The organism is Sphingobium fuliginis, assembly GCF_015074805.1.
Lineage (GTDB): Bacteria > Pseudomonadota > Alphaproteobacteria > Sphingomonadales > Sphingomonadaceae > Sphingobium > Sphingobium fuliginis.
In genome coordinates, this window is sequence record NZ_CP060035.1 from 2885323 (window position 1) to 3110871 (window position 225549).

Genomic DNA, 225549 nt, shown 5'->3' on the forward strand with positions numbered 1-225549 from the left:
CCGCAACACCCCGGATAGCCCGTTCCCGCGCCGGAAGACGGCGCGGCTCTTGCAGCCGCAAGCCTTCCATGTGGTAGAGCGCGATGCCCTGTTCGGCGATCGTGACGAAATAGGGATTGCCCTCGATAAGAGCGCCGTTCATCCGCTCAAGGTTTTCCACGGACAGCCGCACCGGATGGGCGATCTCGCCATGCTCCCATGCACGGCGGAGCCGGTCGCGCACCAGCCGCCAGTCGCGTTCGCTGCGGGCAAGGCGGGAATAGTTGACGATGGCCAGCAGGCGGAACGCTTCTCCCGGTGCAACCTCCGCCCAATCCTTCTCGGCATGTGGACCATGCAGGATCAGGGTGAGGATGCGGCCTGCCCGGAAATGTTCGGAGCATCGGCCCTTGGTCGTCTCCTCGAACGTTTCGAACAGGATCGTGGTGACGTGAAGAAGCTCATCCCGGATTGAGGTGGGCAGATGATCGGCGTCGGTGCGCAACATCATGACCGCGCCTCCTGTGCGCGAAGCCGACAACCCTTCGGGCGCGGATGGCCGGTCACGTCATGCACGCGATCCACCAAGGCGCGCACAAGGGGCTTGATCGTAGCAGGGATGAACCCGCCCGTCTGGGGCCGGTCTTCCTCCCAATCGTCATAATGATAGCCCCACTTCCAGTAGGGCGAGAGAACCACGGCCAGCCGCGCCATGTCCGGGCAGTCATGGCCGAAGCCGCACGCATTGGCGTAGGCCAGCGCCTTGGCGATATCCTGCTTGATGTGCTGGGCGTTCCATTCATCGGCAAAGCCTACGTCCAGCAAATAGGCGCATAGCGCCTGCTGGCAGACGAAGCCTGCGTAATGCAGGGCTGGGTTGGAAAATCGGCTTTCGTGGAAAGGAACGACTTCTGCCAGCGACCAGCGCCGTTCCGCATTGTGATAGCGGAAGCGGCTGATGCTTCGCCCTTCTTTCGTGCGCGCAATCGTCGCGGGTTCGTCCTCATAGCGTTGGTGAAGCGGCGCCAGCGCCTTCGCCCAGGGCGAAGTGATGGCCGATGCCGTGAAAGGCGCGATCGTCATTCCGCGCAGCAGGGCGCGGCGGGATTGAGATACAGTCATGGGCACCTCCGTTCCGCATCCATCGCGGCGAGGCGGGCATGACGGGCGGATACGGAACGGTCCCGGCACTCCCGCATGATTCGCGATGCCGGGTTGCCCAACAGCCTTCGGCAAGGAAGGCCGTTGCGGTGATATACGCCATCGTTTAATCAATAAACGATGGCGTATATGTAAATAAACGGTGGCGTCAATGGGTTTGGCTTGGAGATTGTTATCGTGCCCGATAGCGACAGGGCGATGGGACGCCCGCCACTTGGAATGAAGCCGACGACGATCAGGCTATCTACTGACACGCTTCGCCGTATTGAGTCGCTTGTCGGCAACCGCAGGATTGCCCTGTTCATCCGGGAGGCGGTCGAGAATGAATTGCAGCGCCGCGAGGATTCCCAGCCGACCAAGGATTGACCTCGCCGCTGACGAAAACCTCGTGCGATGACGCTGCCGGACACTTTCACATTCCAACGGTGATTTTCGGACAGTCCAGTCCTGCGGCGAGACGCCGCCATCGACACAGGCAGGAATAGGCCGATACCGCAGCGAACGTCTTGACAATATATGGCCCGCGATCAAGCATTATGGTCTTGCTTCATGACGCCCGGCGATGGTCCTGAAAAAGGAGTATCCCGATGAACGACTCGGCTTGACGCCCACATATGGTCGTCCGAAACGGACGGTCATGAGCGCGCGCGTGCGGATTTCTGGCACAAGCTGGGAAAAAATCTTCGCTGCTCGTCATGCGTGAAGACCCTACGCCATTATCCGCCCTCTACCGCCGCTGACCGCCCATTGCCGCCAGCGTCTACCCGGCATCTCAAAACGTGACTGCCCCCGCGCCCGGAACGCTCTTGTCCGGGACGGAGAGGCATCCAATGCTCGTGACCGGGGGCGCCTGCATCGACATGATATGAAGAGACTGCCCCCATGAACAGCAATGATCGCATCATCCGCCTGAACACCGTGTTGGCCCGCACCGGGCTTTCGCGTTCGACCCTCTATCGCAAGATCGCGGACGGGACATTTCCCGCTCAGATCAGGATCAGCGTCCATGGCGCGGGCTGGCGGCAATCCGCCGTCGATCGCTGGATCGCCGATCCTGTCGGCTATCGCGAGGAACAGGCGGGGAGTCCTATCCAATGACGACGCCCCTACCATCCGAGCCGATCTGCGTCCGCGTCAACGACGCGGCGCGCATGATCGGCGTCGGCCGCACCAAGCTCTATGAACTGATCGCGGCTGGCGAGGTCGAAACGGTGAAGCTCGGCAAGGCTACCCGTATCACCACCGCCAGCCTTCACGATCTGGTCAGGCGGCAACGCGGAGCGCTGTAGGCTCGGAGGACGTTGAGGCGGCGTCCTTGCCCTTGCCGTTTTGCGTCTCCGTCCGGTCGAGAAATTCGGCCCAACGCGCCATGAGGCTGCGCCGCTTGTCGAAAAAGTCGGTGCGGCGATAGGCCGCTTCCACCTTGTTGGGCAGCTTGTGCGCCAGTGCCTTGTCGGCAACCTCCTTGGGGAAGCGCGTCCGTTCCGATGACCAGTCGGTAAAGGCGGAGCGGAAGCCGTGGACGGTCACGCCCTTGATGCCGTCATCGCGCAGCAACTTGGTCATGGTCATGTCGCTGATGGCCTTTTCGCCGTCATTGGAGAACACAAGGCCGGTGTCACTGGTGCGTTCGATCCACCGCTTGCGCAGCAGCGCCACGGCGGGCGCGGACAGCGGCACGACATGGGTTTCGCCAGCCTTCATGCGCTCGCCCGGAATGGTCCAGATGGCCTTGTCCAAATCAATCTCGGTCCAGACGGCAAAGCGCGTCTCGTTCGACCTCACCGCGTTGTAGATCGTGAAGCGCAGGGCGTCGCGCCCGGTCGTGGGCGAAGCTGCTGCCAGCTTCTGCATGAGCGCCGGAACATCGGCATAGGGCATGGCTTCCAAATGCTCGCTCTTACCGGTTTGGCGCGGAAGCCCCTTGCGGACGGAGCGCAACGATACCTCGTCGGGCAGCCATCCCTTGATGTGGGCGAAGTCCAGCACGGCCCCCACGCGCTGCAATATGCGACGCGCCGTTTCAGGGATTTCAAGCCAGATAGGCGACAGCACCTCGACTACAACAGCGCTATCTACTTGATCCACCCGCCGGGGGCCAATCAGCGGGAAGACATGATTCTCAAAACTGGAAATCCAGTTGGCATAACGCCGGTTTTTCCATCCTTCCTTCAACGTCTCGTAGCAGTCACGCGCGGCCGTCTCGAAGCTCGGTATTACCTTACGCGCCCTACGCCGCTCTGCCACCGGATCGGCTCCTTCCCGGACCTGACGGCGTAGCGCCGCCGCAGCATCGCGAGCTTCGGCAAGTGATACGTCCAGTGCCGATCCTAGTCCGTAGTCGCGCCGCCTGCCGTCCTTCTGCATCCGCAGCAGCCATGTCCGCGCGCCGCTCGGCTTCACCAGAAGACACAAGCCCCGGCCATCGACATGGCGACCGGGCTTTGCGTTCTTCACCTTCAATGCAGTAAGTGCCATCGGTTCGAGTCCTTGCCCAAGATGATCCCACAATTGTTCCCACATTTCAGTGGGATTTCAGGCAAACCGGTGCGACCGACCGCGAACACTCTACAAGGCAAATCTCTGATCTTACAGTGTAGTTAGGGACGTCCCGGAATTGCCTGAGACAAAAGTTCTACACCTCTTCTGGGCACCATTTGTTCTTCCGGGGGCGTCCGGGAACGTCCCGGAAATGGCTAAAATCCGCCAAATTTTGTGCTATAAGCGTCCGACGACATCCGGGCGAATACGGCACCAATCGGGCACAATGGGGGTATATTCGAGGGTATCGTTCTCCGTCCTTTGCAAGGACGACACACCCCGATGAGCACCTTGTTCGCGACCGACGCAGCCAACACCAAACCGCAGGCCAAGGACTTAAAGCTGTCGGACGGCGGCGGTCTCTATCTTCTCGTGCGGACCAACGGCGCGGAGCTTTGGCGCCTCAATTATCGCTATCTCGCAAAGGGTCGGACGCTCGCTTTCGGGGCATGGCCGAGATCGCACCGAGCAAGATCCCCTGGCTGCTCGACAAGGCCTATCCCAAGATCGGCAACAGACCGGTCGCCAAAATCACGGCGCAGGAGGTCGTGGCCGTCCTGCGCTCCATCGATGCAACGAGCCGCTACGAAAGCGCGTCCTATGCGGACCCTTCTTGGGCGCATCTTCCGCTACGCCGTCGCGACCATGGTTCCTGAATATCAAAAGTGCCTATGCTTCACGCTGGAGACGGTGCAGATGAGCCTCCTTCTCTCCGGTCATGACCGCGGTTTCCACTGGTCCGGTGCTGTAGGCGTAACATCGTCCGAGCATCTCCGGATTGTCGCGGGCAGGGCGACCCGCAGCTTGTGAGGGGCGGTAGCGCCGACCGATGGCTATGAGCCAGGTACGCGCCAGGATGGTGGCGGCTTCAAGTTGATCCTGCTCGAAAACCAGACTGGCCCATGCGGCAAAGCCGGTTCCCAATGGCCTTCCCCGAAGCTCCAGCGGCTCTAGGATCGCGCCCTGCCGGACGAGCCAGCGACAGACCAGCCGACCATTTCGCCAGATCGTCATGGGGACAGGCAATTCGAGTTCGTCAGGGACCTCCGCTTCATAGAGTATCTCCGTCGATGGTCTTGGAGCATGGCCAATGGCCATGACCGCCAAGTCCAGAAGGTGGGTGCAATGATGGCGTGCAATCCCCCCGGCGTAAAAGTCGCGGATTGGCGTGCTGATCGGCAGGCCCACCAAGGACTGAAGCTGGTGGACTGCGGCAGGGCATGCCGTGGTGGGAATGCGGACGCTTTCGCCGGTAATGGCGGTCACGATCGAGCAGTCGTGCACGATGGAACAGCGCATCTCGTGAAAATTGTCGAGGAGATGCGCGTCGACCCGATGGGATTGCGCGCGCAGGGATACGCGGCGAATGGTGGCGCCGGTCCCGTAATCGGGATTGAGTGGAAAGTTGAGTTGCTTAGGTCTCATGACAAGGGCGCGAACCTGCCGACATGGTTGCGACGTTCATGCGGCTTGCAGCGCGCTTTGTCCATCGCCCTGCGGTTACATGAAACGCGGCGGTCGCTTCGCCAGGAAGGCGGCGACTCCTTCCCGCCCCTCCGCCGCACCGGCCGATTCGGCAATCGAGGCGGCTTCGCGCTCCAGCTGGGCGGAAAGGTCGGCGGTTGCCGATTCCATCAACAAGGCGCGACATCTGGCGAGTGCGCGGATCGGTCCCTTCGCGAGCGCCGACGCGACGGTCGACGCCTCGGCGCGGAGCGCATCGTCGGTGACCACGCGCGTCACAAGGCCGAACTGCGCCGCTTCCTCCGCCCCGATCCGTCGATTGGTGAACAGCATCTCCTGCGCCCGGCGCATCCCGATCAGGCGCGGCAACCACCATGATGCGCCGCCATCCGGCGTCAGCCCGACGGCGCTGTAGGCCGAGGTGAAATGCGCGGAGGCGGCTGCGAGCGCAATATCTCCCAATATCGCAAGGCTGAGCCCCGCGCCGGCCGCGGGGCCGTTGATTGCGGTGACCAGAGGCTTTTCCATCGTGGCAAGCCGATGAATGCCGGCATGGAAACTGTGCGCGAGGGCACCGACCGCCGCTTCGGCATCTTCCCCGGCCGCGGAGAAGGCATCGATGTCGCCGCCGACGCAGAAGAATTTGCCGCTTCCGGTCAGGACGACGCAGCGTATTTGCTGGTCCGCCGCGCAGTGCTCCGCCAGTTCATGCAGGCGGAGTGCGAATTCAGGATCGACGGCGTTGCGCTTTTCGGGGCGCGCCAGCGTCAGCCAGGCGACGCCGTCCTTGATGTCGAGCGTGATGGCCGGGCTGTTCATCGGGCGCCGGCCCTTTTCGCCTGCCGCCACGCCAGACGCATGAGTTCCGGCAGCACCGCGACGCGCTCGCGCGCCTGCGCGGAGGACGCATTGCCGCGGATGACCCGGCCCTTGATGCCATGGAAGATGGCGGCGAGGCGAAAGAAGTTGAAGGCGATATAGAAGTCGTAGCCCGGCATGTCCGCCAACCCCCGGCGCCGGCAATAGGCAGCGAGATAGGCCTCTTCATCGGCTATGCCGAGTGCGGCCGGGTCGCTCCCGCCCAGGCCGGCGACGATATGCGGCGGCATCCGATACATCATCGCGTGATAGGCGAAGTCGGCGCCCGGATGGCCGAGCGTCGAAAGCTCCCAGTCGAGCACGGCCAGCACGCGCGGCTGCGTCGGGTGGAAGATCAGATTGTCGATGCGGAAATCGCCATGGACGATGCTCGTTTCCTCGCCCGGCGGGATGTGGGCGGGGAGCCATTCCACCAGCCTGTCCATATAGGGATCGCGGCCCGCCTCCGCGTCCTCAAGATATTGGCGGGACCAGCGGGCGATCTGCCGTTCGAAATAGTTTCCGGGTCGGCCATAGTCCGCAAGGCCGGCGGCCACATGATCGATGCTGTGGAGGTCGGCGATCGTGGCGTTCATCGCATCGAAGAGCGCGGCTCTTTCTGCGGCGGACACATCGGGGATCGCGGCATCCCAGAAGATGCGGCCCTCCACCATGTCCATGACGTAAAAGATCGTGCCGATGACCGCGGGGTCGGTGCACAGGCCATGGACGGCGGCGACCGGGAATCCTGCCCCGGAGAGGCCGGCGAGCACTCTCGCCTCCCGGTCCAGCGCATGGGCCCCTTTGAGCAGGGGGCCGGGCGGTTGCTTGCGCAGGACGTAGCTCTTGCCCGGCGTGATCAGCTTGTAGGTCGGATTGGACTGCCCGCCCTTGAACTGCTCGACCCTGAGCGGCCCGCCATAATCGGCGACATGGGCGCGCATCCAGGCGTCCAACGCTCCCAGATCCAGTTCATAGCCGGGGCGGACGGCGGCGGTGCCGCTATTGTCTTCGACCAGGGCATTCATCGTGCGTCGCCTTCCCTTGAAATGGGCGGGGGCAGCCATTGGCCGTTCAGCATGTCTGGCTTCGGTCCGTAGGCGCGGATCACCACGAAAAATGGGCCAGCCGGTGCGGGAAGCCAGTTTCCATCGGAGGATGCGGCGTGTTGGATGCGGATTTCGATCGACCCATCCTTCTGCACCTTCAGGCCCTTTGTCCGGTCGCTCACCAGATAGCGGCGCAGCGGATTGGGATGAAGGGCGAAGGTCTTCGCGTCGTAGAGGGTGACGGACCAGAAGCTGTTGACGGGCGGAGGCCTTTGCAGCCGCAGCATGTAGCGCGACGACGCGCCGTCCAGCGCCGATCCATCGCCGTCCGCGAACGTGGTGTAGGACGCATTTTCCTCCCGCACATTCGCGCCGAGGCCGGCCATGTTGATGACGGACCGGCGCAGATAATTGAAACCGTAAACGCCCTTGTTGACCTTCATCCAGCCCGTGCCGGTGGGTTCGCCCAACTGCGACTTGGCGCGTGTGAGCATGTCCAGCGCCTCCGCGTAACCGCTTTCGATTGCGGCTCGCATGGCTGGGGTCAGCCTGTCAGGGTTGAATGGGCGGTCGCCCTCTATGCCTAGCGGCCGGAATCGCGACACAAGCGCCTCCTCGCCCGGCTGCCAGCCATTGGCCCGAAGCAGATAGTCGAGCGCCCGGAAATAGCCGATAGCGCCAGAGGTGGGTGGTGGTGGCGATGTGTCGCCATCAGAGTCCGCCGTCCCTTCGCCTTCCGGAGCGATGATCCGGACCGCATCCTGAAAGGCACGGGCGGTCCGGACTTCGGCGTCGGACTGGGCGAAGGCGCGCATCAGGATCCATAGCTGGGTCGTGGCGGCTGGATAGACCGTGACCCCGGCGGGCGGGATGCCGCGCCAGCCGCGCGGCACCAGCAGGAAGCGGCCGCCTTTGACGCCTATCGTGCGATTGCTGAGATTGCTGGGATTGCCGAAAATGTCGAAGATGTTGAGCGTGAAATATTTGAGCTGCGTGGCCGGGATGTCGATTTCGACCGGCCCCTTGTTCAGGTCGATCCAGGCCGTGGAGTAAAGCGTGTCCGTATTGGGCACCTTGAAGGTGGCATAGTCCGGCCCCGCCAGGTTCCTCTCATGCGCGAAGCGGTTGAATCCGGTGTAATTGCTCGAACTTCGATCGAACACCTGCCGATAGAGTTGCTCATAATGCAGATAGGCAGCCATGCCATAGACGGTCGCGTCGAATGCGACGGTCCGGAGCAGGGTGGCGCGGTCCTTCTCGTCCCTGGGCAGCAGGTCGTCGCCATATCCGACTTGCGAAGTGGGCGCTTCCGGCGCGGCGAAGTTTGCTGGCTCGGCATGCCCAGCGGTCGACATAAGGATCGGCAGGAGGACCAGCATCGGCCGCATGGCCGGCATCCATCGTCCGGCGCTCATCCCTGCGCCGCCTTCCAGTCGCGCTTGATCTTCTTGGCCAGGCTCCACTTATGGACCTCGGTCGGGCCGTCGTAGATGCGGAAGGCGCGGATTTCCCGGAACGCCTGCTCGACGATGGTGTCGCCGGACACGCCCGTCCCGCCCATCACCTGAACGCAGCGGTCGGCGACGCGGAACAGCGCGTCCGACACCGCGACCTTCGCCATGGAGCTTTCCGCCGTGCCGAGCGAACCCGTGTCGAGAACGCCCGCGCACCAGTCGATCATGCGTTCGGCCTGCTTCAGGTCGATCAGATTGTCCGCCAGCATGAAGCCCACGCCCTCATGGTCGACCAGCGGCTTGCCGAAGGCGTGGCGGCGGCAGGCATAGTCGGTGGCGATTTCCTGCGCGCGCGTCGCGAGGCCGAGCCAGCGCATGCAGTGGGACAGGCGGGCAGGGCTGAGGCGTATCTGCGCATAGGCGAAGCCTTCTCCGCTCGCGCCCAGCATCTGGTCCGCCGGAACGCGCAGATCGACGATGTCGACTTCCGCGTGGCCGCCGGGCATCGAGCTGTCGATCGTGTCGATCACGCGCACCGTCCGGATCGCCGGGGCGGGCAGGTCGACAAGGAACATGCAGGCGCCCTCGTCCGACCGGGCCATCACGATGCCGACGCGCGCCCCTTCCGCCCCGGTGATGAACTTCTTGCGGCCGTTGATGACCCAATGATTGCCGTCGAGCCGGCAGGTCGTCTGCATCATCGACGGATCGGACCCCGCGCCGCCGGTTTCGGCAGGCTCGGTCATGAAGAAGGCGGAGCGCGCCTCGCCCCTCACCAGGGGGGCGAGAAATCGCGTCTTCTGTTCGGCGCTGCCGACCTTTCCGAGCAGATACATATTGCCTTCGTCAGGCGCGGCGGTGTTGCAGGCGAGGGGGCCGAGCGGCGACAGGCCCGACCTGATGAGGACGATGGCCGTTTCCCGCTGCGTCAGATGCGATCCGTCAGGCAGGACATGCGGGGTCAGCACGCCTGCATCGCGTGCTTTTGCGCGCAGCTCCGCAACGAGCGCGTCTTCCGGGCCATGGAAGCCGAGGCGACTGTCCTTTTCATAGGGAATGACCACGGTCCGGACGAAGGCTTCCACCTTCGAGGCGATGCTGTTCGCTCGCTCGGTCATTGCGCGGTGCTCCCCCCATCGATCACAAGTTCGGCGCCCGTCATGTAGCGGGACTCGTCGCTTGCCAGGAACAGGATTCCATCTGCTATCTCCTCCGCTTCCCCGATCCGGCCGAGCGGGACATCCGCCAGCAGGCTCCTGGCTGTTTCCGCATCGGCATAGGCAGGCGCGGTCAGCGGCGTCGCGATGTGACCGGGGTGAATGGAGTTCGCCCGCACGCCATTGCCGGCGGCAGCGCATTCGAGGGCGGTCGCCTTGGTGAACATCCGGACACCCCCCTTCGCCGCGCTGTAGGAGCCGGTGCCCGCCCCGGCCACGATGCCCCGAATGGAGGACATGTTGACGATCGCGCCCCGGCCCGAGGCGGCGAGCAGCGGCATCATATATTTGGTGCCCAGGAAAACACTGTCGAGATTGACGGCAATGATCGAGCGCCATTGCGCCAATGTCGTGTCCGCGATCGACGCGAACTTGCCGAACCCGGCATTGTTCACGAGGATGTCGAGCGTGCCGAACCGTGTTCGTATCCGATCCGCCAGCGCAACCCATGCCTGTTCATCGGTGACGTCCATGACGGCGACCTCATGGCCGTCGCCCGGCAGGGACTTGGCCGCATCCGACAGGGCATCTCCATTGCGGTCCGCCAGGATGAGTGTCGCGCTCTCCGTCGCGAAGCGCCGTGCGGTGGCGAGCCCGATGCCCGAAGCGGCGCCGGTGATGAGCGCGATCCGCGCCTGAAGCCTGCTCACGATCTTTCCTCTTCTGCGTCAGCCTTGCCCTTGCTGAGCGAAATCAGGCTGTCGAATAGCGGATTTTCCCGCGCAAGGATCGATTGCGTCCGCTGCGCGATCACCGGATCGTAACGGGTCGTGGTAAAGACGTAGAACTGGTCATTCCGGATGCCGTCGAACGCCTGCGCGGCGACTTCCTCAGGCGATGGGGCATTCTGGAACAGATTATCCGAAATCGACTGGAACTCGGCGGCTTCCGCCGGCTGCCCGTCACTGGATCGCAGATGGGCAGGGCGGGATCGTTCGGCTTCGTATATGCGGGTTGCGACCAGGCCGGGACACAGCATCGTGACGCCGATCGGGGCGTTCCGCTCACGCAGGCCGGCATAGAGCGCTTCGGTGATGCGGACGACGGCATGTTTGGACGCGCCATAGACGGCGGAGCCTTCGCCGCTCACGAAGCCGGCCACGGACGCGGTGTTGAGAATATGTCCCGGCCGTCCCTCGGCCAGCATCCGGGGCACGAAGCTGCGGATGCCGTTGACCACGCCCTCCATGTTGACCCCGAAGGCCCAGCGCCAGTCCTCCAGCCCATATTCCCAGACGAGCCGGTGGCGGCCGCCGGGGACGACGCCGGCATTGTTGCACAGCAGGGATACCTCGCCGAAGCGCGACCATGCCAGGTCGGCCAGAGCCTGTACCGCCTCCGGATCGGCCACGTCGGTTCTGTGGAGCGCGATGGCCGCGCTGTCGATGGTGCCGGCCACTGCTTCAAGGTCGGCAAGATTGATGTCGGCGAGGACCAGCTTCATCCCCTCCCGCGCGGCAAGATGCGCGAGCGCCGCGCCGATGCCGCTGCCGGCCCCCGTAATGACTGCCGTCCTGCCCTTGAAGTCCCTCATCCGGGCATGCTCCTCTCGCATCGGCCGAACCGGGATCGGCCCTGTATAAGCGTGCGATGTAGTCGACCGTCCGGTCGGACGTCAACTCCTTATCAGAAGTTGACCGCGATCGCGAAGCGGCATAGCCATGTTCAACCGACCGGACGGTCCATGCATTATCGGAGAGACGATGACTGATCTTCTGCCCCCGCTCGCCAGCCTTGGCCGCCTGCGTCGCGACGCCCCGAAGACCGTCGCGGGATTTCGCCGCTGGCGCGCGATCATCGATACCGATGGCGCTGTCCCCGCCCGGATGAAGCGATTGTTCGTCGCCTGCGCCGCCACGATGAAGGGCTATCGGGAACTTGCGACGCGGGAACTGGCCGAAGCCCGGGCGGCCGGTCTTACAGAGGCGGAGGCCGGCGCGGCGATCGCAATCCTGGCAAGCGTGCGCGGCGAGGGGGCGTCGCTGCGCTTCCATGATCTTTTCCGGGAAATCTACCCCGAAGCCGTCGATCCCGATTGGCCCGACGACGACATGGTGGTGGAAGATGGCGCGGCGCAGGCCAATTTCCTTCAATATTTCGGCACCATGCCCCCTTCGCTGGGCAAGCTGTTCGAGGTCAAGCCCCTTGGCGCCGAGGCCTATTATCTCATGCGCGAGGGGACTTTGTCGGGGACGGCGCTGGGGCCTGTCCATGCGGAACTGCTGCTCGTCACCGTCCTCGTCGCCGATTATAGTTCATGGGCGTCCGTTCACATGAAGGGCGCGCGCACCGCCGGCGCCAGCGAGGAAGCAGTGGCCGAAGCGGTGATCTGCGCCGTGCCGACCGCCGGCCTGTCCGCCTGGGTCATCGGCGCGACCGCGATGGATGCGTGAGGGTCGTCCGTCCTTAAAGACCGCTGACGAGGTGCCCGCCATCCACCGCGATGACCGCCCCCGTCATGTAGCGCGACTGATCGGAACATAGCAGCAGGAGCGGCCCGTTCAGATCCTGCATCTGGCCCAGTCGCTTCTGCGGGATGCGCGAGATGAGCCGCTGACCTGCGTCGGATGCGAAGAAGTCGCGGTTGAGGTCCGTTTCGATATAGCCGGGCGCCAGAGCGTTGACCCGGATGTCGAACGCCGCCCATTCCAGCGCAAGCGCCTTCGTCAACTGGATGAGGCCGGCCTTGCTGGCGGCATAGGCGGCCAGCCCCTTGGACACGCGTTCCCCCAGGATCGAGGCGACGTTGACGATCGTCCCGCCTTCGCCCCGCATCATGCGCGCCGCCTGCTGGGCCACGAGGAAGGCGCCGGTCAGATTGGGCTGGAGCACCTGCGACCATTCGGTCGCGCTGAGATCGAGCGCCGCACGCATGTGGGCTACGCCTGCATTGTTGACGAGGATGGAGAGAGGCGCCGCAAGGTCGCGCTCGATTTGCCGGAAGGCCGCCGCGACCGCGTCCGGATCGGTCACATCCATGGCGACGGGAATGCATGTGCCGCCTTGTCGCCCAATCTCATCGGAGAGCGCCGAGAGCGCGTCGACTCGGCGCGCCGCTATCACGACCGTCGCCCCTTCCCGCGCCAGCAGACGAGCGAAATGCCGGCCCAAACCCGAACTCGCTCCGGTGACCAGCGCTGTCTTGCCCTCAACTTGCATTGTCCGCTCCCTCGCGCTTGCATTCTCTTCATCCAGCCGCCATCCCTAGGAGGAACCGACCAGACGGTCGACTTACCTTTGTGAGAGGTAGGACGCAGAACAGGGAACAGAGCCGGCGATGGCGCGAGAAGCAACAAAGAAACGGCAGACGACCGAGGCGCATGACGAGAAGCGCAACGAGATATTGAGGCATTGCGCGACGCTGTTCGACCGGGTGGGATATCACAAGGCGTCGATGCAGATGCTGGCGGATGAGGTGGGCCTCGGCAAGCCGACGCTCTACCATTATTTTCCCAGCAAGAACGCCATCCTCTTCGCGATGCACGACGCCCATATGAGCGCGCTTCTGGCGGGTCTCGACGAGGAAGGGGGGTCGGACGATCCGCTGGGCCGCCTGCGCGCGGCATGCATCGACATACTGCGGCAGATCGCGGAGCATCCGGGTTATGTCCGGGCGTTCATGGACCATTATGAAGATCTGGAAGGCAAGATGCGCGACCATATCCGGGCGCAGCGCAACGCCTATCTGCAGCGGGTGCGCGGCATCATCGAACAGGGGATAGCGAACGGCCATTTCCGCCCGTGCGACCCGGGACTCACCACCTTGGGCTTCCTCGGCATGTGCAACTGGGCCTATAAATGGTATCCTCCCCTGGCCAAGCGCAGACCGCCCGAGGATGTCGCCGACGCGATCTGCCAGCCCTTTTTCGAGGGGCTGAGCCTGAAGGGCCGCTGATCATGTTCGCTGCCGGCCACTCCTGCACGATGCCGTCCGCCGCCCTGATCGACGCGGTCCGCTTTTCGGAGCCGGGGGGCATAGGACCGGCGGCGGAGCGGCTGCGCGATGCGGTAATGGACCTTTGCGGGCTGCGCACGGCGGTCACGCATAATGTGGCCTCCCGCGAACCGATGCGCGACGGGAATGGCGCCGTGCTGGCAAGCGAGGTTTTCGGATTTCGCGGCGAGGAGTCGCGCTGGTGGGAGGTGCCTCAGCTTGCCCTTTCCTCGCCCATCGTTCACGCCTGCCGGGTGGAGGCGGAGCCGTTCTGGTGCAACGCGCATGGCTTTTTCACCCGCCTGCCCAACCCGCTGCTCGACGTGATCGACCTGCATGATTTCCGCATCCGGGCCATGACGGCGGCCGCGATCGTGGTTCCGATCCACCTGCCGTTCGGGCAGATCGGCGCAGCCAGTTTCCTCTCGCCCGAGCCGGAGGCCAACGACCTGTCCGATGCCTATGCCTGCGCCGCGGACGCCCTGGCCGTGCTCGCGCGGGCCTTTGTCCAAAGCTATGTCAAGGTGACGGCGCGGGCGCGGCCCGGGTTGGGGAGCATATCCTTGACCAAGCGCGAGGTGGAATGCCTGCGCTGGGCGGCTGCCGGAAAGACGAACGAGGAAATCGGCATCATCCTGGGCCTGCAACGCACCACGGTGCGATTCCACATCCGATCGGCATCCGTGAAGCTGGACGCGGTCAACCGCGACCAGACGATGTTCAAGGCGGCGCAGCTCGGCTTTCTGGGCATGATAAACTAACCCCTGTCGCATTGGTCAGAAGCCGACCGAACGGTCGGGCGCTATGTCTCCGGAAGGAGACAAGAGATGCCTGACACCCTGCCTGTTCCGATAGCCGACGGCCTCATCTGCCCCGATGCAGAGGGCATTGTGCTGTTTGCCTCCAGAGAGCGGGCAACCAATCGCCTGTGCTTTCCGGCGCGACCGGAAGACGACCCGCGCTACGAGCGCGTCCTGCTGCCGCGCACAGGCCGGCTCTGGTCGTGGACTATCCAGCGCTTCCGCCCCAAGTCGCCGCCCTATGCCGGCCCGGAAGCGTTCGAGCCCTATGCCGTGGGCTATGTCGATCTGGATGGAGCGCTGATCGTCGAGGGGCGTCTGGTCGATGTGGCGTTCGATGATCTGGCAATTGGCATGGCGATGCGCGTCGTGCCGCTGCCTTTCGAGATGACGGACGGAACGCTGCGCACCAGCTTCGGCTTCGCGCCGGACAAGGGGGTTGGGGCATGAGCGAAGACGTCTTCATCATCGGCGCGGGCATTCATCCTTTCGGCCGCACGCCCGGCCTTTCGGGCCTGCAGCAGGGCGTCTTCGCCGTCCGCCAGGCGCTCGAACGGGCGGGGCTGGCATGGCGCGATGTCCAGTTCGCCTTCGGCGGATCGGACGCCGCCGGCAATGCGGACACGATGGTGTCGGAACTGGGGCTTACCGGCATTCCCTTCATCAACGTCGCCAACGGCTGCGCGACCGGCGGGTCGGCCATGTTCGGCGCCTACAGCACGATCAAGTCCGGCGAGTTCGATCTTGGCCTCGCGGTAGGTTTCGACAAGCACCCGCGCGGCTCCTTCTCGCCCCTGCCGGCGGACTGGGGATTGCCGGACTGGTATGGCGAGACGGGGCTGATGCTGACCACCCAATTCTTCGCCATGAAGATTCAGCGCTATATGAGCCTCCATGGCATCACCCCGCACATGCTGGGTGCGGTCGCCGAGAAGGCGTTCGCCAACGGCGTTCTCGCCGATCATGCCTGGCGGCGCGAAGCCGTGGACATCGACACCATCCTCCATTCGCAGATGGTCAGCGACCCGCTCACCAAATTCATGTTCTGCTCGCCGGGCGAAGGCGCGGTGGCGCTGCTGCTGGCGAGCGGCAGGAAAGCGCGCGAACTTGGCCTGCCAGCCGTGCGATTGCGTGCCGCGGCGGTCCGCACCCGGCCCCCCGGATCGTTCGAGGTCTTCTCTCCAGCGCTCGATCTGGAGCGTGGCGGTTCACCGACCAGCGTCGCGTCCCAAGCGGCTTATGAGATGGCAGGCGTTGGTCCGGAGGACATCGACATAGCACAGCTTCAGGACACGGAGGCGGGGGCCGAGATCATGCACATGGCGGAGAATGGCTTTTGCGCCGATGGCGAGCAGACCGCATGGATCGCTGAGGGCCGCACGCGGATCGACGGCAGCCTGCCGGTCAACACCGATGGCGGGTGCCTGGCCTGCGGGGAGCCGATCGGCGCGTCGGGGCTTCGTCAGGTCTATGAGAATTATGTGCAGTTGATCGGGCAGGCGGGCGCACGACAGGCGCCGGGCAGGCTGCGCCTCGGTTACAGCCATGTCTATGGCGCACCGGGCGTCTCCGCCGTCGCCATCGTGGAGCGCTGACGCCATGGACCTGGCGCTTAGCCAAGAGCAGCATGCGTTCCGCGAGGAGGTGCGTGCTTTCCTCGCCGCGTCGCTTTCGCCCGAATTGCGGCGCGGTGCCGCGCTGACATCCGGCGTCTTCGCTGAACCCGACATCGCACGCGAATGGCAGGCGATATTGGAAGCGAAGGGATGGCTCGTCTATCACTGGCCGGACCATGCGGGCGGGCCCGGATGGACGCCGGTCCAGCGCTGGATTTTCGAGAAGGAATGTGCGGAGGCAGGCGCTCCTGTCCTTCCTGGCATGGGCCTGAAGCTGGTGGGGCCGGTGCTGTACACCTATGGCACCCCGGCGCAGAAGGATCATTATCTCCCGCGCCTGCGCACGGGCGAGCATATATGGGCGCAGGGGTTTTCGGAACCCGGCTCCGGCTCCGACCTTGCAAGCCTGCGCACCCGCGCCGTGCGCGACGGTGATCATTATGTCGTGTCGGGCCACAAGATCTGGACCACGCAGGCGCAATATGCGAACCGGCTGTTCGCCCTGGTCCGGACCGACCCGCATGTGAAGCCGCAGCAGGGCATCAGCTTCCTGCTGATCGACATGGCGCTGCCCGGCGTGACGGTGAAGCCGATCCTCAGCGCATCGGGCGATCACGAACTGAACGAGGTCTTCCTCGATGAAGTACGGGTGCCGGTCTCGGAGCGCGTCGGCGACGAAGGGCAAGGCTGGTCGATCGCCAAGTTCCTGCTGGAGAATGAGCGGGGCGGGTCCAGCTTCGCCCCGGCGCTTCTGGCTGATCTTGCCCGGTTGCGGACATCGGCGGGCCCGCTGACCGGCGAATTGGCGGATCGCGCCATCCGGCTCCAACTGGAGGCGGAAGCGCTGGAGATGACAGAGCTTCGGACGCTGATCGAGATCGAGCATGGCGCCGCGCCCGACCCGCGCAGCCTAACCACCAAGCTGCTGGCGTCCGAAATCCGGCAGGGCGTTGAGGCGCTGGCGGTGGACGTCTTCGGCCTCGCCGGTCTTCAACTGCCGGTCGAGCGTCCCTTCTACGGCGACGACATGCCCGCTCCGGTCGGTTCGGCGCAAGCGCAGGTCGCGGCTGCCCGCTACCTCAACGCCCGCGCCTGGTCGATCTTCGGCGGCACCAGCGAAATCCAGCTCACCCTGATCGCGAAGGCCGCCCTCGGCCTCTAGACACAAGAAGGATGCATCATGCCTGAAGCCTATATCGTTTCCGCACGCCGCACCGCCGGTGGCCGCCGCAATGGCCGGCTTGCCGGGTGGCACCCCGCCGATCTTGGCGCCCTCGTGCTGGACGCGCTGGTCGCCGATGCGGGCGTTGATCCGGCCGCGATCGATGATGTGATCATCGGTTGCGTCAGCCAGGTGGGCGAGCAGACCTTCGCCTTCGGCCGCAACATCGTGCTCGCGTCCAGCCTGCCCGACAGCGTGCCGGCGGTGACGATCGACCGGCAATGCGGCTCGTCCCAGCAGGCGGTGCATTTCGCCGCGCAGGCGGTCATGTCCGGCCTTCAGGACATCGTGATCGCCGGTGGCGTCGAGAGCATGACGCGTGTGCCGATGGGCTCCCCCATTACGCTGGCCAAGGCGGGCGGCATCGGCGCCAACCCCTTCTCCGAGGCGATCCAGAAGCGCTATGGCGTGGAGATGTTCAGCCAGTTTCAAGGCGCGCAGATGATCGCCGACAAATATGGCTTCACCCGCGACGATCATGACCGGTTCGCGCTCGCCAGCCACCGGAAGGCGGCGGCGGCCATGGATGCGGGCGCCTTTGACAGGGAGATCGTGCCGGTGCCCATCGTCACGGCGGAAGGGGAGCAGGCGATCCACGACCGCGACGAAGGCGTCCGGGCCGATGCGTCGATGGAGTCGATCGGTTCGGTCAAGCTGCTGGGCGAGGGCGGCACGCTTTCGGCGGCGACCGCGAGCCAGATCTGCGACGGCGCGAGCGGCGTGCTCGTCGCGTCCGAAGCGGCCGTCAAGGCGCATGGCCTGACGCCCATCGCCCGCATCGTCAACCTGGCGGTCACAGCGGGCGATCCGGTCATCATGCTGGAGGAGCCGATCCCGGCGACGCGGCGGGTTCTCGACCGCGCCGGCATGACGATGAAGGACATCGATCTGTTCGAAGTGAACGAAGCCTTCGCGTCGATCCCCCTGGCATGGATGAAGGCGCTGGACGCGGACCCGGAGAGGCTGAACGTCAATGGAGGCGCGATTGCGCTCGGTCATCCGCTCGGCGCGACGGGCACGAAGCTGATGGCGACGCTCATCCATGCGCTCAAGGCGCGGGGCCAGCGCTACGGCCTTCAGACCATGTGCGAGGGCGGGGGCATCGCCAACGCCTCGATCATCGAGGTGCTCTGAGCCATGAACCTCGCGCTCAGCGATGAGCAGGTGATGGTCCGCGACATGGTCCGCCGCTTTCTGGCTGACCGCTATGACGCGGCGACCATGGCGAAAGGGCCGATGTCTCCCGACGACTGGCGCGCATTGGGGGAACTCGGTCTTTTCGCCCTGCTGACGCCGGAGCAGGCAGGCGGCCTGGGCGGCGGCGCGGTGGAGGTGATGATCGTCTCCGAAGAGATGGGGCGCGCCCTTGCGATCACGCCGCTGACCGAAGCCGTTCTGCTCTGCGGCCGGGCGATCGCTGGTGATCCTGTGGCCGAGCGCTGGGGCGACAGGCTGATGCAAGGGGAGGCTCTGCTCGCATTTGCGCCGGGAGGTGCGATGATGGACGGCAGGCTCTGCGGATCGGCGGGCATCGTCCGGGACGGCATGGATGCCGACGCCTTTGTCGTGGAGACGGAAGCGGGCGCGCTTCTGCTGGTCGATGGGCAGGACAGCGGCGTCCGCAGGATGCCGGTTCGTCTGGTCGACGGCGGCATGGCAGCCCATGTGCGATTCGATGCGGTGCAGGCCGTGCCGCTCACGATTCCGGGGAGCGCGTGGGCAGAGGCTCAAGCCCTGGCCGGCCTGTCGATCGTCGCCGAACTGGTCGGCGCGATGGCGACCTTGCTTGACCTGACCGTCGATTATGTCGGGCAGCGCCACCAGTTCGGCAAGCCGATCGCGAGCTTTCAGGTCGTGCAGCATCGCTGCGCCCGGATGTACACCTGGCTGGAGCAATCCCGATCTTTGCTTTTGAAATCGGCCCTGGCCGAGGAGGAAGAACGGGTCCGGGCCGTGACGGCAGCAAGGGCCTATATTGGCGACGCTGCCCTGAAACTCGCGGAGGAGGCGGTGCAGTTGCATGGCGGCATGGGTGTGACCGATGAACTTGCGGTCGGGCGTGGGCTGCGGCGCGTGCTGCTGCTGTCGCGTCTCCATGGCGGTGGAACCGCCGCCCGTGCCGCCCTGGCGGCCTGAAGGGATCGGCCATGGCGAAGAAGGGCAGGGTTGAGGGGAAGGTCGTCCTCGTGACCGGCGCGGCGCAGGGGCTGGGCAAGGCCGACGCCGAAGCGCTGGCGCGCGAGGGCGCGCGGGTGGTCGTCGCCGATGTTGACGAGGAGGAGGCGCAACGGGTCGTCGAGACGCTTCCGGCAGCGATGGCGCTCCGCCTGGACGTGACCAGCGAAGCGCAATGGCAGGCCGCGTTGACGAAGATCATGCGGGCGCATGGCCGGCTCGATGCGCTGGTCAACAATGCGGGCATTGCCGCCTTCGAAACGGTCGAGCAGTCGTCGCTGGAGGCATTCCGCCGCGTGATGGCCGTTTCGGCGGAAGGGACGTTTCTGGGATGCAGGACCTGCCTGCCGGCGCTGGCGGCCAGCGGGGCGGGATCGATCGTCAACATCGCGTCCGTGGCCGCGATCCGGGGCAATCCGGCGGTGTTCGCCTATAGCGCGGCCAAGGGCGCCGTACTCTCCATGACGCGCAGCCTGATCGTGCATTGCCAGCAGCAGGACTATCCGGTTCGCGCCAATGTGGTTCTCCCCGGCTCGCACGATACGCAGATGGTTCGCGAGGCCTATCGCTTCGCCGCGCCCGGATTGCGCGAAGCCGCCCAAAGGCATGAGGGGCAGCCGGAGCATGTCGCCGACCTGGTCCTGTTCCTGGTGTCGGACGAGTCCGCTCGGCTGAACGGCGCGGAAATCGTGATCGACAATGGCCGGACGGTGGCGTGAGACTCACTGCCGTTTGAGATCGTCCGCGTAGAAGCGGGATGCCCAGGCGATGCTGCCGGCGCCCGCGAGCGAGAACAGCACCACAGCCGAAAGCGCGTAACGCAGCGATGTGTCGTGCATCCCATCCGCCGCCGCCAGATAATCGCTGAGGAACCCCGTCACCGCCGGCCCCAGACCGAGTCCGAACAGATTGAAGACCAGCAGGGTCACGGCCGACGTAAGTGCCCGGATGCGCGGCGGAACGACGGACTGTGGGACGCCTATGATCGGGCCATAATAGAAGAACATCAGCATGGTCGCGATAAAGCCGAACGCCAGCGACGCGGTCAGCGAAGGAATCAGGAACTGGACCAGCGCGGCGGGCACCATCAGGAGCATCGCGGCGGCGCTCACCCAGACGCGGCCCGCCGGATCGCGCGATCCCGCCGCGTCCGACAGGCGGCCGCCCAGATAGATGCCGATGCCGCCGCCCAGCCCGTTCATCAGCGCCAGCCAGGAGGCGACGTCGGCAAGCGGCATGTGGTGGACGCGCATGTAGAAGGGCGCGGACCAGCTCATCATCGCATATTGGGCGAAGGCGTGAAGGGTCGTTCCGATCAGCATGTAACGATAGGTCCGCAACCGCCACAGGAAGCGCATGGCTTCACCGAGGGGCGGCGCTTTTTCCGTTCGGATCGAAGGGCCTGACCCCGTCCGCGCAGGCTCCCGCACGAGCAGCAGGACGATCGGCGCCAGCGCCAGCCCCGCGACGCCGATCACCCCGAAGGCAAGACGCCATCCCAGCGCCGAGGCGATCCAGCCGCCCGACGCATAGCCGAGCATGATCCCGGCCGGGAGCGCCAGTCCCCACAGGGCAAGCGCCGTCACCCGTTTTTCGGGCGGGTAGTAATCGGCGATGATGGAATGGGAAGCCGGCACGGAACCCGCTTCTCCCAGCGCGACGCCGATGCGGAATGCGACCAGAGAGCCAAAACCGGTCGCCAGGCCCGACAGCGCCGTCATGCCGCTCCAGGTGGCGAGCGAGGCGGCGATGATGTTGCGGCGATTGAAGCGATCCGCCAGACGCGCGATCGGAAGGGACAGCGTCGCGTAGAACAGCGCGAAGGCAAGGCCGGTCAGCAGTCCGAGCTGGCCGTCGCTTAGCCCCAGTTCGCGCTTGATCGGTTCCTGAAGCACCGACAGGACCGTGCGATCGATATAGTTGAACATCGAAACCAGGCCCAGCATGACCAGCATCGTACGGCGCAACCCGGCGGCGGAGGTCGTCGGCGGGGCGGTGAGTCCGATGGGAGGGCTGTTCATGCGTTTACCTCTTGAATGGCTCCGGGATTGAAGGGAGGCCCACTTTGGGCGAGCCTCTCCAGACTATCGAACTTCCCTTGCGGGCAGTCCGTTCGGCAATCCATCAGAACTTGAAACGGACCCCCGCCGTGAGCGTGCGCGCGGCGACGTTGTAGAGCGTGAACAGGGTCGGATAGAGAAGGCCCGGCGCGGCGGCTGCGGCGACCAGCGGCGGCTTGCGGTCGAACAGGTTAGTGGCCGTCACGAACAGTTCCGGCTCCCCGCGCACGTCGAACTTATAGGATGCCGTGGCGTCGGTGTAGAAGACCGGCTTGATCGCCGGGACCGCATAAAAGGACGTCGGATCGTTCTTGAGGTTGCCGATGGTCACCTTGCCGATCATCGATTCCTGCACGAACAGGGTGAGGCCCCCATTGGTGTAATTGGCGCTGAGCGTGCCCCTGAACTTGGGATAGGCATAGCCGGTCTGGCTGTTGACGCCATGGCCGGCATAATCGATCACCGGCGCGATGGAATTGGTCTGCGTCTTGTACCGGTCCAGATAGTTGGCGAAGGCGCGCAGCGTGAGTTCGCCATCGCCCAGCTTGGTCCGGTACGACATGGTGATGTCGAGGCCGCTGGTGCGCAGGAAGCTGATATTCTGCGTGATGAGGCTCACCGAGATCGGATAGTTGGCGGCCGACCGGTCGCTGAACGGCAGCGGCCTTTCGATAAGGGCGCAGGTCGGCGACGTGCCATTCGACGTTTCACACTCGTTGACCACATCGTTCAGCCCTTGCGTGGCGATGGCGCCCTTGATCTTGAGGTCGTAATAATCGACCGAAACGTCGAAGCCGGGCAGGAAACTGGGGCTGAGGACCACGCCTGCCGCGAACGTATCGCCGGTTTCGGGATCGAGGTCGGGGTTGCCGCCGCTGAATTGACGGATCGAACCCGGCTGGCCGGTGTGAGGGTCGTTGAAGTTCACCGGCGCGGTCTGAACGCCCGCGAACAGTTCGAACAGCGAGGGCGCGCGAATATCGCGCGAGCGCGTGACGCGGAACATCACGTCCTGGATCGGCTTGTAGACCGCGCCGACCTTCCAGGTCTTGACGCTTCCGCTGGTGCTGTAGTCGGTCAGGCGGAAAGCGCCGTTGAGGCTCAGCTCCTCAGCGAAGGGTTGGCCCTTGAATACCGGAACCTGCGCTTCGGCAAACACTTCCTTCACGTTCAGCTTGCCGAAGGCCGAGCCGACATTGGTGTTGTTGAAGCGGGTCATGCGATTGGCCGGAATGCCCCGCAGCCCGGTGAAGTCCACCGGCACGGCGGGATCGGAATTGGACGTCAGGTCCAGCTTCTGCTTGCGATATTGCCCGCCGATGGCGACCGTGACCGGGCCTGCCGGAAGCTCGAAAAGATCCCCGCGCGCCGACAGGACGAAGTCGTCGGTCGTGTTCATGGCGCGGTAACGGGATACGCCAAGGACGGTTTGCAGATCGGCGGTCGTGGGCGTTCCCGCGCCGAAGACATTGAGCGGCGTGCACCCCGGATAGAGGCCGGGATTGGTCAGCGTGACGCGGCAGACGATCGAATTGTTCGGACCGCGAACCGCGTCCAGCGCCGCTGCCAGCTTGGGGATCTCGACCTGCGTCTGGGCGAATTTGGTGACGGACTTGCCATGGGTGTAGTCGGCGGTGACGTTCCATCCGCCAAGGTTCCATTCAAGGCCGCCGTTGATGAGATAGGCATTGGTCGCCTCCCGCGTCGGGATCGGCCCCTGCTCACCGATGAAGCGGAAGACGGTGAAGCTGTCATTCGGCCCCATTTGCGCCTGGACCGCCGGGTTCAGGAAGGCGTTGCCGCTGAAGAAGCGGAAGCCGAGTACGGACTGGGCCTGCGTATCGTAGCTGGTGACGCTGCGCGAGTAGCTGCCCTGGACATGCGCCGTCAGCCCGTCCGTCAGGTCGTAGGCCAGGCGGCCAAAGCCCTGTGTCGTCGTCAGCGGCGCGATCAACTGGTTGAAGCCGGGAATATAAAGGCCGTCGCCGCCCACATTGGTGCCCGGCGTACCAGTGGCGGTGCCGCGCTGGATGGGCCGCACCGCGCCGCCCGGCAGGAAGATGTTATTGGTGAGCGAGGGCACGGTGCTCGTCAGGATGATGCCGTTATTATAGTCGTTCGTCGTGAAACGCAGGTTCGGCAGGAAGATGAACGGGTTTGCCTCGCGGCCCGGTGCGGCGGTCGACCCGGGGACCGAACCCACGGCCGCATAGGCGTCGTCACCATAGATGCGCGCGCTGCGCTTGATGCCATCGCTGTGAAAACGCTCGACCGAGGCGAGGATATGGCCGCGATCGCCCGCAAAGCTGAGGCCCCCCGCAATGCCGATGCGATAGTTGCCGAGGTCGCCGCGGGTCGATACGCCGCGCTGCGCGACGCCCTTCACGCCTTCGAACTTCTTGTCGAGGACGAAGTTGACCGCGCCGCTGACGGCGTCGGAGCCGTAGACCGCCGATGCGCCGCCGGTCACGACGTCGACGCGCTGGATCAGCAGTTGCGGAATCGTGTTGACGTCCACCGCGCCTCGGAAGGTCGTGGGCGGCACGCGGATGCCGTCGAGCAGGATCAGCGCGCGCGTCGGGCCGACGCCGCGCAGGTTGAGCAGATTGCCATGCTCGCCGCTATTGCCCTGCAACTGGCTGTTCGACTGCGGGCTGACGGAGTTGGCGAATTGCGGCAGCTTGTTGATCGCATCGGCGAGGTTGGTGGGGGTCGCCTTCTCCAGCTCCGTGGTGGGCGCGACGGTGACGGGCGTCGGCTGGTTGTAGCCGTCGCGCACGACGCGCGTTCCGGTAACGATGATGTCTCGCGTGGAAGGCGCGGCGGCATCCTCCGCCGACTGCGGTTCGGTCGTCGCCGTCGCCGCCGTTTGCGCATGGGCCTGCACGATGATCCCGGCAAACGCGCATCCCGAAAGAAGCGCCAATCGGCCAATCTTGAACCTTGTCATCATCTCTCTCCCTCTGATTAGGGCCATTTTGTCTTTCGCCCTGAAATCTCGTTTCATCCTGTCAGAAGATCAGACTGCGCCGGCCTCCCGCGCCGCCAGCCAGGCGGCCTTGGCGAGTGGTTCGATCCGTGTGACGATGTCGGCGGCATTGCTTGCGGTCTGCACGCCGTCGCGCGCCCGGCCGGCGATGCCCTGCAGAATGGCGGCCACCCGGAACAGGTTGAAGGCGCGGTAGAAGGGATGCGTCGGATCGCCGCGAAGGCCGGTCCGCTCGCAATAGCGGCGGGCATAATCTTCGGCCGTGGGAATGCCGAGCGCGGCAAGATCGGCGCCGCGCAGGGTTCCGCGCACGTCCACGCCCTCCGGCCTGAACCACTCCATCATATGGTAGGTGAGGTCGCCGAGCGGATCGCCCAGGGTCGACAACTCCCAGTCTATGACGGCGGATACGCGCGGCTCGGTCGGATGGACCAGCAGGTTGTGGAAGGAATAGTCGCCATGGATGATCGTGGTGCGCTCTTCCGTGGGCGGGATCGCGCCGGGCAGCCAGTCTATCAGCCGGTCCATCTCCGGGATGTCACCGGTTCGCGACGCATCATATTGCCGCGACCAGCGGGAAATCTGCCGCGCGAAATAATTGCCCGGCTTGCCATAGTCGGAGAGCCCGAGCGCCGCGAAGTCGACCAGATGCAGGCGGGCAAGCGTTTCATTGGCGGAGTCATAGATCGCGGCGCGCTCCGCACGGTCTAGGCCCGGCATAAGCGGGTCCCAGAAGCTGCGTCCCGGAACGTAGCGCATCACATAGAAGATGCTGCCGATGACATCCTCGTCCTCGCAAAGCAGCAGCGGTTCGGCGACGGGCAGGCCGGCTTCGTGCAGGGCCATGGTGATGCGATATTCGCGATCCACCGCATGGGCGGATTTCAGCAAAACGCCCGCCGGCTTGCGCCGCAGGACATAGCTTTGGTCCTGCGTCGACAGAAGGAAGGTCGGGTTGGACTGTCCGCCCTCGAACCGCTGGACGCGCATGGGTCCGGAAAAATCCGCGATCCGGCCCGCCAGATAAGCGGCAAGTCGGGCTTCGTCGAACGCACTGTTGACGGCGACATCGACCGTCGAGCCGATCGTCGCGGCAGGCTGCGCGGCGCTCACGACGCTGCGCCTTCCGCATATTTGGCGAGTTCCATCCGGGCGAGCTGGCGTTCATGAACCTCGTCGGGCCCATCGGTCAGCCGCACGATGCGGGTGTTCGCCCAAAGCTCCGCCAGGCCGAAATCGTCGCTGACGCCGCCGCCGCCATGCGCCTGTATCGCGTCGTCGACGATCTGCTGCGCCATTTTCGGCGCGGCGATCTTGATCATCGCGATTTCGGCGCGCGCGGCCTTGTTGCCGACCGTGTCCATCATATGTGCCGCCTTCAGGCACAGCAGGCGCGCCATCTCGATCTCGCAACGGGCGCGGGCGATCCGTTCCTCCCAGACCGAATGTTCGGCGATGACCTTGCCGAAGGCCCGTCGCGAAAGGAGGCGCCGGCACATCTTCTCCAGCGCGACTTCCATCGTCGCGATGTTGCGCATCGTGTGGTGGATGCGCCCGGGACCAAGGCGGCCCTGCGCGATCTCGAAGCCGCACCCTTCGCCCAGCAGCATGTTCTCCGCCGGCACGCGCACATTCTCCAGCGCCACCTCGAAATGGCCGTGCGGCGCATGATCGTAACCGAAGACGGGGAGGTGCCGCACAAGCGTCACGCCCGGCGTGTCGCGCGGCACCAGGATCATCGATTGCTGCCGGTAGGGCGCGGCGTCCGGATCGGTCTTGCCCATGACGATGAAGAAGTCGCAGCGCGGATGGCCCGCTCCCGACGACCACCATTTCCGGCCGTTGATGACATAGTCGCTTCCGTCGCGGCGAATGTCGGTCTGGATGTTCCGCGCGTCGGAGGAAGCGACGGCCGGTTCGGTCATCAGGAAGGCGGACCGGGTCTTGCCGTCGCGCAGCGGCACCATGAAGCGCTGCTTCTGCTCGGTCGTGCCATAGCGATGCAGCACCTCGAAATTGCCGGTGTCCGGCGCCATGCAGTTGAACACCTCGCTGGCGAAGGAAATCCGGCCCATCAGTTCGGCGATCGGCGCATATTCGACATTGGTGAGGCCCACGCTGGTGAAAAATTCATCGTCATGCTCAGATGGCGGCATGAAGATGTTCCACAGCCCCGCCTCCCGCGCCTTGTCCTTGAGTTCGTCGAACACGGGCGGGATTTCGGTCCAGCGATCGATCGCGGCGGATTGCCTGTGATAGACGGGAACGGCAGGAACGATGTGCTCCTCCATGAACGCCCTTACGCGCTCCATCCATTCCCTGGATTTGGCCGACTGTTCGAAATCCACGCATCCGCTCCAATTACGCCGCCGGATTCGAGCCGGCCTGCTCCCGTTCTAATACTCACCCGACCGATCGGTCGAGCGATAAGTAGTCGACCGACTGGTCGGCTGTCAAACTGGTCAGGGAAGAAATTTTTGGTTGACGCCCGACCAGTCGGTCGATCATCTGGACCGCAGGAGAGCAAGCGATGACGAATAGCCCAATCATGGATGTCGCCCTGTTGCAGGGCTATGCGCCGTACACGCTTGCAGGATATGATATTTTCCGATCCGTGATCGAGTCGGACGGCGCGGTGCCGGCTCGCCTGAAAGCGCTGTTCGCGGCGGTGGCTGCCGTCGATCGCCGCCATCTGACCCTTGCGCGCCGGGAACTGGAACGCGGCGTGAAGCTTGGCCTGACCTCGAAAGAGGCGACCGCAGGCCTTATCGTGCTGTCCAGCCTTCGCGGCGAGGCGGCGGCGCTCGATTTCGCGCAGATTATCGAGGGCAGTTTTGGCGACGCCCAGGCGCCGGAGCCGCAACCCCTGCCCATGGCGGCGGAGGGAGAGGCGGAAGCCAATTTTCGGGCCTATTGGGCGGGAAGCATCCCGGCACCGCTCGGCGCGCTGATGCGCCTCGTGCCCCAGGCCGCTGACGCCTATTATCTCATGCGGCGAGGCAGCATCGACGCCAACCCGCTCTCGCCCAAATATGGCGAACTGCTTCTGCTCGCCATATTGGCGGCGGGATACAGCCCCATGGCGGCGACCCATGTGCGCGGCGCGCGCAATGCCGGCGCGAGCGACGAGGAAATTGCCGAAGCGGTGCTCTGCGCCGTTCCATCGGCGGGGATCGCCGCCTGGATGGCGGTGGGCGGCATGCTCGCCCCGCCTGAAGAAGGCGGCATCGCCCGCTGAAACGACCGATCTTTTCACATCTTTGCCAAGGAGAGAGTTACATGGAACCGGAAAAGGACGTCATCCAATATGAAGTGGCCGACAACGGCATCTGCACGATCTGGCTCAACCGTCCCCATGTGAAAAATTGCGTGAGCCCCCAGCTCCTGCGCGATCTTGAGGCGGCGGTGGACAAGGCGGCCGAGGACGATTCGGTGCTGGCCGTCGTGTTCCGCGGTCGCGGCCACACCTTCTGCGCCGGTGCGGATCTCGGACAACTGGTGGGTCCGGTGCTGCACGAGACCAGCACCTCGCTTCAGCTCGCGATCGACTCCGCGCGCACCTATGACAAGATCTACAACATGAAAAAGCCGACCATCGCCTGCGTCGAGGGCTATGCCGTCGCCGGCGGGTTCGAACTCTTCATCTCCTGCGATTTCGGCATTGCCGCCGACGACGCCAAGATCGGCGACTTCCACATCCGCCGCGCCTTGTTCGGCGGCGCTGGCCCGATCTATCGCCTGCCGCGCTATATCGGCATGCGCAAGTCGAAGGAGCTGATGCTGACCGGTAAGCTCTTGTCCGGCAAGGAATGCGTCGAATGGGGCCTCTGCAACGCCTCGGCGCCCAGCGACCAGCTCGAACAGCTGATCCAGGATTTCTGCGCGCCGCTAATCGACAAGAGCCCCTTCTGCATGTGGATGACCAAGATGGCGGTCAATCGCGGCATGGACGCCGACACCAACTCGCTCATCACGCTGGAGACGATGACCTGCAATGTGGTGCATCACTCCGCCGATGCGAAGGAAGGCGTCGCGGCCTTCCTCGAAAAGCGCCAGCCGGTCTGGACGGGCAAGTAAGCCATGGCGGTCAGCATGGTCGTCCTGGCCAGCCGGCCGCAGGACTGGACGCATGAGCAGTTCACCAGCTGGTGGCGCGGCCCGCATGCCGACGCCGCCAGGATACTGCCCGGGCTGATAGCCTATCGGCACGGTGCGGTGACGAAGGATTATGACAATCCGCAAGCACCGGGCTGGGACGGCCACGCCGTGCTGACCTTCGCCGATCAGGCGGCGCTCGACGCCGCCTTCGCCTCGCCCGAATGGAAGGCGGCGACCGCCCAGACAAAGGGCATGGGCGGTCGCCGCATCATCCTCATCACCGATGAGGTCGATCTGCTTGCCGGAGACGATCATGGCTGACTGGAACCCCGGTTTCACCGCCGCGCAATTCCGTCTGGATGGCAGGCGCGCGCTCATAACCGGCGGGCGCGGCGCGCTGGCCGAAGCCATGGCCGCGACGCTGGCGGACCTCGGTTGCGCCGTCGCCCTTGCGTCCCGCACGGAGGCCGACTGCGCCGATCTGGCCGCCGGCATAGCCGAGCGGTTCCGGGTTCCGGCTGTCGGCCTTTCCTGCAACATCGCCGACGAGGCGTCGGTGGAGACGGCGGTTGCGGGAACGGTCGACCGGCTGGGCGGGCTCGACATCCTCGTCAACAATGCAGGCGCCTCCTGGTGGGGCCTGCCGCAGGACATCCCGCTCAAGGGCTGGCAGAAGGTGATGGACGTCAATGTGACCGGCACCTTCCTCGCCTGCCGCCACGCCGCGCGCCACATGATCGCGGCGGGCGGCGGCGCCATCGTCAATATCGCGTCGGTGGGCGCATTCCTGTCCTATCAGCCGGACGCCGGGCAGGTCGTTCCCTATACCACCAGCAAGGCGGCAATCGTTCACCTGACCAGCGATCTCGCCGCCCAATGGGCCGGGCACAATATCCGCGTCAACGCCATCGCGCCCGGATCGATCGAGACGGGGATGACCGAAACGCTCGATCCCGCCATTCAGGAAAAGACGCGGGCGGGCATATTGATGCGCCGCTTCGGCCGCCCGGACGAAGTGGCAGGCACGCTGGCCCTGCTGGCGTCGGACGCAGGCAGTTTCATCACCGGTCAGACCTTCCTGGTCGATGGAGGGCAATCCCTTGCCTGAAGAGCAAAGCCATCCGGCGTTCGAATGGGACGCCGAGCGGCTCTGGCCGCAATTCGTCCGCCTTGCCGACGCTGAACCGGATGCGCTTGCCCTGGCGGATTGCGATGATCGCCTGTGGAGCCGGGAAGAGCTGCGAGGGCAGGCGGTGGAGATCGCGGCTCTGCTGAAGGCGGTAGGGGTCGAGCCGGGCGACCGCGTCCTCGTCACCGCGCATAAAGGCCCCGCGACGATCGCGACGGCGCTTGCCATATCATCGCTGCAGGCGACCTTCTGCCCCGTATCGCCAAAGCTTGGAGCGGGCGACCTTGCCTCGCTCGAATCCTTGCTCGGCCATGCCGCCAAGGTGAGCGGCGCCGGCAGCGCCCTGCCCGAGGTGGCCGCAGCCGCCGGCGAACGGTCGGTCGATCCGCGCGATCGCGATACCGCGCTCATCGGCTTCACCTCCGGCAGCACCGGCGTGCCCAAGGGGGTGATGCACGGCCCGGAAGCCCTGAACTACGCGACCCGCGCCTGCGCGGCCATTGCGGGTCTGCAACCGGATGACGCGATCCTGGGCATCGTCCCGCTCGACAGTGCGCCCGGCTTCACCTTCACGGCGCATTTCGCGCTGTCATTGGGGCATCCGCTGGTGCTGGTCGACCCTTGGGTGCCGGCCGAAGCGCTGCGGCGGGCCGAACGCTATGGATGCGGCTGGGCGATTGCGGTGCCGACGCATCTTTTCACGATGGTGGAGGCGGCCCGGCTCGGCGAATGGAGCGGCCGCCTGCCGCTTCGCGCCATGGCGGTGGGCGGCAGCGCGATGACGCCGGAACTGATCGAGGATGCCGACCGGCTGCTCGGTCTCAAGGCGCTGCGCATGTTCGGCATGTCCGAATGCATGGGCCATGCCTCCACCCATCCGTCCCATTCGCTGGAGCGTCGTCAGCTGTTCGACGGCATCCCCTTTCCCGGCACGCAGGAGGAGGCGTTCGACGCCGATCTGCGTCCCCTGCCGCGCGGCAGCCGGGGGCAGGCAGGCGTGCGCGGCCCGTCGCTGTTCCTGGGCTATGCGCAGGGCATGGGGGAGGGGCAGGAGCGCATGACGCCCGACGGCTTCTACCTGACCGGCGACGAGATCGTCCGCGATCAGGACGGTTTCGTGCGCGTGGTCGGCCGCATCAAGGACCAGATCATTCGGGGCGGCTTCAACATCGACCCGGCCGAGGTGGAGGCAGCCCTGCTGCGCCATCCCGCCGTTGCGGAGGTGGCGGTCGTCGCGGTGCCCGAACGCAAGCTGGGCGAACAGGCCTGCGCCGTCTGCCGGCTGCGCACGGATGACGACGGGCGCATCGACCTGTCCGCCCTGCTCGACCACCTCTCCCAGCAGGGCCTGTCCCGCAAGAAATGGCCAGAGCATCTGGTGCTGGTCGAGGCGATGGCCGTCACCGCCACCGGCAAGCTCGACAAGAAGGCGATGGCCGCCATCGCCGTGGAGGAGGTCGCCCGCAGGCGCGCGGCGCCGCCCACCAGACAGGACGCATGACATGAAGCAGACCGCAACCAGCGTCGTCACCGACGGCGTCGCCCTGATCACGCTCGACAATCCGCCGGTCAACGCGCTCTCGGCGTCCCTCCGTCAGGGATTGCAGGCCAAACTGGAGCAGGCGTTCAGCGATGGGGCGGTTGGCGCCATCCTGTTGCTCTGCGCCGGACGGACCTTCATCGCCGGCGCGGACATCACCGAATTCGGCCAGCCCTGGCAGTCGCCATCCTTGCCCGACCTTTGCGCCATGCTGGACGACGCGCCCAAGCCCGTCATCGCCGCTATTCATGGCACGGCGCTTGGGGGCGGGTTCGAACTGGCGCTCTCCTGCCACTATCGGGTGGCGGCGCGGAGCGCGAAGGTCGGCCTGCCGGAGGTGCATCTGGGCCTGCTTCCCGGCGCGGGCGGCACCCAGCGCCTGCCCCGGATCGTCGGTGCGGAGGCGGCGCTCGAAATCATCACGTCCGGGCGGCAGATCAAGGCTGCCGAAGCCCTTTCGCTCGGGCTGGTCGACGCCGTGGTCGATGATGCGGCCTTGCAGGACGAGGCGCTGGCCTTCGCGCGCCGCATCGTGGCCGATGGCGGTGCGAAGCCGCGAATATGCGATCGGGCCGACGCGCTCCAGCGCGACCGGGATCGCCCGGAGCTGTTCACCGCCTTTGCCGCCGCAAACGCACGCCGGTTCAAGGGGTTCGTCGCGCCCGCCGCCATCATCGAGGCTGTCGAGGCAGCAGTGACCCTTCCATTCGATGAGGGGCTGGCAAAGGAAACCGCCCTGTTCGAGCGACTGGTCGCCAGCCCGGAGTCCGCCGCCCAGCGCCATGTCTTCTTCGCGGAGCGGGAGGCGGCCCGCGTTCCCGACATCGGCCCCGACATATCCGCGATCGACATCCGATCGGTGGGCGTCATCGGCGCGGGCACGATGGGCGGCGGCATCACGATGAACTTCCTGAATGCCGGCATCCCCGTTACGCTGGTGGAGACGAGCCAGGAGGCGTTGGATCGCGGCATCGCCACCATCCGCCGCAACTATGAGGCTACGTGCGCCAAGGGAAGGATGACGGCGGCGCAGGTGGAGCAGCGCATGGGCCTGATTTCGCCCAGCCTCGACCTCGCCGCGCTCGCCGACGCCGATCTCATCATCGAAGCCGTCTATGAGAGCATGGACGTCAAGACGGACATTTTCGCCCGGCTTGACCGGATCGCCAGACAGGGGGCGATCCTGGCGTCCAATACCTCTTTCCTCGACCTTGATCGCATCGCGGCGGCGACCAGCCGGCCCGAATGGGTCATCGGCCTCCACTTCTTCTCGCCGGCCAACGTCATGCGCCTGCTGGAGGTGGTGCGAGGGGCGGAGACGGCGAAACCGGTGGTCGCCACGGCGATGCGGCTGGCCAAGCGGATCGGCAAGGTGGCGGTGCTGAGCGGCGTGTGCGACGGCTTCATCGCCAACCGGCTGCTGGCTCCGCGTGGCGCGCAGGCCGAAGCGATGATGCTGGAAGGCACGCCGATCGCGGAGATCGACCGCGTGCTTGTCGACTACGGCTTTGCCATGGGCCATTTCCAGATGATGGATCTGGTCGGCCTGGACGACATCGGCCGGAACGCGACGGAACGCACCGTGATGGGCGATCTGGTCGCCGCCGGACGGCTGGGCCAGAAGCGCGGCGCGGGTTATTATGACTATGATGAGAAGCGGCGCTCGCGTCCGTCGGACGTGACTGGCAGCTTGATAAGCGAGGTGGCCGCGGCGCGAGGCGTCGCCCATGCGCCAACATCGGGCGACGAGGCGCTGCTTGCGCGGCTGCTCTATCCGGTCGTCAACGAAGGGGCGAAGATCTTGGAGGAAGGCATCGCGCTGCGCGCCTCCGACATCGATATAGCCGCCGTGCTGGGCTATAACTGGCCAGTCTATCGCGGCGGACCGCTATTCTGGGCCGATCAGGTCGGGTTGGACGGGATCGTGGCGGACATGCGCCGGCTGGCGGCGGTGCATGGCGAAACCTTCCGCCCCGCGCCGCTGCTCGTGCGGCTGGCAGAGACGGGGCGGCGGTTCGGCGACGGGGCGTGACCCTCAACCGCTCCTGGGTGCTTGCGCACAGGCCCGAAGGCGCGGTGCGCGCCAGCGACTTCGCCTATCGGGAGGAGCCGTTCGATACGCCCGCGCTGCAGGAGGGCGACATTCTCGTCCGCACGCGGATCATCTCCTGCGCGCCGACGATCCGCAACTGGCTGAACCCGCCCGAACGCAGCTATCGCGGCGCGATCGGCATCGGCGACCCGGTTCGGGGCATGGCGGCGGTCGAAATATTGGCGTCTCGTCATGCACGGTTTGAACCCGGGCAATGGGCTACGGCTGTGGCGCCCTGGCAGGACTATGCTGTTCTGCAGCCGGATAAGGCGGCCGTGCCCGTCACCACCCTAGAGACCGGCATCGATCCGGTCGACGCCATGACGCTGTACTCGCCCAACAGCCTGACCGCCTATTTCGGCCTCTTCGCGGTGGGGGAGCCGAAACCCGGCATGACCGTGCTCGTGTCCGGTGCGGCGGGATCGGTCGGTGCGATGGTGTGCCAGATGGCCCGCATCGCGGGCTGCCGGGTCATCGCGGTGGCGGGCGGTCCCGACAAATGTCGTTGGCTGAAGGAAGAAGGCGGTGCGGATGTGGCGATCGACTATCGCTCGGCCGACCTTCCTGCGGCTTTGAAGGAGGCCAGTCCCGACGGCATCAACATCTTTTTCGACAATGTGGGCGGGGACATATTGCAGGCGGCCGTCGACCGGATGGCGCCCCATGGCCGCATCGTGCTTTGCGGACAGTTGGCCGCCTATGATTCGAATAGCCCCGCCGCCGGCCCCCGGGATATGATGAAGCTGGTCTATGGACGGATTCGGATGCAGGGCTTTGTCGTCGGGGACTATGCCGACGATTATGCGTCCGCGATCGCATCGATACGACAGTGGGAAGCTGAAGGGCGGCTGCGCAATCGCTATGATGTGCGGGACGGGTTCGAGCGCATACCCGACGCCTTTGTCGACATTTTCAACGGGCGCAACGCCGGAACGCTGATCGTCCGGATCTAGATCTTCGCGCTTCGCGAGAGACATGGCCACATTCGAAAATCCGGGGTGGGCGGAACCCACCCCGCGCATCTCACAGTCCGTCAAGGCCCTTGCTGACTAGGATATTCACCGCGACCCGGCGGTTCTGCGCCTTGCCTTCGATGGTGTCGTTGCTCGCCACAGGGTCCGCTTCCGACATGCCGGTGGGCGTCAGCATGCGATAGGGCTTCCACCCGCACGCCTGCTGAAGATAATTGACGACGCGGCCGGCCCGCTTCTCGCTAAGCTCCTGGTTGAAATCCTCGTCTCCCGTGGAATCGGTGTAACCGACCACGAGCAGCAGGGCGTTGCTCATTCCCTCGGCAGTCGCCGCCGTGGCGCAGAGATCGTTCTTCGCCTGAGACGACAACACCGCCTTGCCGGTATCGAAATTCACGTTGGTCGTGCTTTTCACATTATATTGGTCGATCTCACCCATGCGGCCGCGCAGCGCCTCGGTCGCGGCAGTCTGTTCGTCGAAGCGCTGGGCCGTGCCATTGTGGATCATGGACGCGGTCTTCAGATCCTTGTTCTGGAGATTGATATGGCTGGCCACGAGCCCGCCGCCCGACTGCAACGTCTTGACGGTGACCGGCAGACCGTTCAGCAGCGAGGTTGCGGCAAGCTTGCTGCGGTTAAGGCCGAAAAAGCCCTTGCTGGCGGTAATCCGGGTGGCATCGTCGATGGCGATGACGGATTTGGTGCCGTCTGCCGCCGTGACCTGCATCTTGTCGCCGCTGCGCGCGGAAATGATGCCCTTTATCTCCGGGCCTTCCGACTTTTCGGCGGGCAGATAAGCGGTCGCAGAGACATCGGCCGACGGTGGGTCCTGCGTCTGCGCAGCCAGGCTGGGCGATGCCCCGGACAGCAGGGCAAGCAACAAGAGACATTTGGGGCTTCTGGAAATCACACTCATCACGCTACTCCTCCAAGCTTCGATAGTCGGGCCTGCAATGCCGCAGCTTTTCGTCCGACTGCCGTCTGCGTGATGGCGTATTCGGCTGTCAGAACCCCCTCCATTGTCCTTCCTAAGATGTGCGGCATGACGCCGCGCAGCTTCTGCCTGTTGAGAATGACCTTTCTGGTACATGAACAGGCTGGATCAGTCAGCTAGTTGAAGAGGCAATTGGAGCGCATCCTGCGACGAACCGAAATCAATGGATGCCGCGCGGGAGAGCATTGCTGAAGTAGATCTGGGGAATAGAGTGCTGAGTTCAGTTCTTCATCAATAGACGTTCGGCCAAACCGAAATCTGGACTGAGTTCAAAGGCTAAATCTTGCAGTCAGGATTTTATCTTTTGGAAACACCGATTTGCACTCCGCTGGGACGAATGTCGCCGGGAATGACCAGGCTGCCCGGTGACGCACCTTGTCTTGATACCGTCAATGTGAGGAAAAGGTGGCGGAGACGGAGGGATTCGAACCCTCGGTAGCCCCTTAAGGCTACGACGGTTTAGCAAACCGCTGGTTTCAGCCACTCACCCACGTCTCCGCACGAATTTGCCCACCGGATGAGGTGAGCAGTGGCTAGATGTCGGCCTATAGCGGCGGGTTTCATGCATGGCAACGGTCCGCAGCGGAGAAAAATCACCCGAATTCCGAAAAGCGGATTCGGACTGGCGCGGAATCGACTCGGGTCGCCGTTCGTTCATTGTCGTTTCAGCTTGTTCCCCGATAATCTGAAATATGGTTGAAAAGCGGGTTCTTTGGGGAGTAGCGGGCATGGTCGGGATTTTGCGGCGGTTTTCGGGCCGCGCTGCACGGGCGGGCGCTTTGGCGGCCGCGCTGGGCGGCATCACGCTGGCGCCGGTCGCACAGGCGCAGGTGCGCACCGTCGACCCCAATAGCGCCATCGATTCCGATCTGGCCCCCGTGCCGCAGCAGGGCGGCAGCACGCCCACCGATCCCGGTGTGGACCCCAATGCGCAGCCGGGGAGCAGCGCGCCCGCCGACAGCGGCGCACCCTATAATCCGCCGCCGGTCAATTCGGGCGCGACCGCAACTGGCGCGCCGGTGACGGCCAATTCTCCGCCGGCGGCGATCTCCCCCAGCGATTCCTACCAGGAAGACGATCTGATCGGCGCGGCCGAAGGGGTGTTCGGCAAGGGGGCGGAAGGGCTGGCCGGGATCATCGAGAAGATCCTGAAGGACCAGGGCCGCCCCAATGCCTATATCGCCGGGCGCGAAGCGTCGGGCGCGTTCGTCGTCGGCCTGCGCTATGGGTCCGGCACCCTCAATCACAAGGTAGAGGGCAAGCGGGAGGTATATTGGACCGGCCCGTCCATCGGCTTCGACGTGGGCGGCAACGCGGCGAACACCTTCGTGCTCGTCTATAATCTCTATGACACGCAGGACCTTTACCATCGCTTCCCGGCGGCGGAGGGCACCGCCTATCTGGTGGGCGGCTTCACCGCCAGTTACCTGCGTTGGGGGAGCGTGGTGCTGATCCCGATCCGGTTGGGCGTGGGCTATCGCCTGGGGGTCAATGCCGGTTACATGAAGTTCACCGAGAAGCGGAACTGGCTGCCCTTCTGACGGCCCTGGTGACAAGTGCTGGTTTTACGAAGCCAGCCGCGACCTTCTCCCCTTTCTCCTCCATCACCGTCTTGGGGGGCGGTCCCATTCTCCATCTTCCAATAAGGAGAATTTGGGGATTCGCTCCTGCCGCCCTCTAAAGGGAGAGGTTGAGCTGCTCGCCGGCCTCTTCCGGCTCCTCATGATCCAGATTGTGCACGCCCAGCCCGAGCAGCCTGGCCCCCATGCGCAGCGGCAACTGGGCCCGCAGCAGCGCCCGGCCCGTCTGCGCCAACAGGTCGGGGGAGCGCACCGGTCCGCCGAAGCTTTTCGACCGGGTGATGATCCTGAAGTCCGCGAACTTGACCTTGAGCACCACCGTCCGGCCATAGGCGCCGCTCTTTTCGATGCGGCCCCAGAGATTTTCCGCGATCCGGTCCAGTTCCGTGATCAGCGCTTCCTCCGTCACCAGATCGTCGAAGAAAGTATCCTCGACGCTTACGGATTTGCGTTCCTGCCGCTCATGCACCGGGCGGTCGTCCTCGCCCCGCGATGCGCGATAGTAGAATAGCGCCGCGCTGCCGAAATGATGCTGGAGAAAGGCAAGGTCGCGGGCACGCAGATCGGCGCCCGTCTCAATGCCCAAGGCCTGCATCCGCTTCGCCGTGACAGGCCCCACGCCATGGATGCGCCGCACCGGCATCTTCGCGATGAAGGCCGCGCCGTCTTCCGGCCGTACGACGCAGATGCCGTCGGGCTTGTTCTGGTCCGACGCCAACTTGGCGATCAGCTTGTTGTACGACACCCCAGCCGACGCGGTGAGCCCGGTTTCCTCCCGGATCAGGCGGCGGATTTCCTCCGCTATGCGCGTGGCGGAGGCGATGCCCGGCTTGTTCGACGTGACGTCGAGATAGGCTTCGTCCAGCGACAGCGGCTGGATGATGTCGGTGAAGCGCGAGAATATCTCCCGCACCTGCGCCGACACGCTGCGATAGACCTCGAAACGGGGACGGACGAACAGCAGGTCGGGGCAGAGCCGCCGCGCCCGCGCGCCCGGCATGGCGGAGCGGACGCCATATTTCCGCGCTTCATAGCTGGCCGTGGCGACCACCCCGCGCGGACCTCCGCCGCCAACGGCCAGCGCCTTGCCCCGCAACGAGGGATCGTCACGCTGTTCGACCGACGCGTAAAAGGCATCCATGTCGATATGGATGATCTTGCGCGGCGGGGTCTCCATGGCCCGCGCTTATGCCACAGGGCGGAACGGAAGGAAAAGGGGAGGGCGCGCTTCAGCGCCGCAACAGGCGCAGATTGTCGAGCAGCCATTCCAGATGCGCGCGGCTGATCCGGCTCCACACATTATAGGTGCAGCGCTGGCCGCCGACGCGCAAATAAGCGAGGGAATGCAGGCCTTTGCCGCCCGGATTGGCGGCAGGATAGCGCTGCGCGCCCTCCTGCCCATAGCCGGCAAAGGATGGGGCGGGCAGGCGCGCCAGTTCGCGCATATAGGGCCATTGTTCGGTCAGCCTGCGCCGCTGTATCCGCGCATCGGCCCGGTCGTCCGGCAGCAGGCCGGTTCCGGCAAAGCCATAGGCGCTGCGCAGCCCGGGAAGGTCGAAGGCAACGCCCCAGCCGCCGCCGAAGCTGGCGGCGCGCGGCGTCCCCTCCGGATCGCCGGGCGCGGCGAGCGCGAGCGGCGCGCAGGACTGGCGGTTCTCCGCCTTGGCCCATTCGGCGCGGGCTCGCCTCTCCCCGATCAGCGTCGTGGTTTCGGCCGAAAAAGCCGGCATGGCGCCGGACAGCAGGGCGGCCGCCAGCGCTGCCAGCGCCAGCCTCATTTCCTGTCCTTGAGCGACAGCAGCGCGGCGAAGGGGCTGGCCTGCTCCTCGCTGAGCACGCCCGCTTCACGCAGGACTCCGTCGGCTTCCGGAGAGCGCGGATAGGGCGTCATCGCGAGCGCCACCGTCTCGGCCACCGCCTCGCCCATGTCGATGGTGAGGCCGTCGAAACCGATGGTGTCGCAATCCTCGGCGTCCAGCTCCAGTTCGTCGCCTTCGGGCGTCTCTTCCCCCTCCCTGACGAAGCGGAGCAGGAAATCGGTGTCCACCTTTTCGGGCACCGCGACCCCTGTCGCGACACAGGGCTGGGCTAGGTCGGCGCGCACCCGCCCCCTGGCATAGATCGCGCCATTGTCCTCGTTCAGCGCATAATCCGCCTCCAGCCCATCGAGCGAGAGCAGGTTGAAGCGCTTCGCCAGTGCCTCCCGTTCCGCGGCGTCGGCGGTGATGGTCACTGGCTGGGCATGACGGGCAAGCTGGTCGATGCGGACGGGACGGGAAAATTCGGGGGCAGCGCTCATCCAAGGTCTCCCGCCATCAGCGCGTCGCGGCTGAGGCAGCCCAGCCTCACCCAGCGCGCGCGCAGATGCGATTCGACATGCGCCAGCGCGTCTGCCGACGGCGCATCGCCGCGATAGAGGTTGCGCGCAATCGCTTCGCTCAGGTCGGCCTCGCCCGACAGCGCCGCGCGATAGGCCGTCAGACGCCCGCCCAGCGCGCTTACCATGCGGCCGATATGCTTGCCGACGACGACGTCGCCAATCCCCTCCTGCCGCAGCTGGCCATCCATGTCGTCCACGAACAGTTCGGTCAGCCAGACGCTCTCCTGCGCAGCGCCCAGCGCCTCCAGCCGCATCAGCGCCTGGGCGAGGATGGCGACGATCATGTCGAAGCGGCCGTCCATCGTGTCGGGAACCTGCCCCTCGACATACCAATGGGGCTGGCGTCCCTCCGCGACGATGGCGTTGTAGAGGGTGCGCATCGCGTCCTTGGGATCGCTCGGCGCGAACAGACGCTGGAAGATGCTGGGCATGAGTTTGACTGTTTCCTGGCTGGACCGATCGGCGGCCCCTTGCCGAGGCTCGCGCATTTCCATATTGATCGCCCGGCCGCCCGATGCAATGGCGGCTTTGTTTTTCGGCAAGGTCCGGGGCAAGCCCCCGCAGGAGAAGTTCATGCGCCAGTTCAGCCGCCAATCCCGCAGCGGGCGGATTTTGCTTGGCGCAGGCCTTTGCGCGCTGCTGCTGGGCGCGTCGGGCTGTTCGCGCATCCGCACCCATCAGGGCTATCAGGTCGACAAGCTGCTGGTGGATTCGGTCCAGCCCGGCATCGACAACCGCGCATCGGTGGAAGGGACGCTGGGCCGGCCGAGCTTCGTCGCGCAGTTCGGCGACCAGGACTGGTATTATGTGTCGCGCGACATGCGCTCGCTCGCCTTTTCCAATCCCAAGCCGGTGTCGCAGACCGTGCTGCATGTGCGTTTCGACGCGGCGGGCAATGTCGTGGCGGTGGATCGCATGGGACTGGAGCAGGTCGCGAAAATCTCGCCTTCCGGCGACAAGACGCCGACATTGGGCCGCCATCGCAGCCTGTTCGACGAGATTTTCGGCAATATCGGCGCGGTGGGCGCCGGCGGCATGGGCGGTGCAGGCGGCGGCAGCAACACCGGCGGCGGTCCGAACGGAAGCTAGAGCATCGTGTGCAAAAGTGGGAACCGGTTTTGCGCTTAAAAGGATGCGACAACAAAAGCTTAGAGCGCGCGGCCTGCATACGATTTAGCGCAGCGCGCTCTGGAAGCGACCGGTTCCGGCCGGGCTTGGCTGAGCCCGAACGGTCCTCTTGGGTCGGCAACTGGCCGTCGCGGGCGGCATTCTCCAACCCTACACCTTCCTGAGCAGACCATCGGCCAAGCGCATCGGCCGGTAGCCCAATGCCCGCAACCGATCGATGTCAAGGGCGGGAAACCCCCAATCCTGCTCTCTTCCCTCAACCTCATGAACGACCGGCGCACCGGTTTGTCCGGACAGCAGTTGCGCCAGTTCCGCCATGGTCGTCCGGACCCCGCTGCCGACATTGAAAGGCCCTGCCTCCTCATTGCCGAGCAGCAGCAACATGGCCCGCACCACATCGTCGACATGGACAAGGTCGGCTCCGAACCCGCCGCCGCCATGCACGCGGATCGGCCCACCGCTGACGGCTGCCCCGGCCATCGCGGCCAGCGCGCCGCTTCGCTGGCCCGGCCCATAGACCGATGCCAGCCGCAGCGTCTGGAGCAGCACATCCTCCCCCCGGCAGCGTTCCGCCGCATAGATTTCCTGCCCGACCTTCGAACCGAGATAATAGCCCCTGCTGCCGGGAAAGAGGGGCGCATGTTCGTCCGGAGGCTGGGGAGCCGGCGCATAGGCATTGGCGCTGCTCGCCTGCATGATCCGCCGCACACCTGCCCGGATCGCCCCGTCGGCCAGTTTCAGCGTGCCGAGCGCGTTGATCCGCCAGCAACGCTCCGCTTCCGCCGGGTCGCCATGATCGGACGGGATATGTGCGGCAAGATGGACCAGCGCCGTGCAGCCGGAGAAATCCACCCCCTCGACCGCCATCAGGTCGAGAAACGCCCATTCGTCCGCCGGATCGGCTTCCGGCGGCGGACGGCGGCCGAGATGACGGACGCGCCAGCCGGCGCGGCGCGCGGCGGGCAGGAAAGCACGGCCGACAAAGCCCGAGCCGCCGGTCAGCGCCAGCAGGGGGGCACGGTCGCTCATCGCACCCTGTCGATGCGCTCCTGCGGCACGAACATCTCGTCCCAATAGCGCAGGATCACCCCCGGCCGCACCGGCGGCTGCACGATGGGGGTGGCGTGGAGCAGTTTCCGCACGCACATCTCCACCTCGTTGAAGCCCGCCATGGCGCGCAGCGGAGTCGTGCCGGAAAATCGGGCGTTGATCTCGAACACGCGGGGCGTGCCGTCGGCATCGGTGCGGAACTGGAAATTGGCGGGGCCATGGGGTTGCAGCGCCCGCCCCAGCGTCCGCACCTGCGCGTTCAGTTCCGGATAATCGGCAATATAGGCGCGATAGGTGTTTCCGTCGCGCAGGTCGCGACGCATCACGATGGATGCCTGCACCTCGCCGTCGAAGACGAGCGTGCTGGCGGTATATTCGCAATCGGCGCTGCCCACGCATTGCTGCACGACGAGTCCGCCGCGTCCCTCCAGCGCCGACGCCAGTGCGGTGCGGTCATGCACAACCGACACGCCGACCGAGCGCGCACCGATCCGGGGCTTCACCACCAGCGGAAAGCCGGCCTTGTCGATCAGCGCCTCCACCGCTTCCTCATCCTCCGCCGCGGCGGACGCGGGGTGGGGCAGGCCGACGCTTTCGAAGAAGCGCGCCGTTTCCAGCTTGTCGTCCGCTATGGCGACGACGCGGGGATCGCTGACCAGCACATGCGTGCCGAACAGCGCCTCCAGCCGGCGCCGCTCCGCCGCGAACCAGGACAGTTCCACATCGGTGCCGACCAGCACCACGTCCGGCCGCTCCCGGTCCAGCAACTGGTGGATGCGGTCGCCAAAGGCCGGATCGTCGGCAAAGGGCAGGCGATAGGCGGCGTCGGCCCAGTAGAGGCCAGCGGAAAGCGGATTGGGATCGGCCGCGATCACATGGCAGCCCAGCGCCGATTGCCGCAGCGACTTGATGATGCCCTGTCCCAGCACCGCGCCGGCTCCGGTGACGAGGACCTTCATGCGAAGAACCGGCAGAGCCGCTCCTGCGTGGCGGGGGACAGGGTGGTGGCGCGGATGGCGTGCACCTGGTCCTCCGGATCGAAATCGATGTCGCGGCTTTCGACGGTCACAAAATCTCCCCTGACTTCGATCATCGCCCATTTGGGCGTCCGGTCCCCATCGTCGCGCGGTTGGCCCAGCGAGGCGAGGGTGAAGATGGTGGCGGCGGCGCAATCATAGCGGCGATGCCGGTGAACATGGCCGAACAGGCCATAAAGGAACCCTCGCGCCGCGAGCGCGGCGGCGGCTTCCTCCGCCTCCTGCGTCGAGCGGATATAGCGCCAGTCCCCATAGTCGAAGGGATTGGCATGGGCGGCGAACAGCGGCCCCAGCGACCAGCTTTCCCTCCAGTCGAAGGCCGCCATGCCGCCCGGCGGGATATGGGCGGCGGTCCAGTCGACGCTTTCGCGCAGCCAGTCGGGCAGGGCAGCGCGATAGCTCTCCGCAGCGGGCGATCCCCTGTACAGCATGTCGTGATTGCCGCTGATCAGGATCGCCCCGTCCCGCGCCGCCGCGCCCTGCACCAGTTCCAGCGTCTCCAGCGGCTGCACGCCATAGGTCAGCAGGTCGCCCAGGATCAGCATCCGGTCGAACCCCTCCCGCCGCGCGGCGGTAAGGGCCAGTTGCAGCGGGTCGCTGGCCGCATGGATGTCGGTCAGCGCGGCTATTCGCATGGCGACACCGGCCGGGCCAAAGGGGGCGGGGCGAAGCGGAGGCGGCGGGCTTCGATCAGTTCCCGGTACAGGTCGAGATGCGCCCCTGCGCAGTTTTCGATGGAGAAGCGCCGGGCGACCCGCAGAGCGCCCTGCGACAGCGCGGCGTAGCGGGCGTCGTCGCCCAGCACATCCGCCATGGCCAGCGCCAGCGCGGCGGGATCGGAGGGCGGGACGAGCTGACCGTTGACGCCGGGCGAGACCATTTCCCGGTTGCCCGCCACCGCGGTCGCGACGATGGGCAGGCCACTCATCGCCGCCTCTATCATCGCGATGGGAAAGCCTTCCCACAGCGAGCAGTTCACGAACAGGTCCGCCTGCCGCATCAGCGCGTCGACGTCGCTTCGGGCGCCGAGCAGTTCCACCGGTTCTCCAGCCACCTGCACCGCAAGCCGGCCGAACTCCGGCCCCGCCCCGGCGATGCGGATGCGGGCGGAACGGCCCCGTGCCGCCAGCGCATCCACCAGCGGCCGGGCGGCGCGGAGCAGGGTGGGATAATCCTTCTGCGCCGACACCGTGCCTACGGCGAGGATCATCGGATCGCGACCGGCGGCGGCGCGTGGCTGCCCGGTCCGGAAGCGGGCGCCGGCGGCGTTCAGGATCATGCGGATCGGCTTGCGGGCATGGCCGCGCAGCAGCGCCTCGCACTGGTCGCTGATCGCGACATAGCCGTCGACGATGCAGTTGAAGAGGGCGAAGGCCGACGGAGGAAAGGAGAGGCGGCTGTTATGATGGGTCAGCACCACCGGCACGCCGGGCATGGCCAGGGCGAGGGGGAGGAGCGCGCGGGCGCTATGGGCGTGGATCACATCGGGCCGGATCGTCCGCAAGGCGCGGCGCAGCGCCAGCGCCCCGCCGGGCAGATTGTTGCGATTGGCGAGTCCCAGGGAAAGGGCGGTGGCGCCGCCAGCCCGCACCCGCGCCATCATCGCCGCCTCGGTATCCGGCGCATTGCCGACCTGCGCGGCGTCGCTCAGCGAAAGGACCGCTGGCTGATGCCCGGCCCCCGCAAAGGCCTCCGCCAGATTGCAGACCAGCATCTCTGCCCCGCCGGACGTAAAGCTGGTGATGATCGAACAGATGCGCATATCAGCGCGCCAGGTCCACGCCGGTGGCCGCCAGCAGCGCCAGGGCGCGGGGCGACAGGTCGGCGCGGCAGCGTTCCAGCACCAGATCCGCCTGGTCGGGCCTCAGCCACTCGCCGAAGGCGCCCGCCTTGCCGCTGCGCATGCGCAGGCTCTGGTCGTCCTTGCGGTCATAATCATGGCCCGGAATGCCGCTTTCCCGCTCCTTGTCGCGCATCCGGTCGAACTGCGCGGCGGCCACGGCGCGGGCGAGCATGTCGGGCTGCGGCTCGACACCCAGAAAGGCGAGGATGGCTGCGGCGGTCGGCATCGGTTCGGCCAGCATATGCTCATAGCTGATCAGGTGATGCGGTCGCCCCGCCAGCGCCGCCGCCCAGCCGTTCAGATAGCCGGTGAGCGCCGCCATCCCATATTTGGGCTCATCGAGGAAAGCCGCCATGTCGCCGGAAAAGCTATGCTTGTGCCGGGTCGCGTGGAAATAGGCGGACACGATCACGTCGCGCGGATCGCGGACCAGGAACAGGACCGGTCGGTCGAGGAACAGCCGCTCGCGATAGGGCAGGTGGCTGACCAGGATCAGCGGCAGCTCGGCCTCTCCCGCCCGCCCGATGAAGGCGTCGATGCCGCGCACCGGATCGCGGTCGAAATTGGGCAGGATGCGGAAGGTGCTGGTCAGATCGGGCTCGAAGCCCAGCTTCGCGCTTTCCGCGAAATAGCAGGAGAGCAGGTAGCGCAGCCATGTCCGCCCGCTCTTGGGGTAGGACACGAGAAAGGCGTCGGCCCGCGCCGCCGCCAGCCGCAATGGCGGTTCGTCCCGCAGCCGCCGACGCATCGCCCGCGCAAAGCCCTTCAGCGACATCATGTTCATGATCCTGCCCTCACGCGATGATGGTCGAGAATGCTGGTGATGACCGACTGCCAGCGGGCAAGCACCCGATCATGGCCGAAATCGGCCATCCGCTCCCGCGCCGCCTGTCCCAGCGCCGCGCGCCGCGCCGGGTCGGCGCACAATGCCACGATGGCGTCGCCCAGCGCCGCGCCGTCGCCATTGGGCACCAGCAGGCCGCTTCGGCCATGCCCGATCATTTCGGCCGGACCCCATTGGCAATCGAAGGAGACGACCGGCAGGCCCGCGCCCATGGCCTCGCCCACGACAATGCCCCAGCCTTCGAAGCGGGAGGAGAGGACGAACAGGTCGGTCTGGGGAATCCAGTCGCCCGGCCTTTCCGTCACGCCGGGCAGGCTGACCCGACCGGCCAGGCCCAGCCGGTCGCGCTGCCGCTCCAGCGCCGCGCGCTCCGGCCCCTCGCCCCAGATCACCAGCTTCCAGTCGGGAATGCGTTGCGCCACATGGGCAAAGGCGTCCAGCAGCAGGTCGAAGCCCTTTTGCGGCACCAGCCGCCCCACGGCTCCGATAGTGCGGCCGTCCGACCGGCGATCCGGCGCGGCGCCGGCAGGCGGCACCGGATTGGGGATCACCCATCCCTTCACGTCCATGGCGCCCCTGAACCAGTCCATCGCCCCTTGCGTCATGGTGATGAGGCCCACGGCATGGGGATAGGTCATCTGCCGCAGCCGGCTCCAGACCGGCCCTACGGTCTGGAGCGCGGGATTGTTGCGTTCCGACACGATCACGGGGATATGCAGCGACCGCGCGGCCAGGACGGAAAGGATGTTGGTGCGCGTCAGGAAGCTCACGACCAGTTCCGGCCGCACCGCCTTCAACGCCCGCCTCAGCAGCCTCTGCCGCCGCAGCATCGCCAATGCACCGGTCGCGGCGGCGCGCCGGCGGGACTTCATGCCCAGCCTGACGATCCGCACCTCCGGATGATAGGCGTAATAGGAGGGGGCGGACGGCTCCTCGAACACGATCAGGGTGATGCTCCAGCCCTGCGCCGCGAAATGGTTGCACAGCAGGCTGACGATATGTTCCGACCCGCCGGCGCCCAGCCCCGGAAGGACGAAGGCGAGCATGGGTGGCCTGGATGCTCTTACCAGCATGGCGGCGGGGTCCTGTATAATCACGCTGTTATGCGGGGCCAGTGTCTTTGGCGGGCGATCCCGAGTCCATTGCGCGAAGGGGTTAGGGGGTGGCGCTTTGGATCAGTCCTGTCCCACCCCGGCACGGCTGTGCGTCAATAATGGATGCGCAGTTCAAGCCCGGCGCGGGTGCGGTCGAATTCGTCCAGCGCGACGCTGCTGTCGCGTTTGGAAAAGCGCGCTGTCGCCGCGAGGGCGACCCGGCGGTTGACGGCATATTCCAGTTCGCCGGTGACGCCATAGAGATTGTCGGTGTCGTCGACGCCGAAATATTTGCTGCGGCGGTAGAGAATCCCCAGCCGCCCCCTCAGATTGTGGCGGATTTCCTGGTTTATGCCGAGCCGGAAGCGCATGTCCTCACGCGATTGCACCCCGGTCCTGTAGGTGGCGACATTGCCGACGAAGCCGTCCAGCGTGATGGTGGTGCGCGGGCGAGGGGCATAGGTCAGCCCGATCTGCACCGACATGCGGGTTTGCGATTCGATCCGCCTGTCCTTCGCGTCGAGGCGATAGACGCCCACCGCGGCATCGCCGCGCAGCGTGCCGCCCGGATCGATGGCGATGCCGACCCGGCCGCCATAGGTCGACGCATCGCGGTTGAACTGGCCTGGCACGGGGGCCAGCCGGAAATCGCGATGCGCCGCGACGCCCTCCACGAAGAGGCTCGTCAGCGGCGACACGCGCAGCATCACCCGCGCAAGGCCGCCGACGGCATCCAGGTCGCGCTCCTCGTCTATGGCGCGGGTGTAGCGCATCCGCGCGCCGGTCGCCTTGAACAGAAATCCGATACGCGAACCCTGATGCAGATAGGACAGGTCGCCCTCCACCAGATTGAGTTCGCGCGGGCCGATGCCGGGCAGGGTGTTGCCCTCCGGCTCGCCTCGATCCTCTATGATATGCTGCCAACCGGCGGCGACGTTCAGCCGGTCGGCGGCCGACGGGTTCCAGTTCAGCCCGGCCGACAGGCGCCCGCCCACCGCATCTTCCTTGTCATACTGGAAATATTTGCGGAAATCCCCCTCGGCCCGCGCGGTCAGCTCCAGTGCGCCGCCCTTGCGCAGCAGGTCGACATAGGGGCGGACCTGAAGGCGGAAATCGTCCTTCTCGCCAAAGGCCTGGGCATAGATATTGCTGTCATATTCCAGCCGGGCGCTGCCGCCGATCCTGACGGTCGCGCTGCCCAGCGCCAGCGGCGTCGGTTCGAACAGCGCGGCGGGTTCGCCCTGCAACGGGTCGGAAGCGTCCATGTCCTGCGCCTGGGCGTCAGGCAGGGCAGCCATCAGCAAGAGGGCGGCCGCGCCCCCCGAGGCCGGACCAAATGCCGGGCGGCGCATCAAAACCACTTCTCATAGATGCGCAGCGTGTCGCCCGGCTGGATCATGTCCCGCTCGCCCGCGCGACCGACCACCTGCCGCCCGTCGACCATGCGGGTGATGGCGACGCTGCCCTGTTCGGCGCGAAAGGTGTATCCGCCCGCAACCGATACCGCCGCCAGCACCGACATGCCCGCGCGATATTGATATTCGCCGGGACTCTTCACCTCGCCCAGCACATAGAAGGGGCGCAGCTTCACCGGCTGCACGCTGACGGTGGGCGCATTGAGCAACTGGCGCTGGGTCAATTGCTGGGCAATGCTGGCCTGCAATTCCGGCACCGTCTTGCCGCCCGCGTCGACATCGCCCAGCACCGGCAGGGAAATCTGTCCCCGATCGTTGATCGTGTAGCTGCTGTCGCCGGAGTCGGTCCCGCTGAGGCCCGGAATCGCCACCCGCACCTCGTCCCCCGCGCCCAGGCGATAGGCCACGGTCGGCGCGGGCGGAAGGCTGGCCAGGCCCGACAGCCCGCTCGAACAAGCCGTCGTCAGGGCGAAAAGGCCAAGGAAAAGGCCATGATGAAGCCGGTTGCGCATCTGTGTCCCCTCTGGATGGATAGGGCGGAAGTTTAAGCCCTTTGGCTGATTCAGGGGCGGGCAATAACGGCTGGCGGACGGGCAAAAAGGGGCGAGAGCCGGAGCGCTTTGGGGGTGATACGAAGGAGGCGTGCCTGCCATATCGTGCTCCTGAAGGCAGGAGCGGGTACCGTCAGGCAGCCAGTTTCCTATCCTGCCTCCAATGGCTGAGGTCCCGTCCGATCAGCTCCTCCAGATCGGCGATGTCCCGCGCATAATAATCGACCATCCGCTGGCGGAGCGTCGCCGGCAGGGGCGGATAGGCGATCTGCCGCGCGAACATGCCGCGCACCTTTTCGAACATCGCATTGCCGCGCAGGGGCCGCACCGCTTCCTTCAATGGCGCCAATGCGGTGCGCACGGGCAGGGGCAGGAATCTTTCGCTGCTGTCGTTGCGCGGGTCGGCACCCACCTGCGTCGAATAATGGCAGGGGGCGCCGATATGGTCGCTGACGATGGCGACGCTCGCTTCGGGCGCGGCCTTCACGTCCTCGAACAGCAGCACCTTGATCTGCTCGGCATCGAAATGCGTGAGCCAGCGGCGCAGATGCCTGGCGTAAAGCCCGTCCTCCAGAAAGCGCGGCTGGTCGCTTGGCCGCCCGTCCAGATAACATTCCGGCCCCTTCGTCACCGTGCCGCGCCGGAAAAGCATCTTGTAATCCGAATAGGCGCGGTCGACCGGATTGCGGAGCTGCACCACCAGCCGCGCCCTGGGCAGGACGGCGGCAAGACGGGCGGGCGCGTCCGGATGGGCGAGATAATCGGCGGACTTTTCCCCCAGCATCTGGTCGGGCCGAGCGCCATCGAAGAAACGGCGGTAATGGTCCAGGCCGCGCGCATGGTCCTGACTGAAGAAATGCGGCTCCGGCGCGGGCAGGTAGATGGCCGGGTTGTCCTGAAGCTGGTTGTGGATCCAGGTCGTCGCGCCCTTGACGGCGCCGATGATGACGAAATGCGGCAGGCGGTCGTTGGTCATCCTCTTTCCCCTCTTCGTCCGGATGGCAGTTCCGCCATGGCGATCTCCAGGCAGTTGGCGAGGCGATGCATGTCGCCTTCGTCCAGCAGATGGTCGACCGGAAAGGCGATGCTGCGGCGGCCAAGATCCTGCGCCACCGGCAGGGCGCCGTCGCGGCGCACCTGCCGGTCCGCAAAGGCGGCTTCGCCCGTCATGTCGGCGCAGGAACCGCTGCCCACGGGCATGCCCATCTGCACCATACGGCCTATGATCGGCGTGGTTCCCGTCTCCCCCAGCCGGTCGGCGGCGATGGTCACATAGAGCCGGTAGAAGGCGTGACCGACCTCGGCCGGAATTGCGGGTACCTCCACCGCCCGATTGGCGCGCAGCAGCCGCATCAGGGTCGCGGCGTTGCGACGGCGGGCGGCCAGCCAACCGGGCAGTTTGGCAAGCTGCGCCCGCCCGATGGCGGCCTGCATCTCCGTCATCCGCCAGTTGCTGCCGAAGCTGTCGTGCAGGTAGCGAAAGCCGTTCGTCGTTGCCGGCGCGAAGAATTTGTCCGGATTCTTGCCATGGTCCTTATAGGCCCAGGCCCGTTTCCAGTGCCTTTCCTGCCGCAGCAGGAGCATGCCGCCTTCCCCGCCGGTGGACATGATCTTGTCGGTGCAGAAGGAAAAAGCGGCGGCATCCCCAAAGCTGCCCACGGCCCGGTCGTGAAGGGTCGCGCCATGCGCCTGCGCGCAATCCTCGACCAGCCACAGGCCGCGTTCATCGGCCAGCGCGCGCAGCGCCGTCATGTCGCAGGGCCAGCCCGCCAGATGCACGCATATTATCGCCCGGCTGCGCGGCGACAGCATGCGGCGGGCGGATTCCGGGTCGATATTGTTGCTGACCGGATCGATGTCGGCAAAGACCGGCGTTGCGCCGACCGCGACGATGCAGGCCGCGCTGGCGAAGAAGCTGCGCGAGGGCAGGATCACCTCGTCTCCAGCGCCGACGCCCAAGGCCCGCAGCGCCAGTTCCAGCGCGACCGTGCCGTTGCTGACCGCGATGCCGTGGGGCATGCCGCAAAATGCCGCGAACTCGGCCTCGAAGGCGCGGTTTTGCTCGCCATGGACCATGGCATTGACTCGCCCGGTCTCCAGAACCCGCGTCACCGCCGCGATCTCGTCGGGCTCATGTTGCGGCCAACGCAGCGCGGCATGATCGAGCGGACTGAGGCGGAGCGGAAGCTGGGGCGGAATCTGGGCTTGGGCAGGCGCGGCTTGCATCATTGTTCCCCCAAAAAGTCAGGCGACATCGCGCGGCAGCGGCGAGGACAGGACGGCTGGAATGTCCGCGGGGCGCGGCGGCATCATCAGCAGCGTGTCGGAACTTTCCGCCGCCAGCCGCCGCAATATCTCCGCCCAGCGCGAACTGGCGGAGGCCGCGACCATCTCATGCGTCAGCCGCACCAGCTCATCCGCGTCGCCCGCCGCGATCAACCGGGCAAGCTGGGCGAAGCCCTCCACCAGCATCTCCAGCGGGATGGGGGAGGGCATGGCCTCGAAAATGCCGGGAATGGCGCTTTCGATCTTGTCCTCGCTGCTGTCGAACAGCTCCTCGAACAGCTTTTCGCCGGGACGAAGCCCGATGAACTTGATCGGCACGTCGATTTCCGGCCGCAGCCCGGCCATGCGGATGACGCGGCGGGCGATCTCCACGATCTTCACCGGCTCGCCCATGTCGAGGACGAAGATGGTGCCGCGTTCCGAATCCGTCTCCAACGCGCGGGCGCTGCTTTGCAGGATCAGCAGCACCGCCTCCTGCACCGTCATGAAGAAGCGTTCGATGTCGGGATGGGTGACGGTCAGGGGCTTGCCGCTGGCAAGCTGCTGCTGGAACAACGGGATCAGCGAACCGCTGGACCCCAGCACATTGCCGAAACGCACCGTCAGGAAACGCGGACTGTCCGGATCGCAACTGCCGATCAGGTCGAGCGCCTGGCAGTATAGCTCGCCCAGCCGCTTGGTCGCGCCCATCAGGCCCACCGGGTTCACAGCCTTGTCGGTCGACACCTGGATCATGGCGCGAGCCTCGAACTCGCAGACCGCGTCCGCGACGTTGCGGGTGCCCAGCACATTGGTGTGCACCCCGGCGCAGGGATTAGCCTCCACCATCGGCACATGCTTCAGCGCGGCGGCGTGGAAGACGATCTCCGGCCGCCGCCGCTCGAACACCTGCCAGAGCGCGGGACGCTGGCGGATCGAGCAGAGTTCGGCGTGGAAGCGGACATGGGGGAATTTCTCCCGCGCCTCCATCTCTATGGCGTAGAGATTATATTCGCTGTGATCGAGCAGCACGATCTCCGCCGGGGCGTAATAGGCAAGCTGGCGCACCAGTTCGCCGCCGATGGTGCCGCCCGCGCCCGTCACCATGATCCGCGCGCCGGTGACCACCCGTTCCAGATAGCTGTGCTGCACCGTGATTTCGGGCCGGCCCAGCAATTCCGCGAGCGGCATCTTCTCTATCGCCATTCGGTCGCCGCTCAGCGGCTGGGCGCTGGTCCAGGGATTGCGGAAGCGGGAGACCACCAGATTTTCCTGCTCCGCCAGCGCCGCGATGCGCAATATCTGCTGCCGGTCGAGCCGCTCGCTGCTTTCCTGCACCACCAGGCTGACCGGCCGCCGGCCTGCGCGGTCGAGGTCCGCGACGATCCGGGGGAGCATCTCGGGCGAGCCCAATATCGGCAGTCCGCCGACATGCAGCCGCCGCTCATGCCCGTCGAAGGAGATGACGCCGACGATCTCCAGGCCTGAATGGGCGTCGGTGGGGACAAGGTCCGCCATGACCCGCGCCCAATCCAGTTCGCCGAGCAGGAGGATGCGCCGGCGCGCCTGCACTGTCCGGCGGAGCCGCGCGGAGCGGACATGCTTGAAGAACTGCCGCCGCAGCACGCGCACGGCCAGCAGCGCCGCGACGGTCAGCGGCACGTCGACGGTCAGGAAGACGGTCATGGGCCCGCGCATCATCTTCTGCGGCACCAGCAATCCCGCGGTGATCATCCATATGAGCCAACTGCTGGCGAGCAGGCTGGCCGCCAGCGACAGCGCGTCGCCGATGGACAGGAAGCGCCAGCTTTGCCGATAGGTGCCGACGACGAACAGGACGCTGAGGTTCACGCCGACGAACAGGGCCATGAACCAGGGTTCCAGGAGCGTCCGGGGCATGGGCAGGTCGGACAGGATCAGCCGGGAAAGCACGAAGCTGCCCAGCATGATCAGCGCGTCCAGCGCCAGGATGACGGCCAGCCTGATCGCCCAGAAGCGCGTGGCGCCCCGCGCGGCGAAGGCGCGCGCGGCTGCGTCCAGTCGCAGGAGCATGGCGGCGGGCGGCGTTTGCGCAACGCTGTCCTGCCCGTCTGGCCTGGCTGATGCGATGTTCGGCATTCCGATGTCTCCGAGTCCATGGTCCGCCGGTTGCGGGGGCGGAGGGCTGCCTGGAGGCGCCACCCTGCATGCCGTCCGCAACCGACGGTGGCGCCAAGGCTATCGGAACGGGTGCATCGCGGTAATCGGTCGAGCGGACACTATCCTTTATCCCATGCGCAACCCGACCGGCGCGCCCTTCCGCCCATTGGGGCTATGCCACAGGCTCGATGGCGCCGGACGGCAGGGGCTGGCGGGCGCGGAGGGGAGGCGGATTGCCTCAAAGGGGTAATCTACCGATGCACCGCCGGGCTGCGGGGCGGGCTGTGATAGCTGTCTTCAAGAACTGGATCTGTCCGCCCGCCTGAAGCGGCGGTGGGGTCGTGCGCAGCAACATATGGAAAACCGGAGGGCATAAGCGCCGTGAAAGTCGTGATCCTCTCCAGCCTGTCCTGGTCGCTGATCAATTTCCGCGGGGCGCTGATCGCCCGGATGGTCGGGGAGGGGCATGAGGTCGTCGCCTGCGCCCCGGACGAGGAGCCGGAGGTGCTGGAAAGGCTGGCGCAGATGGGCGTGCGCTTCCGCCGGACGCCGATGGCGCGGGCGGGCACCAACCCGCTGCACGATGCGCGCACCTTGCTGCATTACCGGCGGCTGATGCGGGCCGAGCGGCCCGATGTGGTGGTCGCCTATACGCAGAAGCCGATCATCTATGGCGGTCTGGCGGCACGGTTGTGGAGCCGGGCGCGCTATTTCGCGATCATGAGCGGCCTTGGCTATGTGTTCAGCGAGGAGGCGGATGAGCGCCGCTGGCTGCGCGCCGTCGTGTCCCGGCTCTACCGGATCGGCGTCGCCCGGGCGCGCTGCATCTTCGTCTTCAACGGCGACGATCATCGGCTGATGCGCGAAAGCGGGATCGTTTCGCCGTCGCAGCGGGTGATGCAGGTTCCCGGTTCGGGCATCGACGTGCGCCATTTTGCCGAGCAGGCGCTGCCGGAAGGGCCCTTCACCTTCCTGATGATGGGTCGCCTGATGCGCGACAAGGGCGTGGGCGAATATGTCGATGCCGCACGGATCGTCCGGGCCCGGCGCCCCGACGTGCGTTTCCTGCTGCTGACCCGGCCGGAGACGGAAAATCCGACCGGCTACACCGCCGCCGATCTCGACCAATGGCGCGCGGCGGGGCTGATCGAATTCCTGCCGGAGACGCGTGACGTGCGGCCCTTCATCGCGTCCGCCCATGCGTTCGTGCTGCCGTCCTTCTACCGGGAGGGCCTGCCGCGCACGATATTGGAGGCGCTGGCGACCGGGCGGCCCGTCATCACCACAGATATGCCCGGCTGCCGCGAGCCGATCCGGCATGGCGTCAACGGCCTGCTCGTGCCGCCCCGCGACGGGGCCGCGCTGGCCGCCGCCATGGAAACGATGATCGCCCATCCACGGCGTGTGGCGGCCATGGCCGAAGCCGCCCGGCGGACGGCGGTCGACATCTATGATGTGGACAAGGTGAACGCCATGCTGCTGGACATCATGCAGTTGCGCGGTGCGGCCAGTGCGATGCCCATGCCAGCGCCTCCGCCCGCGCTGCTGGTGCCGGAGCGCGCATGACCGCCTGTCTGCGCCCGGCGGGATTGCTGGCGATCGGCCTTTTCGCGCTGCTTGCCCCCCTTCTGCTGCTGCTGTCCCTGCTGGTGCTGCTCTGCCTGGGGCGGCCGGTGCTGTTCCGTCAGGTCCGAAGCGGCCTGGGCGGCCGGCCCTTCGCCATGATCAAGTTCCGCAGCATGCGCGACCTGCGCGACAGCGACGGGGCCTTGCTGCCCGACGCCCGGCGGGTCACGGCCGTTGGGCAGTTCCTGCGCCGCTTCCGGCTGGACGAGCTGCCCGAACTGATCAACATCGCGCGGGGGGACATGGATTTCATAGGCCCCCGGCCGCTGCTGCCCCACAGCATCGCCGCCATGGGCCGCGACGGCGTGGAGCGCGGCAGGGTGCGGCCCGGCCTGACGGGTCTGGCGCAGGTCAGCGGCAACACGTTGCTGACCATCGAGGAAAAGCTGCGCTTCGACCTGCGCTATGTGCGCCACCGCAGCGCCCGCCTCGACGCGCAGATCATCGCGCGCACGCTGCTGGTGGTGGTCGGGGGTGAAAAAAGGATCGACTGGCATGCCGACGAAGCGCGCCCTCCTCATCGGGGCAGTTGAAACCACCCGGATCGCCTTCGAAGCGATCGCCCGCCACCCGGCATGGGACATGGCCGCCATCGTCACGCTCGATCCCGCTCTGGCCGGGCGCCATTCGGATCATGTCGACCTGCGGCCGGCGGCGCGGGAACGGGGCTGCCCGGTCATCCATGTCGACAATATCAACCGGGAGGAATCGCTGTCCGCCATCCGGGACGCGGGCGCGGACATCGCCTTCGTCATGGGCTGGTCGCAGATTTGCGGGGCCGCCTTTCGCGCGCTCTTTCACGACCGGGTGATCGGCTATCATCCTGCCGCCCTGCCCCGGTTGCGCGGCCGCGCGGCCATTCCCTGGACGATATTGCAGCAGGAACCGATCACGGCGGGAACGCTGTTCTGGATCGATGCGGGGACGGACACGGGCGACATAGTCGACCAGCAATATTTCCATGTCGCGCCGGACGAAACGGCGGCGACCCTCTACGCCAAGCATATGCGGGCGCTGGCCGTCATGCTCGACCGTGCGCTGGAACGGATCGCGGCTGGGGAGATGCCACGCATGGTCCAGGACGAAAGCTGCGCCACCTGGGCCGCGCGCCGGACTCCGGCGGACGGGCTGATCGACTGGCGGCGGTCCGCCGGCGACATATTGCGCCTGATCCGCGCAACGGGCCGCCCCTATCCCGGCGCCTTCACCCGGCTGGGCGGCGCGGACCTCCGGATCTGGGCGGCGGCGCCGTCGGACATGGGCGGGCGTCACGCGGCCCTGCCCGGACAGGTCGTGGCGCGGACGGCGGACGGCTTCACCGTGCTCTGCGGTCAGGCCACCGCCCTTATCGTCACGCAATGGAGCGGCCCGGACAAGCCGCCCAAGCTTCACGCCATTTTGGGGGATTAGCCGATGTCGCTGCCGTTCAACGCCCGCCGGATCGCGGTCGTCGCGCCCCATCCCGACGATGAGATATTGGGATGCGGCGGCACCATGGCGCGGGCGGCATCCGCTGGGGCGGAGGTGCATGTCGTCGTCGTCACCCGCGGCCAGCCGCCGCTGTTCGACGAAGAGCTGGTGCGGCAGATACGCTCCGAAACCCTGCGCGCCCACGGGATGACCGGCGTGGCAGACACCCGGTTCCTGGATTTCCCGGCGGCCGGGCTGGATCAGATCAGGCGAAGCGAACTCAATGCGGCGCTGTCGGAGGCGCTGTCGCGGATCGAGCCCGACCTGCTGCTGATCCCCTTCATCGGGGACATCCACCTCGATCATCAGATCGTCTTCAACGCAGCGCTGGTCCATGCCCGGCCGCGTGGGCCCGGCGGGCCGAGCTGCGTTATGGCCTATGAGACGCTATCGGAAACCAACTGGCTCGCCCCCGGCGTCACGCCCGCCTTCATTCCGAACATTTTCGTGGACATCAGCGAGACGATCGAACGAAAGATCGCCGCCTTCCAGACGTTCCGAACGCAGGTGAAAGCCAGCCCCGACGAGCGGTCCATAGAGGCCATTCGAGCCCTCGCGACGCTACGTGGCGCAACCGTCTATCGTTCCGCCGCTGAAGCTTTTGTTCTGGTTCGACAAATTAATTAACATGTGTTACTTCGCGGGCGAATCGCTTCATTTGCGAAACGATGTGGCAACGGGCCCGTAGACCGTTTGCGATACCACCAAAGTGGTAAGTTTGACTGCCGCTGGCGCAGCATATTGCACAAGTGGTAAGAAAAATTCAGCAACTTAACAATGCGTTAACGCCTTGTCGCGCGCACCCGAAATTTCCATTGTACATTCGGGGACTCTCACGGCACAAATATGTTACTGATAAGTTGTTGAAACGAAAAGAAAGGGTCGCACTACAGGCATTTGATTACTGGTCTTCTACATTCCGTTTGGGGCCTGCTTACGGACGTAGAAGAGATCATGAGGGGACCACCCAATGTCTTACCCAGTTAATGTGCGTCTGTTGTGCGGTAATGCGATCGTTCGGGAGGGGCTTAGCCGCATCCTGATGGAACGGGATTTCCGTGTAACCCAATATCCCAACGTGGCTACGGTGCTTCAGCAAGTCGAGGTGCCGGAAGAAGATACCGAGCCATCCCTGTTGCTGATCGACGACGGAACCGACGCGATGGATGTCGAGACGCTGTCGGTTCTGCAGAAACGTTTTCCCTGTTCCTACCTTGTCCTTCTATCCGACCGATTCGATTTCCAGATCATGCTGAAGGCGTTCCGGCTGGGGGCTCTGGCCTATATCGTCAAGGAAATCTCCTGCGACCGGCTGGTGGCGACGCTGCGGCTGGTGGCCATGGGTGAGCGCGTCCTTCCACCGCAACTGGCGGACGAACTGCAATCCCGGCCCAGCCTGACCGATGCTCTGGAAGTCGAACGCCCGGTGGATGCGGCCTGCCTGTCCGACCGGGAACTGGAAATCCTGCGCTGGCTCATCATGGGATGCCCGAACAAGGTCATCTCCAAGCGGATGGACATCAGCGAGGCGACGGTGAAGGTCCATGTGAAGGCCGTGCTGCGCAAGCTGCGCGTCAAGAACCGGACCCAGGCGGCGATCTGGGCGGCCAATCACGGCATGCGCGGGCGCGTGACGGAAGTCGAACCCGAACTGCCCGTCGCCATTCCCCATCCGGCGCAACTGCCAGTGCTGGAGATGGCGGGCGTCGCAAGCCGCGCCTGATCCGCGCATTCCTGAGGCATCGCGCGCCGGCGCGATGATGCAACGAAGAATCTGGAGCGTGCGACGGGCGTCCGATGCGACGCCGCGCGTTCCAGGGGGATCGTCATGGCCTATGATGTGAAGGGCGTGCTGACCGCACGCGCCTTGCCGATGCTGCGCGGCCGGTTTTCGGGCTTCCTGGTCAAGGGAACCCGGGGCCGGCTGGTCGCGGTGGGGCATTTGCTGTCGGGCAATTTCCTGAACGCGCTGATCATGCTGGTCAGCGTGGCGATGGCGGCCCGGTCGCTGGGACCGGCCACCTACGGCGTCATGGTGCTGGTGCTGTCCTATAATCGCGTGGTCGAACGGATATTGCGCTTCGAATCCTGGCAGCCGCTGATCCGCTTTGCCGTGGAGGAAGAATCCAGGGGCTCGCCGCGCCGGAAGCAGCGGCTTTACTGCTATGGCCTGATGCTGGACATGGGCGCAGCGGCGGTGGCGGCCTTCAGCGCGATTGGCCTGGCGTGGCTGTTCGGGCCGCTGTTGGGCCTTAAGCCCCTGCATGTGGAACTGGTGGCGATCTATTCGGTCGCGACTCTGTTCAACATCGCAGGCGTGCCGACCGCGGCGCTGCGCCTGTCCGGCCAGTTCAAGATGCTCGCCTATGCGCAGGTCGCGGGCAATGTGCTGCGCATCCTGCTCGCCTTCCTCTGCATGGTGACGCATGCCGGCGTGATCGGCTTCATGGTCGCGTGGACGGTGTCGCAGGCCCTGGGTTCGGTGCTGGTCTTCTGGGTCGGCTTCCGCGCCCTGAGACAGATGGGAATACCCAATCCGCTGCACGCCCGGCTGAAGGGGCTGGTGAAGGATTTTCCCGGCTTCTTCGGCTTCGCCTGTTCGACCAACCTGTCGCTCACCCTGCGCGTCATCACCACGGAAGCGGACTCGCTGTTCGTGGGCGCGGTGGCGGGCAGTTCGGCCGCGGCGGTCTATTATCTCGCCAAGCGCATCGCCAAGGTCGCGACCCAGGTCGGCGCCCAGGTGCAGGCGGTCGTCTATCCCGATGTCGCGCGGATGTGGGCGAACGGCAATATCCGCAATTTCCGGGCGGCCACGCTGCAGGTGCAGATGGCGTTGGCGGCGGTCGGCTTCGTCATGTTGGCTGGGGCCTGGCTGCTGGGACCGTTGCTCATCCGGGTTGGGCCGGGCGTGGCCTATTCGGAAACCTATATCCTGCTGCTGACGCAGTTGGTTGCGGTGATGCTGATGCTGCATGCCGCGCCTTCCCGGTCAGCGATGCTGGCGATGAACCGAAGCTGGACGGTCCTTGCGATCTCGGGCTTCGGAACGGCGCTGTTCGTGGCGGTCGCGGCCTATGCCGTACCCCGCTATGGACCGATCGGCGGGAATATCGCCCATGTCGTGCTGGGCGTGGTGACGGCCGTGTTGCTGGACGTGAGCTGGCTGCGGCGGGCGAAGCCCCGGCCGGTCGCGGCGAGCATGGGATGAGCCGGGCGGGAGGTGGCTATTTCAAGACCTTCCTTCTCCCTTGAAGGAGAAGAATGGGAAGCCTTGGCGACGAAGGAGCCTGGGTTGATTTGGAGGGAGGAAGCGGGTCTGCGGCCCGCGCGATCCGTTGGATCGCACCCCACTCACCCAGCTACGACTAAGGCAGCAAGCTGCCAAGTCTGCGCAGCCCTCTCCCTCAAGGGAGAGGGATAAAGCGGGTGTCCGCTTCCCACCCGTTCCGCTAATCTTCGCCCCCGCCCTTCAACAGATGCGCGACGATCTGGGTGCGGTTGGATGCGCCGTTCACCGCCATGATCGCCCGCACATGGACCTTCACCGTGCTTTCGCTGATGTTCAGCCGCTGGGCGATGTCCTTGTTGGATGCGCCCTGCGCGAGCAGGCGCAGCACGTCGCGCTGCCGCTTCGTCAGCAGCTTGAACCTGTCCACCGCCTGGGCGATCCGCTCGGTCAGGCCGTCGACCGTGTCAGGCTGGCGCCTGTGCAAGGTGGCGGCAAGCGCGGCCGGATAGACCGCCAGCCCCTCCTTCAGCAGGAAAAGCACGCGCTGCATGCTGACGATGCCAGTGCTGGAGCGCAGCAAGGCCTGCGCCCCCGCCGCGATAGCCGCCTGCATCAGCGCTTCATTGCCATGGTCCGCGATCACCAGGATCGCGGCGGCGGGCCATAGCTGCTTCGCCTGTGCGATCTGCAGCGGCAGGGCGGCGCCTTCCAGTTCGGATTCCCCGGTCTGGAACAGGATGATGTCGGGCGGCTCGCCGGCTTCCGGCTGGTCCAGGCTGGATTGCTGCAATATCCGAACGCCCGCCGTCTCCAGCGCCACGGCAATGCAGGCCCGGCGAAGCGGGCTTCCGTCGAGGATCAGCAGATTGAGACGAAGGGCATCCTCTTCCACTATTACGCTTTCGAAACGAACAGAAGGCGAAGGCGCCTCCTGCAAAGGCGGCAGGCGGCTCATGCCGCCTTGCGCGTGAAGACGTGCCGGACGCGGTCCGTCCAGCTCTGGCGGATGGGGAAGCTGTCGGAATAATAGGCGGCCGATCCCATGTAGAACTGGACCGCGTCGCCATAGCCGCGACGGGCATGGTCCTCATAATCGACCTGGTTGAACACGGCCCCGACCACCTGGTTGTTCACCATCTGGAGCGAGGCGCGCAACTGTTCGACCGTCGTATGCCCCCAGCGCACGACCATCAGCGTCGAATCCGCCAGCGAGGAGAGAGTCCGCGCATCGCGCACCGCCAGGATGGCCGGCGCGTTGATGACCACCAGGTCGAAGCGCTCGCGCAGATCGTCGAGCAGGCGGCCGACCTGCCAGCCCTGCACCACGGCGGCCGGATTGCGGATCTGTTCGCGGGTGCTGAGCACCACCGGCATCAGCGCGACGGGCGCCGCGCCTTCGGCGGCGTCATGGTCCACATGGCGTTCGGCCTGCGGGATCAGCCGGCGGCTTTCCTCTGCATGGGTCAGCACCTCGATCAGGTCCGGCGTGTCGGAACCGTCCTGGATCGAACGCAGGATGCTGGGGCCGGGGCGGCGCAGGTCGAGGTCGACCACGATGGCGCGGCGGCCCATGGACGCGGCGGCCGCCGCCAGCGTCAGCGCGACGCTGGACTTGCCGTCGCCCGGCAGCGGCGATGTCACCAGCACCCGCTGGCTGGTTCCCTGATGGGGCAGTTCCCCGATCTCGCTGGCCAGGTTGCGGGCCACCTCCGTGAACAGGGACTGCGGCTGGGTGGTCACCGGATTGTCCTCGATCGTGGTGCCGATCGATTCCTCCAGCTTCGGCAGCATCGCCAGCGTGCGAAGGCCGAAGAGGCGGCGAAGCTGGTCCCCGCTGCGCAGCCGGTTGTCGAACATCTCGATCCCCAGCACGATCAGGAAGGCGAGGACGGACGAGCCGACGAACGCGGCCAGCGCCATCTTCTTGGGTGCGGGCGCGACAGGCTGGAGCGGCACCGCCGCCGCCGAGACCATGGTCGAGTTGACGCCGGTGGTCTGCAATTCCGACTGCACCGTCTGGGCGCGCTGCGCCGTGGTGAGATAGGCCTGCCGCGCGACCTCCGCCCGGCGGTCGAGGATGGAGAGATCGACCAGATTGGCGTTGTTGCGGAAGGCGGCGCCGGTCATGGCGTTGAGCTTCGCCTGCAACTGGCCGGCCCGGGCAGAGGCAGCGTTCGCCTCCGCCAGCGCCATCGCCCGTTCGCGCCCGGCATCGGTGTCGTTCCGGGTCTGCTGGGTCGCGACGACGGAGGCGCGCTCCTGCACCAGCGCCCTGCTCACCTGTGCGATCTGGGCCGACAGCGCCTGCATCTGCGGATGGTTGGCGCCCATCTGGACGGAGATTTCGGAGCGCTGGCGGATCAGGTCGTCATATTGCTTCTGCAGATTGTCGAGCGCGGGGGAGGTCGCGCCCGCCACCGTCCGCATGCTGGCGGCGCGGCTGACGCCGGCGGCCTGCGCCTGCATCGCGCTGCTCATCGCGGCGGTGGACGCCGCCTCCACGGCGATGCGGTTCATCTGCTGATAGTCCTCCGCGCTGCCAGCGCCCATCGGCATCAGGTGCTGGCGGCGGAAATCGGCAACGGCGCGCTCGGCCAGCTCTACCTCATGGGCGAGGCGCCTGGTTTCCTTGTCGAGCGCGGTGCTGAGACCGTTGCGCCATGTCTGGCGGCGCTGGGAGCGCATCTTCTGCAGGCTGTCGACGAAGCGGTTGGCGATGCGCGCGGCCAGTTCCGCCTTGCGCGACTGGACCGTGATGTCGATGAAGTCGGAATCGGTCGAACTGACTACGCGGGTGGTCTTGGTAAGCTGCACGGCCGCCTGCTGCACCGTCATCTGCACGCCATGGGTGAAGGCCTGGTTGCGATTGAGGTTGAGGTCGCGCACCACCTGCTCCGCCAGCGCCTGCGACCGGTACATGCGCGCCTCATTGGCGACGCGCTGCTGGTTGCGGGTCGCGTCGGCCTGGTTGGAACCGGTGGAATCGTTGAGCTCCACCTGCACGGTCGCCGTCGCTTCATAGCGATTGGGCAGTTGCAACTGGACGATCAGCACCACCACGACGCAGGCGATGACGATGCTGGCCACCAGCTTCATGTGGCGGTGGAGCAGGAACCAGATCTGCCGCGCGGACATCTGCTGCAACTCGAAGGACAGGTCGCGCGGCTTTTCCGCGCCGCCGCCCGGCGCGGCGCCATCGATCAGAGTGAGCTGTGCAGACGCCATGATAGTCTCCCGGTCGCATCGGCGCGCGGACGCGCCCGCCGTCAGGGCCGTCCCCAATGCAGCGATAGTGCGGGTTGCGGCGGAAGAGCGCAAAAGCGCATCGGGGACCGGCGATGCGCATAGGTGCTAAACCCTTCGGATCAAGGCGGGGGCTCATGCCCTGTCCTGACCGAAAACCCATCGATGGCGTCTCGAACCCGCCAGCAATGGGTCCAGAGCCTACACATTTCTGATGCGTGTCTGACTATTCCGGATCGCCCCATTCCGCGCCATTGTGCGAAAGTTGATCGAGGATAAGAACGCTCCGCACGAGGGGACCGGCCATGATCGCGGAGCTGGCATATCAGGAACTGGAACCGGGATCGCTCGCCCGGCTGTTCGGGGCTGGCCATGCCGCGGTGCTGGTGCGTTGCCCGGAAATCGTGGCCGAGCTGTGGCGCGGCCTGCTGGAGGACAGGGCGGAGCAGATGCCCTGGGAGGCGCCGCTGGTCGACATCGCCCGCAACTATCACGGCAGCGGCGACATCACCGCCAGCCTGGGCGACCTCTTCTACTTCCAGCCCGGACGCCATGGCTATATCGCCCGGAAAATGGCCCTGTCACGCGAGGCGGGGGAGGATCATGCCACCGTGCGCCCCGCCTATTTCGTGCAGGGTGGGCAGCATTATGCCCCCGGTCAGGCGCTGCTGGACCGGTGCTGGGCCATCGGCTGGCGGTTGATGACGGCGCTCGCGCCGGAGGGGACGCCGCCTGGGGATTTCCATGTCGTGGTGCAAAGGCTGAAATATCAGGAAAGCGCGGGCGATTTCGAGCGGCTGGGCGCGCTGGCGCGCAATTCCCTGGGGCGCTGGGGCCGTGCGGGCTGCGCGCTGGATGAAAGGCGGTGGCAGGCGGCTGGGGTGCTCAGCCCGCGCGGCCTGTCCGACCTCTATGGCCTGTTGGCCGATGTGCCGGTCCTTGGGCGGTTGTTGCAGGGCATCAACCGCCTGTTGCTGCGCCGCGACCGTAGCAGGGACATCGCGCCGGGCCAGAAGCTGATCGAGGGCGCGCATTTCGACTATCGCTATTTTTCCGCCCTGTGCGGCGAACGGACGCAGATGCTGACGCAGGTCTTTGCCGGCGGGCGATGGATAGACCTGCCGATCGACCGCGCGACGCTGGCCGTCTTCCCCGGCAGCATGGCGACGCAGGCCTATGGCATGCAGCACGTGCTGCACCGCGTGCTGCATGTGGAAAACCCCGGCCAGGCCGGCGGCGATCCGCGGACGGACAATGTGACGCTGCTGATCGGGTCGGCTTAAGCGGGGGCAGGACAGAAGGAGACAGGGATTTTCACCTTTGGGTGAGGGCCTTCGCGGGAGCATGTCGCGTTTCAAAGGGCAAAACCGATTGAATCCCGTCCTTGCCTATAATTCCGGCAGGGGCTGCGGCCCGACAGGCCGCGCATAGATCAGCCGCGCCGCTTCCGGCCTTGCCTTGCGGGGGACATAGATCGTCGCCAGCGCCACCATCACCGGCATCACCCACATGCGCGAATACATGTGCGGGTAGGACAGGGTGTAGATCAGGAACACCAGCACCACCGCCACCGCCATTGCGCCCTTGTCGCGGCTGGTGCGCAGTCCGTTCGCCGCCAGCAGGGCGATCAGGCCCAGCAGGAGGATCAGCCCGCAAAAGGCGATCGCCCCGCCCTCGTTCCAGATCAGCAGGAACAGGTTATGCACCGGATTGTCATAGGCGCTGAGTTCGCGATAGCGGTCCACGCCCATGCCGATGACGGTATAGTCCTCGGCAAAGCCCCAGGCTTCCTCCATGAGCTGCGACCTGTTGAGGAATGTCCCCGCCTGGTTGATGTCGCCGCTTTCCACGGCATTGCCGACGCGCTCCTGGAAAGCCTTGGGCAGCGGGGCGCCGCTGGCGAAGAACAGCCCGGCCGCCACCGCCACCGCCAGCCCCAGGCGGAAGATGTAGCGAACGCCCATCAGCAGCAATGTGGTGAAGATCGCCAGCAGCGAGGCAGAAAATCCGGTGAAGGACGCGCTCAGCATCAGGCCCCAGAGCAGCAGGATCAGGCAGGCGACTCCGGCAAGGCCGCCGATCAGCCGATGGCGCATCGAATAGAGCAGCATCGGCAGCGAGAAGGCGACCACCGCGCCGTTGGGATTGGGCTGGCCCGCCATGGACCCCAGGCGCCCATTGCCGGTGATGAAGCCGTCGCCCAGCCAGTGCAGCGTGTCGTGATAGGTCAGGAAGGCGCTGGCGGCGATGCCGACCGCTTCGGAACAGGCGATGCCCAGCATGAAGATCAGCGGCGCCTTGCGGATCGTGCCTTCCTCCTGCTGCATCAGCAGGATCGGGATGCAGAGGAAGGCGACGGTATATTGCAGGGCGATGTTCACCCAGCGCAGCGGATCGCCGTTGATGATCGATCCGATGAACAGCCCGCCCAGCATCATCACCAGCCCCGCGAGCCAGAAGGGCGTGAGCGAGCGGAAGGGCGTGACGCTCAGCCGCCCGCGCAACGCGGAGATGGAGAAGCTGATGAGGAAGAAGAGGTCGGAAAAGGTGAGATTGATCTGGCCGACGCGCAGCAGGCCCCAACCGCTGAGGAAGATCGCCGTCATCAGGCACCAGCGCGCGATTCTGTCCCAGATTTCCTCATGCGCCGCGAAAATATCCGTCGCGGCGGCCGATGCGGGACCATGGGAGGCGGGGCTGGCGAGAGTCGTCACGGTGGCATAGGCTGGGCCTGGCGACCGCTCCGCGCAAACGCCCTTCGGGGCAGGGCATCGGGCGATTCCAGCCAGCCCGCCTTATCCGAATTTGCCGGAGGATCAGCCTTGTGATCCGTTGAAATGGCCTTGGGACTGACGGGATAACGGCAGCCCGAGCGCCGCCGGACCGGCAGGCGTCTCGTGCGACGAGGATAAGCCTGGTGACGGATGCGATCCTGCCCCTGCGCGACAGCGAACCGCCGGCGACGGTGGAGCGGACCGTCGATCCTTCGACTCGTGCCGCGCGGCAGGGACCGGTCAAGCTGATCTATGTGGCCGGCTACGGGCGGAGCGGGACGACCCTGCTCGACATCGCGCTGGGCGAGCATCCGGCGATCATGGGCGCGGGTGAGGTGACGACGCTGGCACGGCATGTCTGGGACCGGGGTGAATATTGCGCATGCGGAGCGCGGGTGCGGGACTGTCCGCAATGGCGCGCCATCGTCACGGGCTGGACGCAGGGCGAGCCGGATGGCTTTCTGGCCCGTTACCGCCGCACGCAGGAGCGGACGGAGGCGCTGCTGGCCCCGGCACGGCTGCTGCGGCTGCCGGGATGGCGGGACCATGTTCGCCGGACCGTGAAATTGCTGCGCGGCATGGCGCTGGTGTCGGGGCGGCCGGTACTGGTCGATTCCTCGAAGCTGCCCGGCCGGGCCTTTGCGCTGGCGGCCATGCCGGGCATCGACCTGCATGTCGTGCATGTGGTGCGCGACGGGCGCGGCGTCGCCTGGTCGCTGATGAAGGGGCATGGCCGCAGCGTTGAGAAGGGGGTGCAGCGTGAATTGCGGCCCAAGCCCCTGCTTTACACCGCCCTGCGCTGGTCGATGGTGAACATCGCCGCGGAGATGCTGTGCCGCCGGGTCGGGCCGGGGCGCTGCATCCGGGTGCGATATGAGGATTTTGTCGACGATCCACGCGGCATTATCGGGCGGATCGTCGCGCTGGTGGGGGAAATGCCACATCTGCCCGCCACCGGCCTCGCCCCCTTCGCGCCGCAGCACCAGGTCGCGGGAAGCCGCCACCGCATGCAGAAATCGCTCAGCATCAAGGGCGACGACAAGTGGAAGCGCGAAATGCCGGGGTGGAAGCAGCGGCTTTTCACTCTGTTGTGCGCGCCCTTGCTGCGACGTTACGGCTATGCGCTGCGCAGCGGGGACGAATCATGAGGCGGCGGCTGGTCGGCATGCTGCTGCCCATTGTGATGGCGGGCTGTTCGGGCGCGGGCAGCGAATCGCGGGCGCAGCCGGTGAGGGGCGAACCCGCCTTTCCCGGCGCGGTCGGCTATGGAGCGGCGGCCAGGGGCGGGCGTGGCGGGCAGGTCATCGCCGTCGATACGCTGGCCGACGGCGGTCCGGGCTCCCTGCGCGCCTGCATCGAAGCCACGGGCCCGCGCGTCTGCATATTCCGGGTGAGCGGCACGATCCGCTTCACCACGCGCCCGCCGGTGATAACCAACCCCTATCTCTCCATAGCGGGGCAAACGGCGCCGGGCGGCGGCATCGTCATCGCCCATGCGGGCGGCGCGGAAGGGCGCACGCCGATCCTGATCAAGAACACGCACGACATCGTCATCCGCCATATCCGCGTCCGCAACGACCGCACCGGCGCCCATCGCGGGTCGGAAGACAGTTTCACCATAGAGAACAGCCATCAGGTCATCATCGACCATGTGAGCGCAAGCTGGGCGCGGGACGAGCTGATCAACGGCTATGGCGACAATGACTGGATCACGATCAGCAACTCGATCTTCGCGGAGGGGATACCGCGGCACGACAAATGCGCGCTGCTGGCGAGCGATCCCAGGGGGCCGCAGCATTTAAGCTTCATCGGCAATATCTGCGCCCATAATGGCGACCGCAATCCGGACCTCAATTTCCCCCCCGGCTCCTGCGCGGAGGTGATCAACAACATCCTCTATAACGGCCAGTCGGAATTTGCGGAGATATGGGAAAGCTTCGGCGGCGTGCCCGTCTCGCTGATCGGCAACAGCTTCGTCGCGGGGCGGAACACCCGGCCCGACACGATCGGCGTGGCGCGCAACGTCATGGGGTCGAAGGGGACGGCGAAGGTCTATCTGGCCGACAACCGTTTCGACGGGGATTTCGTCCATCTCTCTCCCCTGCTGAAGGCGGCGGAGGTGGACCGGCCGCCCTGCCCGCCGACCATCGCCGCCGAACCGGCCGACGCGGCCTACAAGGCGGTGCTGAGCGACGCCGGCGCCTTCCCCCGCGACCCGTTCGACCGGCGGATCGTCAAGCAGGTGCGCGAGCGCAAGGGGCATATCGTGAAGCAGCCCGGCCTGATCGACGATCCGGAACCGGGGACGCCCTATGCCGACGCGGACGGAGACGGCATGGACGACCGGTGGGAGGCGGAGCATGGCGCCGATCCGCGCAAGGCCGATCCATGGGCCGACGCCGACGGAGACGGGCTGGCCAATCTCGACCAGTTTCTGGACCAGCGGGCGCGCGACCTGATGGACGGGGTGACGCCATGAATGCGCCCTTGCCCCGCCTGACGCCTGCGGATGCCGCGCCGGACGAGCGCCTGCGCATCTGCTTCCCCTTTTCCGGGGACAGCATCGGCGGCAGCCATATTTCGGTGCGGGGGCTGATCGGGCATCTCGACCCGGCGCTCTACCGTCCGCTGGTGGTGACGGAGGTGCCCGGCGGCATGATCGCCAATTTCTTCGCCGGGCATGAGCAGATGGACGACCCCGCCGCCCACGGGCTCTTCGTGCCGGGCGAGGCCTTCACCCTGCGGAAATTCGGACGGACGCTGGGCGGCGTTCTGCCGCGTGCCCGGTTCCTGCGGCGCAACCGGGTCGACATCGTCCATGTCAATGACGGGCGGAGCAGCGCCAACTGGGCGTTGCCGGCGCGGCTGGCCGGGGCGAAGCTGATCTGGCACCATCGCGGCGATCCCGGCGCGCTGGGCCTGCGCCTGCTCGCACCCGCGCTGGCGCATCGGGTGCTGGCGGTTTCGTCCTTCGCTTTGCCGCCCGCCGGCATCTGGTCGGCGCGAAACCGGGCCTCGGTGATCCACAGTCCCTTCGACACGACGCTGGAGGTGGACCGGACCAGAGCGCGGGAGGCGCTGATCCGCGAGTTGGGCGTATCGCCCGATACGTTGCTGCTGGGCTATTTCGGCGCTTTCGTGCCGAGGAAGCGGCCCCTGCTGTTCGTCGACATGATCGCCCGGCTGACGGACGCGAGGGGAGGGCCGGTCATGGGCCTGATGTTCGGGGAGGCGCGCGTGCCCGCCATGGACATCGCCCTGCGCAGGCGGATCGCGGAAAAGGGCGTGGAGGATCGGGTGAGGGTGATGGGCTATCGCACGCCCGGACCCTTCTGGATCGCCGCCTGCGACAGGCTGGTCGTGCCCGCCGTGGGCGAGCCGTTCGGGCGGACATTGGTGGAGGCGATGCTGGTCGGCACGCCCATCGTCGCCGCCCGGTCCGGCGGCAATGTCGAGGCGCTGGAGGGCGGCGTCGGCCTGCTGGTCGAGCCGGACGACGCCGGGGCGCTGGCCCGGGCCTGCGCCGATCCGGGCGACGTCCGCGCCATGGCCCTGCGCGCCCGTGCCGATGCCCGCGCCCGCTTCAGCGAAGCCGCGCATTGCGCCAAGGTCTGCGCCATCTACGAAGCGTTGCGGCCATGATGGGCGTGGTGAAGCGGCATTTCCTCTGGGCGGCGCTGTTCAGTGCGCTCGCCAATCTGCTGTTCCTCGCGCCGACGCTCTACATGCTGCAAATCTATGACCGGGTCGTGCCGACGCGGGGCGGGACCACGCTCGCCTTCCTGACGGTGGCGCTGCTGCTGGCCTATGCCACCCTCTCCCTGCTGGAATATATCCGCTCGCGCATATTGGTGCGGGCGAGCATCGGGCTGGACCGGCGGCTGGCGCGGACGCTGATCGCCGCCACGCTGCGCCAGCAGGCGGGGGAGGGGATCGGGCGCAGGAGCCGCCAGCCGATCCGCGAATGCGATCAACTCCGCCAGACGCTGACCGGTCCGGCCATGTTCGCGCTGTTCGACGCGCCGTGGACGCCGATCTACATCCTCGTCTGCGCGCTGATCCACCCGCTGATCGGGCTGATGGCGCTGGCAGGCAGCCTGACGCTGGTGGCCATCGCCTGGGCCAGCGACCGGGCGACGCGCCGGCCCCTTTTGCAGGCCAATGCCGCCGCGAACCTGTCCTACAGCAGCCAGGAACAGACGATGCAGGGGGCCGAAGCGGTGCGGGCGCTGGGCATGCAGGGCGCGATGGTCCGACGGCACCTTGCCGAAAGGGAGGACATGCTCGGCTGGCAGGCGGAGGCCAGCTTCGCCGCTGGCAGCCGCATGGCGGTGAGCCGCTTCCTGCGCAACATGCTGCAATCCGGCGCGCTGGGACTGGGGGCGTTGCTGGCGATAGACGGGCAGATTTCCGGCGGCGCGATCTTCGCCTCCTCCTTCCTGCTGGGGCGGGCGGTGGCGCCGGTCGACCAGCTTGTGGGAAGCTGGCGCAGCTTCGTCGCGGCGAGGGCCTCCCATGGGGAGGTCATGGCCTGGCTCGACGGCGCGGCGGACGACATGCCCCAGACCAGCCTGCCTCGCCCGAAAGGCCGGGTGGATGTGGAGCGCGTGACCATCGAGGATCCGCATTCCCAACGGCTGATCCTCAACAACCTCTCCTTCACAGTCGGACCGGGGGAGATGGTCGCGGTGATCGGCGCGAGCGGCGCGGGCAAGTCCACGCTGGCGCGGCTGGTGGCGGGCGCCATCGCCTGCGACCGGGGCGAAATCCGCATCGACGGGGCGGAACGGTCGCAATGGGACGGCGATGCGCTGGCGGTGCATGTCGGCTATATGCCGCAGCAACTTTCCCTTTTCGCCGGGTCGATCCGCGACAATATCGCCCGCTTTGCCGATCCGGACGCCGACGCGCGGATAGACGCCGACGTCATTGCGGCGGCACAGGCGTGCGGCGTGCATGAGATGATCCTGCGACTGCCGCAGGGCTATGACACCATGCTGGGCTGGGGCGGCATGGGGCTGTCCATGGGCCAGACGCAGCGGATCGCGCTGGCCCGCGCCCTGTTCCGCGACCCGGCGGTGCTGATCCTGGACGAACCCAATGCGCATCTCGATTCCGATGGGGAGGCGCAACTGATCGCGGCATTGGCCAGGGCCAAGGCGCGCGGCGCGGCGATCATGGTGACGGCGCACCGGACCGGCCTGCTGGGACCGGCGGACCGCATACTCGTGCTGGACAATGGCCGCATGCGGATGAGCGGGCCACGCGATCAGGTGCTGGGCGCGCTGACCCGTCCCCGTCCCGCGCCTGTGGCGGGAGCGGCCTGATGCTGATGCGGACCACACGGCCTTTGCTGTTGCCGCCGCCCGGCCCGCCGCCGCCGGTGGCGGTCGACCCCAGGCCGGAGGTGCGCGGCGGCCTGCTGGTGGCGGCGGCGTTTTTCCTGCTGTTCCTCGGCTGGGCGGCCTTTGCCCGACTGGACGCGGCGGCGCTGGCGCCGGGCCGGACGACCGTGGCCGGCCAAAGGCAGAGCGTGCAGCATCGCGACGGCGGCATCGTTGCGGCGATCCTGGTGAAGGAGGGGCAGCGCGTCCGGCAGGGCGAAGTTCTGATCCGGCTGGCCGCGCCTGCCGTGGCCGCGCAGGAACGGGTGCTGGCGTCTCAGGCGATCTGGCTGATCGCCCAGCGCGCCCGTTTGCGCGCCGAACAGGCTGGGGCGGGGATGGAGGCGCCGGTGGAGTTCCGCACGCTGACCGGGGACGACCGCGCCGATGCGCAGGCGGCGATGCGCGCGCAGCAGGCGCAGATGGCGGCGCGGTCGGCGCTGCTCGGCACGCAACAGGGCGTGGCGATGCATGAGGGGAGCCAGGCCGGGTCTCAGGCCATGGGCTATCGCGAGCAGGTCGCCTCCGTGATCGAGCAGGAGCGGCTCATCACCGACGAACTGGAGAGCCTGCGCACCGTGGCGGAGAAGGGCTTCGTCAGCAAGACGCGCATCCGCGCGCTGGAGCGGGCCAGGGCGGACCTGATCGGCCAGCGCGGTCGCCTGAGCGCGGCGCGCGACAGTGCGGCCAATATGGTGGGCGAAGCGCGGCTGAAGGCGCTGGAGGCGAAGCAGAATCTTCAGGAAAAGGTGACCTCCGACCTGCGCGATACCGAAGCGCTGCTGGGCGACGTGCTGCCCAAATGGAGCGCGGCGCGGGACGAACTTGCCCGGACGCAGGTGCGCGCGCCGGTTAGCGGGACGGTGGTGGGCCTCAGCGTGCATACGGTGGGCGGGGTGATCGCGGCGGGACAGACGCTGATGGACATCGTGCCGCGCGATTCCGCCGTCGTGATCGAGGCGCGCTTTTCCCCCGCCGATGTGGACGATCTGGCGGTGGGGCAGAAGGCGGAGATACGCTTCGCCGGCTTTCCGGGGCGCAGCCTGCCGATCATAGAGGGCAAGGTGACGCGCATATCGGCGGACAGCTTCGTCGAGGAGAAGACGGGCATCGCCTATTTCGCGGGAGAAGTGACCATCGCCCCCGATCAGATCGCGCTGATCCGGCAATATCGGGAAGGCGATTTCGCGATGAAGCCGGGCATGCCGGTGGAGGTGGTCGTGCCGCTGCGGCGGCGGACGGCGCTGCAATATATGATCGATCCCCTTGCCGATACGATGTGGCGCTCCTTCCGCGAGCAGTAGACGTTGTTCCTACACCCATAGGCGCACTCCCGAAGGTGTAGGCGCTATCCCTAAGACCCCACCGCTTCCGCCCGATTTGCCGCTAAGGATTTCGGACCTTTCACAAGGACGCTGGACAGGGGGCGAGCATGGCGAATTTCTTCAACGTGGTGGGAAGCCAGACCATCACGGCAGGGAGTGAGAAGGACCAGTTCTTCGCCTTCACCCGGCTCGCCAATCTCGATACGGTGCGCCCCGATGCGGTGCTGGCGCAACTCGTCTGGAACTCCGCGATTCTCACCGGCAGCGCCGCCGCCTATCAACTGACGGCGAGCAACATCCAGATTTCCATGGACCTGCTGATGGGGGGCACCGGCACGGACGTCATCTACGGGTCCAACCTGTCCGACGCGATCTTCTACAATAATGGCGTGATCGCAGGCGGCTTCGGCAGCTTCGACAATATCGAGCAGTTCTGGCTGGGCGACGGCGACGACATCATCGACCTGACGGCGCATGGGGCGGGCGGGATCGACTATGCCAAGGACGTGCTGGTCCAGGCGGGCCTCGGCAATGATGTCATCATCGGCGGCGCGGGAAAGGATAATCTTCAGGGCGACGGCGGCAACGACATCATCTTCGGCTGGCGTGGCAGCGACACCATTTCCGGCGGAGCGGGCGACGACCTGCTCTATGGCGACGATCTGGGCTTCAACAACATTTCGGGCGACGACACCATCGACGGCGGCACGGGCAACGACATCCTCTATGGCGGGCGCGGCAGCGACAGGATGACCGGCGGCGACGATGACGACATCCTCTATGGCCAGGCCGGCGGCGACAATATGTCGGGCGGGTCGGGCAATGACATTCTCCATGGCGACGATGCCGACACCAACAGCAACGATACGCTGAACGGCGATGCCGGGAACGACCAGCTCTATGGCGGCGCGGGCAGCGACGAGCTGTATGGCGGCAGCGGCGAAGACATGTTGGATGGCGGCAGCGGCAACGATTATATGCATGGCGGCGCAGGCAACGACACGATCCTCGCCGGTGCGGGCAATGACGTGATCGACGGCAGCGCGGACGTCGACACGCTCGTCTTTTCGGGCAACCGGATGGATTATGTCTTCACGCTCCAGACCGACGGCAGCTATGTCGCGGTCGACCAGCGTGCAGGCTCTCCGGAGGGCAGCAAGACAGTCCGCAACGTGGAATTTTTCCAGTTCGCGGACATGACGACGCCTTCCACCGCGCTGAACGCCCCGCCGGTCATCACCTCGAACGGCGGCGGCTCCAGCGCGGCGCTGGCGGTCGATGAGAACGGCACCGCCGTGACCACCGTCACCGCGACGGACCCCGACATGGTACAGACGGTCTCCTTCTCCATCGTGGGAGGCGCGGACGCGGCGCTGTTCGCGATCGACGCGATGACGGGCGAATTGCGTTTCCTCACAGCGCCCAATTTCGAAAGCCCGGCCGATGCCGACCGCGATAATGTCTATCAACTGATCGTTGCCGCCAATGACGGCAATGGCGGCGTTGACACGCAGACGCTCTCCGTGACCGTGAACGATGTGCCGGACGGTTTTGCGCCGGTCATCACCTCCAATGGCGGCGGCGCAAGCGCGGCGATCACCGTCGACGAGAATGCGACCGCGGTGACCGGCCTGACCGCCACCGATGCCGACAGCCCGTCGATCAGCTTCGCCATCATCGGCGGAGCGGACGCCGCGCTCTTCGAAATCGATGCGGCAACCGGCGTTCTCCGCTTCAAGACCGCGCCCGATTATGAAGCCGCCGCCGACGCCGATCACGACAATATCTACAATGTCGTGGTGCAGGCCAGCGACGGCACCAACAGCGACAGCCAGGCGCTGGCAGTCGCGGTCGCCAATCTCAACGACAATGCGCCGGTGCTGACCTCTTATGGCGGGGCGGCTTCGGTCGCCTTCTCCGTCGCGGAAAACAGCCTGCTTGCCGCCACCGTGCAGGCCAGCGACGCGGATGGCGCTGCGCTCAGCTACAGCATCAGCGGCGGCGCTGACGCGGCGTTGTTCACCATCGACCCGCAGACGGGCGCGCTGAGTTTCAGGACGGCTCCGGACTATGAAGCGCCGGACGACAGCAATGGCGACCGCCTCTACCATGTGATCGTCAGCGCGAGCGACGGCAGCAACAGCGTCTCGCAGACCCTGGCCATCGGCATTACCAATCTGAACGACAATGCGCCGGTCATAACCTCCAATGGCGGCGGCGCCTCGGCGTCGATCAGCATGGCGGAAAATGCCAGCGCCGTGACCGTGGTGGCGGCCACCGATGCGGACGGCCCCGTCCCCGGTTTCGCCATTTCAGGGGGAGCGGACGCCGCGCTTTTCACCATCGATCCGGTGACCGGCGCGCTGTCCTTCATCAACCCGCCCGATTATGAGAACCGGCTCGATGCCGATGGCGACGGCGTCTATCAGGTGACGGTGCGCGCAACCGACGGCAGCAACGTCGATGATCAGCTTTTGTCCATCACGATCACCGATGTCGCGGAAAACGGGAGGACGATCACCGGATCATCGGGCAACAACACGATCGGCCCGACGACCACCGTGCTCGCCTATCAGACGACTGCCCTCAACGACACCATCTACGCCCTTGCCGGCAATGACGTCATCGATGGCGGGGCGGGCGCCGACTATATGGATGGCGGCGCAGGCAACGACATCTTCTATGTCGACACCTGGTCGGACGACGGCTTTGCCGGCAATGACGATCAGGTGATCGAACTGGCGGGGGGCGGCAGCGATCTTGTCTATGCCTCCGTCAGCTATCGCCTTGCCGCCAATGTCGAAAAGCTGACGCTGACCGGCGCGGTGGCGATCAACGGCATGGGCAATGATCTGGCCAACACGATCACCGGCAATGACGCGGCGAACATTCTGTCGGGCGGAACGGGCGCGGACATTCTCTATGGCATGGGCGGCGGCGACACGCTGGACGGCGGTGACGATAACGACACCCTCTTCGGCGGCGACGGCAGCGACATGCTGATCGGCGGGCTGGGCGACGACTATCTGGACGGCGGCACGGGCGCCGACAACATGGCCGGTGGGCTGGGCAATGACAGCTATATCGTCGACAGCTGGTCCGACGACGGCAACAGCGCCAATGACGACCTGATCGTCGAACTGGCGGGCGAGGGGACCGATCAGGTGAGCGCCTCGGTCAGCTACAAAATGGCGGCCGAGATCGAGAAGCTGGTTCTGACCGGCACGGACCCGATCGACGGCATCGGCAACGACATCGCCAACAGCATGACGGGCAATGGCGGCAATAACGGCCTCTGGGGCGGCCTGGGCAACGACACCCTGCTGGGCAATGGCGGCGACGACCGGCTCTATGGCGAGGACGGGCAGGACAGCCTGGACGGCGGCGCGGGCAACGACCTGCTGGACGGCGGGGCGGCGGGCGATACGCTGAAGGGCGGCGCGGGCAGCGACACGCTGATCGGCGGCGCGGGCAAGGACACGCTGACCGGCGGGACGGAGGCGGATGTCTTCCTGTTCAACCGCGGCGACACGACGCTCAACACGGCGAGCTATGACCGGATCACCGACTTCAAGGCGAGCGAGGGCGACCGCATCGACCTGGACTTCCTGAACGGCTCCCTGCCCGCCGTCGACTATGCCGAACGGACCATTGCCACCAACAGCTTCTCCGACGCGCTGGCTGCTGCCAATATGACCGCCGGGGTCAATCATGTGGCTTTCGTCGCCGGGTCGACGGACGGCTGGATATTCTACGACGCCAATGGCGACGGCGCATTCGAACAGAGCATCCAGCTTGTCGGGGTCAACAGCCTGGCGGGGGTGGATTCGAGCAGTTTCTTCTAGAGCGCGCTGCGTTAAATCGGACGCAGCCCGCGCGCTTTTTTCTTCCCGTTCGCCCTGAGCCTGTCCTGAGCGCCTGCCTTGCAGGCAGTCGAAGGAACCTGCCGATCCTAATCGAACAAGCCATCCTGGACATTGGAGGGCGGATTGATTCCCAGATGCTTCCAGCCCGGCCCGTTGAGGCAGCGTCCTCGCGCAGTGCGGGCGATCAGGCCGAGTTGGATCAGATAAGGCTCGATCACTTCCTCGATCGTATCGCGCGCTTCGGAGAGGCCTGCCGCGAGCGTTTCCACTCCCACCGGCCCGCCGCGATAGATGTCAGCGATCATGGTCAGGTAACGGCGGTCCATCAGGTCGAGGCCGAGATGGTCGACATCCAGCCGGGTCAGCGCGGCATCGGCCACCTTCGCATCCACGGCCGGGGCGCCCGCCACATTGGCGAAGTCGCGCACCCGCCGCAGCAGCCGTCCGGCGATGCGCGGCGTGCCCCGGGAACGCCTGGCGATCTCCACCGCGCCGTCGGAAGTGATGGCAAGGTCCAGCAGCCGGGCCGCGCGGCGCACCACCAGTTCCAGCTCGTCGACGGTATAGAATTGCAGCCGCACCGGAATGCCGAATCGGTCGCGCAGGGGCGTCGTCAGCAAGCCCTGCCGCGTGGTCGCGCCGACCAGGGTGAAGGGCGGCAGGTCGATCCGCACAGACCGGGCGGAGGGGCCTTCCCCGATCATCAGGTCGAGCGCCCGGTCCTCCATGGCAGGGTAGAGCACTTCCTCGACCGCGGGGTTGAGCCGGTGGATCTCGTCCACGAAGAGGACGTCGCCCTCATCCAGATTGGTGAGCAGCGCGGCCAGATCGCCCGACTTGGCGATCACAGGGCCGGATGTCGCGCGGAACCCCACGCCCATTTCGCGGGCGACGATCTGCGCCAGCGTCGTCTTGCCAAGGCCGGGCGGGCCGAAGAACAGCACATGATCCAGCGCCTCGCCGCGGCCCCGGGCGGCCTCGATGAAGATACGCAGATTTTCCCGCGCGCCCTGCTGGCCGATGAATTCGGCAAGCGATTTGGGCCGCAGCGCGGCGTCGGCATCCTCGACCCGCCGGGTGGAGGAGATCAGGCGATCCTCGCTCATGCGCGACACTCACCCCAACCGTCATGCTGAACTCGTTTGGTTTGCGCCGACCTTCGGTTCAGCATCCATCGTGCCGCTGGTTCGGATGGAGAGGCGATAAACCAAGGCCCGGAGCCAGGTCGATCCACCGCGGATTTTCGGACTCGATCAGATTGATCTTCCACTGCCGATGCCAGCGCTTGAGCTGCTTTTCCCGGTTGATAGCTTGTTCCATCGTTTCGCACATTTCGAAACGGACGAGACTGTGGACGGCATATCTCCCAGTGAAACCCGGGATGCCGTTCGTGCGGTGTTGATGCAGCCGCCCAGGCAGATTCGACGTCACCCCGATATACAGCGTGCCATAGGGATGACTGGCCAGGATATAGACGCATGGTTCTTTCATTCCCTCCCTTCGACGCGAGGGGCGAAATGGATGCTGAAGCGAGTTCAGTATGACGGGTGTGGAGGGGGAGGCGCATCATTTCGCCGCTTTCCTGAGCGCCAGGCGGACCAGCGCGTCCAGCGACGCGCCCTCGCCCAGTTCCTCTTCCGCCGCCGCGACGGCGGTGCTGGCTTCGGCGGGCTTGAAGCCCAGATTCTGCAGCGCGGAGATCGCATCGGCGCTGTGTCCGCCGGTCGGCAGCGGGGCGAACCCGCCGCCGATCCCGCCGGCCGGCGTGGGCACGGCGCCGATCTTGTCCTTCAGCTCATTGGCGATGCGCTGGGCCAGCTTGGGGCCGACGCCGTTGGCGCGGGCGATCATCGCCTTGTCGCCGGTCGCGACGGCGCGGTGCAGTTCCGCCGGTTCCAGCGCTGAAAGTATGGCCAGCGCCACGCGGGAACCCACGCCCTGCACACCGGTCAGCAGGCGGAACCAGTCGCGCTCCTCCGCCCGGGCGAAGCCGACCAGGCGGATCGCATCGTCCGACACCAGCAGTTCGGTATGGACCGTCACCGCTTCCCCCACCGGCCCCAGCGCCGACAGGGTGCGGGAGGAGGCGCCGACCAGATAGCCGACGCCGCCCACATCGATGATGGCATGGTCCAGGCCCGTGCTGTCCAGCCGCCCTTTCAGTTTCGCGATCATGCGCCCCGCCCTTTGGTCATGGTCTGTTCTTTAGGGGCGTCTCCGGCAGGGCGCCAGCTAAAAACCGACGGAGCAAAGGCACCATTTGCCGGCCCGCGCGTAGAGCAGCCGGCGAGGGGCGAAGGAAGGAGCCGTTTTTCATGTCGATTCAGGCGCCATTGCTAGGCCCCAAGGATTTCGAATTTCCCGCGATCATGCTGTCGGGCTATGTCGACCATGGCATGTATCTGCATTTCCGCAATTGCCTTTCGTCCGCGCCGCAGCAGGGGCTGGTGGTGGTGGAGATCGCCACCCTGGGCGGCGACCCGGAAATCGCCCGGATGATGGGGGAGGATATACGCTTCCATTCCGATCTCTATCCTGACCGGCGGCTGGTTTTCCTGGGCAAGACGGCGGTCTATTCGGCGGGCGTGACCTTCATGAGCTTCTTCGCGGCGGAAAACCGCTATCTGGCGCGGGGCACGCGGCTGATGATCCATGAGCGGATCATTACCCGGGACATCCATCTGGAAGGGCCGCTGTCGACCTGCATCGCCTCGCTCAAGGCGACGCTGCATGAGATAGAGGCGTCGATCGCGATCCAGAATGAGGGCTTTGCGAACCTGATCCTGGGATCGCAGGTTTCCATGGAGGAACTGCTGAACCGCGCGCCGGAAAACTGGTATCTGGAGGCGAACGAAGCGCAGGCGCTAGGGCTGATCGCGGCGGTGATATAAAGCGTCTTGTGCAGGGCACGGATTATGCCTTTGATGCGCCCATGAACCGATCCCGGATATTTCCCTGGCGTTATGGCATGTTCCTGGCCCTGCTGGCTAGCATGGCGCCGTTCGGCCTGGTGCTGCGCTGGCATGAGGCGGTGATGGCAGGGTTCGACCTGGCGGCGCTGGCGTTCATCCTGTCGGTCTGGCCGCTGCTGGATTCCGATGCGGACGCGATGCGGCGCAAGGCGGCGGAAAACGATGCGAACCGGCAGTTGATGCTGCTGCTGACCGGGATCGTGTCGGTGGTGATCCTGGTCGCCGTCGGCGTGGCAGTCAGCCAGCATGGCGGGCCGAGCAAGGCGGCGGTCGCGCTGCTGCTGGCCACATTGGCGCTGGCCTGGCTGTTTTCCAATCTTGTCTATGCGATGCACTATGCGCATATCTTCTATCTGGCCGATGGCAAGGGCGGCGACAGCGGCGGGCTTGATTTTCCCGACATGCAGGAGCCGGGCTATTGGGATTTCCTCTATTTCGCCTTCACCTTGGGGATGACGTTCCAGACATCCGACGTGTCGGTGACCAGCCGGGGCATGCGGCAGGCGGCGCTGTTCCATTGCCTCGCGGCGTTCCTGTTCAACCTGGGCATATTGGCGTTCACCATCAATGTGCTGGGCGGCATCTGAACCGACGGGTTTGAAGCAGGCGTTCAGGATGTGGCCAGATGCGGACATTCCCCCCTTCCGACCTTCGGGGGTTGTTTACCAATTTCCGCTAGGTCCGCGGCATGAGCGACAAAGCCGATCCCTGTCCGAAGTCCGCCGTCAGCCACGGTGTTGGCGTGGCCGGGCTGGTCGGGCTGGGGCTTTGGACGCTGGTCGCGCGCCATTATGGGATGAATGGGCCGAATGCGGGTTTTGCCGCGGTCGTCGCCTGCGGCCTGCCGATGGTGTCGTGGTCGCTGCTGGTCGACAAGGTGCATCGCCGCGCATCGACGGGGATCGACTGGACCGCGCCTGCGCGGCCGTGGCGGGCGGTGCTGGATGTCAGCATCGTCAAGATCGCCGGCCTGTGGGCGACATGGCTTGCCATAGCGGTCTTCTATTGCATCGCCCGCTGGTACTGGAGCGGGGATTATCGCCTTTCCATGAATGTGCTGATGGGCGCGGCGCCCTGGCTGCTGGCGGCATCGGTGCCCTATGTGATCTGGCTGGACCGGCGACTGGTTGAGCCCAGGGACGCAGGCTATGCCTTCGGTCAATGGGTGATCGGCGGGGCCGCCGGCGCTGCGGACAAAGCCGAGGTCGCCCATCATGCCCGGGCCTGGGCGGTGAAGGGCTTCTTCCTTGCCTTCATGCTGTCGATCGTGCCCGGCAATTTCGCCAGCGTGGTCGAATGGCGGATCGAGGATGCGGTCAGCCATCCGGTGGCTCTGGCAAGCTTCCTGATCGCGGTCATGTTCATGATCGACGTCTGCATGGCGACCGTCGGCTATATGCTGACCTGCAAGCCGCTGGATTCGCATATCCGCACCGCCAATCCGCTGCTGGCAGGGTGGGTGGCGGCGCTGATCTGCTATCCGCCCTTCGTGCTGATGGGCAATGGCGGCCCGCTCGATTATCATGCGGGCGGGGCGGAATGGGATGTCTGGACGCGGGGGCATGGCGTCCTGCAATGGCTGCTGGGCGGATGGCTGGTATTGCTGACGGCCATCTACGCCTGGGCGACGGTCGCCTTCGGGCTGCGCTTTTCCAACCTGACGCATCGGGGCATTCTGACGCATGGCCCCTATCGCTGGACGCGGCATCCGGCCTATCTGTCGAAGAATCTGTTCTGGTGGTTTTCAGCCCTGCCTTTTTTGAGCCTGTCGGGGAGTTTGACCGATGTGGTGCGGAACTGCGCGCTGCTGGGCGTGACCAACGCGGTCTATTATTGGCGCGCGAAGACCGAGGAAGCGCATTTGAGCGCCGATCCGGAATATCGGGCCTATAGCGAGTGGATGGCGCGCAATGGTGCAGTGCCGCGCTTTTTTGGATGGGTAGCGGGGCGGAAGCCTTTGAGCGCGGTTCAGCCTGCCGAATAGCTGTTCGTTTCCTGCATTCGAAGGCCCGTCATGCTGAACGAATTCAGCATGACGAATGGGGGATGCCGTCGCCCTCGAGCATCCCGTCGATCCCGCCTAGAAGCTTTCTTCAGCGTAGATTTGGCTGAGGTCGCCCTTCCATTCCTCATGATAGCGGGCGAGGAGGCGTTCGGCATGGGTCCGGCCCGACGCCACGATCTCGTCCAGCGGGGCGAGGAAGCCGCTTTCATTGTCGCCCGACGCATTGAGCCGGGCGCGGGCGGAAAGGCCGCTGCGGGCGATGTCGAGGACTTCGCCCGCTATGTCGCGCAGCTTGCGATTGCCGCCGATGGGGGCATCCAGCGCCAGTTTCGGCACGGAATCGCGCAGAACCTGCCGTTCCTCCATGCTCCAGTCCTTGACCAGATCCCAGGCGGCGTCCAGCGCGCCTTCGTCATAGAGCAGGCCGACCCACAGCGCCGGAAGCGCGCAGATGCGGTTCCACGGCCCGCCGTCCGCGCCGCGCATTTCGAGGAAGCTCTTCATCCGCACCTCCGGGAAGGCGGTGGAAAGATGATCCTCCCAATCCTTCTCGGTCGGCTTCTCGCCGGGCAGGGCGGGCAGTTCGCCGTTCAGGAAGTCGCGGAAGCTCTGGCCCGCCGCGTCGATATAGCGGCCGTCGCGATAGACGAAATACATCGGCACATCGAGCGCATAGTCGGCATAGCGTTCATAGCCGAAGCCGTCCTCGAACACGAAGGGCAGCATGCCGGTGCGGCCGGGGTCGGTGTCCGACCAGATATGGCTGCGATAGGAGAGGAAGCCGTTGGGCTTGCCTTCGGTGAAGGGCGAATTGGCGAACAAGGCGGTCGCCAGAGGTTGCAGGGCCAGCGAGACGCGGAACTTCTTCACCATGTCCGCCTCGCTGCCATAGTCGAGGTTGGTTTGGATGGTGCAGGTGCGCAGCATCATGTCCAGGCCCATCGTGCCGACGCGCGGCATGTGGCGCAGCATGATGTCGTAGCGGCCCTTGGGCATGATGGGCAGTTCTTCGCGCGTCTTGTCCGGCCACATGCCCAGGCCCAGGAAACCCAGGCCCAGCATGTCGCCGACATATTTGACCTGTTCCAGGTGCCGGCTGGTCTCCGCGCAGGTCTGGTGCAGATTTTCCAGCGGCGCGCCCGACAGTTCGAGCTGCCCCGCCGGTTCCAGGCTGATGGTGCCGTCGGTGCCGGAGAGGGCGATGATATTCTCCCCCTCGAACACCGGGTTCCAGCCATAGCGGGTAAGGCCGATCAGCAGCGTGTGGATGCCGCCGCGCTCATCATAGCTGGGCGCATGGAAATCCGCCTTGGCATAGACGAATTTCTCATGCTCCGTGCCGATGCGCCAGCGATCCTTGGGCTTGGCGCCCTTGGCGAAGGCCGCGATCAACTGGTCGCGGCTCTCGATGATGGGATCGGTCCCCCCTGAGTCGGTTCTGGTGCTCATGCCCCGCCTTAATCTTTCCCCCGGTTGCGTCAAAGCCGCAACGTTCGGCGCTCAAATAAGCTGCGTTGATGACGGCTTCAATCCGGTTGCGGAAGAAAACGATGTTGGGATACCCTTATCGCCAGTCCCCGTTGATCGTCATCCATGCAGTCGTCGCGGCGATGGCGGCGGTTTCGGCGCGCAGGATGCGGGGGCCGAGCGAGACGGCCACGGATTGGCGGTGCGCGCGGATCGCTTCGCGTTCGGCGGGGTCGAAGCCGCCCTCGGGGCCGATCAGGAAGGCCGCGGGGCCGGGATGGGCCTTGAGCGTATCGGCCAGCGGTTCGCCGCCGGTCTCGTCCGCGAAGAAAAGCCAGCGATCGTCGCGCCAATCCCGAAGCAGCGCGTCGAGCTTCACCATCTCCCCAAGGTCGGGAAGCGCGGTGCGGCCGCATTGTTCGGCCGCCTCCACCAGATGGGCGTGCAGGCGATCCAGATTGAGCCGGTCCACCACGGCGCGGCGGGTAAGCACGGGCTGCAGCCGCGCCACCCCCAGTTCGCAGGCCTTTTCCGCGATCAGGTCGATGCGGCCCTTCCTGATCGGCGCGCAGCAGAGCCAGAAATCGGGGACGTCCTCCGGCGGCCTGGTCTGGCTGACGACCTCCAGCACCAGGTCGCGCCGGCGGATGTCGCGGGCCCGGGCCGCCCATTCGCCCGAGCGGCCGTCGAACAGCAGGACGATGTCGTCCGGCTTCACCCGCATGACGCTGATGAGGTAATGGGCCGGGTTGCCGTCGACGGGCACGGAAACGCCCGCGCCAAGCAGGGTTTCGACATGGAGGCGCGGGGCGCTTTGCGGCGGCCAGGCGGGGGTTGCGGTCATTCGGTTCGAACTCCGTTCGGGCTGAGCTTGTCGAAGCCCTTTTCTTCTCTAAAGAGCAAGTGAGCCCTTCGACATTTGAACGAGGCAAGGGACTCGGTCAAACAGGGCGAACGGAGTGAGTGTGGCAAGTAGCATCGTTCCCGACAGCGAAGCGCGCGGATTGGTGGCGCGATTGCCGGACATTCCCCGCGCGCTTGCCTTGCTGGCGCGGTTCGACAGGCCGATCGGCTGGTGGCTGCTGTTCTGGCCGGGGGCCTGGGCGGTGGCGCTGGCGGGGCGCGCGTGGGCGCACTGGCCGCTGATCCTCTGGCTGTTGCTGGGCAGCATCGCCATGCGGGGCGCGGGATGCGTGTTCAACGACATCGTCGACCGCGACCTCGACCGGCAGGTGGCGCGCACCGCGTCGCGCCCGCTGGCGAGTGGAGCGGTGTCGCTGAGGACGGCGTGGATATGGCTGCTGTCCCTCTGCCTGGCCGGTCTGGCGGTGCTGCTCCAACTGCATCCATATGCGCAGATCGTCGCCTTGGGCTCGCTGGCGCTGGTGGCGGCCTATCCCTTCATGAAGCGGATCACCGGCTGGCCGCAAATCTGGCTGGGGCTGGTCTTTTCCTGGGCCGCGCTGGTCGGGTGGAGCGAGGTGGCGGGAACCCTCGCCCTGCCGGGATTGTTGCTCTATGGCGGCTGCATCGTCTGGGTGGTGGGCTATGACACCATCTATGCCTTGCAGGATCGGGAGGATGACGCGCTGATCGGCATCGGGTCGAGCGCCCTGTCCATGGGCAGGCATGTGCGGGCGGGCGTGGCGCTATGCTATGCGCTCGCGCTGGCGCTGTGGGGCGGCGCGATCTGGCAGGTCCGGCCGCAGGGTCTGGCGTTGGCGGCGTTGCTGCCGATGGCGGCGCATCTGGGATGGCAGGTCGCGACGTTGAAGGAGGACGGCATCGATCCCTTGGCCAAATTCCGCTCCAATCGCTTTGCGGGGCTGTTGATGTTCCTGGGCTGTCTGGTGGTGGGAAGCGCATGAACGGTCCGCGCGAGGGAGAGGATTGCTGGCGGATCGCGCGGGCGCTGAAGGCCAGCGTGATCATCGATGCGGATGCCTATTTCCGCCATGCCCGCGCCGCGATGATGAAGGCGAAGCAGCGGATCACGCTGATCGGCTGGGACTTCGATGCCGCGATCACGCTGATCCGGGAGGATGAGGCGAGCGACGGCGCGCCCACGGTGATCGGGGATTTCATAAGCTGGCTGGTGGAGCGGACCCCGGAACTGGAGATATTCCTGCTGCGCTGGGATGTCGGGGCGATGAAGTCCATGGTGCGTCCGTCCAACCTGTTCACCACGGTCCGCTGGATGGCCAATTCGCGCATCACCGTAAAGCTGGACAGCCATCATCCGACCGCCGCCTCCCACCATCAGAAGATCGTGGTGATCGACGATTGCTTCGCCTTTTGCGGCGGGATCGACATGACGGCCGACCGCTGGGACACGCGGCATCACCGTGATGAGGAGCCATGGCGGCGGCACCCGGACGGCTCGCCCTATGGCCCCTGGCATGACGCGACGACCGCCTTGCAGGGACCGGTGGCCGCGGCGCTGGGCCAGCATGCGCGGGCGCGGTGGACGGGCGCGGGCGGCGGGGAACTGGCGCCGGTCGAGGGCGAGCAGGATTGCTGGCCCGATGCGTTGCCGGTCCAGTTCGAGGATGTCGACATCGCCATATCCCGCTCCGCGCCGGAGATGGAGGATCAGGAGCCGCTGATCGAGATCGAGCGGCTCTATGTGAACCAGATCGCGTCGGCGCGGCGGTATATCTACGCGGAGAGCCAATATTTCGCCTCCCGCCGCATTGCCGAGGCGATTGCGGCGCGGCTGGCGGAAGAGAACGGGCCGGAAATCGTCATCGTCAACCCGGAACAGGCCGATGGCTGGCTGGAGCAGCAGGCGATGGACACGGCCCGCGCCCGGCTGTTCGAGGCGCTGAAGGCTCGGGACGTCCATGGCCGGTTCCGGCTCTATCATCCCTTCACCGCGCGGGGGGAGCCGATCTATGTCCATGCCAAGATACTGATCGTCGACGACCGGGTGCTGCGCGTCGGGTCGTCCAACATGAACAACCGGTCGATGCGGCTGGACACCGAATGCGACGTGACGATCGATTCCGCGCTGCCCGCCAATGCGGGGCGCGAGGATGCGATCCGGGGGATTCGCGACGATCTGGTCGCGGAGCATCTCGACCTGCCGGTCGAGCGCGTGGCGGCGGTTATTGCCGAGCGTGGGCTGATCGCGGCCATCGAACAGTTGCGCGACAGGCCGGGACGGACCTTGCGGCCCTATGTGACGCCTGACCTGAACGACGTGCAGGCCTGGCTGGCGGATCATGAGGTGCTCGATCCGGAAGGACCGGGCGAGATGCTGGAGCCGATCACGGAGCGCGGACTTTTCCGCCGGATGCGGGGATGGATGGAGGGGGGGTAGCTCTCTTTTCCGTCATTCCCGATTCCGCGGGAATGACGGTTACGAAAATAGGATCAGCTATTCCGCCGCCAGAAGTGCCTCCGCGCCGCCCAGATTGACCGAAACCAGCCGACTGACGCCCCGTTCCACCATCGTTACGCCGAACAGCCGGTGCATGCGCGCCATCGTCACCGCATTATGGCTGACGATCAGGTATCGCGTGTCGGTCTGCCCCACCATGGCGTCGAGCAGGTCGCAGAAACGCTCGACATTGGCGTCGTCCAGCGGCGCGTCGACTTCATCCAGGACGCAGATCGGCGCGGGGTTCGTCAGGAACAGCCCGAAGATCAGGGCGACGGCGGTCAGCGCCTGCTCGCCGCCGGAAAGGAGCGTCAAGGCGGCGAGCTTCTTGCCCGGCGGCTGGGCCATGATCTCCAGCCCCGCTTCCAGCGGATCGTCGCTGTCGATCAGTTCCAGATGCGCCTGGCCGCCGTTGAACAGGGTGGTGAACAGGCGGCGGAAATGGCCGTCCACCGCCTCGAACGCGGCGAGCAGGCGCTGCCGCCCCTCCCTGTTCAAACTGCCGATGGAGCCGCGCAGGCGGTTGATCGCCTGGGTCAGTTCCTCGCTTTCGGCGCGGCTGTTGGCCTGTGTGGCCTCCAGCTCCTCCAGTTCCTGCGCGGCGACGAGGTTGACCGGGCCGATGCGTTCGCGCTCGGTGACGAGCCGGTCATGCTCGGCCTGCTCGCTCTGGGCGATGCGGATGTCGGCGCTGGCGAAACCCAGTTTCTCCGGCAGGACCGGCGGCGGGCACTCGAAGCGTTCACCGGAGAGGCGGTTGGTTTCGACCCGCTTCTCATCCGCCGCCTCGGCACGCGCGGCGGCGGTGGCGCGGGCCTCGCGGGCGTTGGCGAGCGCTTCGCCCGCCTGCGCCGCGCGCTGTTCGGCGGCGCGGAGCGCGGCTTCGGCTTCGCTTTCCTCGCGGCGGGCGGCGTCCGCGGCCTGCGTCAATGTGTCGCCCTGCTCGCTCAACATGGCGATGGCGGCGGCCAGACCGTCCGGCTGGTCCGCGATCTCGGCCCGTTCCTTCGCTATGCCCTCGCCACGCTCGACCATGGCGGCGATGCGCTTGGCCGCTTCGCCGGCACGGGCGCGCCACCCCCTGGCCTCCGCATCGGCGGCGGCCATGCGTTCGCGGTCGCTGGCGAGCGCGCGATCGGCCAGCGCCTGATCGGCCTGCAGCTGGCTGACGGCGAGCCTTGCCTTCTCGCTCGCCTGTTGCAGCGTGGCGACCTGGGCGCGGGTCTCCTCCCCATCGGGCATGGCGGCGCGGCTGGCCTGCGCCTTGTCATGCTCCGCCTGCGCCGCGGCGACGTCGCTGCGGGCTTCGCTCAACCGCTCCTCTATCGCCTCGCGGCGCCCGATCAGCCGTTCGAGCGCGGTGGCGGCTTCATCGGCGGCCCGCAGGGCGGTGCGCAGACGCTGGTCCGCATCCGCAAGCTGGGTGCGGCCGGCGGCCAGCGTCTGGGCCGCCTCCCGCTCACGCATCGAGGCGGCGTCCTGCGCGGCGCGGGCCGTCTCGACCTCGGCTTCGGCGGCAGGCCGGGCGGCGGCAATGGCTTCGAGGCGGTTGAGCCGGATCAGCCGTTCGGCGGCGGCGGCGCCACCCTCGATGGCGACATAGCCGTCCCAGCGGCGAAGCTGTCCGTCCCTGGTGACGAGACGCTGGCCGACCGCAAGGACCTGGCCTTCGTCGCCGTCCACGACCGCGACCTGCGCCAGACGGCGGGCGAGTTCGGGCGGGGCGGTGACATGGGCGGAGAGGGCGGCGCAGCCTTCGGGCAAGGGCGGGTCGCCGGCGAGCGCGGCGGCGCCGGCCCAGCGCCGCTTGCCTTCGGCCGCGATGGGCGCTTCCAGATCGTCCCCCAGCGCCGCCGCGAGCGCGCGTTCATAGCCGGGCGCCGCCTTCAGCCGGTCGAGCGCGCGGCTGCGGTTGCCTGTGCCGCTGTCGACGGCGCGCTGGAGCGCAGCGGCTTCGCTGTCGAGCGCGGCAAGGGTGGCGCGGGCGGAGGACAGGGCGGCTTCGGCGGCGGCACGGGCCTCGGCCGCTTCGGCACGGCTGGTCTCGGCGGAGCGGATCGCGGCTTCGGCGGCGTCGCGGTCCGTGCCGGCCTGCTGCTGGGCCGCGATCGCTCCGGCCCTTTTCCCTTCCAGCGGCGATGGGTCGGGCAGCGCGGCGGCTTCGGCTTCCAGCCGCTGCGCCTCGCGGGAGGCGCGGTCGAGGCGGGTGCGCGCAGCGGCCAGCGCAGCCTCTGCCACGCGCAGTTCCGCCTGCTCGCCCGCCTGCTTCGCCATCGCCTTGGCAAGATCGAGTTCGGCGTCGCGGGCGGTATCCTCCGCGCGGGCGATGCGCCCGGCGAAATCGGGACGCATCGCTTCGGTGTCGGCGATGCGCGCCTTGAGCGCGGCGATCTCGCCAGCGAGGCGGGCAATGGCCTCCGCCGCGTCGTTGGCGAGCGTGCCTTCCCGCTCCCTGTCCTCTTCCAGCCGCGCGGCCTGCTGGGCAAGGTCGTGGAGGCGGCGGACCACGCCGTCGCGCTCGGTGCGCAGCGCGGCGAGCTTATGGCCTGCTTCGCTCGCGGCGTCGCGGGCGGCCTGGGCGGCGGCGCGTCTCTGCGCAAGCGTTTCGACGGCGGCATTGGCATGGACGGCTGCGGCCTGCTGCGCCTCCTGCGCGGCGGCGACGGCGCTTTCGGCCTGCTTGGCTTCGGCACGGGCGGCGTCCGCGCTGGCGGCGGCCTCGCGCCAGCGGGCGAAGATCACCCGCGCCTCGGCAATGCGGATCTGCTCCGACAGGCGGATATAGCGCTCCGCCGCCTTGGCCTGACGCCGCAGGCTGTTGGCGCGGGCGTCCATGTCGGACAGGATTTCGTCCAGCCGCATCAGATTCGCTTCGGCGGCGCGCAGCTTCTGTTCGGCATCCTTGCGCCGGACGTGCAGGCCGGAAATGCCCGCCGCTTCCTCCAGCATGGCGCGGCGTTCCTGAGGGCGGGCGGCAATCACGGCGGCGATGCGCCCCTGGCTGACCAGAGCGGGGCTATGCGGGCCGGTGGCGGCGTCCGCGAAGATCAGCGACACGTCCTTCGCCCGGACGTCGCGGCCATTGGCGCGATAGGCGCTGCCCGCCCCGCGCTCGATCCGGCGGGTGACTTCCAGTTCCCCGTCCGCACCGACTTCCACCGCGTTGAACAGCTCGCCCTGTTCCTGGATGGTGAGCAGCGAGACTTCCGCGAAATCGCGCTGCGGGCGGGTGGAGGTGCCCGCGAAGATCACATCCTCCATGCCGCCGCCGCGCATCGACTTGGCGCTGGATTCGCCCATGACCCAGCGGATCGCCTCCAGCAGGTTCGACTTGCCGCAGCCATTGGGCCCGACAATGCCGGTCAGGCCGGGTTCGATGCGCAGCTCCGTCGGGTCGACGAAGCTCTTGAAGCCGGAGAGCTTGAGGCGCTTTATCTGCATCGTGCAAGATCGGGGCAGCGCGGAGCCGCCCCGCCATCAGCAGGAAGCCGGACCGACGATGTCAGCCCCCCCTTGTCCAATCAGATCCCCGCTTCCTTGAGCTTCGTGCGCAGCGCGGGCCAGGCGGCGGTGTTCTCCACCGTCACGCCATTCAGGATGAAGGTCGGCGTGCCCTCGATCTTATATTGCTGATTGGCGTCCTCTACGCCCTTGGCCAGCTTTTCGGCGGCGGCGGTGTCGGCCAGGCATTGCTTCGCCTGATCTTCCGATATGCCGCGCTGCTTGGCGAAGTCGACCAGGCCGACGGCGGCCGCCAGTTGGCCGAAGCGCTGGGCCGGGGGCGCGCTCATCAGCGCCTTGTACCTATCGTCGCCCAGCGCCTGCGCCTTTTCGAACATGGCGTTCTGGTTGGCGAAGAACTGGTCGGACAGCGGATAGAAGATGTCCTTGCCGCCGCAACGGGCCAGCAGCGCCGTCGAAATGTCGATCGGATCGCGCACATAGTTGCGGAATTCGAAGCTCATCTTGCCGGAATCGACGATCTGCCTGATCTCCTCGGCCGATTCGGCGGCGAAGTCGCGGCAGTGCGAACAGGTGTAGGAGCCATATTCGACCAGCTTCACCTTCGCATTGGGATTGCCCATGACGAAATGGCCGTCGGGCGTCGTGGCGATCGTCTCCGACCATTTGGTGCCGGCCGGCGCGGCGACGGCGGCGACCGGTTCGGCGGAGGTGGCGCTGCCTCCTTCCTTCTTGCCGCAGGCGGCGACGGTCAGGCTGAGGGCGATCAGGGCAAGTCCGGAAAGGGCTTTCACGTTGTTCTGGGCTCCGTATCGTCGGGCGTTGTCGTCGAAGGGTTTAGATCAGGGCAATGCAGCCTGCAACCGCGTCCAGTCCGATCCATGAACCAGCGTGCCGTTCAGCGTGAAGGCAGGCGTGCCGCCGATCCGCAGCTTGTTCCAGGCTTCGTCCGTCATGGCGAGGACCTGCTTCATCGATGCGGGATCGTTGATGCAGGCGTCGAGCTGGGCGGGCTTGTAGCCGCGCTTCGCCATCAGGGCGTAAAGGCCGGTCTTCTGGCCGATGTCGCGCAGCGCGGCCTTCTGGTCGGCGGGCTTGGCGGCGTCTTTCTCATAGGCCTGGAGCTTTTCCATCCAGGCATCCTGATTGGCGAATAGCGCCTCATGATTGCCGAAGAAGCGCCTCGGGCCGCCGCAGCGGGCAAGCAGCGCCGCGGTCAGGTCATATCGGTCGCGCACGGCGTTGCGCACTTCGACGCTCAGCGTGCCGCCCTTCACATAACGGGCGCGAAGCGGCTCGCTGGCCTCTCCCACGAAATGGGCGCAGTGCGAGCAGGTGTAGCTGACATATTCGACCAGCTTCGTCGGCGCGGCGGGATTGCCCAGCACATGGCCGCCCATGGGAGAGAGGGCGATCCGGCCCGGCCAGTCGGCGGCCGGGGCGGCCCATGCGGACAGGGATGCGCTCGCGGAAATGGCGAGCAGGGCGAGGAAAGCCAAACGGATTTTCGTCATGCGCTGGTCCAGTGATGCGCCGCCCCTGTCACGGCTGAGGTTGTCATGTTTGAACTGCTCAACTGCGATACTAGCTGATCTTGGGCAAACCGCTGCTGTTGGCCAGCCCTTGCGCCAGGGATTCCAGCACCGCCCGCAATTCCGGATCGCCAATGTCGCGCAGGGAATCGCCCAGCTCGACCGGAATGGGTTTGAGGTTGACCGGCGGGGGGCGGCGTTCCGGTTCCCTTGCCTGGACCATCCCCTGTTTCATCGCCACCCGGGCGACGGCGGCATAGCCGAAGAAGCGGTTCACCCGTTCGACAATGTCGGGCAGCACATGCTGGATCATCGGCGCATGGCCGCTCATGACGGTGAGCTGCAATGTGCCGCCCGCCTTCTTGCCGGCCGGGAAGCGGATCGATTCGGGTTCGCTGATCGCCGCATAATGCGGGCCGACGATCTCCGCCCAGCGGGTGACGATGCTGGACTGGACGAAGCCGAACTTGCGGAAGGCGGCCGCGCCGATGGCGGGCATCAGGTCCGCGATCCGGCGCGGCGCGCCGACGCGCGGGCGTTCCTGGTCCCGCTCCTTGCGGCTTTTCATTTTGGGAGTCGGGGGGCGTTCCGTCATGCCTCGCTTAATGGCATAGGGGCGGCATGCGCGTCGAGGGTAACATCCAGAAAATAGCATCCGATCTGCTCGCTCATTACGATGTGCATGCGCGCAGACTGCCCTGGCGCGCCCCGCCGGGGGCCAATGCCGCCGATCCCTATCGCGTCTGGCTGTCGGAGGTGATGCTCCAGCAGACCACGGTGGCGGCGGTCGGGCCCTATTTCGCGAAATTCACGCAGCGCTGGCCCGATGTGGCGGCTTTGGCGGCGGAACAGGATGCCGAGGTCATGGCCGCCTGGGCAGGGCTGGGCTATTATGCCCGCGCCCGCAATCTGCTGGCCAGCGCCCGGGCGGTGGCGAACGACCATGGCGGGGTGTTTCCCGATACCGAAGAGGGCCTGCGCGCCCTGCCCGGGGTCGGCGCCTATACGGCGGCGGCGGTGGCGGCGATCGCCTTCGGGCGGCGCGCCGTGGTGGTCGACGCCAATGTCGAGCGGGTGGTGGCGCGGCTTTTCGCCATCGCCACGCCCTTGCCTGCGGCGCGCCCGGAGATTCGCGCCGCGACCGACGCGATCACGCCCGATGCCCGCGCCGGGGATTTCGCGCAGGCGATGATGGACCTGGGCGCGACCATCTGCACGGCGCGCAACCCCGCCTGCGGCATTTGCCCCTTGCGGGAGGATTGCGCGGCTTTCCGCACCGCCGATCCCGCCGCCTTTCCTGTCAAGACGGCGAAGAAGGCCAAGCCGCACCGGCTGGGCCATGGCTGGTGGATCGAGCGGCCCGACGGACATGTTTGGCTGGTGCGGCGGCCCGACAAGGGCATGCTGGGGGGCATGCGGGCGCTGCCTTCGTCGGATTGGAACGATGCGCCCGACGCGACGCCGCCGCTTGCCGCGTCATGGCGGCGGGTGGCCGAGCCGATCGCGCATGTTTTTACCCATTTCTCCCTCGCACTGACGGTGCACCATGCCCATGTGGGGCCGGACGTGACGCCGCCCGGCGAGGGCGAATGGTGGCCCGTGGCGGACATCGGGAAGGCGGGCCTGCCGACCCTGTTCGCTCGCGCCGCCGAGGCAGCGATGAAGGAGAGAATGGACGATGCACGGCTCTAACGCCCCCTATTCGCGGCTCGTGGCCTTTGGCGGGGGACGGCTGGACCGGGTCGACCATGTCCGCACCAATCCCGCTTTGCTGGCGGAGGCCTTTGCCTCGCCGCTGGCTCGCCGCGTCGTGCTGGAAGGGCTGGAGCCGGTGGTCGAGGGCGGGCATCTGGTCATGGAGCCGCTGCCGGAGGATGCCTGGGTCGAGCATCATGCGCTGCTGGGCGTGGATGAGCAGCAGCGGCCGATCTTCGCGGAACTGCTGGCGGATGCGCCGGACAGCTTCTTCGCCACGCCACGCAGCCGTGCGCTGGCGGACGAGGTGCCGGGGCATGAGGTTGCCCTCTACGGCGTGGCGCGCAGCCTGCTCGCCTGGCATGCGCGGCATCGCTTCTGTTCGGTGTGCGGGCAGCGCACGGCGCCGGTCAAGGCGGGCTGGTCGCGGCAATGCGGGTCGTGCCGGGCCGAGCATTTCCCCCGCGTCGATCCGGTGGTGATCATGCTGGCCGAACATCGCGGGCGGGTGTTGCTGGGGCGGCAGCATAGCTGGCCGGCGGGGCGCTATTCGGCGCTGGCCGGCTTCGTCGAGCCCGGCGAAACGCTGGAGGAAGCCGTCATCCGCGAGATCAAGGAGGAAGCGGGCGTCGCCACTCACTCAGTCCGCTATGTGACGAGCCAGCCCTGGCCCTTCCCCTCTTCGCTCATGATCGCCTGCACGGCGCAGGCCGATGACGACGCGCTGAAGATCGATGAAAATGAGATCGAACATGCCTTCTGGTGCGACGAGGCTGGCGTTCGCGCCGCGATGGCTGGCGAAGAGGACGCGCCCTTCATCGCGCCGCCGCCGATGGCGGTCGCCTGGCATCTGCTGCGGCACTGGCTGGATGAGCGACCGGAAGGGCAGGTTGCCGACCATGGCCCAAGCGCGTAAGGCCGCCCCTTCGCCCTGCATATCCCCTTTCAGGAATCGACACAGTCCATGCTCAGCCTAGAAGAAGCCCAGTCCCGCGCGCAGGATCTGGTGACGGCGGCGCGCCGGGCGGGGGCGGATGCGGCCGACGCCATCTATGCCTGCAACGCCTCGACCAATGTATCCGTGCGGCTGGGCGCGCTGGAGGATGTGGAGCGGTCGGAAGGCGAGGAAATCGGCCTGCGCGTGTTCATCGGCCGCCGGTCCGCCAGCATTTCGGCGTCGGACATGAATCCGGCGACCTTGGCGACCTTGGTCGACCGCTGCATCGCCATGGCGGGGCAGGCGCCGGAAGACCCCTATGCGGGCCTTGCGCCCGAAGACCGGCTGCTCAGGAAGAAGCTGCCCGCGCTGGACCTGACCGATCCGTTCGAGCCGGAACCGGCGCAGCTCAGGGAGCGCGCCATGATAGCCGAGGAGGCGGCGCGGGCCGTGCCAGGCGTCACCAACAGCGAGGGCGGCGGCGCGGCGACCGGGCGGAGCCAGATGGCGCTGGCGACCAGTCATGGCTTTGCCGGGGCCTATGCGGGGACGAGCCATTCGACCTGGGCAAGCGTGCTGGCCGGGACCGGCGCCGACATGCAGCGCGACCATGCCAGCCACAGCGTCCGACATATCGAGGATCTGGACGATGCCGAAACGGTCGGCACCCGCGCCGGGCATCGCGCGGTGGCGCGGCTCAATCCGGTGAAGGTGGGCAGCGGCGTGATGCCGGTGATCTTCGACCCGCGCATCGGTTCCAGCCTGGTCGGGCATCTGATCGGCGGCATGGTAGGCCCTGCGATCGCGCGGCGGTCGAGTTTCCTGCTGGAGTCATTGGGCGAGGCACTGTTCGATGCGGCCATCACGATCATCGACGATCCGCTGCGGTTGCGCGGCCTGCGTTCGCGGCCCTTCGACGGGGAGGGGCTTCCGGTCGAACGCCGCGCATTGATCGACAGGGGCGTGCTGACCGGCTGGCTGATGGACAGCGCTTCGGCGCGGCAATTGGGGTTGGAGCCGACCGGCCATGCCAGCCGGGGCGGCAGCGGCGCGCCGGGCGCGGGCGTTACCAATGTGCATATGGAGCCGGGCACGGTCTCGCCGGGCGAACTGATGGCGGACGTGAAGCGCGGCCTCTATGTCACCGAACTGATCGGCATGGGCGTCAACGGCGTGACCGGGGATTACAGCCGGGGCGCTGCGGGTTTTCTGATCGAAAATGGCGCCGTGGGTCAGGCCGTGTCGGAAATCACCATCGCCAGCAATTTGAAGGACATGTTCCGGGCGCTGGTGCCGGCCAACGACCTCGCCTTCCGCTATGGCATGAACGTGCCGACCCTCCGTATCGACGGGATGACCGTTGCCGGCGGCTGACATCTCCTTGCGCGAGGTGGTGGCGGTCGTGTCGGACGCGGCTGACCGGGCCCTGACGCTCTGGGCGGGCGGGGAGACGCGCGTGCGCCAGTGGGAGAAGGTTCCCGGCCATCCGGTGTGCGAGGCCGATCTGGAACTGGACGCGATGCTGCGCGAGCGGCTCTACGCCATCGATCCGTCGGCCGGCTGGCTGTCGGAGGAGACGGCGGACACCGTGCACCGTCTGAACCTGCCGCGCGTCTGGGTGGTCGACCCGATCGACGGGACGCGGGATTATCTGCGCGGGCGGCCCGGCTGGGCGGTATCGGTGGCGCTGGTGGAGCATGGCGCGGTGCGCTTCGGCATATTGGCGGCGCCTGCGCGCAACGAGCTGTGGATAGCGCAGGCAGGCGCGGGGGCGACCCGCAACGGCCGGACCTTGCAGGCCGGATCGCGGGCCGTCCTGCCGGGTTCACGAGTGCCGGCGGATCAGTTGCCCCGCCATGACCGCGATCTCGTCACCGTCGACAAGCCCAACAGCATCGCGCTGCGCATGGCGATGGTGGCGGCGGACGAGGCCGATCTGGTCGCCACGGTGCGATGGGGCAATGAATGGGACGTCGCCGCCGCCGCGCTGATCGCGGAGGAGGCGGGGGCGATCGTCACCGATGCGCTCAGCAATCCCTTTTCCTTCAACCGGCCGCAGCCGACCGCCTTCGGCTTGCTGTGCGCCGCGCCAGGAATCCATGCCGCCGCAGCGGAGCGGCTGGCGCCGCGCGCACGGGAAATATTGGGACGCGGGTGAAGCGTCGCCGGGCTTGAGATACCATGATGGTGGCCAATCGCCGCCATTGGCATGGGCGGCTTGGCGAAAACAGAGAGGCAGCCCCCCTTCCACATATCAAGCCACGCAGCGACGGACAGTCTCGGCCGGCAGGACATCGTTCAGTCGCTGGCGCACCACCCCGGCCCAGATGCCATATCCCGCCGGGTTCATATGGACGCCGTCCGCCCGATAATTGTCGCCCAGCTTTCCATCCTTCAGCAGCGGCGTCGTGATGTCGGCATAATAGGTCAGGGGCATGCGCTCGATCAGCCCTTGCGCCGCCGCGTTGAACAGCATCTGGCTCTTGAAGATCGACCGCCGCGCCGGACTGGGCTTCATCGACAATATCACGACCGGCACGTCACCCATCATCCGGTTGCGCAGGTCCAGAAATCGCCCAAGGTTGCGGAGGACGGTGCGAACCTCAATGCCGTTGGCGATGTCGTTCTCCCCGGCATAGAGGATGATCGCCACGGGTTTGCTGTCCTGCGCCGCATTGGCGAAGCGCGGCAGGATCTCGGCAAAGGTGGCATCATCGATGCCGCGGTTATGCGTTTTCCATGGCGCCATGTCCCGGCTGAGGCTGGTCCAGCGGTGCATGGAAGAACTGCCTACGAACCAGAGCGAACAGGTGCTTGGCCCGGGCCCGTCGTCTGGCAACGTCACATGCGCCGCGCGGTATCGGCCCACCGCCAGCCAGCTGCCGACGATCAGGCAGAAGATGAGGGCCGCCAGCCCCCATTTGGCAAAAGGCGAGGCGTCGAGGCGTTGCAGCAGCGGCGTCTTCATCGAAGGATATAAGTAGCGTCTTTTTCTACGGCGCAAAGCCGAAATTCCCTACTGTGCCTTAACGATCCGGCAAGAATGTAACGATATCGTTCCGATTCCTGCACCGGGGCAATTTTTGTGGGCAAGAATCCGTCGATCGACCTGCTGAAAGGCGTGCTGATCCTGCTCGTCATGGGTGGGCATGTGATGGAACTGACCGGCGGCCACGATCTGGCGCTGTGGGTCGGGTCGGGTTTTCGCATGCCGTTGATGGTCGGCATCTCCGGCTATCTGCTCAACGTCACCCGCATCCGCACCGACAGTATCCAGCGCCTGATGTCCCGCTATGGCCGGCGGATGCTGCTGCCCTGGCTTTTTGCCGGCATGGTGTACCTGATCGCGAGCGGCGCGGCGCTCCGCTGGACCCTGCCGTTCGACCTGTTGTTCCGGCCGCCCTTTCACCTCTGGTATGTGCCGACATTGTTCTTCCTGATCATGCTGACGCGGCTGCTGCCCTTCTCCCCGCTGGCGCTGCTGGCGGTCGGCACGCCGGTCAGCCTGGCGATCATGTATGGCTTCGGCCTCCATCATGGACCGGTGGGGGACAGTCTGTTTTCGCCCGACAGCCGCTTCCTGCGCTATCTGGTCTATTTCTTCTTCGGCATGCTGATGGCGGAGCGGCGGGTTTCGCGACGCTATCTGCCGATCGCCGGGGCGGTCGCGCTGCTGGGCCTTCTCTGGTGGTCCGGCCTCTATGATGCCGACAATGTCCTGGCCTTCGTGCCTGCGCGGCTTTTGATGTGCCTTGGCCTGATCGCGCTGCTGCCGATGCTGTCCGCCCTGCGGCTGGACTTCGCGCCGGTCAATGCGATCGGGCGCGACAGCCTGTTCTTCTACCTGTGGCACCCGCTGGTCATGGGCGTGCTCGTCATGACGGATGTGGGCCCGGCAGCGACGCTGGCGCTGTCGCTCCTGCTGCTTGCGCTGGCATGTCGCCTGACGGCGCGCGGCACGCTGTTGCCGCTGCTGTTCGGCAGCCTGCCGCAAGGGAGCGGGACGGTCCCGCCCCTGGCCAAAGCGCCCCTACCGGCCTGACCGTTCAGATCTTGCCATATTTGGCTTCGAAACCGGCAACGTCTCCGGCGGCGAGATATTTCGCCTGGTCGATCCACTGGTCGCGCACCGGGCGGCCCTTGAAATTGCCCAGCTTCGTATCGATGGCGGCAATGTCGGCATCGCTCCAGCCGGCGATCTGGGCATAGCGCGTTACGCCCAGTTCGATCAGCAGCGTGTTGAGCTTGGGGCCGACACCCTTCAACCTCAGCAGGTCGTCGGCATCGCCGGACGCTGTGCTGAGCGCCGGCGACGCCGGGACCGCGATGGGCGCCGCAGCGTCGACCGGAGCCGGGGCAGCGGCGACGGGTTCGGGCACGACCGGCTCCGCCGGCGTGGAAAGGGGCGGGGCGGAAGCGGGCGGCGCGGAAACTGGGGTGGTGGGCTTCTTGGCCTCCACCGGGACGGAAGGTTCGCTCGGCCGGTTGCGCCCGGACAGCAGGAAGACGATGCCGATGATGACCAACAGCGCGATCAGCAGCCACAGGCCATAGTCCATGAAAAATTCTTGCATCGCTCGTCCCTCCCTGTCCGAATTTGGCCTATTTAAGGATGGTTGAGGGCACGCCGCAAGGGGATCAGCGTGCGCTTTCCTCCCGCGCGACCTCCCGCCACCCAATATCGCGGCGGCAGAAGCCGGTCGGGAAGCCGATGGCGTCGACCGCCTTATAGGCCGCCTGCTGCGCCGCCTTCACCGTGTCGCCGGTCGCGGTGACGTTCAGCACGCGGCCGCCATGGGCGACGATCGCGCCGTCCCTGTCCGCCGTGCCCGCATGGAAAACCCGCGCTCCCGTGGCTTCCGCCGCGTCGATGCCGGTGATCGCGCCGCCCTTTTCCGGGGTGCCGGGATAGCCGTTCGCGGCCATGACGATGGTGAGCGCGGCGCGGTCCGCCAGTTGCACCGGCCCCTGCTCGGCCAGCCTGCCCTCCGCCACCGCGAGCAGCAGCGCCACCAGATCGCCGTCGAAGCGCATCATCAGCACCTGGCATTCGGGATCGCCGAAGCGGGCATTATATTCGATCAGCTTCGGCCCTTCGTCGGTCAGCATCAACCCGGCATAAAGAACGCCGCTATAGGGCGTCCCTTCGGCGGCGAGCGTGTCGACGGTGGGGCGGACGATCTTCTCGATCACTTCCGCTTCCAGTTCCGGGGTCAGCACGCGGGCCGGGCTGTAGGCGCCCATGCCGCCGGTATTGGGGCCGGTGTCGCCGTCGCCCACGCGCTTGTGATCCTGCGCCGATCCGAAGGGCAGGATGGCGCTGCCGTCGGTCAGGGCGAAGAAGCTCGCTTCCTCGCCGGTCATGAATTCTTCCAGCACCACTTCCTCGCCCGCCGCGCCGAACGCGCCGGAGAACATCGAATCGAGCGCCTCCAGCGCCTCTTCCCGCGTTTCCGCGATGATCACGCCCTTGCCCGCCGCCAGACCGTCCGCCTTGATCACGACCGGCAGCGCGAAATCGTCCAGCGCGGCGATGGCGCCGTCCTTGCTGGTGACGCGCTCATAGGCGGCGGTCGGGATGCCCGCGCGCTTGCACAGGTCCTTGGTGAACCCCTTGGACCCCTCAAGCTGCGCCGCCTTCTTGCCCGGACCGAAGACCGGATAGCCCTTGACCCGCAGATTGTCGGCCAGCCCGTCGACCAGCGGCGCTTCCGGGCCGATCACCACCAGGCCGATGCTGTGGCGCAGGCAGAAATCCACGACGGCGCGATGATCCGTGGCATCAAGGTCGACCAATGTCGCATGCTGGGCTATGCCGGGGTTGCCCGGCGCGGCATAAAGGGTGCTGAGAGCGGGCGATTGCGCCAGCTTCCAGGCCAGAGCATGTTCGCGGCCGCCGCCGCCCAACAGAAGGATGTTCATTTCGCCCATGTCCCCGGAATATGAAGCTGGTTTCGATGTCTCGGGGCGCCTGTTAGCCGAGGAACGCTCAGGGGACAACGCGCCGCCGCTGTCGGTGAGCGAATTGTCGGCCCTGCTGAAGCGCACGGTCGAGGACCGTTTCGGCCATGTCCGCCTGCGCGGAGAGATTTCCGGCTTCAAGCGGGCCGGGTCGGGGCACATCTATCTGTGCCTGAAGGACGACAATGCCGTGATCGACGGCGTGATGTGGAAGGGTGGGGCGGCGCGCCTGCCCTTCGCCCCGCAGGATGGGGTGGAGGTGATCGCCACCGGCAAGCTCACCACCTATCCGGGGCGCTCCAAATATCAGATCGTGATCGAGCGGATGGAGTTGGCGGGCGAAGGCGCGCTGATGGCGCTGCTGGAGAAATTGAAGCAGAAGCTGGCGGCGGAGGGGCTGTTCGACCGGGAGCGCAAGCGGCGTTTGCCCTTCATGCCTCGCGTGATCGGCGTCGTGACATCGCCCACCGGGGCGGTGATCCGGGACATTCTCCACCGCCTGGAGGACCGCTGCCCGACGCAGGTGCTGCTCTGGCCCGTGCTAGTGCAGGGGCAGGGCGCCGCCGAGCAGGTGGCGCGGGCGGTGCGCGGGTTCAGCGAGATGCAGCCGGGCGGCCCTGTGCCCCGGCCCGATCTGGTGATCGTGGCGCGTGGCGGCGGCTCGATCGAGGATTTGTGGAGCTTCAACGAGGAGATCGTCGTCCGTGCCGTGGCGGAATGTTCGATCCCGATCATCTCCGCCGTGGGGCATGAAACGGATACGACGCTCTGCGACTATGCCGCCGATATGCGCGCGCCTACGCCCACGGCGGCGGCGGAAATGGCGGTGCCTGTGCGGGCGGAGCTGCTGGCGATGCTGACGGAGCAGGGCTTGCGCATGGACCGGGCCGTGCGGCGAGGAGCGGCGCAGGCGCGCGAGCGGCTGGAGATGCAGGCGCGGCTGATGCCGACGCCGGACATGCTGCTAGCGCCGCAGCGCCAGCGGCTGGACCAACTGTCCGATGGTCTGGTCAGCGGATTGCGGCATCGCGTTGCCGATGCGCGGGCGCATCTGGGGCAGGCGGGCGGGGCGTTGCGGCCCGCCCTGCTGCGCCAATATGTCAACCGCGCCGCCGAGCGCGTCGGCCGGTTGCGGCTGCGCCCGGATTATCTGGAGCGCGTTTACAAGGACCGGGCGACCGCTTTCGATCGCGTCTCGCGTCTCTTCACGTCGGTCAATCCCGACCTGCCGCTGCAACGCGGCTTCGCGCGGGTGATGGCGGGCGACCGGCTGGTGAAATCCGTGGCGGAGGCGCGGGCGGCGGGTGCGGTCAGCCTGCATTTCCGCGACGGCGCGGTGGGCGCGAGCATCGATGGCGGCACGCCCCTTGAGAAGCCCGCCGCCGAGGCTATATCGACTCCGTCACGCACCCCGCGCAAAGCGCGCGAGGGCCAGGAGACGGGCCAGCAGGACCTGTTTTCCCAATGACGCCGTTGCACAGGAAAGACCGAGTGATCCCATGCTGATGTCCAACCGCGACCGCCCGGCCCGGCTGCACTATATGGCCTACAGCTTCCGCGTGCTGCAGGCGGGCGACCATGTGGTGTGCTCCGTCAGCGGACAGAAGATCCCGCTGGAGGATCTGCGCTACTGGAGCATCGCCCGGCAGGAACCCTATGCCAGCGCCGAAATCTCCGCCCGGGCCGAACTGAAGGCGCGGGGTCTGTAAGGTGCCGGGGTTTAGATGAAGGGCTGGATCGCCGCCGCTGCGCTGGCGATGGCCGGTGTGGCGGCCACCTCCCCGGCAGCGCCGCCTGCCGTGGAACTGGTGCTGGCCGGTACGCCCGTCCAGGGCGGCGCCTTGCTGGGCACGGCGCCCAAGGGGACGGTCGAACTGCGCTTCAACGGGCAATTGGTGCCGGTCGATGCCGATGGCCGTTTCCTGATCGCCTTCGACCGCGATGCGGCGCCGCAGGCCCGGCTTACCGGACGTCTTGCCGATGGAACGCTTCTCGACCGCGCCCTCACCGTCGCGCCGCGTGACTGGCGGATCGAGCGGGTCGATGCGCCGCTGCGTCCGACGAAAAGCACGGAAGCCTTCCTCGCCCTGCGCAAGCCGGAGCTTGAACGGATCGCCGCCGCGCGCGAAACCGTGACTGACGTGCAGGGTTGGCGCCAGCGGTTCATCTGGCCACGCATTGGCCGCGTCTCCGGCTTGTTCGGCGTGCAGCGCATCTATCAGGGGCAGCCGGGCGCCTATCATGGCGGCGTGGATATAGCGGGCGCGACAGGCGAGCCGGTGGTGGCCCCGGCCGACGGGGTGGTGATCCTGGCCGCGGATCGCCCGTTCACGCTGGAGGGCAATCTGCTGATGATCGACCATGGTCATGGATTGAACAGCGCCTTCCTTCACCTTTCGCGGATCGACGTGATTCCCGGGCAGCATGTGATTCAGGGGCAGCGCATAGGCGCAATCGGGGTCACCGGACGGGCCACGGGTCCGCATCTTCATTGGGGGATGAAGTGGAATGAAGCCCGGATCGATCCGATTCTGCTCACCGGACCCATGCCGCAGAACTGATCTATTATTTCACGGAATTATAATTTTATTCTTCGTCATGATATGTCGAAATGTAAAAATTCCTTCTAGGAACTCAGACCTGTAACATTGTTGTTAAACAGGTGTTCAATACCGATTTTCTCGATTTGTGGCATATTTGCTACAGTTTCGGTCAAATGCGATGCCCGGGCTTCTGCCCTGCTTTACACTCATAAAACGACTGAGCAGAGTGCCCCGCAGTGCGTGTGAAGAGGGCTTGCTGTCGGGCTCCTTTCGCTCTCTTCACGCGTCAAAAAAGCGCGCGGGGCAATCCGCGAACCTCCAGAGCAAGGGACTGGATAGTGAAGACCATAACCAAGATTGGGCTGCGCGGTGGCGCGGCTCTCCAGGTGCTGACTCTTGTCAGCGCCGGCCTTACGACTTTCTCCGCACCCGCATTCGCGCAAGCGTCGCAAGCTTCCTCGGACGAACCGTCTAGTGACACGATCGTCGTTACCGGTTCCATTATTCGCCGCACTGACGCCGAAACACCCTCGCCAGTGACCCGGGTCACCACTGAGGAACTGGACCGCCGTGGCATCAACACCGTGCAGGACGGCATTCAGAAACTGGCTTCCAATAACGGCCCGGCTCTTACCAACGGCTTCACTGCGAACGGCGCTTTCGCTGGCGGTGCATCCGCTGTCTCGCTGCGTGGTCTGTCGACCAACTCGACGCTTGTGCTGTTCGACGGCCTGCGCGCTGCTTATTACCCGCTGGCGGACGACGGTTCGCGGAATTTCGTCGACCTCAACACCATTCAGGACGATATCGTTGAAAATGTCGAAGTCCTGAAGGACGGGGCTTCCTCCAGCTACGGCGCGGATGCCATCGCCGGCGTGGTTAACATTATCACCAAGCGTGAATTCAAGGGCATTGCCGGTCGGGTCGAGGCAGGTGTTGCCGAAAATGGCGCTGGGGGCAGTCAACGCCTGTCGCTGATGGCCGGCACCGGCGATCTGGATGACAATGGTTTCAACGCTTATATCAGCGGCTTCTACTATCATTCGGAAGCGGTTTATAATCGTCAGCTTGATGCGCCCTTTAATTCTTCCGATCAGCGCGGCATCGGTGGCCATAACGGCCAGGCCTATGGTCTGGACGCGAACGGCGTTCTGGAAAATAATGGCACGCTGACAGCGCAGGGCGATGGTAATTACAATCTGGGCAACCTGTATGTTCGCCCAGCAGACGCTCTCACCAACACCGCAATTGCGGGCAGCCGCTATCAGTTGCTGGCCGGCCGTTGCCTCAACGGTACGCCCTATACCCCGACGGCTGCAGACCGCGCACCCAGCAACAACGCCAATATTCCAAACCTCGTCTGCAACGAGGACGGCGTGAACAAATATGGTGTCGTCGCTCCCGAAATTCAGCGTTTCGGCGGTTCCGCACGCATCACAGCTCGCGTTGGCGATACGTCGGAAGCATATCTGTCTGTCAATTTCCAGCAGTCCACCGTCAGCTATACCGGTGGTCCGCCGACGATCCGCGGAAATGCGCCGACCGGCATTTTTTATCCGCAGTTCTCGACGTCGAGCAATGCCGCCGTGCGCGCGCCTGGCTCGTTCGTGCTGTCGCTGCCCGTCTATGTCTGCGCTCGTTCTACCGTTGGCCCGTGCACCGCGACTAACGGCACGCTGAATCCAAACAATCCGTTTGCTACGGCCGGCCAGAATGCGCTGATCATCGGCGGCCTTCCCACGACGATCACGTCCAACGAAACCCGCAGCCGCGTCTATCGCGCTGCTGCTGGCATTCAGGGCACGATATTCGACGATGTCGACTACAAGGTCGATTTTACGGCGATGCACACCGATCTGCGTCGCAAGATGGATGGCTATGTCTACATCCAGCACCTGCTGGATGTGATCAAGGACGGGTCGTATAACTTCGTCAATCCGGCCGCGAACAGCCAAGACGTTCAGGATTATCTGACGCCAACGAACATCTCGAATGCCTCGTCGGACCTGTACCAGGGCCAATTCACCATGTCGAAGGCGATCGCAGATTTGCCGGGCGGTCCGCTGCAGGTCGCGATCGGCGGATCGATCTATCATGAAGCCGTCGACGCTCCCAGCGCCAACTCGGACATCAATGGTCCCACCATGCGTTATTTCACTCTCAACGCATTTGGTACCAAGGGTAGCCGCACCGTTTCGTCGGCCTTCGGTGAAATCGTCGCTCCTGTCATCGACCAAGTCGAACTGGAAGCGTCGGGTCGTTATGACCACTATAGCTCGGGTCAAAGCGCCTTCTCGCCCAAATTTGGCATCAAGGTGAAGCCGGTTCGTCAGTTGCTGCTGCGCGGCACCTATTCGAAGGGCTTCCGTATCCCGTCCTTCGGTGAAGCCAATGCTTTGCCGACCACCGGTTATGTGTCGCAGGTTGCCGCCAACATCCCGGCGGCTTTCCGCGCTCAATATGGTGCGGCTTGTGCCACTACACCGGCATCCTGCCCGACCTATCTGACCAACTACTCTATCGGTCAGACGACGCTGGCTTCGCCCAATCTCAACCCAGAGAAGTCGCGCAGCTTCACGGCCGGCGCGGTGTTCGAGCCGATCCGCAACCTGTCATTCACCGTTGACTATTACAACATCAAGAAGACTGGGGCGATCACCTCGCCGTCGACGGCGCCTGCTATCGCAGCTTATTACGCCGGCCAGCCGATCCCGGCCGGCTTCAATGTCATCGCCGACGCGCCCGACGTTAACAATCCGACGGCGACTCCGCGTATCGCCTTCGTTGAATCGACGCTGATCAACTCCGACACCATCAAGTCGGAAGGTATCGACTTCGGCGCGAACTTCACTCACGATTTTGGCGGTGTGAAGTGGTCGAGCAATCTGGAAGCTTCCATGCTGATCAATCTCAGCACGACCTTCCCCGACGGCACGACCGAAAAATATGTCGGTACCCTGGGTAACTTCAACCTGACGGCTGGTTCGGGCACGTTCAAGTGGCATGGCTATTGGTCGAATACGCTGGACTTCGGCAAGCTGGCTTTGACTGGCACCGTCAACTACACGTCGGGCTATGACCTGTCGGCGATGGATCAGGGGAATGAGTATAAGGATTGCGGTCTGTCGCCTGGCTACGGCGACTGTCATGTGTCCAAGTACATCACCTTCGACCTGAACACGAACTTCAAGGTCACGGATAAGGTGAACTTCTATGTGAACGTCATCAATCTGTTCGACAACCTGCCGGACATCGACCCGGTCACCTATGGTGCGTTCCTGTACAACTCGGTTCAGGCGGGCGAAGGCGTGTATGGCCGGATTTTCCGGGCCGGCGCGCGCTTCAAGTTCTGATCGGACGAAATGCAAACAGAAGAGGCGGTCTCTTGTCGAGGCCGCCTTTTTCGTAAAAGAGGAATTTTCGATGAAGCTGTTTCCCATCATTCTGATCTGCGGGTCTGTGCTGGCTCCGCCGACTTTCGCAGCCGATGCACCGTCTGGTCAGGCGATGTCAGCGGACAGCGCCGCGGAAAAGAAAATCTGCCGCCGGGAAACGGTAACAGGGTCGTTCATGCCCAAGCGCACTTGCCATACGCGAGCGGAGTGGGAAGCGATCGAACAGAATGCGAATGCGGAAAAGGACCGAGCAGGCACACGCTCATTGTCGGGGAATTGGCGTTCGAACTAAACGCGGCACGAAAAAGCTGCGTGACTGGGATGTTCACCATTCACCTTATATCCACGGCTGTGTTGATCGGGATCAACAGCATCTTCCAATGGACAAAGCCCTCCTGAGCCTAGCGGCTTCTTCTCCTCCTTTGCAGCCGCCCCCAGGACGGGCTCGCGGCTGTTGCATTTCAGCGACATAGCGGCGAGCAAAATTATCGCAGATTAGTTCCGTAGCTTTACTTTTGTTAAATGGCTGAGCAGGCTTTGTTCGTCCGCGCCGTTTCGACGCCACGCAAGTGGCCAGACAGGGCGGAGAGAGGCAGAGACACTCGAAGCAAGGGGTAGAGCTTTGATCCATATTAAGAAGAGCATGTTGCGTTCCGGCGCGGCACCGATGATCCTGTCCATGGCACTGGTCGCAGGGCCTGCCTTCTCTCAGAGCGAACCCCAGGCGGCGGCTCCCGAAGCAGAAGATACGATCATTGTCACCGGATCGCGCATCCAGCGGCCGGATCTCGAAGCGAGCAGTCCTGTGGCTGTGCTCTCCGCTGAGCAGATCAAACAGGTCAATACCGTGACGGTCGAACAGATCCTGTCGTCCAACCCCCAATTCATGGCGGGCTTCGGCGGATCTTCCAACAACCCGGGCGATGGTTCGGCCACGGTCGACCTTCGCGGCCTGGGGGAAAACCGCACGCTGGTGCTGATCGATGGCAAGCGTGCGCCTTTCTACGATACGTCGGGCGCTGTCGACGTCAACAGCATCCCCACGGCACTGATCAAGCGGATCGATGTGCTGACCGGTGGCGCATCCGCCGTTTATGGCTCGGATGCCGTGGCGGGCGTAGTCAACTTCGTTCTGGACGACCGGTTCGAAGGGCTCGCAGCCGATGGCAGCAGCCAGATTTCCAGCCGGGGGGACGGCGCGCTCTATAATATCAGCCTGACTGGCGGCATCAAATTGGGCGACCGGGGCAATCTGGTCGTGTCGGGCGGCTATTCAAAGCGCAACGGCGTCTATTTCGGCGCCCGCCGCCGGAACGCAACCGCGCTGGATTCGAGTGACCTGGTCAGCTCTGGCGGCTCCAGCAATGGCGTCCCAACGCTGTTCGACATTCCCGGGGACGAGGACGGCACCGTTGGGGGGCTGCAACAGGTCCAACCTGATGGCTCGCTGTCCAGCGATGTCGAGCTCTACAACTTCAATCCCGTCAACTATGCCCAGTTGCCCTTCGAACGCTATAATGTGATGGCGCTCGGCCGGTATGAAGTGACCGACGGTGTAGAGGCTTATGGCCGTTTCAGCTACAGCCATGTGAAGGTCGAGACGAACCTGGCGCCGACGGCGACCGCAGGTTTCGGCTTCAATCTCGATCCCAGCAACCCCTTCCTGTCGGATGCGATGCGCGCCGCCTTCTTCGACCAGGTGGCCAATCCCTTCCTGCAGATCAACGATGGATCGGATGTCGCTGAAGATCCCACGGCGCGTGCGGGAACGTCCAACATCGGCATCCGCCGCCGCATGGTCGAAACCGGCGGCCGTTTGAGCACCTACACCACGAACAATTTCCAGTTTGTGGGTGGTCTGCGGGGGCAGATCGGCGATGGGCTGAACTATGATCTCTTCGCGCAATACGGGCAATCGAAGCGCGACACCGTGCTGCGTAACGACCTGTCCTATACGGCTCTGCAGCAAGCGCTGGACGTGGTCCAGGGGCCCAACGGCCCGCAATGCTTCGATCCGTCCAACGGCTGCGTGCCGCTCAACATCTTCACCACGACGCCGGTGACACAGCAGCAGCTCGCCTTCGTTCTGCGTAACGCGACGGAAAATACCAAGACAACCCAGTTCATCGCGGGCGGCAGCCTGGCGGGTGACATCGGTTTTCTGAAGAGCCCCTGGGCCGACGGCCCGGCGGCTTTCTCGATCGGTGCGGAATATCGCCGGGAAAAGGGCACGACCAAGGTCGATCCGCTCTATGCGTCGGGCGATCTCATCTATTATGGTCAGGGTCAGAACATTTCCGGCAAATATGACGTCAAGGAACTTTATGCGGAACTGAAAATGCCGCTGGTTCAGGAACGGCCGGGCATCTACGCGCTGAATGTGGAGGGCGGGTACCGTTATTCCGATTATTCGACCGTCGGGTCGGTTCATACCTACAAGTTCGGCGGCGACTATGCGCCGATCAATGGCGTGCGTTTGCGCGGCATCTATCAGCGCGCCGTTCGCGCCCCTAATCTCTATGAACTATACTCTCCTGTCGTGGCAGCCACCGGCAGCCTTCAGGTCGATCCTTGTGCGGGCAGCAATGTGCCTGCCGACATCGCTGCCATCTGTATCGCGCAGGGGGCTCCGACCGTGGGCGCGATTGCGCAGCCGATTTCGGGTCAGGTCAACATCTTCACTGGCGGAAATCAGAATCTGCATGAGGAAAAGGCCGATACGGTCACGCTCGGCCTGGTGGTAAACCCGCCGTCTCTGCGGAATTTCACCTTCTCGCTCGATTATTACCGCATCAAGATAAAGGATGCGGTCGATGACACGCCCGTCTTCGTGACGATGAACCAATGCTATAATATCGATAAGGACCCCAACAGCGCCGCTTGTGCCGGCATCGTGCGCAATCCGGTAACGGGTGGACTCAGCGGCGACACGACCATTGGCGTGCCATCGCAGCTGGGCAATGTCGCCGGCATCAAGACGGAGGGGCTGGACATCACCGCCAGCTATCGCGGCGGTTCGTCGGAAGGCTTCAATTACAGCATCAACTTCGCTGGCACCTACGTCTTTTCGTTCAAGAAGCAGAGCGATCCGACTTCCCCCGTTTATGAATGCGCGGGTACTTTCGGCGGTGCATGCGACATGGAGCCGCTGCCGGAATGGAAGCATGTTCTGGACCTGAACCTCGGCTTCAAGGGCTTCACGCTGAACAGCCGCTGGCGCTATCTGGGTTCGGTCAAGCAAGATGCCGCGACCGACATTCTGAGGTCCAAGATCGGCGGATATTCCTATTTCGATGAGACGCTCAGCGTCAATGTCGAAGATGGAGTGACGTTCCGCCTGGGCGTGCTGAACTTGTTCGACAAGAAGCCTCCGATCGTGGGCGACACGGTCGGCGCGTCAGCCAACGGCGGCAGCACCTTCCCCAATACCTATGATGTGATCGGGCGGCAGTTCTTCGCCGGCGCGTCGATCAAGTTCTGATGCTGAAGGGCCGGGGCCGATCATTAAGGCGGTCCCGGCCCGGTTTATTGCCGCTATGACGGGGGAATGACTCACCGCGAATCGGTTCTTTACGATCCCACCTGGCTCCCGCACAGGATCGATCCGGATCGTGGCGAGATACTGTTCCTGCGCTGTGATCCCGATAGGATTGCCGCCGCCTCCTTCATTGACGGGCGTACGGACATCGGCGTCGGCTCCTACCTTGCCCTGCCTATTGCCGATCTGCTGCGACAGCCTTTGCCATCCCGCCCCACCTGCCGTTTTCTCTTCCATATCGGTTTTTGCGGCTCGACTTTATTGTCGCGGCTGATCGAGGCGCCTGGTCATGTGCGGGTGCTGCGGGAGCCGAACATATTTGCCGATCTGGCGAATTATCGCGCCGCGCTCGACCGAAGGGAAAGCAATGCGGAAATGAGCGACCGGTTGGTGCAGCATATCTGTTTGCTGCTCCATCGCCCCTGGTCCCCTGGCGAGATCATGGTGGTGAAGCCATCCAACTGGGCCAATAATCTGTTGCCCTCGATAATGTCCGTCGGTCCGCTGCGAGCGATTTTCCTCACCATGACGCGCCCGGCCTTTCTTCAGGCGGTGTGCCGGGGCGGCAGCGATCGGCTGGCCTTTGCGGCTCGGGCGGCAGTCCATCTATCCAGCAGGGGCACGCGCGACGCCAGTCAGGTGTCGGGCGCTCTGGCTCGCAAAGGCGACGATCTGGATCGCTTGCTCGCGCTAACGCTGGTGCTGCATGCGATCCAGCAGCGCGCCTTTGAAAAAGTGATTAAGCAGTCTGGTCAAAAGGAGATGCGCCTTCTCTATGGGGAGGGTTTGCGGACGGACCCACGGCATCTTGCTCGTCAGGCGATGCAAACGCTGGCGGTGCCGCAGCCGATGCTGGCAGATACCGTCGCGCATTGGTCCGGACGGAACGCCAAGGCGCCGGATCAAGCTTATTCGGTGCAGGACGAAAGGGATGCGGACGGCCGGGCCGCAACAGCCATCGGGGACCGGATGGAGGCAGCCTTGCAATGGGCGAACGAAGCTTTGGGTAACTGAATGCGGGATCAATCGGGTTGCCGGCCTGTCCGAAGCCAGCCTGTCACCGAAAGGCGTTCGGCACCGGCAAAGGGCGCCACATGGCTCACACTGTGCGGTTGCCCGATGGCGAATAGGCTCAGTCTGTTGAAGTGAGGAACGAATATGTCGGTGACATTCTCGCCCGCGCCATGGAACAGCAATAGCCCGCCCCAATCCGGTCGCCATCCCGGGGTCAACCCCAATATATAGGCCAGCCGCCTATTCTTGCCGGCGACGGCATCATCATGCCGCGTCAGGAAGTCTCCCGGCCGATAGCGGGTGGCCTGCGCATCGGCAAAGCCGATCCCCTTTTCTCCTGTGATCGCCGCGATGAATTCCAGGACCTCCTGAGAACTCATGAAGGTTGCAAAAGCCGCGAGATGCTCGCTGGCCGCTTGCCTCTTCGATTTTTCATCCGGCACGCGGATGGTGTCGAACTGGAACTGAAAACCATGACTGGCCTTGGCGAACATGGCCTGTTCCAAGGTCTTGCGCGTCTCGTCCGGCAAAGCATCGAACCGATCGGCAGCGATTTCGAAGACCTGGCTTTCGCCGTTGATGACATGGCGCCAATCGGAGCGTTCGCTCAGACTGGCGCGCAACGCCAGAGCCTGAGGGGCTTCAAGGAAATCGGCGATCTGCACGCGGCCCTCGCATGCAAAATGCTCTCGCAAAATCGCTTCGTCCAAGTCCGGATTCAACTTGAACATGGGGAATGAAGGGCGTTCCATATGGACGGACTATAACGATTTTCCCGTCCGGGAAACGCCCCTCTTTGGCTCCCGCATCAGCCCACACTCAACCTCAACGCCCCATCCCCTTCATCCACCCTCACGGTCGCGCCGTCCGGCACTTCGCCGCGCAGGATCAGGTCGGCCAGCGGGTCCTGCAGGTAGCGCTGCACCGCGCGCTTCAGCGGCCTTGCGCCGTAGACCGGATCATAACCCACCCGGCCCAGCCATGCCCGTGCGCCGTCGGTCAGGTCGAGTTTCACCTTCCGGTCCTTCAGCAGCTTGCCGATCCGCGCCACCTGGATGTCCACGATCGGCGCCATGTGGGCGGCGCCCAGGCGGTGGAACAGGATCACCTCGTCCAGCCGGTTCAGGAATTCCGGCCGGAAATGCGCGCGGACGATGTCCATCACCTGATCCTCGACCTTCTCGACCGGCTCGTCATCCGCGAGCGAAGCGATGAACTGGCTGCCCAGGTTCGACGTCAGCACGATGATCGTGTTGGTGAAGTCCACCGTCCGGCCCTGACCATCGGTCAGGCGGCCGTCATCCAGCACCTGGAGCAGCACGTTGAACACATCGCCATGCGCCTTCTCCACCTCATCGAACAGCACGACCTGATAGGGCCGGCGACGCACGGCTTCGGTCAGCACGCCGCCTTCCTCATAGCCGATATAACCCGGCGGCGCGCCGATCAGCCGGGCGACCGAGTGCTTCTCCATGAACTCGCTCATGTCGATGCGCACCATCGCGCTGTCGTCGTCGAACAGGAATCCGGCGAGCGCCTTGGTCAGCTCGGTCTTGCCCACGCCCGTGGGCCCCAGGAACAGGAATGATCCCAGCGGCCGGTTCGGGTCCTGCAAACCCGCCCGCGAACGGCGCACCGCGGTCGACACGGCCTTGACCGCATCGGCCTGGCCGATGACGCGCTTGCCCAGTTCCTCTTCCATGGCGAGCAGCTTCTCGCGCTCGCCCTCCATCATCCTGTCGACGGGGATGCCGGTCCAGCGGCTGACTACCGAAGCGATGTCCTCGCTCGTCACTTCCTCGCGCAGCATCGCGCCCTGCGTGACGTTCTGGGCCTCGGCCAGCTTGCGCTCCAGCTCCGGAATGCGGCCATAGGCCAGCTCGCCCGCCTTGGCGAGGTCGCCCGCGCGCTGCGCCTGGTCCAGTTCGACGCGGGCAGCGTCCAACTGCTCCTTGAGCTTGCTTTCGCCCGCGATCTTGTCCTTCTCCGCCTGCCAGCGCTGGGTGAGTTCGGCCGACTGCTGCTCCAGATTGGCGAGGTCTTCTTCCAGCGCCGCCAAGCGATCCTGCGAAGCCTTGTCCGTCTCCTTCTTCAGCGCCTCCCGCTCGATCTTGAGCTGGATGATCCGCCGGTCGAGCGTCTCGATCTCCTCCGGCTTGCTCTCCACCTCCATGCGCAGGCGCGACGCCGCCTCGTCCATCAGGTCGATGGCCTTGTCCGGCAGGAAACGGTCGGTGATGTAGCGGTTGGAGAGAGTCGCCGCCGACACGATCGCGCCGTCGGTGATCCGCACGCCATGGTGGAGTTCGTATTTCTCCTTCAGGCCCCGCAGGATGGAGATGGTGTCCTCCACCGTCGGCTCGCCCACGAAGACAGGCTGGAACCGCCGCTGCAACGCCGGGTCCTTCTCGACATATTTGCGATATTCGTCGAGCGTGGTCGCGCCGATGCAGTGCAGTTCGCCGCGCGCCAGGGCAGGCTTCAACAAATTGCCCGCGTCCATCGCGCCCTCGGACTTGCCCGCGCCGATCAGCGTGTGCATCTCGTCGATGAAGAGGACGATCTGGCCTTCCGCGCCCTTCACCTCGTCCAGCACGCCTTTCAGCCGCTCCTCGAACTCGCCGCGATATTTGGCGCCCGCGATCAGGCTTCCCATGTCGAGCGCCATCAGCGTGCGGTCCTTCAGCGTATCGGGCACGTCGCCATTGGCGATGCGCAGCGCCAGCCCCTCGGCAATGGCGGTCTTGCCGACGCCGGGATCACCGATGAGGACGGGATTGTTCTTGGTGCGGCGGGCCAGGATCTGGATTGTCCGCCGGATTTCCTCGTCACGGCCGATCACGGGGTCCAGCTTGCCCTCGCGCGCCGCTTCGGTCAGGTCGCGGGCGAATTTCTTGAGCGCGTCGTAGCGATCCTCCGCGCCCGCCGTGTCGGCGGTGCGCCCCCCGCGCAGATTGTTGATCGCGGCATTCAGCGCCTCCGCCTTCACACCAGCCGCCGCCAAAGCCTTGCCGGCCGCCGTGGTGGTGGCGAGGGTGAGGGCCAGCAACAGCCGCTCGACGGTGACGAAGCTGTCCCCCGCCTTGGTCGCGATCTGTTCGGCACTGTCCAGCACGCGCACGGCATCATTGTCCAGGCCGGGGGTCTGCTGCGCGCCGCTGCCGGATACGGCAGGCACCTTGGCCAGCGCTGCGTCGGTTTCGCGCAGCGCCACGCCGGCGTCGCCGCCCGCTGCCTTGATCAGGCCGGAGGCCATGCCCTGCTGATCCTCCAGCAACGCCTTCAGCAGATGCTCCGGGCCGATGCGCTGATGGCTCATCCGGATCGCGACGGTCTGCGCCGACTGGAGGAAGCCCTTGGCGCGGTCAGTGAATTTTTCGAGGTTCATCATGTTCCCCTTCGTGAAGCTCGTCACGATGTAATGTTGCATAAAAGCAACACAAGAGGCTCTACGCAAATATCCTTACGTCCTGGCGCACCGTGTTCCTTATGAAGGCGGGAAGCCGGTCCCGCCGTCAGAACTGGACTCCTGCATTGGCTCAGGCCGACCTTCGGGTCGCGGGAGCACGCTGCGTTAAACCTCGGGCGGGGAACACATGTTCCCTATCGCTTCACCGCTTTTGGCGCATCCGGCGCAAAGGCGTCCCCGAAGAAATCCCCCTTGTACCAGAGCGGCGCCTGCGGCTCGTCCGCGATCTCCCGCGCGATGGCATAGTTCACCTTGGCGAACTTGGCCGCCGCGCCCCAGTTGAAGGGCAGGCTCATCTGGTCGGAAAGCTGGTGATAGTCGGTCTTGAGGAAATGTTCGAACGCCTCTTTCCCCGGCCCGGCGAAACCGGTCATCAGGAACACCGCCGGCACCCCCTCCTGCACGAAGCGATAATGGTCGGACCGGGTGAACAGCCCTTCGGCCGGCAGGGGATCGGGCGAGAGCGAAACGCCCTCGGCCTTCGCCGCTTTCTCGACAATCGGTCCCAGGGTCGAATGATCGGCGCCGAAGGCGATCACGTCCTGAAAATCATAGGTCAGGATCGGCATGTCGAGATTGACCACGCCGACCAACTTGCCCCCCGCCGGCAGGACGGGGTTCCGCGCCAGATATTGCGACCCCAGCAGCCCGTCTTCCTCCGCCGTCACCGCCGCGAACAGGATGGAGCGTTTCGGCCGCTCCCCGCTCTCCGCAAAGGCCTTGGCCACCGCCAGCAGGGTCGCCACGCCCGACGCATTGTCCATCGCGCCATTATAGACCCTGTCCGGCCCCTTGCCGTCTTCCTTGACCCCCAGATGGTCGAGATGCGCCATCAGCAGCACATATTCCCGGGCCAGCGCCGGGTCGGAACCGGGCAGCACCGCCAGCACATTGCGGCTGGGCGCGGTCTCGACGGTGCTGGTGCGCTCGATGCGGATGCCGGGCTTCAGCGCGAAGCCCTTGGGCCGGACGCCCTTCTTCTCCGCCTCGGCACGGATCGCGGCCAGGCTCCTGCCCGATCCGGCGAGCAGCGCGTCGGCGGCGGCGCCGGTCACTGTGCCGGTGCCGCGGATCCCGGGAGTGCGGACATAGGGCTGGCCGTCTTTTTCCAGCCAGCTCACCGTCGGATGCTGCGCCCGGTCGCGCAGCTTCTCCCAGGGGGTGCGGCGCAGATAGCCGGTGGTGGGAATGGTGATGAGGCCGATGGCCCCGGCCTGCTGCGCCGCCAGCGCCTTTTCGGCGGCCAGGTGTGCGCCGATCTCGCTCGGCATGCCGACGGGCGAGCCGGACAGCGCCACCGCGAACTTGCCCCGCAGGTCGAGACCGGCATAGTCGTCGATCTTCTCGCGGCCGGATTTCAGGCCATAGCCGACGAACACCGCCTGCGCCTCGATGCTTTGCCGCGGCTCCCGGCCGAAGGCGCCGACCGCGACATCGTCGCCATTGGCGAAGCGCCTGCCGCCGATGTCCATCGACGGGGTGGCCCCCTTGTCGAGCCGCGCCACGGCAAGCGTCACGGGCTGATACCAGCTATCGGCAACCGCCTGCCGCAGGCCCAGTGTCTCGAACCGCGCGGCGACATAGCGGGCGGCGATGTCATAGCCGCGCGTGCCCGCGTCGCGCCCCTCCAGCAGGTCGTCGGCCAGGAAGCCGATGTCGGCCCGAATGCCCTCCGCACTGATGGCGGGCGCGGTTTCGGCGGGCGCTGGGCCGGGGGTGGCGAGGGCAAGGGCGAAGGTGGAAGCGAAGGCGAAGGACCGAAGGCGCATCGGGTGCGAAAACCTCTGTTTATGGTTGGAAGGGAAACCTAGCGCGCTGGTTTCGTCTGTCCAGCGGCCTCTCGCCCTTGCCGGAGGATGAGGCGCCTCTCCCACATGCGTATTGCACAGCTAAAACGCCCCGCTATGCTGCCCGCCGATCCACTGACCATCATGAGGCGCCGATGACCTTCTCCCCCATTTCCCGCCGGATGGCCCTGATGCTCGGCCTGTCCTCGCTCGCGTTCGTGCCCATGATGCAGGCGGCGGCTGCTCCGGCGTCCCAGACGGCGAGCGCGCCCGCGCCGCTTTCCAGCCTGGTCGCGGCGGTGAACATTCCCTATGAGCAGTTCACGCTGAAGAACGGGCTGCGCGTCATCGTCCACACCGACCGCAAGGCGCCGGTCGTGGGCGTGTCCATCTGGTATCATGTCGGCTCGCGCTTCGAACCGGCGGGCAAGACCGGCTTCGCCCATCTGTTCGAACATCTGATGTTCTACGGCTCCGAAAATGCCGACGGACCTTTCTTCGGGCGGCTGGAGGACATCGGCGCCACCGACTGGAACGGCACGACCTGGTTCGACCGCACCAATTATTTCGAGACGGTGCCGACCGGCGCGCTGGACCGGGCGCTGTTCCTGGAATCCGACCGCATGGGCCATCTGCTGGGCGCTGTCACCCAGACCAAGCTCGATACCCAGCGCGGCGTCGTGCAGAATGAAAAGCGCATGGGCGAGAATGAGCCCTATGGGCTGGTCGAATATGCGCAGCTCGCCGCCATGCTGCCGGAGGGGCATCCCTACCGCCACTCCACCATCGGTTCGATGGCGGACCTGAACGCAGCCAGCCTTGCCGATGTGCAGACATGGTTCAAGACCCATTATGGTCCGAACAACGCCGTGCTGGTACTGGCGGGCGACATCGACGTGCCGACCGCGAAGGCCAAGGTCGAGAAGTGGTTCGGCAATATCCCCGCCGGTCCCGCGCCCAGGGATGTGGATGCGGCCGTCCCGACGCTCGACAAGGATGTCGAGAAGGTGATGCACGACAATGTCGCCGCCACCCGGCTCTATCGCAACTGGATCGTGCCGGGTGTGAATTCGGACGATCTGACGCCGCTCAACCTGGCGATGGCTGTGTTCGGCGGCCTCAAATCCTCGCGGCTCGACAATATCCTCGTGCGGGACGAGAAGGTCGCCGTGGGCGTGAAGGCCAGCATCCAGCCCTTCGAGAAGCTCTCCATCGCGGAGATCACCGTGGACGTGAAGCCGGGGCAGGACCCGGTGGCGGTGGGCAAGCGGCTCGACCAGCTTCTGGCTGACTATCTCGCCAAGGGGCCGACGGCGGACGAGGTGCAGCGCGCCGCGACGCAGCAGCTTTCGGGCACCATCGGCGGGCTGGAGAAGGTCGGCGGCTTCAGCGGCAAGGCGGTGACGCTGGCCGAGGGCGCCGTCTATTCGGGCGATCCGGCCAAATATAAGAAGGATCTGGCCGCCGCCGCCGCCGCGACGCCCCAATCGGTGAGCGAGGCGGCGCGCAAATGGTTGTCCCGGCCGGTGTTCCGCCTGACCGTGGCCCCGGGCGAGCGGTCGGCCGAGGACAATGCGTTGGCGGGCAACGCGACCCATCATCCGGCCTATTTCCGCGATCCCAAGAAGCCCGCGCCGGTCGCGGCGACCCCGCCGCCGCCCACAAAAATCGCTGAGCCGGGGATCGAGCCGGTCAAGGACCTGGAATTCCCGGCGGTCGAGCATGCGACGCTCAAGAACGGCATTCCCATCGTCTTCGCGCGCCGAGCAACGGTGCCGGTGGTGCGGGTGTCGGTATCCTTCGATGCGGGCAATGCGGCCGACGACAAGGCGAAGCTGGGCACGGCGGGCCTGACCACCGCGCTGCTGGACGAAGGCACGACGACGCGCAGCTCCGTGCAGATCGCGGAGGAGCAGGAACGGCTGGGCGCCTCGATCAGCGCGGGCAATGGCATGGACGCGACCAATGTCGGCCTCTATGCGCTCAAGCCCAATCTGGACGCCTCGCTGGGTCTGCTGGCGGACGTGATCCGCAACCCGGCCTTCGCGCCGGCGGAGGTCGAACGCCTGCGCGGCCAGGTGCTGACCCGGATCGCGGCGGAAAAGACCGAACCCATGCCGATCGCGCAGCGCCTGCTGCCGCCGCTTCTCTATGGGCAGGCGCATCCCTATGGTATTCCCTTCACCGGATCGGGCACGGAAAGCGGCGTCAAGGCGGTGACGCGGGCCGATCTCGTCGCCTTCCACGACAAATGGATGCGGCCCGACAATGCGACGATCTTCGTCACCGGCGACACGACGCTGGCCGACGTGATGCCGCTGCTGGAAAAGCGCTTCGGGGACTGGAAGGCGCCCAAGGCGGCCAAGGGCGCCAAGCTGTTCCGCATGGACCGCATGATGCGCCCTTCGCGCATCATCCTGGTCGACAAGCCGCAAAGCCCGCAGTCGATGATCCTCGCCGGGCTGCTCACCAACAAGGCGGGCACGGACAATCCGGTGACGCTGCTGACCGCCAATGAGGTGCTGGGCGGCAGCTCGACCTCCCGCCTGATCATGGACCTGCGAGAGACCAAGGGCTGGGCCTATTATGCGGGCAGCGCGCTGCCCGGCGTCAAGGAGACGATCCCGCTGCTGGTCTATGCCCCGGTCCAGACCGACAAGACCGGGGAGTCCATCGTCGCCGCGCGGAAGGACATCAGCGACTTCCTGACCGCCAAGGGCACGACGGAGGCGGAACGCAACCAGACGATCAACAGCCAGATCCTGTCGCTGCCGGGCAGTTTCGAAACCTCGTCCGACCTGCTCGGCGCGATGATGCGCAACCGGATGCTCGGGCGGCCGGACGATTATTATGAGACGCTACCGGGCGTGTACCGCGCGATGACGGCCGCCGACCTCGACAAGGCGGCGCGGGATGCGATCAATCCCGACCGGCTGATCTGGGTGGTCGTGGGCGACGCGAAACTGGTGAAACCGCAGCTTGACGTCGTCGGCCTTCCGGTGGAAATGGGCACATTGGCCGATTGACGATTACGTAAAGGAGAAGTGCTATGGCAGCAGTGGATGGCGCCTATGACTGCGTCGCGAAAACGCCGATGGGCGACCAGAATGGCGTGCTGACGGTCATCAGCTCGGGCGACGGCTTTCATGGCACCTTCGCGGGCATGATGGGTTCGCTCGACGTGGCCGAGGGCAAGGTGGACGGCAACAAGCTGCGCTGGAAGATGAACATGACGCTGCCGATGCCGATGACGCTGGAATGCGAGGCGGAGGTGAATGGCGACGCCATCACCGGGACGATGCAGCTTGGCGCGTTCGGCACGGCGGGCTTTTCGGGGACGCGCCGGGCCTGAGGGTTCCAGCAGGGCGGAAAAAAGGGCCGGAAACGCGAGTTTCCGGCCCTTTTTCGTGCCGCGTCAAAAACTTCCCCTATGCGCAACGGGGGGGCGCTTGCGGACTTGGCAGGTCGTGGCCCCTTTTAACTCCACCCCGCCCAAGGCTGCTTCTGCTCCCATCCCGCGATGGAGAGAAACGAAAATCCCTTGACGCAGGACATTAGTTAGCTATCTAAGAAAAATGTCCCGATCGGAGTTGAAGCGCGCCCTCGCGCATAAAATGCCGCAGGTGGCGCGCCAGTGGCGGCAACTGGCCGATCTGGCGCTGGCGGAATTCGGCGTGTCGAACAGCGCGGGCTGGTGCCTCATCTATCTCGACCGGCTGGGCCCTGACGTCCGGCAGGCGGATCTGGCGGAGGAACTGGGCATCGCCCAGCCTTCGCTGGTCCGGACGCTGGACCAGCTGCAGGCGGCGGGGCTTGTGGAGCGCGTACCCAATCCCGATGATCGGCGGTCGAATCGAGTCGCCTTCACGCCGGAGGGGCAGGAGCTGGTGGGCCGGATAGAGGCCAGGCTGGAGAATCTTCGGCGCGAATTGCTCGACGGCGTGCCCGATGCCGCGATCGAGATCATCGTCAACCTGCTGAACCTGCTGGAGCGGCGCATGGCCGAGCGGCGGGGTCAGTCGTAACGGGACGGCCCGCCATGAATGGCCCGACATGCGAGCGCTGATATGAACGCCCTTGGAGAGCGCATCGGCTGGCCTGCCGCGCTCTTTTCCCTGAAATGCTTCGCGGCGGCGATGCTGGCGCTCTATGTCGCGCTCAGCATCGGGCTGGAGCGGCCCTATTGGGCGTTCCTGACCAGCTATATCGTCGCCCAGCCGCTGGCCGGGGCGGTGATTTCCAAGGCGGTGTTCCGCGTCATCGGCACGCTGACCGGCGCGATCTTCTCCGTCGCCATCGTGCCGCCGCTGGTCAATGCGCCGGAACTGCTGTCGCTCGCCATGGCGCTTTGGCTGGCCCTGTGCGTCTTCGTCTCCCTGCTCGACCGCACGCCGCGATCCTATATGTTCGTGCTGGCGGGCTATAGCGCCTGCCTCATCGTCTTCCCCGACGTCGACACGCCGCAGACCATCTTCACCGTGGCGACGCTGCGCGTGCAGGAAATCACCATCGGCATCATGTGCGGCAGCCTGGTCCACGGCGTCGTCTTCCCCGGCTCCATCACCAATCTGCTGCTGGTGCGGGTGGAGGCGATGCTGCGCGATGCGGAGCGCTGGTCGCATGACGCCATCGCGTTGGAGCCGGTGGAGGGGCTGGCGCAGGAACGCCGCCGTCTGGCGCAGGACATCACCGAACTGCACCAGATGTCGGTGCACCTGCCCTTCGACATCAGCCGCCTCGCGCCCCGCGTGCGCACGGTGCGCGCGATGCAGGACCAGCTTTCGCTGCTGCTGCCCCTGGGCGCGGCCGTGGAGGACCGGCTGGCCATGCTGAAGGCGGCGAGCGGCGGAAAGGTGCCGCGGGAGGTCGAAGAACTGATCGCGGATGTCCGCGCCTGGATCGTCAACCCCGGCGACGACATCATCCTTCGCACCGCGGCGGCGGATGCCCTGATCGCCCGCTGCGCCGCTCTGGAGCCTGCGGCGCGGGCGGAGATGGGGTGGGCGGACATGATGCGCCTCAGCCTGTTCGCCCGGCTGGCCGCCCTGATCGCGGCGCATCGCGACTGCCGCGACCTTTACGACCAGATGGTGACGCACAGGCGGGAGGCGGTCAGCCCCCGCGTCGGTGAGTTGCTGGAGGGGCGGCGCAACCGCGAACTGCACAGGGATTATGCCGGCGCGGCGCGCGGGGCCCTCGGCGCCTTCGTCACCGTGGCCGTGGGCTGCGCATTGTGGATCGGCAGCGGCTGGAAGGACGGCGGCAGCGCGGTGATGCTGGCGGGCGTGTTCCTTTCCCTGTTCGCGGCGTCGGACAATCCGCTGGCGCCGCTCAAGGGCTTCATGATCGGAACCATCGCCGCTTCGCTGCTCGGCGCGGTCTATGGCTATGCGATCATGCCGCGCCTCGACGGCTTCGCCATGCTGGCGGCCGCCTATGCGCCGATGCTGTTGCTGCTCGGCACGATGATGGCGTCGCCGCGCTGGATGGGCATCGCCCTGCCGACGCTGTTGGGGCTGGGCAGCCCGGTGCTGCTGTCGGATCGCTATGTCAGCGCCTTTGCCAGCTACGCCAACGGCACCGTGGCGCAACTGGTGGGCATCTGGTTCGCGATCATCATGGCCGGGCTGTTGCAGTCGGCGGGGGTGGAGCGGGCGATCCGGCGCACCGTGCGCGCGGGCTGGAACGACATCGCGAACCGCGCCACACTGATGACGCCGCCCGATCTGCGCGGCTGGATCAACCGGATGCTGGACCGCATCGCCCTGTTGGCGCCGCGTCTGGCGGCGGTGCGGTCCGACAGCGGGCGGCCGCTCTATGACGCGCTGCGCGACCTGCGGACCGGCGTCGCCATTGGCGAATTGCGGCAATTGCGGCTCGACCTGCCCGCCGATGAAGCGGCGCCGCTGGCCGATGTGCTGACGGGCGTCAGCGCGCATTATCGCGGGCTGGACCCGGATGCGCCCGCGCCCGCGAAGCCCGCCCTGCTCACCGACATCGACCATGCGATCAGCGACCTGTCGCGCAATCCCAGCGCGGTGATCCGGCGGGAGGCCATACTCGCGCTGGTCAGCCTGCGCCGCAACCTGTTCCCTGAAAGCGAAGGCTATCGGAGAGTCGCCGCATGACCGGAGAAATCGCCCTGGGCGGCGTCTATGTGCCGACCCTGTTGTTGCTCGCGCTGGTGGCGCTGATCCTGAGCTGGGGCGTCACCCGGCTGATCGGCGCTTTTGGCCTCTATCGTTTCCTCGCCTATCGCGCGGCGGTCGACCTCAGCATCTTCGTGCTGGTGCTGGGCGCGCTCGCCCTCCTCGTTCCCACCCTTGGAATCCGCCTATGAACCGTTTTGCCGCCACGCTGATCCCCGCTGCCCTGATCAGGAGCGCCGCCACCATCGTCATCGTCATCGCCGCCGTGCTGGTGGCGATATGGATGTGGAACCATTATGAGCGCAGCCCCTGGACCCGCGACGGGCGGGTGCGCGCCGATGTGGTGCGGGTGACGCCGGACATTGGCGGGCTCGTCACCTCCGTCGCCGTGCATGACAACCAGGCGGTCAGGGCGGGCGACCTGCTGTTCGTGATCGACCGGCCGCGCTATGCGCTAGCGCTGGAGCAGGCGGAGGCGCAGATCGCCAGCGCCCGGGCCACACTCGGTCAGGCGCGGCGGGAGGCGACCCGCGACGTCGCGCTGGGCGAGCTGGTGGCGAAGGAGGCGCATGAACAGAATGTCGCGCGCGTCGCGACGGCGGAGGCTGCGCTGGCCGAAGCGATGAGCGCGCGCGATGCCGCCGCCCTCAATCTCAAGCGAACGCGGGTGGTCGCCTCGGTCAATGGCGTGGTCACGAACCTCGACCTGCATCCGGGCGATTTCGTCGCGGCGGGGCAGCAGGCCATGGCGCTGGTCGACCGCGACAGCCTGCGCATCGAAGGCTATTTCGAGGAAACCAAGCTGCCGCTGGTCTGCATCGGCGCGCCGGTGACGGTGCGGCTGATGGGCGAGGCGCAGGACCTCTACGGGCGGGTCGACAGCATCGCCTATGGCATCAACGACAGCAGCCGTTCGGATTCGGGCAATCTGCTGCCGACCGTCGAGCCGACCTTCTCCTGGGTGCGCCTGGCCCAGCGCATCCCGGTGCGGGTGAAGCTGACGCGGGTGCCGCCGGAGGTGAAGCTGATCGCCGGGCGCACGGCCACGGTGACGATCGAACCGGCGCGGAAGGACGCGAAGCCGGGGGTGTGCCGCCATGCATGAAATGCGGGCTCTTGGCACCTTTTCATCGGGGAGAGGTGGGGCGAAGATGTGGACGCCCTTTCTGGCCTTGGCGCTGGCCGCCTGCGCCACCGCGGGCCCGGACTATCGCCCGCCGGAAAAGTCCGCCGCAACCGCCCCCGCCGCGCAGGGCGCTTTCCTGTCGGCGCAGGACCCCAGCTTCAGCAATGCCGAACTGCCCGATCATTGGTGGCGGCTCTACGACGATCCCCGGCTCGACGCGTTGGTCGAACAGGCGCTCGCCGCCAACACCGACCTACGCGTGGCGGATGCGAACCTGACTGCGGCGGAGGCGGTGCTGCGCGAGGCGGAGGCCGGGCGCACCGTCGGCACCACGGTCAGCGGCGGCGGGACGCTTGCCCGGCCTTCCGGCACGGCGGAGAGCCTGCCGGGCGTGGTCGGCTATGATCTGGGCCTTGCCGCCTCCTATCCGGGGTGACTGCACGAAAGTGACTTATCTGCACGCTAAGAGCGAACGGACCGGGAACGCTGGGACTTTGTGTTCTTCTCCGTGGCTTCGAGGGCTTTGTAGAGGGCGGTTTTGCCGATCTTGAGGCGCGCGGCGGCCTCGCGAACTGTGAGGCCGGAAGCGATATGTTCGCGCGCCTTGCGGAGCTTGTCAGGTGTGACCACTGGCCGCCGCCCACCGGGGCGACCTCGCTCGCGAGCGGCCTTGAGGCCTGCATGGGTGCGCTCCCGGATCAGATCGCGCTCAAACTGGGCAAGCGAGCCGAAGATGTTGAACACCAGCATCCCGCCCGAAGTGGTGGTGTCGATGTTCTCGGTGAGCGAGCGGAACCCGATACCTCGCGTCGCTAGCTCGCCGACCTTCTCAATCAGATGGCTCATCGAGCGCCCAAGACGGTCGAGTTTCCAAACCACCAGCGTGTCGCCGCTGCGCAGATAGGCGAGCGCCTCGGCCAGGCCGGGCCGATCGGCTTTTGCACCAGATGCGTGATCGTCGAATATCCGGTCGCACCCGGCCGCGTTCAGCGCGTCGAGCTGGAGTGAGAGCTTCTGGTCTGCCGTCGAGACGCGCGCATAGCCGATCAACGCCACATGCAGCCCAATCCTGTCCGTTTTCCCATCATTATCTGATCTTGTCCGAATCGCCGTTATAGGTCCAGAGTTAACGGACATATTCCTGCTGGCCGCCAGAGGACCGTCTGACGGACAAGGACGCGGAAGGAGATAGTGCTTGGCGAGACGGCGACTGGTGAGCGCGGAAATCTGGGCAGGGCATTATGGCGCGCCGCTCGATGAGCGCGAGATTGCGCGGCACTATACGCTGACCGGTGACGACCTGGAAATTGTCGGCCGCCGTCGCGGCGATGCCACCCGGCTCGGCTACGCGATGCTCCTACTCTATATGAGATGGCCTGGCCGTGCGCTGGAAGCGGGTGAAGTCCCGCCCGCTCCTGTGCTCGCCTATGTGGCGCAGCAACTCGGCGTCGCGCCCGAAGCCTTCGCGGACTATGCCCATCGGGACCAGACCCGTCGCGAACATCTCGTTGAAATCCGACGATCGCACGGGTTCAGGATTTTCGACCGCAAGGCTTTCCACGAAGTTGTCGCATTCTCGATCCCGATCGCACAGACCATCGTCCACCCCGGCCAGATGGCGGGGGTCATCGTTGACGAACTTCGGCGCCGGCAGATCCTCCTGCCTTCTTCATCGGTTCTCGAAGCGGTACTCCGGCGTGCTCGCCAGCAGGCCGAACAGCTTACCTATGAAGTGCTCACGAACGGCCTGCGGCCCGATACGCTGCAGGGGCTGGACGATCTGCTGGCCCGACGAACAGGGCAAGCCGCGACATGGCTATCCTGGCTGCGCAATGCACCACAGTCGCCGGCAGCGCGCAACATCCTACGCCTGATCGAACGGCTCACTCATATCCGCGCGCTGGATCTCGATCGCGCCCGTGCCGACATGATCCCGGCTTTGACTTTTGACAGGCTGGCGGACGAAGGCAGCCGGATCACACCCCAGCACCTTGGCGAACTCAATGCCCTGCGCCGCCATGCGACGCTGGCGGCGCAGGGCATCCGTCTTGAGGAAAGCCTGACCGATGCCACCCTGACGATGTTCGACAAGCTGTTGGGCAGCATGTCGCGTCGCGCCGAGAACCGGACCCGTGACAAAGCCCTCAAGACGGTGCGCGAGTTGCAAGGCCATCTCCGGACGCTCACAGGGTCTTGCCGCATTCTCATCGAAGCGCGCACCAACGGTGTGGACTCTCTGGCGCAGATCGAGGCGCTGGATTGGCAGCGCTTCGCCGTGGCGGTCGCGCGGGCCGAAGTACTCGGGCGACCGGAAACCGTCGATCGCACCGCTGAATTGATCGAGCGGCATCGCACGGTGAAGCTCTTTGCCGGTGCCTTTCTCAACACCTTCGAATTTCGCGGCGCCGGTGCGGTGCAGGGACTCCTGTCGGCGCTTACCATCATCGCGGAGCTATACCGGACCGGCAAACGGCGCTTGCCTGATCGCGTGCCGCTGCGCTTTGTGCCCTCCGCATGGCGGCCGTTCGTCCTGCGGGACGGCATCGTCGATCGCGCCGCCTATGAACTATGCGCCTTGTCCCAGCTACGGGAGCGGTTGCGAGCGGGAGACATATGGGTCTCGGGAAGCCGCCAGTTCCGCGATTTCGATAGCTACCTCATCCCGCCGGCCACCTTCGACGCGCTTCGCGAGAAGGGGCCGTTGCCGCTCGCCATCGAAACGGACTTCGATCGTCATATCGAGGAAAGGCGCGCCAGGCTCGACACGGCGATCGAACAGGTGACGGTCCTCGCCCGACAGGGCGAGCTGCCCCAGGTCAGGCTTGACGAAAGCGGCCTTATCATCTCGCCGCTGAAAGCGGCAACGCCACCCGCCACCGAGATTGCCCGTCGCGCTGCCTATGACCGACTGCCGCGCGTGAAGATCACCGATCTCCTGCTTGAGGTCGATGCCTGGACCGGGTTCAGCGAATGCTTCATCCATCGGCGTTCGGGCCGGGAGGCCGACGACCGCAATGCGCTGCTCACCGTCATCCTTGCCGATGGCATCAATCTCGGCCTCACACGCATGGCGGAAACCTGCCGAGGCGCAAGCCTGCGCCAGCTCGCCCATCTCCACGACTGGCACATCAGCGAGGCCGCCTATGGTGAAGCGCTGGGAAGGCTGATCGACGCCCATCGCGCCATGCCGCTCGCCGCGCTGTGGGGAGACGGCACCACCTCGTCGAGCGACGGACAGCAATTCCATGCCGGGGGCCGTGGCGCCGCAATCGGCGACATCAACGCGCGCAGCGGCAACGAACCGGGCGTTGCCTTCTACACCCATGTCTCGGATCGATATGACCCCTTCGCGACCCGGGTAATCGCGGCGACCGCCGGCGAAGCTCCCTATGTGCTGGATGGCTTGCTGTATCAGCAGACCGGCCTGACAATCGAGGAGCACTACACCGATACAGGCGGTGCATCGGACCATGTGTTCGGCCTTATGCCCTTCTTCGGCTACCGCTTCGCGCCGCGCCTGCGCGACATCAAGCAGCGTCGTTTGCACCTCCTTCCCGGCCAGGAAGCCGGCCCCTTGCTTGCCGGCATGACGGCCGAACCGATCGCATTGGGTCATGTCGCGGCGCATTGGGATGAACTGCTGCGGTTCGCCACATCGATACGCACCGGCACCGCCACCGCTTCGGCGATGCTTCGCCGCCTGTCCGCCTATCCGCGACAGAACGGACTGGCCCTCGCGATGCGCGAGCTGGGCCGCCTCGAACGCTCGATCTTCATGCTCGACTGGCTGCGCGACATTGATCTGCGCCGGCGTACCCAGGCGGGCCTCAACAAGGGCGAGGCCCGCAACGCGCTCGCACGCGCGCTCTTCTTCAACCAGCTCGGCGAATTGCGTGATCGGCGGTTCGAGAACCAGACCTATCGCGCCTCCGGCCTCAACCTGCTCGTCGCCGCCATCATCCTGTGGAACACCCGCTATCTCGAAGTGGCGCTGGCTGATATCGGCACGCCCGACGAAATCGCACGTCACGTCGCGCCATTGGGCTGGGAACATATCTCGCTCACCGGCGACTATAGCTGGAATGTTGAAGATCGGCCCGATCCGGATGTCCTGCGGCCACTGCGCGCCATCAGTTCGTTGCTCGCCGCGTAACGTTCACCATACGTTCGCGCTTAGCGTGCGGATGCGTCACTTTCGTGTAGTCACCCCTATCCGCTCGACCTCAACGGCCGGATCAGGCGCGCGATAGAGGCGAGCACCGCCGACCTGGAAACGGTCGTGGCGGCGCGCGACTATGTGCGGGTCAGCGTGGCGGCCGCCACGGCCAGGGCCTATGCGCAGGTCTGCGCCGCCAATTATTCGCTGACCGTCAACCGGCGCGTCGTCGCGCTTCAACGGGAGACGCTCAATGCCACCCAGCGGCTGTTCAGGGGCGGGCGCGGCACCGCCTTCGACGTCAGCCGGGCGCAGGCGGCGGTCGACGCCAGCGAGGCGAGCCTTCCCGCCTTCGATGCACAGCGGCAGAGCGGACTCTATCTGCTGGCGACGTTGCTGGGGCGATCGCCCGCGGATTATCCCAGGGAAGTGGAGGGCTGCGCGACGCTGCCGGCGCTGAACGCGCCCATGCCCGTGGGCGACGGCGCGGCGCTGATCCGGCGGCGGCCCGACATCCGGCAGGCGGAACGCAGCATCGCCGCCGACACCGCCCGCGTCGGGGTGGCGACCGCGGACCTCTATCCGCAGGTCAGCATCGGCGGATCGCTGGGGCTCGCCGGACCGCTCAAAAGCTTCGGTTCGGGCACCAGCTTCGGCATGAGCCTGGGACCGCTGCTGAGCTGGAGCTTCCCCAACCGGCCTGTCGTCAGGGCGCGGATCGCGCAGGCCGATGCGCAGGTACAGGCCGATCTGGCTCGTTTCGACGGGACCGTGCTGGAGGCTTTGCGGCAGACGGAAACGGCGCTGGAAAGCTACCGCCGCCATGCCGAACAGACGGCCGCGCTCGACCGGGCGCGGGACAGCGCAGGCGTTTCGGCGGCGCAGGCGGGCAAGCTGTTCCGCTTCGGACGCGGCGATTTCCTGTCCCTGCTGGACGCGCAACGCTCGCTCGCCAATGCGGAGGCTTCGGCGGCGGCGGCGCGGGTGCAGTTGGTGCAGGACCAGATCGCCATCTTCCTCGCTCTCGGCGGTGGCTGGTCGTAAGCTGGTTTGACCAGATCAAAGCGCAACATGCTCCTGCGCGGGAACTGGCTGCCATTCAAAGGGGAAAAGAACACCCGCCGATCCTGGGGACCGGCGGGTCATGGAGCTGTTGGGACTCCAATGCTTCACGGGATCAATATTGGACGGTGACCGTCACCGCGCGGCGGTTCTGCGCCCAGGCCGCTTCGTCCGAACCCAGGGCGGCGGGACGTTCCTTGCCATAGCTGACGGTGGTGATGCGGCCAGCGTCGATGCCCAGCGACGCGAGATAGTTCTTCGCCGCATTGGCGCGGCGCTCGCCCAAGGCGATATTATAGTCGCGGGTGCCGCGCTCGTCGGCATGACCCTCTATGGTCACGCGGACATTGGGGTTCTGTTGCAGCCAAGCGGCCTGGCTCTGCAGTATCTGCTGATCCTGCGCGTCGACATCATATTGGTCGGTGTCGAACAGGATGCGGTCCGACGAGACGGAAGCCACGAAATCCTCCTGGCTGCCCTTGACCGGGCCCGAAGGCGTCGCCGGTCCGCCGGTCTGGGCCGAACCGTCGCCGCCGGGGGCAGGCGGCAGTTCCTGCGGCGGCTTCTTGGAACAGGCGGCAAGGGCTATGACGGCGGTCGCCATCAGCAGGGGACGGGATAGTTTCATCGGGTTGCTCCTCAACATGGTCTGAAAGTCGTTACGCAGTCGGGACGATTCGGTTCCGATATGATGCAGATCGGGAGCGTGGGCAGTCCGCCCTGAGTGGGATGGCCGCGCATATCAGGGCAGCAAGGGCCCCCAGGCCGGATCGGAACCGCTGAGCGGCGTCGGAATCCGCCGTTCATTCACCCCGGTCAGGTCGACCTGCCACACCTGGCTGCTGCCCTCCCGGCCCGGCGTGGTGCGGAAATATTGCAGCACCCGGCCATTGGGCGACCAGCTCGGCTGCTCATCCTGCCAGCCATTGGTCAGGATGCGCTCATTGTCGCCGGTCGGCGTCATGACCGCGATCTTGAAGTCGCCCGAAATCTTGGTGAAGGCGATCAGGTCGCCGCGCGGGCTCCATTCGGGCGTCGCATAGCGGCCGCCGCCATGGCTGATCCGGCGCTGGCCCGAACCGTCTGCGTTCATGACGTAGATCTGCTGGCTGCCGGAGCGGTCGCTTTCGAAGACGATCTGGCGGCCGTCGGGCGAATAGCTGCCGCCGACATCGATGCCCGGCGCCGTGGTCAGGCGCACGGGCGCGCCGCCGCTGGCCGAAACGCGATAGATGTCCGTATTGCCGGCGATCGCCATGGAAAAGAGGATGTTGCGGCCGTCGGGCGACCAGCGCGGCGCGAAGGTCGGATTGTTGCTTTCCGTCACCAGCCGCTGCCGTCCCGTGCCGATGTCATAGACATAGATGCGGACCCGGTTGTTCAGATAGCTCACATAGACGATCGACTTGTAGTCGGGCGAAAAGCGCGGCGTCAGCGCGATCGACTGGCCATTGGTGATGAAACGGTGGTTCGCGCCGTCCGAATCCATGATGGCGAGGCGCTTGGTGCGGTTCCCCTTGGGACCACTTTCCGCGATATAGGCGATTCGGCTGTCGAAGAAGGGGCTTTCCCCCGACAGGCGCGCATAGATGGCATCGGCGCATTTATGCGCGGCCCGCCGCCAGTCGCGGGGCGCGACGACATAGCCCTGCCGCGTCAGTTCCTGCTTCAGCGCCACGTCGTAGAGATAGCAGCCGACGGTGATGTCCGCCTCGCCCCCGGTGGTGCGGACGAAGCCCTGCACCAGCGCCTGATAGGCGCCCCATTTATCGTAGGCGGGATTGGTGACTTCGGGAAAGGCGATGGTCGGGATGCCGCCGGGGCCAGAGGGATCGAACAGGCCCGACCCCTTGAGGTCGGCGGCGATCACCTCCGCGATCTTGCGGCCCAGTTCGGTGGAACCGCCTGCGGGCGTGGAGACTTCCGCCTGCGCCGGCAGCGCGGGGACGACGATCTTGAGGTTGGAGGAGGATTCGTCCGTCACATCGACGCTGAGCTGCGCGGAAGCGGCGGGCGCGAACGCCAGCAGCAGCGCCCCCAGCGTGGCGCCGAACATGGCTCGGGCCTTTCCTGTCCTGAAGGGTCGGGTCATTGCGATAGCCTCTTGTCGAAGGAGATGCGGAGGGATTTCCAGCCATCATAAAGAGCGGGCGGCAGCTTGAACGGCGCGGCCAGGCGGATCGCCTTCACCGCCAGTTCCTGATGCAGCGTCACCTGCGTGCGGTTGCTGGCGGTGATGCCGGTGGTGTTGACGACCTGCGGCTGCCCCGCGAGCGAACCGTCGCGGGCAAGCTGCACGTCGACGAAGGTGCGAAGCTGCTCGATGTCCGCGCCGCTGGGGGATTTCCAATAGGGCTTGAGCTGGCGGCGGATTTCCGCGTCCAGCGCGGCCTTCTGCGCGGGACCCATGGCGGCGGCGGGCGGCGGCGCGGGCTTGCGCGGCGCGTCATCCTCGGTGTCGATGCCCTTCAGGAAATCCTTGCCCAGCAGCGATCCCTTGGGCTTGTCCGCCTTGCCCTGTCCCGAAGCGCGGGCGGGCGCGTCGGACCTGGGCCTGGCGGCGGGCTTCTGCGATGCCTTGGCGGGCGCGGCGGCGGCTGGCTTGGGTTTTTCCGGCGCAGGCTTGGACTTGGCGGGGGCGGGTTTTTCCGCCGCCGGCTTGGGCTTCGGCTTGGCGGCGGGCATATCCTTCTTCGGCGGAGCGGGCGCGGGCTTGGGCGGCGCCGGCTTTGCCACCGGCTTGGGCGGCGCGGGCCGGGGAGCCGGCCGCGCCGGGGTCGGCTCGGGCTGCGGCGCCGGCTCGGGTTCCGGCGCAGGCGCGGCATCCTCGGTCGGGCCCTGCTCCGGTGCAACGCTGGGCGGGGGCGGCTGGGTCGACACCTGCGGCGCCGTCGACTTCAGCGCCACCTCATCCACCAGGCTGACGTCCATGGGCGGCGAATTGAGCTTCAGGGGGTTGGGAGTGGCCAGAAAGCCGGACGACAGCAGGCCGAACAGCAGGACATGTCCCGCCGTCGCCACGCCAAGGCCGATTTTCTCTGCGCGATCCATCGCCACGACCTATGGCCCCTATTCTGAACCGCTGCTGACAGCGGAACCGCCTTCGGAACCGGTGCTGACCAGCGCGACCTTGTTGAGTCCCGCCCGGTTCAGCTCGCCCATGACCAGCATCACCCGGCCATAGTCCAGTCCCTTGTCGGCGCGCAGGAAGATCTGCGGCGGTTCGGCCTTGCCGGCGTTGGCGGACATGATCTCGGCCAGGCGGCCGGGCAGTTCGGCGTCGCTGATCTGCGCGTCGTCGATGAAGACCCCGCCGTCGCGATCGATCGACACCACGGTCGGCTTCTGGTCCTGGTCCAGCCCCTTGGCGCGGGTTTCGGGCAGGTTCACCGGCACGCCCGTGACCAGCAGCGGCGCCGTCACCATGAAGATGATCAGCAGCACCAGCATGACGTCGACCAGCGGCGTGACGTTGATGTCCGCCATCGGCGCGCGGTGACGGCCGCGCCGGCCGGAGGGAGGTCCGGACATGGCCATCAGCGCGCTCCTCTTTCACCCGTCACCGCTGCGCCTCCAGCTCGCGGCTCAGCGTCGAATAGAAGCCGTCGGCAAAGCGCGTCAGCCCCGATTCCATCCGGTTGATGCCATGGCTGAAGCGGTTGTAGGCGATCACCGCCGGGATTGCCGCGAACAGGCCGATGGCGGTGGCGAACAGCGCCTCCGCAATGCCCGGCGCCACGACCGCCAGGCTGCTGTTCTGCTCCGCCGCGATGCTGGTGAAGGCCCGCATGATGCCCCATACCGTGCCGAACAGCCCGACGAAGGGCGCGACCGACCCGATGGTGGCCAGGATGTTCAGCCGGTCCGACAGGCGGTCGACCTCCGCCGCGATGGTGCTGGACATGGCGGTCGACAGCCGGTCGCGGGTGCCCTCCCGGTCGATCACCTTCTGCGCGGTGGAGCGGCGCCATTCGGTGACGCCTGCGGCCATCACCCTGGCGGCGGGGAATTCCGCCTTGCCGCGGGCTTCGTAGAAGCGGTCTATATCCTCCGCCTTCCAGAAATCCTGCTCGAACGCCCGGCTCTGCCAGCTCGCCTTGCGCAGGGTGAAGCTGAAGCCGATGATCATCGCCCAGGTCCAGATGCTGGCCAGCAGCAGGCCCAGCATCACCACCTTCACGACGATGTCGGCCTGAAGGAACAGGGCCAGCGGCGAAATGGTGGCGGCTTGCGCGGCATTGCCGACCGCAAGGCCAACGTCGGGCATCGAAAGGCTCATGGGTTGATGTCTTCCCCTCTCATCAAACGGCTGAAAATGTCGGTCCAGGGCTTGGGTTGCCGGCGCGGGCGGCCCTGGGGCGTCAGGAAGGCGACGGAAACATCGCCTTGCGTCAGTATTTCCCTATCGCGCATGACCGTCTGATGAATGGAACATGAAGCGGCGCCGACTTTGGTGACGCGGCTCACGACCATCAGGTCATCGTCCAGCCTGGCGGGGCGGCGGTAATGGAGCTGAAGGTCGGTGACGGCATAGACGCCCTCTCCCCCCTCCAGATTGCCGCGCTGGTCGATCCCCGCGATGCGCAGCATGTCCGACCGCGCCCGCTCCATATAGCGCAGATAATTGGCGTGATAGACGAGGCCGGACAGATCGGTGTCCTCGAAATAGACGCGCAGCGGGAAGTGATGCACGGCGGCAATGAACCTTCCGGTCGCCGGCGCGGGCAGCAGGTCTGAAACGGACATGCCGGGGCTTTTAACCATCAAGCAGGCGCGGCGCAAAGCGGGAAATCACAGAAAGATCAGCGCTCCGCCGACCGTCCGGGGCTTTCCGTCCGCTTTCGCCCGTGCGGAAGCTCTGGCGGCCCGCCTGCCATGGCGCTACGGGGACGGCGAACAGGATTCAGTGCAGGAGGGTTTCGGCAATGACGGATATTCGGACCGTGGGCGTGATCGGCGCGGGCCAGATGGGCGCGGGCATCGCGCAGGTGGCGGCGCAGGCGGGCTATGAGGTGATCCTGTCCGACATCGACCTGCCCCGCGCGCAGAAGGGCCGCGACGGCATCATCCGTCAACTCGCAAAGGCTGTGGAAAAGGGCAAGCTGGCGCAGGCCGACGCCGACGCCGCCATCGCCCGGATCACGCCGGTGGGCGAAGTCGCGCCGCTGGCCGCCTGCCAGCTGGTGATCGAAGCCGCGACCGAGCGGGAAGAGATCAAGCGTTCGATCTTCGCCAATGTCGGCGCCCTGCTGGCCGGCGATGCGATCCTCGCCTCCAACACCTCCTCCATCCCGATCACCCGGCTGGCGCAGGCGGCGCCCGACGCGGGGCGCTTCGTGGGCGTGCATTTCTTCAACCCGGTGCCGGTCATGGCGCTGGTCGAGGTCATTTGCGGCCTCGCCACCAGCGCGGAGACGGTGAGCGCGGTGGAGGGCTTCGCCGCCAGCCTGGGCAAACAGGTCGTCCATGCCTTCGACGCGCCGGGCTTCGTGGTGAACCGCATCCTGCTGCCGATGCTCAACGAGGCGGTGTTCGCGCTGGGCGAGGGCGTGGGCAGCGTGGTCGACATCGACAAGGGCGCGATGCTGGGCCTCAACCATCCCATGGGTCCGCTGACGCTGGCGGATTTCATCGGCCTGGATACCTGCCTGGAAATCTGCAAGGTGCTGCAGAACACGACCGGCGATCCCAAATATCGCCCCGCGCCGCTGCTGGTGAAATATGTCGAGGCGGGCTGGCTCGGGCGGAAGACCGGCAAGGGCTTTTACGATTATTCGGGCGCGGAGCCGGTGCCGACGCGTTAAGGAAGACGTGGAAGATTGAGTGCTCCTGCCTTCGCAGGAGCATGTTTTCCCTACCCCGCGCTCAACCCATGTTTCTTCATGCAATGGCGAAGCTGGTCATAGGTCAGCCCCAATCCCTTCGCCGTCGCGCGCTGGTTGTAGCGGTAGCGCTCCAGCGCCGCCCTCACGATGGCGGCCTCATGCGCATCGACGGCGGATTTGAGGTCGGTGATCGCGTCATGGCCGTTCGCTATCTGGACGGCTGACGGACCCGCCTCCGCCTCCACCCTTGCCGGCATCAACGCCTTGGGCTTCCATGGCGAGGCGAAGGGATCGAACACGATCGCCGCGACCGGCCGCCCGGGCTCATTCCAGCGATAGACGGCCCGTTCCACCACATTGCGCAGCTCGCGCACATTGCCGGGCCAGTCATGCGCCTCCAGTTCGGCCATGCAGGCGGCAGAAAAGCCCGGCCATTGCGGCCAGCCGATCTCCGCCGCCATGCGCCGCCCGAAATGATCGGCCAGCACCGCGACATCCCCCTCCCGCGCCCGCAGCGGCGGCAGGGTGATCACCTCGAAGCTCAGCCGGTCCAGCAGGTCGGGCCGGAACCGCCCGGCATCGGCGGCGGCGGGCAAATCCTCATTGGTCGCCGCGACGATCCGCACGTCGACGGTCATGGGCTTTGACGCCCCGATCCGCGTCACCTCGCCATATTCGATGACCCGCAGCAGCCGCTCCTGCGCCGCCATGGACAGCGTGCCCAGCTCGTCCAGAAACAGCGTGCCGCCATCGGCTTCCTCGAACCGCCCCGCCCGTGCCCGCGCCGCGCCGGTGAAGGCGCCCTGTTCATGGCCGAACAGTTCCGCCTCGATCAGCGTTTCGGGCAGGGCCGCGCAGTTCATGACGATCAGCGGTTCGTCCCAGCGCGGCGAGAGGTGGTGAAGGCGCTCGGCGATCAGTTCCTTGCCGGTCCCGCGTTCGCCGATGACCAGGACCGGCCGGTTGAGTTCTGCCGCCCGCCCGGCCTGCTCGACCGCATCCAGAAAGGCCAGCGACTGGCCGACGAACTGGGTATTTTTCTCCATCCCCAACTTATGGTGAAATTTCCCATCTTTCGGCAAGCCCAATATTCGGACAATCGTAAAAAACCGCGAAATTCCGCCATTTCCGCAAATTGGCACGGCTTCTGCAAAGTCGGAAAGCGAAGCCGCTGACGCATCAAGCGGCACATCGACGAAGGCCAAGGTTCAGGAGTTTATCATGGAAAAGCAAAGCAACAGCGTTCGCGAAATCGGCCAGTTCCTGTCCGTCGCCATCGCCTCCGTCCTGTTCGGATCGACCCTGATCCTTTCGGCGGTAGGCCCGGCCCGCGCCAGCGAAATCCCGATGCTCGCGAACAAGGAATGCCCCGCAGCCTTGCACTATCTGGCGTAAGGCCTGCCTAACAAGTTCGTACCAGGAGTGAAGTTCAAATGGGTATTTTCTCCCGCACCCGCGACATCATCGCCGCCAATGTCACCGACCTGCTCGACCGGGCGGAAGACCCGGCGAAGATGATCCGCATGATCATCCTCGAAATGGAGGAGACGCTGGTCGAGGTGCGCGCCTCTGCTGCCCGCACCATTGCCGATCAGAAGGAAATGCGGCGCCACATCGCCAAGCTTCAGGGCCTGCAGGACAGCTGGACGGAAAAGGCCCAGCTCGCGCTCAGCAAGGACCGCGAAGACCTTGCCAAGGCCGCGCTGGTGGAAAAGCAGAAGGCAGCCGACATGGCGGAGCAGCTTTCCCATGAGATCGGGGTGCTGGACGAAGCGCTGCGCGCCTCCGAAGAGGACATCGCAAAGCTCCAGGCCAAGCTGCGCGAGGCGCGCGCCCGCCAGAACAGCCTTGTGACCCGCATGGAAAGCGCCCAGAATCGCCTGCGCGTCCGCGAAGCCTATGCCGGCGAGAAGGTGAACGACGCCTTCGCCCGCTTCGACATGCTGGAACGGCGGGTCGACATGGCCGAAGGCCGCGCGGACGCCATGGGCCTTGGCGCCCAGCCCAAGACGCTGGAGGAAGAGATTGCCGAGCTGAAGGCCAGCGACAAGGTCGATGCCGAACTGGCCGCGCTCAAGGCGTCCATGAACAAGGGAGAGTGACGCATGGAGGACGTGTTCCTGCCCATCATGATCTGCGGCATGCTGTTCATCGGCATGCCCTGGCTGATCTTCCACTATGTCACCAAGTGGAAGCAGGCGCCCAAGATCACCGATGAGGACGAGAAGCTGCTGGACGAGCTTCACCTGCTCGCCCGGCGGCTGGAGGAGCGGCTGCAGACGGTCGAACGGATCGTCGCCGCCGACAACCCCGATTTCCGCCCCGCCCGTCCGTCGCAGGACGATGGCTATGAGTTCGACCGCCCATATCCCGAACGCCAAAATCCCGACAGGAGGAATTGAGATGGCTGCCCGTCGCACCAAATTCTATCTCGACAAGCAGAACGGCAAATGGATGGGCGTCTGCGCCGGCATTGCCGACTATACGGGGATCGACGTGCTGTGGGTCCGGGTCGGCGCCGTGCTGGTGACGCTGATGGGGGCCTTTCCCTGGACGCTGATCGCCTATTTCGTCGTCGCCTATTTTGCCGAGAACAAGCCGCTGGGCCTCTATGCCGACCGCGACGACCAGAAATTCTGGCAGGGCGTGCGCACCAATCCGGCGCGCTCCACCCGCGACGTGCGGTCCAAGTTTCGCGACATCGACCGGCGCCTGGCCGACATCGAAACCTACTATACCAGCCGCAACACCCGGCTGGCGGATGAGATCGACAGCCTGCGCTGACGGAATCGCATCGCCTACGCCGTTTATCGAACGGGCTTGGGAGCCTGTCGAAAAGCCGGCCAATTTGTCTGAGAAATCCAACATCTGATGGGCCGCGCCCATGGGGAGCGGAATGAGGGAGGTTTGCCATGTCGGAACAATTCGCGATGTTCGCGCAACTCGCGCCGCTGATCGCGATCTGTACCGGGATCGGTGTGGGCTGATGGATCTTTACCACCTGGCTGCGGATCAAGCATGGTTATCCGTTGGATGGGGCCTGGGGCCAGGCCGTCTATCCCCGGGCGGGCAATGAGGCGATGGAACGGATCAGCCTGCTGACCCAGGAAAACGCCCAGCTTCGTGCCGAACTCGGATCGATGAAGGACAGGCTGGCCGTGGTCGAGCGCATCGTCACCGATGAAAGTCACGCATTGAACAGGGAAATCGAGCGCCTGCGCGGCCCCGCCAACTGAAGGGCCCCACGCTCAGCAAGGGAAAAAAGTCATGAATCCGTTCGAAATGGTCGTCGCCATCGTCGCCATAGCGGCAATCGCCAGCGTCGTTCGCGCCAAATATGGCATCGTCCGCCGCCACAAGGGCGAGGAACTGGTCCAGCGCGGACCCGATCCGGAAGCCGAACGGCTCCGTGCGGAGGTGAAGGCGCTGAAGGACCGGGTCGCCGTGCTGGAACGGCTGGCCACGGACAGCAGCACCGCGCTGGACCGCGAATTCGACAAGCTCCGGGATCGCGACTGACGCGGCCCACCATCACAGGGAGGACGATATGCAGGACCCCCTCATCACTTTGACATTGGCGGTCGCGGGTCTGACCGGACTCGCCATCGTCGCCGCCACCGCCCTGCGGGGATGGAATGGCTGGCTGGACCTGAAGCGCGCGGAACTCGCCCGCGGAACGGACGAGGCAGCACCACCCTCCACCGCGACGCGGATCGAGGTGGCCGACCTCAAGGAACGCATCCGCAAGCTGGAAGCGATCGCCGCGGGCGTGGACCTCTGAAAATCCGATGCTCCCCCTCCCGCGAGGGGGGCGGGGGCAGGGGCGGGGGCAGAGGGCGGACGCGATGGCGGCGCAGTCGCTTCCATCCTTCCCGGACAGGCCAACCGGTTTGCTCCGTCTGGCTCTCCAACCTGCCTCAAGGGGGACGGAGCAGCAGCGGAAACCGCCTTCCCCCGCCCGATTTTACCCCTATATGGGCGGCCATGACCCAATTGCCCGTCCTTGCCGATCTGGTCGAAGAATATGAATTTCTCGATGCCGACGACCGCTATCGCCTGCTGATCGATCTGGGCAAGGCGCTGGAGCCGATGCCCGACGCGCTCAAGACCGACGCCACGCTGGTCCGGGGCTGCTCGGCGGCGGTCTGGGTCTATCCGACCGTGATCGACGCCGGTTCTGCCGGCGGGGGACGGCTCCACTTCCTGGCGGACAGCAATGCGGCGATCACCAAGGGGATCATCGCGCTCGTCCTCCTCACCGTGCAGGACCAGCCGCCCGCGGCCATCGCCGCCACGGACATCGAAGGCGCGCTGGCGCCGTTCGACCTGCGCAACCAGTTGAGTTCCAATCGGACGCAGGGCATTCCCAACATGATCGCGCTGATCCGGGAAACCGCAGCCCGCTATAGCTGAGCGGAGGGAAACCCCGCAGGGGCCATGCGTTCTCCTTCCGACAACGAAACGGACAGAAGGAGAAACGCGATGCGATCGATAGCGGTGCTTGCCGCCCTGGGGCTGATCGCGGCCTGCTCATCTTCCGAGGACAAGGGACCGACGCAGCGCGACCAGATCGGGCAGGTCTGGAAATATGAGGGCGGCGAGGGCGGAAAGCCCAAGGTCGCCTATATCGGCAGCGCCAATGCGGTCCAGACCATGACCGCGGCCGACACCTTCGGCGTGCTGCTGGTCCAGCCCATGCAGGAGGGCGGGGCGGATGTGACGGTCAAGCTGGTCGGCGCGCCCTTCACCTGCGACCTGTCGGACTGCAAGGTCACGGCGGTCACGGAAGACGGCAAGACCCATGAATGGAAGGGCCGGATGACCGAGAACAAGGACGGTATCGAAGTCCTGCCCGCCGCCGGGGCCTATGACGCGATCAAGGACAGCCGGACGATCAAGGTGAACCTGGTGGTCGGGCCGAAGGACAAGGTCTTCCCCTTCCAGTTCAACGTCGCCGGCCTGGATTTGAAGGGGTAGCCTGCCCGGAGCACCATGCTCCCGCGCGCGAACAGGGTGCGCCGAAGGGGCGTCACTCCTGCAACGACACGCCCGGGCTGCGCGGATCGGCGCCGCCGACCCAATGGCCGTCCGCCGTCCGCTCCGCCGCATTGGCCTTCAGGCCGAAGCGGCTGACCGATACCTTGTGCCCCAGCTTCTCCAACGGCGCCTTCATGCCCTCCAGCGACGTGCCCTGTTCCACGACCAGACCGTCCCGGTCGAAGAACAGGAATCCCAGGGCGATCGAATCCTGCGCCGACATCCCCCAGTCGAAATGCGCGATCAGCGCCTTGGCGACCTGCATGATGATGGTCCTGCCGCCCGCCGCCCCGATGGTGAAGACCGGGGTTCCCGCCGCATCATAGACGATGGTGGGCGACATGGACGACAGCGGCCGCTTGCCCGGCTCGACCCGGTTGGCGACCGGCGCGCCGTCCTTTTGGGGGGTGAAGCTGAAATCGGTCAGTTCATTGTTCAGGATCACGCCATTGGCGACGAGCTGGCTGCCGAAGAAGCTCTCTATGGTGGAGGTCCAGGCGGCAATATCGCCATTGCGGTCCACCGCGACGAAATGGCTGGTGCCCGATTCCGGCTGAGGCCGGGCGGCGGTGCGCTTCTCCGCGCCCGGGGGCGTGCCGGGGCGATAGTCGTTCAGCGCCCTGCCCATGCCGATCAGCGCCGAACGCTGCTTCAGATAGCCGGGATCGATCAGCCCCGCGATGGGCACGGACACGAATTCCGGGTCGCCCAGCCAGGTGTCCCGGTCGGCATAGGCGAGCCGCATCGCCTCCCCGATGACATGCCAGGACCGGGGATCGTCCTTGCCCCATTGCGCCAGCGGGAATCGCTCCACCATGCCCAGCACCTGCAGGACGGTGATGCCGCCCGCCGAGGCGGGCCCCATGCCGCAGACCGTATAGGCGCGATAGGGGCCGCAGACGGGCTTGCGCGGCTTCGCCCGATAGACGGCGAGGTCGGCCTCCGTCATCGGCACCGGGTTTTTCGGCGCGTTTGTGACGGTTTCGGCCATCATCCGGGCATTGTCGCCCCGATAGAAGGCATCCGGTCCCTCCGCCGCGATCCGCTTGAACAGCGCGGCAAGCGGCGGATTCTTGAGGATCGTGCCCATCGGCGCCGGCTTGCCGTCGATCCAGAAATATTTCTGGATCTCCGGAAAATCGGCCCAGACCGGGGCAACCGCTTTCATCGCCGTGTCGAGCCGCTGGCGCACCTCGAATCCCTGTTCGGCAAAGCGGATGGCGGGCTGGAACAGTTCGGCCCAGGGCAGCTTGCCCCATTTGCGATGCGCGTCCCAGGCAAGGCGGACATTGCCGGGCACGCCGACGGAATAGCCGCCCGGCCAGGCTTCGCGGAAGGAGAGGGGCTGGCCGTCCGCCCCCATGAAACGGTCGGGCCGCGCCGCCGCGGGAGCCGTCTCCCGCCCGTCGATCGATTCTAGCACGCCGGTCCGCCCGTCATGATGCATCAGGAATCCGCCGCCGCCGATGCCGCTATTATGCGGCTCCACGACATTCAGCGTCAGCATCATGGCGATGGCGGCGTCGGTGGCGCTGCCGCCCTTGCGCAATATTTCCTGCCCCGCCTCCGCCGCCCGGGGATCGGCGGCGGACACGGTGGCGTTGACCGCGACCGGCTCCCGCGCGGCGAGCGGAGAGGGGGAAAGGGCATGAAGGGTGAAGGCAGCCAGCAGGCCGGAAAGGCGAAAAGTCATGTCCGGCACCCTAGTCGCTGCGTTGCGGTTCGCAACCCATAGGACGGATCAGGCGTCGATACCCACTATCTCGCTGATATTCCCCACGCCGTCGCGCGCCATCAGCGCCTTGATCCCGGCATTGATCCGGCGGGCGAGATAAGGCCCCTCATAGACCAGCGCGCTGTAGAGCTGGATCAGGCTGGCCCCCGCCCGGATGCGGGCATAGGCCTGGTCCGCCGTGGCGATCCCGCCCACGCCGATCAGCGGCAGCCGCGTGCCCAGCGCCCGGCGGAAGTCGCGCAGCCTTTGCAGCGCCAGATCGTGCAGCGGCGCGCCGGACAGGCCGCCAGCCTCCCCCGCCAGCGGAGACTGCAGCGACGGCCGGGAAATGGTGGTGTTGGACACGATCAGCGCGTCGATCCGGTGGTCGATGCAGGCGGCGGCAATATCCTCCACATCGGCGGGCTCCAGGTCCGGGGCCACCTTCAGGAAGACCGGCGTCCGATTCGCCCCCCGCGCCGCCATGACCGCGCCCAGCAACTGGTCCAGCGCCGCCCGGTCCTGAAGCGCGCGCAATCCCGGCGTGTTGGGGGAGGAGATATTGACCGTCAGATAATCGGCCAGCGGGGCCATGCAGGTGACGCCGGTGGCATAGTCCGCGATCCGGTCGGCCGCATCCTTGTTGGCGCCGATGTTGATGCCGATGACGGGGCCGCCCGGCCGCCTGCGCTTGGCGATCCGTTCCGCCGCCGCCGCCTGGCCGCCATTGTTGAAGCCCATGCGGTTGATCACCGCCCGATCCTCCGCCAGGCGGAACAGCCGGGGCAGGGGATTGCCCTGCTGGGGCAGGGGGGTCAGCGTCCCCAACTCGGCAAAGCCGAAGCCCAGCCCGTGCATCTTGTGCGCGATCAGTCCTTCCTTGTCATAACCCGCCGCCAGGCCCACCGGATTGGGAAAGGCGATGCCCGCCACGGTCTGCGCCAGCATCGAATCGGGTTCCAGCGCAGGCGGCACCGGCATCAGGCGCAGCATCTTGATGGACAGATGATGGGCGCGCTCGGCGTCCAGAGCGAAAAACAGGGGGCGGATCAGGCGGTACGACATGGCCGCGCTATGCCAGCGCGGACGGCCGGCGTCGAGTCGCTGTTGCAACGCGGCAACAGTAAGGAAGGAACGGCATTTCTTAACAAGATTCCGTGGATTCGTCCCGTTTTGGTCCGGCCGATGTCCGATCCATCCAATAAAATTTCCCCGATTCGGACGTAAGAGAGTCCTGCGACCCGAAGGCTCTAGGCCATATGGCTGACGAGACCTTTTCCTGACCCGGCGGTGAAAACCGCCGGGTCGTTTTTACAGGAACCCCCGTTCAATCGTCTCCGGACAAGACGGAAAGTGGCATCCCGTCAAGCATAGCCCTTGCACCTTCACCCCGATGGCGCATATTGCGTGCTGGGGTGAAATATGCGGTCGCATAAAGGCGGGGCGCCCGGGGGGGCGTCGAATATCACGGCAAGAGATGGTCATGCGCCGCTGTCCTATACCGTCGACGCGGCACAGGGACCGGTTCGGTTGCGCTATTTCGCGCCGCCCGAACAACTCAACGCCTATTTCGGTTCGCTTTATATCTTTACCGAAACGGCCGAACATTATTCGGATGTGACACGCGCCGACGTACCGCAACTTCGCTTCATGCTGGACAATAGCGGCAATTATCATTTCCACGACGGAACGATGTTGCCGACGCCCGAAGTCTGCCTTTTGGGTCCGACCATGGGCGCGACCCGCTTCGAACTGACGGGGCCGGGCCGGGTGGTCGGCATTTCGCTGCTGCCGGCGGGATGGATCGCCCTGCATGGGGGGGATGCCAGCACGCTCACGGATCGCGTGCAGGAAATGGCGCATCTTGGCGGCTACCGCGATTTGCTCGACCAGCTCCGCGCCACCGACGATGCGGAGGGGATGGCGGCGCTTTGCTGGTCCTTCCTGTCGGAAAGGCTGGTCCCGCTGCCGGAATCGACATGGCGTCTGCTGGAGGCGGTGGATGGCTGGCTGATGGGCGAAGGGTCCCCGCGGATCGAGACGCTGGCCGACATCACCGGCCTCTCGCCGCGCCAGCTCGCCCGGCTCACCAACAAATATTATGGCTGCCCGCCCAAGCTGCTGGCGCGCAAATATCGGGCGCTCCGATGCAGCGCGCGGATCGCGCTGGATCATGAAAGCTGGCAGGCGCTGTGCGACGACGGGCGTTTCTACGACCAGTCGCATTTCATTCGGGAGATCAAGCATTTCATCGGCCTGACCCCGCATCAGTTGCAGACCGAACCCAGCGCCGTGGCGCAACTCACCCTGCTGCGCCGTTCGCTGGGCGGAGACGTGGCCGTGATCAACCGTTTCAGCTAAGCCTTCGTCCCAAGCAAAAATGCCTTGATTCCGGGCGCGGGCGGGACCACATGCGCAATCGGATTGATTCGATCCGATTTGAGAATGGTTCGCAAGACGCAGGGTCATGAGGCTTTCGAGTTTCGCAGATTATGCCGTGGTGCTGATGTCCGCCGCCGCCCGCCATTGCGGAGCGGGCGCTGGGCTTGACCCTGCGACCAACAAATATGTGAAGATGAACGCGACCACGCTCTCCGCCGAAACCGGCATTCCCCTGCCCACCGCGCAGAAGCTGGTGAGCCGCCTGTCGGCCGCCGGACTGCTCGAATCGAGCCGGGGGACCGGCGGCGGCGTGCGCCTCAGCCGCCCTCCCGCCGCGATCACCCTGGCCGATGTGGTGGAGGCGGTGGAAGGCCCCATCGCCATGACCGCCTGCACCGAAATGGGCGCGCATGACTGCTCGCTGGAGCAGGACTGCCGCGTCCGTCCGCACATGAATGTGGCGAACAATGCGATCCGGTCGGCGCTCGCCGCCGTCACCATCGCAAGCCTCGCCAGAGAAGTCACCCCGCCTCCGTTCGTTTCGGGCGAAGTCGAGAAACGAGTTGCAGAGCAGACGCTATGACCGAAGAAGCCACCACCGTTCGCAACCTCGAAGCGCAGGAGGCCGCCGATCGCGCCTCCACCTACGAACATGGCTGGTCCTCCGCCATCGAGCAGGACTTCGCGCCCAAGGGGCTGAACGAGGATACGGTCCGCTTCATCTCCGCCAAGAAGCAGGAGCCCGAATGGCTGCTGGAATGGCGGCTGAAGGCGTTCGCCATGTGGCGGCAGATGGAAGCGCCGGACTGGGCCAAGCTCAACATCCCGCCGATCGACTATCAGGACGCCTATTATTACGCCGAGCCGAAGAAGAAGGCGGAACTGGAGTCGCTGGACGAACTCGATCCGGAAATTCGCGCCACCTATGAGAAGCTGGGCATCCCCATTGCCGAGCAGGAAGTGCTGGCGGGGGTGAAGAACAGCCGCAAGGTCGCCGTCGACGCGGTGTTCGACAGCGTCTCGGTCGCCACCACCTTCCGCAAGGAGCTGGAGGAAGCGGGCGTCATCTTCCGCTCGATCAGCGAGGCGGTGCGCGAATATCCGGACCTTGTGAAGAAGTGGCTGGGCAAGGTCGTGCCGATGCACGACAATTATTTCGCGACGCTCAACTGCGCGGTCTTCTCCGACGGCACCTTCGTCTACATCCCCAAGGGCGTGCGCTGCCCGATGGAGCTTTCCACCTATTTCCGCATCAATGCGGAGAATACGGGCCAGTTCGAACGCACGCTGATCGTCGCGGATGAGGGGAGCTACGTCTCCTATCTCGAAGGCTGCACCGCCCCGATGCGCGACGAGAATCAGCTTCATGCGGCGGTCGTGGAACTGGTCGCGCTGGACGATGCGGAGATCAAATATTCAACCGTCCAGAACTGGTACCCCGGCGACGAGAACGGCAAGGGCGGCATCTATAATTTCGTGACCAAGCGGGCGCTCTGCCAGGGCCGCAACTCGAAGGTGAGCTGGACTCAGGTGGAAACCGGCTCCGCCATCACCTGGAAATATCCAAGCTGCGTGCTGAACGGCGAGAATAGCGTGGGCGAGTTCTACTCTGTGGCGCTGACCAACAATCTGCAGCAGGCCGACACCGGCACCAAGATGATCCACAACGGCAAGGGGTCGCGTTCGACCATCGTGTCCAAGGGGATCAGCGCCGGGCGGTCGAACAACACCTATCGCGGGCTGGTGCGCGTCGCGCCGGGCGCGGAGGGCGTGCGCAACTTCACCCAGTGCGACAGCCTGCTGCTGGGCGACCAGTGCGGCGCGCATACCGTGCCCTATATCGAGGTGCGCAACCCCTCGGCGCAGATCGAGCATGAGGCGACGACCAGCAAGATCAGCGACGACCAGCTTTTCTACGCGATGCAGCGCGGGCTGGACCAGGAAGCGGCGGTCAGCCTGATCGTCAACGGCTTCGCGCGCGAAGTGCTGCAACAACTCCCGATGGAGTTCGCCGTCGAGGCGCAGAAGCTGCTGGGCATTTCGCTGGAGGGGTCGGTCGGTTGAGGGAGTTGACGCCTCTCGATCAGGCAAGCCGTCTAAACTCCCCTCCCCTTCAGGGGAGGGGCCGGGGGTGGGGGCTATCGGCTGGGCGCCTCGCTCATCCGGATGGTTTTGCTCGCGAAATGCGCCGCGAACCCACCGAACCGGAAAAGCGCCTCTGGGCAAAACTCTCCCGCTCGCAGCTCGGCGGCTATAAATTCCGCCGTCAGTCCGTGATCGGTCCCTTCATCGTCGACTTCCTCTGCTCGCAAAAGGCGCTGATCGTCGAAGTCGATGGCGATACGCATAGGGCAGAAGAGGACAAGGCGCGCGATACGACGCTGAACGCATTGGGCTACCGCATCATCCGTATCGCCAACCATGACGTGATGCAGAATATCGAAGGGGTTTGTGCCGCGATCTTCGGCGCGCTTGAACAGGCGCCGGATCGTTGGGCCAGCCCCCACCCCAACCCCTCCCCTGAAGGGGAGGGGCTTTTAGAGGACCAGGACTCTTGAGCGACGAAGACGATATTCAGGACGCCCTCGCGGATTTCGCGGAGGATGTCGGTAACGGTCAGGCATGGACCGCCGCGATCCGCATCCTGACCGAAGATTATGAGCTGGAAGAGGGCGAGCTTCAGGCCCGCGCCGCCAAGGATTTTGGCGACCTCGACGCCTATCAGGCCGAATGCCGCGCCGCACTGGACAAGGGCGACGCCGCCTTTACCGAGCGCCTCAGGACCGACAAGGCCTTCCACAAGGCCAAGGCCCCCAATCTCGCCCGCATGGGTCCGGTGACGGAGTTCGTGACCGGCGTGCTGGAAAAGGGCGCGCCCGAACCCGGCGCCGACTGGTGGCCCTATATGCCCATCAAGCGGCATATCGACACGCTGTTCCCCGCGCCGGGCGATGTGCGGGACATGGCCTTCTGGACAGCGCGGACGCTCCAGCGCGCGCATAAGGGATAAAAGATGCTGACGATCGACAATCTCACCAACGAAATCGACGGCAAGGCGATCCTGAAAGGCCTGTCGCTCTCCATCAGGGCGGGCGAGATCCACGCGATCATGGGACCGAACGGCGCGGGCAAGTCGACGCTGGCCTATACGCTGGGGGGCCGCCCCCATTATGAGGTCACCGGCGGCACCGCGACCTTCGAGGGCGCGGACCTGTTCGAGATGGAACCGCATGAGCGCGCCGCCGCTGGCCTGTTCCTCGGTTTCCAATATCCGGTCGAGATTCCGGGCGTCTCCAACCTGCAATTCCTGCGCGAGAGCCTCAATTCGCAGCGCAAGGCGCGGGGCGAGGAACCGCTGTCGGGCGGCGAGTTCATCAAGCTCGCCAAGGAAAAGGCGGCTCTGCTGGGCCTCGACATGGAGATGCTGAAGCGCCCGGTGAATGTCGGCTTTTCGGGCGGCGAGAAGAAGCGCGCCGAAATGGTGCAGATGGGCATTCTCGACCCCAGGCTGGCGATACTGGACGAGACCGACTCCGGCCTGGACATCGACGCGCTCAAGATCGTGGGCGCGGGCATCAACGCCATCATGCGCAGGCCCGACAAGGCGGTGCTGCTCATCACCCATTATCAGCGCCTGCTCGACTATGTGAAGCCGGACTTCGTGCATGTGCTGGCGGCGGGACGGATCGTGAAATCGGGCGGTCCCGAACTGGCGCTGGAACTGGAGCGCGAAGGCTATGCCGAGGTGGTTGCGGCATGATGCTTCCCGGTTCCGTTCGTCCTGAGCCTGTCGACCCGGAGGGCGGCAATAGCCAACGGCCTTATTTTTCCTCGAAGAAAGGACTGGGCTCCGACAGGCTCGGTCCGAACGGGTCTATCGAATGAACGCGCTCACCCTTCCCACGCGCAAGGCCGAGGAATGGCGCTACAGCGACCTCGACGCGCTGGCCGCCATCTGGCCGACCCCGGCGCCGACGCGGATCGATGTCGCCGCCGGGGAAAGCGCGCGCCACCATCTGTTGCAGGACGCAGCCGACGGCGCGGCCGCAGTGCATGATTATGTCATCGACATCGCGGACGGCGCGCGCTGCGATTTCCATGTCCTCAATATCGGTGGGAAACTGGGCCGCGTGACCTTCGCCGTCACCCTGGGCAAGGGCAGCCATTTCGAACTGAACGGCGCGATCATCGGCGGCGGCGATCAGGTGCTGGAGATCGTCACCGCCGTTACCCATGCGGAGCCGGACTCGACCAGCGGCCAGACCATCCGCTCCATCCTGGGCCAACGCGCCACCGGCAGCTATCTGGGCAGCATCAACGTCGCTCGCGACGCGCAGCGCACCGACGCCTTCCAGTCGGTCAAGGCCATGCTGCTGGACCGCACCGCCACGGCCAATGCCAAGCCGGAGCTGGAAATCTACGCCGACGATGTGAAATGCGCCCATGGCGCGACCGTAGGCGAACTGGACAGGCAGGCGCTGTTCTACATGGCCAGCCGCGGCATGGACCCGGCGACGGCCAAGACGCTGCTGCTGAAGGCCTTCGTCGCGGGCGTGTTCGACGATGTGGCGGATGAAGCGGTCAAGGACGGCCTTGAAGCCGCCGCCCTCGCCAAGCTGGAGGCACTGGTATGAACGACCTCGCCCAGGCGCTGCGATTGCGCGACGACTTCCCCGGTCTTTTGAATAGTGAGGGGGGCAACTGGCATTATCTCGACAGCGCCGCCACCGCGCAGAAGCCCCATGCGGTGATCGACGCGATCGCCCGCGCCTATGGGCCGGACTACGCCACCGTCCATCGCGGCGTCTATGAGCGTTCCGCCAATATGACGCTCGCCTATGAAGCGGCGCGGCGGAAGGTCGCCAGCTTCATCGGCGCGCAGTCGGACAGCGAAATCGTCTATGTCCGCGGCGCGACCGAGGGCATCAACCTCGTCGCGCAAAGCTGGGCGGGGACGCAGCTCAAAGCCGGCGACCGCATCCTGCTCTCGATGCTGGAACATCACAGCAATATCGTCCCCTGGCAGATCGTGGCCGAGAAAGTCGGCGCGCAGATCGACGTGGTGCCGTTAACGGCCGACGGCAGGATCGACCTCGACGCCATGGCTGCGATGATCACCCCGGCGCACAGGATGGTTGCGCTGGCCCATGTGTCGAACGTGCTGGGCAGCGTGCTCGACGTCCGCCGCGCCGCCGACATCGCGCACAGCGTCGGCGCCAAGATCCTGATCGATGGCTGTCAGGCCGTGCCGCGCCTCGCCGTCGACGTGCAGGCGCTGGACTGCGACTTCTACGTCTTTTCCGCGCACAAGCTCTACGGGCCGACCGGCATCGGCGCGCTCTGGGGGCGGAAGGAACTGCTGGACGCCATGCCTCCCTATCAGGGGGGCGGGTCGATGATCGACAAGGTGACGTTCGAAAAAACCACCTATGCCCCCGCGCCGACGCGGTTCGAAGCGGGCACGCCGCATATCACGGGCGTCGTCGGCCTGTCGGCGGCGATCGACTATGTGCAGGCCATCGGGCTCGACGCGATCCACGCCCATGAATGCGCTTTGGTCGGAAAGGCGCGGACCGCGCTGGAAAGCCTCAACAGCGTCCGCGTCTTCGGGCCGCAGGATAGCGCGGGAATCCTCTCTTTCGAGGTCGAGGGGGTTCATCCGCACGATGTCGGCACCATATTGGACGAAACGGGCGTGGCCATCAGGGCGGGGCATCATTGCGCGCAGCCGCTGATGCGCCATCTGGGCGTCGAGGCGACCGCGCGGGCCAGCTTCGGCATCTATAGCGACGAGGGCGACGTGGACGCGCTGGTCAAAGGGATTGAACGAGTGAGGAAGATCTTCGGATGACCGAGGAACGCAAGATTTTGGTGGAAGAGGTCGCGGCGGTGGAGACCCCACCCAAGGCGCGCGTGGAAGAACCGCGCCAGCGTGACTATCTGGACGGTTTCCTGAACGCCAAGCCGACGGAAACGCCGAAGGGCGAGCCGGGCGGCAGCCTCTACGACGCGATCATCGATGCGCTCAAGGAAATCTACGACCCGGAAATTCCGGTCAATATCTATGATCTGGGCCTCGTCTACGGCGTCGACGTGACGGAGGACGGCCATGCCGTCGTCACCATGACGCTGACCACGCCGCACTGCCCGGTCGCCGAGTCCATGCCGGGCGAAGTCGAACTGCGCGTCGGCGCGGTGCCCGGCGTCGGCGACGCGCAGGTCAACCTGGTCTGGGATCCGCCATGGGACCCGCAGAAAATGTCCGATGAGGCGAAGCTCGAACTGGGGATGTTGTAACACTCTCCCCTCCCGCAGGCGGGAGGAGGGAAGAAGGAACGGAAATGACCGAAACGACGACCAAGACCCGAGCCCGCCCCGCCGCCGTCATCCTGACGCCGAGCGCGGAGCAGCGCATCGCCGACCTGATGAGCCAGGCTCCCGAAGGCACGATCGGCGTCAAGCTTTCGACCCCGCGCCGGGGCTGTTCGGGCCTTGCCTATTCGGTCGACTATGTGAGCGAGGAAGCGAAGTTCGACGAGAAGATCGAGACCCCCGGCGGCACCTTCTACATCGACGGCGCGTCGGTGCTCTATCTGGTCGGGTCGACGATGGACTGGGTGGAGGACGACTTCACCGCCGGTTTCGTCTTCAACAACCCCAATGCCAAGGGGAGCTGCGGCTGCGGCGAGAGCTTCACGGTCTGAGGGAATAGTGTTTCATGCCCCATATGCTCATTCTGGGGCAGGGCTACACCGCTTCCCGCCTGGCTGTCCGCCTTCGCGAAGAAGGCTGGCACGTCACCGGCGTCCGCCGCACCGCCGATGCCGAATCGCTCGCCTTCGATGATGAAGACGCCGTCCGCGCCGCCATCGCGCAGGCCAGCCATATCCTCTCGTCCGTTCCGCCGGAGGGAGATGCTGACCCCGTCCTCAGCCGCTATGGCGCGGCCATCGCCGCCGCGCCCGCGATCTGGACAGGCTATCTCTCCTCCACCGGAGTCTATGGCGATGCGGCGGGCGCATGGGTCGATGAAGCCACCCCTCTCCGTCAGGGTCGCCGTGCCGCACGGGCGCAGGCCGACGCCGACTGGGGGGCGCTTCGCCCCGATGTGCGGCGTTTCCGCCTGCCCGGTATCTACGGCCCCGGCCGTTCGGTGCTGGACCGCGTGCGGGAAGGGCGGGCGCATCGCATCGATCTGCCCGATCAAGTGTTCAGCCGGGCCCATGTCGACGATATCGGCGCGGGCATCGTCGCGTCGATTCATCGGGGACCGCCAGGCATCTACAATCTTTCGGACGACTTGCCCTGCGCGCAGAACCGCCTGATCGAGGAAGCCTGCGCCCTGCTTGGCCAGCCGCTGCCGCCGCTATTGACGCTGGAGGAAGCCCAGCTCACCCCCATGGCCCGGTCCTTCTACGCCGAAAACCGCCGGGTCGCGAACGGTCGGGCCAAGCGCCTGCTCGGTTGGTTCCCCCGCTATCCGACCTACCGCGAGGGCCTGCCCGCCTGCCTTTGACCCGGCCTGCCGCAAAGCCTGATCATCGCTAACGCCTTCTTAACCATCCCTGCCCGATGGCTATCCCGTCAGCTTTCGGGGACTAAAGAGATGGACCGCTTCGATCACGCCTTCACCGCCCTTGGCCAGCGCATCAACAGCCTGTCCCTGCCCGAACGCGCCGCATCCGCGCCTGTCCCGCTCGCTAGCCTGATCGACCGGGTGAACGCGGCGAAGCGGCTATACCAACCGGGCGTCCGCCGTTAAGCCTGCTTGGTTCGCAGCGCCACCACCATCCCGATTATCGCCAGCAGCGCGCCCGCACCCGCCAGCGCCGTCCAGCGATAGCCCTCCACCAGCGTGGAGATCAGCATCGCGATCACCGGGATCAGCACGCTGGTATAGGCGGCGCGCCCCGCGCCCATGCTCTGGATCAGCCGGAAATACAGCGGAAAGGTCACGACCGATCCGGCCAGCCCCAGCCAGGCGATTCCCGCCAGATAGCTCCACCGCGCCTCGATCACCGGCGGCCCGGTCGTAACCCAGGCGAACAGCGCATCCACCCCCGCGCCGATCAGCATCGCCCAGGCCAGCACCGCCACCATCGGCAGCCGCCGGGCGATCTCCATCCCCTGCATGACATTGGCGGCGGACGCGCTCAGCAGCCCCGCAACGGAGAAAGCGGCTCCCAGAATCACCATGTCCGGCTGCACGCTCGCGGCGCGATATTCATGCGCCAGCATCAGCGCGATCCCCGCCACCGCCACCACCGATCCGGCGATGAAAGCCCGGCTCACCGGCTGGCGGAAGAAGAGGAAGGCAAGGACGCTGTTGGGGATCAGCAGCATCGCATAGACCACCGCCACCACGCCCGATGTCAGAAAATGCTCGGCGCGGTAGACGAAGTTGAAGTTCATCACGAACTGCGCCACGCCCAGCAGGCCCGCAAAGACAAGCCCCCTGCCGCCGATGCTGAGCGGCACGCCGCGCAGCCGGGCGAAGATCGCCATCGCCACCCCGGCCAGCAGGAAGCGGTAACAGACCGACCAGCTTGGCGGCACGCTGCCTAGCTGGTCGCGGATGACGATCCAGGTCGAACTCCAGATCAGCGTGACGAGGATGAAGGGCAGGACGACGCCCTTGCCTTGCCTCATCCCTTCAACGCCCTCAGCGCATCGGCCAGAGGCTGCACGCTGGCGGCGTCCTGCGACCAGTTGGTGACGAGCCGCGCCGCATCCGCGCCCCAATCGTAGAAATCGAAGCCCTGCGCCCGCAACTGCGCCCTTTCCGCTTCGGTGAGCCGCACGAACAGCTCATTGGCCTCGACCGGATGCATCAGCCGACCCGCCGCGCCCTCCGCCAGCGCCCGGGCCGCCGCATTGGCCGCCCGCGCATTGCGCAGCCAGAGGTCGCCCTCGACCATCGCCAGCGCCTGCGCCGCGAGATAGCGCCCCTTGGAGATGAGATGCCCCGCCCGCTTGCGCCAACGCGCCGCTTCGGCCGCCCGCGCCTCCGCCCGGTCCCCGAAAAAGACCAGAGCCTCCCCGATCATCCCGCCATTTTTGACGCAGCCGAAGGAGAGTATGTCGACGCCCGCCCGCCAGGTCACATCGCCCGGATGGCAGCCCAGATGCGCCACCGCATTGGCGAAGCGCGCCCCGTCCATGTGGAAACCCAGCCCATATTCCCGCGCCAGAGCACCCAGCGCCGCCACCTCCTCGGGACTACAGGCCAGCCCATATTCGGTCGCCTGGGTGATGCTGATCGCCCGCGCGGGCACCTGATGCACATCGGGGCGGATCGCCTTCAGCCGCTCGGTCACGGCATCGGGCGACAGTTTCGCGCCCGCGCCGGGCAGCGCCATCAGGCTCGCCCCATGGGTGTAGAAGCCGGGCGCGCCGCATTCGTCGACGACGATATGCGCCTCCTCATGGCAGATCACGCCGCCATAGGGCGGGCAGAGGCAGGCCAGCGCGATGCTGTTCGCCGCCGTGCCCGTCGCGATCCACAGCGCCACCGCCTGCGTCCCGAACAGGTCGGAAAAGGCGCCGTTCAGCCGGGCGCTCCAGCCATCGCCGTCATAGCCATGGTCGGCATGGTCAGCGGCCGCGATGGCCGCCATCACCTCCGGACAGACCGGCGTCGCATTGTCGGAAAAAAAGTGCATGGCGCAGCGATAGCCCCGCCGCGCTCCAGCGCCAAGATGCCACCCCCATCGGATCGGCTATGGGCGGCTACATGGGTCAGCAATATTGACCGTTTGTTTCGCGCCGCCATCTGTGACATAGGCGGCGCGTCCAACCCAAAGGAGTTTTCGTCATGGACGTCCAGCAGACATCGCGCTTCACCGTCACCCGCAGCAGCAAGGCTGTGTCGGCTGACCAGCGCGCGGTATTGCTGGCGGACCCCGGCTTCGGGAAGCTCTTCACCGACCATATGGTGACGATTCGCTATACGGAAGGGCAGGGCTGGCACAGCCACGCCATCGGCCCCCGCGAACCCTTCCAGCTCGATCCGGCCTGTGCCGTGCTGCACTATGCGCAGGAAATTTTCGAAGGGATGAAGGCCTATCGTCTGGAGGACGGCAGCATCGCCATGTTCCGGCCGGAGGAAAATGCGCGCCGCTTCGCTGAGTCGGCCGAGCGCATGGCCATGCCCGCTTTGCCGGAAGACCTTTTCCTGGAGGCGGTCGAGGAACTGGTGAAGATCGACGCCGACTGGATTCCGGGCGGGGAGGGCAGCCTGTACCTGCGCCCCTTCATGTTCGCGAGCGAGACCTTCCTGGGCGTGCGCCCGGCGAACGAATATATTTTCTGCGTCATCGCCTCGCCCGCCGGCGCCTATTTCAAGGGCGGGAAGAAGGCGGTCACGCTCTGGGTGTCGGAACATTTCACCCGCGCGGCGCGCGGCGGCACTGGCGCTGCGAAATGCGGCGGCAATTACGCCGCCTCGCTGGTGGCGCAGAAGGAAGCGATCCAGCATGGCTGCGACCAGGTCGTCTTCCTCGACGCCGCGGAGAACAAGTGGGTCGAGGAACTGGGCGGCATGAACGTCTTCTTCGTGATGGACGACGGGTCGATCGTCACCCCGCCGCTGTCCGGCACGATCCTGCCGGGCATCACCCGCAACAGCATCCTCTCGCTCGCCCGCGCCAAGGGGCATGAAGTGCGCGAGGAACCCTACAGCTTCGCCCAGTGGCGCGCCGACGCCGCCAGCGGCAAGCTGCGGGAGGCCTTCGCCTGCGGCACGGCAGCGGTCGTGACGGCCATCGGCACGGTCAAGAGCGTCGATGGCGACTTTACCATCGGCAATGGCGACGGCGGCATCGTGACCGAAGCGCTGCGCGCCGACCTCACCGGCATCCAGCGCGGCACGGTGGCCGATCCGGCGAACTGGGTGCGGAAGCTGTAACGGATCAACATACCCCTCCTCCGTTCGGGCTGAGCCTGTCGAAGCCCTTCACCTTTTCAAAGAAAGTGGAGCCGTTGGCTATCGCCGCCCTTCGGGTCGACAAGCTCAGGGCGAACGGAGGAGAGGGGAGGCGTTTTGTCGCCCTTCCCATTCCTGGCCCAAGCGCCTAGAACTCCCGCCATGCAACGCTTCGACGTCGTCATTCTGGGCGGTGGCCTTGTCGGCCTGACCCTCGGCATCGCGCTTTCCGGCCATGGCGTGCGCTGCGCCGTGATCGATCCCGCCAATCCGGTGGAGACCACCGCCGCCGGTTTCGACGGGCGGGTTTCGGCCATCAGTTCCACCAGTTTCGCCATGCTGTCGGCCATAGGCGTGGCCGATCATCTGGACGGCAAGGGTTGCCCCATCGACCGCATCTGGGTCAGCGACGGGCTGGAGCCGGGCGCGCTCGACTTCGCGCCGGATGCGGATGACGGCGTGATGGGGATCATGTTCCCCAATCGCGACCTGCGCGTCGCCCTGGCGCAGACGGCAGAAAAGGCGGACAATCTCACCCGCTTCCAGCCCGACCGGGCGCTGCATGTCGACCGCAACGCCGACGGCGTGACGCTGACCCTGGCCAGCGGCGAAACCCTCCACGGCGCGCTGCTGGTCGCGGCGGAGGGCCGCAACAGCCCGACCCGGGAGGCGGCGGGCATCCGCACCACGCGCTGGAACTACAAGCATGTCGCGATGGTGACGGCCATCGACCATGCCGTGCCGCACGCCAACACGGCCTATGAGATATTCTACCCCGGCGGCCCTTTCGCGCTGCTGCCGATGCTGCCGGGCACCCGTTCGGCCATCGTCTGGACCGTGCCGACCGAGCAGGCTCCCGCCATGCTCAAGCTGTCCGAACGGGCCTGGCTGGCGGAGGCGCAGAAGCGCATGGGCGGCTTCCTGGGCGAGATCGCGCTGGCCGGGCCGCGCTCCAGCTATCCGCTTGGGTTCCACCATGCGGCGCGGATCACCGACACGCGGCTCGCGCTGGTGGGCGACAGCGCCCATGCGATCCACCCGATTGCGGGGCAGGGCCTGAACCTCGGCTTCCGCGATGTCGCCGCGCTGGTGGAGGTGCTGGTGGAGGGCATGCGGCTCGGCCTCGATCCGGGCGACGCGCAATTGCTCGCCCGCTATCAGCGCTGGCGCGGTCTGGACGCGATGATGACCAGCGTGGCGATGGACGGGCTGGTCCGGCTGTTCGACGTGCCGGGGCGCATTCCCTCGCTGGTCCGCCGCGCCGGGCTGGCGGCGGTGCAGCGCACGTCGCTGCTCAAGAACCGCTTCATGGCGGAGGCGCGGGGACAATCCGGCGCGCTGCCGCGCCTGCTGACGGGCGAGATGGTGTAGCTATGAGGCTGTTTCTGGCCAATCCAAGACATTCCCCTCCCGTAAACGGGAGGGGTTAGGGGTGGGCGCGAGCGTAGCGAGCTTCTGACTTAGCCGTTGCAAAACAGCGCTGATGTCGCGCCAGCCCACCCCCAAACCCCTCCCGCCTGCGGGAGGGGAATGTCCTGATTCCACCCCTCCATACACCGATCAGACCATCCGCCGCAGCACGCCATCCTTCAATATGAAATGATGCCGCATCGCCGCCAGCCCGTGCAGGATGAGCAACGCCACCCAGACGAAGCCCAGAACCTCATGCGCCTCGCCTGAAATGCCGACGATCGCATCGCCCTTCGCCACCGCGAATTTGGGCACGTCGAACAGGAAGAACCAGTTCAGGGGCCGGTCGCCGGCGGACGTCATGACCCATCCGGTCAGCGGCAGAACCAGCATGAACGCGTAAAAGGCGAAATGCGTGAGATGCGCCGCCCCCTTTTCCCATGCGGGCATTTCGGCTGGCAGCGGCGGGGCGCTGCGCGTGAAGCGCCACATTATGCGCGCGACCGTGAGGGCCAGCACGGTCAGCCCGATCGACTTGTGGACGGGCATCACCTTCCACTCCCTGGGCAGCGCGTCATGCGCGAAGCCCAGGAAGAGGTTGAACAGGATGAGGATCGCCATGATCCAGTGCAGCGCGCGCGCAACGTGACTGTAGCGATCCATCCCATACTCCTGCCTGGCTTCTTACCCCTGACGATTGGCGACCAGATTATCCACCACCGACGGGTCGGCAAGTGTACTAATGTCCCCCAGCGCCTGGGCCGACACCTCGCCCTCCGCGATCTTGCGCAGGATGCGGCGCATGATCTTGCCCGAACGGGTCTTGGGCAGGCCGGGGGCGAACTGGATCACGTCGGGCGTCGCGATCGGCCCGATCTCGCTGCGCACCCATTTCACCAGCGTCTGGCGCAGTTCGTCGGTCGCTTCCTCGCCGCTGTTCAGCGTCACATAGGCGTAGATGCCCTGTCCCTTGATGTCGTGCGGGAAGCCGACCACCGCCGCTTCCGCCACCGCCTCGTGCAGCACCAGCGCGCTTTCCACCTCCGTCGTGCCCATGCGATGGCCCGACACGTTGATCACGTCGTCGACGCGGCCCGTGATCCAGTAATAGCCGTCCTCGTCCCGCCGCGCCCCGTCGCCGGTCGTATATTTGCCGGGAAAGGTCGTGAAATAGGTCTGGAAGAAACGCTCATGATCGCCCCAGACGGTGCGCATCTGGCCCGGCCAGCTTTGCGCGATGACCAGATTGCCCTCGGCCGCGCCGTCCAGCACATGGCCCTCCGCATCGACGATCTGCGGCACCACGCCCGGCATCGGCAGCGTTGCGGAACCGGGCTTCAGGTCCGTCGCGCCCGGCATCGGCGCGATCATCGCCCCGCCCGTCTCGGTCTGCCACCAGGTATCGATGATCGGGCAGCGATCCTCGCCCACGACATGATGGTACCAGCGCCAGGCTTCGGGATTGATCGGCTCGCCCACCGTGCCCAGCAGGCGCAGCGACTGGCGGCTGGTCGAATGCACGAACTCGTCCCCCTCCTTCATCAGCGCGCGCAGCGCCGTGGGAGCGGTGAAGATGGTCTGCACCTGATGCCGGTCCACGACCTCCCAGATGCGGCTGGGCGTCGGATAGTTGGGCACGCCCTCATAGATCAGCGTCGTCGCCCCGTTCGCCAGCGGGCCATAGACGATATAGCTGTGTCCCGTGACCCAGCCGATGTCCGCCGCGCACCAATAGATGTCGCCGGGCCGGTAGTCGAAGCACAGCTCATGGGTCAGGCTGGCCCAGAGCAGATAGCCGCCGGTCGTGTGCAGCACGCCCTTGGGCTTGCCCGTCGAACCCGATGTGTAGAGGATGAACAGCGGATCTTCCGCGTTCATCGGCTCGGGCGCGCAATCCGCGGACACCTTGGCCGCCTCCTCATGCAGCCACAGGTCGCGGTCCTCGGCCATGGCGACAGCCCCACCGGTCGCCCGGACGACGATCACCTTGCGGACGCTGGTGCATAATTTCAGCGCCGCGTCGACATTGGTCTTGAGCGGCACTTGCCTGCCCGCGCGGCACCCCTCGTCGGCGGTGATCACCAGCGTGGAATCGCAGTCGATGATCCGTCCCGCCAGCGCCTCCGGCGAAAAACCGCCGAACACGACGCTGTGGATCGCGCCGATCCGCGCGCAGGCGAGCAGGGCGAAGGCGGCTTCCGGGATCATCGGCATATAGACGGTGATCCGCTCGCCCTTCTTCGCCCCTGCGGCCTTCAGCACATTGGCGAAGCGGCAGACCTCCTCATGCACCTCGGCATAGGTGTAGCGGCGCGGCTGCGCGTCCGGCGAATCCGGTTCCCAGATGATCGCGGTCTGGTCGCCGCGTTCGGCCAGATGCCGGTCGATGCAGTTGACGCTGACGTTCAGCACGCCGTCGGCAAACCATTTCACCCCGAAATCGGCTTCGTGGAAGCTGCTCTCATTGGTTTTCGTGGGAAAGTTCACCCAATCCAGCCGCTTCGCCTGCTCCAGCCAATAGGCGTCGGCGGCATCGATGGACCGTCGATAGTCCGCCGCCCGTCCGTCCCGGTCGAACAGGGCGGAAGACGCCCATTCGGCAGGAACCGGGAAAAAATCGTCAGACATGCAGCATCCTTTCCTTCACGAAACCATCGCTTGGCGTCCTCCTAGAACCAAGCCGCGGCGACAGGAAGACAGGATCGTTCTTCCCCGACCACAGTTTCCGCTCATGTCGCACCGGATTTAAGCAGGATCATGCCATTTGCCGCTTTTCGCATGAGCCGGCTCGGCCTAACAGGAAGGGAATATGTGGCAACTTTTCCAATTTCCGCTCTGTCCATTCTCACGCAAGGTCCGTCTGCTGCTCGGTGAAAAGGGCGTGGGCTACGACCTGGTGCGCGAATCGCCCTGGGAAGCGCGCGACGAGTTCCTCGATCTCAATCCCGCCGGCACGACGCCGGTGATGGTGGATCAGGAAAAGGGCGTGACCCTGATCGACAGTCAGGCGATCTGCGAATATTTCGAGGAGACGGTGGAGAAATTCCCGCTGATCTCCGGCACCGCCGCGGGCCGGGCGGAGGTGCGGCGGCTGACCGCCTTCTTCGACCAGAATTTCTACGGCGACGTCGTCGGCCCGCTCCTGCATGAACGGATGAAGAAGCGCCTGATAGAGCGCGCGCCGCCCGATGCCCGCGTGCTGCGGGAAGCGATGAAGCGCGCCAATGTCCATATGGATTACATGGACTATCTGCTCGACCATCGCGCCTGGATGGCGGGTGGAACGCTAAGCCTGGCGGACATCGCCGCCGCCGCGCATCTTTCGGTGGCGGATTATCTGGGCGGCATCGACTGGGCCGGGCATGAGACGGTGAAGCGCTGGTATGCGGGCTTCAAGTCGCGCCCTTCCTTCCGGCCCCTTCTGTCGGAGCGGATGGAGGTGATCACCCCGCCGCCCCATTATGAAAAGCCGGATTTTTAATATGGACATTCCCCTCCCGCAAGCGGGAGGGGTCAGGGGTGGGCGCGAGCGCAGCGAGCTTCCAGCCTGGAGGTAGAGAACCGCCGCCGATGTCGCGCCAGCCCGCCCTCCGACCCCCGCTTGCAGGAGGGGGAGGTGGGGGTCAATCCAGCTCCGCGGCCAGATATACCCGGTTCCGGCCATGCTCCTTGGCCAGGTAGAGCGCGCGGTCCGCCGCCTTCAGCGCAGCGCGCGGGTCTTCATAGGCCAGCACATTGGCGACCCCGGCGGAAAAGCTGACCCGCTCCATCCGTTCGCCATTGGCCCGGTTGACCAGGCTGCGGGTGGACAGGTCCTGCCGCACGCTGTCCACCGCTTCGCATGCCTCGGCGGCGGTCTTGCCCCGGAACAGCATGACGAATTCCTCGCCGCCATGGCGCGCGACATGGCATTGGTCGTTGCTGACCTTGGACAGCAATCCCGCCACGAATTTCAGCACCCGGTCGCCGGTATCATGGCCATGGGTATCGTTGATCAGCTTGAAATGATCGATGTCGCAAAAGGCGACGGCCAGTTGCTGCCCTTCCTTCTGCGCCTGCGCCAGTTCCTCGCGCAGCGTGCCTTCGAAGGCGCGGCGATTGGGCAGGCCGGTCAGATGGTCGTGCTCGGCGGCGCGGCGCGCGCTTTCCAGATTGGATTTCAGAAGCTGCGTCTGCTTCTGATTGTCGCGAAGCTGGCTTTCGACCTGCCGGGTCTTTTCCACCATGGATCGGGTCAGCGCCACCAGGCGCGCCAGCACCGGCTGGTTGTCGGAACCGGCGGCCAGGCCCTTCACCTCTTCCTGCAACGCCGCGCCATAATCCTTGGCTGAATTGCGCGATTCGGTCATCAGCCCGGTGAATTGCGACAGATTCTCCTCGACCTTGTCGAGCATCGAGGCAAGCGCTTCGGGCGTGACCTCGTCGTTGCGCTGTTCGGCGGCGACATTCTCGACCCAGCCATTGGTGATCTTGCCGCGTTCGGCCAGCACCGCTTTCACGGCCTTTTCCACGCCGATATGCGATCCGGTCAGATAATCATGGGCGACGCCGAAATTGAGCGGCGTCAGGTCCAGGTCATGGGCGAACAGGAAATCGCCTATGTCCTCGTACAGCTTGCGCCGCTGGACGATTTCCCGGCTGGAAGCGCTGCCGTGCCGGGCGCGTTGCGGCTGCTCCGGCTCGTCCATGGCCTCGTCGTCGGTCTTGCCTGACAGGCCTCTGGCCCAGCGGGCCAGGCGGTCGGTCAGACCATGTTGCGCGTTTGCGGAAGATGATGCCCCAGTCATGTCCGCTAGAACGACCGGCGATAAACAAGGTTAAGGACGTGCCAAGCGAAAAGACGCAAGGCGTTGATCGTCCTCGATTATATGTCCGCGCCGATCAGCCAGTCGCGGAAAATCCGCACCGCCCGGGTCTGCAGCGCGCGCGGCCGGCAGACGAAGAAATAGCGATAGGGGCTTTCGACCCGATTTTCCGGGAACAGCCGGACCAGCCGGGAATCCTGCGCTTCATTATAGTGGCTGGCGTGCATCACGGCGATGCCGAGCCCCTGCGCCGCCGCCTCCAGCATCAACTGGCCGGAATCATAATTGTCGATCGCCAGCGGTTGCAGGTCGGGCAGGTGCACCGCTTCCTTCCACGCCTCGAAGGCGAGCGCCATGTCGCGATGCAGCAGCACCGTATGATTGGCCAGCTCCTGCGGGGCGGTCAGCGCATTGGGCGCCTCCAGCAACGCCTTGCGCCCGATCAGATAGACCTCGTCATGGTCCAGCTCATGGGCGTAGAGCGCGGGATCGATGTCCTTCGCCAGCACGATCGCCGCGTCCAGCCCTTCGCCCAGCCGCGCCACGGCATAAGGGGTGGTCTCGATGTCGATATGAAGCTGCGGATGCCGCTGCCGAAGGGCGCCCAGATGCGGGAACAGCCTTTGCGTCGCGAACAGCGGCATGACCGCCAGCCGCAGCCGCAACTGGTTTCCGCCGCTCTGGATATTCTCCAGCGCCTGGCTCAGGGAATCGAGCGCCGGCGCGATGTCGTCCAGCAGGCGCTGCCCGTCGGCATTGATTTCCAGCGCCTGATGCTTGCGGTCGAACAGGGGCCGGCCGATGAACCGTTCCAGCGCCTGCACCCGCCGGCTGAGCGCGGGCGTCGAGAGCGCGAGTTCCTCCGCCGCCGCCTTGACCGATCCAAGGCGGGCGACCTGAACGAAGGCCTCCAGGGCCGTAAGGGGCGGCAATCTACGCATAAACCGTCATGTTCATCTGGCCGGTCCGCTGCGACGCATCATTGCTTCTTCTGGAACGGCGCGCAAACCGGCTTCAAGCATCCTTATTCCACTGAGCAGGAAAAAAGGGCAGTTGGCAAGATGCAAAAATTGCAACTCCTCGATTCTTTTCGCACTTGCGAAAATACATCCCGCACTGCACATAGGAAAGGCCTTTCAGGCATCCTCTCCTATAAACTTTCCGGGCTGGCCTTCGGGCCGGCCCTTTTTTTATTCGTTTCGGGGCTCGCCATGGCCCCTTTCCCTCAGCCGCGACGTTCCCTATCTCGTTACGCAGCGAACAGAACGGGGAAGGCGAAGTGGCCGAAGAAGAAACCGCAGGACGCAGGATACAGGTGGCCAACGCGCGGCCAGAGGATGCGGGGCGCGGCCTTGCCCGCCTTCCTCTGGCGGTCATGGCGGAACTCCACCTTGCTGAAGGCGATGTGGTGGAGATCGCGGGCAAGCGGTCGACCCCCGCGCGGGTGGTCCGGCCCTATAAGGAGGATGAGGGGCTGGATGTCCTTCGCCTCGACGGGCTTCAGCGCGCCAATGCCGGCGTCGGATCGGGCGACTTCGTGATCATCCGGAAGGTCGATCCCCGGCCTGCCCAGCGGGTCGTCTTCGCGCCTGCACAAAATAACCTGCGGTTGCAGGGCAATCCGGAGGCGCTGAAGCGCGTTTTCTTCCAGCGGCCGCTCGCCTCTGGCGATGTCGTCGCAACTGCGGGACAGCAACAGGTGCCGCCCGGCGACATGCCGCCCCAGTTGCGCCAGATGCTGGCCGCCCCGGCTTATGCCCTGCAGGAAATCCGCCTGGTCGTGGTGTCGACCGTGCCCAAGGGCATCGTCCATATCGACGCCGACACGGAAGTGGAACTGCGCGCCGAATATGAGGAGCCCCGCGAATCCCGCCGCGCCGACGTCACCTATGACGATGTCGGCGGCATGGCCGAAGCCATCGACCAGCTGCGGGAAATGGTGGAATTGCCGCTGCGCTATCCCGAACTGTTCGAGCGGCTGGGCGTGGACCCGCCCAAGGGCGTGCTGCTCCACGGCCCGCCGGGCACCGGCAAGACCCGGCTGGCCCGCGCCGTCGCCAATGAATCGGAAGCGGAATTCTTCCTGATCAACGGGCCGGAGATCATGGGTTCGGCCTATGGCGAGTCGGAAAAGCAGCTCCGCGAGATTTTCGAGGCGGCCGCCAAGTCGGCACCGTCGATCCTCTTCATCGACGAGATCGATTCCATCGCGCCCAAGCGCGGCAATGTGACCGGGGAGACGGAAAAGCGCCTCGTCGCGCAATTGCTGACGCTGATGGACGGGCTGGAGCCGCGCACCAATCTGGTCGTCATCGCCGCCACCAACCGGCCGGAAGCGATAGACGAGGCGCTGCGCCGCCCCGGCCGTTTCGACCGGGAAATCATCGTCGGCGTGCCTGACGAGCGCGGACGACGGGAGATATTGGGCATCCACACTCGCGGTATGCCGCTCGCCGACGGCGTGGATCTGGGCGAACTGGCGCGCATGACCTACGGCTTTGTCGGTGCGGATCTGGCGGCGCTGACCCGCGAGGCGGCGATCGAGACCGTGCGCCGCTTCATGCCCCGGCTCAATCTGGAGGAGGGAACGATCCCGCCTGACGTGCTGGAGGAACTGTCCGTCGCGCGCGACGACTTCATGGCCGCGATCAAGCGCGTCCAGCCCTCCGCCATGCGGGAGGTGATGGTGCAGGCGCCCAATATCGGCTGGGCCGACATCGGCGGCCTGGACGAAGCGCAGATGCGCCTCAAGGAAGGGGTGGAACTGCCGCTCAAGGACCCTGACGCCTTTCGCCGCATCGGCATCCGCCCGGCCAAGGGCTTCCTGCTCTACGGCCCGCCCGGCACCGGCAAGACGCTGCTGGCGAAGGCCGTGGCGCGGGAAGCGCAGGCCAATTTCATCGCCACCAAATCGTCCGACCTGCTCAGCAAATGGTATGGGGAGAGCGAGCAGCAGATCGCCCGCCTCTTCGCCCGCGCGCGGCAGGTGGCGCCGACGGTCATCTTCATCGATGAACTGGACAGCCTGGTTCCGGCGCGCGGCGGCGGCCTTGGCGAACCGCAGGTGACGGAGCGGGTGGTGAACACCATCCTGGCCGAGATGGACGGGCTGGAGGAATTGCAGTCCGTCGTCGTCATCGGCGCGACCAATCGCCCGACGCTGATCGATCCGGCGCTGCTGCGGCCGGGCCGGTTCGACGAGCTGATCTATGTCCCCGTGCCCGATCAGGCGGGGCGCAGGCGCATCCTGTCCATTCACACGGGCAAGATGCCGCTTGCCGAGGACGTCGATCTGGATGCGCTGGCGGAGCGCACGGAACGGTTCACCGGGGCCGATCTGGAGGATCTGGTCCGCCGCGCCGGCCTGGTCGCGCTGCGCCAGTCGCTGTCGGTCGACAAGGTCACACAGGCGCATTTCGAAGCAGCGCTGGAGGATACCCGCGCCTCCGTCACGCCCGAAATGGAGCGGGAATATGAGCAGATCCAGGCAACGCTGAAGCAGAGCGTGATGCAGATCGATCCCATCGGCTTCGTGTCGCCCGGCATGTTGCGGGCGCGCGCCAGGACTGAATGAAGAGACATGCTCCCGCGAAGGCGGGAACCCGGTTCCGCCGTTTGAACCGGGTTCCCGAAAGGCATCCTGTCCTGTTGAACGCCTTCGCGGGAACGCATGCGCACGACCTGATGATGCCGGTCCCTCCGACCTATTTGTCCCTCCACCGCGAAGGCGCTTGCATGCCCGTGCGATTTTTGCGAGTCGGACAGGCAAGGCAGACAGGCGAGAATGAATGGCCTCCATCCCTTTGAAGAAAAAGAACCGGGCCGTTTCCGGAAAACCGTCCTCCACCTTCCTGGGTCAATGGGGCATGTTCCTCCGGCAGTTCATCAAACATCCCGGCATGATCGGATCGGTCATCCCGTCCTCGCAAATGCTGGTCGACAGCATGCTGGAGGGCGTGGACTGGCAACGGACCCGGCTGTTCGTGGAATATGGCCCGGGCGTCGGGACATTCACGCGGCCCATTCTCGAACGGCTGCATCCGGACGCCACCCTGCTGGCGATCGACCTCAATCTCGACTTCGTCGCCTATCTGGAGGCGGAAATCGACGATCCCCGGCTGCGCATCGTCCACGGTTCGGCCGCCGATGTCCGCCGCTTCATCAAGGAGGCCGGCTATGCCCAGGCGGACTATGTCCTGTCGGGCATTCCCTTCTCGACCCTGCCCGGCGGCGTGGGGGAGGCGATCTGCGCCGAAACCCGCTCGGTGCTGAAGACCGGCGGCGCATTTCTGGTCTATCAATATTCCGGCTATGTCCGCCGCCTGCTGTCGCCGCTGTTCGACGAAATCGGCGACCGGGTTGAGTGGCGCAACATTCCACCGTGCCGGATGTTCACGGCGGTGAAGCGGGAAATCCTGGCCCAGGTGGCCTGACCCTTCCGCCTTCCTGTTGGATTTACGCCATTTTGCCGGGATTTTCTCCTGTCCGGCAGGTCTATACCCCATCTGGGGTATGCGCCATGCAGCGCCGGTCGCTACGCGCCCCGCATAGGCAGACCTTCTGCCTCCGGCGGCCGGGCCATATTGCGACCCATGGCCCGGTTGCCGGCTAAGGTTGCCGCAACGATCGTTTCGCTTCGGCCGGCTTTCATGATAAGGCCCGGCGCGAAACACGGCGAGATAGTTCATGAACGACCTGACCCAGACCCCCGAAATGCTGATCGCGACCATGGGCGCGCGCGCCCGCGCGGCAGCGGCCCGGCTTTCCACCGCCAGCGACGCGCAGAAGATCGACGCGCTGCGCCGCGCCGCGCAGGCGCTGCGGGATCAGGCGCCGCGGATCATCGCCGCCAATGCCCGGGACATGGAAAACGCCGCCGCCAACGGCCTGTCGCCCGCCATGCTCGACCGGCTGAAGCTGGACGAGGACCGCGTCCTTGCGACGGCGGCGGGCGTGGATCAGGTCGCGACCCTCATCAATCCGCTGGGCAGCGTGATCGACAGGCAGGTCCGCCCCAACGGCATGGAGTTGAGCCGCGTCCGCGTGCCGCTGGGCGTCATCGGCATCATCTATGAAAGCCGCCCCAATGTGACCGCCGACGCCGCCGCGCTCTGCCTGCGCGCCGGCAATGCCGTGATCCTGCGCGGCGGCAGCGAGGCGAAGGAAAGCAACCGCGCCATCCACGCCGCGATGGTCGAGGGGATCGTCGCCGCCGGCCTGCCCGCCGATGCCGTGCAACTGGTCCCCACCACGGACCGCGCCGCCGTGGGCGCGCTGCTGAAGGCGTCGGAATTCATCGACCTGATCGTCCCCCGCGGCGGCAAGAGCCTGGTCGCCCGCGTGCAGGAAGAGGCGCGCGTGCCCGTCCTCGCCCATCTCGACGGCATCAACCACAGCTATGTCGACGGCGCGGCCGATCCGGACATGGCGCAAAAGCTGGTGGTGAACGCCAAGATGCGCCGCACCGGCATTTGCGGCTCGACCGAGACGGTGCTGATCGACAAGGCCTATGCTGAGGCGCCCGCCATCGTGAAGGCGTTGCTCGACGCCCAATGCGAAGTGCGCGGCGACGAGGCCGTGCAGGCGATGGACAGCCGCGTCACGGCGGCGTCGGACGAGGATTGGGATACCGAATATCTCGACGCCATCGTCTCTGTGCGGATCGTGGACGGGCTGGACGAGGCGCTCGCCCACATCGCCGCCCATGCCAGCCACCATACCGACGCCATCATCACCGAGGATGCGGAGAGAGCCGAGCGCTTCCTGAACGCGGTCGACAGCGCCATCGTGATGTGGAACGCCTCCACCCAGTTCGCGGACGGCGGCGAGTTCGGGCTGGGCGCGGAGATCGGTATCTCCACTGGCCGCCTGCATGCCAGAGGCCCTGTGGCGCTCGAAGGCCTGACGACCTATAAATGGCTGGTGCGCGGAACGGGGCAGACCCGGCCGTAATGCCCAAACCCCTCCTCCGTTCGCCCTAAGCCTGTCGAAGGGCTTCGACAGGCTCAACCCGAACGGGGAGAGGGTGGTGCTTACCCCTTCACCACCCCATCGATCGCCTTCAGCTTCTCCAGCATCGGCCCGACCCACTCAACCGGCAGCATCACCGGCCCGTCCGAAGGCGCATGGTCCGGATCGTCATGCGCCTCCGCAAACACCGCCGCGACCCCCGCCGCCACCGCGCTCCGCGCCAATAGCGGCGCAAATTCCCGCTGCCCACCGGAAGCCGATCCCAATCCGCCCGGCTGCTGCACCGAATGGGTGGCATCGAACACCACCGGATAGCCCGTCTGCGCCATCGCCGGCAGCGCCCGCATGTCGCTGACCAGCATGTTATAACCGAAACTCGCCCCGCGCTCCGTCAGCAAAATCCGCTCATTCCCGGTCGACGCGACCTTCTGCGCCACCGCCGCCATGTCCCACGGCGCCAGGAACTGCCCCTTCTTCACATTGATCACCGCGCCGGTCCGCCCCGCCGCCAGCAGCAAATCGGTCTGGCGGCACAGAAAGGCGGGAATCTGGAGAATATCCACAGCCTCCGCCGCCGCCTCCACCTGCCCGGCCTCATGCACGTCGGTCAGCACCGGACAGCCGAACGCCGCCTTCACCTCCGCCAGGATCGCCAGCCCCGTATCGATCCCGACGCCCCGCTGCCCCGATACGGAGGTCCGGTTCGCCTTGTCGAAGGAGGATTTGAAGATGAACGGCACCCCGGCACGTCCCGCAAGGCCGGAGAGCTTTTCCGCCATCATCATCGCATGGTCGCGGCTCTCGATCTGGCAGGGGCCGGAGATCAGGACGAAGGGCAGGTCGTTGCCGACGGTAACCGACCCGATGGAAACATGCTTGGCTGTCATCATCGCGCTCACTTCGGCGCTTTGACGAAGCGGCGCAAGAGCTGCCCGCGCCAAAGCCCCTTGCCGGGATGATAATTCCAGCAGAACCAGCCGAAGACGAGGCAGGCCAGCAGCGAGGGCAGCGCCATCGGATCGCCTTCCCCCTTCATGTGCCGGTAAAAGGCAAGGTCCGCCCGCCACCGGTCCCGCTCGCTGCCGCCGCCGTTGATGCCATAGGCATTGTCGTGACGCCGGCAACCGATGTTTCGGTTGTATTTGCGGTGGTCTATGAAATAGCAGTAATCGCGTTCGGGTGTCGTCATGGCCCGATGTGGACAGGGGCCATGGAAAAGTTCAAGCGTAAAGTCTTCTACCTTGGCGGTTTCGATCCGCGCGGGGTGCGTTTCTACCACCAGATGTACCGCGAGCAGGCGGAAGCCTACACGCGCCTGTCGGGCGAACGGGTGGAGGTCAGCGCCCGCCGCTCCGGCCCGGCCTCTTCCGCCAGTTGGACCGTCACCAACCACGGCGCCGGGGTCGAGACCGATTATGAGTTCCTCCGCTGGGAGGATCTGGTCGGCAAGGTATGGATACGCAATCCGCTGCTGCTGGCGTGGCGCTCCATCGCCACATATGGCGCCCATGCCCGCCACATGCAGTTCCTGCGGATGCGGAAACTGCGTCCGGGGCCGGTCATCACCATCCTCTATCCGCCGCTGCTGGCGGTGCTGATCCCACTGGCGCTGGCGCTGATACCCGCGCTGCCGCTTTCGCTGCTGATGCCCTTCTGGGCCGCCGCGCTGATCGGCATCGCCGTCAGCGTGGCTCTGTCGGGCCGCCTGCTCAACAAGCTGATCGTGCCCTGGCTGCTCCGTTTCATGGTTTACAACCACAGCGTCGCCGCCCAAGGCCCGGGTGCGGATATGGACGAGCGCCTGGACCAGTTCGCCGCCCGCATCGTGGGGGAGGTGGACGGCCCCTGGGACGAGGTCGTCTTCGCCTCCCACAGCAACGGCACCATCTATGCGATGAGCGTGCTGCGCCGCATCCTGGAATTGCGCGGCGACCGGCCGCTGCCCGACAATTTCACCGTCCTCACCCTGGGCCAGGTCGTTCCCGTCATCGCCCTGCGCAAGGATGCGCGCTGGTATCATGCCGACCTCAAGGCGCTGGACGACAAGCCCTTCCGCCTCGTCGATTTCTCCGCTCCCCCCGATGGCGCGGCCTATCATGGCGTCCATCCGATCCGCCTCGTCTCGGATCGGTGCGCGGCGCGCGTCGACCTGCTCTCGCCCCGCTTCCACCTCTTCTACGATCCGGAAAACTATCATGGCGGCTGGTCGAACAAATATGAGGCGCATTTCGACTATCTGCGCGTGGGCGACCGCCTGTCGCCGGTGGACTATGTCAGCCTCACCGCCGGCCGCCGCACCATCGACGAAGCCATAGCGCAGTTCAGGACAATCCCATGACGCAGCCCTTCACCCCGCCCTATCCCGAACCGCCGCGGACCCGCCGTGGCCTCGTCAAGCGCTTCTTCCGGGGCTGGCATAGCTGGATTCATGTCCTGTTCGAGAAGAGCTACACGATGAAGCTGGGCGAAATCCGCATGCCCGGCCAGACCATGTACATCGCCAACGAACTGCCGCTGGTGGACCAGATCCTGCGCGGCGACACGGCCTATCCCAAACATCGCGAACTGGTCCGCAACCTGTCCCCCCTGATCGGCAACAGCGTCTTCTCCGCCAATGGGGAGGATTGGGAAAGCCAGCGCGCCATGGTGAACCCCGCCTTCGCCCACACCGCGCTCAACCGCTCCATGCCGCTGATGGTAGCGGCGGCCGACGACCTGCTCGCCCGGCTCGACGCGGCGGACAAGGGCAAGCCGGTCGACATCGACCCGATGATGACCCATGTGGCGGCCGACATCATCTTCCGCACGCTTTTCTCGGAGCCGCTGGACGAGCGCCGCTCCAACATCATCCACACCGCCTTCGGCCGTTTCCAGCGGCTCGCCCACAGCGCCTCGATGCTGCGCCTCTACGGCTTTCCGGCGCGCTGGTTCGAGAAACGCTCGCTGGCCCCGGCAAAGGCGATCCATGAGGTCTTCCGTCCCATCGTCGAAGCGCGCCATGAGGGCTTCCACCAGCGCGGCGAGGCGCCGCACAAGGACATCCTCCAATCGCTGATCGAGGCGAAGCATCCCGAAACCGGCGACCCCTTCACCCTGCAACAGGTGATGGACCAGGTTTCCACCGTCTTCCTCGCCGGCCATGAAACGTCCGCCAGCACCATGACCTGGGCGCTCTACATGCTGGCGGAATGCACCCATATCCAGACCGCCGCCCGCACGGAGGTGCAGCAACTCGCCGGGCACGCGCCGCTCACCGCGGCGATGCTCAAGGACATGGGGGCGATCCGCAACATCTTCCGCGAAACGCTGCGCCTCTATCCGCCCGTCGCCTTCTTCCCGCGCGAAGTGACCTGCCCGATGCCGATGCGCGACAAGAGCCTTGAGGAAGGCGCGATGCTGGTCGTCGCCCCCTGGCTCACGCAGCGCAACAAGGACAACTGGGCCTGCCCGCACAGCTTCATGCCCGAACGCTTCGAAGATCCCGCCAATGCGGAGATGGTGCGCCAGGCCTGGTTTCCCTTCGGCCGCGGCCCCCGGGTCTGCGTGGGCGCGGGCTTTGCACAGCAGGAGGTGATGACGGTGATCGCCAGCGTCCTGCGCCGTTACCGCCTGTCGGTGCCCGACGGGTTCAGGCCCGAACCGATCAGCCGCCTGACCATCCGGCCAAGGACGGGGATGAAGCTGATGTTCGATGCCGTCCGGCTTTGACGGATGGGGTGGATTGCGGACATTCCCCCTCCCGCAGGCGGGAGGGGGTTAGGGGGTGGGCTGGCGCGGCATCTGCGCTGTTTTGCAACGGCTAAGTCAGAAGCTCGCTACGATCGCGCCCACCCCTAACCCCTCCCGTTTACGGGAGGGGAATGTCTTGGATTGGTCGAAACCAGACGAGCGATCATCGGCCGGCCATCCAACTCGGCATGCGTAACCCAAAAGCGACACCCGCCTCGAAAACCATCCTATTTCCCGCACCGGGACAGTTTCAGCCTGTCCTATTCCGCCTTGCCCGGCCTAACCAGCACCCCTCTTTGAAAACGTCCGAACCATCGCGCCCATGCCTACGCGCGCCCGGGCACGCGCGCGCATATGGTGTGAACTTCGGCGGAAAACCGCCGGAATCTCACCCCCTGATCCGCCCCACCATCGCCTGTCCGGCCACCCGCTGCCGCATATAGCGCCGCTTCAACACCACGCTCGCCACCAGCAGCGGCACGCCCAGCATGATGCAGATCGCGCCCAGCATCGGCGGCCAAAGTCCGAACAGGCTGTGCATGTTCAAGGCGGAAGGCGCCAGCACCAGCAGGAAACCCGCCGTCAGCAGCCATAATCCCCAACGGCGCGGCCTGACCGCGATCATGCGCATCTCGTGCCGGTGCGCCTTGCGCCCTTCCTTCGTCGACAGATCGGGATGCTTCATCGCAGGCCACTAAAGCGGAAAAGGCGACCTGCTGTCCAGCGTCAGAACGGGGCTTTCGTTCGCTCTCCGCTTGGGCTACATGCGGGGCATCCCCGGGGGACCGTCCACAGGCGGTTGAGAGGCGGCTGACGTGGCCGCGACCCGCTGAACCTGATCCGGATAAGACCGGCGTAGGGAGGGAACGGCTTGTTCGCATGCAGCAACCCGCGCCCGCCCTCCGCCCCGATGCGAAGAGGAGGACGGCAAGCCATGGACAGCATTTCCGTCCTGACCCTGCGCCTGGCTGAAGCCATCGGCCTCTACATGATCGTCATCGGCACAGGGGGCCTCGTAGCGCCGCAGCGCTGGCGGCGGATGATGGACGATCTGGAACGCTCGCCCGGTCTGGTGATGGCGCTGGCCTTTCCGGTCTTCGCGGTCGGCGCGGCGCTCGTCCTCATCCACAGCATCTGGCGCGATCCGCTGTCCATCATCGTCTCGGCCATCGGCTATGTCGCGCTGGTCGAGGGGGCGCTGCTGCTCGCGGTCCCGGCGCCCCTGCTCAAGATCGGTCGCTGGTCCCTCAACTTCACCCGCGCCTGGGCGATCGTCTCGATCATCCTCGGCATCCTCCTCTTCCTCGCCGGCCTCACCGGCCGCGCCACCGTCATCGCCTGAAAGGAACCCAAATGGCAGACGTCCCAGCACGAACAGAGATGCGCGTCACCACCGGACCCATTCGTGGCTCGCGCAAGATCCATGTCGGCCCACTCAAGGTCGCCATGCGCGAGATCGACCTGGAACCCGGCAGCGGCGAAGCGCCGGTCCGCGTCTATGACACCTCCGGTCCCTACACTGATCCGGATGCCCGCATCGACATCATGGCAGGCCTTCCCACGCTGCGCCGCGACTGGATCATCGGCCGGGGCGATGTCGAGGAATATGACGCCCGCGCCATCCAGCCGGAGGATAACGGGCTGAAAGGCCCCGACCGCAGCGGCGGCGTTCAGCCCTTTCCCAACACGGTCAAGCGTCCCCTGCGCGCCAGGGCTGGAGCGAACGTCTCCCAGATGCACTATGCCCGGCGCGGCATCATCACGCCGGAGATGGAATATGTGGCCGAGCGCGAAAATCTGGGCCGCGCCCGCCTCGCCGAATATGTCCGCGACGGGCAGGACTGGGGCGCGTCGATCCCCGACTATGTGACGCCGGAATTCGTCCGGGAGGAGGTCGCCCGCGGCCGCGCCATCATCCCGTCGAACATCAACCACCCGGAATCGGAGCCGATGGCGATCGGCCGCAACTTCCTGGTGAAGATCAACGCCAATATCGGCAACAGCGCCGTCGCCTCCGATGTGGCGAGCGAAGTCGACAAGCTGGTCTGGTCGATCCGCTGGGGCGCCGACACGGTGATGGACCTGTCGACCGGCCGCAACATCCACGACACCCGCGAATGGATCATGCGCAACTCGCCGGTCCCGATCGGCACCGTGCCCATCTATCAGGCGCTGGAGAAGGTCGGCGGCATTGCCGAGGAACTGACCTGGGACATCTTCCGCGACACGCTGATCGAGCAGGCCGAGCAGGGCGTCGACTATTTCACCATCCATGCGGGCGTGCGCCTGCCCTACATCCCGCTGACCGCCAAGCGCGTGACCGGCATCGTCAGCCGCGGCGGGTCAATCATGGCGAAATGGTGTCTCGCCCATCACAGGGAAAGCTTCCTCTACGAGCATTTCGACGAGATCACCGAAATCATGAAGGCCTATGACATCGCTTATTCGCTGGGCGACGGCCTGCGTCCCGGTTCCATCGCCGACGCCAATGACGAAGCGCAGTTCGCCGAACTCTACACGCTGGGCGAACTCACCAAGCGCGCCTGGGAACAGGATGTGCAGGTGATGATCGAAGGCCCCGGCCACGTCCCGATGCACAAGATCAAGCAGAATATGGACAAGCAGCTCGAAGCCTGCGGCGAGGCGCCCTTCTACACGCTCGGCCCGCTCACCACCGATATCGCGCCGGGTTACGACCATATCACCAGCGGCATCGGCGCGGCGATGATCGGCTGGTACGGCACGGCGATGCTCTGCTACGTCACGCCCAAAGAGCATCTGGGCCTGCCCGACCGCGACGACGTGAAGGTGGGCGTCGTGACCTACAAGCTCGCCGCTCACGCGGCCGACCTGGCCAAGGGCCACCCCGCCGCCAAGGTCCGCGACGACGCGCTGAGCCGCGCCCGCTTCGAATTCCGCTGGCGCGACCAGTTCAACCTGTCGCTCGATTCCGACACGGCCGAGAAATATCACGACCAGACGCTTCCCGCCGAAGGCGCGAAGACCGCCCATTTCTGCTCCATGTGCGGCCCCAAATTCTGCTCGATGAAGATCACGCAGGAAGTGCGCGACTTCGCCGCCAGGCAGAACCAGCCCGCAGACAGCTTCCTCGCGGCGGAGGACGCCGAAAAAGGCATGGCCGAGATGAGCGAAATCTTCCGGCAAACGGGCAGCGAACTCTATATGGGCGCTGGCGACAGGGAGCATGATTGAGTTCAGTTCTACATAGCCAAGGATGAGCCGAATGACCGCCCCCGCCTATCTTGTCAGCGCGGTTGATCTTGGTCCTTGAGCCGCGGAAAATCGTTGCTTCATGGCGTCCGCGAGCGGGTGGGGACGGTCTGGACGGGCCGATCTGTCCGGGAAGTTGCCGGCGCCTTCGGCGGGTGCGTGGCAGACGCAGCCAAGTCGTCGCAGCGGCTGCGTGATATGAGCAATGCTGGTCTGCGCCGATGGGCGGGCACAAGCGGCGGGCCTTAACCGGCGAGCAGCAATCGATGCCGTTGCGGCTCGGAATGGCCGCATTGATGGTGCGTTCCCCGGCGATCCAGCAGGCCGAGCGGCTATCAGCTTAGCCCGAACGCGGTGTGGTCGTTGCTGACCAATGCAAGCCACAGCTTCAAAAAAGCCTGTTCGCCATCCAGGATAGCACGGAGATGTGATTCACACTGACTTTCGGAGGTTGGCGTGGAAGGCGAAGTTATTCATGACGATCAATGGGATCGATTGCGAGAGTTCGTGCCGGGAGGCCGTAAGGGCAAGCGGGGTCCTCGCGGTGACGGGCAGGGGCGGCGGCCCTGTAGTCGCTCATCTGCCCCTCGCTCGGCAGTATTATCAATGGCCTGCCCTTGCCGTCGCACACGGCATGGAGCTTCGAGTTCAGGCCGCCTTTGGTGCGTCCGATACGTCTGGGATCAGCCCTTTTCAAGCAGACTGGCTGCGGTCCGATGCGCCTTCAGATGCGTCGCATCAATCATCAGTTGATCGGGCCTGCAGGCCTTCGCCGAAAGGGCGGAGAAGATCTGGTTAAACACCCGAGCCGGCTCCATCGGATGAAGCGATTGCAGATTGTCTTGGGTGGGCCATAATTAACGGGCGCATCGCACCATCGCAAGCCGTTCCTGATTACGAAGATGCTGCTGATGATGATCTGACGATCACTCACCGGTGGCACGCCGTGCGACAGCTGAAATATGGCTCAATCCGGCGCATCTGCGCCTCCGAAAGCCAGATTAGATCACTCAAGGCGACGCCTCCTCACGCCGCCATTGAATCAACCAGTCGCCATCTCCGCAAGCAATTCAATAGGTCATGAGCCTAGCTTGCGAACCGGAAGCCGATCCACAGCGTCCGGGGGGTGCCCAGGTCGATGGACCCTCCGGCGTTGCGGGTGATCACCTCCTCATCGAAGAGATTCTCGCCCCGGGCGACCAGGGTGACGCCATGGCCCAGCGGCAGGCGCGCCACCGCATCGACGGTCAGCGCGTCGGGCAGGACATCGGTCTGGAGGTCATCCTCATATTGCTTGCCGACATAGCGCAGCGTCGCGGAAAGCGTCGGTCCCTGCTCCGGCTCCCAGGCCAGCGTGGCGCTCGCGGCATGACGGGGGCTCTGCGCGGGGGTGAGGCCGTCAAAGCCCATGCCCGGCGCATGGACGGTGCTGTGGCTATAGGCATAGGATGCCGAAAGCAGGAAGTCGTCCACCCGGCCGATGGCGGTCAATTCGATCCCCTTGGCGGTGATGCGGTCGACATTCTGCCGCTCGCGCGTATTGGCGACATTGGTGAGGGTGACATTGGCTATGGCATCGTCCAGCCGGTTGATGAAGCCGGTAGCGGAGAGGGTCAGGCCCGGAATGGGCGTGAGGTCGATGCCCGCCTCCACGCCCTTCAGCTTTTCGGGCGTCAGCGCGGCATTGGCGCGGGTCGTGATCGGGAAGACCACGAACGGCCGATATAGCTCGTTCAGCGTCGGCAGGCGGAAACCGCTATAGGCCGCGCCACGTAGCGCGACTGCATCGCTGATGCGGTATAGAGCGCCCGCCCTTCCGGAGAACTGCCAGTCCGAACGGTCGGCAAAGCTGTTGTTGGCCGCACCGGTGCCGGTGGCGCGATAGAAGCCGTTGCTGATCGTCCAGCGATCCGCCCGCACCCCGCCTGTCAGGACCAGCCGGCCCAGCGTCCAGTCATCCTCGGCAAAGAGGCCGGTGGTCATCTGCTCGCCGCCGGCATGACGGCGGGAAGTGACCGGATTGGCCGCTATATTCGCGTTATAGCCATCCTCGAACATGTCGCCGGTGGCGAAGCGGGTGTCGGCCCCGATGCGCAGCACATGGTCGGGGCCGACTGGTGGGCGCAGCTCGATCTTGCCGCCGATGCCGGTCGAGGGCATATTGCGCTGGTCGAGCGACTTGCGGAAGGTGGATGCCGAAATCACGACGTTGGAGAAGTTGCGCGCCTGGATATAGGCCAGCGCATCGACCTGCCATGCACCGCGGGATATGAAGCGGATGCTGGCGTCCTGCCCTTCGCTCATGCTGTCCGCGCCCTTGAAGCGCAGGGTGCGCTCGTCGTGAAAGATGGTGCCGCGGAACTGGATCTCCGATGTGGCGGACAGGGGCGCGACGGCCCGCAAATTGGTCGACCAGCCGTCATAGGCGGCGGGCGAAGTCGCGGCGACGCGCTGGTCCCTGGGCGTGGTCTGGAAGCCGTCGCCCCGGTCCCAGCGACCCGAAAGCGAGACATAGCCGCCGCCCAGATCCGGCGTCAGGCTGGCGGTCAGTTCGGTCGCATCCTTGCTGCCGTAGAAGACGCTGGCGCCGAAGGTCGGAAGCTGATCCCGCGTCGCGCTGGCGAGTTCGATGGTCCCGGCCACGGCGCCCGCACCGAAGGCCCCAATGCCGCCGCCGCGCGTCACCCGCACCACCGACAGGCGGTCGGGCACCAGCGCGCTGAAGGGGATATAGCCGAAAAAGGGATCGGCCATCGGCACGCCGTCCAGCAGCACCAGCGTCCGGCTGGAAGCGTTGCCGCCCAAGGCACGCAATGTCGCTCCCTGGGCCGAAGGATTGGCGGACCGGCTGTCGGAACGGCGGAACTGCTGGAATCCCGCCACATCGCCCAGCACGCTCTCGATCCGGCCGGAAGCGCTGTTGGTCAGCCGGTCCCGGTCGATGATCACCGACCCATAGGCCGGCGTCCCCGGCGGCAGGGAAAGCCCCTCCCCCGTCACGACGATGCGGTCCGTGTCGGACGCCTCCGTCCCGGCGGCCGCAACCGTCGGAATTGCGGCCAGAACCAGTGACAGCGAAAGATATTTCATCGGCGCCCTTTCCTCTCTTTGGGAGAGGGACTAGGGGCGCCGCGCAGGAAGTTCAAGCGACCCTTTTTCCGGTTGACGCCGCCAGAATCTTGTCGATCGTCAGCGGATAGTCGCGCAGGCGCACGCCCGTGGCGTTGTAGATCGCGTTGGCGACCGCCGCGCCTGCGCCGCAAATGCCCAGTTCACCGACGCCCTTGGCCTTCATGGGCGAGCTTTTGTCGTCCAGTTCATCGATGAACAGCACGTCCTGATGCGGGATGTCGGCATGCACCGGCACCAGATATTCGGCCATGTCGTGGTTGACGAAGAAGCCGAACCGCGTGTCGACGCTCAGCTCCTCCATCAACGCCGCGCCCACGCCCATGGTCATCGCGCCGATCACCTGGCTGCGCGCCGATTTGGGATTGAGGATGCGCCCCGCGGCAAAGGCCCCGCCCATGCGGCGGACGCGGACTTCGGCGGTGTCGATGTCGACGCCGACCTCGCAGAAATGCGCGCCGAACGTGGCCTGCGCATAGCGTTTGGTGAGGTCGCCATAGTCCATGCTGTCCTCTGCCCAAAGGCCCTCGCGCCCCGCCAGCGTCCCCAGCGGCTGGGACTGGTTGCCCAGGCGCACCAGACCATCCTCGAACAGCGCCTTGTCCACCGGGAAGCCCGCCTTTTCGGCCAGTCTGGCGCGCAGGGCCATGGCGGCGGCATAGACGCCCGCGGTTGAGCTGTTCCCGCCCCACTGGCCGCCCGAGCCGGACGACGCGGGAAAGCGGCTGTCGCCCAGCCGCACGGTCACGGCGTCCAGCGGCACGCCCAGCATTTCCGCCGCCGTCTGGCCGATGATCGTGTAGCTGCCGGTGCCGATGTCGGTCATGTCGGTTTCGACCGTCACATGCCCCTTGGCATCGACGCCGATGCGCGCACCCGACTTCGTGACCAGATTGTTGCGGAAGGCGGAGGCGACGCCCATGCCGACCAGCCAGCGGCCATCGCGCACCTGCCCAGGCTTCGGATTGCGGCGGTTCCAGCCGAAACGTTCCGCGCCCTCGCGCAGGCATTCGACCAGCTTGCGGCTAGAAAAGGGGCGCTGCGGCCCGGCTTCGGGATCATATTGCACATCGTTGCGGATACGCAGTTCGACCGGATCGACACCGCAGGCCTCGGCCAGCTCGTCCATCGCGACTTCGAGCGCCAGCAGGCCCACCGCCTCGCCCGGGGCGCGCATGGCATTGCCTTCCGGCAGGTCCAGCGTCGACAGGCGATGCGTCGTCAGCCGATTGGGACCGCGATAGAGCAGGCGCGTCTGCTGCGCCGCCGTTTCCGCGCCGCCGCCGGGCAGGTCGCCCGACCAGACCTCATGCGCGATGGCGTCGATCACGCCCTGCCTGTCGGCGCCGATGCGGATGCGCTGGATGGTGGCGGGGCGGTGGGTGGTGTTGTTGGGGATTTGCGGCCGAGCGATCGCGACCTTCACTGGACGGCCGACCATGCGCGACCCCAGCGCCGCCAACAGCGCATCGGCGCGCAGGAACAGCTTCGCGCCGAAACCGCCACCGATATAGGGTGAGACGAGGCGGATATTCTCCTTCGAAATCTTCAGCGTCGCCGCCATTTCGCCCACGCTCCAGGCGATCATCTGGTTAGAGGTCCAGAGCGTGAGTTTGTCGCCATTCCAGGCGGCGATGGTCGCGTGCGGCTCCATCATCGCATGGCTCTGGTCGGGCGTGGTGTAGTGCTGGTCGATCTTCACCGCCGCCTTGGCGAAACCGGCTTCGAAATCGCCCGCTTTGGTATCAGCAGGGCCGCCGAAGCCGCCTTCGGGCGGAACGCCCTTGTCGCGCTCCGCCGCCAGATCGAAACGGCCCTGATCCGGCGCATAATCGATGCGGACGAGCCGGGCGGCGTCGCGCGCATTTTCCAGCGTATCCGCGATGACCAGCGCCACTGCCTGCTCATAATGTTCGATCTGCGGGCCGCCCAGCAGATGGGCGGTGTTCATATTGCCCTTGCCGAGCGGCCCCGCATTCTGGTGGGTGACGATGCCCAGCACGCCGGGCGCGGCTTCGGCGACCCGCAGGTCCATGGCGCTGATCCGCCCCTTGGCGATGGCCGACCCGACGATCCAGCCATAGGCGGCGTTGGGCGCGGCATCGTGCCGTTCATAGGCGTAGGGCGCGGTGCCGGTGACTTTCGCGGCGCCGTCGATGCGGTCATGGGGAATGCCGATGACGCGGCCCCGGTCGATCGGGTTGGTGGTGGCTGGCGTGTCGAACTTCATGGCTCAGGCCCCCTTCTGACGGTAGAGCGAGGCAAGGGTGCGGGCGGTCAGTTGCTGCTTGAACGCATTATGCGCGGTGGGCCGCGCCCCGCTGAGCGCCGCCTCCGCCACGGCCGCCGCGCCGGACGGGGCGGCGGCATCTGCGGCATCGGTACGCCAGGGCTTGGCCCCTATGCCCCCGAAGGCGAAGCGCGCCCGGCCGTCCTTCTCAAACACCGCCGCGACGGACACCAGCGCAAAGGCATAGGAGGCGCGGTCGCGCACCTTGCGATAGACATGGGTGCCGCCCAGAGGCTTTGGCAAGGTGACGGAGGTGATGAGTTCGCCGGGCTTCAGCGCATTTTCGATATGCGGCGTCTCGCCCGGCAGCAGGTGGAAATCCGCGATCGGGATGGAGCGACGGCCGCCATCGGCGCCCACCGTATCGACCTGCGCATCGAGCAGGCGCAGCGCCACCGCCATGTCGGAGGGGTGCTGAGCGATGCAGGCGTCGCTGGTGCCCAGGATCGCCAGGCTGCGGCTCATCCCCTTGAGCGCGCCGCAGCCGCTGCCGGGCTTGCGCTTGTTGCAAGGCATGCGCGTGTCGTAGAAATAGGGGCAGCGGGTGCGCTGGAGCAGGTTGCCCCCGGTCGTCGCCTTGTTGCGAAGCTGACCCGAAGCGCCGGCCAGCAGCGCGCGGCTGAGCACCGCATAATCGCGGCGGACGGCCTTGTCGGCCGCCAGATCGGTGTTGCGGACCAGCGCCCCGATCCTGAGGCCGCCTTCCGCTGTCGGCTCGATGCGGTCGAGGCCCAGATGATTGACGTCGATCAGATGGGTCGGCGTCTCGATCTGGAGCTTCATGAGGTCGAGCAGATTGGTGCCGCCCGCGATGAAGCGCGCGCCCTGGGTGCTGGCGGCTGTCCTGGCCGCATCTTCGACACTGGCGGCGCGGCTGTAGGTGAAGGGCCTCATGCCTTGTCCTCCGCAGTTCCATGGCCGGCGACTTCGCGGATCGCCGCGACGATGTTGGGATAGGCGGCGCAGCGGCAGATATTGCCGCTCATCCGCTCGCGCACCTCGCCCTCGGAAAAGGCCACGCGGTCGAGGTCCTCCGTGGCGTGGCTGGGGATGCCCGCCTCGATCTCCTCCAGCACCGCCACCGCCGAGCAGATCTGGCCGGGCGTGCAATAGCCGCATTGATAGCCGTCATGGGTGATGAAGGCGCGCTGCATCGGGTGAAGCTTTTCCGGCGTGCCGAGCCCCTCGATGGTGGTCACATGATCGCCCTCATGCATGACGGCGAGGGTGAGGCAGCTGTTGATCCGCCGCCCCTCGACGATCACCGTGCAGGCGCCGCACTGGCCATGGTCGCAGCCCTTCTTGGTGCCGGTCAGGTGGAGATGCTCGCGCAATGCGTCGAGCAGGGTGGTGCGGGGGTCGAGTTGCAGATGCACTTCCCGGCCGTTCACGGTCAATCCTACGGCGCTCATCTGGGCCTGCTCCTTCTGGCGTTGCGGGCGGGCGGGAGCAGCGGCCTGCGCGTCGCCCAGCACGGGAATGGCGGCGGCGGCGGCGCTGCCCTGAAGCAGGCCCCGGCGCGTCAACGGTTCTGGCATGCGATGCTCCTCCTCCTGCCCCCGCCATAGGAAGCGAAGGGCGATCATATTCGGTCGTTGCTCACTGATTTGACAGGCAGAATAGTAGCATATGGCCACGCGAGGCCAAGCCGCAAGGTGGGAAAAGCCACTATCGGGCGGGGAAATCCGGTGGGATCGGAAAAAAATGATTTTGTGCAGATTCTCCCTTGCCGAGGTGGGAAGCCGCTGCTAGTTGCCCCCCACCCGCCGAGAGGGACACTTCCTCCGGCCGCCAGAGCGGGCGTAGCTCAGGGGTAGAGCACAACCTTGCCAAGGTTGGGGTCGAGGGTTCGAATCCCTTCGCCCGCTCCAGATTTTCCTGCCCTTTTCAGGGCAGAACAGCCAAAAATCGAAAATCACACCCCACTCAATCTCCATAGATTGACCGGGTAAATGGCGCGTGGTTAGACGCGCCATTCTCTACTGTTAACTGCATCGCTCGCGTCGGTCCTTTCATTGGAACGTGCGCTTTAATGAGACTCTCTTTTAAGCCTCCTTCTTCATCGACCTGATGATCCGCATCGGGGCTTTCTTGCTTGTACATCCGAGATGCCAACCATTGCACGTTGCCGCGTGCTTTCCCAGCGACTTCCCCCGAAGCGTTGTAATGTCAGGCGGTAAAGACGATCTGCTTCGGGATAGCATTTAGCCGACAAGTAGCTGTCGGCAGCAGCTATGTGAGTCTCTGTATAAGGGTCGAGAACAGTGGCGAGCCGATGTTCTGAAATGACTTTTGTATAGTTTCCCTTGGCAGCTTCCTGAAGGATCAACTTGTCCAGCGTCAGGTCTCCGGTTCCGCTTCGCTCCACCTCCGTCCGGATATGGCGGCGATGAGCTTAATCCACCAACAAACCTATCGGTCCACTCAGTAGGGGCAGATCACTTTGTCAACGCAGCCTAGGGCAACCCTCTGAAAAAGCCCGCTGGTTCCGCCGGGGCAAAGCTGTATGAGGTCCTCATGCGCTTTGCCCTCCTCCTCGCCCTGCCGTTTCTCGCCGCTACGCCCGCCCAGGCCTGGGGACCGATCGGCCATCGCGTCACCGGCGCCATAGCTGATCGCAACCTGAGTGGCGCCGCACGCGCCCAGGTCCGCCTGCTGCTGGGGTCGGAAGATCTGGCCGAAGCGGCGACCTGGCCGGACGACATGCGGTCCGACCCCGCCGAATATTGGCGCAAGACGGCCAGCCCCTGGCATTATGTCACGGTGAGGGATGGCGATCGTTACACCGCCGCGGACGCGCCGAAGGAGGGGGACGCGATGACGGCGCTGACCCGCTTTACGGCGACGCTTCGCGACCCCAAGGCGTCGCTGGACGACCGCCGCATGGCGCTGCACTTCGTCGTTCACATCATTGGCGACCTGCATCAGCCGCTGCATGTCGGCGGTGGTGACGACCGGGGCGGCAATGATGTGAAGGTCACTTTCTTCGGCGCGCAGAGCAACCTGCATTCGGTCTGGGATTCCGGCCTGATCGACCAGCGCGCCCTGTCCTATTCGGAATATGCGGACTGGCTGTCGCGGTCGATCACGCCGGAACAGACGATTGCCTGGAGCCTGTGTGATCCGGACATCTGGACCCGCGAAAGCATCGCGCTGCGCAAGACCGTCTATCCGGCGGACCCGAACCTGTCCTGGGACTATGCCTATCGGCATCGCGCCGAGCTGGACGACCGGCTGCGGCGGGCAGGTGTCCGCATCGCCGCCTGCCTGAACGCGATTTTCGATTCGCCCCGGCAGCCCTAGGACCGGTCGACATTCCGTTCATGGTCGACGACTCGGAATGGCGGTCGCGAAAAACAGGGGTTTTCCGCTCAATGTGAAAAATGCGCCGGGTTTCCGGACCGAATTGAAGCGCATCGCGCTCCTGCGACCACTCTACCCCCGCTCCCGCAGCCGCTCCACGATGGCGCGCGCGGCCCGCGTGACATCGTCCCAGGTCATGTCGAAGCCGGCATCGTCCCCGAAATAGGGATCGGTCACGCTGCTCCCCTTGCGCCCTGGCACCAAATCCATCAGCAGCCGCACGTCTGCCGTCCCGTCCGAAGGCTGAATCCGCCGCAGATTCTTCAAATTTTCCGCATCCAGCGCGAAGACATGGTCGAACCGCCGGAAATCCCCCGCCGTCACCTGCCGCCCACGGTAGCCGGAAATGTCGATCCCATGCCGCAGCGCCACCGCCTGCGCGCGCCGGTCCGGCGGCGATCCGACATGCCAGTCGCCGGTACCCGCCGAATCCACCGTCACCGAAAGGCCCGCCCGCTCCGCCTCCGCACGCAAAGCCGCCTCCGCCAGCGGCGATCGGCAGATATTCCCCAGGCACACGAACAGGACCGAAGCGCTCATCCCTCGGCCGCCGCCGTGCTCAGGCCCAGTTGCGGCACGCCGATCGACCGCCGCCCGCCGAAATCGGTGCGCGCCACGATCACGCCCAGCTTTTCCATATAATCGATCAACCGCCGCACGCGCCCCGGCGAACTGGTGCCATAGGCGCGCGCCAGCGCCACATCGTCGGGGCAGGGCAGCCCCTGCATCGCCGCCCGCGCAATCAGCAGGAAGGGAGCGAGCATATCCTCCGGCACAGGTTCGGCGGCCTTAATCGCATCGGCCCAGCGCGGGTCGGCGGCATCGAACATGCCCGCCTGCGCCATGGCGAATCGCTTGCGGAAAGCGGGCAGGTCGAGCGGCGGCTGGCGCAGTCCCTTCATCCGGCAGCGGACGCCGAAATCCTGATAGAGCGTCGACACGCTGGGCTGCGCCTCGCCCAGATCGGCTACGATCTCCTCCAGCACGGCGATCACCACCGGCTCGTTCTGGCCAAAGTCCAGTTCCGGCGCCGCGGGCTTGGCCGAAGGCGCGGCGGCAAGGGCGCGCATCAACTCCTCCGCAGGCAAGGCCGGCGGCTCGGCGCGGGGTGGGGGCGGGGGCAGCGCCTCTTCCTCGCCCGCGCCCGCGAACAGCAATTCCTGCAAATCCTCCGTCGCGGCGACAGGCGGCGGCATCAGCTTGTGCGTGCCGCCGCGCGTGCTGGTCTTCACCGACCCGATCTTCACCGCCACCGGCCGTCGACAGATGGCCGGGCCCAGGGCCAGAAAGCGGCCGCGCTCCAGGTCGCGGATCTGCTCCGCCTGCCGCCGCTCCATGCCCAAAAGGTCCGCCGCCCGCGCCATGTCGATGTCGAGGAAGGTGCGCCCCATCAGGAAGTTCGATGCCTCGGCCGCGACATTTTTGGCGAGCTTCGCCAGCCGCTGCGTCGCGATCACGCCCGCCAGGCCGCGCTTGCGCCCCCGGCACATCAGGTTCGTCATGGCCGCCAGCGAAAGCCGCCGCGCCTCGTCCGACACATCGCCCGCCGCCACGGGGGCGAACATCTGCGCCTCGTCCACCACCACCAGCGCGGGATACCAGTGGTCGCGCGGCGCATCGAACAGCGTCGACAGGAAAGTCGCGGCGCATTTCATCTGCGCCTCCAGCTCCAGCGATTCCAGACTGAGCACCACGGATGCGCGATGCTCGCGTATGCGCATCGCCATCTTGACGATCTCGCGCTCATTATAGTCGCCCGCGTCGATCACCACATGGCCATATTCATCCGCCAGCGTGACGAAATCGCCCTCCGGATCGATCACGACCTGCTGGACCAGCGCGGCGCTTTCCTCCAGCAGGCGGCGCAGCAGATGCGACTTGCCGGACCCTGAATTGCCCTGGACGAGCAGACGGGTGGCAAGCAATTCCTCGACATCGACCAAAACGGCATTGCCGTTGCTGTCATTTCCTATGCTGATGCTGGCGGTCACGGATTTCCTTTGGCCCATGGCGGGGGCTTCGCGCAAGTGCACAGAATAAGGATGCCGTCCTCCTGCCCTCGCGGGATCACGTCGCGTGATGCGGATTCCCTTGACCATCCCATTGTTGCGATGCAGCATCGATCCATCATGGCGACTCTTGCATCCTCTCCCGCTCCTGCGATCACGCAGAACCCGGACATCCGCTTTCTCGGTCGTTTGTTGGGCGACGTCATCCGCGCCTATGGCGGGGAGAAAATCTACAAGCAGACCGAATATATCCGCTCCGCCTCGGTCGATCGGGCGCGCGGCCTGCACGGCGCGGACGTGGTCGACACCGGACTCGACGCGCTGAGCCTCGACGACACGCTGAGCTTCGTGCGCGGCTTCATGCTCTTCTCGATGCTGGCCAATCTGGCCGAGGACCGCCAGGGCGTCGCTGCCGAGCCGGGGGCCGACGTCGCCTCCGCCGTCGAAAAGCTGCGGTCCCATGGAATAGAGCGCGAGGCGGTGCTCGACCTGCTGTCCCATGCCCTGATCGTGCCGGTCCTGACCGCTCACCCGACCGAGGTGCGGCGCAAGAGCATGATCGACCACAAGAACCGCATCGCGGACCTGATGCTGCTCAAGGACGGCGGCCGGACGGAAACCGATGAGGGCGAGAATCTGGACGAGGCGATCTTCCGCCAGATCGCGCTGCTGTGGCAGACCCGGCCGCTGCGCCGGGAAAAGCTGTTCGTCGCGGACGAGATCGAGAATGTCCTCGCTTATTTCCGCGACGTTTTCCTGCCCGTGCTGCCCGCCCTCTACGCCCGATGGGAACGGGTGCTGGGCGCCCGCCCGCAGAGTTTCCTGCGCGTCGGCAACTGGATCGGCGGCGACCGCGACGGCAATCCCTTCGTTCAGGCGCCGCAGCTTCGGCTCGCGCTCGCCAGGGGCTGCGAGGCTGCGCTGGGCTTTTATATGGATGCGCTCCACGCCCTTGGCGCGGAACTGTCGCTCTCGACCGAACTGGCCGATGTGTCGCAGGCCGTTCTGGACCTGGCCGACGCCAGCGGCGACGTCTCGCCCAGCCGTCAGGACGAGCCCTATCGCCGGGCGATTTCCGGCATCTATGCCCGTCTGGCCGCCACCTACCGGTCGCTGGTCGGCAAGGCGCCGTCCCGCCCCTCGACGCTCAAGGGCGAACCCTATGCCAGCCCCGCCGACCTGCGCCGCGACCTGGTGACGGTCGCGCAGGGGCTGGCGAGCGAAGGCAATGGCGCCCTGGCGACCGGCGGCGCGCTTGGCCGCCTGATCCGCGCGGTCGAAACCTTCGGTTTCCATCTCGCCACGCTCGACATGCGACAGAACAGCGATGTCCATCAGAGCGTGGTGGCCGAACTGCTGAAAGTCGCGGGGGTCGAAGCGGACTATGCCGGCCTCGACGAATATGCCCGCATCGCCCTGCTTCGGCGGGAGCTGGCGAACAACCGGCCGCTGGGCACGGCCTTTTTCGAATATTCGGAACAGACCGCGTCCGAACTCGCCATCGTCCATTCGGCTGCGGAGGCGCATCGCATCTACGGCCCGCAATGCATCACCCATTATATCATCTCCAAGGCGGAGAGCGTTTCCGACCTGCTCGAGGTGAACATCATCCTCAAGGAAGCGGGTCTGTGGCGCGCGGGCACGGAGGGCGCGCCGCCGCAGGCCGCGATCATGGCCGTGCCGCTGTTCGAAACCATCGCGGATCTCGAGGCCGCGCCCAAGATCATGGCCGCCTATTTCGGCCTCCCCGAAATAGGCGGCGTGGTGCGGGAACGCGGCCATCAGGAAGTGATGATCGGCTATTCCGACAGCAACAAGGACGGCGGCTACATCACCTCCACCTGGGGGCTGTTCCAGGCGAGCAAGGCGCTGGCCCCCGTCTTTGCCGAAGCGGGCACGGCGATGCAGCTATTCCATGGCCGCGGCGGCGCGGTCGGGCGTGGCGGCGGTTCTTCCTTCGCGGCGATACAGGCGCAGCCCAAGGGCACGGTGCAGGGCCGCATCCGCATCACCGAACAGGGGGAGGTGATCGCCGCCAAATTCGGCACCCGCGACGTCGCCATGACCAATTTGGAAGCGATGACCAGCGCGACCCTGCTCGCCAGCCTGGAACCCGAAGTCCTGTCCGATCGCGATGCCGCCCGCTTCGCCGCCGCCATGGACCAACTGTCGAAGACCGCCTTCGCCGCCTATCGCGATCTGGTTTATGGTACTGAGGGCTTCAAGGAATTCTTCCGGCAATTGACCCCCATCCAGGAAATCTCCGGGCTCAAGATCGGCTCCCGTCCGGCCAGCCGCACCAAGAGCACCCGGATCGAGGATCTGCGCGCCATCCCCTGGGTGTTCAGCTGGGCGCAGGCGCGGGTGATGTTGCCGGGTTGGTATGGGGTCGGCCATGCGCTTTCCGCCTTCGAGGACAAGGCGCTGCTGGCCGACATGGCGCAGCACTGGTCCTTCCTGCAATCGGCGCTCGCCAATCTGGAGATGGTGCTGGCCAAGTCCGATCTGGGAATCGCTGCTCACTATCTGCCGCTGGTCGAAGATCAGGCGCGGGGCGCGGAGATTTTCGACCGCATCCGCGCCGGTTGGGACATGGCCCATGACGGCTTGCTCGCCGCCACCGCCCAGTCGCGGCTGCTGGAGAAGAATCCCAAGCTCGACACGTCGATCCGCCTGCGCCTGCCTTATATCGAGCCGCTGAACCTTCTTCAGGTCGAACTGATGAAGCGCCACCGCAGCGGCGAGGACGACCCGCGCATCAAGGAAGGCATAGAATTGTCGATCAACGCGATCGCCACGGCGCTGAGGAATAGCGGATAGGGGTGGAATCAGGACATTCCCCCTCCCGCAGGCGGGAGGGGGCTAGGGGGTGGGCTGGCGCGACATCAGCGTGAATTTTCAACGGCTAAGCTGGAAGCTCGCTACGCTCGCGCCCACCCCTAACCCCTCCCGTTTACGGGAGGGGAATGTCTTGGATTGGCCAGTTCCCGCCCCGGGTCGCCCCACCCTTCTACTTCCGCGGAATCCTTCGTGCGCTGGCCAGATGATGGGCGTGCGTGATCGCTACGGCCAGGGCGTCCGAGGCATCGGGTCCTGCGATCTTTGCGCCGGGGAGGAGGCGGGAGACCATGGCGTGGACCTGTTCCTTCGATGCATTGCCGACGCCGACCACGGATTTCTTGACGAGCCGGGCAGCATATTCGCCTACTTCCATGCCGGATCGCGAAGCCGCCAGCAGCACCACGCCACGGGCCTGGCCGAGTTTGAGCGTCGACTGCGGGTTCACGTTGAGGAACACCTCTTCGACAGCCGCGCCATTGGGTTGGTGTTCGAGGATGAGGTCGGTCAGCGCCAGATCGAGCACCAGCAGCCGGCTGGCCAGCGCCATGCCTGAATCGGTCTTAATCTGGCCGTTGGAGATATGGGTGAGGCGGTTGCCGTCCGCGGCGATCAGGCCCCAGCCGGTCGTGCCAAGGCCCGGGTCCAGGCCCAGGATGATCATGATATTCCCCTCGTCCCTTCACGGGAGAGGACAGGGAGGCTCGCCGGTCCGCCGGACGGGCCCGTCTGGAGGGAGACCGGACCGGGCGCGTCGGCTGCCGCGTCCTCCCGGCTTCGCCCGAGCGGCAGGGCCGCCAGGGCTTCGCATCCCTCTCCCCGCAGGGGAGAGGGAAGGGGAAGGATCAACCCAGCTTCTCCATGACTTCGTCGGAAACTTCGTAATTGCCCCAGACGGTCTGGACGTCGTCATCGTCTTCCAGCGTGTCGACCAGCTTCATCAGCGTTGCCGCATTGCTCTCGTCCACCTCGACGGTGGTCTGTGGCTTCCATGCGAGCTTGGCGCCTTCGGCCGGACCGAGCTTGGCCTCCAGCGCCCTGGCGACTTCGTGCAGCGCGTCCATGGCGGTCCAGATCTCATGCTCGTCCTCGTTCGAGGAGACGTCGTCCGCACCCGCTTCCAGCGCCGCTTCGAAGATCGCGTCGGCATCGCCCGCGCTCGCCGGATAGGTGATGAGGCCCATGCGGTCGAAACCGTGGCTGACCGCGCCCGAAGCGCCCAGATTGCCGCCATTCTTGGAAAAGGCCGTGCGGACGTTGGTCGCGGTGCGGTTGCGGTTGTCGGTCAGCGCCTCGACGATGATGGCCACGCCGCCGGGACCATAGCCCTCGTAACGGATTTCCTCGTAATTCTCCATGTCGCCGCCGATCGCCTTGTCGATCGCGCGCTGGATATTGTCCTTTGGCATGGACTGCGCCTTGGCGGCGTTGACCGCAAGGCGGAGGCGCGGGTTCATGTCCGGGTCGGGCATGCCCATCTTCGCCGCCACGGTGATTTCGCGCGACAGCTTGGAGAACATCGAGGAACGCTTCTTGTCCTGCGCGCCCTTGCGATGCATGATGTTCTTGAATTTGCTATGGCCGGCCACGGCCTGCTCCTGACTTGTCTGTTTGTTCGATGCGGGCTCTCTAGCGAGCGCGCCCTCGATGCGCAATGTCAGACGAGGATCGCGGTGCCCGAGGCGGTCACCATCAGCATCGACCCGCTGGACCCGACGGTCTCATAATCCAGGTCGACGCCGACGACCGCATTGGCGCCCAGCGCCGCGGCGCGGGTGCGCATTTCCGCGATCGCCTGTTCGCGGGCACGCTGGAGCACGTCCTCATAGGCGCCTGAGCGCCCGCCGACGATGTCGCGCACGCTGGCGAACAGGTCGCGGAACAGGTTTGCGCCCACGATCACCTCGCCGGTGACGATGCCGAGATATTCCTTCGCAGGCCGGCCTTCCAGCGAAGGGGTGGTGCTGACGATGATCCCGGTCATGGACGCTCTCCCCGCGCTGCGATTTATTCGATGCCCAGCGCCGTCTTGTATGTTTCCAACAGCGCTTCTGCTTCCATGCGGGCATTGCGCTCCATCTTGCGCAGGCGGACGATGGACCGCATCGTCTTCACGTCATAGCCATTGGCCTTCGCCTCCAGATAGACGTCCTTTATATCGTCCGCGATGCCCTTCTTTTCCTCTTCCAGGCGCTCGATGCGCTCGATGAAGAGGCGTAGCTGTTCGGCGGCGACATTGCCATCGCTCATGGGAATCTCCAGTAAGTGTGAATCGGTTGATGAATCGGTCGGCGCCTGCCTCTAATGATTGTCGGCGTTCTTCGCCACACTCTCCTGCATGCGGGCGATCTGTTCCGGCGTTGCCTCGCCCTGATGGCGGGATTTCCATTCGGCAAAGGGCATGCCATGGATGATCTCCCGCGCTTCCTCCCTGCCGATCGTGCCGTCCGCCTCCGCGATCCAGTCGGCCAGGCAGTTGCGGCAGAAGCCCGCCGTTCCCATCAGGTCGATATTCTGGACATCGGTGCGGTGCTGCAAATGCGCCACCAGCCGTCGGAAGGCGGTTGCGGCAACCGCATCACTGAGTATGTTATCGCTCACGGCGAACCTTTCGCTGATCATCATCCTGTCGTGCAGCACGGATAAACGAAAACCGCGCCCTGGCAAACCAGAGGCGACCATGACGGCCAGGAGACAAGAGGAATGACGAAATTACCGCCCCGTTCGCGCAAGGTCCGCATATTGGCGACCCTTGGCCCCGCGAGCGACAGCCCGGAAATGATCCGGGCGCTGTTCGTCGCCGGGGCCGACGCTTTCCGCATCAATATGAGCCATGGCGCGCATGAGGATCATGCCGCGCGCATCGCGACGATCCGGGCGCTGGAAAAGGAATTCGGACGTCCTACGACAATCCTGGGCGACCTTCAGGGGCCGAAGCTGCGCGTCGGGACATTCGATCGCGGGCTGGCGGTGCTGGAAACGGGCGCGGCCTTCGTGTTCGACAGCGATCCTGCGCCGGGCGATGCGACGCGGGTCAACCTGCCCCATCCGGAGATCTATGCGGCTCTGGTGCCCGAAACCCGGCTGTTGCTGGACGACGGCAAGATGGTGCTGCGGGTCAAGAAGGTGGCGGAGGATCGCATCGACACGGTGGTCGAGGTCGGCGGTACCCTTTCCAACCGCAAGGGCGTGAACGTGCCCGATGTGGTCGTGCCGGTGCCGGCGCTGACCGAAAAGGACCGGCGCGACCTGAGCTTCGCGGTCGAGCAGGGCTGCGACTGGATCGCCCTGAGCTTCGTCCAGCGGCCGGAGGACCTGGCCGAGGCGCGCAAGCTGATGGGCGGCTATGGCGCATTGATGGCGAAGATCGAGAAGCCGGCGGCTGTCCAGCGGCTGGAGGAGATCATCGAACTGGCCGACGGCGTGATGGTGGCGCGGGGCGACCTTGGCGTGGAACTGCCGCCCCAGGCGGTGCCGCCGCTGCAGAAGCAGATCGTGGCGACCGCGCGCCGCATGGGTCGGCCCGTCGTGGTGGCGACGCAGATGCTGGAATCCATGATCAAGGCGCCGACGCCCACCCGCGCCGAAGTGTCCGATGTCGCGACCGCGGTCTATGACGGGGCCGACGCGATCATGCTGTCGGCGGAAACGGCGGCGGGCGACTGGCCGGTCGAGGCGGTGACGATGATGGACAGCATCGCCCATAGCGTGGAGCGCGATCCGGGCTATTTCGGGCGGCTGCACTATACCGAGACGAAGCCCGATCCCACCACCGCCGATGCGCTGGCGGAGGGCGCCGGCAGCATCGTGTCCGTCGTCGGGGCGAGCGCGATAACCTGCTTCACCTCTTCGGGCAGCACCGTGCGCCGCGTGGCGCGCGAGCGGCCGATGACACCGATCCTGGCGCTGACGCCGCGGCAGGATACGGCGCGCAAGCTGGGGCTGACCTGGGGCGTGCATGCCGTCCGGACCAAGGACATCGGCACGTTCGAGGAGATGATCGGCAAGGCCCGCCGCATGGCGCTGCGCCACGATATGGTCGAGAAGGGCGGCAAGATCGTCGTGCTGGCCGGCGTGCCTTTCGGGACGCCGGGGTCGACCAATGTGCTGCATGTGGCCGCGATTCGCGGAGATGAGCTGAGGGGCCGGGACGAGGGCTGAATGCCGATCGGTCCTGAGGGTCGTGCTCCTGCCTTCGCAGGGGCACGTCCAGCTTAGACGGTTGGGCTTCGAAGCAACGCCAGCTCTGCCAGTTCCCGGCGCAGCGTCGCCGCATCGCGGAACAGGTGGCCGCGCATGCCTTCCGCCTCGGCCGCCAGGACATTTTCCTCGCGGTCATCAATGAACAGCGCCTGTTCCGCGCTCAAACCGAATCGCTCCAGCGCCAGCCGGTAGATCGCGGGGTCGGGCTTCACCAGCTTTTCCGCGCCGGAGACCACGATGTCGCGGAAGGGGGCGAACAGCGCCGACTCCCGAGCATGGAATGGCGCCCAGAATTCATGGCTGAAATTGGTGATGGCGAAGAGCGGAATGCCGCCCTCGTGCAATTCAAGGACGATCTCCGGCATGCCCTCGACTGCCGGTCCTACGCTGTCGATGAACTTCTCGCCCCAGAGGCGAATCAGCGCCGCATGTTCGGGATGGCGCGCGATCAGCTCTGCGCTGGTTTCCGCGAACGGGCGGCCCTGGTCATGCTGGAAGTGCCAGTCCAGCGTCACCACGTCCCGGAGAAACGCATCGAGCGCCCGATCGTCATCGATCAGGCGCTCGTACAGAACCCTTGGGGTCCAGTGATACAAGACATTGCCAACGTCAAAGACGACGGCGGCAATATCCGCCATGAATCAGCCCTGGCGGGCCTTGAAGCGGCGGTTGGTCTTGTTGATGACATAGGTGCGGCCGCGACGGCGGATCACGCGGTTATCCCGGTGACGGCCCTTGAGCGACTTGAGCGAATTGCGGATCTTCATGGAACCAGCCTTTGAATGAATCTTGCGTGATCGAAAATCGAAGCGCAGCCCCTATGGGCGGGACGGCCGAAAGTCAAGGGCGGCCGCCCGCTTTTCGCTCCATCGCCGCGCCGTTCATCCTGCATGCAGCAAATCCGTGGCTTGACGCTTTTAAGGGATTAGCGGCGCGGTGTCGTGTAGAGGCTGTTCATCCCCTGGAGTGCCATCCATGTCGAATCCGTCCATGTTGAAGAAGATCGTCCTTCCGTCCCTGCTGGCCCTGGGGCTCAGCGGCTGCGCCACGGCTGTTCCACCCGTGGAGGTGACGCGGTTCCATATCGACGATCCGGCGCGCAACGGGACCATCGCCGTCGAGGAAATGGCCGGCAACCCCGATGTCGGCCTGGAATTCCGCACCTATGCCGCCGCGGTCGAGCAGGAATTGCAGCGCGTGGGCTTCACCACGGCTGCACAGGGGGCGAAGAGCGACTATGTCGCGCTGGTGAGTTTTCGCCGCACCTTCCGCGAACCCGAAAGCTATGGCGCCAATGGCAAGCCGGTAAGCGTCGGCGTGGGCGGCGCGGTGGGCAGCGGCGGCTATTCCGGCCTGGGGCTGGGCATCGGCATCAACCTGTCGGGCAAGCCCAAGGGGCAGGTCTTCACCGAATTGCAGGTGCAGATACGCCGCCGCGCCGATTCGACCACCATCTGGGAGGGCCGGGCGCAGACTGGGGCGCGGGAGGGAACGCCCGCATCGCAGCCGGGTTTGGCGGCGCAGAAGCTGGCGACGGCATTGCTGGGGGGCTATCCGGGCGAATCGGGGCGGACTATAACCGTCAGATGAGCATCTCGATCACAAGCGCCTTCGACAGCGGCAATATTCGCGTTCTTTCCATTTCCGCCACGTCCGCAGGCGTCCGCGCCGAGCTGGAGATCGTCAAAGACCGGCAGAGCGACTTCTACCAATGGTTCCACTTCCGCGTGGCTGGCGTGGCCGGGCGGGAAGTCGAACTGGCGATCGTCAATTGCGGCGCGTCGGCCTATCCCGACGGCTGGCCAGGCTATAAGGCGCGCTATAGCGAGGATCGGGAGAATTGGCTGCTGGCGGACACCGGCTATGCCGACGGGACGCTGACGATCCGTCTTTCGCCCGACAGCAATGCGGTGTGGCTCGCCTATTTCGCGCCCTATTCGATGGAACGGCACCATGATCTGGTCGCCTGGGCGGCGTCCCAGCCGGGGGTGGAGCATCGCGAACTGGGGCTGACGCTCGACAGGCAGCCGCTCGACCTGCTGGTGCTGGGGGAAGGACCGAAGAAGGTCTGGCTCTACGCCCGCCAGCATCCGGGCGAAAGCATGGCCGAATGGTGGATGGAGGGCGCGCTGGAGCGGCTCTGCGACGAGGAGGACGCCGTGGCGCGGCTGCTGCGCAGGGAGGCGACCTTCTACATCGTGCCGAACATGAATCCGGACGGCAGCCGTCGCGGCCATTTGCGGACCAACGCCGTGGGCATCAACCTCAACCGCGAATGGCATGAGCCGTCGATGGAGAAGAGTCCGGAGGTATTCCTGGTGCGCGGGGCGATGGATGAGGTCGGGGTCGACTTCGCCATGGACGTGCATGGCGACGAGGCGATCGCGGCTGTGTTCCTGGCCGGGTTCGAGGGCATCCCCTCCATCACGGAGCGGCAGTCGGCCTTGTATCGCCGCTATCGCGACACGCTGGCCGCCCGGACGCCCGATTTCCAGACGAGGAAGGGCTATCCCACCGCGCCGGCGGGCAAGGCGAACCTGTCCATGTCCACCAACCAGTTGGCCGAGCGCTTCGGCGCCGTGGCAATGACGCTGGAAATGCCGTTCAAGGATAATGACGACCTGCCGGACGCCGATTTCGGCTGGTCGCCGGCGCGGTCGATCCAACTCGCCAAGGACTGCCTGGGCGTGCTGGCGGAGATGATCGACGAAATCTGAACCCGGCCGGCCGCGGTTCAGCCGAAGAGATCGCCCAGGAAATCGGCCATCGCGCGGAAGCTGCGGCGGTCGGCTTCGGGATTATAGGCCAGGCCCCTTTCGGGCATCTTCGCGTCATGGTCGGTGAAGGCGTGCCCGGTATGGCCATAGGCATGGATCTGCCAATCGCATCCCGCTTCGGTCAGTTCCTTCGCCAGCGCGACCGTGGCTTCCGGCGGCGCGATCGGATCGTCCCAGCCGTGGCAGATCAGCAGCCGCGCGGTGATCTTCGCATGGGGAAGGGGCGGCGCATCATAGACGCCGTGGAAGCTGACGCCGCCTGCAATATCCGCTCCTGAACGGGCAAGGTCGAGCACGCATTTGCCGCCGAAGCAGAAGCCGATCGCCGCGGTCCGGCTCTCGTCCGCCTCATCGAGCGATTTCAGCAGCGCATGGGCGGCGTTCGTCCGGTCCCGCAGCAAAATGCGGTCATCATTGAGTTCGGCCATGTAGCGGCCCATGTCCGGATCGGCGCGGCTGGTCCGCTTGCCCTGGCCGAACACATCCGCGACGAGCACGGTGTAACCGATCGCCGCGACCTTTTCGGCATAGGCGAAATCGGCCTCCTTGGTGCCCAGAACATTGGGGAAAAGCAGGATGGCGGGACGCGGAGCGGCGGCGGCATCGTCGAACACGGCCATGCTCTCGAACTGACCGCCAGGGCCTTCATGCACGGTGACGCGGCGGGTGATGGTCATGAAAGGCTCCTTGCTTCGGGGTCGGGACGCATGTTGGGACGCCATGCGGGATTGGCAAGATTGGGCCAGTTGCGGATGTTGGCACCTCCCCTTCAAGGCGAGGGGCCTAATGGCGGGAAACCGCCCTATCGACCATGGATGATCCGCACTTTCGATGCAGCCTCGGCCGCGACGGCGCGGGCCTGGTCTGCGTCGACCGCGCGGGCCAGGGCGACGCCCATGCGGCGATAGGGGCGGGTCGTCGGCTTGCCGAACAGGCGCAGATCGACTTCCCCACCGGGCGTCGAGAGCGCTTCGGCCAATCCTTCGAACCGAAAGTCATCCGATTCCCGATCCGCCAATATCACCGCCGAAGCCGCGGCCCCATGCAGCGTCACTTCCGGCACCGGCAGGCCCATGATCGCGCGGGCGTGAAGATCGAATTCGCTCCAGTTCTGGGAGATCAGGGTCACCATGCCGGTATCGTGCGGCCGGGGCGAGAGTTCGGAGAAGATGACATCCTCTCCCTTCACGAAGAACTCCACGCCGAAAATGCCGTAGCCGCCCAGATTGTCGACCACCTTGCGCGCCATGTCCTGGGCGGCGGCCAGCGCGCCGCCGGACATGGGCGTGGGCTGCCAGCTTTCCTGATAGTCGCCGCGTTCCTGCCGATGGCCGATAGGCGGACAGAAGCTGACGCCGTCACGGCTGCGCACGGTCAGCAGCGTGATCTCATAGTCGAAGGCGATGAATTCCTCGACGATCACCCGGCTGCGGTCGCCGCGCATGTTCGCGACTGCATAGTCCCAGGCGGCTTCCAGTTCCTCAATCGTGCGGACCGTGCTCTGGCCCTTGCCGGATGAGGACATGACCGGCTTGATGACGCAGGGAAGGCCGGTATGCGCCGCCCCCGCCCGCACTTCCTCCAGCGTTTCGGCGTAGCGATAGCGGGAGGTGCGCAGCCCCAGTTCGACCGCGGCGACTTCGCGAATGCGGTCGCGGTTCATGGTCATGATGGTGGCGCGGGCCGAAGGGACGACCGTCACGCCGCGCGCCTCGAAATCGGCCAGGACCTCGGTGCGGATCGCCTCGATTTCGGGGACCACGAAGTCGGGCCGATGCTTTTCGATGGCTTTGGCGAGCAGGTCGGCGTCAAGCATGGAGAAGACTTCAAACCCGTCCGCCACCTGCATGGCAGGCGCGCCCGCATAGCTGTCGCAGGCGATGACCTGCGCGCCGAGGCGCTTGGCGGAGATCACGAATTCACGACCCAGTTCGCCCGAGCCCAGAAGGAGGATCTTCGCGGTAAAGGCCATGGCGGGACTCCTCGAAATGGACATCTTCAGCGCATTCAGCGCAGCGTGCTCCTGCCGGGGCAGGAGCACGTCGTTTCTATTCTTTAAAGTTCAGCGTCCATCAGTGCCGGGAAGAAGCCCTCATGGGCGCTGCGCAGGTCCGCCAGCGCCACGCCTGCCACCTTGTCGCCGCCAGTCGTGCCGATGCGAAGCGCGCCTGGAATGTCCACCCCCTGGGCGGCGGCGACGATGTACCGGCCCTGATCCTCGCCAAAGGCGCTGGCGGTCGTAAGGACGATGCTCAGCTCCGCGCCGATCTTCCCGGCCAGCGCCATTTCCGTCACCGCGACCAGCAGGCCGCCGTCGGAAATGTCATGCACCGCATTGACCTTGCCTTCCGCGATCAGCGCCCGGACGGTTTCGGCATGGGCACGCTCCGCCGCCAGATCGACCTTCGGCGCCTCGCCCGCTTCCCGGCCGGCAATCTCGCGCAGCCAGATCGACTGGCCGAGATGGCTGCCTTCCCCGCCGATCAGCCAGATGGCGTCGCCCTCATTCTTGAAGGCCACGGTCGCCATCCCGTCGATGTCCTGGAGCAGGCCGATGCCGCCGATCGCCGGGGTGGGCAGGATCGCCGATCCGCCGCCGGTCGCCTTGGATTCATTGTACAGGCTGACATTGCCCGACACGATCGGGAAATCCAGCGCGCGGCAAGCCTCCCCCATGCCTTCCAGGCAGCCGGTGAACTGCGCCATGATCTCTGGCCGCTGCGGATTGGCGAAGTTCAGGCAATTGGTGACGGCGAGCGGCGTCGCGCCGACGGCGCTGATGTTGCGATAGCATTCCGCGATCGCCTGCTTGCCGCCCTCATAGGGGTCCGCATAGCAATAGCGCGGCGTGCAGTCGGTGCTGATCGCGATGCCCTTCCGCGTGCCATGGACGCGCACCACCGCCGCGTCGCCGCCGGGGCGCTGCACCGTGTCGGCGCCCACCATATGATCGTACTGCTCCCAGATCCAGCGGCGAGAGGCGATGTCAGGCGATCCCATCAGCCTGACGAGATCGGCGCCGATGTCGGCGCTCTCGCTGATCTCGCCCAAGGGCTGCACGCCCGACCAGGCCTTATATTCATCCTTCGCCATCGCCGGACGGTCGTAGAGCGGCGCATCGTCGGCCAGCGGAGCCAGCGGAATGTCGCACACCGTCTCGCCCTTGTGGACCAGCACCATGCGGCCGGTATCCGTCACATGGCCGATCACCGCGAAGTCCAGCTCCCACTTGCGGAAAATGGCTTCGGCAAAGGCTTCCTTGCCCGGCTGGAGCACCATGAGCATGCGCTCCTGCGACTCCGACAGCATCATCTCATAGGCGGTCATGCCGGTTTCGCGCTGCGGCACATCGTCCATGTTGAGCTGGATGCCGACGCCGCCCTTGGACGCCATTTCCACCGAGGAGGAGGTGAGGCCCGCCGCGCCCATGTCCTGGATCGCGACGATCGCGTCGGATGCCATGAGTTCGAGGCAGGCTTCGATCAACAGCTTTTCGGTGAAGGGATCGCCGACCTGCACCGTCGGGCGCTTGGCGTCGGCGTCGTCGCCGAAGTCCGCCGAGGCCATGGTCGCGCCATGGATGCCGTCACGGCCGGTCTTCGAACCCACATAGACGATCGGATTGCCGATGCCCGAAGCGGCGGAATAGAAGATCTTGTCCGTTTCCGCGACGCCCACGGTCATCGCATTGACCAGGATGTTGCCGTCATAGGCGGGATGGAAATTCACCTCGCCGCCTACGGTCGGCACGCCGACGCAATTGCCGTAGCCGCCAATGCCATGCACCACGCCGCTGATGAGGTGCTTCATCTTCGGATGGTCGGGCCGCCCGAAGCGCAGCGCGTTCATGTTCGCCACCGGCCGCGCGCCCATGGTGAAGACGTCGCGCAAAATGCCGCCCACGCCCGTCGCCGCGCCCTGATAGGGTTCGATATAGCTGGGGTGGTTGTGGCTCTCCATCTTGAAGATCGCGGCCTGGCCGTCCCCGATGTCCACCACGCCCGCATTTTCACCGGGGCCGCAAATGACCTGCGGCCCTTCCGTGGGCAGCTTCTTCAGATGGATTCGCGAACTTTTGTAAGAGCAATGCTCCGACCACATCACCGAGAAAATGCCGAGTTCGGTGAGATTCGGCTCCCGGCCGAGCGCGTTCAGGACGCGATCATATTCTTCCGGGGAAAGCCCATGGTCTGCGACGACCTGCGGCGTGATCTGGGATGCGGTGCTGGACATGTGCGCGCCTTTAGCGGGGGAGCGCCCGATAGACAATGCTGAGGCTCGCGCCCGGGCGAAAACATGATAGCTTTCCCGGCGGGACGAACAAAAGGGGAGTTGCCCATGGAATGGATGCTGTTGCCGCTTCGTCGCTACGCCAAATTCTCGGGCCGGGCGCGGCCGCGCGAATATTGGATGTTCGTCCTGTTCCTGCTGCTCTGTTATATCGGCGTCGCGATGGTCGAGGGGATATTGGGCCTCAGCACGACCGATCACTGGTTCCAGCGCGGCCCCTGGTGGGCGGGCGCGGGCTACAGCACCCGCGGTGGTCCGCTGACGGGGCTGTTCACACTGGCGATGATCATTCCCCATATCGCGGTTTCCGTCCGCCGCCTGCACGATACCGACCGCAGCGGCTGGTGGCTGCTGATCGTCTTCTTCCCGATCATCGGCAGCATCGTCCTGCTGATCTTCTTCATCATGAGCGGCACGCGGGGGCCCAACCGCTTCGGCCCCGATCCGGTCGAGGTGGGAGAGCCGGAATTGCGTTGAGCGCGTCGGTCCGGGCGTGCATGATTGGGCGGTTCAAGCCATTCCCCCTCCAGTAGGCGGGAGGGGGAATGGCGTCGATTGGCCACATTCTCGCAAACTCCAAAGAAAAAGGCCGGCCTCCATGGGGAGGGCCGGCCCGCACTTGCAGGAAAACGGAAAGGATCAGGCCTTGCAGCTCAGCGCGCTCTTGCCCGGCAGGGTGGCGGTGATCTGCTTGCCCGAGCCCTCGACCTTGAAGCCGCCGCCTTCGAAGGGCTTGCCCGCCTCGGCAGCGGTCAGCTTCGTGGGGGCGCCGTCCTTTTCGGTGCGCACGTTCACCGTCTTGTCGTCGCTCATGAAGTCGACGAAGATCAGGCTGTTGTCCTTGCAGCGATATTGATGGCTTTCCTTCACCATCGGCGGCAGTTCGACGGGAGCGGCATTGGCCAGTTTTTCGGCCATGGGATCGGCGGGGCCGCCCACCACTTCGGGTTCGTCATTCTTGTTGCAGGCGGACAGCAGCGCAAGCGCCGCCACGGAGATCAGGGGGAGATGATATTTCATAGCGGTCCTTCTATGTGCACTAGCCACGCCAAGCGTCAACGCAAAACTGCCACGAGTCCGCCAGCCAGTGGCGCGACGTCATGACGTTTTCGTGAATGGCGGCCGGAATCGGCCCCCAGGGCCCATGCGGGCTTGACCGGGCGGGCGGGGGTCGCCAATGCAGGGACATGGCGCAAGACAGCATGACCCATGAGGGCGATCCGTCGCAGATGTCGTTCGAAGATGCGCTGCGCGCGCTCGAATCGATCGTCCGGCGGCTGGAGAGCGGGGATGTGCCGCTCGACGAATCCATTTCGCTCTATTCGCAGGGCGAGGAACTGCGGAAACGCTGCATGGAACGGCTGCAGGCGGCCGAAGCGCGCATCGCCAAGCTGACGATCGACGCCGGCGGCGCCGTGACCGGCGCTCAACCCTTCGGTTCGGACTGAGCGTGCAGCGTGCGGGAGAGGCGGCCATGAGCGGACCCGACTCCGCCTCGCCTCGGTCGATCGGTCTGGTGGCCGACCGCGCTGCGGCGGTGGCGGCCGACATCGACCGCCTGTTCGACGCGCTGCTGGCGGTTCCCGACGACCCGCGCCGGCGCCTGCACGAAGCGATGCGCCATGCGGCCATGGGCGGAGGCAAGCGGCTGCGTCCGCTGCTGGTGCAGGCGGCCAGCGACCTGTTCAACATCTCGCGGGATTCGGCGCTGCGGGTCGGCGTCGCGGTGGAATGCATCCATGTCTACTCGCTGGTGCATGACGATCTTCCGGCGATGGACGACGACGACCTTCGCCGGGGCAAGCCGACCGTGCACAAGGCATTTGACGAGGCGACGGCGATCCTCGCGGGCGATTGCCTGCACGATCTGGCTTTCGAAGTGCTGGCGGACGAGGAGACGCATCCCGATCCTTTCGTCCGGGTCGAGCTGGTGAAGGCGCTGGCCGTCGCCAGCGGCACCAGCGGCATGGCGGGCGGCCAGATGATGGACCTGGAGGCGGAGAAGACCAGCTTCGACCTGCCCACGGTCACGCGGCTCCAGCAGTTGAAGACCGGCGCGCTGATCGGCTTCTGCGTCGATGCGGCGGCGATCATGGCCCGCATCCCGCCGGAGGGGCGGACGCGCCTGCACGGCTATGCCCGCGACATCGGCCTTGCCTTCCAGATCGCGGACGACCTGCTCGACGTCGAGGGGGACGCCGTTCTCGCCGGCAAGGCGCTGGGCAAGGACGCGGCGGCGGGGAAGGAAACTTTCGTCTCCCTGCTGGGGGTGGAGCGGGCGCGGGAACAGGGCCGCCTGCTGGTCGAGCAGGCGAAGGCGCATCTGCACGGCTTCGGGCCGGAGGCCGACCTGCTGCGCGCCATTGCCGACTATATCGTGGAAAGGGATCGTTAGGGGCATGAGCAAGCAGAGGGTGGGGGTCTATCCCGGGACATTCGATCCGATCACCTTGGGTCATATGGACATCATCCGGCGCGGCGCGAAGCTGGTCGACAAGCTGGTGATCGGCGTCACCACCAACATCTCCAAATCCCCGATGTTCTCCGACGATGAACGGCTGGATATGGTGCGGCGCGAATGCGCGGGCATCGACACGGAAATCGTCGTCACGGGCTTCAACTCGCTGCTGATGGACTTTGCCGAATCGCAGGGGGCGAGCGTCATCATCCGGGGCCTGCGCGCCGTCGCTGACTTCGAATATGAATATCAGATGGCGGGGATGAACCAGCAGATCAACGGCCGGGTCGAAACCGTTTTCCTGATGGCGGACGTGTCGTTGCAGCCGATCGCTTCCCGTCTGGTCAAGGAAATCGCGCTCTATGGCGGGCCGATCCACAAATTCGTCAGCCCCGCCGTGCGCGAGGAAGTGGAGGCGCGGGTCGCCGCCATCGGCCTGAAAGGGCAGGGCTGAAGGCTCCACTCATCCTTCGTTCAGTTGCCAATCGCGAAGAGGGCGCTATCAGGGCAAGTTCGCACCTGGGCAAAATTTGAGGAAAGCTTCATTCATGCGGTTCACGTCGGCGCTCAAGACCGTGGCGATCGGTTTCGCTCTCTATGCATCGAGCGGCGCGGCCCTGGCCCAGGGCGGCGGTGGGCGCAATGCCGAGGAGATGAAGAAGGAGGAGGCGGCCGTGCGCGCGGAGCAGGCCGCTAAGCAGCTCGGCCTCGACCCCGCTTCCAAGCTGCCGCCGGCCACGGTACCTGTCGATCCCCAGAATGTCTGGGATCTGGACCTGTCGAGCGGCGGCCGCGTACGCATCCAGTTGCGTCCCGACATCGCGCCTGGCCATGTCGAGCGGATCAAGGAGCTGACGCGCCAGGGCTTCTACAACGGGCTCAAATTCCACCGCGTCATTCCCGGCTTCATGGCGCAGGGCGGCGACCCCAAGGGGGACGGGACCGGGGGGTCGACGCTGCCGGACCTGAAGGCCGAATTCAATCCGATGCCGCACCTGCGCGGCACCGTCTCCATGGCCCGCGCCCAGAGCGAGGACAGCGCGAACAGCCAGTTCTTCATCGTCTTCCTGCCGCGCATGCAGCTCGATAAGAAATATACGGTGTTCGGCCGCGTGATCGAGGGCATGCAATATGTCGATGCCATCCATCAGGGCGAACCGCCCGCCGATCCGACCATCATCCTCCAGGCCTCGATCGAAAGCGACGGCAGACCGCCGGTGACGGCACTGCCGACGCCGCCTGCTCCGCCCGCGCCCTCGATCGTCGCGCCGCCGGCGAAGAAGCCCGCGCCCGCAAGGAAGCCGGCCGCGCCGAAGAAGAAATAGTCAGGCCGGGTGAATGCGTGCTCCTGCGAAGGCAGGAGCCCAGTCCCGCCGCCTGAACTGGGCTTCTGCCTTCGCAGGAGCACTTGATATGCTGTTCTAGAGCATTCGACCATGCGCGTAGATCTGTTCGATTTCGACCTCCCGCCTGAAAGCATCGCGCTTCGCCCTGCTTTCCCGCGCGACGCGGCCCGGCTGCTGCTGGTGCCCGGCGACGCGCCCTTCCAGGACCGGATCGTGCGCGATCTGCCCGACCTGCTGCGCGCCGGCGACGTGCTGGTGTTCAACGACACCAGGGTCATTCCCGCCCAATTGGAGGGGATGCGCGGCCAGGCCAGGGTCGGCGCCACGCTCCACAAGCGGCTCGGTCTGCGCCAATGGCAGGCCTTCCTCCGCAACGCCAAGCGGGTGCGTGATGGCGACCGGATCGACTTCGGCAATGGCGTCACCGCTGTGGCCGGCCCGCGCGACGAGGACGGTGGCGTCACGCTCTGCTTCGAGGGTGAGGAGCCGGTCGAGCTGTTGCTGGAACGGGCGGGCCGGATGCCGCTGCCCCCCTATATCGCCAGCAAGCGCCCGACCGACGAGCGCGACCGCAGCGATTACCAGACCATGTTCGCGCGGGAGGATGGCGCGGTCGCCGCCCCCACGGCGGCGTTGCACTTCACGCCCGAATTGATGGCCGCGGTCGAAAAAGCCGGCGTCCGGACCGAAACGCTGACGCTGCATGTCGGCGCCGGCACCTTCCTGCCCGTAAAGGCGGACGATACGGACGATCACCGGATGCATGCCGAATGGGGGCGGATCGACCAGGCGACGGCGGATCGCCTCAACGCCGCACGGGCGGCCGGCGGCCGGCTGATCGCGGTCGGCACCACCAGCCTGCGCCTGCTGGAAAGCGCGACGGGGGAGGACGGCATCATCCGTCCTTTCGCGGACGAGACGCGGATATTCATCACGCCGGGCTATCGTTTCCGCGCAGTCGACGGGTTGATGACCAATTTCCACCTGCCCAAATCGACCCTGTTCATGCTGGTAAGCGCCTTGATGGGCACGGAGAAAATGCTGTCGGTCTATCGGCACGCCATTGATCGCGGCTATCGTTTCTACAGCTATGGCGATTCCAGCCTGCTTCTGCCCCAGCCTTAAGACCGTTCATGTTGATGCTCCATCGACCGCGGATGGGGCCTCCCGTTTTGCAAGGCGGTCCAAGGAATGAAAGTCGCACTGGCGCGCTGCCCTGTCTCGCGTTAAGTCTTTCTTTGATGACGATTGACCCGCTGGTGCTGTTGCAGGCTTACGCGATCGGCGTGTTTCCCATGTCCGACGATCGCGAGGCGGAGGAGGTGTACTGGATCGAGCCGAAGCGACGGGCGATCATGCCGCTCGACGGTTTCCACATCTCCCATTCGCTGGCCAAGACGATCCGGCGGGAGCGGTTTCGGGTCACCGCCAATCGGGATTTCACAGGCATCGTCCGGCTCTGCGCAGAAGCCGCGCCGGACCGCCCGTCCACCTGGATCAACCATCCGATCGAGCGTGCCTATCGCCATCTGCATGAAATAGGTTTCGCCCACTCCGTTGAGGTGTGGGAGGGGGAGGAACTGGTCGGCGGCCTTTATGGCGTGGCGCTGGGGCGGGCCTTTTTCGGGGAAAGCATGGTGTCGCGGCGCGCCGATGCGTCGAAGGTGGCGCTGGCCTGGCTGACCGCCCGCATGCGTTTCGGCGGTTTCACCCTGCTCGACTGCCAGTTCATGACCGATCATCTGCGGTCATTGGGTGCGATCGAAATCAGCCAGCGCGACTATCTTCAATCATTGGCGGGCGCGTTGGACGGCGTGGCGCTGGGGGCGGGGCGGGGCGTGCTGGCGGCCGGTTCCGGCGTCTGGGCGGAGCTGGCATTTTCGCCGCTTGCCGGGGACGCCTTGGCCCGCGCGCCGTCCGACACTTCGCCCTTGTCGCCCAGCTTCACCGTATCGGGACCGGTTTCCGGCCATGACATCGTGCAGCTCCTGACCCAGACGTCGTAGACCGGGTGCTGCACGACATTGCGGTCGGGCCGTTCCCGGAACAGCCAGCCGGAAAAGTTGCGGCGCCATTTATTGTCGGCGGTGCTGCGCACGTCGAGCTGAATGAAGGCGCCGGTTTCCTGCACATTTTCCCAGGGCGCCGTGGTTTCGCAGGCCTGCAGCCGAACAATGGCATCGCCCACGCGCAGCGCTTCGCCCGGCTTCATCGTCAGGTCGGTGGTGATGCCGTTGCGCTTGTTGAGCAGGCCGATCACCGCCACCCGCTCGTTCATCGGCGTGCCGGTGAGGGGAGACTCGTCGCCATTGCGGATCTTCTGCCCCTCGATGCGGACAGGACCGCCCTGGTTCTGCGTCGGCAGATCGTCGCCGCCGCAACCGGCCAGTATCAGGGTGCAGCCGAGAATCGGCAGGAAACGTCCCGCCGGGCGCCGCATCATGATGCGTCGGGGCTCCACGCCTCATAATCGCCGGTCGCCTTCTGGCGCAGGCCGCCCTTTTCCAGCGCGCCGGTGGGGCGGTAGGCCTGGGCCGTGCCGGTGGCGTTGGGGGTGAAGTCCCTTTCCCAGATGCGCGGGGGCGGCAGGAAACTCTCCGGCGCGCCCTCGATCGAATGATGCAGCCAGCCATGCCATTCGGCGGGCACGCGGCTGGCGTCGTTCGCGCCATTATAGATGACCCAGCGCCGGGTCAGTCCATTGGGGTCGGTGCCGCCTTCATAATAGACATTGCCCTGATGGTCCTCACCCACCTTCGTGCCCTTGCGGGAGGTGTAGAGCGAGGTGCCGATGGTCGCGCCATCCCACCAGGTGAAGATCTTGCCAAGGATTCCCATGGGCGAAGCGCTTAGCCGTTGCGGCTGGCGCTTGGCAAGGCGGTTCTGGTCAGCGGGGGCAGAAATTGAGGGGGTTTGACGAGGACGGCCGGTCGCAATCGCCCCAGGTGACGCGGTCGCCTTCCCTGATGCCCAGCTCCGCCGCCCTGCCGCCGCGCAGTTCGAGGACGGCGGCGACCGGGATGCCGGCGGAGACCGGCTCGCGGGAATAAGGGGCGGCGTTGGCCTTCAGGAAGGCGATGCTGCCGTCGGTGTGGATGAACAGCATGTCGAGCGGGATCAGCGTGTTCTTCATCCAGAAGCTGGCCGTGCGGGGCGGCGACATGGGGAAGAGCATCCCGGAATCGGGGGCGAGCGACTTGCGGAACATCAGGCCCTGTTCCTGCTGCTGTTCGGTGAGGGCGAGTTCGACGGTGAAGCGGTGAGCGGTTTTGGCGGTGTGGATGGTGAGGGGGAGGAGGGTGGTTTGCCCGGTGGCGGTGGGAGCGGCGGTGTTTTCGGCTTTGGGGGCGGATGGGGAGCAGGCGGCCGGGAGAATTGCAAGGAGAAGGAGGAGGAAGGGCTTCATGGGGGTGAGGTATCACAGCCTGGCGGTTAACAAACGGGGTGCTGAGCGGTTACTCATCCGCTTCCGGCACTTCCCCCGGCGCGGCGTCGGTCCAGCGGCGGGCGGTGGCGTAATCATGGCCGGCGCGCAGGAAGGCGGCAATCCATTTTTCCCGCTGCTTCGGGTCCGGGCGTTCCTGGGCATAGGGGCCGATCCGCTTGCGCCGGGCGAAGCGGTCGGCGGCGGACCAGCTTTCCCTTTGGGTCTGCGCGTGGGCTTCCACCCGGTCGGCTTCCGCTATGCCATCGGCGCGCAGGGTTTCCGCCACCCGGCGGGCGCCATAACCGCGGCGGCTGAGCGCGCCGCTTTTCATCACGGCATAACCGGCATCGTCGACATAGCGCAATTCGCTCAGCCGATCGACCAGCGCCTGCGGATCGGCGGGGTCTTCGCCGCCCCAGCCGCGTTCCTTGATCTTGCGGCCCAGATAGGCCAGCAATTTGGCCCGGCTGGTGGCGAAGCGCGCCACATAACGCAGCGCAAGTTCGCGCATGGCCTCTTCATCGAGCGGGGCAGGAGGGCGTTTGCCGGTCATGGCAATGCTTCATGCCTGTTGCGCCTTGATTATGCCACAGTCGGGCCGGAATTTTACCGCCCCTTTTGGGGTAAAAGCCCAAGCTGGAATGCAACTATCCGGTGCAAAGCGGCTTGAAAGCTGTTAGCGGCGCGCCGGAATATGACAAACATGACATTGGGTGACACCAATATGACGGGTTCGCAAAGCATGATGGCACCGACGCCAACCACCGACGATCTGCCCCGCCGTTTCTCGGACTTCGAGACGCTGGGCGAAGCGCTGGACTATGCTGCGACCGGGCGGCGCGGCCTGAACTTTCACGACGCGCGGGGGAATCTGGCGCGACCCTATCCCTTTGCGGAGCTGCGCGAGGACGCCGTCGCCAGCGCCCACCGGCTGATCGCCCATGGGGTGAAACCGGAGGATCGCGTGGCCCTGGTGGCGGAGACGGGCCCGGATTTCGCGCAATTGTTCTTCGGCATCGTCTATGCGGGCGCCTGGCCGGTGCCGCTGCCGCTGCCGACCAGCTTCGGCGGCAAGGAAAGCTATATCGACCAGTTGAACGTCCAACTGTCGAGCTGCGACCCGATGCTGTTCCTCTTTCCCAAGGAACTGGAGGAGATGGCAGGGGAATCCGGCCGTCAAAAGGCGGTCGAGAGCATCGCCTTCGAGGATTTCATCGCGCGGGAAGCCATGCCCTGCGATCTGCCGCAGGCGAGGGGCGAGGAGATCGCCTATCTGCAATATTCGAGCGGTTCGACCCGCTTCCCCCATGGCGTGGCGGTGACGCATCATGCGCTGCTCAGCAATCTGGCGGCGCATAGCCATGGCATGGAACTGGTCGAGAGCGATCGCTGCATAAGCTGGCTGCCCTGGTATCATGACATGGGTCTGGTCGGCTGCTTCCTGTCGGTCGTCGCCAACCAGGTGTCGACCGACTATATGAAGACCGAGGATTTCGCCCGGCGGCCGCTGGCGTGGCTGGACCTCATCAGCCGCAACGAAGGCACCTCGATCAGCTATTCCCCGACCTTCGGCTACGACATTTGCGCGCGCCGCATGTCGAGCCAGACCAAGGCGCAGGATCGTTTCGACCTGTCCCGTTGGAGGCTCGCGGGCAACGGCGCGGACATGATCCGCCCGGACGTGATGCAGAGCTTCGTCGATGCGTTCGGGGACGCGGGGTTCAGCCCCAAGGCGTTCCTGCCGAGCTATGGCCTGGCCGAGGCCACGCTGGCCGTCACCATCATGCCGCCGGGCGAGGGCATCATCGTCGAACTGGTGGAGGAAACCGACCTTTCCGGCGGCGACGCGACCGAAGGCCGGCCGCAGCGCTTCCGCTCGATCGTCAATTGCGGCAAGCCGGCGCGCGACATGGTCGTGGAAATCCGGGACGAGGATGGAGCGAAGCTGAACGAGCGTCAGATCGGCAAGGTGTGGACCACCGGGCCGTCGCTCATGGTCGGCTATTTCCGCGATCCTGAGGCGACCGACGCCTGCATGGTCGACGGCTGGCTGGACACGGGCGACATGGGCTATTTGAGTGACGGCTATCTTTATATCGTGGGCCGCGCCAAGGACATGATCATCATCAACGGCAAGAATCACTGGCCGCAGGACATCGAATGGGCGGTGGAGCAGCTTCCCGGCTTCAAGCAGGGCGACATCGCCGCCTTTGCCATCACCACGCCGGGCGGCGAGGAAGCGCCCGCCGTGCTGGTGCATTGCCGCACCTCCGACAATGATGAGCGTACCCGGTTGCGCGACCAGATCCGCGAACGCGTGCGGGCGATCACCGGCATGAACTGCGTGGTCGAACTGGTGCCGCCGCGCACCCTGCCGCGCACCAGCTCGGGCAAGCTCAGCCGGTCGAAGGCGCGCAACCTCTATCTGACCGGCGAAATCCGGCCCTACGACATCGCCGCCTGACCCTTTGCCGCGCACCGACCGGCCGGGGGCCGCTTTTTTCATCTGCTTTTGACGGCCGTTACGGATTGATAACCGCTTGCTGTTAATCCGGCCGGGTGAGACGCGGGCAAGGGCCATCTTCTGAACAGGCTTCGCGGGAGCGAATATCGCTCCGGGCGATGATGGGTCTTGCCGTCGTGCCGGGCGATGCGGCGGAGCGCGTCCTTGCTGCCCAATTGCGCTCGGCCGATCATGTCGCGCTGCTGAGGCAGGCGATGAACCTCTTCGGCCTGCTGTTCCTGTGGCAGGTCTTCGGCGATCACGGCTCCGTGCCGGGGCTGATGGTCTGGAGCGCCGCGCTGGTCCTTTCCATGGCCGTCGGCGCCATCCTGCGGCGCAGGCGCAATGGCGCGGCGGCAAGCGCGACCGATCTCAGGGTCCATGGCTTCACCGGCCTGCTTCACGGCCTCGTCTGGGCGGCGTGCATGATGACGCTCTCGTCCGGGCACGGCGCCGCGCAGTTGGTGGCGCACTGGACGCTGATCAGTTGCATCATGGTCTGCGGCGCGATCAGCTATGCCGCCACTCCGCTGGCGGCGACCGGCTTCCTGCTGCCCTGCATCGTCGGGCTTGGCGCGCTGTTCGATCCGCGCGACCAGACGCCGCTGCTTGCCCTTGCCACCAGCTATGCGCTGTCGTTGCTGGTCGGCTGCTTCCTTTATGCACGGACCTTCGCCCGGCAGCACAGCGCCAGCGTGCAACTGGAGGAAAAGAGCGAGGTCGTCAGCCTGCTGCTGCGCGAATATGAACATGGCGCGTCCGACTGGCTGTGGCAGACCGATCCCGCGCGGCGGCTGAGCGGCGTGTCGCCGCGCCTTGCCGAAATGCTCGGCCGTACACCGGCCGAAGTGGAAGGCGTGCTGCTGGTGCAACTGCTGGCTGGAAATGCCTGGGAAAGCGGTCTGTTCCCGACGGAACTGCATGCGTTGGCGGATCATCTGAAGCGGCGGGAAAGCTTCAGCAACATCGTCTTGCCGGTCGAGCTGGAGGGGGATGTGCGCTGGTGGGAACTGTCCGCCTCGCCCCGCTATGACGAGGGCGGCGCCTTTCTCGGCTTCCGGGGCGTCGGCTCCGATATTACCGAACAGAAGGAATCGGCGGAACGGATCGCGCAGCTTGCGCGGTTCGACCCGTTGACCGGCCTGCCCAACCGCACGCATCTGCGCGATGTGCTGGATCAGGCCATGGGCGGCGGCGCGGCGGCGGGCGCAGGGCGCGGCGGCTGCGCCTTCCTGATGATAGACCTGGACCGGTTCAAGGCGGTGAACGATACGCTGGGCCACCAGATCGGTGACAAGCTGTTGACCCAGGTGGCGCGGCGATTGCGGCATATCTGTTCCGGCGCGGAATTTTGCGGGCGCATCGGCGGCGACGAATTTGCCGTCGTCATCCCGCAACTGGGGGACAATCACGGCGTCGACAGGCTTGCGGCCCGGATCATCAACGGCCTTTCAGCCCCTTATCAGGTGGACGAACATACGCTTTACGTCGGTGCATCCGTCGGGTCGGCGGTGTCGCCACAGGATGGCCGTGAATCGGAGGCGCTGATTCGCAGCGCGGACCTCGCCCTCTATCGCGCAAAGGGCGATGGCGGCGGCGTGCACTGCGCCTATGAACCGCAATTGCATGCGCAGGCGGAGGAGCGCCGCCAACTGGAACTCGCGCTGCGCGACGCGCTGGAGAAGAACCAGCTGCACGTGCTGTTCCAGCCGGTGGTGGAGGCGCAGGCGGGCATTGTCGTCGGGTTCGAGGCGCTGGTGCGCTGGACCCACCCGGACATGGGGCCGATCTCGCCAGCCAAATTCATTCCGGTCGCGGAAGAAGCCCGGTTGATCGGACCGATCGGGGAATGGGTGCTGCGGACCGCCTGCAAGGAAGCGGCATGCTGGCCCGACGGCGTGCGCATCGCGGTCAATGTCTCGGCCGAGCAGCTCGTCCATCCGAGCTTTGTCGGTGCGGTGGTATCGGCCCTTGCGCAGAGCGGGCTGGAGGCGCGGCGGCTGGAGCTGGAAGTCACCGAAAGCGTGTTCGTCAACGCCGATACCGGGGCGCTCAAGATACTCGATCAGTTGCGGGGGCTGGGCGTTCGGCTGTCGCTCGACGATTTCGGGACGGGCTATTCCTCGCTTGGCTATCTCAGCCGCACACGTTTCGACACGATCAAGATCGACCGCAGCTTCGTCGTGGGCGCGGCGAACAACAGGGCGGAAAGCCTGGCGATCATCCGCGCGGTGGTCACACTGGCGGATAGTCTGGGCATGGCGACCACGGCGGAGGGCGTCGAAACGGAGGCCGAACTGGCCATGGTCAGGGGCCTGGGCTGCCGCAAGGTGCAGGGCTTCTATTTCGGGCGGCCCATGCCGGCGGCCGACGCGGCGGCGCTCTTCCCCGGGCATCAGGTGCGCGCCCGGGCCTAGGCTTCATCGCCGCGATGGAAGGACGTGACCCAAGATGCGCTCCGGGGTCCATCGAACATGGCGCAGTCTTGCCTATTCGTCGCGGCAGCATGATCGCCCCCATGCTGCTCTCCGCCCGCCCCTTATCCGCCGCTCTCGATCCGTAATTCCATCGCCTCGGAAAGCACCCCCGCACTTGCGATAATGGCCGGGAGCCTTCGATCGCCGCAAGGGCCGCGCGCCATGCTCCGAAAGGCCGGCGATCCCGCGAAAGGAAGACGCCGCGCCGTCGGGCTTTGCGGACCGGGCACAGTTGGAGAACCCCGCCCGGTCCTTATCGTCACGCCTTGGTGCATTCCCCTGCACGCTTGCCGGTGACGTCATGGGTGGTGCGCAGCACGGGCTGGCCGCCCTCGGTCCTCGTCATGGTGCTGCCCAGCGTCAGCGTATCGGCGGTGAAATTGCCCTCCAGCACGATTTCGGATGTGCCCTTGCCGGATGTGCAGCTCAGCGTAGCGATCAGACGCCCCTTGCGGATCAGCTTGTCCTTGTAGGTGCAGTTCTTGCCCTCATCCCCGGCGAGAGCATTGGCGTCCGGCACGCCGGCGGCATCGACGGCGATGCAGGTCTTGTCCTCGCTCACCTGTTTCAGCGCGGCCTGATATTCGGCCGGGGTGACTGTGGGGGTATTATAGCCGGTTGTCTTGCGCGTCAGCGCCCATTCGCCCGCTTTCATGACGATCGGCGCTTCGGTCGTTTCGGGCGCGGGTTCCGGCTTGCTGCCGCAGGCGGCCAAGCCGAGAGCAAGCCCAAGCGGCAAAGCCGCCAGCGCGAATTTCTGCATATCCTCTCCCCTGTTCTCTGTTGGAACCGGTGCAGGCTCGCGCCAAGCCGTGCAAAGCGCAAGAGGAATCTGCTATCGCCTGCAGGCGCTTCGCTCACATCGCCTGCCCTTACTTCTCCGCGCAGGTCGTGCCGATCCACTTGCCGCTGGTCCTGGCCTTCATGCTCATGTTCATGCCATTGGGCGCACCGGTCATCTTCATGTCCATGTGCATCTCATAGCTTTCGGGCGCATAGCTGCCGGACATGACGGCGTTCATCGTGCCGCCCTGCGACTTGCAGCTTATCTCGCCCTTCACGGAACCGCCGCTGGCGTCGAAGCCCTTGTAGGCGCAATCCTTGTTCTCCTGCCCCGAGAACATCTTGCCGCTGGGGTTGGCGGCTTCCTCCGGCGAGACGCAATATTTGATCGAGGTGCGGCTCATCATCTTCTTCATCTGCTCTTTCATCTGGTCGCCGCCGCCGGGCATGTTCGGCATGTCGATGTCCTCCAGCTCATAGTTGCCCTCCCACTGGCCGGGCTTGAGCTGGACCTTCTGCACTTCCTGACGGACCTCCTCGCGGGTTTGCGGCTCGCTCGCCTTCTTTTCGCCGCACGCCGCGAGCAGGGCGGTCGCTCCCGTCAGGCCGATCAGGATGGAGAGTGTCGGACGCATAAGCTTTTCTCCCTGTTTCCACGCCGTTTAGGGCGCGACCATATCAAGGGAGGGGGAGGATGCAATGCGGAATGGACAAGCCATATGTTCTTTATTTGTTCTAATTCCGATGCTATGCGTGTTCGACAATCGGGTGAGCGTTGATGGACTGGGAAGATGGAGAAGGGCCTACTTCGGCTCTTCGCGCGCGCCAGGGTGACAAGCCGGCGGTCTATCCGTCGCCGTCCGAAGGGCTGTTCGAACCGAAGCCCTGAAAGGGCGGAGGCGCGCGGCTTTGCCGCTTCCCGGCATAAGAGAGCGTGAAGCCGATTGCGTCTCACGCCAAAGGCCCCATATTCCGCTTATGTCTATCCAGATCCGCACCACGCTGGACGAGCCGGAGACCGGCGAAGGCTTCGTCCCCCACCGCCCCGCGCGCCCGGAAAAGAGCGAGGGTGGCAGGCCGTTCAAACTGGTGTCGGACTATGAGCCGTCGGGCGATCAGCCGACCGCCATAGCCGAACTGGTGGAAACCGCGCTGGCTGGCGAGAAGGACCAGGTGCTGCTGGGCGTCACCGGATCGGGCAAGACCTTCACCATGGCGAAGGTGATCGAGGCGTTGCAGCGGCCCGCTCTGGTGCTGGCGCCCAACAAGATACTGGCCGCGCAGCTTTATGGGGAGTTCAAGAGCTTCTTCCCGGAAAACGCCGTCGAATATTTCGTCAGCTATTACGACTATTACCAGCCCGAAGCCTATGTGCCCCGCTCCGACACTTATATCGAGAAGGAGTCGAGCGTGAACGAGGCGATCGACCGGATGCGCCATTCGGCCACGCGTGCGCTGCTGGAACGCGACGATGTGCTGATCGTGGCGTCGGTGTCCTGCCTCTACGGCATCGGCTCGGTCGAAACCTATTCGGCCATGACCTTCGCGATGAAGAAGGGGCAGGTCGAGGACCAGCGGGAGATCATCCGAAAGCTGGTCGCGCTCCAGTACAAGCGCAACGACGCGGCGTTCGCGCGCGGCAATTTCCGGGTGAAGGGCGACAATCTGGAGATTTTCCCGTCGCACTATGAGGACACCGCCTGGCGGGTCAGCTTCTTCGGCAATGAGATAGAGGACATTGTCGAATTCGACCCGCTGACCGGCAAGAAGGTCGCGAGCCTGGACTTTGTGAAGGTCTTTCCCAATTCGCACCACGTGACGCCGGGCCCGACGCTGAAGCAGGCGATGGAGGCGATCCGCTTCGAACTGGCGGAGCGGCTGAAGGAATTGCAGGCCGAGGGCAAGCTGCTGGAGGCGCAGCGGCTGGAGCAGCGGACCAATTTCGACCTGGAGATGATCGCTGCCACCGGCTCCTGCGCGGGGATCGAAAATTATTCGCGTTTCCTGACCGGCCGTCTGCCGGGCGAGCCGCCGCCGACGCTGTTCGAATATCTGCCGGAAAATGCGCTGCTGTTCGTGGACGAAAGCCACCAGACCGTGCCCCAGATCGGGGCGATGGCGCGGGGCGACCATCGGCGGAAGATCACGCTGGCCGAATATGGCTTCCGCCTGCCGAGCTGCATCGACAACCGGCCCTTGCGCTTCAACGAATGGGACGCGATGCGGCCGCAGACGGTCAGCGTCTCCGCAACGCCCGGGTCTTGGGAGATGGAGCAGACCGGCGGCACCTTCTCCGAACAGGTGATCCGCCCGACCGGTCTTATCGACCCGCCTGTCGAGATCAAGCCAGTGGAGGACCAGGTGGACGACCTGATCCATGAGGCGAAGGAGACGGCGAAGAAGGGCTATCGCACGCTGGTCACGACGCTCACCAAGCGCATGGCCGAGGATCTGACCGAGTTCATGCATGAGGCGGGGATCAAGGTCCGCTACATGCACAGCGATGTCGAGACGCTGGAGCGCATAGAGCTGATCCGCGACCTGCGGCTGGGGGTCTATGACGTGCTGGTGGGCATCAACCTGCTGCGCGAGGGGCTGGACATCCCCGAATGCGGGCTGGTCGCGATCCTCGACGCGGACAAGGAAGGCTTTTTGCGCTCCGAAACCTCGCTCATCCAGACGATCGGGCGCGCGGCGCGCAATGTCGAGGGACGGGTGATCCTCTATGCCGACCGCGTCACCGGGTCGATGGAGCGGGCGCTCAACGAGACGTCGCGCCGCCGCGAGAAGCAGATGGCCTATAATCTGGAACATGGCATCACGCCCACCACGATCAAGCGCAACATCGGCGACATCATCGCCCATGTCGCGTCGAAGGATCAGGTGACGGTGGATACCGGGCTGGAGGACAGGCCGCACCTCGTCGGCCACAATCTGCGCGCCTATATCGAGGATCTGGAAAAGCAGATGCGGGCCGCGGCGGCGGACCTGGAGTTCGAGGAGGCCGGACGCATCCGGGACGAAATCCGCAAGCTGGAGGCGGAAGAGCTTGGCCTGCCCGCCGGGCAGCAGGTGGCGGCGCCGCGAGGGCGGGCCACCGAGGGCAAGCCGGGAACGCGCAAACTGCGCTACGGGAAGGTGCAGAAGAAGTTCGGACGTTAGGGGCCGGGGAACCGTCCGCTTCTTGTTCGAACCCGCCATGCTCCTCGAAGGCGCTCGAACAAGACGCGTGGTTCGTCCAGAGCCCGGTTCCGCCGTCTGACGACCATCGCGTCGTGGAACTGGGCTCCCGCCTTCGCAGGAGCACTTTGTGCCTCAAGAATAGCGGAATGGCCGCGATCCACCCGCCTTCCGCAGATCATGGCGTTTGAACGGGGCTTCCATACGACGCTCCCTCTTCCGAACGCGGCGAAGGCCGCTCCCGCCCCTTCAGGCCGAAAATCTCACCTGTCCTGGTCCTGATAGGCCATTTGCAAAATCCCCCAATGCCGTCCTCGAACATGGATGGAGGCGATGACCTGCTTCAGCAATATGACCTCGCCCACGGCGTTCAGCCGCCGATAGGCCTTGATGCAGAAGGGTTGGGTGATCCTGCACTGCTCGCGCGTGTCGGGGAAATCGAAGATCAGGCCCTGGCGCGAATATTCGAAATTCCAGTTGTCGTCGCCCGGCCGCTGCGGATGCGACCGTTCCGGCATCGCGACCGCGCCGAAGCTGTTGCGGTCGGTGAAGGTCATGCCGAACAGCCCCGGAAAGACGCGCGCCCTTTCCTGCTGCACCCGCGCAGCGGGGATCAGCACCGGCTGGACCGGATGGCTATATTGCACCGGCTGCGTGCCGGGGATCGGCATGTAGGATTCGCTGAACAATTCGCTTTCCGTCAGCCGGCCCTCGACAACGGCCAGTTCCAGCGCGTCGCTTACCGCCTGCGCGGCATCCAGGCAGAAATCGATATAGGGCGTATCGGGTATCTCGACGCCGCTTTCCGCCACCAGTTGCAACAGTCGGTTGGTGTCGTCGCTGGCGGTCGAGATGCGGCCGGACAGTCTTTGCAGGCCCCCCGCATTGTCGGTGGAGGTGCTCGCCAGCGCCGCCAGCCCGCCGCGAATCTCGCCCGCCGATCCGACGATGGAGGCGATGCGTTCGGCCACCCCCTCGCTGTTGCTGGACAGGTCTTCCATCAGCGCGCCGAGCCGTTCGACCAGCAGTTCGATATTCTTGGTGTCGTTAAGCGCCGTGCGCGCGGTTTCCGCGCCGTGGACGATGCCCTCCAGCATCTTGCCCGCCTCACCGGTCAGCGCTCCGATGGACTGATCGATGGTCTGGGTGGCGGTCGCGGTTTCCTGCGCCAGCTTCTTGACCTCTGCGGCCACCACGGCGAAGCCGCGCCCGGCATCGCCTGCGCGCGCCGCCTCTATGGTCGCGTTGAGCGCCAGCAAATTGGTCTGGCTGGCGATGCCGCTGATCACGCTGGTGACATGGGCGACGGTCTTCAGCGCCTCGCGGAAGCCGTCAAGCTGTGCGTGGACGCTGCTCACCCGCTCGATCAGGTCGACGAAATTGCTGTTGGCGTCCGACAATTGACGCCCGGAATCCTGGATGATGCTCCGCGCGGCCACAGCCTTTTCGCGCGCATCCTGTCCCGCCAGCGACACGCTTTCGCCGTCGCGGGAAAGCTGCGCCGCCGCGCCGCTGATCGCCTCGATCGTGCGGGCCTGATTGGTGACGCGATCCGCCAGCTCGCTGATGTCCGCCTGCAGGTCGAGCGTGCGGATGCCCAGGTCGCCGGACAGCTTGGCCACCTTCATCACCGCCTGTTCGACGTTCCGGGTTCTTGCCTGGTTTTCCACGCCGTCCGGGCTATCGGACGTTGGTAAAATATCCGTTATCGATGCGGTGGGCCGTTACAGCGCGCCAGTCAGCGCCAGCACGACGCCGGTGGCCACCAGCACCAGCCCCATGACCTCGCTGCGCTTCATCCGTTCGCCCAGGTAGAAATGACCGAAGCCCAGGGTGAAGGCGACCTCCACCTGCCCGACGATCCGCACCAGCGCGACCGGCGCAGTCGCAAAGCCGGTGAACCAGCATGCCGAACCGAGGGCGGACAACAGCCCGACCTGCCCCGAAATGCGCCAGCCGTGCAGCACCTTGCGCATTTCGCCGGGCTCGCGCAGCAGCAGGAAGCCGCCCTGCATCACCGTCTGCATCGCGACCGTCACGACCAGCACGATCAGCGCGGCCAGGACCGGGTCCGCGTTCGCGCCGCCGGCGTCCACCTCCTGCGTTCCCCGCCGGATGGCGATGGCGGTCAGCGCAAAGAAGAAGCCCGAGGCGATGCCGCACAGCGCGGCCGGTTGCCCCAGCGCGCGGAGGAAGCCCGGCTTTTTGCCGCCGACCGACAGCAGCATGATGCCCGCCACGCCGCAGCCGATCCCCGCCCAGGCCAAGGGAGGCAGACGCTCCCCCATCAGCAGGAAGGATAGGATGGCCCCCTGCACCGCCTCCGTCTTGGAATAAGCCGTGCCGACGACGAAATTGCGATGGGCGAAGGCCATGATCAGCAAATTGGTCGCGACGATCTGCGCCAATCCGCCCCCCAGGCAGAACAGCAGGAACGATGGATCGGGCGAGGGGAGCGGGCCGGGATAGATCAGCCGATAGCCCGCCAGCAGCATCAGCGCGAAGGGCAGGCCGTAGAGATAGCGCACCAGACCCGCCGCGTTGACGGACAGTTCCTTGCTGACCCGGCGCTGCACCGCCGTCCGCCAGGCCTGCGTCGCTCCCGCCAGCAGCGTCGCCGGAAGCCAGATGGGAAACGCCATCCTAGTCCTTCCCGGGATGGTGGAGGGGAAATGCGCGATCGTGGTGCAGGATATGCCGCGCCACATCGCCGAAATCCCGGATTATGTCATGAGCCTTGATCCAGAGCACCCTAACCCCCTGAGAACGCGCCTATGCGTCACGCTGGGCATCCTGCGCCATCTGCTCGGCATGGTCATGAAAGCCGTTGTCCGGCTCCATAGCGAACCGGACAGAGGCGCAGTGGAAATCCAGCACAAAAGCCCGACCGGATGCTGTTCACAGCGCGATTTCGGGTGCGCCAAAGCGCGCCGCAATTCCCGCGCCTGCGCGACGCTCCTTCCATTCGGCTGCCTTGCGCCGATTCCCCTCCACCATCTGCTTCGCAAACGGTCCCCCTCCCCATCGCCCGACGGGGAGGATCGGGCGAGCCTCACACCCCTTCGAGAAGGCCTTCCTTCTTGATCTTCTCCTGCCACACCAGCGGGGCGAGACGGTGGACATTCTGGCCTTCGCTGTCGACGGCGACGGTGACGGGCATGTCCTGCACCTCGAACTCGTAGATCGCTTCCATGCCCAGGTCTTCGAAGCCGACCACTTTGGCGGCCTTGATCGCCCGCGCCACCAGATAGGCCGCGCCGCCGACCGCCATCAGATAGGCGCTCTTATGCTTGGCGATGCTGTCGGTCGCCGCCGGGCCGCGCTCCGCCTTGCCGACGCAGGCCGCGAGGCCCTGTTCCAGCATCATGTCCATGAACTTGTCCATGCGGGTCGCCGTGGTCGGACCGGCCGGGCCCACCACCTCGTCGCGCACCGGATCGACCGGGCCGACATAATAGATGACGCGACCCTTGAAATCGACCGGCAGTTCCTCGCCGCGGCTCAGCATGTCCTGGATGCGCTTGTGCGCCGCGTCGCGCCCGGTCAGCATCTTGCCGTTGAGCAGCAGGCGGTCGCCATGCTTCCAGCTCTGCACCACTTCCGGCGTCAGCGTGTCGAGGTCGACGCGGATCGCCTCCTTGCTCGGCTTCCAGTCGACCTGCGGCCATTCCGAAATCTTCGGCGCCTCCAGATAGGCGGGACCCGAGCCGTCGAGCGTGAAATGCGCATGGCGGGTCGCCGCGCAATTGGGGATCATCGCCACCGGCTTGCCCGCCGCATGGCAGGGATAGTCGTAGATCTTGACGTCCAGCACGGTGGCGAGGCCACCCAGCCCCTGCGCGCCGATGCCGAGCGCGTTGACCTTGTCGAAAATCTCGATGCGCAGCTTCTCGATCTCGTTCTGCGGTCCGCGCGCCTTCAATTCGCCCATGTCGATGGGCTCCATCAGCGATTCCTTGGCCAGCGCCACGGCCTTTTCCGCCGTGCCGCCGATGCCGATGCCCAGCATGCCGGGCGGGCACCAGCCCGCGCCCATCTGCGGCACCATCTCCAGCACCCAGTCGACGATCGAATCGCTGGGGTTCATCATCTTGAACTTGGTCTTGTTCTCCGACCCGCCGCCCTTGGCCGCGACGTCGACGATGACCTTGTCGCCCGGCACCATCTCGACATTCAGCACGCAGGGCGTGTTGTCCTTCGTATTGACGCGCGAAAAGGCGGGGTCCTTCAGGATCGAGGCGCGCAGGCGGTTCTCCGGGTTCAGATAGGCGCGGCGCACGCCTTCATCCACGACCTCCTGCATGGAGCGGCTGTTATCGTCCAGCCGGCAGTCCATGCCCCATTTGATGAAGACGTTGACGATGCCGGTGTCCTGGCAGATCGGGCGATGCCCCTCTGCGCACATGCGGCTGTTGGTCAGGATCTGGGCGATGGCGTCCTTCGCCGCAGGATTGGCCTCCGCTTCATAGGCTTTGCCCAGCGCGCGGATATAATCCATCGGATGATAATAGCTGATGAACTGGAGCGCGTCGGCCACGCTCTCGATCAGATCGGCGGTCTTGATGACGGTCATCTACCCTGGTCCCTAATCTAAGGCCCGCCCCGCACGGCGGGTCCATGCAGGGGAGCGGCTAGTAGGGAATCGCGCGTGAGTCCAGTAGCGGCAGGGAGCCGGCCGCCTGTCCCGGGCGTTTCCCGCCCATGCCCCGCGCGCTCAAGACCTATCGCACCGCCATCGGCTTTCACGACGCCTATGTCGCCGCGCCCAGCCAGAAGGCGGCGCTGGAGGCCTGGGGCGCCGACGCCAATCTCTTCGCCCGCGGCGTGGCGGAGGTCGTGACCGATCCGGCCCTCATGGCCGAGCCGCTCGCCCATCCAGGCCAGGTCATCAAGCGCCCCCGCGGTTCCATGGCGGAACATCTCGCCGCGCTGCCCGAGGAGAAGCCCGCAAGCCCCAGAAAGGCGAAGGCGCGCGGCGCGGCCAGGCCCAGGCCTCGCCCCGACCGCGCACCGCTGGAGGCGGCGGAGGAGGCATTGGCGGCTCTCGACCGGCAGCAGGAAGCGGAGCGCCGTCAACTGGCCCGCCGCGAAGCCGCCCTTCGGCGCGCGCGTCAGGACCTGGAAAAACGGCATCAAGCCGAAAGGCACCCGCTGGAGAAAGCCCGCGACGCAGCGGCAAAACGCTATGAACGGGCGCTCAGGACATGGGAAGGCTAGAGTATCGCGCAGCAGGATGGCGAGACCAGTGAAAAAAAGGCGCCACCGGAAGCTCCGGCAGCGCCCTTCCCTTCAAAACCGTCCTTTATTGTGCGCGGGGCGCCGCTGCGGCCGCATTGGCGGGCAGGCCGCCAAGCTGCGTCACCAGCTTGGTATAGGCGTCGAGATAGGCGAGCACGATCACCTGCCCGATCTCCGTATTCTGGTAGCCGCCGCCGCCGGCCGCGGCGAAGCCGCCCCACCAGCCGGCGCCGCCGCCGCCGCCGAAGCTCAGGTCCGACTTGCGCGCATAGCCCTCCGTCAGCGCCTCTTCCTCGGTCGTACGGGCGTTGACGATGGAGAGCGTCACATTGGCCTCGCTCTTCTTGACCGAAATGCCGCCCGCCAGCGCGCCGAAGGTCCGGCCGCCCAGGAAGCCGCCGAGCATGCCGCCCAGCGCATTGCCGCCTGAATTCTTGTTGGAGGAGACGATGTCGGGCTGCAGATAATAATCCGCCGCCTTCACCTGGCCCTTGCCCAGATTGGACCCCGCCTGCAATTCGCCGGAGTCCGCCATGGCGCGTTCCATATTGCGGCTGGCCATGGCGCGGCCGCGGTTGACGATGCCGAAGCAGCCCGACTGCTGGATGAACACCTTGAGGATCGCCTCCGGGCTGCCCAGGTTCAGCTCACGCCACCACTGGTTGTCCGGCTCGACGATGGCCACCGTGCCGAGGCGACGGGTGCAATGAGGAATTTCGGCGGTTTTCTTGGCCTGCTGCTGCCGGGCGGACGAACCCTTGTCGGCGGCCATCGCCGGAGAAGCCGCGACAGCCAGACCGGCTGCGGCAGCGACGAACTTCGCGAACACACGCATTGTCATGCACCCCTGAAAGTTGCTGAAGTCGTTTTGATTTTGTGGCGCCCCGATATTTGCATCATGCTCTAGCACAACCGCGCGGGCGCGCAAGTAATGCGAACGGTTATCACCGCCATAGCCTTAATAGGCATGGGATGTGCGAGCCTGCTGACAGGCCCTCAAATGGCTGCTATCGGCGCGGGCCATGACCGATCTCTCGCACATCCGCAATTTCTCGATCATCGCCCATATCGACCATGGCAAGTCGACCCTGGCCGACCGCCTGATCCAGCGCACCGGCGGCCTGACCGACCGGGAAATGTCGGCGCAGGTGCTCGACAACATGGATATCGAGAAGGAACGCGGCATCACCATCAAGGCGCAGACCGTGCGCCTCGACTATGTCGCGAAGAACGGCGAGACCTATGAGCTGAACCTGATGGACACGCCGGGCCATGTCGACTTCGCCTATGAGGTGAGCCGTTCGCTCGCCGCCTGCGAGGGCGCGTTGCTGGTGGTGGACGCCGCGCAGGGGGTGGAGGCGCAGACGCTGGCCAACGTCTACCAGTCGATCGAGCATGACCATGAGATCGTGCCCGTCATCAACAAGATCGACCTGCCCGCCGCCGAGCCGGAGAAGGTGAAGGCGGAGATCGAGGAAGTGATTGGTCTGGACGCGTCGGAAGCGGTGCTGGCGAGCGCCAAGGCGGGCATCGGCATCGATGACATATTGGAAGCGGTGGTCGCCAAGATCCCCGCGCCCAAGGGCGACCGGGAGGCGCCGCTGGAAGCGATGCTGGTCGATAGCTGGTACGACCCCTATCTGGGCGTCGTCATCCTGGTGCGCGTCGTCAACGGCGTCATCAAGAAGGGCCAGAACATCAAGTTCATGATCGGCGGCACCGAGCATTTGATCGACCGCGTCGGCTGTTTCCGGCCGAAGATCGAGCAACTGGGCGAACTGGGGCCGGGCGAGATCGGCTTCATCACCGCGCAGATCAAGGACATCAGCCAGACCCGCGTCGGCGACACCATCACCACGGTCAAGAATCCGGCGAAGGAACCGCTGCCTGGCTTCAAGGAAGTGCAGCCGGTGGTGTTCTGCGGCCTGTTCCCGGTCGACGCCAATGATTTCGAGAAGCTGCGCGAATCGATTTCCAAGCTGCGGCTGAACGACGCCAGCTTCTCCTTCGAGATGGAGACGTCGGCCGCGCTGGGCTTCGGCTTCCGCTGCGGTTTCCTGGGCCTGCTGCATCTGGAGATCATTCAGGAGCGGCTGAGCCGGGAATATGATCTGGACCTCATCACCACCGCGCCTTCGGTGGTGTACGAGATTCACATGAATGACGGGACGGTCCGGCATCTGCACAACCCCGCCGACATGCCCGACGCCAACCATATCGACTATATCGAGGAACCGTGGATCGAGGCGGTGATCTACTGCCCCGACGAATATCTGGGGTCGATCCTGAAGCTCTGCCAGGACCGGCGCGGCATTCAGAAGAACCTGACCTATGTCGGCGGGCGCGCGCAGGTGACCTATGAACTGCCGCTCAACGAGGTGGTGTTCGATTTCTACGACCGGCTGAAGTCGATTTCGCGCGGCTATGCCAGCTTCGACTATCATCAGATCGGGGCGCGGGAAGGCGACCTCGTCAAGATGAGCATCCTCGTCAACAATGAGCCGGTGGACGCGCTCAGCATGATCGTCCACCGGGGCACCGCCGAATCACGCGGGCGCGGCATGTGCGAGCGGTTGAAGGATTTGATCCCCCGCCACCTGTTCAAGATTCCGATCCAGGCGGCGATCGGCGGCAAGGTGATCGCCCGCGAGACCATCGCGGCGATGCGCAAGGATGTGACCGCCAAATGCTATGGCGGCGACATCACCCGCAAGAAGAAGCTGCTGGAGAAGCAGAAGGAGGGCAAGAAGCGGATGCGCGAATATGGGTCCGTGCAGATTCCCCAGGAAGCCTTCATCGCCGCGCTGCGCATGGGGGATGAGAACTGAGGCTCCTGCCGGTGCAGGAGTACGCTATTCCTGTCCGAACGAAAGGGACTTCATTCCGCCGCCAGATGGTCCCGAAACCAGGCGGTGGTTTCCTCCTCGCTCAGTTCTCCGGCCGCGAGAGCCAGGAAGGCTACTACCAACTCGGCGTCGGTGGCCGTCAGCACATAGCCGTTCAGCGCCAGGAAGGTTTCGCTGACAACTGCGGCGGTGCGCTTGTTGCCGTCGACAAAGGGATGGTTGCGCGCAATGCCGTAGGCATAGGCAGCCGCCAGTTCCGCCGCATCGGGTTCATGATAGGCCGCCAGATTCTGCGGGCGGGCCATGGCGCTTTCCAGCAAGCCTGAGTCGCGCACGCCTTCACCGCCGCCATGCTCGGCCAACTGTTCGGCATGCGCCGCAAGCGCCACTTCGGCGCTCACCCAGACCCAATTGCGGGGCATGGTTTATTTCGCAAGCTCGCGCAGTGCGCGTTTGCGGCGCTGCATGACTTCCCGCGCTGCCGCCATCTGAGCGTCGAAATCGGGTTCGGCTGCGCTCAATTCGATGCCGCGCGGCGTGGTGACGACCGACAGGGTCTCGCCGACGCCGACATTGAGATGCGCCAGCACCTCCTTGGGCAGGATGACCCCGGCGGAATTGCCGATCTTCGTGATCTTGAGCGGTGTGTTCATACGGATGTTATAACCATTATCCGGCCGCGGCGCAAGTCCGGCGGCCTTGACGGCGGCGGGGCGTCCATGGTCAATGCTCACGACCAACCGCAGGGGACCGGCATGAGCGAGACATGGCTGTATGACGAGCATCCCGCGATGTTCCGCGCACATCCCTTCCTGTTCATCCTCCTGCTGATCTCCGTCGTCGGCATCCTCGCCATCGGCGTGTGGTGGGTGTTGCACAAGGGGGAGCGGCTGGCGCTTTCCGACCGGGAAGTGCTGCTGGAACGGGGTCTTCTGGCCAAGCAGCGGACGGAGATCGCGCTTTCCAGCATCCGCAGCGTGCGCATCACCCAGACGTTGGGCCAGCGCATCTTCAACGTCGGCAATGTGGAACTGTTCAGCGCCGGCGACATGGCGGAAATCGCGATCAGGTCCATGCCGCGGCCCGACCGCATCCGGGCGATCGCGGCTTCGCGCAATCTCGACCTGCTGCCCCAGCGGTAGGAGAATGGTGAACAGCCTCTTGACTTGTCCGCATTTATTTCAACGATAGTGCAATAGCGAGAAGGGGTGCTTTGGAGCGCCCACGGCCAGCAGGAAGGACGCCGGAGGAACGCCGGTCCGCAGTGGCGCGGGCAGGTGAGCAAGGGGTCGTCGTGCATGGGCTTGCGTGTGATGCCGTCGCTGCCAGAACTGACCGCGCAGCAGCAGGACGAAGTGCGTCAGGCTTGCGGTTTCGCCTGCGTCCGCTGTGGCGTGACCATCTACCGCTATCTTCGCTTGCCCGAAAGTCATGGGGTGACGCTGCTCTGCCCCACCTGCCATGGGCTGGTGGAGGAAGGGCGCCTGACGCCGATGCAGGTGCAGGGCTTCCATGCCAATCCCGTCGTGCGGCAGCGCCATTTCGCGCGGGACCGCCTGCCCTTCTCGCCGGAATTGCCGACGCTGATCATGGGCGGTTCGCAATTGCTGAGGGACACGCCGATCCCGCTGACGCTGGAGGGGGAGCCGATCCTGATCTTCGCGCCGCCGCGCCGAAGCAATGGCGCGACCCGCATCAGCGTGCGCATGGGTGGCCCCGATGGCGAGCCGGTGCAGGTCGTGAACGGCAATGAGTGGATGCCGACGGACGGTAGCTGGCACTTCCTGCTGCGCGGCGACCGCTACAGCATGATGGCGGCGCGGGGCGAGGGGCTGGCGGTGCTGCGCATCGTGGCGCGCAACCGCATTGCCGTCGAGCATCTGCGCACCACGATCAGGGGGCGGCGGCTGGAAGTGACGCCCGACTGGCTGGAGATCGACGGGAAGCGTTATGTCGGGCGGATCGGCAGCGGGACGCTGATCGGGCTGGAATGTTGATGGGGCGTGGGCGGCGCTGTTGTCTGATCCGTTGGTTATGGGCGCGCCGCTCTTCCATTATTCAGATGTCATCTGACTTTTCTTTCTCAGCCTGCTCATGTTGAGCGCCGCGGCTGCGCGAATCAGCGCCTTGAACGCGTCGGCGTCGATTGTCTCGCCTTCCCTTATGTCGATGGCGCGGCGCACATTGCCGTCCAGGCTGGCGTTGAACAGGCCCGCCGGGTCCTCCAGCGAAGCGCCCTTCGCGAAGGTCAGCTTGACCACCGCCTTGTAGCTTTCCCCGGTGCAGAGGATGCCGCCATGCGACCAGACCGGGACGCCCCGCCATTTCCATTCCTCGACCGCCTGCGGATCGGCTTCCCTGATCAGCGCACGGACATGGGCAAGCGTTTCTCCCCGCCAATCGCTGAGTTCCGCGATGCGCCGGTCGATCCGCGCGGAGGGGGAGTCAGTGTCGTTCATCGGGCCGCTCCTCTTGCCCGGCACCCTAAACGGATCGCAACGAAACGGGAATGGCGTAGCGATGGTGCCAGAAGGGGCCTGCCTCCCCGCCCCACCGCTACGCCGCCCTTTGGGGACCACCCGTGGGGCTGGCCGCCCGCGATCAGGGGGATCGCGACCGGCGCCGGATGGGATACGGCTGTGCGGTAAGGTTTATTCCATTGCGATCCTCAGCCGCAGCGCGCGGTCGTGATCGCCATCTTCCCGTCATAGCTGACGGTCAACCGGTCCGGGCGGAAATCCATGGTCATCGCCATGCCCGGCGCGCCCCAGCGCAGCGTGCGCGCGCCTGAAAGCCTGAGCAACTCGGCGCCGGTCGCCGCGCTGGCGGTCTGGCCGATGAAGCGGTCCAGCCCCTCGTCGCGGCATGGTCCTTCGGCGGTGGGCGGTGGCGTGGCGGGGCCTTCGCCGTTCGCGCCGGCGCAGGCGGCAAGCAGGGAGAGAAGAGGAAGCATGGCGGTTCGCATCCGTCCTGAACTCCTATTGCGTGCGGGTCATCTTGAGGCGGCCATTCTTGACCGCGAAGGCAAGGCGGCCCTCGACCAAGTCGACCGCATCGCGGCCGAACTGTTCATAGCGCCAGCCTTCCAGGATCGCGAGGTCTTCCCGCACGCCGGCGGCCAGCGCGTCGATGTCGTCGCTGCGGGCGATGAGGCGCGCGGCGACATTGATGTCGCGCGAACGGATTTTCAGCAGCAGCTTCAGAAGGTCCGCCACCAGCGCGCCATCCTTGCCCAGGCCCGGCCGCTTGGGGTCGCGCTCCGGCATTTCCTCCTTGGCCAGCGGCTTGTGCGCGGCAAGGGCGAGCATCAGCCGATTGCCGATGTCGTTGGTCTTCCAGGTGGCCGACAGGCCGCGCACCTTGCCCAGATCCTCCTGCGTGCGCGGCGGGTGGCTGGCGATGTCGGCCAGCGTCTCGTCCTTGACGATGCGGCCGCGTGGCAGATTCTTGTCCTGCGCCTCCATCTCGCGCCATGCCGCCAGCGCCTTCAGGCGGCCCAGCACATCGGCCTTGCGGCTGGCGATGCGGACGCGTTGCCAGGCCTCGTCGGGCCTGTTCTCATAATTGGAGGGATCGCTGATCCGCTCCATCTCCTGATCCAGCCAGTCGCCACGGCCGGTCCGGCGCAGTTCCTCCAGCATCTTGGGGAATATCTGGATCAGGTAGGTGACGTCGCCGATCGCATAATCGATCTGCCGCTTGTCGAGCGGCCGGCGCGCCCAGTCGGTGAAGCGCGCGCCCTTGTCGAGCTGCACGCCCAGCCAGGCGTCGACCAGATTGCCGTAGCCGATCTGTTCGCCCAGCCCCAGCGCCATCGCCGCGATCTGCGTGTCGAACATCGGATGGGGGGTCTTGCCGGTCAGGTTGTAGATGATCTCCAGGTCCTGACCGCCCGCATGGAAGACCTTCAGCACATCCTCATTGTCGACCATCAGGTCGAGCAGGGGCGAAAGGTCGAGGCCGGGCGCCTTGGGGTCGATGGCCGCCGCCTCATGCTCGTCCGCGACCTGCACCAGGCAGAGATCGGGCCAATAGCTGTTTTCGCGCATGAATTCGGTATCGACCGCGATATAGGGCGATTTGGCGATCCGGGCGCAGAATTGGGCGAGAGTCTTGCTGTCGGT

209 protein-coding genes, 2 tRNA genes, 7 pseudogenes and 1 riboswitch (2 of these 219 cut by a window edge) are annotated in these 225549 nt (G+C 65.7%); of the genes and pseudogenes, 116 read left to right on the forward strand and 102 right to left on the reverse strand.

All coding sequences use genetic code 11. The features are described from left to right. Both H5V43_RS13990 and H5V43_RS13995 read right to left on the reverse strand, forming a co-directional pair. On the reverse strand, positions 1-490 hold the start of the coding sequence (locus H5V43_RS13990; protein ID WP_025547952.1) for a HEPN domain-containing protein. Its footprint begins 1025 nt before the window's first position; 490 of the gene's 1515 nt are visible here — the first part of the coding sequence; its start codon is at positions 488-490; its stop codon lies off the left edge, out of view. Next, positions 487-1101, reverse strand: a complete 615-nt coding sequence (locus H5V43_RS13995; RefSeq protein ID WP_193666702.1) for a hypothetical protein — start codon at positions 1099-1101, stop codon at positions 487-489. Before H5V43_RS13995 ends, H5V43_RS13990 begins: the two co-directional genes overlap by 4 nt. Positions 1102-1317: 216 nt before the next feature. Between H5V43_RS13995 and H5V43_RS14000 the strand changes: the two genes are divergently transcribed. The 3 genes from H5V43_RS14000 (at position 1318) to H5V43_RS14010 (ending at position 2429) form a co-directional block, all read left to right on the forward strand. Next, the gene (locus H5V43_RS14000; RefSeq protein ID WP_037481805.1) at positions 1318-1506 is read left to right on the forward strand and encodes a hypothetical protein; all 189 of its coding nucleotides are present in this window, start codon (positions 1318-1320) and stop codon (positions 1504-1506) included. 516 nt (positions 1507-2022) lie between these two features. Further along, positions 2023-2238, forward strand: coding sequence for a helix-turn-helix transcriptional regulator (locus tag H5V43_RS14005; protein WP_025547950.1), 216 nt, complete (start codon positions 2023-2025; stop codon positions 2236-2238). Then, positions 2235-2429: a helix-turn-helix domain-containing protein gene (locus tag H5V43_RS14010; RefSeq protein ID WP_025547948.1), complete on the forward strand. Its 195-nt coding sequence runs from the start codon at positions 2235-2237 to the stop codon at positions 2427-2429. Before H5V43_RS14005 ends, H5V43_RS14010 begins: the two co-directional genes overlap by 4 nt. Here the strand turns inward: H5V43_RS14010 and H5V43_RS14015 are convergent. Next, positions 2404-3663, reverse strand: coding sequence for a tyrosine-type recombinase/integrase (locus tag H5V43_RS14015; protein ID WP_244968627.1), 1260 nt, complete (start codon positions 3661-3663; stop codon positions 2404-2406). The two genes, H5V43_RS14010 and H5V43_RS14015, sit on opposite strands and share 26 nt — an antisense overlap. Positions 3664-3963: 300 nt before the next feature. On the opposite strand from H5V43_RS14015, the pseudogene H5V43_RS23860 reads away from it, so the two are divergent. Then, positions 3964-4080 (forward strand): annotated as a pseudogene (locus H5V43_RS23860) (Arm DNA-binding domain-containing protein); the annotation flags it as partial. A gap of 50 nt (positions 4081-4130) precedes the next feature. Further along, the gene (locus H5V43_RS14020) at positions 4131-4337 is read left to right on the forward strand and encodes a phage integrase central domain-containing protein (RefSeq protein WP_158230011.1); all 207 of its coding nucleotides are present in this window, start codon (positions 4131-4133) and stop codon (positions 4335-4337) included. A 13-nt stretch (positions 4338-4350) separates the two neighbouring features. Here H5V43_RS14020 and H5V43_RS14025 read toward each other — a convergent pair whose 3' ends face one another. The 7 genes from H5V43_RS14025 to H5V43_RS14055 all read right to left on the reverse strand — a co-directional run bounded on the left by H5V43_RS14025 (position 4351) and on the right by H5V43_RS14055 (position 11257). Beyond that, positions 4351-5106, reverse strand: coding sequence for a DUF2889 domain-containing protein (locus H5V43_RS14025; RefSeq protein ID WP_025547944.1), 756 nt, complete (start codon positions 5104-5106; stop codon positions 4351-4353). Positions 5107-5181: 75 nt separating this feature from the next. Then, complete coding sequence (locus tag H5V43_RS14030; RefSeq protein ID WP_025547942.1) at positions 5182-5964, reverse strand: enoyl-CoA hydratase/isomerase family protein; 783 nt, start codon at positions 5962-5964, stop codon at positions 5182-5184. Next, the gene (locus H5V43_RS14035; RefSeq protein ID WP_025547940.1) at positions 5961-7031 is read right to left on the reverse strand and encodes a phosphotransferase family protein; all 1071 of its coding nucleotides are present in this window, start codon (positions 7029-7031) and stop codon (positions 5961-5963) included. Before H5V43_RS14035 ends, H5V43_RS14030 begins: the two co-directional genes overlap by 4 nt. Further along, positions 7028-8467, reverse strand: a complete 1440-nt coding sequence (locus H5V43_RS14040) for a DUF1254 domain-containing protein (protein WP_025547938.1) — start codon at positions 8465-8467, stop codon at positions 7028-7030. Before H5V43_RS14040 ends, H5V43_RS14035 begins: the two co-directional genes overlap by 4 nt. Beyond that, positions 8464-9624 (reverse strand): acyl-CoA dehydrogenase family protein, encoded by a 1161-nt coding sequence (locus H5V43_RS14045; RefSeq protein WP_025547937.1) that lies wholly within the window; start codon positions 9622-9624, stop codon positions 8464-8466. Before H5V43_RS14045 ends, H5V43_RS14040 begins: the two co-directional genes overlap by 4 nt. Beyond that, the gene (locus H5V43_RS14050; RefSeq protein WP_025547936.1) at positions 9621-10373 is read right to left on the reverse strand and encodes an SDR family NAD(P)-dependent oxidoreductase; all 753 of its coding nucleotides are present in this window, start codon (positions 10371-10373) and stop codon (positions 9621-9623) included. The genes H5V43_RS14045 and H5V43_RS14050 overlap by 4 nt, the downstream gene beginning before the upstream one ends. Continuing rightward, positions 10370-11257, reverse strand: a complete 888-nt coding sequence (locus H5V43_RS14055; protein WP_025547934.1) for an SDR family NAD(P)-dependent oxidoreductase — start codon at positions 11255-11257, stop codon at positions 10370-10372. The genes H5V43_RS14050 and H5V43_RS14055 overlap by 4 nt, the downstream gene beginning before the upstream one ends. A gap of 169 nt (positions 11258-11426) precedes the next feature. Between H5V43_RS14055 and H5V43_RS14060 the strand changes: the two genes are divergently transcribed. After that, positions 11427-12116 (forward strand): carboxymuconolactone decarboxylase family protein, encoded by a 690-nt coding sequence (locus tag H5V43_RS14060; RefSeq protein ID WP_025547932.1) that lies wholly within the window; start codon positions 11427-11429, stop codon positions 12114-12116. Between the two features lie 13 nt (positions 12117-12129). Here the strand turns inward: H5V43_RS14060 and H5V43_RS14065 are convergent, their stop codons facing one another. Further along, positions 12130-12882 (reverse strand): SDR family NAD(P)-dependent oxidoreductase, encoded by a 753-nt coding sequence (locus H5V43_RS14065; protein WP_025547930.1) that lies wholly within the window; start codon positions 12880-12882, stop codon positions 12130-12132. A 118-nt stretch (positions 12883-13000) separates the two neighbouring features. Here H5V43_RS14065 and H5V43_RS14070 point away from each other — a divergent pair, with 118 nt between their 5' ends. From H5V43_RS14070 to H5V43_RS14105, 8 genes are all read left to right on the forward strand, one after another. Then, complete coding sequence (locus H5V43_RS14070) at positions 13001-13618, forward strand: TetR/AcrR family transcriptional regulator (RefSeq protein ID WP_025547929.1); 618 nt, start codon at positions 13001-13003, stop codon at positions 13616-13618. Between the two features lie 2 nt (positions 13619-13620). Then, on the forward strand, positions 13621-14418 hold the full coding sequence (locus H5V43_RS14075) for a helix-turn-helix transcriptional regulator (protein WP_025547927.1): 798 nt from the start codon (positions 13621-13623) through the stop codon (positions 14416-14418). 66 nt (positions 14419-14484) lie between these two features. Beyond that, the gene (locus tag H5V43_RS14080; RefSeq protein WP_025547926.1) at positions 14485-14907 is read left to right on the forward strand and encodes a Zn-ribbon domain-containing OB-fold protein; all 423 of its coding nucleotides are present in this window, start codon (positions 14485-14487) and stop codon (positions 14905-14907) included. Further along, positions 14904-16052 (forward strand): thiolase family protein, encoded by a 1149-nt coding sequence (locus tag H5V43_RS14085; protein ID WP_025547924.1) that lies wholly within the window; start codon positions 14904-14906, stop codon positions 16050-16052. The genes H5V43_RS14080 and H5V43_RS14085 overlap by 4 nt, the downstream gene beginning before the upstream one ends. Before the next feature lie 4 nt (positions 16053-16056). Then, entirely contained in the window at positions 16057-17235 is a 1179-nt protein-coding gene (locus H5V43_RS14090) for an acyl-CoA dehydrogenase family protein (protein ID WP_025547922.1), read from the forward strand. 18 nt (positions 17236-17253) lie between these two features. Then, a complete protein-coding gene (locus H5V43_RS14095; RefSeq protein WP_025547921.1) occupies positions 17254-18429 on the forward strand; it encodes an acetyl-CoA C-acetyltransferase in 1176 nt (391 codons plus the stop codon). A 3-nt stretch (positions 18430-18432) separates the two neighbouring features. Continuing rightward, positions 18433-19431 carry an acyl-CoA dehydrogenase family protein gene (locus H5V43_RS14100; RefSeq protein ID WP_025547919.1) on the forward strand — a complete coding sequence of 333 codons (999 nt, stop codon included), beginning with the start codon at positions 18433-18435 and terminating at the stop codon, positions 19429-19431. 11 nt (positions 19432-19442) lie between these two features. Further along, positions 19443-20189: an SDR family oxidoreductase gene (locus H5V43_RS14105; protein WP_025547917.1), complete on the forward strand. Its 747-nt coding sequence runs from the start codon at positions 19443-19445 to the stop codon at positions 20187-20189. 3 nt (positions 20190-20192) lie between these two features. Here H5V43_RS14105 and H5V43_RS14110 read toward each other — a convergent pair whose 3' ends face one another. The 4 genes from H5V43_RS14110 to H5V43_RS14125 form a co-directional block, all read right to left on the reverse strand. After that, positions 20193-21491 carry a spinster family MFS transporter gene (locus H5V43_RS14110; protein ID WP_025547916.1) on the reverse strand — a complete coding sequence of 433 codons (1299 nt, stop codon included), beginning with the start codon at positions 21489-21491 and terminating at the stop codon, positions 20193-20195. Positions 21492-21594: 103 nt separating this feature from the next. Further along, entirely contained in the window at positions 21595-24483 is a 2889-nt protein-coding gene (locus tag H5V43_RS14115; RefSeq protein ID WP_025547914.1) for a TonB-dependent receptor plug domain-containing protein, read from the reverse strand. 66 nt (positions 24484-24549) lie between these two features. Beyond that, positions 24550-25632 (reverse strand): phosphotransferase family protein, encoded by a 1083-nt coding sequence (locus tag H5V43_RS14120; RefSeq protein ID WP_025547912.1) that lies wholly within the window; start codon positions 25630-25632, stop codon positions 24550-24552. Next, positions 25629-26867: an acyl-CoA dehydrogenase family protein gene (locus H5V43_RS14125; protein WP_025547910.1), complete on the reverse strand. Its 1239-nt coding sequence runs from the start codon at positions 26865-26867 to the stop codon at positions 25629-25631. The genes H5V43_RS14120 and H5V43_RS14125 overlap by 4 nt, the downstream gene beginning before the upstream one ends. Before the next feature lie 182 nt (positions 26868-27049). Here H5V43_RS14125 and H5V43_RS14130 point away from each other — a divergent pair, with 182 nt between their 5' ends. From H5V43_RS14130 to H5V43_RS14160, 7 genes are read left to right on the forward strand one after another with little or no spacing between them, the layout of a single operon-like run. After that, on the forward strand, positions 27050-27757 hold the full coding sequence (locus H5V43_RS14130) for a carboxymuconolactone decarboxylase family protein (protein ID WP_025547908.1): 708 nt from the start codon (positions 27050-27052) through the stop codon (positions 27755-27757). Between the two features lie 41 nt (positions 27758-27798). Next, positions 27799-28596, forward strand: a complete 798-nt coding sequence (locus H5V43_RS14135; protein WP_007682879.1) for an enoyl-CoA hydratase/isomerase family protein — start codon at positions 27799-27801, stop codon at positions 28594-28596. A 3-nt stretch (positions 28597-28599) separates the two neighbouring features. After that, on the forward strand, positions 28600-28938 hold the full coding sequence (locus H5V43_RS14140; protein ID WP_025547906.1) for an EthD family reductase: 339 nt from the start codon (positions 28600-28602) through the stop codon (positions 28936-28938). Beyond that, positions 28931-29725, forward strand: a complete 795-nt coding sequence (locus tag H5V43_RS14145) for an SDR family NAD(P)-dependent oxidoreductase (protein ID WP_025547904.1) — start codon at positions 28931-28933, stop codon at positions 29723-29725. Before H5V43_RS14140 ends, H5V43_RS14145 begins: the two co-directional genes overlap by 8 nt. Further along, positions 29703-31247, forward strand: coding sequence for a class I adenylate-forming enzyme family protein (locus H5V43_RS14150; RefSeq protein ID WP_025547903.1), 1545 nt, complete (start codon positions 29703-29705; stop codon positions 31245-31247). The genes H5V43_RS14145 and H5V43_RS14150 overlap by 23 nt, the downstream gene beginning before the upstream one ends. Position 31248: 1 nt before the next feature. Further along, a complete protein-coding gene (locus H5V43_RS14155) occupies positions 31249-33318 on the forward strand; it encodes a 3-hydroxyacyl-CoA dehydrogenase NAD-binding domain-containing protein (protein WP_025547901.1) in 2070 nt (689 codons plus the stop codon). Beyond that, positions 33315-34331 (forward strand): NADP-dependent oxidoreductase, encoded by a 1017-nt coding sequence (locus H5V43_RS14160; protein WP_044660535.1) that lies wholly within the window; start codon positions 33315-33317, stop codon positions 34329-34331. Before H5V43_RS14155 ends, H5V43_RS14160 begins: the two co-directional genes overlap by 4 nt. Positions 34332-34401: 70 nt before the next feature. On the opposite strand, the gene H5V43_RS14165 is transcribed toward H5V43_RS14160, so the two are convergent. Further along, positions 34402-35265 (reverse strand): OmpA family protein, encoded by an 864-nt coding sequence (locus tag H5V43_RS14165; protein WP_025547899.1) that lies wholly within the window; start codon positions 35263-35265, stop codon positions 34402-34404. Between the two features lie 484 nt (positions 35266-35749). Next, positions 35750-35841: transfer RNA gene (locus H5V43_RS14170), tRNA-Ser, on the reverse strand. Positions 35842-36071: 230 nt separating this feature from the next. Here H5V43_RS14170 and H5V43_RS14175 point away from each other — a divergent pair. After that, positions 36072-36884, forward strand: a complete 813-nt coding sequence (locus H5V43_RS14175) for a DUF1134 domain-containing protein (protein ID WP_025547897.1) — start codon at positions 36072-36074, stop codon at positions 36882-36884. Between the two features lie 136 nt (positions 36885-37020). Here H5V43_RS14175 and dinB read toward each other — a convergent pair whose 3' ends face one another. Genes dinB through H5V43_RS14195 form a run of 4 tightly spaced genes read right to left on the reverse strand, consistent with a single transcriptional unit; the run spans position 37021 to position 39734 of the window. Beyond that, positions 37021-38100 carry a DNA polymerase IV gene (gene dinB / locus H5V43_RS14180; RefSeq protein WP_025547895.1) on the reverse strand — a complete coding sequence of 360 codons (1080 nt, stop codon included), beginning with the start codon at positions 38098-38100 and terminating at the stop codon, positions 37021-37023. Between the two features lie 52 nt (positions 38101-38152). Further along, the gene (locus H5V43_RS14185; RefSeq protein WP_025547893.1) at positions 38153-38701 is read right to left on the reverse strand and encodes a hypothetical protein; all 549 of its coding nucleotides are present in this window, start codon (positions 38699-38701) and stop codon (positions 38153-38155) included. Then, positions 38698-39222 (reverse strand): YceD family protein, encoded by a 525-nt coding sequence (locus H5V43_RS14190; RefSeq protein ID WP_025547891.1) that lies wholly within the window; start codon positions 39220-39222, stop codon positions 38698-38700. The genes H5V43_RS14185 and H5V43_RS14190 overlap by 4 nt, the downstream gene beginning before the upstream one ends. After that, the gene (locus tag H5V43_RS14195; RefSeq protein ID WP_025547890.1) at positions 39219-39734 is read right to left on the reverse strand and encodes a ubiquinol-cytochrome C chaperone family protein; all 516 of its coding nucleotides are present in this window, start codon (positions 39732-39734) and stop codon (positions 39219-39221) included. Before H5V43_RS14195 ends, H5V43_RS14190 begins: the two co-directional genes overlap by 4 nt. A gap of 88 nt (positions 39735-39822) precedes the next feature. On the opposite strand from H5V43_RS14195, the gene H5V43_RS14200 reads away from it, so the two are divergent. After that, the gene (locus tag H5V43_RS14200; protein WP_037481813.1) at positions 39823-40392 is read left to right on the forward strand and encodes an outer membrane protein assembly factor BamE; all 570 of its coding nucleotides are present in this window, start codon (positions 39823-39825) and stop codon (positions 40390-40392) included. 189 nt (positions 40393-40581) lie between these two features. Here H5V43_RS14200 and H5V43_RS14205 read toward each other — a convergent pair whose 3' ends face one another. The 11 genes from H5V43_RS14205 to H5V43_RS14255 all read right to left on the reverse strand — a co-directional run bounded on the left by H5V43_RS14205 (position 40582) and on the right by H5V43_RS14255 (position 52648). Beyond that, positions 40582-41460, reverse strand: coding sequence for an NAD-dependent epimerase/dehydratase family protein (locus H5V43_RS14205; RefSeq protein ID WP_052816760.1), 879 nt, complete (start codon positions 41458-41460; stop codon positions 40582-40584). Then, positions 41457-42440: an ATP-grasp domain-containing protein gene (locus tag H5V43_RS14210; RefSeq protein WP_025550770.1), complete on the reverse strand. Its 984-nt coding sequence runs from the start codon at positions 42438-42440 to the stop codon at positions 41457-41459. The genes H5V43_RS14205 and H5V43_RS14210 overlap by 4 nt, the downstream gene beginning before the upstream one ends. Further along, positions 42437-43153: a metallophosphoesterase family protein gene (locus H5V43_RS14215; protein WP_025550772.1), complete on the reverse strand. Its 717-nt coding sequence runs from the start codon at positions 43151-43153 to the stop codon at positions 42437-42439. The genes H5V43_RS14210 and H5V43_RS14215 overlap by 4 nt, the downstream gene beginning before the upstream one ends. Next, positions 43144-44280: a glycosyltransferase family 4 protein gene (locus H5V43_RS14220; RefSeq protein WP_025550773.1), complete on the reverse strand. Its 1137-nt coding sequence runs from the start codon at positions 44278-44280 to the stop codon at positions 43144-43146. Before H5V43_RS14220 ends, H5V43_RS14215 begins: the two co-directional genes overlap by 10 nt. Position 44281: 1 nt before the next feature. Beyond that, entirely contained in the window at positions 44282-45145 is an 864-nt protein-coding gene (locus tag H5V43_RS14225; protein ID WP_025550775.1) for a sulfotransferase domain-containing protein, read from the reverse strand. Beyond that, the gene (locus tag H5V43_RS14230; protein WP_025550776.1) at positions 45142-46251 is read right to left on the reverse strand and encodes a glycosyltransferase family 4 protein; all 1110 of its coding nucleotides are present in this window, start codon (positions 46249-46251) and stop codon (positions 45142-45144) included. The genes H5V43_RS14225 and H5V43_RS14230 overlap by 4 nt, the downstream gene beginning before the upstream one ends. A gap of 161 nt (positions 46252-46412) precedes the next feature. Beyond that, positions 46413-47651 (reverse strand): outer membrane beta-barrel protein, encoded by a 1239-nt coding sequence (locus tag H5V43_RS14235; RefSeq protein ID WP_099185423.1) that lies wholly within the window; start codon positions 47649-47651, stop codon positions 46413-46415. Next, entirely contained in the window at positions 47651-48226 is a 576-nt protein-coding gene (locus H5V43_RS14240; protein WP_025550778.1) for a polysaccharide biosynthesis/export family protein, read from the reverse strand. Before H5V43_RS14240 ends, H5V43_RS14235 begins: the two co-directional genes overlap by 1 nt. Before the next feature lie 172 nt (positions 48227-48398). Beyond that, entirely contained in the window at positions 48399-49241 is an 843-nt protein-coding gene (locus tag H5V43_RS14245) for a sulfotransferase family protein (protein WP_025550780.1), read from the reverse strand. After that, on the reverse strand, positions 49238-50494 hold the full coding sequence (locus H5V43_RS14250; RefSeq protein WP_099185422.1) for a DegT/DnrJ/EryC1/StrS family aminotransferase: 1257 nt from the start codon (positions 50492-50494) through the stop codon (positions 49238-49240). Before H5V43_RS14250 ends, H5V43_RS14245 begins: the two co-directional genes overlap by 4 nt. Positions 50495-50509: 15 nt before the next feature. After that, positions 50510-52648 carry a polysaccharide biosynthesis protein gene (locus H5V43_RS14255; RefSeq protein ID WP_025550782.1) on the reverse strand — a complete coding sequence of 713 codons (2139 nt, stop codon included), beginning with the start codon at positions 52646-52648 and terminating at the stop codon, positions 50510-50512. Positions 52649-53050: 402 nt separating this feature from the next. On the opposite strand from H5V43_RS14255, the gene H5V43_RS14260 reads away from it, so the two are divergent. The 6 genes from H5V43_RS14260 to H5V43_RS14285 all read left to right on the forward strand — a co-directional run bounded on the left by H5V43_RS14260 (position 53051) and on the right by H5V43_RS14285 (position 58976). Further along, positions 53051-54235, forward strand: coding sequence for a glycosyltransferase family 4 protein (locus tag H5V43_RS14260; protein WP_025550784.1), 1185 nt, complete (start codon positions 53051-53053; stop codon positions 54233-54235). Then, complete coding sequence (locus H5V43_RS14265; protein ID WP_025550786.1) at positions 54232-54828, forward strand: sugar transferase; 597 nt, start codon at positions 54232-54234, stop codon at positions 54826-54828. The genes H5V43_RS14260 and H5V43_RS14265 overlap by 4 nt, the downstream gene beginning before the upstream one ends. After that, on the forward strand, positions 54791-55705 hold the full coding sequence (locus H5V43_RS14270) for a formyltransferase family protein (RefSeq protein WP_025550788.1): 915 nt from the start codon (positions 54791-54793) through the stop codon (positions 55703-55705). Before H5V43_RS14265 ends, H5V43_RS14270 begins: the two co-directional genes overlap by 38 nt. A gap of 3 nt (positions 55706-55708) precedes the next feature. Beyond that, the gene (locus tag H5V43_RS14275; protein WP_025550790.1) at positions 55709-56392 is read left to right on the forward strand and encodes a PIG-L deacetylase family protein; all 684 of its coding nucleotides are present in this window, start codon (positions 55709-55711) and stop codon (positions 56390-56392) included. Positions 56393-56735: 343 nt separating this feature from the next. Next, positions 56736-57488 carry a LuxR C-terminal-related transcriptional regulator gene (locus H5V43_RS14280; RefSeq protein WP_025550792.1) on the forward strand — a complete coding sequence of 251 codons (753 nt, stop codon included), beginning with the start codon at positions 56736-56738 and terminating at the stop codon, positions 57486-57488. A gap of 105 nt (positions 57489-57593) precedes the next feature. Further along, the gene (locus H5V43_RS14285; protein WP_193666703.1) at positions 57594-58976 is read left to right on the forward strand and encodes a lipopolysaccharide biosynthesis protein; all 1383 of its coding nucleotides are present in this window, start codon (positions 57594-57596) and stop codon (positions 58974-58976) included. 241 nt (positions 58977-59217) lie between these two features. Here the strand turns inward: H5V43_RS14285 and H5V43_RS14290 are convergent, their stop codons facing one another. Beyond that, on the reverse strand, positions 59218-59889 hold the full coding sequence (locus H5V43_RS14290) for a helix-turn-helix transcriptional regulator (RefSeq protein ID WP_025550573.1): 672 nt from the start codon (positions 59887-59889) through the stop codon (positions 59218-59220). 59 nt (positions 59890-59948) lie between these two features. After that, complete coding sequence (locus tag H5V43_RS14295) at positions 59949-62222, reverse strand: GumC family protein (RefSeq protein ID WP_025550571.1); 2274 nt, start codon at positions 62220-62222, stop codon at positions 59949-59951. A 323-nt stretch (positions 62223-62545) separates the two neighbouring features. Here H5V43_RS14295 and H5V43_RS14300 point away from each other — a divergent pair, with 323 nt between their 5' ends. Next, positions 62546-63523 (forward strand): 2OG-Fe(II) oxygenase family protein, encoded by a 978-nt coding sequence (locus tag H5V43_RS14300; protein WP_025550569.1) that lies wholly within the window; start codon positions 62546-62548, stop codon positions 63521-63523. A 105-nt stretch (positions 63524-63628) separates the two neighbouring features. On the opposite strand, the gene H5V43_RS14305 is transcribed toward H5V43_RS14300, so the two are convergent. Then, entirely contained in the window at positions 63629-64954 is a 1326-nt protein-coding gene (locus H5V43_RS14305) for an O-antigen ligase family protein (RefSeq protein WP_025550567.1), read from the reverse strand. A gap of 203 nt (positions 64955-65157) precedes the next feature. Between H5V43_RS14305 and H5V43_RS14310 the strand changes: the two genes are divergently transcribed. From H5V43_RS14310 to H5V43_RS14335, 6 genes are all read left to right on the forward strand, one after another. Continuing rightward, positions 65158-66162: a sulfotransferase family protein gene (locus H5V43_RS14310; protein WP_025550565.1), complete on the forward strand. Its 1005-nt coding sequence runs from the start codon at positions 65158-65160 to the stop codon at positions 66160-66162. Then, positions 66159-67493 carry a pectate lyase family protein gene (locus H5V43_RS14315; RefSeq protein WP_025550563.1) on the forward strand — a complete coding sequence of 445 codons (1335 nt, stop codon included), beginning with the start codon at positions 66159-66161 and terminating at the stop codon, positions 67491-67493. The genes H5V43_RS14310 and H5V43_RS14315 overlap by 4 nt, the downstream gene beginning before the upstream one ends. Beyond that, positions 67490-68656, forward strand: coding sequence for a glycosyltransferase (locus tag H5V43_RS14320; RefSeq protein WP_025550561.1), 1167 nt, complete (start codon positions 67490-67492; stop codon positions 68654-68656). The genes H5V43_RS14315 and H5V43_RS14320 overlap by 4 nt, the downstream gene beginning before the upstream one ends. Continuing rightward, positions 68653-70341 carry a type I secretion system permease/ATPase gene (locus tag H5V43_RS14325; protein ID WP_025550559.1) on the forward strand — a complete coding sequence of 563 codons (1689 nt, stop codon included), beginning with the start codon at positions 68653-68655 and terminating at the stop codon, positions 70339-70341. Before H5V43_RS14320 ends, H5V43_RS14325 begins: the two co-directional genes overlap by 4 nt. Then, complete coding sequence (locus H5V43_RS14330) at positions 70341-71702, forward strand: HlyD family type I secretion periplasmic adaptor subunit (RefSeq protein WP_025550557.1); 1362 nt, start codon at positions 70341-70343, stop codon at positions 71700-71702. The genes H5V43_RS14325 and H5V43_RS14330 overlap by 1 nt, the downstream gene beginning before the upstream one ends. A gap of 128 nt (positions 71703-71830) precedes the next feature. Continuing rightward, positions 71831-75568, forward strand: a complete 3738-nt coding sequence (locus H5V43_RS14335) for a calcium-binding protein (protein ID WP_099185417.1) — start codon at positions 71831-71833, stop codon at positions 75566-75568. Positions 75569-75675: 107 nt separating this feature from the next. Here the strand turns inward: H5V43_RS14335 and ruvB are convergent, their stop codons facing one another. From ruvB to ruvA, 3 genes are all read right to left on the reverse strand, one after another. Then, positions 75676-76695, reverse strand: coding sequence for a Holliday junction branch migration DNA helicase RuvB (gene ruvB, locus H5V43_RS14340; protein ID WP_025550555.1), 1020 nt, complete (start codon positions 76693-76695; stop codon positions 75676-75678). Positions 76696-76753: 58 nt separating this feature from the next. Next, positions 76754-77080, reverse strand: coding sequence for a GIY-YIG nuclease family protein (locus H5V43_RS14345; protein WP_025550554.1), 327 nt, complete (start codon positions 77078-77080; stop codon positions 76754-76756). A gap of 75 nt (positions 77081-77155) precedes the next feature. Then, positions 77156-77764 carry a Holliday junction branch migration protein RuvA gene (ruvA, locus tag H5V43_RS14350; RefSeq protein WP_099185416.1) on the reverse strand — a complete coding sequence of 203 codons (609 nt, stop codon included), beginning with the start codon at positions 77762-77764 and terminating at the stop codon, positions 77156-77158. Between the two features lie 140 nt (positions 77765-77904). Here ruvA and H5V43_RS14355 point away from each other — a divergent pair, with 140 nt between their 5' ends. The 3 genes from H5V43_RS14355 to H5V43_RS14365 all read left to right on the forward strand — a co-directional run bounded on the left by H5V43_RS14355 (position 77905) and on the right by H5V43_RS14365 (position 80545). After that, complete coding sequence (locus tag H5V43_RS14355) at positions 77905-78480, forward strand: peptidase S14 (RefSeq protein WP_025550553.1); 576 nt, start codon at positions 77905-77907, stop codon at positions 78478-78480. Between the two features lie 41 nt (positions 78481-78521). After that, positions 78522-79148 carry a DUF1345 domain-containing protein gene (locus tag H5V43_RS14360; RefSeq protein ID WP_099185602.1) on the forward strand — a complete coding sequence of 209 codons (627 nt, stop codon included), beginning with the start codon at positions 78522-78524 and terminating at the stop codon, positions 79146-79148. Between the two features lie 101 nt (positions 79149-79249). Next, positions 79250-80545, forward strand: coding sequence for a methyltransferase family protein (locus tag H5V43_RS14365; protein WP_025549405.1), 1296 nt, complete (start codon positions 79250-79252; stop codon positions 80543-80545). 96 nt (positions 80546-80641) lie between these two features. Here H5V43_RS14365 and H5V43_RS14370 read toward each other — a convergent pair whose 3' ends face one another. Both H5V43_RS14370 and H5V43_RS14375 read right to left on the reverse strand, forming a co-directional pair. Beyond that, complete coding sequence (locus H5V43_RS14370) at positions 80642-82015, reverse strand: glutamate--cysteine ligase (protein WP_025549406.1); 1374 nt, start codon at positions 82013-82015, stop codon at positions 80642-80644. A gap of 115 nt (positions 82016-82130) precedes the next feature. Next, a complete protein-coding gene (locus H5V43_RS14375; RefSeq protein WP_099185415.1) occupies positions 82131-82877 on the reverse strand; it encodes a 16S rRNA (uracil(1498)-N(3))-methyltransferase in 747 nt (248 codons plus the stop codon). 121 nt (positions 82878-82998) lie between these two features. On the opposite strand from H5V43_RS14375, the gene ubiA reads away from it, so the two are divergent. Both ubiA and H5V43_RS14385 read left to right on the forward strand, forming a co-directional pair. After that, positions 82999-83901: a 4-hydroxybenzoate octaprenyltransferase gene (gene ubiA / locus H5V43_RS14380; protein WP_025549407.1), complete on the forward strand. Its 903-nt coding sequence runs from the start codon at positions 82999-83001 to the stop codon at positions 83899-83901. Then, positions 83898-85355: a phospholipase D-like domain-containing protein gene (locus H5V43_RS14385; protein ID WP_099185414.1), complete on the forward strand. Its 1458-nt coding sequence runs from the start codon at positions 83898-83900 to the stop codon at positions 85353-85355. Before ubiA ends, H5V43_RS14385 begins: the two co-directional genes overlap by 4 nt. A gap of 57 nt (positions 85356-85412) precedes the next feature. Here the strand turns inward: H5V43_RS14385 and smc are convergent, their stop codons facing one another. From smc to H5V43_RS14405, 4 genes are all read right to left on the reverse strand, one after another. Further along, complete coding sequence (smc, locus tag H5V43_RS14390) at positions 85413-88856, reverse strand: chromosome segregation protein SMC (RefSeq protein ID WP_193666704.1); 3444 nt, start codon at positions 88854-88856, stop codon at positions 85413-85415. Between the two features lie 80 nt (positions 88857-88936). Then, the gene (locus H5V43_RS14395; RefSeq protein ID WP_025549412.1) at positions 88937-89671 is read right to left on the reverse strand and encodes a thioredoxin domain-containing protein; all 735 of its coding nucleotides are present in this window, start codon (positions 89669-89671) and stop codon (positions 88937-88939) included. A 48-nt stretch (positions 89672-89719) separates the two neighbouring features. Then, a complete protein-coding gene (locus H5V43_RS14400; protein ID WP_099185413.1) occupies positions 89720-90391 on the reverse strand; it encodes a DsbA family protein in 672 nt (223 codons plus the stop codon). A gap of 70 nt (positions 90392-90461) precedes the next feature. Next, a complete protein-coding gene (locus H5V43_RS14405) occupies positions 90462-91004 on the reverse strand; it encodes a DUF721 domain-containing protein (RefSeq protein ID WP_025549415.1) in 543 nt (180 codons plus the stop codon). A 26-nt stretch (positions 91005-91030) separates the two neighbouring features. Here H5V43_RS14405 and H5V43_RS14410 point away from each other — a divergent pair, with 26 nt between their 5' ends. From H5V43_RS14410 to H5V43_RS14425, 4 genes are read left to right on the forward strand one after another with little or no spacing between them, the layout of a single operon-like run. After that, on the forward strand, positions 91031-92101 hold the full coding sequence (locus tag H5V43_RS14410; protein ID WP_025549416.1) for an A/G-specific adenine glycosylase: 1071 nt from the start codon (positions 91031-91033) through the stop codon (positions 92099-92101). Further along, on the forward strand, positions 92088-93020 hold the full coding sequence (gene nudC / locus H5V43_RS14415; RefSeq protein WP_025549417.1) for an NAD(+) diphosphatase: 933 nt from the start codon (positions 92088-92090) through the stop codon (positions 93018-93020). Before H5V43_RS14410 ends, nudC begins: the two co-directional genes overlap by 14 nt. A gap of 48 nt (positions 93021-93068) precedes the next feature. Then, positions 93069-94415 (forward strand): TldD/PmbA family protein, encoded by a 1347-nt coding sequence (locus H5V43_RS14420; protein WP_099185412.1) that lies wholly within the window; start codon positions 93069-93071, stop codon positions 94413-94415. Beyond that, complete coding sequence (locus H5V43_RS14425; protein ID WP_025549418.1) at positions 94402-95199, forward strand: inositol monophosphatase family protein; 798 nt, start codon at positions 94402-94404, stop codon at positions 95197-95199. The genes H5V43_RS14420 and H5V43_RS14425 overlap by 14 nt, the downstream gene beginning before the upstream one ends. A 96-nt stretch (positions 95200-95295) precedes the next feature. Here H5V43_RS14425 and H5V43_RS14430 read toward each other — a convergent pair whose 3' ends face one another. After that, positions 95296-96009 carry a GDSL-type esterase/lipase family protein gene (locus H5V43_RS14430; RefSeq protein ID WP_025549419.1) on the reverse strand — a complete coding sequence of 238 codons (714 nt, stop codon included), beginning with the start codon at positions 96007-96009 and terminating at the stop codon, positions 95296-95298. Between the two features lie 117 nt (positions 96010-96126). Between H5V43_RS14430 and H5V43_RS14435 the strand changes: the two genes are divergently transcribed. Continuing rightward, positions 96127-97083 carry an acyltransferase family protein gene (locus H5V43_RS14435; protein WP_025549420.1) on the forward strand — a complete coding sequence of 319 codons (957 nt, stop codon included), beginning with the start codon at positions 96127-96129 and terminating at the stop codon, positions 97081-97083. Positions 97084-97087: 4 nt separating this feature from the next. On the opposite strand, the gene H5V43_RS14440 is transcribed toward H5V43_RS14435, so the two are convergent. Continuing rightward, on the reverse strand, positions 97088-97615 hold the full coding sequence (locus H5V43_RS14440) for a hypothetical protein (protein WP_099185411.1): 528 nt from the start codon (positions 97613-97615) through the stop codon (positions 97088-97090). 64 nt (positions 97616-97679) lie between these two features. Then, positions 97680-98963: a phosphoribosylamine--glycine ligase gene (purD, locus tag H5V43_RS14445; protein WP_025549421.1), complete on the reverse strand. Its 1284-nt coding sequence runs from the start codon at positions 98961-98963 to the stop codon at positions 97680-97682. Between the two features lie 7 nt (positions 98964-98970). Between purD and xseA the strand changes: the two genes are divergently transcribed. The 7 genes from xseA (at position 98971) to H5V43_RS14480 (ending at position 109492) form a co-directional block, all read left to right on the forward strand. After that, positions 98971-100470 carry an exodeoxyribonuclease VII large subunit gene (gene xseA, locus H5V43_RS14450; protein ID WP_025549422.1) on the forward strand — a complete coding sequence of 500 codons (1500 nt, stop codon included), beginning with the start codon at positions 98971-98973 and terminating at the stop codon, positions 100468-100470. Between the two features lie 31 nt (positions 100471-100501). Continuing rightward, positions 100502-100711 (forward strand): DUF2093 domain-containing protein, encoded by a 210-nt coding sequence (locus tag H5V43_RS14455; protein ID WP_025549423.1) that lies wholly within the window; start codon positions 100502-100504, stop codon positions 100709-100711. Between the two features lie 15 nt (positions 100712-100726). Next, positions 100727-101563 (forward strand): M23 family metallopeptidase, encoded by an 837-nt coding sequence (locus H5V43_RS14460; RefSeq protein ID WP_025549424.1) that lies wholly within the window; start codon positions 100727-100729, stop codon positions 101561-101563. A gap of 320 nt (positions 101564-101883) precedes the next feature. Then, complete coding sequence (locus H5V43_RS14465; RefSeq protein WP_052628081.1) at positions 101884-104898, forward strand: TonB-dependent receptor domain-containing protein; 3015 nt, start codon at positions 101884-101886, stop codon at positions 104896-104898. Between the two features lie 70 nt (positions 104899-104968). Beyond that, a complete protein-coding gene (locus H5V43_RS14470; protein ID WP_052816702.1) occupies positions 104969-105232 on the forward strand; it encodes a hypothetical protein in 264 nt (87 codons plus the stop codon). Between the two features lie 330 nt (positions 105233-105562). Beyond that, positions 105563-108421, forward strand: a complete 2859-nt coding sequence (locus H5V43_RS14475; protein WP_025549425.1) for a TonB-dependent receptor plug domain-containing protein — start codon at positions 105563-105565, stop codon at positions 108419-108421. Between the two features lie 66 nt (positions 108422-108487). Beyond that, positions 108488-109492 (forward strand): hypothetical protein, encoded by a 1005-nt coding sequence (locus tag H5V43_RS14480; protein ID WP_025549426.1) that lies wholly within the window; start codon positions 108488-108490, stop codon positions 109490-109492. Between the two features lie 8 nt (positions 109493-109500). On the opposite strand, the gene H5V43_RS14485 is transcribed toward H5V43_RS14480, so the two are convergent. The 3 genes from H5V43_RS14485 to H5V43_RS14495 all read right to left on the reverse strand — a co-directional run bounded on the left by H5V43_RS14485 (position 109501) and on the right by H5V43_RS14495 (position 114730). Next, a complete protein-coding gene (locus tag H5V43_RS14485; protein ID WP_025549427.1) occupies positions 109501-110244 on the reverse strand; it encodes a 2OG-Fe(II) oxygenase in 744 nt (247 codons plus the stop codon). Between the two features lie 56 nt (positions 110245-110300). Next, a complete protein-coding gene (clpB, locus tag H5V43_RS14490; protein WP_099185599.1) occupies positions 110301-112880 on the reverse strand; it encodes an ATP-dependent chaperone ClpB in 2580 nt (859 codons plus the stop codon). A gap of 215 nt (positions 112881-113095) precedes the next feature. Further along, positions 113096-114730 (reverse strand): M28 family metallopeptidase, encoded by a 1635-nt coding sequence (locus tag H5V43_RS14495; protein ID WP_025549428.1) that lies wholly within the window; start codon positions 114728-114730, stop codon positions 113096-113098. Positions 114731-114903: 173 nt separating this feature from the next. Between H5V43_RS14495 and H5V43_RS14500 the strand changes: the two genes are divergently transcribed. The 7 genes and pseudogenes from H5V43_RS14500 to H5V43_RS14530 form a co-directional block, all read left to right on the forward strand. Then, positions 114904-117774 carry a M16 family metallopeptidase gene (locus tag H5V43_RS14500; RefSeq protein WP_099185408.1) on the forward strand — a complete coding sequence of 957 codons (2871 nt, stop codon included), beginning with the start codon at positions 114904-114906 and terminating at the stop codon, positions 117772-117774. A 23-nt stretch (positions 117775-117797) separates the two neighbouring features. Beyond that, positions 117798-118100 carry a hypothetical protein gene (locus H5V43_RS14505; RefSeq protein ID WP_048576931.1) on the forward strand — a complete coding sequence of 101 codons (303 nt, stop codon included), beginning with the start codon at positions 117798-117800 and terminating at the stop codon, positions 118098-118100. A 223-nt stretch (positions 118101-118323) separates the two neighbouring features. Continuing rightward, positions 118324-118773 (forward strand): MarR family winged helix-turn-helix transcriptional regulator, encoded by a 450-nt coding sequence (locus H5V43_RS14510; RefSeq protein WP_025549803.1) that lies wholly within the window; start codon positions 118324-118326, stop codon positions 118771-118773. A gap of 42 nt (positions 118774-118815) precedes the next feature. Next, the gene (locus H5V43_RS14515; protein WP_025549802.1) at positions 118816-120876 is read left to right on the forward strand and encodes an FUSC family protein; all 2061 of its coding nucleotides are present in this window, start codon (positions 118816-118818) and stop codon (positions 120874-120876) included. Beyond that, positions 120873-121088, forward strand: a complete 216-nt coding sequence (locus H5V43_RS14520) for a DUF1656 domain-containing protein (protein WP_025549801.1) — start codon at positions 120873-120875, stop codon at positions 121086-121088. The genes H5V43_RS14515 and H5V43_RS14520 overlap by 4 nt, the downstream gene beginning before the upstream one ends. Next, a complete protein-coding gene (locus tag H5V43_RS14525) occupies positions 121085-122002 on the forward strand; it encodes an efflux RND transporter periplasmic adaptor subunit (protein WP_025549800.1) in 918 nt (305 codons plus the stop codon). Before H5V43_RS14520 ends, H5V43_RS14525 begins: the two co-directional genes overlap by 4 nt. A gap of 46 nt (positions 122003-122048) precedes the next feature. Next, a pseudogene (locus tag H5V43_RS14530) lies at positions 122049-122453 on the forward strand (TolC family protein); the annotation flags it as partial. A gap of 32 nt (positions 122454-122485) precedes the next feature. On the opposite strand, the gene H5V43_RS14535 reads toward H5V43_RS14530, so the two are convergent. Then, a complete protein-coding gene (locus H5V43_RS14535) occupies positions 122486-123079 on the reverse strand; it encodes a recombinase family protein (RefSeq protein WP_013039114.1) in 594 nt (197 codons plus the stop codon). 139 nt (positions 123080-123218) lie between these two features. Between H5V43_RS14535 and H5V43_RS14540 the strand changes: the two genes are divergently transcribed. Together H5V43_RS14540 and H5V43_RS14545 are read left to right on the forward strand one after the other, a co-directional pair. Next, a complete protein-coding gene (locus tag H5V43_RS14540) occupies positions 123219-126176 on the forward strand; it encodes a Tn3 family transposase (RefSeq protein WP_011627729.1) in 2958 nt (985 codons plus the stop codon). Positions 126177-126215: 39 nt separating this feature from the next. Beyond that, positions 126216-127223: pseudogene (locus H5V43_RS14545) on the forward strand (TolC family protein); the annotation flags it as partial. A gap of 133 nt (positions 127224-127356) precedes the next feature. Here the strand turns inward: H5V43_RS14545 and pal are convergent. The 6 genes from pal to H5V43_RS14575 form a co-directional block, all read right to left on the reverse strand. Further along, positions 127357-127869: a peptidoglycan-associated lipoprotein Pal gene (gene pal, locus H5V43_RS14550; RefSeq protein ID WP_044660423.1), complete on the reverse strand. Its 513-nt coding sequence runs from the start codon at positions 127867-127869 to the stop codon at positions 127357-127359. Positions 127870-127983: 114 nt separating this feature from the next. Then, a complete protein-coding gene (tolB, locus tag H5V43_RS14555; RefSeq protein ID WP_044660422.1) occupies positions 127984-129297 on the reverse strand; it encodes a Tol-Pal system beta propeller repeat protein TolB in 1314 nt (437 codons plus the stop codon). Between the two features lie 32 nt (positions 129298-129329). Then, positions 129330-130292 (reverse strand): cell envelope integrity/translocation protein TolA, encoded by a 963-nt coding sequence (locus H5V43_RS14560; protein ID WP_025549798.1) that lies wholly within the window; start codon positions 130290-130292, stop codon positions 129330-129332. Positions 130293-130310: 18 nt separating this feature from the next. Next, entirely contained in the window at positions 130311-130778 is a 468-nt protein-coding gene (tolR, locus tag H5V43_RS14565) for a protein TolR (RefSeq protein ID WP_025549797.1), read from the reverse strand. A 22-nt stretch (positions 130779-130800) separates the two neighbouring features. Next, positions 130801-131520 carry a protein TolQ gene (tolQ, locus tag H5V43_RS14570; protein WP_025549796.1) on the reverse strand — a complete coding sequence of 240 codons (720 nt, stop codon included), beginning with the start codon at positions 131518-131520 and terminating at the stop codon, positions 130801-130803. Continuing rightward, positions 131517-131987: a YbgC/FadM family acyl-CoA thioesterase gene (locus H5V43_RS14575; protein WP_025549795.1), complete on the reverse strand. Its 471-nt coding sequence runs from the start codon at positions 131985-131987 to the stop codon at positions 131517-131519. The genes tolQ and H5V43_RS14575 overlap by 4 nt, the downstream gene beginning before the upstream one ends. A 179-nt stretch (positions 131988-132166) precedes the next feature. Here H5V43_RS14575 and H5V43_RS14580 point away from each other — a divergent pair, with 179 nt between their 5' ends. Then, positions 132167-133045, forward strand: coding sequence for a 3-hydroxybutyryl-CoA dehydrogenase (locus tag H5V43_RS14580; RefSeq protein ID WP_099185407.1), 879 nt, complete (start codon positions 132167-132169; stop codon positions 133043-133045). 50 nt (positions 133046-133095) lie between these two features. On the opposite strand, the gene pspF is transcribed toward H5V43_RS14580, so the two are convergent. Further along, the gene (gene pspF, locus H5V43_RS14585; RefSeq protein ID WP_025549794.1) at positions 133096-134112 is read right to left on the reverse strand and encodes a phage shock protein operon transcriptional activator; all 1017 of its coding nucleotides are present in this window, start codon (positions 134110-134112) and stop codon (positions 133096-133098) included. A 175-nt stretch (positions 134113-134287) separates the two neighbouring features. Between pspF and H5V43_RS14590 the strand changes: the two genes are divergently transcribed. The 9 genes and pseudogenes from H5V43_RS14590 (at position 134288) to H5V43_RS14630 (ending at position 138043) form a co-directional block, all read left to right on the forward strand. Then, complete coding sequence (locus tag H5V43_RS14590; RefSeq protein WP_165363315.1) at positions 134288-134461, forward strand: hypothetical protein; 174 nt, start codon at positions 134288-134290, stop codon at positions 134459-134461. 38 nt (positions 134462-134499) lie between these two features. Beyond that, positions 134500-135168 (forward strand): phage shock protein PspA, encoded by a 669-nt coding sequence (pspA, locus tag H5V43_RS14595; protein WP_025549793.1) that lies wholly within the window; start codon positions 134500-134502, stop codon positions 135166-135168. A gap of 3 nt (positions 135169-135171) precedes the next feature. Further along, positions 135172-135468: an envelope stress response membrane protein PspB gene (gene pspB / locus H5V43_RS14600; RefSeq protein ID WP_025549792.1), complete on the forward strand. Its 297-nt coding sequence runs from the start codon at positions 135172-135174 to the stop codon at positions 135466-135468. A gap of 1 nt (position 135469) precedes the next feature. Continuing rightward, complete coding sequence (pspC, locus tag H5V43_RS14605; RefSeq protein ID WP_025549791.1) at positions 135470-135850, forward strand: envelope stress response membrane protein PspC; 381 nt, start codon at positions 135470-135472, stop codon at positions 135848-135850. Between the two features lie 203 nt (positions 135851-136053). Beyond that, a pseudogene (locus tag H5V43_RS14610) lies at positions 136054-136302 on the forward strand (hypothetical protein); the annotation flags it as partial. 31 nt (positions 136303-136333) lie between these two features. Then, entirely contained in the window at positions 136334-136585 is a 252-nt protein-coding gene (locus tag H5V43_RS14615) for a hypothetical protein (protein WP_025549790.1), read from the forward strand. Positions 136586-136613: 28 nt separating this feature from the next. After that, positions 136614-136847, forward strand: coding sequence for a hypothetical protein (locus H5V43_RS14620; RefSeq protein ID WP_025549789.1), 234 nt, complete (start codon positions 136614-136616; stop codon positions 136845-136847). A gap of 203 nt (positions 136848-137050) precedes the next feature. Then, positions 137051-137479, forward strand: a complete 429-nt coding sequence (locus H5V43_RS14625) for a SufE family protein (protein ID WP_025549788.1) — start codon at positions 137051-137053, stop codon at positions 137477-137479. 69 nt (positions 137480-137548) lie between these two features. Beyond that, entirely contained in the window at positions 137549-138043 is a 495-nt protein-coding gene (locus H5V43_RS14630) for a hypothetical protein (RefSeq protein ID WP_025549787.1), read from the forward strand. 52 nt (positions 138044-138095) lie between these two features. Here H5V43_RS14630 and ggt read toward each other — a convergent pair whose 3' ends face one another. Then, a complete protein-coding gene (gene ggt / locus H5V43_RS14635) occupies positions 138096-139796 on the reverse strand; it encodes a gamma-glutamyltransferase (RefSeq protein WP_025549786.1) in 1701 nt (566 codons plus the stop codon). Positions 139797-139844: 48 nt separating this feature from the next. Beyond that, a complete protein-coding gene (locus tag H5V43_RS14640) occupies positions 139845-140882 on the reverse strand; it encodes a quinone-dependent dihydroorotate dehydrogenase (protein ID WP_025549785.1) in 1038 nt (345 codons plus the stop codon). A 465-nt stretch (positions 140883-141347) separates the two neighbouring features. Between H5V43_RS14640 and H5V43_RS14645 the strand changes: the two genes are divergently transcribed. The 12 genes from H5V43_RS14645 (at position 141348) to H5V43_RS14700 (ending at position 149961) form a co-directional block, all read left to right on the forward strand. Then, entirely contained in the window at positions 141348-142178 is an 831-nt protein-coding gene (locus tag H5V43_RS14645) for a helix-turn-helix domain-containing protein (protein ID WP_037483008.1), read from the forward strand. A 106-nt stretch (positions 142179-142284) separates the two neighbouring features. Next, complete coding sequence (locus H5V43_RS14650) at positions 142285-142782, forward strand: RrF2 family transcriptional regulator (protein ID WP_025549783.1); 498 nt, start codon at positions 142285-142287, stop codon at positions 142780-142782. After that, positions 142779-144263: a Fe-S cluster assembly protein SufB gene (gene sufB, locus H5V43_RS14655; RefSeq protein ID WP_025549782.1), complete on the forward strand. Its 1485-nt coding sequence runs from the start codon at positions 142779-142781 to the stop codon at positions 144261-144263. The genes H5V43_RS14650 and sufB overlap by 4 nt, the downstream gene beginning before the upstream one ends. A 119-nt stretch (positions 144264-144382) precedes the next feature. Continuing rightward, positions 144383-144757, forward strand: coding sequence for an endonuclease domain-containing protein (locus tag H5V43_RS14660; protein WP_099185405.1), 375 nt, complete (start codon positions 144383-144385; stop codon positions 144755-144757). Next, positions 144754-145209, forward strand: coding sequence for a hypothetical protein (locus H5V43_RS14665; RefSeq protein WP_025549781.1), 456 nt, complete (start codon positions 144754-144756; stop codon positions 145207-145209). The genes H5V43_RS14660 and H5V43_RS14665 overlap by 4 nt, the downstream gene beginning before the upstream one ends. A 3-nt stretch (positions 145210-145212) precedes the next feature. After that, the gene (sufC, locus tag H5V43_RS14670; protein WP_025549780.1) at positions 145213-145959 is read left to right on the forward strand and encodes a Fe-S cluster assembly ATPase SufC; all 747 of its coding nucleotides are present in this window, start codon (positions 145213-145215) and stop codon (positions 145957-145959) included. A gap of 121 nt (positions 145960-146080) precedes the next feature. Next, on the forward strand, positions 146081-146833 hold the full coding sequence (locus H5V43_RS14675) for a SufD family Fe-S cluster assembly protein (RefSeq protein WP_025549779.1): 753 nt from the start codon (positions 146081-146083) through the stop codon (positions 146831-146833). Further along, complete coding sequence (locus tag H5V43_RS14680; protein ID WP_025549778.1) at positions 146830-148050, forward strand: cysteine desulfurase; 1221 nt, start codon at positions 146830-146832, stop codon at positions 148048-148050. The genes H5V43_RS14675 and H5V43_RS14680 overlap by 4 nt, the downstream gene beginning before the upstream one ends. Next, a complete protein-coding gene (locus H5V43_RS14685; RefSeq protein WP_025549777.1) occupies positions 148047-148496 on the forward strand; it encodes an SUF system Fe-S cluster assembly protein in 450 nt (149 codons plus the stop codon). Before H5V43_RS14680 ends, H5V43_RS14685 begins: the two co-directional genes overlap by 4 nt. Positions 148497-148540: 44 nt before the next feature. After that, positions 148541-148903: a HesB/IscA family protein gene (locus tag H5V43_RS14690; protein WP_025549776.1), complete on the forward strand. Its 363-nt coding sequence runs from the start codon at positions 148541-148543 to the stop codon at positions 148901-148903. Between the two features lie 14 nt (positions 148904-148917). Beyond that, the gene (locus H5V43_RS14695; protein WP_025549775.1) at positions 148918-149715 is read left to right on the forward strand and encodes a Rossmann-fold NAD(P)-binding domain-containing protein; all 798 of its coding nucleotides are present in this window, start codon (positions 148918-148920) and stop codon (positions 149713-149715) included. Positions 149716-149805: 90 nt separating this feature from the next. Continuing rightward, positions 149806-149961, forward strand: coding sequence for a hypothetical protein (locus H5V43_RS14700; protein ID WP_173664347.1), 156 nt, complete (start codon positions 149806-149808; stop codon positions 149959-149961). On the opposite strand, the gene H5V43_RS14705 is transcribed toward H5V43_RS14700, so the two are convergent. After that, positions 149958-150848, reverse strand: a complete 891-nt coding sequence (locus tag H5V43_RS14705; protein WP_025549774.1) for a DMT family transporter — start codon at positions 150846-150848, stop codon at positions 149958-149960. The genes H5V43_RS14700 and H5V43_RS14705 overlap by 4 nt on opposite strands. Further along, positions 150845-151861, reverse strand: coding sequence for a threonine aldolase family protein (locus H5V43_RS14710; RefSeq protein ID WP_025549773.1), 1017 nt, complete (start codon positions 151859-151861; stop codon positions 150845-150847). The genes H5V43_RS14705 and H5V43_RS14710 overlap by 4 nt, the downstream gene beginning before the upstream one ends. A gap of 152 nt (positions 151862-152013) precedes the next feature. Here H5V43_RS14710 and H5V43_RS14715 point away from each other — a divergent pair, with 152 nt between their 5' ends. Both H5V43_RS14715 and H5V43_RS14720 read left to right on the forward strand, forming a co-directional pair. Then, positions 152014-153105 (forward strand): branched-chain amino acid aminotransferase, encoded by a 1092-nt coding sequence (locus H5V43_RS14715; RefSeq protein ID WP_025549772.1) that lies wholly within the window; start codon positions 152014-152016, stop codon positions 153103-153105. Between the two features lie 180 nt (positions 153106-153285). Continuing rightward, positions 153286-154494, forward strand: a complete 1209-nt coding sequence (locus H5V43_RS14720) for a UbiH/UbiF/VisC/COQ6 family ubiquinone biosynthesis hydroxylase (protein WP_025552316.1) — start codon at positions 153286-153288, stop codon at positions 154492-154494. A gap of 189 nt (positions 154495-154683) precedes the next feature. Here the strand turns inward: H5V43_RS14720 and H5V43_RS14725 are convergent, their stop codons facing one another. Both H5V43_RS14725 and acs read right to left on the reverse strand, forming a co-directional pair. After that, entirely contained in the window at positions 154684-155196 is a 513-nt protein-coding gene (locus H5V43_RS14725) for a cytochrome b (protein WP_044660401.1), read from the reverse strand. Positions 155197-155217: 21 nt separating this feature from the next. Beyond that, the gene (gene acs / locus H5V43_RS14730) at positions 155218-157161 is read right to left on the reverse strand and encodes an acetate--CoA ligase (RefSeq protein ID WP_193666705.1); all 1944 of its coding nucleotides are present in this window, start codon (positions 157159-157161) and stop codon (positions 155218-155220) included. A gap of 181 nt (positions 157162-157342) precedes the next feature. Here acs and H5V43_RS14735 point away from each other — a divergent pair, with 181 nt between their 5' ends. Next, positions 157343-158014: a glutathione S-transferase family protein gene (locus H5V43_RS14735; protein WP_025551482.1), complete on the forward strand. Its 672-nt coding sequence runs from the start codon at positions 157343-157345 to the stop codon at positions 158012-158014. Between the two features lie 142 nt (positions 158015-158156). Here H5V43_RS14735 and H5V43_RS14740 read toward each other — a convergent pair whose 3' ends face one another. Together H5V43_RS14740 and H5V43_RS14745 are read right to left on the reverse strand one after the other, a co-directional pair. Next, positions 158157-159320, reverse strand: coding sequence for a GGDEF domain-containing protein (locus tag H5V43_RS14740; RefSeq protein WP_025551484.1), 1164 nt, complete (start codon positions 159318-159320; stop codon positions 158157-158159). Between the two features lie 77 nt (positions 159321-159397). Beyond that, positions 159398-160279, reverse strand: a complete 882-nt coding sequence (locus H5V43_RS14745) for a LysR substrate-binding domain-containing protein (RefSeq protein WP_025551486.1) — start codon at positions 160277-160279, stop codon at positions 159398-159400. 338 nt (positions 160280-160617) lie between these two features. Here H5V43_RS14745 and H5V43_RS14750 point away from each other — a divergent pair, with 338 nt between their 5' ends. From H5V43_RS14750 to H5V43_RS14760, 3 genes are all read left to right on the forward strand, one after another. Next, entirely contained in the window at positions 160618-162912 is a 2295-nt protein-coding gene (locus H5V43_RS14750; RefSeq protein ID WP_025551488.1) for a CDC48 family AAA ATPase, read from the forward strand. Between the two features lie 214 nt (positions 162913-163126). Continuing rightward, entirely contained in the window at positions 163127-163771 is a 645-nt protein-coding gene (locus H5V43_RS14755) for a class I SAM-dependent methyltransferase (protein WP_025551490.1), read from the forward strand. Positions 163772-164024: 253 nt separating this feature from the next. Further along, positions 164025-165290: a glutamate-5-semialdehyde dehydrogenase gene (locus H5V43_RS14760; RefSeq protein WP_193666706.1), complete on the forward strand. Its 1266-nt coding sequence runs from the start codon at positions 164025-164027 to the stop codon at positions 165288-165290. An 80-nt stretch (positions 165291-165370) separates the two neighbouring features. Here the strand turns inward: H5V43_RS14760 and kdsA are convergent, their stop codons facing one another. Then, on the reverse strand, positions 165371-166198 hold the full coding sequence (gene kdsA, locus H5V43_RS14765) for a 3-deoxy-8-phosphooctulonate synthase (protein WP_025551494.1): 828 nt from the start codon (positions 166196-166198) through the stop codon (positions 165371-165373). A gap of 5 nt (positions 166199-166203) precedes the next feature. Continuing rightward, positions 166204-166497, reverse strand: a complete 294-nt coding sequence (locus H5V43_RS14770; protein ID WP_025551496.1) for a hypothetical protein — start codon at positions 166495-166497, stop codon at positions 166204-166206. A gap of 21 nt (positions 166498-166518) precedes the next feature. Here H5V43_RS14770 and H5V43_RS14775 point away from each other — a divergent pair, with 21 nt between their 5' ends. Then, on the forward strand, positions 166519-167646 hold the full coding sequence (locus H5V43_RS14775; protein ID WP_025551498.1) for a hypothetical protein: 1128 nt from the start codon (positions 166519-166521) through the stop codon (positions 167644-167646). Next, positions 167643-169016, forward strand: coding sequence for a cytochrome P450 (locus H5V43_RS14780; RefSeq protein WP_025551500.1), 1374 nt, complete (start codon positions 167643-167645; stop codon positions 169014-169016). The genes H5V43_RS14775 and H5V43_RS14780 overlap by 4 nt, the downstream gene beginning before the upstream one ends. Before the next feature lie 409 nt (positions 169017-169425). Here the strand turns inward: H5V43_RS14780 and H5V43_RS14785 are convergent, their stop codons facing one another. Next, entirely contained in the window at positions 169426-169722 is a 297-nt protein-coding gene (locus H5V43_RS14785) for a hypothetical protein (protein WP_025551001.1), read from the reverse strand. 83 nt (positions 169723-169805) lie between these two features. Continuing rightward, positions 169806-169916, forward strand: a riboswitch (TPP riboswitch). Between the two features lie 55 nt (positions 169917-169971). Between H5V43_RS14785 and H5V43_RS14790 the strand changes: the two genes are divergently transcribed. From H5V43_RS14790 to H5V43_RS14800, 3 genes and pseudogenes are all read left to right on the forward strand, one after another. After that, positions 169972-170379, forward strand: a complete 408-nt coding sequence (locus H5V43_RS14790; RefSeq protein ID WP_025551003.1) for a DUF2065 family protein — start codon at positions 169972-169974, stop codon at positions 170377-170379. Positions 170380-170390: 11 nt separating this feature from the next. Then, positions 170391-172250, forward strand: coding sequence for a phosphomethylpyrimidine synthase ThiC (gene thiC / locus H5V43_RS14795; protein WP_025551005.1), 1860 nt, complete (start codon positions 170391-170393; stop codon positions 172248-172250). 474 nt (positions 172251-172724) lie between these two features. After that, positions 172725-172823: pseudogene (locus H5V43_RS14800) on the forward strand (IS5/IS1182 family transposase); the annotation flags it as partial. A gap of 4 nt (positions 172824-172827) precedes the next feature. Here the strand turns inward: H5V43_RS14800 and H5V43_RS23655 are convergent. The 5 genes and pseudogenes from H5V43_RS23655 to paoA form a co-directional block, all read right to left on the reverse strand. After that, positions 172828-173282: pseudogene (locus H5V43_RS23655) on the reverse strand (IS5 family transposase); the annotation flags it as partial. Between the two features lie 72 nt (positions 173283-173354). Next, positions 173355-175358, reverse strand: a complete 2004-nt coding sequence (locus H5V43_RS14810) for a TonB-dependent receptor (protein WP_025551007.1) — start codon at positions 175356-175358, stop codon at positions 173355-173357. 52 nt (positions 175359-175410) lie between these two features. Continuing rightward, on the reverse strand, positions 175411-177627 hold the full coding sequence (gene paoC, locus H5V43_RS14815; RefSeq protein WP_025551009.1) for an aldehyde oxidoreductase molybdenum-binding subunit PaoC: 2217 nt from the start codon (positions 177625-177627) through the stop codon (positions 175411-175413). Positions 177628-177630: 3 nt separating this feature from the next. After that, positions 177631-178581, reverse strand: coding sequence for an FAD binding domain-containing protein (locus H5V43_RS14820; RefSeq protein WP_193666707.1), 951 nt, complete (start codon positions 178579-178581; stop codon positions 177631-177633). Beyond that, on the reverse strand, positions 178578-179225 hold the full coding sequence (gene paoA, locus H5V43_RS14825) for an aldehyde dehydrogenase iron-sulfur subunit PaoA (protein ID WP_193666708.1): 648 nt from the start codon (positions 179223-179225) through the stop codon (positions 178578-178580). Before paoA ends, H5V43_RS14820 begins: the two co-directional genes overlap by 4 nt. A gap of 258 nt (positions 179226-179483) precedes the next feature. Between paoA and H5V43_RS14830 the strand changes: the two genes are divergently transcribed. Next, positions 179484-179558 (forward strand) — tRNA-Gly (locus H5V43_RS14830). A 646-nt stretch (positions 179559-180204) separates the two neighbouring features. Further along, positions 180205-180990 (forward strand): S1/P1 nuclease, encoded by a 786-nt coding sequence (locus H5V43_RS14835; protein ID WP_193666709.1) that lies wholly within the window; start codon positions 180205-180207, stop codon positions 180988-180990. A gap of 132 nt (positions 180991-181122) precedes the next feature. Here the strand turns inward: H5V43_RS14835 and H5V43_RS14840 are convergent, their stop codons facing one another. Both H5V43_RS14840 and H5V43_RS14845 read right to left on the reverse strand, forming a co-directional pair. Next, entirely contained in the window at positions 181123-181590 is a 468-nt protein-coding gene (locus tag H5V43_RS14840; RefSeq protein ID WP_025551011.1) for a low molecular weight protein-tyrosine-phosphatase, read from the reverse strand. Beyond that, positions 181587-183041: a helicase HerA domain-containing protein gene (locus tag H5V43_RS14845; RefSeq protein ID WP_025551013.1), complete on the reverse strand. Its 1455-nt coding sequence runs from the start codon at positions 183039-183041 to the stop codon at positions 181587-181589. Before H5V43_RS14845 ends, H5V43_RS14840 begins: the two co-directional genes overlap by 4 nt. A 138-nt stretch (positions 183042-183179) precedes the next feature. Between H5V43_RS14845 and ppc the strand changes: the two genes are divergently transcribed. Beyond that, on the forward strand, positions 183180-185879 hold the full coding sequence (gene ppc / locus H5V43_RS14850; protein ID WP_193666710.1) for a phosphoenolpyruvate carboxylase: 2700 nt from the start codon (positions 183180-183182) through the stop codon (positions 185877-185879). A gap of 190 nt (positions 185880-186069) precedes the next feature. Here ppc and ruvC read toward each other — a convergent pair whose 3' ends face one another. From ruvC to H5V43_RS14875, 5 genes are all read right to left on the reverse strand, one after another. Continuing rightward, on the reverse strand, positions 186070-186561 hold the full coding sequence (ruvC, locus tag H5V43_RS14855; RefSeq protein WP_025547533.1) for a crossover junction endodeoxyribonuclease RuvC: 492 nt from the start codon (positions 186559-186561) through the stop codon (positions 186070-186072). Positions 186562-186742: 181 nt separating this feature from the next. Next, entirely contained in the window at positions 186743-187486 is a 744-nt protein-coding gene (locus H5V43_RS14860) for a YebC/PmpR family DNA-binding transcriptional regulator (protein WP_007688711.1), read from the reverse strand. Between the two features lie 68 nt (positions 187487-187554). Then, positions 187555-187881 (reverse strand): heavy metal-binding domain-containing protein, encoded by a 327-nt coding sequence (locus H5V43_RS14865; RefSeq protein WP_173664360.1) that lies wholly within the window; start codon positions 187879-187881, stop codon positions 187555-187557. Positions 187882-187904: 23 nt separating this feature from the next. Then, positions 187905-188147 (reverse strand): DUF2312 domain-containing protein, encoded by a 243-nt coding sequence (locus H5V43_RS14870; RefSeq protein WP_007688707.1) that lies wholly within the window; start codon positions 188145-188147, stop codon positions 187905-187907. A gap of 51 nt (positions 188148-188198) precedes the next feature. Continuing rightward, the gene (locus H5V43_RS14875) at positions 188199-188498 is read right to left on the reverse strand and encodes a DUF1244 domain-containing protein (RefSeq protein WP_025547525.1); all 300 of its coding nucleotides are present in this window, start codon (positions 188496-188498) and stop codon (positions 188199-188201) included. 102 nt (positions 188499-188600) lie between these two features. Between H5V43_RS14875 and pyk the strand changes: the two genes are divergently transcribed. Then, entirely contained in the window at positions 188601-190058 is a 1458-nt protein-coding gene (gene pyk, locus H5V43_RS14880) for a pyruvate kinase (RefSeq protein WP_025547524.1), read from the forward strand. 53 nt (positions 190059-190111) lie between these two features. Here the strand turns inward: pyk and H5V43_RS14885 are convergent, their stop codons facing one another. Both H5V43_RS14885 and ykgO read right to left on the reverse strand, forming a co-directional pair. Continuing rightward, entirely contained in the window at positions 190112-190738 is a 627-nt protein-coding gene (locus H5V43_RS14885; protein ID WP_025547522.1) for an HAD family hydrolase, read from the reverse strand. Positions 190739-190741: 3 nt separating this feature from the next. Next, positions 190742-190867 (reverse strand): type B 50S ribosomal protein L36, encoded by a 126-nt coding sequence (gene ykgO / locus H5V43_RS14890; protein WP_004210176.1) that lies wholly within the window; start codon positions 190865-190867, stop codon positions 190742-190744. Positions 190868-191075: 208 nt separating this feature from the next. On the opposite strand from ykgO, the gene H5V43_RS14895 reads away from it, so the two are divergent. Next, positions 191076-191690, forward strand: coding sequence for a DUF4136 domain-containing protein (locus H5V43_RS14895; protein WP_082718712.1), 615 nt, complete (start codon positions 191076-191078; stop codon positions 191688-191690). Next, the gene (locus H5V43_RS14900) at positions 191687-192817 is read left to right on the forward strand and encodes a M14 family metallopeptidase (RefSeq protein ID WP_099185247.1); all 1131 of its coding nucleotides are present in this window, start codon (positions 191687-191689) and stop codon (positions 192815-192817) included. The genes H5V43_RS14895 and H5V43_RS14900 overlap by 4 nt, the downstream gene beginning before the upstream one ends. A 17-nt stretch (positions 192818-192834) precedes the next feature. On the opposite strand, the gene H5V43_RS14905 is transcribed toward H5V43_RS14900, so the two are convergent. From H5V43_RS14905 to purL, 3 genes are all read right to left on the reverse strand, one after another. Beyond that, positions 192835-193554 carry a dienelactone hydrolase family protein gene (locus H5V43_RS14905; protein WP_025547519.1) on the reverse strand — a complete coding sequence of 240 codons (720 nt, stop codon included), beginning with the start codon at positions 193552-193554 and terminating at the stop codon, positions 192835-192837. 125 nt (positions 193555-193679) lie between these two features. Beyond that, positions 193680-194849, reverse strand: coding sequence for a formate-dependent phosphoribosylglycinamide formyltransferase (purT, locus tag H5V43_RS14910; RefSeq protein ID WP_025547517.1), 1170 nt, complete (start codon positions 194847-194849; stop codon positions 193680-193682). Between the two features lie 83 nt (positions 194850-194932). Continuing rightward, on the reverse strand, positions 194933-197110 hold the full coding sequence (purL, locus tag H5V43_RS14915; RefSeq protein ID WP_025547515.1) for a phosphoribosylformylglycinamidine synthase subunit PurL: 2178 nt from the start codon (positions 197108-197110) through the stop codon (positions 194933-194935). A gap of 105 nt (positions 197111-197215) precedes the next feature. Between purL and H5V43_RS14920 the strand changes: the two genes are divergently transcribed. Then, the gene (locus tag H5V43_RS14920) at positions 197216-197644 is read left to right on the forward strand and encodes a DUF805 domain-containing protein (RefSeq protein ID WP_025547513.1); all 429 of its coding nucleotides are present in this window, start codon (positions 197216-197218) and stop codon (positions 197642-197644) included. Between the two features lie 162 nt (positions 197645-197806). Here H5V43_RS14920 and H5V43_RS14925 read toward each other — a convergent pair whose 3' ends face one another. Continuing rightward, a complete protein-coding gene (locus H5V43_RS14925) occupies positions 197807-198187 on the reverse strand; it encodes a hypothetical protein (protein WP_025547512.1) in 381 nt (126 codons plus the stop codon). Positions 198188-198354: 167 nt separating this feature from the next. On the opposite strand from H5V43_RS14925, the gene H5V43_RS14930 reads away from it, so the two are divergent. The 6 genes from H5V43_RS14930 (at position 198355) to aat (ending at position 202977) form a co-directional block, all read left to right on the forward strand. After that, positions 198355-198615 (forward strand): exodeoxyribonuclease VII small subunit, encoded by a 261-nt coding sequence (locus H5V43_RS14930; protein WP_025547511.1) that lies wholly within the window; start codon positions 198355-198357, stop codon positions 198613-198615. A gap of 26 nt (positions 198616-198641) precedes the next feature. Further along, positions 198642-199562 (forward strand): polyprenyl synthetase family protein, encoded by a 921-nt coding sequence (locus H5V43_RS14935; protein ID WP_025547509.1) that lies wholly within the window; start codon positions 198642-198644, stop codon positions 199560-199562. Between the two features lie 4 nt (positions 199563-199566). After that, positions 199567-200079, forward strand: coding sequence for a pantetheine-phosphate adenylyltransferase (gene coaD / locus H5V43_RS14940; RefSeq protein WP_025547507.1), 513 nt, complete (start codon positions 199567-199569; stop codon positions 200077-200079). A gap of 94 nt (positions 200080-200173) precedes the next feature. Continuing rightward, positions 200174-200950 (forward strand): peptidylprolyl isomerase, encoded by a 777-nt coding sequence (locus tag H5V43_RS14945; RefSeq protein WP_025547505.1) that lies wholly within the window; start codon positions 200174-200176, stop codon positions 200948-200950. Between the two features lie 111 nt (positions 200951-201061). Continuing rightward, positions 201062-202096, forward strand: a complete 1035-nt coding sequence (gene queA, locus H5V43_RS14950; RefSeq protein WP_025547503.1) for a tRNA preQ1(34) S-adenosylmethionine ribosyltransferase-isomerase QueA — start codon at positions 201062-201064, stop codon at positions 202094-202096. A gap of 116 nt (positions 202097-202212) precedes the next feature. Next, on the forward strand, positions 202213-202977 hold the full coding sequence (aat, locus tag H5V43_RS23660; RefSeq protein ID WP_044660376.1) for a leucyl/phenylalanyl-tRNA--protein transferase: 765 nt from the start codon (positions 202213-202215) through the stop codon (positions 202975-202977). A 35-nt stretch (positions 202978-203012) separates the two neighbouring features. Here aat and H5V43_RS23865 read toward each other — a convergent pair. The 4 genes and pseudogenes from H5V43_RS23865 to H5V43_RS14975 form a co-directional block, all read right to left on the reverse strand. After that, positions 203013-203414: pseudogene (locus H5V43_RS23865) on the reverse strand (DUF2155 domain-containing protein); the annotation flags it as partial. Further along, complete coding sequence (locus tag H5V43_RS14965) at positions 203411-203809, reverse strand: NADH:ubiquinone oxidoreductase subunit NDUFA12 (protein WP_025547500.1); 399 nt, start codon at positions 203807-203809, stop codon at positions 203411-203413. The gene H5V43_RS14965 and the pseudogene H5V43_RS23865, both read right to left, overlap by 4 nt. A gap of 49 nt (positions 203810-203858) precedes the next feature. After that, entirely contained in the window at positions 203859-204377 is a 519-nt protein-coding gene (locus tag H5V43_RS14970; RefSeq protein ID WP_025547498.1) for a DUF192 domain-containing protein, read from the reverse strand. Positions 204378-204426: 49 nt separating this feature from the next. Beyond that, complete coding sequence (locus tag H5V43_RS14975) at positions 204427-204951, reverse strand: regulatory protein RecX (protein WP_025547496.1); 525 nt, start codon at positions 204949-204951, stop codon at positions 204427-204429. A gap of 150 nt (positions 204952-205101) precedes the next feature. Here H5V43_RS14975 and H5V43_RS14980 point away from each other — a divergent pair, with 150 nt between their 5' ends. Together H5V43_RS14980 and H5V43_RS14985 are read left to right on the forward strand one after the other, a co-directional pair. Beyond that, the gene (locus H5V43_RS14980) at positions 205102-206862 is read left to right on the forward strand and encodes a fatty acyl-AMP ligase (RefSeq protein WP_099185244.1); all 1761 of its coding nucleotides are present in this window, start codon (positions 205102-205104) and stop codon (positions 206860-206862) included. A 158-nt stretch (positions 206863-207020) separates the two neighbouring features. Then, positions 207021-209318, forward strand: a complete 2298-nt coding sequence (locus H5V43_RS14985) for a putative bifunctional diguanylate cyclase/phosphodiesterase (protein ID WP_025547494.1) — start codon at positions 207021-207023, stop codon at positions 209316-209318. A 319-nt stretch (positions 209319-209637) separates the two neighbouring features. On the opposite strand, the gene H5V43_RS14990 is transcribed toward H5V43_RS14985, so the two are convergent. Both H5V43_RS14990 and H5V43_RS14995 read right to left on the reverse strand, forming a co-directional pair. Then, complete coding sequence (locus H5V43_RS14990; RefSeq protein ID WP_025547492.1) at positions 209638-210141, reverse strand: DUF3617 domain-containing protein; 504 nt, start codon at positions 210139-210141, stop codon at positions 209638-209640. A 109-nt stretch (positions 210142-210250) separates the two neighbouring features. Further along, positions 210251-210796, reverse strand: a complete 546-nt coding sequence (locus tag H5V43_RS14995) for a DUF3617 domain-containing protein (RefSeq protein ID WP_025547490.1) — start codon at positions 210794-210796, stop codon at positions 210251-210253. A gap of 343 nt (positions 210797-211139) precedes the next feature. Between H5V43_RS14995 and uvrB the strand changes: the two genes are divergently transcribed. Then, the gene (uvrB, locus tag H5V43_RS15000) at positions 211140-213323 is read left to right on the forward strand and encodes an excinuclease ABC subunit UvrB (RefSeq protein WP_025547489.1); all 2184 of its coding nucleotides are present in this window, start codon (positions 211140-211142) and stop codon (positions 213321-213323) included. A gap of 281 nt (positions 213324-213604) precedes the next feature. Here the strand turns inward: uvrB and H5V43_RS15005 are convergent, their stop codons facing one another. Beyond that, positions 213605-214969 (reverse strand): methyl-accepting chemotaxis protein, encoded by a 1365-nt coding sequence (locus H5V43_RS15005; RefSeq protein ID WP_025547487.1) that lies wholly within the window; start codon positions 214967-214969, stop codon positions 213605-213607. A gap of 96 nt (positions 214970-215065) precedes the next feature. Then, positions 215066-215983 (reverse strand): DMT family transporter, encoded by a 918-nt coding sequence (locus tag H5V43_RS15010; RefSeq protein ID WP_037481626.1) that lies wholly within the window; start codon positions 215981-215983, stop codon positions 215066-215068. Between H5V43_RS15010 and H5V43_RS23490 the strand changes: the two genes are divergently transcribed. Further along, positions 215970-216425: a hypothetical protein gene (locus H5V43_RS23490; protein ID WP_157846839.1), complete on the forward strand. Its 456-nt coding sequence runs from the start codon at positions 215970-215972 to the stop codon at positions 216423-216425. The two genes, H5V43_RS15010 and H5V43_RS23490, sit on opposite strands and share 14 nt — an antisense overlap. Here the strand turns inward: H5V43_RS23490 and H5V43_RS15015 are convergent. Continuing rightward, positions 216394-217914 carry a fumarate hydratase gene (locus H5V43_RS15015; RefSeq protein WP_025547484.1) on the reverse strand — a complete coding sequence of 507 codons (1521 nt, stop codon included), beginning with the start codon at positions 217912-217914 and terminating at the stop codon, positions 216394-216396. The two genes, H5V43_RS23490 and H5V43_RS15015, sit on opposite strands and share 32 nt — an antisense overlap. Positions 217915-218042: 128 nt before the next feature. On the opposite strand from H5V43_RS15015, the gene H5V43_RS15020 reads away from it, so the two are divergent. Beyond that, positions 218043-218558 carry a hypothetical protein gene (locus H5V43_RS15020; RefSeq protein ID WP_025547482.1) on the forward strand — a complete coding sequence of 172 codons (516 nt, stop codon included), beginning with the start codon at positions 218043-218045 and terminating at the stop codon, positions 218556-218558. Between the two features lie 85 nt (positions 218559-218643). On the opposite strand, the gene H5V43_RS15025 is transcribed toward H5V43_RS15020, so the two are convergent. Continuing rightward, positions 218644-219414: a CsgG/HfaB family protein gene (locus H5V43_RS15025; protein ID WP_025547481.1), complete on the reverse strand. Its 771-nt coding sequence runs from the start codon at positions 219412-219414 to the stop codon at positions 218644-218646. A gap of 187 nt (positions 219415-219601) precedes the next feature. Here H5V43_RS15025 and lepA point away from each other — a divergent pair, with 187 nt between their 5' ends. Then, positions 219602-221407: a translation elongation factor 4 gene (gene lepA / locus H5V43_RS15030; protein WP_025547480.1), complete on the forward strand. Its 1806-nt coding sequence runs from the start codon at positions 219602-219604 to the stop codon at positions 221405-221407. Positions 221408-221457: 50 nt separating this feature from the next. On the opposite strand, the gene H5V43_RS15035 is transcribed toward lepA, so the two are convergent. Further along, positions 221458-221847, reverse strand: coding sequence for a type II toxin-antitoxin system death-on-curing family toxin (locus H5V43_RS15035; RefSeq protein ID WP_025547478.1), 390 nt, complete (start codon positions 221845-221847; stop codon positions 221458-221460). Positions 221848-221850: 3 nt separating this feature from the next. Then, positions 221851-222078: an AbrB/MazE/SpoVT family DNA-binding domain-containing protein gene (locus H5V43_RS15040; RefSeq protein ID WP_025547477.1), complete on the reverse strand. Its 228-nt coding sequence runs from the start codon at positions 222076-222078 to the stop codon at positions 221851-221853. Between the two features lie 102 nt (positions 222079-222180). Here H5V43_RS15040 and H5V43_RS15045 point away from each other — a divergent pair, with 102 nt between their 5' ends. Further along, the gene (locus H5V43_RS15045; RefSeq protein WP_025547475.1) at positions 222181-222567 is read left to right on the forward strand and encodes a PH domain-containing protein; all 387 of its coding nucleotides are present in this window, start codon (positions 222181-222183) and stop codon (positions 222565-222567) included. A gap of 171 nt (positions 222568-222738) precedes the next feature. Beyond that, positions 222739-223422, forward strand: a complete 684-nt coding sequence (locus tag H5V43_RS15050; RefSeq protein WP_025547473.1) for a hypothetical protein — start codon at positions 222739-222741, stop codon at positions 223420-223422. A gap of 57 nt (positions 223423-223479) precedes the next feature. On the opposite strand, the gene H5V43_RS15055 is transcribed toward H5V43_RS15050, so the two are convergent. The 3 genes from H5V43_RS15055 to rnd form a co-directional block, all read right to left on the reverse strand. After that, on the reverse strand, positions 223480-223884 hold the full coding sequence (locus H5V43_RS15055; protein ID WP_025547471.1) for a DUF1801 domain-containing protein: 405 nt from the start codon (positions 223882-223884) through the stop codon (positions 223480-223482). A 209-nt stretch (positions 223885-224093) separates the two neighbouring features. Continuing rightward, positions 224094-224390, reverse strand: coding sequence for an I78 family peptidase inhibitor (locus tag H5V43_RS15060; protein ID WP_025547470.1), 297 nt, complete (start codon positions 224388-224390; stop codon positions 224094-224096). 13 nt (positions 224391-224403) lie between these two features. Continuing rightward, a protein-coding gene (gene rnd, locus H5V43_RS15065) for a ribonuclease D (RefSeq protein ID WP_025547468.1) crosses the window boundary here: on the reverse strand, positions 224404-225549 show its 3' portion. 21 nt of this gene lie beyond the right edge of the window; only the last 1146 of its 1167 coding nucleotides appear in the window; its start codon lies beyond the right edge, outside the window; the stop codon is at positions 224404-224406.

Coding starts and splice junctions, on each gene's coding strand:
- H5V43_RS14145 (WP_025547904.1), top strand. CDS start 28,931: ATGGCTGACTGGAACCCCGGTTTCACCGCCGCGCAATTCCGTCTGGAT.
- H5V43_RS14210 (WP_025550770.1), bottom strand. CDS start 42,440: ATGAAGGTCCTCGTCACCGGAGCCGGCGCGGTGCTGGGACAGGGCATC.
- H5V43_RS14515 (WP_025549802.1), top strand. CDS start 118,816: ATGAACGCCCTTGGAGAGCGCATCGGCTGGCCTGCCGCGCTCTTTTCC.
- H5V43_RS14300 (WP_025550569.1), top strand. CDS start 62,546: ATGATCGCGGAGCTGGCATATCAGGAACTGGAACCGGGATCGCTCGCC.
- H5V43_RS14165 (WP_025547899.1), bottom strand. CDS start 35,265: ATGAGTGTGATTTCCAGAAGCCCCAAATGTCTCTTGTTGCTTGCCCTG.
- H5V43_RS14630 (WP_025549787.1), top strand. CDS start 137,549: ATGCGATCGATAGCGGTGCTTGCCGCCCTGGGGCTGATCGCGGCCTGC.
- dinB (WP_025547895.1), bottom strand. CDS start 38,100: ATGGAGACCCCGCCGCGCAAGATCATCCATATCGACATGGATGCCTTT.
- H5V43_RS14195 (WP_025547890.1), bottom strand. CDS start 39,734: ATGCCCAGCATCTTCCAGCGTCTGTTCGCGCCGAGCGATCCCAAGGAC.
- H5V43_RS14790 (WP_025551003.1), top strand. CDS start 169,972: ATGGACAGCATTTCCGTCCTGACCCTGCGCCTGGCTGAAGCCATCGGC.
- H5V43_RS14020 (WP_158230011.1), top strand. CDS start 4,131: ATGGCCGAGATCGCACCGAGCAAGATCCCCTGGCTGCTCGACAAGGCC.
- H5V43_RS14090 (WP_025547922.1), top strand. CDS start 16,057: ATGGACCTGGCGCTTAGCCAAGAGCAGCATGCGTTCCGCGAGGAGGTG.
- H5V43_RS14735 (WP_025551482.1), top strand. CDS start 157,343: ATGTGGCAACTTTTCCAATTTCCGCTCTGTCCATTCTCACGCAAGGTC.
- H5V43_RS14065 (WP_025547930.1), bottom strand. CDS start 12,882: ATGCAAGTTGAGGGCAAGACAGCGCTGGTCACCGGAGCGAGTTCGGGT.
- H5V43_RS14710 (WP_025549773.1), bottom strand. CDS start 151,861: ATGCACTTTTTTTCCGACAATGCGACGCCGGTCTGTCCGGAGGTGATG.
- H5V43_RS14770 (WP_025551496.1), bottom strand. CDS start 166,497: ATGACGACACCCGAACGCGATTACTGCTATTTCATAGACCACCGCAAA.
- H5V43_RS14905 (WP_025547519.1), bottom strand. CDS start 193,554: ATGACCATCACCCGCCGCGTCACCGTGCATGAAGGCCCTGGCGGTCAG.
- H5V43_RS14140 (WP_025547906.1), top strand. CDS start 28,600: ATGGCGGTCAGCATGGTCGTCCTGGCCAGCCGGCCGCAGGACTGGACG.
- H5V43_RS14230 (WP_025550776.1), bottom strand. CDS start 46,251: ATGCTCGCCTTCGTCCTTCCGGGGCTGGGCGCCGGCGGGTCGGAACAT.
- H5V43_RS14870 (WP_007688707.1), bottom strand. CDS start 188,147: ATGAGCGATGGCAATGTCGCCGCCGAACAGCTACGCCTCTTCATCGAG.
- H5V43_RS14680 (WP_025549778.1), top strand. CDS start 146,830: ATGAACGACCTCGCCCAGGCGCTGCGATTGCGCGACGACTTCCCCGGT.
- H5V43_RS14945 (WP_025547505.1), top strand. CDS start 200,174: ATGCGGTTCACGTCGGCGCTCAAGACCGTGGCGATCGGTTTCGCTCTC.
- sufB (WP_025549782.1), top strand. CDS start 142,779: ATGACCGAAGAAGCCACCACCGTTCGCAACCTCGAAGCGCAGGAGGCC.
- H5V43_RS14080 (WP_025547926.1), top strand. CDS start 14,485: ATGCCTGACACCCTGCCTGTTCCGATAGCCGACGGCCTCATCTGCCCC.
- H5V43_RS14270 (WP_025550788.1), top strand. CDS start 54,791: ATGCCGACGAAGCGCGCCCTCCTCATCGGGGCAGTTGAAACCACCCGG.
- H5V43_RS14925 (WP_025547512.1), bottom strand. CDS start 198,187: ATGAAATATCATCTCCCCCTGATCTCCGTGGCGGCGCTTGCGCTGCTG.
- tolQ (WP_025549796.1), bottom strand. CDS start 131,520: ATGAGCCTTTCGATGCCCGACGTTGGCCTTGCGGTCGGCAATGCCGCG.
- H5V43_RS14085 (WP_025547924.1), top strand. CDS start 14,904: ATGAGCGAAGACGTCTTCATCATCGGCGCGGGCATTCATCCTTTCGGC.
- paoC (WP_025551009.1), bottom strand. CDS start 177,627: ATGAAGTTCGACACGCCAGCCACCACCAACCCGATCGACCGGGGCCGC.
- H5V43_RS14505 (WP_048576931.1), top strand. CDS start 117,798: ATGGCAGCAGTGGATGGCGCCTATGACTGCGTCGCGAAAACGCCGATG.
- H5V43_RS14155 (WP_025547901.1), top strand. CDS start 31,249: ATGAAGCAGACCGCAACCAGCGTCGTCACCGACGGCGTCGCCCTGATC.
- H5V43_RS23490 (WP_157846839.1), top strand. CDS start 215,970: ATGGGAAACGCCATCCTAGTCCTTCCCGGGATGGTGGAGGGGAAATGC.
- H5V43_RS14840 (WP_025551011.1), bottom strand. CDS start 181,590: ATGAGCGCTTCGGTCCTGTTCGTGTGCCTGGGGAATATCTGCCGATCG.
- ruvB (WP_025550555.1), bottom strand. CDS start 76,695: ATGAGCGAGGATCGCCTGATCTCCTCCACCCGGCGGGTCGAGGATGCC.
- H5V43_RS14205 (WP_052816760.1), bottom strand. CDS start 41,460: ATGAGCGACCGTGCCCCCCTGCTGGCGCTGACCGGCGGCTCGGGCTTT.
- H5V43_RS14320 (WP_025550561.1), top strand. CDS start 67,490: ATGAATGCGCCCTTGCCCCGCCTGACGCCTGCGGATGCCGCGCCGGAC.
- H5V43_RS14400 (WP_099185413.1), bottom strand. CDS start 90,391: ATGACGAAAATCCGTTTGGCTTTCCTCGCCCTGCTCGCCATTTCCGCG.
- H5V43_RS14110 (WP_025547916.1), bottom strand. CDS start 21,491: ATGAACAGCCCTCCCATCGGACTCACCGCCCCGCCGACGACCTCCGCC.
- H5V43_RS14075 (WP_025547927.1), top strand. CDS start 13,621: ATGTTCGCTGCCGGCCACTCCTGCACGATGCCGTCCGCCGCCCTGATC.
- pspB (WP_025549792.1), top strand. CDS start 135,172: ATGGAGGACGTGTTCCTGCCCATCATGATCTGCGGCATGCTGTTCATC.
- coaD (WP_025547507.1), top strand. CDS start 199,567: ATGAGCAAGCAGAGGGTGGGGGTCTATCCCGGGACATTCGATCCGATC.
- H5V43_RS14755 (WP_025551490.1), top strand. CDS start 163,127: ATGGCCTCCATCCCTTTGAAGAAAAAGAACCGGGCCGTTTCCGGAAAA.
- H5V43_RS14895 (WP_082718712.1), top strand. CDS start 191,076: ATGTCGAATCCGTCCATGTTGAAGAAGATCGTCCTTCCGTCCCTGCTG.
- H5V43_RS14345 (WP_025550554.1), bottom strand. CDS start 77,080: ATGAAAGAACCATGCGTCTATATCCTGGCCAGTCATCCCTATGGCACG.
- H5V43_RS14235 (WP_099185423.1), bottom strand. CDS start 47,651: ATGCGCCGCCCGGCATTTGGTCCGGCCTCGGGGGGCGCGGCCGCCCTC.
- H5V43_RS15015 (WP_025547484.1), bottom strand. CDS start 217,914: ATGACCGTCATCAAGACCGCCGATCTGATCGAGAGCGTGGCCGACGCG.
- H5V43_RS14700 (WP_173664347.1), top strand. CDS start 149,806: ATGGACCGCTTCGATCACGCCTTCACCGCCCTTGGCCAGCGCATCAAC.
- H5V43_RS14255 (WP_025550782.1), bottom strand. CDS start 52,648: ATGCCGAACATCGCATCAGCCAGGCCAGACGGGCAGGACAGCGTTGCG.
- H5V43_RS14470 (WP_052816702.1), top strand. CDS start 104,969: ATGAAGCTGTTTCCCATCATTCTGATCTGCGGGTCTGTGCTGGCTCCG.
- H5V43_RS14675 (WP_025549779.1), top strand. CDS start 146,081: ATGAACGCGCTCACCCTTCCCACGCGCAAGGCCGAGGAATGGCGCTAC.
- sufC (WP_025549780.1), top strand. CDS start 145,213: ATGCTGACGATCGACAATCTCACCAACGAAATCGACGGCAAGGCGATC.
- pspC (WP_025549791.1), top strand. CDS start 135,470: ATGGCTGCCCGTCGCACCAAATTCTATCTCGACAAGCAGAACGGCAAA.
- H5V43_RS14660 (WP_099185405.1), top strand. CDS start 144,383: ATGCGCCGCGAACCCACCGAACCGGAAAAGCGCCTCTGGGCAAAACTC.
- H5V43_RS14325 (WP_025550559.1), top strand. CDS start 68,653: ATGATGGGCGTGGTGAAGCGGCATTTCCTCTGGGCGGCGCTGTTCAGT.
- H5V43_RS15010 (WP_037481626.1), bottom strand. CDS start 215,983: ATGGCGTTTCCCATCTGGCTTCCGGCGACGCTGCTGGCGGGAGCGACG.
- H5V43_RS15050 (WP_025547473.1), top strand. CDS start 222,739: ATGCCGTCGCTGCCAGAACTGACCGCGCAGCAGCAGGACGAAGTGCGT.
- H5V43_RS14035 (WP_025547940.1), bottom strand. CDS start 7,031: ATGAATGCCCTGGTCGAAGACAATAGCGGCACCGCCGCCGTCCGCCCC.
- H5V43_RS14105 (WP_025547917.1), top strand. CDS start 19,443: ATGGCGAAGAAGGGCAGGGTTGAGGGGAAGGTCGTCCTCGTGACCGGC.
- H5V43_RS14135 (WP_007682879.1), top strand. CDS start 27,799: ATGGAACCGGAAAAGGACGTCATCCAATATGAAGTGGCCGACAACGGC.
- H5V43_RS14510 (WP_025549803.1), top strand. CDS start 118,324: ATGTCCCGATCGGAGTTGAAGCGCGCCCTCGCGCATAAAATGCCGCAG.
- H5V43_RS14225 (WP_025550775.1), bottom strand. CDS start 45,145: ATGAACATGATGTCGCTGAAGGGCTTTGCGCGGGCGATGCGTCGGCGG.
- H5V43_RS14930 (WP_025547511.1), top strand. CDS start 198,355: ATGGCGCAAGACAGCATGACCCATGAGGGCGATCCGTCGCAGATGTCG.
- paoA (WP_193666708.1), bottom strand. CDS start 179,225: ATGCCAGAACCGTTGACGCGCCGGGGCCTGCTTCAGGGCAGCGCCGCC.
- H5V43_RS14695 (WP_025549775.1), top strand. CDS start 148,918: ATGCCCCATATGCTCATTCTGGGGCAGGGCTACACCGCTTCCCGCCTG.
- H5V43_RS14185 (WP_025547893.1), bottom strand. CDS start 38,701: ATGAGGCTGGCGCTGGCAGCGCTGGCGGCCGCCCTGCTGTCCGGCGCC.
- H5V43_RS14995 (WP_025547490.1), bottom strand. CDS start 210,796: ATGCGTCCGACACTCTCCATCCTGATCGGCCTGACGGGAGCGACCGCC.
- H5V43_RS14985 (WP_025547494.1), top strand. CDS start 207,021: ATGATGGGTCTTGCCGTCGTGCCGGGCGATGCGGCGGAGCGCGTCCTT.
- H5V43_RS14615 (WP_025549790.1), top strand. CDS start 136,334: ATGAATCCGTTCGAAATGGTCGTCGCCATCGTCGCCATAGCGGCAATC.
- H5V43_RS14640 (WP_025549785.1), bottom strand. CDS start 140,882: ATGTCGTACCGCCTGATCCGCCCCCTGTTTTTCGCTCTGGACGCCGAG.
- nudC (WP_025549417.1), top strand. CDS start 92,088: ATGCACGGCTCTAACGCCCCCTATTCGCGGCTCGTGGCCTTTGGCGGG.
- H5V43_RS14715 (WP_025549772.1), top strand. CDS start 152,014: ATGGACGTCCAGCAGACATCGCGCTTCACCGTCACCCGCAGCAGCAAG.
- H5V43_RS14625 (WP_025549788.1), top strand. CDS start 137,051: ATGACCCAATTGCCCGTCCTTGCCGATCTGGTCGAAGAATATGAATTT.
- H5V43_RS14455 (WP_025549423.1), top strand. CDS start 100,502: ATGCTGATGTCCAACCGCGACCGCCCGGCCCGGCTGCACTATATGGCC.
- H5V43_RS14725 (WP_044660401.1), bottom strand. CDS start 155,196: ATGGATCGCTACAGTCACGTTGCGCGCGCGCTGCACTGGATCATGGCG.
- H5V43_RS14500 (WP_099185408.1), top strand. CDS start 114,904: ATGACCTTCTCCCCCATTTCCCGCCGGATGGCCCTGATGCTCGGCCTG.
- H5V43_RS14690 (WP_025549776.1), top strand. CDS start 148,541: ATGACCGAAACGACGACCAAGACCCGAGCCCGCCCCGCCGCCGTCATC.
- H5V43_RS14220 (WP_025550773.1), bottom strand. CDS start 44,280: ATGCGCATCTGTTCGATCATCACCAGCTTTACGTCCGGCGGGGCAGAG.
- H5V43_RS14315 (WP_025550563.1), top strand. CDS start 66,159: ATGAGGCGGCGGCTGGTCGGCATGCTGCTGCCCATTGTGATGGCGGGC.
- H5V43_RS14740 (WP_025551484.1), bottom strand. CDS start 159,320: ATGACTGGGGCATCATCTTCCGCAAACGCGCAACATGGTCTGACCGAC.
- H5V43_RS15060 (WP_025547470.1), bottom strand. CDS start 224,390: ATGCGAACCGCCATGCTTCCTCTTCTCTCCCTGCTTGCCGCCTGCGCC.
- H5V43_RS15040 (WP_025547477.1), bottom strand. CDS start 222,078: ATGAACACACCGCTCAAGATCACGAAGATCGGCAATTCCGCCGGGGTC.
- H5V43_RS15035 (WP_025547478.1), bottom strand. CDS start 221,847: ATGCCCCGCAATTGGGTCTGGGTGAGCGCCGAAGTGGCGCTTGCGGCG.
- H5V43_RS14885 (WP_025547522.1), bottom strand. CDS start 190,738: ATGGCGGATATTGCCGCCGTCGTCTTTGACGTTGGCAATGTCTTGTAT.
- H5V43_RS14100 (WP_025547919.1), top strand. CDS start 18,433: ATGAACCTCGCGCTCAGCGATGAGCAGGTGATGGTCCGCGACATGGTC.
- pspA (WP_025549793.1), top strand. CDS start 134,500: ATGGGTATTTTCTCCCGCACCCGCGACATCATCGCCGCCAATGTCACC.
- H5V43_RS14590 (WP_165363315.1), top strand. CDS start 134,288: ATGGAAAAGCAAAGCAACAGCGTTCGCGAAATCGGCCAGTTCCTGTCC.
- H5V43_RS14970 (WP_025547498.1), bottom strand. CDS start 204,377: ATGAAGCCCTTCCTCCTCCTTCTCCTTGCAATTCTCCCGGCCGCCTGC.
- H5V43_RS14520 (WP_025549801.1), top strand. CDS start 120,873: ATGACCGGAGAAATCGCCCTGGGCGGCGTCTATGTGCCGACCCTGTTG.
- H5V43_RS14150 (WP_025547903.1), top strand. CDS start 29,703: ATGGAGGGCAATCCCTTGCCTGAAGAGCAAAGCCATCCGGCGTTCGAA.
- purD (WP_025549421.1), bottom strand. CDS start 98,963: ATGAACATCCTTCTGTTGGGCGGCGGCGGCCGCGAACATGCTCTGGCC.
- H5V43_RS14115 (WP_025547914.1), bottom strand. CDS start 24,483: ATGATGACAAGGTTCAAGATTGGCCGATTGGCGCTTCTTTCGGGATGC.
- H5V43_RS14265 (WP_025550786.1), top strand. CDS start 54,232: ATGACCGCCTGTCTGCGCCCGGCGGGATTGCTGGCGATCGGCCTTTTC.
- H5V43_RS14760 (WP_193666706.1), top strand. CDS start 164,025: ATGAACGACCTGACCCAGACCCCCGAAATGCTGATCGCGACCATGGGC.
- H5V43_RS14745 (WP_025551486.1), bottom strand. CDS start 160,279: ATGCGTAGATTGCCGCCCCTTACGGCCCTGGAGGCCTTCGTTCAGGTC.
- ykgO (WP_004210176.1), bottom strand. CDS start 190,867: ATGAAGATCCGCAATTCGCTCAAGTCGCTCAAGGGCCGTCACCGGGAT.
- H5V43_RS14190 (WP_025547891.1), bottom strand. CDS start 39,222: ATGAGCGCTGCCCCCGAATTTTCCCGTCCCGTCCGCATCGACCAGCTT.
- pspF (WP_025549794.1), bottom strand. CDS start 134,112: ATGGAGAAAAATACCCAGTTCGTCGGCCAGTCGCTGGCCTTTCTGGAT.
- H5V43_RS15020 (WP_025547482.1), top strand. CDS start 218,043: ATGCCCCGCGCGCTCAAGACCTATCGCACCGCCATCGGCTTTCACGAC.
- H5V43_RS14775 (WP_025551498.1), top strand. CDS start 166,519: ATGGAAAAGTTCAAGCGTAAAGTCTTCTACCTTGGCGGTTTCGATCCG.
- H5V43_RS14030 (WP_025547942.1), bottom strand. CDS start 5,964: ATGAACAGCCCGGCCATCACGCTCGACATCAAGGACGGCGTCGCCTGG.
- H5V43_RS14360 (WP_099185602.1), top strand. CDS start 78,522: ATGAACCGATCCCGGATATTTCCCTGGCGTTATGGCATGTTCCTGGCC.
- H5V43_RS14200 (WP_037481813.1), top strand. CDS start 39,823: ATGGCGGCTTTGTTTTTCGGCAAGGTCCGGGGCAAGCCCCCGCAGGAG.
- H5V43_RS14005 (WP_025547950.1), top strand. CDS start 2,023: ATGAACAGCAATGATCGCATCATCCGCCTGAACACCGTGTTGGCCCGC.
- H5V43_RS14980 (WP_099185244.1), top strand. CDS start 205,102: ATGACATTGGGTGACACCAATATGACGGGTTCGCAAAGCATGATGGCA.
- H5V43_RS13995 (WP_193666702.1), bottom strand. CDS start 1,101: ATGACTGTATCTCAATCCCGCCGCGCCCTGCTGCGCGGAATGACGATC.
- uvrB (WP_025547489.1), top strand. CDS start 211,140: ATGTCTATCCAGATCCGCACCACGCTGGACGAGCCGGAGACCGGCGAA.
- H5V43_RS14810 (WP_025551007.1), bottom strand. CDS start 175,358: ATGAAATATCTTTCGCTGTCACTGGTTCTGGCCGCAATTCCGACGGTT.
- acs (WP_193666705.1), bottom strand. CDS start 157,161: ATGTCTGACGATTTTTTCCCGGTTCCTGCCGAATGGGCGTCTTCCGCC.
- H5V43_RS14280 (WP_025550792.1), top strand. CDS start 56,736: ATGTCTTACCCAGTTAATGTGCGTCTGTTGTGCGGTAATGCGATCGTT.
- ggt (WP_025549786.1), bottom strand. CDS start 139,796: ATGACTTTTCGCCTTTCCGGCCTGCTGGCTGCCTTCACCCTTCATGCC.
- clpB (WP_099185599.1), bottom strand. CDS start 112,880: ATGAACCTCGAAAAATTCACTGACCGCGCCAAGGGCTTCCTCCAGTCG.
- H5V43_RS15025 (WP_025547481.1), bottom strand. CDS start 219,414: ATGCGTGTGTTCGCGAAGTTCGTCGCTGCCGCAGCCGGTCTGGCTGTC.
- H5V43_RS14095 (WP_025547921.1), top strand. CDS start 17,254: ATGCCTGAAGCCTATATCGTTTCCGCACGCCGCACCGCCGGTGGCCGC.
- H5V43_RS14685 (WP_025549777.1), top strand. CDS start 148,047: ATGACCGAGGAACGCAAGATTTTGGTGGAAGAGGTCGCGGCGGTGGAG.
- H5V43_RS14990 (WP_025547492.1), bottom strand. CDS start 210,141: ATGCAGAAATTCGCGCTGGCGGCTTTGCCGCTTGGGCTTGCTCTCGGC.
- H5V43_RS14440 (WP_099185411.1), bottom strand. CDS start 97,615: ATGCAAGAATTTTTCATGGACTATGGCCTGTGGCTGCTGATCGCGCTG.
- xseA (WP_025549422.1), top strand. CDS start 98,971: ATGTCCCCGGAATATGAAGCTGGTTTCGATGTCTCGGGGCGCCTGTTA.
- H5V43_RS14460 (WP_025549424.1), top strand. CDS start 100,727: ATGAAGGGCTGGATCGCCGCCGCTGCGCTGGCGATGGCCGGTGTGGCG.
- H5V43_RS14410 (WP_025549416.1), top strand. CDS start 91,031: ATGCGCGTCGAGGGTAACATCCAGAAAATAGCATCCGATCTGCTCGCT.
- H5V43_RS14045 (WP_025547937.1), bottom strand. CDS start 9,624: ATGACCGAGCGAGCGAACAGCATCGCCTCGAAGGTGGAAGCCTTCGTC.
- H5V43_RS14375 (WP_099185415.1), bottom strand. CDS start 82,877: ATGACCGCAACCCCCGCCTGGCCGCCGCAAAGCGCCCCGCGCCTCCAT.
- H5V43_RS14920 (WP_025547513.1), top strand. CDS start 197,216: ATGGAATGGATGCTGTTGCCGCTTCGTCGCTACGCCAAATTCTCGGGC.
- H5V43_RS14620 (WP_025549789.1), top strand. CDS start 136,614: ATGCAGGACCCCCTCATCACTTTGACATTGGCGGTCGCGGGTCTGACC.
- H5V43_RS14275 (WP_025550790.1), top strand. CDS start 55,709: ATGTCGCTGCCGTTCAACGCCCGCCGGATCGCGGTCGTCGCGCCCCAT.
- queA (WP_025547503.1), top strand. CDS start 201,062: ATGCGCGTAGATCTGTTCGATTTCGACCTCCCGCCTGAAAGCATCGCG.
- H5V43_RS14070 (WP_025547929.1), top strand. CDS start 13,001: ATGGCGCGAGAAGCAACAAAGAAACGGCAGACGACCGAGGCGCATGAC.
- H5V43_RS14385 (WP_099185414.1), top strand. CDS start 83,898: ATGAACGGTCCGCGCGAGGGAGAGGATTGCTGGCGGATCGCGCGGGCG.
- H5V43_RS14335 (WP_099185417.1), top strand. CDS start 71,831: ATGGCGAATTTCTTCAACGTGGTGGGAAGCCAGACCATCACGGCAGGG.
- H5V43_RS14780 (WP_025551500.1), top strand. CDS start 167,643: ATGACGCAGCCCTTCACCCCGCCCTATCCCGAACCGCCGCGGACCCGC.
- H5V43_RS14485 (WP_025549427.1), bottom strand. CDS start 110,244: ATGGAACGCCCTTCATTCCCCATGTTCAAGTTGAATCCGGACTTGGAC.
- H5V43_RS15055 (WP_025547471.1), bottom strand. CDS start 223,884: ATGAACGACACTGACTCCCCCTCCGCGCGGATCGACCGGCGCATCGCG.
- H5V43_RS14820 (WP_193666707.1), bottom strand. CDS start 178,581: ATGAGGCCCTTCACCTACAGCCGCGCCGCCAGTGTCGAAGATGCGGCC.
- H5V43_RS14420 (WP_099185412.1), top strand. CDS start 93,069: ATGCTCAGCCTAGAAGAAGCCCAGTCCCGCGCGCAGGATCTGGTGACG.
- tolR (WP_025549797.1), bottom strand. CDS start 130,778: ATGGCCATGTCCGGACCTCCCTCCGGCCGGCGCGGCCGTCACCGCGCG.
- H5V43_RS14215 (WP_025550772.1), bottom strand. CDS start 43,153: ATGCGAATAGCCGCGCTGACCGACATCCATGCGGCCAGCGACCCGCTG.
- ruvA (WP_099185416.1), bottom strand. CDS start 77,764: ATGATCGCGAAACTGAAAGGGCGGCTGGACAGCACGGGCCTGGACCAT.
- H5V43_RS14015 (WP_244968627.1), bottom strand. CDS start 3,663: ATGTGGGAACAATTGTGGGATCATCTTGGGCAAGGACTCGAACCGATG.
- H5V43_RS14245 (WP_025550780.1), bottom strand. CDS start 49,241: ATGACCAACGACCGCCTGCCGCATTTCGTCATCATCGGCGCCGTCAAG.
- H5V43_RS14900 (WP_099185247.1), top strand. CDS start 191,687: ATGAGCATCTCGATCACAAGCGCCTTCGACAGCGGCAATATTCGCGTT.
- H5V43_RS14130 (WP_025547908.1), top strand. CDS start 27,050: ATGACGAATAGCCCAATCATGGATGTCGCCCTGTTGCAGGGCTATGCG.
- H5V43_RS14495 (WP_025549428.1), bottom strand. CDS start 114,730: ATGCGCCTTCGGTCCTTCGCCTTCGCTTCCACCTTCGCCCTTGCCCTC.
- kdsA (WP_025551494.1), bottom strand. CDS start 166,198: ATGATGACAGCCAAGCATGTTTCCATCGGGTCGGTTACCGTCGGCAAC.
- H5V43_RS14330 (WP_025550557.1), top strand. CDS start 70,341: ATGCTGATGCGGACCACACGGCCTTTGCTGTTGCCGCCGCCCGGCCCG.
- H5V43_RS14355 (WP_025550553.1), top strand. CDS start 77,905: ATGTCGATTCAGGCGCCATTGCTAGGCCCCAAGGATTTCGAATTTCCC.
- H5V43_RS14060 (WP_025547932.1), top strand. CDS start 11,427: ATGACTGATCTTCTGCCCCCGCTCGCCAGCCTTGGCCGCCTGCGTCGC.
- purT (WP_025547517.1), bottom strand. CDS start 194,849: ATGGCCTTTACCGCGAAGATCCTCCTTCTGGGCTCGGGCGAACTGGGT.
- smc (WP_193666704.1), bottom strand. CDS start 88,856: ATGCAGATAAAGCGCCTCAAGCTCTCCGGCTTCAAGAGCTTCGTCGAC.
- H5V43_RS15045 (WP_025547475.1), top strand. CDS start 222,181: ATGAGCGAGACATGGCTGTATGACGAGCATCCCGCGATGTTCCGCGCA.
- aat (WP_044660376.1), top strand. CDS start 202,213: ATGACGATTGACCCGCTGGTGCTGTTGCAGGCTTACGCGATCGGCGTG.
- tolB (WP_044660422.1), bottom strand. CDS start 129,297: ATGTTCGGCGCCACGCTGGGGGCGCTGCTGCTGGCGTTCGCGCCCGCC.
- H5V43_RS14865 (WP_173664360.1), bottom strand. CDS start 187,881: ATGACCGGGATCATCGTCAGCACCACCCCTTCGCTGGAAGGCCGGCCT.
- H5V43_RS14580 (WP_099185407.1), top strand. CDS start 132,167: ATGACGGATATTCGGACCGTGGGCGTGATCGGCGCGGGCCAGATGGGC.
- H5V43_RS14430 (WP_025549419.1), bottom strand. CDS start 96,009: ATGAAGACGCCGCTGCTGCAACGCCTCGACGCCTCGCCTTTTGCCAAA.
- H5V43_RS14240 (WP_025550778.1), bottom strand. CDS start 48,226: ATGCGCAACCGGCTTCATCATGGCCTTTTCCTTGGCCTTTTCGCCCTG.
- H5V43_RS14040 (WP_025547938.1), bottom strand. CDS start 8,467: ATGAGCGCCGGACGATGGATGCCGGCCATGCGGCCGATGCTGGTCCTC.
- H5V43_RS14525 (WP_025549800.1), top strand. CDS start 121,085: ATGAACCGTTTTGCCGCCACGCTGATCCCCGCTGCCCTGATCAGGAGC.
- ruvC (WP_025547533.1), bottom strand. CDS start 186,561: ATGATCATCCTGGGCCTGGACCCGGGCCTTGGCACGACCGGCTGGGGC.
- pyk (WP_025547524.1), top strand. CDS start 188,601: ATGACGAAATTACCGCCCCGTTCGCGCAAGGTCCGCATATTGGCGACC.
- H5V43_RS14175 (WP_025547897.1), top strand. CDS start 36,072: ATGGTCGGGATTTTGCGGCGGTTTTCGGGCCGCGCTGCACGGGCGGGC.
- thiC (WP_025551005.1), top strand. CDS start 170,391: ATGGCAGACGTCCCAGCACGAACAGAGATGCGCGTCACCACCGGACCC.
- H5V43_RS14560 (WP_025549798.1), bottom strand. CDS start 130,292: ATGGATCGCGCAGAGAAAATCGGCCTTGGCGTGGCGACGGCGGGACAT.
- H5V43_RS14705 (WP_025549774.1), bottom strand. CDS start 150,848: ATGAGGCAAGGCAAGGGCGTCGTCCTGCCCTTCATCCTCGTCACGCTG.
- H5V43_RS14965 (WP_025547500.1), bottom strand. CDS start 203,809: ATGGGAATCCTTGGCAAGATCTTCACCTGGTGGGATGGCGCGACCATC.
- H5V43_RS14480 (WP_025549426.1), top strand. CDS start 108,488: ATGACTCACCGCGAATCGGTTCTTTACGATCCCACCTGGCTCCCGCAC.
- H5V43_RS14010 (WP_025547948.1), top strand. CDS start 2,235: ATGACGACGCCCCTACCATCCGAGCCGATCTGCGTCCGCGTCAACGAC.
- H5V43_RS14250 (WP_099185422.1), bottom strand. CDS start 50,494: ATGATGCAAGCCGCGCCTGCCCAAGCCCAGATTCCGCCCCAGCTTCCG.
- H5V43_RS14285 (WP_193666703.1), top strand. CDS start 57,594: ATGGCCTATGATGTGAAGGGCGTGCTGACCGCACGCGCCTTGCCGATG.
- H5V43_RS14370 (WP_025549406.1), bottom strand. CDS start 82,015: ATGAGCACCAGAACCGACTCAGGGGGGACCGATCCCATCATCGAGAGC.
- H5V43_RS14650 (WP_025549783.1), top strand. CDS start 142,285: ATGAGGCTTTCGAGTTTCGCAGATTATGCCGTGGTGCTGATGTCCGCC.
- H5V43_RS14025 (WP_025547944.1), bottom strand. CDS start 5,106: ATGAGACCTAAGCAACTCAACTTTCCACTCAATCCCGATTACGGGACC.
- H5V43_RS14785 (WP_025551001.1), bottom strand. CDS start 169,722: ATGAAGCATCCCGATCTGTCGACGAAGGAAGGGCGCAAGGCGCACCGG.
- H5V43_RS14935 (WP_025547509.1), top strand. CDS start 198,642: ATGAGCGGACCCGACTCCGCCTCGCCTCGGTCGATCGGTCTGGTGGCC.
- H5V43_RS14405 (WP_025549415.1), bottom strand. CDS start 91,004: ATGACGGAACGCCCCCCGACTCCCAAAATGAAAAGCCGCAAGGAGCGG.
- ppc (WP_193666710.1), top strand. CDS start 183,180: ATGGCGACTCTTGCATCCTCTCCCGCTCCTGCGATCACGCAGAACCCG.
- lepA (WP_025547480.1), top strand. CDS start 219,602: ATGACCGATCTCTCGCACATCCGCAATTTCTCGATCATCGCCCATATC.
- purL (WP_025547515.1), bottom strand. CDS start 197,110: ATGTCCAGCACCGCATCCCAGATCACGCCGCAGGTCGTCGCAGACCAT.
- H5V43_RS14055 (WP_025547934.1), bottom strand. CDS start 11,257: ATGAGGGACTTCAAGGGCAGGACGGCAGTCATTACGGGGGCCGGCAGC.
- H5V43_RS14365 (WP_025549405.1), top strand. CDS start 79,250: ATGAGCGACAAAGCCGATCCCTGTCCGAAGTCCGCCGTCAGCCACGGT.
- H5V43_RS14575 (WP_025549795.1), bottom strand. CDS start 131,987: ATGTCCGTTTCAGACCTGCTGCCCGCGCCGGCGACCGGAAGGTTCATT.
- H5V43_RS15005 (WP_025547487.1), bottom strand. CDS start 214,969: ATGAAGGTGGCCAAGCTGTCCGGCGACCTGGGCATCCGCACGCTCGAC.
- pal (WP_044660423.1), bottom strand. CDS start 127,869: ATGAAACTATCCCGTCCCCTGCTGATGGCGACCGCCGTCATAGCCCTT.
- H5V43_RS14720 (WP_025552316.1), top strand. CDS start 153,286: ATGCAACGCTTCGACGTCGTCATTCTGGGCGGTGGCCTTGTCGGCCTG.
- H5V43_RS14295 (WP_025550571.1), bottom strand. CDS start 62,222: ATGGCGTCTGCACAGCTCACTCTGATCGATGGCGCCGCGCCGGGCGGC.
- H5V43_RS14835 (WP_193666709.1), top strand. CDS start 180,205: ATGCGCTTTGCCCTCCTCCTCGCCCTGCCGTTTCTCGCCGCTACGCCC.
- H5V43_RS14975 (WP_025547496.1), bottom strand. CDS start 204,951: ATGACCGGCAAACGCCCTCCTGCCCCGCTCGATGAAGAGGCCATGCGC.